The organism is Sphingomonas chungangi, assembly GCF_013778325.1.
GTDB lineage: Bacteria > Pseudomonadota > Alphaproteobacteria > Sphingomonadales > Sphingomonadaceae > Solisphingomonas > Solisphingomonas chungangi.
Genome location: NZ_JACEIB010000025.1, coordinates 1 through 221,563 on the forward strand (window position 1 = coordinate 1; position 221,563 = coordinate 221,563).

Sequence of the window (221,563 nt, forward strand, 5' to 3'; positions counted from 1 at the left end):
ACGTGATGATGCCCAGAGGCCACCATCGCACGCCGAGCCGCCGCCCGCATGTCCCTTCATCCAACCAACAATGAGAAAGAACGAACCGCTGCGCCGACAACCCCTTGTCCCTCCCTTTCGGTCGGGGCAGTGTGGCTGCCGATGTAGCGGTGAACCGCGTTTCGCTGTTGGCGAAGCGCCGTTGACGAGGGGCTATCTATGGGCGGTCGTCCCCTGCGTCAACCGGGTTTTGCAATTTTGTTGCGGTCATTGCCGAAGTGCCCGGAATCCGGGCTTTCTTAACCCCCGTCAGCGCATATCCTGTCCATGCAGAGCGTGGAGAATCGGGTGTCGGCGATTCGTGAAGATCGGGAATCGGCGGAATCGGGCGGGATGAGCACGCGAATCCGCAGCGCGGTGATCTGGCGATCGGGCAGCCAGTTCGCCGGCCAGCTGGTGATGTGGGGATCGACCTTCCTGGTACTCCGGCTGCTTACACCGGGCGACTATGGCCTGTTCGCGATGACGCAGGTGGTGATCGGCCTCGCCCAGCTGCTTAACGGTTACAGCTTCGCTTCCTCGCTGGTGCAGGCCGAGCAGCTCGACCAGCGCAGGGCGGGTCAGGTTTTCGGCATGCTGATCCTCATGAACTTCGGCATGGCCGCCGTGCAATTCCTGATGGCGCCGCTCGCGGCCGATTATTTCCACCAGCCCGGGCTGACGCTGATGCTGCGCGTCCAGTGCCTGCTGCACCTCACCACGCCTTTCATCGTCGTGCCGCAGGCGATGCTCAGCCGGAACATCGACTTCAAGACGCAGGCACGCGCCAACCTCGCCGCCGCGCTGAGCGGCGCGATCGCCGGGCCGGCCTGCGCAATCGCGGGACTCGGCGTGTGGACGCTGGTGATCGCACCGATCGTCATGTTCTGGACGCGCGCGATCCTGCTTCAGGCGCTCGGCCGCTGGTGGATCCGGCCGCGCTTCGCGCTCGCGGGCGCGGGCGCGATGTTCGGATATGGCGGCATGGTACTGGTAAGCGACGTGCTGTGGTTCGTGCAGAACCAGGCCGACACCTTCATCGCCGGCCGCCGCTTCGACGCGCACATGCTCGGCCTCTATTCGGAAGGGCTGTTCCTCACCCAGCTGTTCATCAACAAGTTCGTGCCGGCCCTGAACGAGGTCGCCTTCCCGGCTTATGCCCGTATGCAGGCGGATCGCAGCGCGGTCGCGTGGAGCTTCGCCAAGGCGCTGTCCATCATCATGGTGGCCGCGATGCCCTGTTTCATCGGGCTGGCCGCGACCGCCGAGCCGCTGGTACTGACGGTGATGGGACCGAAATGGGCCGAGGCGGTGCCGCTGGTGCGGCTGCTCGCTTTCGCCATGCCGTTCACGACCCTGCACGTCCTCTATCCGCCCGCCACCAACGCGCTGGGCAAGCCCAAGATCGCGGCGATCACGTCCGCGACCGGCGCGGTGGTACTGCCGGTCGCGTTTGCGGTGGGCGTGGGCTTCGGTCCGATCGGGATGGCCGCCGCGTGGGTGGTGTCGATGCCTTTGCTGGTGCTGCTGTCTTCGAGCCTTTCGCTGCCCGTGCTCGGCCTCAGCTGGACGCGGCTGGGGCAGGCCGTGCTGCCGCCGCTCGCCGCCGCACTGGCGATGGGCGCGGTGGTGACGGGTGTCGACCACCTTCTGCCGCCGCTGGCGCCACCGGCGAGGCTCGCGACGCTCGTGCCGGTGGGCGTGGCCGCCTATGCCGGCTTCGTGCTGCTGTTCGCACGCGACATCGTGAACCAGGCGCTGGCGATGGCGCGCGGCCGGGGTAAGCCGGCCGCCGCCTGATCAGTTGCCGGCGATATAGAGACGCATCGCTTCCGCATCGGCCTCGATGCGATCGATGCGCAGCTTCACCAGATCGCCGATCGACACCAGCCCAACCACCGCACCGCCCTCAACCACCGGCAGGTGGCGGATGCGCCTCTGTGTCATCAACGCCAGTGCCGACATGATCGGCGTATCCTTCTCCACGGTCAGCGCAGGCGAGGTCATCACTTCGGAGACGCGCCGGTCGAGCGCGCTCGGACCTTCCTCGGCAAGACGGTAGATCACGTCGCGCTCGGAGAAGATTCCCTCAACGCGCCCGCCGGCGATCACCGGCACCGCGCCGATGCGCCGCTCGGCGAGCAGCTTAACCACCTCACCCACGCGCTGGTCCGGGCCTGCGGAGATGATCTCCGCGCCCTTGTTCTGGAGTATCGCCGCGATCGTCATGCCGGCTCCTCTCATTCTCGTTGACGAGCCGGCCCTTTGCGCCGGCCGGGTTGATCATCCCACGTCCGGGGCGCAATGGAAAGCCATGCCGAGGCCCGATCCCGTTCCCGACACGCGCATCGCCAATCCGCGTGCCTGGGCCCGTTTCCGCGCGATCATGCGGTGGATGACGCTGCTGGGGATCGCCTGCGTGATCGGCGCGCTGGCCTATCTGTACGAGGGCGGCACACCGATGACGACGACGATCGTGATCGCCACCGCGCTCGGCGTGTTCCTCACCGTTCTGGTCGGCACCGGGCTGATGAGCCTAATCTTCCTCTCGCACGGCAGCGGCCATGACGAGAAGGTAGACGATCCCTTCGACGAAAGACCGCGATGATAGATGCACGCGAACCAATCCTGCGCGTTGTCCCGATGCCGGGCGATATCAACGCCAACGGCCATATCTTCGGCGGCTGGGTGCTCTCGCAGATGGACATCGCCGGCGGCATCGTCGCCGCGCGACGCGCTGGCGGCGCGGTCGCGACCGTGGCGATCGAATCGATGGCCTTCATCTCGCCGATCCTGCTGCACGACCTGATCTCGCTCTATGCCTGGGTGGAGCGTGTAGGCCGAACCTCGATCGCGGTCCGGATCGAGGTGATCGCCAGCCGCGATCGCGGAGCGAACGAGGTGAAGATGACGGAGGGGCTGTTCACCTTCGTGGCGCTGGACGAGGCGCATCGGCCGAGACCGGTAGAACACGGATAGAGCCTCTTCCCGTTCGGGCTGAGCTTGTCGAAGCCCTGCCTTTCCTTCATCCGCGCCGAACGAAGAACGACAGCCCTTCGACAAGCTCAGGGCGAACGGAGAATAGAAAAGGGCGCCGCTCCTTATCGGAGCGACGCCCTCTTTCGTTCACGATCAGCCGGGATCACGCCGCGACGTCGGCCTCGGGCGAGGCGCGGCGGGTGCGGCGCTTGCGCGGCGCGGGCTCGGCGGCTTCTTCGTTCGCGCCCTCGTCGGCCACGGCAGAGAAGGACGGCGGCAGGCGATCGACCTCGATGCGCGGCGGCGCCTCGGCCTCGGGCTTCACCTTGCGCGGACGACCACGACGCGGCTTGGGTGTCTCTTCCTCGATGGCGACAGGCTGCGCAGCCTCGACGGGTGGTGCTTCCTCGACCACCGGTGCGGCAGCGACAGGCTCGCGATAATCGCGGCGCTCGCGGCGGTTGCCGCGATCTTCGCGATTGCCACGGTCTTCACGGTCATCGCGACGATTGCCGCGATCCTCGCGGTCGCCTCGATCGCGGCGGTATTGCTGCTGTTCCGGCTGCGGCTCACGCGCTTCGGTCTCGGCCGCCTCATCGCCGGCCTCGCCCTCATAGCCCTCGCCATCGAAATCTTCGTTGTCGAAGCGCTGGCGGCGCTGCTGATGCTGCTGGTTCTGATCCTCGAAGCGCGAGCGCGACTCCGCCAGCACCCGGAAATAATGGTCCGCGAACTGGTGATAATATTCGGTCATCACCCGGTCGCCCTGGGTCTGGGCATCGCGCGCGAGATTCTTGTATTTCTCAAGGAGCTGGGCGGCGTTGCCACGCGCCCGGTTGTCGATCCGGTTGCCCCTGTCGCCACCGTTGTTGGGACCGCGCATCTGCTGCGGGCCACCACCACGGCCACGGCGACGGCCGTTCTGCCGATTGTTGATCAACGTCTGAGAGTCCTCGTTCTTGTGGCCTTTTGAAAGTCACCACTCCTGCCGGTCAAATTCCGGCGTCATCATCCGGGCCATCCCGGCGATCCGTTTGTCCGATCCATGGCCGCGCCGGCGACTGGGCACACGCCGGGCGTGCGCCTGATCCGCGTCGCTGCTTCCACTCCCGGAAGCAACAGGCCATCGGTTTCGGCATGGGGCAACAGCCTAGGAAACCTGCGTTCCGATGCTGATGTGCCCCCGTTCCTCGACACCATGTAGTGCGCCTGAACGGCAAAACCAAGTCAAATATGCGTTCTACCGCCGCCTTGCCACGAGGCAGCGATCGAGACCCGCGAGGTCGTGGCGGATATGCACCACCAGCCCTTGCGAAGCCATGAACGAGGCGACCGAGGCGCCTTGCGTCGCGCCGATCTCGATGCAGGCGACGCCGCCGGGGACGATCTGCGCGGGGAGCAGGGGCGCGATGGCGCGATAGTCGTCGAGGCCATCGGCGCCGGCGAAGAGGGCGGAGTGCGGCTCATAATCGATCACGTCGCGGGCGAGCGGCTCGGCCGTGCCGATATAGGGCGGGTTGCACAGGATCAGGTCGAAAGCTTCGCCGGTGCCGGACCAGCCGCCTGCGAGGATTTGCGCGCGATCGGCCATGTCGAGGGCTTCAGCATTGGATTGCGCGATGGCGAGGGCCTGCGGGGAGCGATCGATGCCGACGCCGGTCGCCTCCGGCCATTTGTCGAGCGCAGCGAGCAGCAGCGCGCCCGAGCCGGTGCCGAGATCGAGGATACGCTTCGGGCCGGGCATTCCCGCAAAATGGGCGACGGCCGCCTCGATCAGCGTCTCGCTGTCGGGGCGCGGGATGAGAACACCGGGGCCGACCTGCAAGCGGATCGTCCAGAAGTCGCGATAACCGAGGATGTAGGCGATCGGCTCACCAGCCACCCGCCTCTCGACCAAAGCCTCAAACACACCGTTCGTGTCGAGCGAAGTCGAGACACGTGCCCCAAGCGCAACGCCCGCCTTTGGCCCCCCGACTTCGCTCGGGACGAACGGGAGGTGGAGGCCACCCAACAGCATCACCTCGCGCGTCACCCCCAGCGCCTCCGCCATCAGCAGCTCGGCATCGAGCCGTGGCGTCTCGGATATCTCGGTCAGCCGCACGGCAGCCGCCCGGATCGCCGCCCCGATCGTCTCAGGCGGCGACATCGTCCAGCGCGGCGAGCCTTCCCGCCTCGTCCTCGGCGATCAGCGCGCCGATCAGCTCGTCCATCTGGCCCTGCAGGATTTCGGGCAGGCGGTGAAGCGTCAGGTTGATGCGGTGGTCGGTCACCCGCCCCTGCGGGAAATTGTAGGTGCGGATGCGCTCGGATCGGTCGCCCGACCCCACCATCGCCTTGCGCGATCCCGCCCGCTCGGACGCCAGCCGCTCGCGCTCCTGCTCATAGAGACGCGCGCGCAGCACCTTCATCGCCTTGGCCTTGTTCTTGTGCTGGCTCTTCTCGTCCTGCTGGATGACGACGAGCCCGGTCGGCAGGTGGGTGATCCGCACCGCCGAATCCGTGGTGTTGACCGACTGCCCGCCCGGCCCCGACGAGCGATAGACGTCGATGCGCAGATCCTTGTCGTCGATCTTCACATCGACCTCCTCCGCCTCAGGCAGCACCGCGACGGTGGCGGCGGAGGTGTGGATGCGCCCGCCGCTCTCGGTGACGGGCACGCGCTGGACGCGGTGCACCCCGCTCTCGAACTTGAGACGCGCGAACACGCCCTGCCCGGTGACGGAGGCGACGACCTCCTTGTAGCCGCCCATCTCGGCGGCGTTGGCGGACATCAGCTCGACCCGCCAACCCTGCGTGTCGGCATAGCGCTGGTACATGCGGAACAGGTCGCCCGCGAAGAGCGCCGCCTCGTCGCCGCCGGTGCCGGCGCGGATCTCGAGGATGGCGGAGCGCTCGTCGGCGGCGTCCTTGGGCAGGAGCGAGATGGCGAGGTGGCGCTCAGCGCTAGGCAGGCGATCCTTGATCGTCTCGATCTCCTCGGCCGCCATTGCGCGGATCTCGGGATCAGGGTCCTCGCCCATGCCGGTGAGCACCGCCAGCTCGGCGCGCAGCCGCCGCACCTCGGCCGCCGCGCGCGCGACCGGCTCGATCTCGGCATAATCCTTGGAGAGCTGGACGAACTGCTCGGGCGGCAAGTCCGCACGCGCCATAGACGCCTGCAGCTCATCGCGCCGGCCCTCGATCTGGGCAATGCGTTCGGCGGAGATGGAGGTCATGCGGTAGGCGCACCCTTCATGCGCAAGATCACTTCGCCACCCTCGCTCCAAGTCCCGACGACATCGAAGTATTCGAGCAGCAGGTCATCGAGCGCCGGTCCAGCGGCGTCTCGGCCCTGACCGATTACGACGCCGAGCGTTTTCAGCTTGGCTCGCGCGATGTCATGCGTGCCAAGGGCATGCGTGTTGAGCGAGAGAACAAGGCGAGGATCAAGCTTCATCGCTCGATCAAAGCGCTTCTTCACTGAACCGGAGGCAATAACCTCCGTCGCAACACCCTTGCGACGCAAGCCCGAAACCAGCTTCGTGCCAATTTGCTGAAGCTGATCGTCCTCGACAGCGACAACGATTTCAGGGCGCTCCGCGATCGGCGGATGAATGAGCATCCCCAGCCGCTCGATGCCCGCCGCCCAGCCGACCGCCGGCGTGTGCGGGCCGCCGAGCGTCTCGATCAGCCCGTCATAGCGGCCGCCGCCCAGCACCGTGCCCTGCGCGCCGAGCCGGTCGGTCACGAACTCGAAGGCGGTGTGGCGGTAATAATCGAGGCCACGCACCAGCCGCGCGTTGCGCGTCCACGCCACGCCCGCCGCATCCAGCCCCCTGGTCACCGCCTCGAAGAAGGCGCCGGCCTCGCTCGACATATGATCGTCGATGCCCGGCGCGGCATCCGCGATCGAGCGATCCCTCGGGTCCTTGGAATCGAGGATGCGCAGCGGGTTCTTGTCGAGGCGCGTCTGGCTGTCCTCGGAGAGATCGCCGCGATGCCCTTCGAAATGCGCCACCAGCGCCTGCCGCCACGCATCGCGCGTCTCGGAATCGCCCAGCGTGTTGAGCTGGAGCGTCACGCCGTCGTCGACCTTCAGCTCCTTGAGCAGCTGGTCGGCGAGCACCAGCAGCTCGACGTCGGCGGAAGGCTCGGCCGCGCCGATCACCTCGGCGTCGATCTGGTGGAACTGGCGATAGCGCCCCTTCTGCGGCCGCTCGTAGCGGAACACCGGGCCATGAGTGGCGAGCTTGAGCGGTGCGAACTGCTGCCAGCCCTCGGTCAGATAGGCGCGGCACAGGCCGGCGGTGAACTCGGGCCGGAGCGTCAGCGAATCCCCGCCGCGATCCTCGAACGTGTACATTTCCTTGGAGACGACGTCGGTGGTCTCGCCGATCGAGCGGGCGAAGACGGCGGTCGCCTCGAAGATCGGCACCTGGACCTGCTGGAAGCCGTACAGCTTCCGCACCCGCTCGAAGGCCTCGACCACGGCATGATGCCGCCGCGCCGAATCCCCGAACAGATCCTGCGTTCCGCGAATGGGCTTGGGGGTTTCCGGTCGTGCCATGGGGGCGGCCTCCTAACCTAATTCCTCAAAAGGGAAAATATCATTCGCAATCGCACAATAAGACGCTTGTGATTGTCATATCCGAACCGCTATCCGCACCACGCTATGAACATCGATCTCATCCCCGTCGGGGCCAATCCGCCGCACGAACTCAACGTCATCATCGAGGTGCCGGTGGGCGGCGAGCCGGTGAAGTACGAGTTCGACAAGAAGTCGGGCGCGCTCTTCGTCGATCGCATCCTGCACACGCCGATGCGCTATCCGGCGAATTACGGCTTCGTGCCGCACACGCTCTCGCCGGACGGCGATCCGCTCGATGCGCTGGTGATCGCGCGCTCGCCCTTCGTGCCGGGATCGGTCGTGCGCGTGCGGCCCATCGCGGTGCTGCGGCTGGAGGACGAGGCCGGCGGCGACGAGAAGCTGATCACCGTGCCCGACAACAAGACCTTCCCTTATTACAACGAAGTCGGAGAGAAGGGCGATCTGCCCGAGATCGTGATGCAGCAGATCGAGCATTTCTTCACCCACTACAAGGATCTCGAAAAGCAGAAGTGGGTGCGCATCGGCACCTGGGGCGATGCCGAGGAAGCGCGCAAGGTGATCGTCGAGGCGATCGATCTGGCGGCCAAAAAGAAGGCCGAGACGGGTACAGACGCGGGCGCGAAGGCACTTTGAAACATTTGAAATGATGTTGCGCGCTCTGGACGTCCGGTTCGGAGCGCGCAAATAAGCGTCTTTTCCGCGTATCCGGAGAGTCGCTTATCATGTTCACATCGTCCCGCCTCGCGCTGGGCGCGGCACCGCTGGCGCTGATCGCCGGCGCCGCATCGGCCCAGATGCAGCCCGCCGGCAACAGCCTGCCGCAGCCGGTCACCATTACCGACACCATCCCGGCGCCGAAGGATCTCGCCTATCCGGGTGGCACCATCAAGCTGTCGGTCGACGCGACCGACGTGACACGCGGCATCTTCTCGGTGAAGGAAGTGATCCCGGTCGCGGAGGGCGGCAAGCTCACCCTCCTGCTTCCCAAGTGGCTGCCCGGCAATCACAGCCCGACCGGCGAGATCAGCAAGATTGCCGGCATCACCTTCACGGTCGACGGCAAGGCCATTCCCTGGGTACGCGACACGGTCGACGTCTTCGCCTTCCACCTCGACCTGCCGGCCGGCGCGAAGGCTGTGACCGCGACCTTCCAGTATCTCTCGCCCACGAAGTCCGATCAGGGCCGCGTGGTCATGACCCCCGACATGCTGAGCCTGCAATGGGATGCGGTGGCGCTCTATCCGGCCGGATACTTCGTCCGCCAGATCCCCTTCTCGGCGAGCGTGCAATATCCGAAGGGCTGGAAGTCGGCGACGGCGCTGGCTCCGGGCCTGTCGGGCGACAGCGTGACCTATCCGACCGTCGATTTCGAGACGCTGGTCGATTCCCCGGTCATCGCCGGCCATAACATGGTGAGCCATGATCTGGCGCCCGGCGTGAAGCTGGACATCGCCGCCGACCGGCCCGACCAGCTCGTCGCGACGCCGGAGCAGCTGGCGCCGCACAGGGCGCTGGTCGCTCAGGCGGTGAAGCTGTTCGGCGTGCAGCATTACGACCATTACGATTTCCTCTTCACCCTCTCGGACACGCTGGGCGGCGAGGGGCTCGAGCATCATCGCTCGTCGGAAGACGGCACCGGTGCCGACTATTTCACCGGCTGGGCCAGCAAGGCGCCCGATCGCAACCTGCTGGCGCACGAATTCACCCACAGCTGGGACGGCAAGTTCCGCCGCCCCGCCGATTTGTGGACGCCCGACTATCGCACCCCGATGCAGGACACCCTGCTGTGGGTCTATGAAGGCCAGACGCAATATTGGGGTTATGTGCTGCAGGCACGATCCGGCCTCGGCACCAAGCAGGAGATCCTCGACTCACTCGCAGCGACGGCAGCCTATTACCAGAACAGCCCCGCCAAGGACTGGCGATCGGTGGAAGACACCACCAACGATCCGATCATCGCCCAGCGCCGCCCCAAGGGTTGGACGAGCTTCCAATGGTCCGAGGACTATTACGAGGCCGGCAAGCTCGTGTGGCTCGATGCCGACCAGCTGATCCGGGAGAAGACCGGGGGCAAGAAGTCGCTCGATGATTTCGCGCGCATCTTCTTCGGCGTGCGCGATCGCGACTGGGGCGTGCTGCCCTACACCTTCCAGGACGTGGTCGATGGGCTGAACAAGGTGATGCCCTATGATTGGGCGGGCTTCCTCAACGAGCGGATCAACCAGCCGGGCGCCAGGTTCCCGCTCGATTGGATCACACGCGGCGGGTACAAGCTGGTCTATCAGGACACACCGACGAACTGGTGGCTGCAGCGCGAGAAGGGGCGCAAGATCAACGATCTCAGCTACTCGATCGGCCTGACGATCAGCACCGGCGACGCCAAGGGGCAGATCGGCGGCGTCTTCTGGGGCAGCCCGGCCTTCCAGGCGGGCATCACGGTCGGTTCCAAGCTGCTGGCGGTGAATGGGCGGGACTACAGCAAGGCGTTGCTGGCCAGCGCGATCGCGGCGGCCAAAGGCACCAACCAGCCGATCCACCTGCTGATCAAGCAGGCCGACCAGTATCGCGACATCGCGCTCACCTGGAGCGGCGGCCTGCGCTACCCGACGCTGGTGAAGACCGGCAAGGGCGAGACCGGTCTCGACAAGCTGCTCGCGCCGAAGTGATTCCGGGCGTCAGCCCTTCCCGTTCGCGCGGGAAGGGCTGACGAAGATTTCACGCGACGGCGGGGCGGCGGGCGCTATGGTCGTCCCATGGCTCTCTCGCTCCACCTCGGCCGGCGGATCGCGCCGCCGCGCTTCATCGCCTTCGTGCTGATCCTGATCGCGGGGCTACCGATCCTGCAGCCGCTGCTGGGCTGGCGGCAGGGAACGATGGCGGCATTCGACATTGCCGCCGTCATATTTCTGGTCTCGATCTGGCCGCTGCTGAAGACTCCGCACGCTAGGGAGATGCGCGTCCATGCCGAGCGCAACGACGCCAATCGCGCCGTGCTGCTCGGCATCACCGGCGCGGTGATGCTGGTGGTGCTGGTCGCGGTCGGTTCCGAGCTGATCGAGAAAGGATCGCCCAAGGGATTGCAGGTCGCGCTGATCATCGCGACCCTGCTGCTCAGTTGGCTGTTCACGAACATCGTCTACGCGCTGCACTACGCCCATATGTTCTACAGCCAGGAAGCGGGTGACGAAGGCTGCGAGGATATCGGCGGGCTCGATTTCCCGAGCACCAAGGAGCCCAATTACTGGGACTTCGTCTATTTCAGCCTGACGCTGGGGATGACCTTCCAGACCTCCGACGTCGAGATGACGACGACGTCGGTGCGCATCGTCGCGACCTTCCACTGCTTTGCCGCCTTCATCTTCAACCTCGGCGTGCTGGCCTTCACGATCAACACGCTCGGCGGCGGCTAAGCCCTCAGCTTCGCGATTTCCTGCGCGGAACGATGGCGATACTCCGCCGTCGAGTAGCGATGCGTGCCGACGAAATGGAGGAAACGCGCGTCCGGATCGGGCGCCTCGTTCCAGTAGTTGAGGTAGCGGCTATACGGCAGCGGCGTCATGCCCGGCTCGTTGGAGAGCAGGAAACTGGAGGCGACCTGCTCGGTGCCCCATTCGGTCCAGCGGTCCGCGCCGACCAGCACCGCGCCGGCCTGCGAGAAGGCCTCGGCCTCGGGACGCCCTGACGGCCCGCCACGCGCGAAGCCGGTGAAGCCCGAACAGCCGCGCACGTAGCGATGGCCGGCAGCATCTGGGTAGTCGCCGAAGCACGTCTCGATCGCGGTCTGGATATGGAGGTGGCCCGCAGGCGCACCCTGCGGATAGCGATGCGCCACGAAGTCTGGCAGCGGAAGTGCGCCGACACCATCGGTCTCGGGATCGCCGATCAGGGTGAAGCTGTGATTGCCCTCGATCGCAGCCCGCACCTCGGGCACGTCGCCCACCGTCACAGTGTCTGAATCGAGCTGGATCACATAGTCGTCGGCCCGCAGATCGAGCAGGGTGAGCAGCCGTTCCCAGGTGCCGCCGCGCGGGCAGCGGCCGGTATCGACATCGTGGATCGGGCGGATCTCGGGATTGCCCAGATGGCACGCCAGCACCGCCCTGTCGCCGCCGGTCAGCGAACCGTCGTCGAGGATCGCGATGCGGCCGATCCGCAGCCGCGCATGGAGCGACTTCACAGCCACCAGATAGGGCAGCAATACCCGCGTGCCGATCATCGAGAAGATCACGACGCGGTCTGCCGTCGGCACGATCGGCGGCGTCTCCAGCACCGCGCGGGCGGAGCGGAGGTGCAGTGCCTCGCGGCCCTTGCGGAGGATGCGGTCGATCATCGTCGCTTCCGCCTAGCGGATCCTCGTCACTTCCCGGTTAATGGTTGGCCCGTTAACGCGAGCTTCGCGATCCCCTCGCCCTCGACGCGCCAGGGCTGCCAACCCTCGTGCCGCTTCGCGCCGATGCGTTCGTAGAATTTCATAGCCTCGGTGTTCCAGTCGAGTACTGCCCAGTCCATCCGCGCGCACCCCCGCGCCATCGCCTCCTCGGCCAACGCGACCATCAGCGCCTTCGCCACGCCCGACTTGCGTGTCGTGGGATCGACGAACAGATCCTCGAGATACAGGCCGGGGCGCCCCGTCCAGGTCGAATAGTTCAGAAACCAGAGCGCGAGGCCGACCGCACGGCCGTCCCATTCGGCAATATGGGCATGAACGTGGGCGCTCTCGCCGAACAGATTTTCCGTCAGCATCGTCTCGGTCGCGACGACGGCGTCCGGCTCGCGCTCGAAGTCGGCGAGCGCGCGGATCATGCGCAGGATGTCGCCTTCGTCGCCAGGCACGGCGGCGCGCACCGCCACGCTCATCGCGCACCACCGAAAGCGACGAAAGCTGCACGAGTGACGGTCATTCCAGGCTCCTTGCCGCGATACGGGCCGGGACCCTGACAGGCGCAATCCTATTTTGGAAGGGTCGGCGAAGGCCGAGGCCTCCGGCAATGCCGATCAGCGCGTCACCACGATCGGATGCGGCGGCTTCGCCGAGGTTGACCTGCGTTTGCGCACCGGCGGCGGCGGCGGAGCACCTGGGAGCAGTTTCCGGAAAAGATCGATCCCTGCCTCGCTCCCGCCCAGCAACGTCTCGCCGAGCGAATAGCCGAGCGCTCGATAGCTCTCCCACTGGGCCTCATCGAAGAACTGGTCGCCTGTGGTCTGCTGCGGAAAGGTCGGGTTGCGCTCGCCGTAGCCGGTCACGTCGGGCGGCAGGCCGTGGAACAGGCGTGGCTTCACCCAGACGATCACGCCCTCGCGCTCGATATGGAGATAGCCCTCGGCCCGGGCCGCGTCGGTGGCGACGGAGTGTACCTCGAGCAGCAAAGCACAGCCCGTATCGCCCTTCATGCCGGCACGGGCGCGCCAGCCGCGCGCATCGCCGTTAAGGAAGTGCGTGGCGCCGCCCTTGCCGACCAGCTGCTCGACCTGCTCGTGCCCGGCCACCGTGACCGAAAGACCGAGATCGATGCGCGCCTTGCGGACCAGATCCTCCAGATCCTCGAACTGGAAATCAGGATCGGCGCCGTTGTCGCAGGTGACGATGACCCGCGCCTTGCGGCGAAGCAGCTCGTAGGTGCCGCTATTCTCGAAATGGCCACCGTCGGTCAGATAGACGCGACGATTCTCGCGCGAATAGGCAGCGATCATCTCGTTGCGGAGATAGAAATAGGTACGGAACGGCCATGTGCAGGCCACGGATATCCGCCAGATAAGTCGCGTGTTCATCGTCTGCGCTTCGGGCAGCAGATCGCGCACCGCCCACCAGTAGCCGAGCCGGATATTGGCGAAGGTGAAGGCGAGCGCGCCGCCGAGCGTGGTGCGCGAGCCCATGGCGGACGACGCCGCCGCGCCGGAGATCGCGCACAGATCGCCGACGCTCAGCGATTCGACCTGCTCCTTCGCGAGATCCGCCCAACTGAAGAAGCCCTGCTGTTGCAGCGTCGCGGCGCGCGCGGGATCGACGAGGATGCCGTCCGGCGCGAAGACGATGGGCACGCCCTTGCGATCGCGGTCGATCAGCTGGGAGCAGGCGCGACTGTGGGTCTCGTTGAGCGTGGCGTTGATCAGGTGGATCGGCGCCGCGCTCGCCGACTGCTGGTAGCGGGAGACGTCGATATAATCCTTCGGATCATTCTCCGTGATCGGCTTGCTGCCCGCCTCGGCGGCGAGGCGCAGCCGGACGATGTTCGAGGCGCCGAGATAGGCGCGGGTGAGACGGCCGGCATAGAGGCTGAACAACGACGACAGGTTGATGAAGCCCGAAAAGCTCCCGGTCATCACGCAGAGCACGAGCACCGCGCCGCCCAGCGACCCCGCCTGCGTCCAGGCGATGCCCGTCGCCGGGGACCAGGGGGCCGCAGCCCAGGCGATCCACTGCACCACGATATCGGCGCCGAGCGCGACGAGGCCGAACAGCAGCGCGCCGATGATCAGGGCCACCGTCCAGACATGCTCGCCCAGGAACTTGACCAGCGTGCCGCCGGCGAACCATTGCGGGACCTTGCTGATCAGCCAGGCGGCGGCGGGCACCAGGGCGGCGAACAGCCCCGCCAGCCGATGATCGAGCAGCCAGGCCCGTCCCGGACCGAGCAAAGCGAGCGCCAGTGTGTCGATCAGCGCCAGCACCAGCGTGACGACGGCCCACTGGTTGAGCGCGGCGCCGAGCGCGGTGAAGCGGCGGCGCAGTTCGTTGGTGAAGGCATCGCCGGACGCGCCCGTCGCCGTCCAGATCGCGACGGGCACGGCGACTATGAGCGCGGTCAGCGCGAGGACAATGCCGAAGGGCATGAACCACCACGGAGCCGCCATCGTCCTCATATGATCGACAGCCCCAGCCCAGCCCGCTGCATAGACGCCGCTCTCGATGCAGAACAGTGCGGTCGCCACCGCGGTCAAGGCCAGGATCAACAGCCATTGCAGCCAGAATTGCGCAACCGGGTCCCGCTGCTTCGCCTTGCCGGCACCGGCAAGCCAAGCGTTGCCGGTGCGCAGCGACACCGTCAGCCAGTAGGCGGCACCGGAGCACAAGGAGAAGAACAGGAAGAGCGGGGGCAGCACCAGCAGCGGGCTCAGGCACCATCCGGAACGCGCCTTCGATACGAGATCGAGCGCGGCATGTCCCTTGATCGCGACTCGCAGGTCGAACGTGTAGCGAGCCGGCGAATCGCCCCAGTGCAGGAACGCGATCAGCTTCGGCCAGCAGCACAGCAGCGCCCATTCGCAGGCGAGCAGCACCAGGAACATCGCCGCCGCGGCGATCGTGAAGGTGTAGAGCAAGGCGACCCAGTTGCGCACCAGATAGGCAATGGCGAAGCCGTAGTCGGTCGGCCCGTTGGGGGCGAGATAGCGGCCATGCTCGCGCAGCCACCAGATCGGGTTGCGGATTTTGCCGGCCTTGCCCTGCTTCTTCAGGATCGGGTCGTCGATCAACTCCTGCTTGGCATCGTAACTGAGCACCTCCTCGACGAAGGCCTGGGTCTCTCGCACGTCGAGATCGGGCAGCGGATCGGCCATTCCTGTACGGCCGCGATCGGAATCGGCCACGAACAGGCTGCGCAGGAAGGACCCGAAATAACCGCCGCCCGACACGGTCGACAGATAATCAAAATCGAGCAGCCGCTTGTGGCGGGTAATCGCCTGTACGAAGCCGAGCGAGATCGTGGCACTGCGGATGCCGCCGCCGGACAGCGCCAGCCCCATGCTGCCGGGCGGAATATCGGTCTCGGTGAAATCGAGATTGAGCTTGGCGATATGCTTGCGCCGTTGCTCCAACGGGGTGAGCTGTCGCTTGGCGGCGGCTGCCCCGGCGTGCGGATGGTCGGTCATCTTGCCCCTCGTGTCGCGCGCGACGCGGATCGATAGGGTCAACCCGCTCGAAAACGCACGCAGATGATCGAAGCAATGCGACGATGACAGGTCGCCAAAGACGACTGCGGACGGTCTAACATCGTTCGCTGCAATTCGCGCAGTAAAAATCGTTCGATATCAATCGAACGGACGGAGATCGTGGCGAACAGCTCAAGCGGATCCGGGGGAATAGACATTTCCACGCCCGGAATTGCTCAACTGGTTGCGCTTCATCAACTTGCCGGTCGACTCGCGCAGCAGTTCAGAGTGGAGCTCGAAGCGGCGAGGCGGCTTCACACCGTCCGCAGGGGGATGCCCGCGCGATGCGATTCAGCGCGAGCTTTCGGTTCAGTGTCTTGCGGTGAAGCTCGATGCGGCGAGCACGCGCAGGGCGCGTTTGCCCATGTTGATGTCACCGATGATCGACAGATCACCGCGGGCTTCGATCATACTTGCAGCACATTTGGAACGCCGCGCGTCCTCGTCAACTACGAGGGTATTGCGCCGAATATCAACACCCTCCTGCTCGAGCGCGAGAGGTTTCTCTTTTTAAAGAATTAACTTGATAGGCAACCTTTTCAAGCCACCAACGAACGTCGTCTCGACCCACGCCGGATCACCGTTTAGTTCAAAGCTAGATACACGTGCCGTCAGCTCACGAAAGAGTATTTGCATCTCCATCTTGGCGAGCAAGGCGCCGAGGCACAGATGCACGCCAAAGCCAAAGCCGAGATGGCGGTTCGCACGTCGATCGATCCGGAATCGATCCGGTTCCTCGAACGCCTGCTCATCTCGATTTCCGGAAGGATAGACCATCATTAGATTGTCTCCCGCCTTGATCTGCTTACCCTGGAACTCACAATCCTCCTTCGCCGTGCGGAAGAAGTGATTGATCGGCGCCACCCAGCGTATGATCTCCTCGACCGCAGAGCCCATCAGCGTCTCGTCGGCCTTGAGCGCCTGCCACTGGCTCGGATTCTGGATCAACGCCAGCAGGCCGCCCGCGATCGAGGCGCTGGTGGTGTCGTGGCCGGCGGCGGCGAGCGCGATATAATAGGACGAGGCGAGATAGGGCTCGATCGGCCGGCCATCGATTTCCGCGTTGGCGATCAGGCTCGCAACATCGTCCGTCGGCTTACGTCGGCGCTCCTCGACAATCCCCTGAAAATACTCCCGGAAGGCTTGCGCCGCATCGATGACGTCACCCGCTTTCTGCTGTTCAGGATCGCCGCCTCCGAAGTAGGAACTTGTCAGCCGCTGCAGGTGGACGGCATCGGCGTCGGGCAGGCCGAGGATAAGCATGATCACCTTGAGCGGGTACCAGACCGCCACGTCGCGATAGAAATCGAGCGTCGGTCCGCTGGCCAGCAGGGTGTCCACGGTCGCGCGCGCGCGCACGCCGACCTGTTGCTCCAGCCTCTTGAGATGCTTGGGCATGAACCAGGATGCGGTGATCTGCCGATAGGCGCGATGGTGATCGCCATCCATCGAATGCATCGACTGGACGAGCAGCGGCTTCCCCTCCATCAGCGCAGCGACGCGCTGCTCGAAATCGATGCTGAGAAGGCGTGACCGAGGCTCGTTGAGGAAACGGTCGTTCTGTCGCTCTATTTCGATGATGTCCGCATGCCGGGTGACGGTCCAGAAGGGGCGGTAACCTTCCGGCTCGGTCCAGCGGACCGGGTCTTCGCGGCGCAGTTGCGCGAACAAAGCGTATTTCCGGCTTGGATCGCCGTAGAACTGGCCGCTCGCGATGGCATTATCGATCGCCGCTTCCTGCATATCCCTTCTCCCAAACGGCATTGTCGTTCTTGCTTGCGATCGAATGTCGAGCGATGGCGGATTGCCGTCCAGTGATATAAACGCCGTGTTGAATTGAACAGGATTCATAAAAACGCGCGTGGCGAACGTTCCGGACATCGATCTCAACCTGCTGCGGCTTCTCGACATGCTGTATGTCGAGCGCAGCGTGACGCGCGCGGCCGAGCGGCTGTTTCTCACCCCTTCCGCGGTCAGCCACGCGCTCCGCCGACTACGCAGGCTGTTCGACGACGAATTGTTCATACGGGGCGCCGGCGGCATGATCCCGACCGCACGGGCCCACGAAGCGGCACAGCATCTGAAGAGCCTGCTTCCGAAGCTGCACGAAGTCATTCAGACACCGCGCTTCGATCCGGCCATGAGCGAGAAGATGTTCGCGGTCGCCTGCGTGCCCTATCTCACCTCGATATTCGTGCCGGGGCTGGCTGCCGCGCTGTCCCGCACGGCGCCGAACGTCGGGATCGACATCCGGCTTCTTCACGATGCGATGGCGGATGATATCGAAAGCGGAGCGCTCGATCTGGCGTTCGGAAACTTTCGGAAAGTTCCCCGGCGCCTGTGCGTCGAGGAGCTGTTCCGGGATGCCTATGTGTGGGTGATCGGCGAGGGCAATCCGCGCGCGCCGGCGTACCTCGATACCGCGACGATAGGCGCATTACCGCATGTCGAACTCAATCTCGAGTCCGCCGCGCCGCATCCCGACGAGAATTACGATGCGCGGCAGGGCCTGGAGCGGCTCGTCATACAGAACAACCTGTCAACCGTCGATCGCGCACTGAACAAGGCCGGGCTAGCCCGCATCGCACGGTTCAAGGCGCCGGACTCAATCGCGGCGATGGCGATCGCCGCCCGCACCGACGCCGTCGCGTTGATCCCGTCCCGGGCTGCCGCAACTTTCGCCCGGCGCTTCGGGCTCGCCGTTCACCCCTCGCCCTTCCCGGTCGAGCCTCTGGTGATCCAGATGCTCTACCACCGCGACCTGACCGCGCGGCCCGCAACGTCCTGGCTCCTCGATCAGGTACGCTCCGGCGTGGCATCCTTCCTGCTGGAAGGCGATGGCTCGCGAGACCGCGAGGTCAGCTCCCCGTGAAATTGGGAGTCCGTCTCTCCATGAAAGCCTTCGAGCCTTCGCGAGCATCATTGGACCGGAGCAGCACCTTAATGCCGGCGTCCTCGATCGCGAAGGCATCGACGATGCTGCGACCGGAGGCTTCCATCATCGCTTCCTTGGCCTTGCGCATCGCCAACGGCGAGTTGCGCGACATCCGTTCCGCAAGAACCCGCGCGGTGTGCTCGACCTCGGCGGCTGGCACGACGCGGTTCACGAGTCCCATCCGCAGGGCATCCTCCGCACTGACGGTATCGCCGACCAGCAGGATTTCCGCTGCCCACGCGCTCGGGATCTGGCGGGACACGCGGGCGACGCCGCCAGCGGCGGGTATCAGCCCACGCTGAACCTCGAGCAGGCCCATCGTGCTGTCGTCGGCGATGATCCGGAGATCGCAGGCGAGCGCCAGCTCCATCCCCCCCGCCACGATCGCGCCGCGCATGGCACCGATGACGGGAATGTGGAAGCCGGTGCCGCGCAGCATCGCGCGGTTGAGAATTTTGGGCTCGGCCAGCATGGCCTCATCCCATTCGTCCTCCGCAGGGCGGGCGCGGGTCAGCAGGGGGGTCAGGCGGCCGAGATCGGCGCCGGCGCAGAAGGTCTTGTCCCCCCTGCCCCGCAGAAGCACTACCCGGACGGTCGGATCGGCCTCGATCTCCTCCCAGGCGCGTGCGAGGCGGACGATCATCTCGGGATTGAGCGCGTTGCGCTTTTCGGGCCGGTTCAGCACCACCTCGGCGATGCCAGCCTCGCGGGTGAAAAGGATCGGCGCCTCGCTCACGCCGCCTTCTCCGCCCAGACATAGGAGAATTCTGGATCGACGACCTCGGCGCGGAGCAGGATCGGCTGCCCGATCGAGACGTCGCCCGGCTTCAAATCTGTCCTGGCGACGAGCCTCGGACCCTCCGCCGTCTCGGCGACGATGGTGACGTAAGGCACCCGATCCTTCCATGCCGATTCGACGGAGAAATGCGAGACCGTGAAGGAGTGGACCTCGGCCTTCCCGCTGACCGGATCGAAGCTGTAATTCTCGGATGCGCAATGGGGGCAGTAATATCGTGCCGGATGAGTCCACCGGCCGCAGTCGCCGCAATGCTGGAGGCAAAGCTGGCCAGCTCCGGCGGTCGCCTCGAAGAATGCGAGATCGAGATCGTCCGGCTGAACCTTCGGCTTGGTGCTGCTCATCAGGCCCCCCTTCCCAAAATCGCGATCGTGCCGTCGCCGAGATCGCCATAGCCGGTGACGAGCCCGATCTCGCAATCGGCGACCTGCGCCCGACCGGCGTCGTGGCGGAGCTGGCGAACCGCCTCGACGATATGGTTCATCCCCCAGCAGTGACCCTGCGACATCAGGCCGCCATGGGTATTGAGCGGATAACGGCCGCCCAGCTCGATCTTGCCGTCCTTGACGAAATCGGCGGCGCCACCGCGCTCGGCATAGCCAAGCGCCTCAAGTTCGAGCAGCGCGACATAGGTGAAGCAATCATAGACCTGGAGGAAATCCATATCCTGAGGCTTGACGCCAGCCATCGCGAACGCGCGCGGCGCAGCATAATCGAGGCCGAGTTTGAGCATGTCCGTACGATTGACGAGCTCGTCAGGGCGATTGGGGTGACCCTCCGCGCCACCGAGGAACATTACCGGCCGGTGCGCCAGATCCCTTGCGCGTTCGGCAGAGGTCACCACGATCGCTGCGGCGCAGTCGGTCTCCACGCAGCAATCACCCTTGCGGAGCGGTTCGGTGATGAACGGCGTCGCCAGATACTCGTCCATCGTCAGCGGCCGGTCGCGCATCAATGCCTTGTCGTTGAGCTGCGCGTGCTTGCGGCAAGCGACGGCGATGGCGCCGGCTGCCTCGGGCGGCACGTTATAGTGCTTTACGTAGCGCTGGAGATAGAGCGCATACCACCAAGGCGCCGAACGGAGGCCATATGGCGCGTAATAGTTCTTCACGGTCTCGAAAAAGGCCGCCGAGAAACGGCGTTTGTTGGGCCGCGCGTCGGGCCGTGGACGAAGCGCGGAATAACCGTTCCAGCCGATTGGCACGAGCACGGTGGTCGCCAGGCCGGCCGCGATCGCCATGCTGGCGTTGATCAAACCCGCCACCGGGCTTGCACCGCCCATTTGCGGGCAGGCGGTGTAACGAATTTCGGGCACGCCGAGATGCGCACCGATCTCGTCCCACGCAACAAAGCCCGGGGGCGGGATGATGCCGTCGATGTCGGACGGCTTCAGCCCGGCATCGCGGATGGCGTCCATGCTCGCCTTCAGCACCATCTGGAGAATGGACTGGTCGGTTCCGCGATAATAGCCGAACTCGCCGATCCCGACGATGGCGGCCTTCCCCGAAAGACTGGACGACATTTTGCAACCCTCAGATCAGCTCGAAGGAGAAGTCCGTGATCCGGCCCTTGGGCTCGTCGACGAACTTGACCCGGACGCGCGGCAGCGTGTTGAGCTTCTGTGCGGCGGCTTCGATGTCGCTGAGATCGAGGCCATGGACGAGATTGATGAGCGCGGTGTCAGCGCCGTCCAGCGTCACGTACGCCATCACGATCGGCGGTGCGGGAAGCCCCGGAAAAGCCGTAGTGATGATCGTGAACGTCTCCAGCGTGCCTTCCGGTCCCACTTCCTTCCATTCGTCGGTGGGCGCCATGCAGGTGTCGCAATAGGCCCGGGCCGGCACGAGCAGCCGTTTGCACTTGGTGCAGCGGGTGCCCATGATCCGCTGATTTTCGCGAAGCTCATGGAAAAAGCGGCTGGCGCTCTCCCCGGCGAAGTAGGTGTAGTTGAAGGCCCATTTGCCCTCGATCGTGACGAGATCCATGATCGACTTCCTTCAAGCAGCCTGGCGCTTGCCGAGCACGCAGACGGTAGAGAATTGGGTGGCGCCGCCCTGCCCCGTGGCGACGGCGCGATCGACGTCCGCAACTTGCCGTTCGCCCGCCATGTCGCGGACCTGCAGGGCGGCCTCGGCAATCCGGACCATCGCGGTGGCGCTTACGGGGTTGGCGCCCTGCGGACCGCCTGAAGGGTTGATGACGGGCAGCCGCGGATCGGTGAACTGGTCCTCGACGAAGCGGGGGCCGCCTTCGGCCGTGCAGAAGCCGAGCGCGGGATATGCCATCGCCTCGGCGCTGGAAAACGCCGAATAGAGTTCCACCGCGCGTAGCTGCTCACGCGGACGATCGACGCCGGCATCCGCATAGGCGCGCTTCGCCGCGAGCTTCAGCGATAGCAGATCGACCAGGGTCGCTTCGGGGCGGTGGATACGGTCGCCCATCGCATAGCTGTCGGTGATGGACGAAGCGCCCTGGATCCAGGCCGGCGTCCGGCTGCCGACCATATCCTTGTCGACCAGCACCATCGCGCAGGCGCCTTCGGACATCGGGCAGGCCTCGTATCGATGGATAGGCCATGCGAGCATCGGCGAATCCAGCACGTCCTGCGGGCTGATATCCTTGTGGAGGTGCGCGAGCGGATTCTTGAGCGCGTTGCGAAACGATCGCGATGCGATCTGCGCCCAATGCATCGCAGTATAGCCGTAGAGCCGCATCAGCATCGACGCGCGCAGTGCCGCCATGGTGATGGTGGTGAGCGGGAAGTCCTTTTCGTAGACCGGATCGAAGATGGTGTTGAACACCTGTTGCGACGAGGTCGCCTGCCCCATCCGCTCCAGGCCTACGACGAGCACGGCACGCGCTCTCTTGGACTTCACGAAGGTGTTGCCGGCAAAAACGGTCGAAGATCCGGTGACGCCGCCGGTGTTGATCCTGAGGAACGGCTTGCCGAAGCCCAGCATGGCCGTCCGTTCGACCGAAGCCTCACCGGCGAGCGCATCAGGTGCCACACCGGAGATCACCATGTCGATGCCGTCAATGTCCATGTCGGCGTCTTCGAGCGCGAGGCGGGCGGCCTCCCAGATCAGCTCGCGCGAGCTTTTGTCGGGGAAGGATCGGCGATAGCCGGTCTGGCCGACTCCGATGATGGCGACGCTCATGCGGCCTCCAGGATGATGACGGTGTGTGTCTGCGCGGCGGTGACGCTGAGACCCGACGCCAGCGCGGTGCGGGGTTTTCCCTGCTGAATCGTGCCGGCTCGGCCTTGCAGCTGCAGCGTCGCCTCGACGATCCGCGCCAGGCCCATGGCGGGAACACCGTAGCCGGCCGCGCTACCGCCCGAGGGATTGCAGCGCGGATTCTCGGCGAGCGCACGCATGCCCTGCCCCTTGGGCGCGAGACCGATCGCTTCGAGGGCGATCGCCTCGTCATAAAGGGTCATGCCGTCGATTTCGAAGAGGTCGATGTCGCCGACGTCGAGCTTCGCCTCGGCAAGCGCGCGCTCGGCCGCACGCCGCAATGCAGGGGCCTGCGCAAGCCCACGATCGCCCAGCCAATAGGGTTCGGACGACAGGCCCATGCCGCGCAGCTTCACCCCGGAAGGCTTGCCCGAGATCACCACCGCGGCGACCGCGTCGGCCCAGAGCGGAAGATGCTCGTCGCGCAGAGGATAGGCCGGAGTGGAGCGGCGCCCGCCAGCGTGAAGCGCGCGGGGATTGGCACGCGCAGCTGCGCCGCGCCTGGCCTGCGCGGCGGCAGCCGCACCGTCGTCTCCACCGTCGATCCGCCATCTTTGCGCGTTCAGCGCCGAAACATGGAGTTCCTCGAGCCCGAGCGGCGCCATGAAGATGCGATCGAACAGGCTGCGCGAAAGCTCCTCGACATCGTGCTCCGATGCGCGTCCCCAGGCCGCCACGATCGTGCGTTCGGACTCGCCGGCCTCGATCCGGGCGACAGCGGCCGCGAAGGCGCCCGCGCCATCGTCCGAGTAACGCACCTCGTCGCGCAGATAGGCACCGGCGGCCGGCGCGGTTACCATGCTCGAGAGCGAGCGCCCATCGACCAGATCCTGCGCGGCGAGCACGACCGAGTCGATGCCGTCATAGCCCTGGCCGGCATCATCGACCGCCTTGCTCACGGTATCGTAGATCAGCTCCATGAGGTTGCGACGGGAATCGGCCCAGCTGAGCTCGATCGCCGCTCCCTCGATATAGACACCATCGACGTTGACCATCGCCGCGCTTCCTTCCATTCCAATCTTCTAGGCCGTTCGGTTTGCCGCGATCACGCCGCCGACGCCGGCTCGGTGCCGGTTTGTTTGGCCATCACCGCGTCCCGGATCAGCCTGAGGTCCGGCTTGCCGTTGGGAAGCCGCGGGATCGCCTCGACGAAATGGACCTGCCGAGGTGCCTTGTAGGCGGCGATGCGCGACTTCACGTGTTCGACAATATCGTCCCGGCCGGGCCGGGTCGCGGAACGTGCCTCGACCATCGCGACAATCGACTGGCCGAAACGCGGATCCGGCACGCCGATCACGACGGCATCGGCCAGATCCGGATGGGCCTTCAGCACGATCTCGACCTCTTCCGGGAAGACCTTCTCGCCCCCGGTATTGATGCATTCCGATCCGCGCCCGATCAGCGTGACCGTGCCGTCCGTCTCGACCGTCGCCCAATCGCCCGGCACCACGTAGCGCTGGCCGTCGATGATGCGGAACGTCCCCGCCGTCTTCTGCGGATCGTTGTAATAACCGATCGGCTGGCGTCCTCCGATCGCGAGCAAGCCGCGCTCGCCAGATCCGGGCACAACGTCGCGACCATCCTCGGTGACGACGCGCGTGTGGGACTTCGCCTTGAACGAGGCGGTTCGCGTCGACTTGCCCGCTGCCGTGATCGAACGGCCGAGCGACATGGTTTCGGACGAACCGAACACATCGGCGATCGCGACATCGGGGAGATGACGCAAAATACCCTGCTTGATCTCGGCGCTGAATACGACCCCGCTCGAGATGATGGTCCGGAGCGATGACAGGTCCCAGCGGTCGCGCCCCCTGTCCAGAGTCTCCAGCACGGGGCGGGCGAAGGCATCGCCGACCCACATCAGGGTCGCGACCTGGTCGCGGTCGATCGTGTCGAGAAGATCTTCGGCCTTGAAGCCGCGCTCGCGCAGATGCGATATCGCGCCGCCCCGAGACAGGGTCATGAAGCAGGTGAGCAAGCCTGCCCCGTGCATGAGCGGGCCGGCGGACAGATGCGCCCGGCCGTTCCGCGAAATCTTCGACGCCAGGAAGGCCATGTCGGCTTCCTCGGGAAAGGAATCGCCATTTTCGGTGTTAAGGCGGAGGAAGAGGTCCTCCTGTCGCCACGCGACACCCTTGGGCAAACCCGTCGTGCCGCCGGTGTAGAGGAGCAGCACGTCGTCACCCGACACCGGCCATGGACGCCAATCTGCCCTCGCCGGCGTCTCCGCCACCAACTCGTAGGGCACCGCCCAGGAAGGGCAAGGCCCGCTGCCGTCATCGACCCACAGCCAGCGTTTCACGCGCGATACGCGAGTACGAACCGCCTCGATCGTTGCCGCGAACGCGCCGTGGAACACGACACAAGCAACATCGCCATTGTTCCATAGATAGTCGAGCTCGTCTGGCCCGTACCGATAATTGGTGTTGAGCGGCACGAAGCCGCCTCGAAAGCATGCCAGCGTGGATTCGAGATATTCGACGCAATTGAAGAGATATTGCGCGACCTTGTCCTGCCGCACGAGGCCAGCATCCACGAGACAGGCGGCTATCGAAGTCGCCCGCCGGTCGAGATCCCGCCAGATCCGTTTCCGATCACCCTGGATGAGCGCTACCGCATCCGGAATCTGGCGCGCCACCTCGGCATAGATGTCGGAGAAATTCCAACTGCCCATTGCCCTCTCCTTGCGCCGTTATGAGCGTTCGATTCGCTCTAGCCTGATTCGAAATTCATCGTCAACGTTGATGTCGAAATTGAATATCGTTTTTCAGCAGATGGCGACCGGAGTGACCGGGCTGCCGACGCCGCCCTTGATTGCCAGGGGCGCGATCACGAGCATCACGGCGCGCGGCGCCAAGCTGGCGAGCGCCTCGAGATCGAGCAGCTCGGCCAGATAGACGCCGTTGTCCCGCGTGACGGCGATATGCAGCGGCATCGCGCAATCCGGATCGCGCGATGGCATCACCTCAACCGCGATGTTGTCGGCGGCGACCAGCGCGATGCCGGAGCGGACGATCCAGTCCGCGCAATCGTGATGCAGGCCGGCGGTCGCATTCTTGCCCGCGGCGCCCGCACGCCATGCCCTGAGCCATCCTGTCCGGATAAGCAGCGCGTCGCCGGGCTCAGGCGCGATGCCGCCCGCCGCGATCCGCGCTTCCAGATCGGCCGAATGGATGGCGCGGTCCGGTGCGAAGTCGGGATCGTCGCCGAAATCGACGAAGAGCGCGCGCGTGGCGACGGCGCCGAGCTTATCGATGCCGCATCGCGCCGCACCCCGGCTGGTGACGTCGGTGGCGCGGAAGCCGTTGTACATCGTCCCGTCGCGCCAGACGTGCGCGAGCGCATCGATATGCGTGGCGCCGTGGGTGGGAAGCATGATCACATCGTCGGAGAAGCCGTAGCCTGCCCGCTCGGGCAGCCCCGCAGCATAGTCTCCTCCATGCCTCGTCATGAAATGCTGCGGCGCCGCCCGCATCTCGACGCCGGCGCCGCGATCGTTGTTGAGGATCGGCATGGCGAGCGGTACCACGCGCCCGTTCCCTGCGGCGGCGATGCCGCGCAAGGTGGCGGCCGCGTCGATCAGATTGGCGGCTCCGCGCTCGTCTCCGGCACCGAAACGGCTCGCTGTTCGCTGTTCCATGAGGCCTTTCCCGCTCTCAAGCCGCGCCGCGCTGGGGCAGCACGGCAGCATTGTGGAGGCATGCGACCCGTTCGCGCGTCCGGATCGCGCCGCCGAATGCCTGCCCGCTCCAGGTCACCCGCTTGAACCAGTAATGCAGCCCGAGTTCGTCGGTAATGCCGATGCCGCCATGCACCTCGACCGCCTTGCGCGATGCCATTCGCGCCGCATCGGCGAGATAGGCCTTCGCGTGAAGCGCGCTCTCGCCGGCGTCGGGCAATCCGGCGTCGAGGCCATGCGCGGCATACCAGAGCAATGCCCGACCGGGTTCGAGCTCGGCCGCCATGTCCGCGCAGAGATGCTGGACCGCCTGGAAGCTGCCGATCGGCCTCCCGAACTGATGCCGCGCCTTGGCATATTCCACCGCGCTTTCGAGCAGGCGGGACCCCGAGCCCAAAAGGTCTGCCGCCAGCATAACCTGCAGCGCGTAATCCAGCCGCAGGCGATCGGACGGGGACAAGGCGAGGCCTTCGGCAGCGACGTCGTCCAGCACCAGCGCGGCGACGGACCGGGTGCGATCGACGGTCGTGACGGGCGTCACGCTTAAACCCTCGGCCGCTCGGTCGACAAGATGGAATCTCCCGTCCCGCGAGCCGACGACGATCATCTCGCTCCCGGCTATGTCGATGGCGAACGGACAGGTTCCCGTCAGGCGCCCGCTGCGCTCGATCACGGCTTCGCCGTTGCGCTCGCCCGCCGGCGACGACCAGGCCAGGCCGATGCGGAGCTCGCCGCCGGCGAGGCGGGGCAACAACCGAGACTTGATCGCCCCGCTCCCACCCCAGCCAATGGCGAGCGGCGCCGCAACGACGGGCCCCAGAAACGGCGCAGGCACGACATGGCGACCCAACACTTCCGCCACCACGGCAGCATCGAGGATATCCAGCCCCAGCCCACCATAGGCCTCGGGTACCAGCAGGCCGGGGATGCCGAAGCGCGTCATCCCCTCCCACAGATCGGCAGCGAACATTTCGGCCCGGGCGTCCGCATGTCGGCGGACGCGAGTCAGCGTGGAGAGGCTTCCCATTACGCCCTCCAACTGTTCGGCCAGAAGCGTCTGATCGTCACTGAGAGCGAAATCCACCGGCTATTTCCTTCAGGCTGCAGTGGGCCGGGCTGGTTTCAGCTCACGCGGCAGTCCGAGACCGCGTTCCGCGATGATGTTCCTTTGGATCTGAGCCGTGCCACCGCCGATGATCATGCCAAGATCGAACATGTAGCGCTTCTGCCAGATCTCATTCGCGCGCATGTGGGCCTCATCGTCGTAGGCCAGCCCCGCCTCGCCCAGCACGTCCACCGCGAGCGTCGCGATCTCGTGGTTCAGCTCGGTCGCCTGAAGCTTCACGATCATACGCGCAAGGGGCAGATCCTCGCCCTTGTCGGCCGCCGTCAACAATCGCATCGCATGGCATTTCATCGCGAGCGCCCTGCCTTGCAATCGCATCGCGCGGTCGCGGAAAACCGGCATGTCCATGATCGCCACGCCGTCGGTGCTTTGTGCGGTCATCAGCGCCAGCAGGTTGCGCATCCGCGCCAGCGCCGCATTGGGATCACCGAGCATGCCGCGCTCGTGCTTGAGCGTGCTGTTCGAGACCTTCCAGCCCTGGCCGCGCTCCCCGACGATCTGGCTCTTCGGCACGCGGACATCGGTCAGGAACACCTCGTTGAATTCTGCGGCGCCGGTCATGGTGCGCAGCGGGCGCACCTCGATACCGGGCGATTTCATCGAGAAGATGAGATAGCTGATGCCCAGATATTTGTTCGGCGCGTCGGGTTCGGTTCGTATCAGCGCGAACATCATGTCGGCGCCGTGCGCTGTCGTCGTCCAGATCTTCTGGCCATTGATGACGAAATCGTCGCCATCCTCGACGGCGCGTGTCGTGAGCGACGCCAGGTCCGATCCGGCACCGGGCTCGGAATATCCCTGGCACCAGACGACATCGCCCCGCAACGTCGGCGCGATCCAGTCCCTTTTCTGTGCCTCGGTGCCCAGTTCGAGCAGGGTCGGCACCAGCATCGATATGCCCTGGTTAACCAGCCCGAGCGGAGCCCGCGCGACGGCGAACTCGTCCGCGATGATCTGCGCGCGCATGATGTCGTGCGGCTGGCCGGCCCCTCCATAGGCCACGGGCACGTTGCGCGCGGCATATCCTTGCGCAATCAGCAGCCGTTGCCAGGCGCGGGCCGCGTCGCTCGGCCGGTTGACCCCGAAATGGGCGGGAATGTCGGCCTTGTGCTCGACGAGGAATTGCCGAACCTCGGCGCGAAACTGCTCCTGTTCGGGCGTGTAGGAAAGATCCACGATATCGTCTCGCGTCAGAGCAGCACTTTGCGCGCACGAAGGTCGGCGATCCTCGCCTCGTCCATGCCGAGCATTCCACCGAGCACGCCCGCGGTATCCTCGCCCAGATCGGATACGTGCGGCCGCGAGACGACCGGCGCGTCCGAGAAAGTGAAGGGCTGGCGCGGTATCGAGAAGGGACCGGAGCCGTCCGACACCTCTTCGAACGTTCCCCGGTCGATCATTGCAGGTTCCGCCAGCAGGTCGCCCACCGTCTTGTATCGCGAGCAGGGAACGCCGGCGCGCATCAACGTGGCTTCGCATTCCGCCGCCGGGCGAGACAGCGTCCACTCCTCGATCAGCTCCATCAGCATCCCCCAATTGTGCTCGCGCGCGGTGATGGTGGAGAAGCGGGGATCCTGGTTCCATTCAGGATGGCCGATGGCGATCGCCAGCCCCTCGAAATTCTTCTGATTGACCGGCGCGGCCATGACGAAGCCGTCGGCTGCCTTGAGCGGCTGGTAGAGCGGCCGGCGCTGGGTCGTCTGAAATTGCGCCTCCTGCATCTCATAGACCAGCATGTTGAGCATCGCATCGATGAGCGTCACGTCGACATGCTGGCCGACGCCGAAGCGCTCTCGATGAAGCAATGCGGTCTGGATCGCGCCGAAGGCATAGATGGCCGAGATGACGTCGGCGGTGAAAATGCCGGTCGTGGCCGGGCGCTCGAGGCCCTCATTATATTTGAGATGCGCCATATCGTAGCCGCTCGCGGCGTGGATGATCGGTGCGTAGGCGGGATCGCGGGCACGCTCTCCCTTCTGGCCGAAGCCGGTGATCGAGCAATAGACGAGGCGCGGAAACTGTTTGTGTAGCGTATCATAATCGAGGCCCAGACCGGCCATGACTTCGGGCCGGTAATTTTCCACGATCGCGTCGGCCCGGGATACGAGATCAAGCGCGATGGCGCGGCCCTCGGGCGACTTCAAATCGATCGCGACGCTCTTCTTGCCGCTGTTCATCTGGCCATAATAAGCGCTGCGTCCGTTCCGGATCGGTGAGCGATACCGCATATAGTCGCCGGTCAGCGGTTCGAGCTTGATCACATCGGCACCGCAGTCCGCGAGCATGCGGGTGGCGAACGGGCCTGCCATCATCGCCGTGAAATCGATGACCGTGATGCCTTCGAGCGACGCCGTGCGTTCCATGATTTCTCTCCCGTGGAAGCTAGGTCGGACCATCGCTGTCCGCTCTCCAGCTGAAAGTTCAGAAAAAGGACTGCAGCCCGGTGATCGCCCGCCCCAGGATGAGGGCATGAACATCGTGCGTGCCCTCGTAGGTGTTGACCGTCTCCAGATTGACCATATGGCGCATCACCTGAAACTCTTCGGAGATGCCGTTCCCACCGTGCATGTCGCGCGCGATACGCGCGATCTCGAGCGCCTTGCCGCAATTGTTGCGCTTGACGATCGAGACCATCTCAGGGGCTGCCTCACCGCGATCCATCAGCCTGCCGACGCGCAGCGACGCCTGAAGGCCGAGCGCGATATCGGCCATCATGTCGGCCAGTTTCTTCTGATAGAGCTGGGTCTGCGCCAGCGGTCTGCCGAACTGCTTGCGATCGAGACCATATTGGCGTGCCGCGTGCCAGCAGAATTCTGCAGCGCCGAGCGATCCCCAGGAGATGCCGTAACGCGCACGGTTGAGACAGCCGAACGGCCCCTTCAACCCTTCCACATTGGGGAGCAGCGCGTCTTCTCCGACCTCGACGTCCTGCATGACGATCTCTCCGGTGACCGATGCGCGAAGCGAGAGCTTGCCATCGATCTTCGGCGCGGAGAGCCCTTTCATCCCCTTGTCGAGGATGAAGCCGCGGATCTTGCCGCCATGCGCTTCGGACTTCACCCAGACGACGAATACGTCGGCGATCGGCGCGTTGGAGATCCACATCTTGCTGCCGTTGAGCACGAAGCCGCCATCGACCTTGCGGGCGATGGTCTTCATGCCGGCCGGATCGGAACCGGCGTCGGGCTCGGTCAGGCCGAAGCAGCCGATCAGCTTGCCCGAGGCCAGACCCGGCAGATATTTGAGCCGCTGCGCCTCCGAACCATAAGCATAGATCGGATACATGACGAGGCTGGACTGCACCGACATCATCGATCGGTAGCCGCTGTCGATCCGCTCGATCTCGCGGGCGACGAGGCCGTAAGCGACGTAGGATGCTCCGAGGCCGCCGAATTTCTCCGGAATGGTCACGCCGAGCAGCCCGACCTCGCCCATCTCGGCGAAGATTTCGGGCGTGACCGCTTCGTCGCGGTTGGCGGCAATGACCCGCGGTGCGAGCCGATCGGCCGCATAGGCTCGCGCGGAATCGCGCATCATCCTCTCATCTTCCTCGAGCTGATCCTCGAGGCGGAAAGGATCGTCCCACTGGAAGCTGCCCATGTCCGGTGCATCCTTGGTCTTCAGGGGCGTGTAATCCTGAGGCGGATAATCGAGTTCGGCGACGCTCATGCGGAAGCTCCGGAAATGGTGGCGAGGGAGGGCGCCGGTAGCGCGACACCCCAATCGGCAAGAATATCGGCATCATGGTCGCCGACGCGCGGCGGATCGCCCTGGACGGTGGACGGCGTTCGCGAGAAGCGCGGCGCCGGCACCGGCTGGAGAACACCGGCCACGGGACGATGCGATCCTCGCGCGACCATGTGCGGATGGCGTGCAGCCTCGGCCGGCGACAGCACCGGCGCGAAGCAGGCTTCGCGTTCTGCCATCACCTGCACCCAGGCATCGCGCGTGCGGCTGCGAAAGACGGCGGCGAAGCGCTCCCGAACGGACGGCCAGGCCGCCTGGTCCATCTGCTCGGGGAGATCGCTGGCCTCCAGCCCCATCCCGGCAACCAGTTCGCAATAGAATTTGGGCTCGATGGCGGCGACCGACACGTGCGCGCCGTCCGCCGTTTCGTACACATTGTACCAAGGCGCGCCCCCGTCGAGAAAGTTCGAACCGCGCACGGGCGACCAGCGACGGCTTTCTAGGAAGCCGAACTGCGCCGTCATCAGCGAGAGGATGCCATCGATCATCGCCGCATCGACGACCTGCCCTTTGCCCGATCGCCGTGCCTCGATGATCGCCGCGAGCAACCCCAGCGCCAGATAGACGCCGCCGCCACCGTAATCGCCGATCAGGTTGAGCGGGATCGCCGGTTTCTCGGGCGGCCCCATCAGCGCAAGCGCTCCCGTCATCGCCAGATAATTGAGGTCATGGCCGACACTGTCTGCCAGCGGCCCTTCCTGCCCCCAGCCGGTCATCCGCCCGTAGACGAGCGCAGGATTGATCGCGTGGCAAATCTCGGGCGACAGGCCCAGCCGCTCCATCACGCCGGGGCGATGCCCCTCGATCAGCGCATCCGCCTTGGCGATGAAGGCCAGCGCCGTGGCGCGTCCTTCCTCCGTCTTGAGATCGAGCGCGATGGAACGGCGGCTGCGCGTGATCGGATTGAAGCGCGGCTCCTTTGGAATGCCGAGGTTGCTTGGCACGGCGCGATCGAGCGTGATAACATCCGCGCCCATATCGGCGAGCAGCATCGCGCAGAAAGGTCCGGGGCCTACACCTGCGAATTCGACCACGCGAATGCCGACGAGCGGACCCGGGACGGTCGGCTCGGCCATCAATCCTGTCCGATCGCGAGCCGGCGATCCTGCTTAGCGGCGTGAAGCGGAAGGGCTTCGCGTTCCGGCAGAATGCCGCTCAAATCCGCCTTGATTTCCAGCGTCATGAATCGCGAGAAAATGCGGGAATCGAGCAGGGACCCGCCGGTGATCCAGAGACCCGGCTGACCCGTCCGACGCCACATCGCACGCATCTGGTAGTCGTCGTCAAAGCCCCAGACGTTGCCGACCTTCTCAGCGACATCGTCACCGAACATCATGCGGATATTCTCCTGCATGTTCTTGAAGCCGGTCGCGAGCACCACCAAGTCGCAGGGCTTCACGCTGCCGTCGTTCATCTTGAGGCCGGTGTCCGTGAACGAGGCAACGTCGTCCATCTGGATCACCCCGATTGACCCGTCGATGATATGGTCGGAGCAGCCGACGTCGATATAATAGCTGCCCTCCCCGCGCATATACTTCATCTGGAAGCCGGTATCGTCGCTGCCGAAATAGGTCTTGAACCCGCGCGCATTGAGGCCGGCGAGAAGATCCCTGTCGAGATCGGCTGCCTTGCGGGTGATCCAGCGATAGGATTCCTTGAGCAGCGGGAACGGGATCGCGGAAGCGATCATGTCGACGTCCTCGGTCGGCCGGTCCTCGTCGTAGATCGCATAGATCATCGCGGCACCGGGCTTCAGGCTAATGACGCACGTCGGGCCGCGCTGCAGCATGGCGACCTCCTTGGCCCCCTTGACCAACAGGTCCTGCGCGATGTCGTGGCCGCTATTGCCCGTCCCCACGACGATCGCGCTCTTGCCCTTGTAGAGCGCGCCATCCTGAAATTCGCTGGAATGAACCACCTCGCCCTTGAACGCTTCGAGGCCCGCCACGTCGGCGCGGTGCGGTACGCTGCCGCTCACCCCGCTCGCCACGATCACGTGGCGGCAGGTCTTCTGGATGATGCTGCCGTCGGCGAGCTTGAGATCCACCGTCCAGCGGCGTTCCGCCTCGTCATAGGCGGCGCCGCGCATCTCGGTCGATGTCCAGACGTCGAGTTCCATGCATTCCGCGTAGGTCTCCAGCCAAAAGGCCAGCTGGTCCTTCGACAGCCACACTGGCCACGTCTTGGGAAAGGCCATATAGGGCAGGTGATTGGCCATGATCTCGTTGTGCAGCGTGAGCGATCGGTACCGATTGCGCCACACGTCGCCTATCCGCGGCGACTTCTCGACGAGGAGCGCGTCGACGCCGAGCTGGCGCAGCCGCGTGGCAGCGACGAGGCCGGCGTGCCCTGCCCCGATGACGATCACATCCGGCTCCCTGTCGGCGAAGGCCTTGCGTTCCTCCCGATCCTCGAGCCAGTTCCGGCCGTGGACGTTCATGGCATAATCGTCACCCGTCGGCCTGTGCTCGCCGACAGGCTCCTGCACACCATGCAGGCTTTGTAGCGTCGTCAGCAGGATCCAGGCCTCCGGTTCGCCCTCGCCCGCGAGAAGCCGCACGAACCCGGTGCACGAGCCGACCTGGGTTTCGAAATCGAAATAGGCCTCGATGACATCCCGGCGCGAGCGCCTGACGCGGACCGGCGCCGAGCGTGAAGAGGCGATACGGAAGTTCCTCGGCCGAAGTACACCGAGCACGGCATCGAACGCTTCGGCAATCTCCGGCCTGCCGGAGAAGAGCTTGTGCTCCCAGGTGAGCGCCAGCAGGTCCTTCCAGTGGCCGTCGCTCGAAAAGAGACGCGCCGCGCCCTCGCCGTCGCCCCGCTCAACGCATTGCCCGAACCGCTCCAGCCACTGCATGAACGCTTCCGTCGGATCGGATGCCGCCAAACTTCCGGCGCAGCTCTTCATTCCTAATCCCCTCTAGCCGACTTGCGGGATTCTCGGCCTTGACGAGAGGAACAGTGAGACAAGCCAATATCAATGTCAACGGTGATGTTGAGATTGAAACGACGCAATCGAGCTTACGTTTCCGCGCAAGCTATCAGCGAGAGGATGCGGCGGCCTTTTTCGGGGCGTTCTTGGCCGCGCGTGCCCCAGTTCCGACCAAACCGCCAAGCACCATGTCGGCGAAGATCTCGGCTATCTCGGATGCGCTCAGGCGGCCGTTCGGGCTGAACCAGCGGTGGCTCCAGTTGCACATGCCGAGCACGCCGGCGGCCAGGATCTTGTCACTGCCACGCGAGGAGAACAGGCCCGCCTTGCGTCCGTCGCTGATGATCCTGACCACCGCCTTGTTGAAACGATCGTTCAACGCGAGAATATCTGTGCTCCAAGCGGACTGGTCCTGCGCCAGGCGATTGATGTCCTGTTCGAGATATACGTACAGATAGGGAAAATGCTGCTGATAGGATTCGAATAGAGCTCGGATCAGCTTGCGCAACCGGACATCCGGTGCCTCGTCCAGCGCAGCGATTTCCTCTGCCGTCGAGACGTTGCTCGAGGTGGCCATGTTGACCATCTCCCGAAACAGCTCCTGCTTCCCCTTGAAATAGTAATAAAGGGTCGCTCGATCCATTTCGGCCCGGCGTGCGATCTCGTCCACCGTCGCGGCCTCGTAGCCGACCTCCTTGAAGAGTGCCGCGCCGATCCGCATGATCTCGACGCGCTTGGCAGCACGAGTGGATACCTTGCCCATAACAAAACCTTGTGAAACGAGCACTTGCTATAGGCGCAACCTCGCGAGCCTGTCCACGTAGGCTCAGGCTGCGGAGATACCGCCATTCACCGAAATGGCCTGACCCGTTAGCTTGGCGGCACCGGGTCCGGCCAGAAAAACCGCGAGCGGGGCGATATCAGCAGGCGTGGCGACACCGAGCTTGGCTTTCGCCTCGGCCTTGGCGAACAGCTTCTGGCTGAACTCGCTCGCCATCACGCGGCGATACGCAGAGGTGTCGCGCACGATGGAAGGCGTGATCGCGTTGACACGCACGCCGAAACGCCCCCCTTCGAGCGCCAGTGTCCGCGAGAACATGACGACCGCCGCCTTGCAGGCGCCCTGCAGCGCCTCGCCAGGCGTCGCGATCTTGGCTGCATCGGATGCGAGGTTGATGATGGCACCGCCTTCCCTCGCGATCAGGTGCGGCATGGCTGCGTGACAGGTCTGCATGACGCTGCCCAGATGGGACTGGATCTGCTCGGCAAACGCTTCGATGGGAATATTGTGAAACGGCTGCGGCGAAAGATGGCCGGGAATGCTGTTGACGAGGATATCGAGGCTCCCGAACACGGAGACCGTTCCATCGACGACGGTCTTGCCGGTCGCGATGTCGGCAAAATCGGCGTGGAGGAAGCGTATGTCGCAGCCTTGCGCCCGGGCGCGGACCGACGCGACGGCTTCCTCGCCGCGCGCCGCGTCTCGACCGCATATCGCGACGCGCGGCACTCCGGCTTCCGCCAGCTGGGCTGCGATCTCCAACCCAATCCCGCCGCTCGATCCCGTCACCAGGGCGGTGCAATCGGACAATTGCCGGACCGTCATCACATCCTCCCTTACGAAGCGACCGAGGTCGAGAGACGCTCGACCGCCGTCAGATAGTCTTCCATGAACCCGCGAACCGTCGCACGGGTCGACATCGTCACGTTCATCATGCCCACGCCCTGCCCCACGAAATAGCTCGCGAGTTCCTTGGCACCTGCATGGCCGCCATTGGCGAGCTTGAGCACCTTGCTCATCGCGGTATCGGACACCACCGACTGCAGGGGCATCGGCAACGGCCTGGGCGCGCCCTCGGTCTCCCAGGCATCGGTCCATGCCGAGCGGAGCTGCCGGCAATATTTGCCCGTACGGGATTTCGAGCGGATCGTGTCGGTCGCGGTCGCCGCAAGCATCTTCTCCTTGACCGCGGGGCTGGTCTCGGCCTCCGGCGTCGTCAGCCACACCGATCCGGTCCACGCGCCGGCAGCCCCCATCGCGACTGCCGCCGCCATCTGCTCTCCGGTGACGATCCCGCCGGCCGCCAGCACCGGCGTCTTGATCCCCGCCGCACGCAACGCACGGATGACCGTCGGCACCAGAACCATCGTGCCGATTTCTCCGCAATGGCCGCCAGCTTCGGTGCCCGCAGCGATGATGATGTCCACGCCCGCGGCGGCCTGCTTGAGCGCATGCTTGGCCGAACCGACCAACGCCGCCACGGGCACGCCCGCCGCCTTGCTCCGCTCGAGCATGTAGGCAGGCGGCGTTCCCAGCGCATTGGCGATCAGGCGGATCGGATGGGACAGCGCGATGTCGAGCAGGCTCTGGGCGCCCTCGTCGCGGATGTTGCGGCCGATCTTGGAACCTCGGGAGAAGCGCTCGTCGGTCAGGTCGCTGGTGTCGACGCCGTGGCTCTCCAGAATGGAACGGGCGAACGCCTTGTGCTCGGCGGATACGGTCGCGGCGACCTGCGCCGAGGTGAGCGTCTCGCCCTTGCCCGCATAGTTGTTGGGCACGATGAAGTCGACGCCATAGGGTTTGCCGTCGACATGCTCGTCGATCCACTTGAGCTCGGCTTCCAGCGCCTCGGGCGAGCGCACGTCGACGGCGCCCAGCACGCCCATACCGCCCGCCCGCGACACCTCGACCACCACGTCGCGACAGTGGGAAAAGGCAAAGAGCGGGAATTCGATGCCGAGCGTCTCGCAGAGTTCAGATGGCACGACAGGTCTCCGGTGATGAGCTAGGCCGCCCCGCGGCGGATCGCTTTGCGATCGCGCCTGGTCAGCAGACAAACCGCAATGAACGCCAAGGCACATAATGGGATCGCCACCGGCGGTATCGCCGCCGGCCCGGGGCCGTACGGCCCGATCCCGGCCTGCAGTGCCCACCCAGCGCCGAGCGGGCCGAGAATCGATCCGATCCTTCCCAACCCTACGGCACAGCCGGTGCCTAGGCCGCGCACCGCTTCCGGATAGAAAAGCGGCGACAGGCCGTTGAGCGAATAGAAACAGCCGACCACGAAAACGCCGAGCACGAAAGCCCCGCCCAGCATCACGGCCTGGTCCACACCGAACAGCACCCCGCAGATGCCGATCAGGACGCCGACGTAGAGCGCCGGCAAGATGCGGCGATAGCCGATGCGATCGACGACAAAACCTGTCGCGAAAGATCCCAGGCAGCCGCCGCCGCTAAACATGGCGGAAGCCAGATGCGCGACCGGAAGGCTGTAACCCCGCGCGCGAATGAGGCTCGGCAGCCAGCTGACCGTCATGTAGAGAAGACCTGCCGTCAGCAGCAGGGCGACCCAGAGCAGTAAGGTCGTCGGGCCGCGGTCTTCGCCAAATAGCGCCGAGACAAGCATGGCGGGTATGTGATCCACATCGACCGGCACGACCGACCGCCCCGGCAGAAAAACCATCAGCGGCATGACCAGGATCGGCAGCAGACCGCCGGCAATGAAGAGGCTTCGCCAACCCCACGCCTCCATGAACCCAGCACCCGCCAACGCGACGATCATGCCACCGGCCGGGATTCCCCCCAGGATCGCCGAGATGATCTTTCCGCGATGGCGTTCAGGCGCATATTCGGCTGCCATCCCGATCAGATTGGGCATGACGAGCCCGAGACCGATACCGGTCATGCCGCGAAGCAGTGCCAGCATCGCACTGCCGGCTACCAGGCCCGTGATCAGCGAAAAGACACCGAAACAAAAGATGCCGAGCACCATCATCCGGCGCCGCCCGTAGCGGTCCCCTGCGCCGCCGCCCAGCACCGCGCCGAGCACCAGCCCGCCCTGCCCGACCGCGAACAGCGTGCCGATCGCCCGCTCGCCGAGCCCGAACTGGTGAGCGATGACGGGCGCCGCGATCGACAGCGCCTGGATGTCGAAGCCTTCCAGCATGGCCACGAACACGCTGACCGGAACCAGAATGCCGAGCCGTCCCGTCTGGCTGCCGGCAGATGCCTCGCGCAAGACCGCGGCGGTCACCACCCAAGTCCGGTGATTTGTCGATGTCGATCACGCCGGATCGGCCATTCAAGATGGGCCTTCACGTCCACCCCTCCTTTCCGCACGCAGGTCTGTGCCTGTCCGTTTTCGGCTATCGACGCGCCCCGTTAATGTCAACATCAATGTTGATGTTGGTTATCAGCGCTGGCCGGGCTTCAGCGTGACCATCAGTACCTCTGCCTCAGCGCACAGGGTGTCGCCGTGCGCGAGCTCGAGACGCAATATCCGCTTGCGCCCCTCCTCACGCAGATATCGACCGGAAATCCTCAGTTCGACCTCGATGGGCGCGATCGCGCGAAAGTCGATGCGGAGATAGCCGGTCCGCGCCATCGGTCGTCCGCCCAGATGCGCAAGCCGGCCGGCGATTTCATCGAACAGGAATGCGATCGCGCCGCCGTGTGCCACGCCATGGCGCCCCAGAAAATACCGGTCGAAGGTGACGACACCTTCCAGCGAATTGTCGTCCAGGTGCGTAAACCGGACCGCCGGCCAAGTCGCCTGCCCGCGTCCGAGAAGGTCCGGCCGGCGGCCATAGACTTGCTCGGTCTCCTCGACTGCCGCTTCAGCCAGCGTGGTGGACCAGCGATCAAGATCGGCCCCAAGCGCGGTTATGTCGTGTTCCTCGGGACGACCGCCCGCGATCCGGTTGAGAAAGGCCCGCAGCGAAGCGATCATTTCCCCATAGGCCTCGCCGCCGTACGTCGTCGAAGGTCCGCTCCACGCGCTGGACAATATGGGGTTCAGATCCTGTTCCGACACATGCTCTTTTCCTTGTCCATCGCGGGCCAAACGGGATCGCTCAATCGAATGAGGTGATGACGGTTCGAGCGAGCGCGCCCTTGCGCACCTCTTCATAGGCTTCGTTGATCCGCGAGAGGCTGGTCTCGCCCGCCACCAAATCCTCCAGGTTGAAACGGCCCTGAAGATAAAGCTCCGCGAACATGGGGATGTCATGCTTTATGTTGCTCGAACCCATGTAGACGCCCCGCAGGCACACCTGTCGGCGTATGAGATCGGTCATGACGTCGACCCCGATCGTGTCGCCGGGCTTGTGGACACCGATCATATAGGCGTTGCCGCCCTTGCGAGCGATCTTGATGGCTTGTTCGGCGGTAAGCTTGAGGCCGATCGCCTCGAAGGCATGATCCACGCCGCCACCGGTCAGTTTCTGGACCAGCGAGACGACATCCTGCTCCCCCGGCGTGATGAAGTCCGTGGCGCCCAGCTTCCGGGCGAGAGGCTCCTTCGCGGATTGCGCGTCGATCGCTATGATCCGCGATGCGCCCGCCAGTCTGGCGCCCCCGATGACGTTGAGCCCGATCCCCCCCGCACCGAACACCGCGACCGTCTCTCCCGCCTTCACCTTGGCGGTGTTGATGACCGCGCCGGCGCCCGTGACGCAGCCGCAACCCAATACTGCCGCCAGCTTGAAAGGCAGCGCCGCCGGCACCTTCGCCAGCTGATGCTCGTGAACGAGGGTACGCTCAGCGAACGCCGACACGCCGAAAAAAGGCGTCACCGACTCACCGCCACGGCTCAGCCGCTCGCCCTCACCCGCACCGCGTCGCAACTCCTCGGGATGGAGGCAGCGATAGGTATGGCCCGACAGACAGGCCTCGCAATGACCGCAGAAGCCAACGACGGATCCCACGACATGATCGCCGGCCACGAAATCGCGGACCTGCGGGCCTACCGCCATCACCACGCCTGCAAGCTCGTGCCCGAAGACGGCGGGTAGGCGGGTGCCGAAGTCGTTCTCGGCAAGATGGAGATCGGAGTGGCATAAGCCGGCGGCCTTTACCTCCACCAGAACTTCCTGGCCGATCGGATCGGCGATATCGAGGTCCTCGATATCGAAGATACCGTTATACTGGTTCAAGACCGCTGCCTTCACGCGCACTCTCCCATGGTCAGGTCCGAAAGCGGATCAGGCGATATGGCTGGGAGTGCTCTCAAGGATGATCGTCTTGGACTCGAGATAGGGCAAAAGCCCCTCCAATATGCCCTCCCGACCGACGCCGGACTGCTTGAAGCCACCGAACGACAGACCGAGATCCGTCCGCCAGACATTGTGTCCTACCGTGCCGGAACGCAACCGTCGGCCGATCGCATAAGCTCGATCGACGTCGTTCGTGAACACCGAATTGTTGAGGCCGTAGATCGTGTCGTTGGCAATGGCGATCGCATCCTCCTCATTGTCGGCAGGAATGACGCTGAGCACAGGTCCAAAAATTTCCTCGCGCGCCAGCACTGTGTCGTTGCCGACGTGACCGAACACCGTCGGCTCGATGAAGAAGCCACGGTCGAGATGCGCGGGCCGGCCCCCGCCGCGAGCGAGGATCGCACCTTCGGCCTGGCCTTGTGCCATCAATGCCTCGATGCGATCGCGCTGACGCCGCATCGCAACCGGCCCCATCTGGGCGACCGGATCAAAGGGGTCGCCGACCCTCACCGCATCGAATTGGGCGCTCAGCGCCTCCACCATACGATCATGGCGTGAGCGGGTAACGACGATGCGGGTGAGCGAGGAACATGCCTGTCCCGTGAGATAGATGGCGGTGCCGGCGATCGACTGGGCAGCCGCCTCGATATCATAGTCATCCAGAATGACGGCAGCGGATTTGCCTCCCAATTCCAGCGTGTAGCGCGCGATGCGCTCGCCGCAGATCGACGCGATACGACGACCGGCTGCACTCGATCCGGTAAAGCTTATCTTGTCGACTCCCGGATGGCGCACGAGATGCTCGGATGCGCCCCGATCGGCGGTCAGCATGTTGACCACACCGGGAGGCAATCCGACGGCCTCGACGATCTCGGCGATCAGATAGGGAATGCCCGGCGCTTCCGGAGACGCTTTGAGGACGACCGTGCAACCCGCCAGCAAAGCCGGCGCGACCTTGTGGGTCAGAAGCGTCAGCGGCGCGTTCCACGGGATGATCGCGCCGACCACGCCGACCGGTTCGCGGACCAGCAGGCCTTCCGCCCCGCCCCGTCGCGGTCGATGCCGCTCTTCGAAGGAAAAACTGTTGCCAAGCGCGGCGTAGTCTTCGAACGCCTCGGCCGCGGTCAGCGCGCTCGATCGCGCAAGTGGTGCGAGGATGCCCATCTCATTCGGCCAGATCTGGGCGATCTCGTCAGCCCGTTCGCGGATCGCCTGCCCGATCGCGCGGAGATATTCGGCACGTCGGAGGGGGGAAAGGCTTGGCCAGGGCCCTTCATCAAATGCGCGGCGCGCAGCTTCGACGGCACGGTCGACATCCGCTTCGACGGCTTCCGCGACTTCCATCGTCACTTCTTCGGTGGCGGGTGCAACCACCCGGATCCGCGAATCCGAGACCGGCGAGCACCATTGTCCCGCTATGAACAGCCGGTTCGGATGCTTCAGGATATCCTGCACACGCGCCAAACCGCTCCTCCGTCGCTGGCATGGCCGGGACAAAGCCCACCCATCAGAACTTATAGCCCAATTCCACGCCAACCGTTCGCGGGGTGCCGGGGAATGCAACGTTGGCGCCGGAACTCGGCCCGAACGCGGTACCACCAACCAGATAGCGCTTGTCCGTCACGTTCTTCGCCCACAGCGCGACCGACACGCCGTTATGGGGGAGATCCCACTGATAGCGCAGGTTGAGCAGCGAATAGTGCGGCAAGCGCGTCCGGGGCGACAGCGTGTCGTAGAAGTTGCTGAAGAAGAAATGGCTCTGTGCATAATAGTCCGCGCGGATCCACATCTTGCCGGCCCATTCCTGCACCGGCAGATCGATCCTGCCGAAGATCGCGCCACTCAGCTTCGGCGCGTTTTCGTAGCTGCTGGCGGCGCTGCTGGTCCCGCCGGGCAACACCACGTCGGGCTTGCTCCAGACGGCATGCGTGTAGGCGAACTGGAAGCCCAGCTCGAGCAGCGGGATCGGCCGGATGTCGCCGTCGGCCTCGACACCCTTCACGGTCGCCTGCGGGATGTTCTCCGTGAGCGATGCCACGTGCCCGGCAACGTCCGCGTAGATGTCCCGCTCGGCATTATCGACGATCTGGTCATAGAGAGCGATGTTGAGATGGGCCGGCATTGAGAATGCGCGTCCGGCGAATTTCGCGCCAATCTCGAAATCGTGGGTGGTTTCAGGGCCGAAGGTGTTGGTGGTCGGCCCCGGTGCGGCAGTGCCGTTGAAACCGCCAGCCCGCCAGCTTCCCCGTGTGACGAAATACAGCAGGAGCTGGGGATTGAGCTGTTCCTGCAGCCCGACTTGCCAGCTCGGCTTGCTTTCTCGGGTCAACTGCTCGGGGCTTCCAAGGAACGCCGATCCCTCGATCTGGGACAGCGTGATCTTTTCCCAGGTATAGCGAATTCCGGCTGTGAACCCGAGACCGCGCAGTCCCGTCAAATCGCTGAGGTCGTAGGTGCCCTGCGCGAACACGGCACGGGAGAGATCGCTGTAGCGATTATTGTAACCGAAGGCCGCGACGGGCGTGGGAAGCGTTGCACCGACGACCACCGGCGAAACGATCTTTTCGGTGTTGTGCGAATAATAGGCACCCGCAATATATTTGAGATTTCCGGCAGTTCCCTGGATCTGAAATTCGTCGGACAGGGTCTTCTGCCAGATGTGATTTCCCTGTGTCGGATCGTTGAGATTGATCAGGCTGATCGCGCCGAACGGCCCGCCGGCTAGGTCGGCCTGTTCGTTGGTGAACGACTTGGAATAGCCGAAGATGTTCTTCACCGTAGCCGAACCGAGATCATAGGCGGTAGTGTTGATGACCGAGAGGCCATGCCCGTTCAGGCGAGGCGTGAACCAGATGTCCGCCTTGTAGAATCCGCGAGCCCGCTGATCGGCCACGGCATCTGCCACGGCCGAGCCATAGAATTCGGCGGCCAGCGCCGTCAACGGAAAGCCGTTGTTCGTTTCGCCGACGGCATAAGCCGAGAATATCTCGCCGTTCTGCGAGGTATCGTGGATATGCCGGTAGTCCGCGAACAGCGTGTTGGTCAGCCGGCTAGTCGGCTTGAACAGGATGGTTGCGCGGATCGACTTATGGTTCTGGTCGCCCAGGCGCTTGCCGTCGAAGATGTTGTCGACATAGCCGTTCCGCGTCGTGATGTCGCCCGCAACGCGCACGGCAAGCACGTCCTTGACGAGCGGCACGTTGATCGCGCCTTGCGCCTCGCGATAGGCGAAATTGCCCAAGTCGCCGGTGAAATAGCCTTCGACCTTGTCGGTCCGCGGCTGAGCCGTGGTGTAGAGCACCGCGCCGCCCGTGTCGTTACGACCGAATAGGGTGCCCTGCGGCCCCTTGAGCACCTGAACCGAAGCGAGATCGTAGAACGACGTCGAGGTTTCCGAATGCGGCGAGATCGCGACTTCGTTCAGGTAGGCGAGCACGCCGGGAGGCGAGCCTGAAAAGGCGTCGGTCGTCTGGCCGCGGATCGTAAAGTCGAACTCGCTGGCATTCTCCCCAACAGTGACGTTGAGGCCGGGAACGAGCGAGTTCAAATCCGCCTCGGAGTTGATCTTGCGCTCCTGCAGCGCCTGCGTGTTGAACGCGGAGACCGAAACTGGAACCTTCGAAAGCGCCTCCGCTCGACGCTGCGCGGTAACGACGATCTCGCCAGGCGCGATCCCGGGCGGCGTCGTCGAGCTGGATGTCGCAGCCTGTTGCGTATTCGCTGGCTGATCCTGGGCCATTGCTGCCGAAGGAAACGCCAAGATACACGACGCGGAACTCATCAAGACGAACAAGGTCGATCGAGGCAGCATCATGTCTATCCCCTCCGCATGGCGGCGTCTGCCGCTGCTGGTATCTCCTCGGCTCGAGGCATCTTCGTGCCTCCATCCGTGTCACGAGATAGCTGCCAAGATTGCCGAATGTCAACACCAATGTCGACGTTGAGCAATAGCGAGGGATGGGCCCATTGTTTGTGCACCACAGCACTATTGAACCCTTGGATGGTGGCCCATGCGCATGCGACTTCATTTGAGTCGACGCGCTAGAAATGCAGGGATCGGATGGGCTATCGGAAGATAGACCACGGCTCCGAGCGATACGGATTCCAAAAGGCTGGCATTACAGCATTTTTTGGAGAAGATTGTGAGATCGGATCGGGAGGCAAAGAGTTCCGGCGGGCAGAATTTGGCTTGGCTTGGCCGTTAGGCTATTGAGCGGTCTTGAGCAGCGCCGCAAAGAACTGCCCTTCCTTCACGCTGCTCGACGCGATCCGCGATCCGCCTATGGTGCGCCCACACCTGGCCGTTTGAAGACCGACTGCTTCCGGCTGGAGATCGGCGATAGCGGTCGTCACAGCCCAAAGGATATCGCGATCGCAATCGGGCAGTGCCACAGCAGGCTCGCGAGGCTTGTCCGACTATCCTGGCTTCCACCCGAGTTGGCCGAGGCCATCGTCGAAGGGCGTCACCCGCCGCGACGCACGCCGCGCATGCTGCTCACCGCCGATCTGCCGCTTCGCTGGGACCAGCAGAAGATCCCGCGCGGCTTCAGCTGAACCCTGTACAGTCGGAATTCAAGGCCGCCCAGACGGGCGGCCTTTTGTCGTAGAACGCGGTGCCAATTGCATCTCTACACTGCACCGCGAAATAGCCGGGCCGAAAACCGTCCGGCCGGCGGGCGGACTGACGGGCAGGATCCCTTAATGAGGATAATATCAGAGACTTAGGGCTAGATGGTGCCGCTTACAGGACTCGAACCTGTGACCCCCGCATTACGAAATCGATTCAGGCGTGCGGGTGGGACGATATAATTCAATTACTTAGTGCCAAAATTGGGCCGCCACGCCCTATAGCCCCAATCACTTCCCAAACGCGGCGATGACCGCCCCTCGGCCGCACTGTTGTGAAAGCGTGTTGGCTCCATAAAAATCGGAATCGCGACCTACGCTCCTCCTGCCGGCGACGGTTCGCCAAGCCGATCCCATGCCTCTTCAAACTCTGGCCGGGCGTAGGATTTGGGCTGAAGCCAGAAGGAAACTTTGCCGGTGGTCGGGCTGACACCGCGATGCGCTGCCGAGCGCACCTCTTCCAGGGTCATCACGAAGCAGGTGGGCCGGTCGTTGTTGGCGTTGATCGTGATCACCCACCAGTGAGAACGCAGCTTGTCGAGATCGCCGCCCAAAGGCACGGGGTCTCGCTTTGAGAGCGCCTTCGACTGGATCGGCAAAACCAGACTTTCGTCGTCGCTCGCGGCATAGAGATCGGCGCCACGGGCGTTCCGCACGGTAGGCATGACGTGCCAGCCGCGCCGGGATAGCTCCCGGGCGACGTGGTAGAGGCCGGCGTTGCCCGTCAGTTGGTGGCGCACGTCAGATCCAAGCTCAGCCGGTGATCGTGATCTGGATCGCCTCAGCCGGCACGTCGTAAAACACTGCCAGTTCCTCCTTTGCCTCTGCCATCGATAAGCCCTTGCGCGAGGTGCTGGCCATCGATGCCGGAGCCACATCAGTGATCTCGGCTGGGTGACGGAAATACTTTTTCGACACGGGCGGCATGGGTTTGAAATCCAGCGCATCAATGTCGATGCCCCGGGTCCGGCAGTGCTCAACGTCGCTGTAGACGACCGGATTGCGCGTCATGCCGTGCCGAAAATCCTTTTTAGATACTTCGGCATACTCTGAGAACTTGATCAGATACCTGTCGCGATTGTTCTGGCGCTCGACAAACTCGATGCCGCTTACCTTGCCGACCAAAAAGGCTTCGTTGCGCGCCTGAGGTCGGTCGCCGTGATCGTCCTCGCGGGGCCGTTCATCGTTACGGCTGCAAATACAGTATTTCAGGCCAGATGCGCTGCCAAGCCCGATCACCCAAGACGCCGACCCACCATACTCAAGCATGAACTCGGTGGACTTATTTGTGAACACCTCAACGACCGATCGCTGCGACATAACCATCCTCCATTTAGCAAATCGGCTTATATATAACTATCAAAATAAGTATATAGTTTTCTTCGTGTCGATATTCGCAGCCAGTGCCTTCCGCATGTTCACTTTTCGTTCTATGACGGCACCTCGCCCGAGTCGGGCCGCAACAACCTTTGGGAGCAACGCCATGCAGCGCGATCTGCGGCATGACTTGCGGCTACGCGCAGCCGCGAGCGTGATTTACGACGCCGTTTATCCGGGGCCAGAGTGGGCGCCGGTCAGCTTTGATCAGGCGGAGCGGTTGGAGACAGTCCACTACCGGCAAGCCGTGGAGGCGGCGTTGCTTGCACGCCCCGTCCTGACTGATCGTGCGGAGCAATTGAGCCTGATCTGAGGGTTGGTCAGGCAAGAGCTTTATGGTGTGGCCGGGGATGGATGCCGCCATATACGGGCTTGCCGTGCGGGGAGTCGTCAGCGAAAACCTCGGCTGCCGGGAAGCCAAGTTTGCTACCGCTGGCGCTCCGACTCCGACCATGAAGGCCGTTGTGCGATCGGCATGGATGGGCTGATATGCCGGGATGGTTACAATTCCCGATTGGGCCGCAGCCGGTATCGTCGCCATCTTGGGCGGAGCCGGACTATTCGCAAAAACGTGGATCAAGACGACGGCTGAAGGTAGCGCCCGACAAGTCTTCGATAAAGAAATCGAAAAGGTAAAGTCGGATTTCAGGCGTGGCGAGGAACGCCTGAAGGCTGACCTTCAGAGACGTGAATCGGAGCTAACCTCACTAAGAGATGGTGCGCTTAGTGGGCGGGCCAATCGCGCGGCTCTTCTTGACCAACGTCGACTTCAAGCGGCCGAGAAAGTTTGGGAAGGTGTCGGCGTCCTTTCTCGAATGAGGATGCCGGCGAAGACACTCTCTATGCTGAACATAGAGGCAGTTTCAAAAGATGCTGGCACTAGCGCGGAAGCCCGTGAAGTCCTGAAAAAGCTGATGGGCGGTATCGACGTCAATCACATCGTCGAGCAGATGAAGGGCATCAGAGTCGATTACGAGAGGCCGTTCATCACGCCGATGGTATGGGCATTATACTCAGGATATTCGGCGATCATTCTTGGAGGTTATATCGTTCTGCACACTTTAACATCTGGTCTAAAAGATCCGATGAAGTACATAAACACGGAATACTCAATAGAATTACTCGGAAAAATACTTCCTCATCAGTCAGATAACATAAAGAAATTCCACTACGGGATATTTTACCTTCTGCTTGATGAGATTGAAGAAAAATTGCTCGTCGAACTTAACGCTATGTTGGAGGGAGTCGAAGTCGACGAGAACAGCGTCAAAAGAGCGGCTGAGATATTAGAGGCGGTCAATAAGGTTTCGCGGGCGGGTCCTGCAACTCAGCCGGGAAGTGAAGGCGCAGCGGCGATGCCACCAACGATTGCGGATATGCTAAAGCCAACGATCAGCCAGGACGCCACCTTGCCGTAGTAGGCGAACCAGAAGCTGCTTTGCGCACGTCACGATTTGTCGCCCGGCGCCGGTCCGGCGGGTATCGGCACGTTCCGAGCTGGCGACGTGGCCTGCAACGGCACGGGGTGGTGAAGGCGAAATGTCTGCTGCCGTTGGCCGGGATAAAGAAGCAGGCGTTGAGAATGGGCTTTTAGTAAGGTTGCAGCCGTTCAATGCGGAAGTTTGCAGAAGCAGACCGGGGGTGAGGATGGTAGCTTTATACATCGCATTAGCATTGGCGGTTGCCCCGATTGGGCAAGAAAGTGCGCCGCCTCCTTCGATCCCTATGAGCCTTTCCACCCCACAGGAAGCCAAGGGCAAGATCGTCGCTTGCGGACTGCCCGATGCTCGGGTCTCGGTCCAATTCGATGGAACCTTGCAAGAGGATGTCGTTTGGATCGCGCAGCTAGGGCCGCTTATCTCGGGATCCACGCTGACCTGTCTGGCACGGGCCTCCGTGGCGACCAGCTACTACATCTACTTCCGCGATGCGTCCGTTCAGCGGCCGTATGACATCATTTACAACCGCATCAGCAATGAGGCCGGCGTAGCGAATGCGAAGGAGTGGCTCCGCGCGCGCAACCTTCTCGACACGTTGCCTGAGCCGGTCAAAGGTGAGCCATTAGCAAAATATGCGCAGGCGGTTGAAGTGTTTTGCGGTGTGAAACCCGGCTCGCTGTTGGTCGCCACGGACGATCGCACAATTACCTTCACCAAGAGTGGATTAGGCCGTCCTACCGCCAACGGCATCGAAGGTGCCGCTGCCAACGAGGCTCAATTCGAGTGTGTGATGAACGTCACCTCGGCAGCTAATCTGGAAGCGAACGGTCTATTTTTTGGGTTTATCGGAAACGCTGCCAAAGCCCAGTAGCCAGACTGTCCGAAATCCGTGTCACTCGATAGCCCCGACGATGCCCGAAAATGAGGCGTCAGCCGTCGGGCTTCTTCCGTCGCAACACCGCATACTTTTCCGGTAATGCTCGCGAGCGATAAGAACCATTGGGGCGGAATGGCGAGATGCGTTCAACAAGCTCAAGCAAAGCGCGTGTTAGCACGCGGTCGGACCACAGGTCAACGCCAGCGATGATTGCCAACGCAGTAAATCCGGCAACGGTGGATGCGACGACGCCCATAGCCCCTCCGATCATTCGGGATCGAATATCACGATGCGGAAGCGACAGCTATCGGCGACGGCAAAATCAGCCCGAACGACCATAGCTGGGGCGCTTGCCGACAGGCCGAAAAAAAAGCAGACGCAGGATGATGCCCACCCCGCCGCCATCCCGACGGACAACAGCAGGGCGGGCTAAGAGTTATATGCCTTTCGGTTTGATCGCAGCATCTCCTCTTTCGACCGACCGTTGGCTTGAGGCCGTGGAGGGCCGCGAGGCCGCCCGGGTGGTCGAGTCTCGGGAAACGTCGCGCCGCTCCTGGCTTGGGCAGGGGGTGATTTTGTGAGCCGCCTCGGGTATTCTATGCTTACACCTAGGCCAACTACAGCGCTCTACGAAGTGAACTCGGGGATGGTCGGCGAGCCGTTGCTGGCGATCTCATTGACAAGCACATATTGGGCAATGCTAAATGCCTCGGTGGCGAGAACCTGTTCGCCGTATAAGCCGCGCCGATCACATCTGTCTCAATCCTTCGCTCCTGGAAGCCCCAGTAGCAATAGGTTTGACCGAACCGCACCGCGAGATATCCCAAGGCGCTGGAGAGCGATGCCGATGTTTGATACGTTCAAGCGAGTGACGGAATTCAAGGAGACACGGCGTAAGCTGCGCTGTCATGGTTGCCATCAAGATGCGATTCACACGTTGGAAGCATTGTGCGAGGGGCAAACGGAGGAAGATATTGGCCCGAATGAATCTATGGATTGGGGCACAGACTATCAGATCTTTCGTTGCGGGAATTGCGATGCGGTGAGTTTCCTCGCATCATCATGGCATAGTGGTGACATTGAACCCGACGATTACGGGCGTGGCTACATGCCGAGATACGACAAGCAATACCCCACTCCGACATCGGCCGACTTCACCTTTAACGTGGAGTTCATTCCCAAGACACTCGACTCACTGCTCGACGAAATGCTTTATGCCCTCGCAGGCGGTAAGCTGAGACTGGCGACCATCGCCCTTCGCATGTGCGTAGAGTTCATCGTCAAAGATGCGAAATGCACGGGACGTGATCTCGCAAAGAAAATCGATAACCTCCGTACTCGCGATCTCATCGACGACGATCAGCGTGACCTGCTGCACAAAATACGCCAGAAAGGCAACGCGAGCGCACACGAGGCTCAAGCCATGCACAAAGGAGAGTTGGTCGCAGGGATGGGCATCGTCGAGTTGCTGCTAGAAGCCTTTTACAACGCTCCTGGTCGCAAGGCCCGTCTCGTGGGCATTGCCAAGAACCAGTTTGGCATGGGACCGGACGAGATAGATTTCTAAAAGTCGACCTGGAAGCTCCCGGGCGACGTGGTAGAGCCCAGCGTTGCCAGTCAGTTGATGGCGCACGTTATGCCTCCCGCGCAGCCAGCTTTGCTATCGAAATGGCGTTCAGCGTAATTCGCGCGGTCAGAATTTCCTTGCCGCGTTCATTTGAGGCGCTTCTTTCTCGCATTGTCCAGAAAAGTCTTGATGAACGAATGCGAACTTACGCCCGTTGGCCTCGCCGTGAGAATCCCAAGTCTGGGTGATGTTTCCGTCGTATCTGCGAATAACCATCGTATCGGCAAAGAAATTTAACAAAGAAGGTGATTGCGGGTCCGGCTCACGGTAGCTCTGCTTAACCGTTATGGCGGCGTCGTCAATCGCAACGATGCACGGCTTTCCACCGCAAAAATCCTCGAGTTTGCCCGAGTACTGATCATCAAGCTGGTAAATCTTTTTCAGATTCGGATCGATGACAAAATGCATCGCAATGTCGGCGCTCAGCGTCTTGTTCTGATCAGCGAAATTCGACGTTTGAGAGCCACTGCAAGACAGCCCGATGAGATTGCTATTCTGCGCGGCGGCAGGAGCCGCAGACATCGCCATACTCCCACAGACAAGGAGTATAGATCGCAACAGAAACCCTATGCCATCGGCGACGCGAAGCGAGATCACCCTTCTTTCAAAGAGCATTTTTTGTCGATTCTGCTTTAGCCTTACGCGCCTGCTGGTCTGCGGCGTAACGTGCCTCGAAAGCGGTTTCCGATGAATACTGGAATGTCGCCGTGATCGTCGCCCCGTTGGGATTATTAGGGCATGCCGCCTCAGCCGCAGCCTGCCCGGCATCTGCAAGAGCGTTTGCTATGCCCGAGAATTTGCCCGTCGTATGGACAGCTTCGGACACGTTCACCTGATATCCAACCTCGACGCGGGTTGTTGGATTCCAGAACGCGTAAAGCGTTCCAGTTTTAACGCCATTCGCGTCCACCACCGTCTCGGTGACGTGTTGCGGATATTTTTCACGCAAAGAGTCGGCCAACACTTTTAGCTGCGCCGTCATTATGGACGCACAGGCATTGCTGGTCAGCGTCACGTTGGTCAGCTTGTCGGTGTCGAACTCTGTGCTGATCGCCGCCCGCAGATCGCCGATGGCCACACCTCCGTTAGCGTATTGAACCGAAATGGATTTGAATTTCCCCGCGTGCGTTCGCTTGACCGATGCGTCGGTCACCCCCTCGAGATGTTTGATCGCTTCGGCAGCCTCCTCAGGCGACATCCCAACCTGCAGCGTCCGCCAAAGCGCAATGCTCGATTCGTTTGCTACCGGCGGCGAAACAACGCCCGCTGTAGCTTGCAACAGCAGCAAAAAGCCAATCATCCAACAGCCCCCAAGCGCCTTCAGTCCCCAGAAGACGCTCGCCTTTATACATATTTTTCAAGATAGGTGCGACTGCTGGGCTGTGATCGGCCACGAGGGCGGCAACAGCAGCGGGAGGAAGCATGGACAGGCTATTGCGAGCAGCTTTGGCGGTGATGGCTGTCGCTGGGTTCAGCGAGGCCGCATGGGCTGTGGATATCGGCAAAGCGCTGCAACGACCGGTCAGCCTTACGCTCAACAGTTCGAAAGGCATTTTTGATCTCGAACGCTGTATCGTCCTCCTTGATGGTCCAGGTGGTCCGAGCGTGTTCAGGCAGCCCGATCGACCAGATGACGACATGATCGCGTATATTGGTAATGGAATGGCCGTCACCAACGTGATCACGCTGCATCGATCCGGCGGCAGCACGACGATCGAAATTAGGGAAAACCGTGGATTGGCGTCCGGTGTGCTTCGCAAGACGCCAATGGGTATCGAGAGTTGTCTCTGAATCCGTCGCTCTGGGAAGCCCGTTCGCGTTTAGCGAGCCTGCGGATAAGCCTCAGCATTGATCTACTGCCTGTTTTTGCCGATTAATGTTGGAGCAGATGAAGGGCCTCAGGGCTTGACTGTTTGGTGCAAGATCGACCGCGATCCGTGTGGGGACATTGGGCGCGGCGAAATCGGAGGGGTCATCATGAAGCGTATTGCCGTGGTTGCGTTGCTGGTTCTGAGCCTGACGGCTGGCTGCAGCCGCCCGAAGAGCACCGTCATTCCGTCCGATCCCCAGAAGTGGGATCAATTGGCGGACAGCGTGAAGAAACTGAGCGACGACGATCGCAAAGAGTTCACCGCGTATATGATGCGGGTTTCGATGGCATCAGCCTTCAGCGGCAATAAGGCGATCGCTGTGCCGCCCGGCACGACGATCGGAGACGCCATCTCGGATCAGAAAAAATGGGAGGCCGATCAGCAGGCTGAGGAAGCCAAGGCGAACATTCTCAAGGCCAAGGTTGCCGCCGAGCGTTCTGCCGCCATGAAGAAACTCAGCGATACGGCGACGGTCGCGCTGGCCGACTTGACCGTGCTTCCGAAGAACTACGACGCTGGCCGCTTCTCCGATCGCCTCAGCTTTATCTATGCCGTGGATAATCACACCGGCAAGGCCATCTCCGGCATCAAAGGCACGGTCGTGTTCAAGGATCAGTTCGGGGCCGACATCGAGCGCATGGGCCTCAGCATGGACGAGGACATCGCTCCGAACAGCTCGCGCGCGATCACGGGCTACGGCAAGGACATCAATCAGTTCGAAGACAATGACACGAAGCTAGCGGTAACGCCGTTGTCGAAGATGCACGTCACGTTCGAGCCGCAGATGATCAATTTTGCCGACGGAACGAGCCTTACTGCACCAGACGGCGATCCATCCTAAACACATCAGCTGTGTCATGCAGCATCACTCGAAAAGCTACCGCTTGGAGGGAGGGCGCATGCGCCAGCTGTTCGCTCTAATTGCGATCTTGCTTTTCGCTCCACCTGCATCGTGGGCGCAGTCCAATGCGCCCATGACCTTCCATGCAGATCTCAGCCTCGCAAATCGCATGTATTCTAACGACGTCGCGGCGACTGGGCTGCCCGTCTATGCCGATGGCGTCATAAATGACGGGACAACGGAACGGCTTCTCGCCTACCTTAAAATCAATAAGATTGAAGAGGCGCGCATATATTTTAATTCTCCAGGTGGCTCTCTTCTTGAAGGAATGAAACTCGGACGCGCTATCCGGCAATCGAAGCTCTTCACCACCATCGGTGTCGATGGCAGCGAAGCGGCCAACAAAGCTTCCATATGTGCAAGTGCTTGCGCATATGCGTTTGCAGGAGGTGTCAGCCGATTTCTCGATGAAACTACCGGACGGCTTGGCTTACATCAATTTTATTCCTCCTCTGGTTCAGGAGCCTCAGAAGGCGACACGCAACTGATCGGGGGCCTTCTGGCTGCATATCTGAACGAGATGGGGGTAGATGCGCGCGCCTTTGCATTGGCGTCCGTGACCGCACATGAAGGTATTCTCTGGCTCACAACCGATGAAGCGGTGAATCTCCAATTCGCCAACAATGGTATTCAACCCACGAAAGCCGAGATCAAAATCAACGGGATGATCCCTTACCTTAGGTTGGAGCAAGATCGCTACAACGTCACAACCCGCTACATTTTTCTATGTTATCAGGGTCGGATGGAGGTGGATGCAGGCGTCGTAACCGACCCCGAAAATTCCGCGATGCACGCGCTGAACGTCACCAAGGCCTATCTCGAATTGGATGGCGTCGAGACGCTAGATCAAGCCGGTCCTGCCGCTGCGATCGCCGATCAGAGCGTCGTGTGGTTACGGCGTCCGTTGTTGCCCATCACCGCTCTCTCATTCTTGCGCGCCAAGGTCGCCGATATATGGGTCGAGAACGGTGGCGCTTTCCGCTGGGGCGGATCGATCGATTTGTTGCCGGTCCGTGAGCAAATGAGAAATTACTTCCAGCAGTGCTACAAGTGAGCCGTCGGCCAAAAAAAAGAAGCGCTAAGGAATAGCCCGCCCGGCCGCCATCCCGAAGGACAACAGCAGGGCGGCCTAAGGGTATGAGTCTTTCAGCTTGATCTTGGCACCTTCCCTTCCGAAAGGCCGTTAGCTTGGCACCGTGAAGAGCCGCCATGCCGCCCGGGTGGTCGAGTACCCGGAGGGCCGCCGCGCCGATCGTGGCTTAGGCAGCGGGCAAACCTGTAAGGGGTCAGGCGGCCTTGGCTCGTGCGGCGGTCGGGGCCGCGACGGCGGGTGAGCCCGACGCCACCAGCTTCAGCTTGCCGCTCCTCCGCCTACGTACGTTCCAGGCCGGACGATGCAGGGCGATCATCGGCGGACAGAGCAGCTTGGCGATCTCTGCCGCCTCTTTGCCGGCCCCGGTGATCAGGACGCGCAGTTCCAGCCCGTCGAGGTTGTCGTGGATGCGCTCGCCGCCGTGGTGATCCCGCGCCGAACCGCTTTGACGCGAGAAGTCAGCGATGCGCTTGGCGAGGCCGCCGTTTTTCCATTCAGTCGCTCGCCCGATGAAAACGATCCGCCTGTTCTGCACGGCGCAGTAGAGGCCGACGTCCTTGCGGAGGTGAGAGCGATCGGCGCGAAAGCCGCCCGGGATCACCTCCCATTCCTTTTCCCATTCTGCGAGCGTCCTGTCCGCCACGATGCTGTCTTGCTTCATGTGCATGGTGTTTCTCCAACAGAGGGGCGCTCCCCAGTGAGAGGAGCGCCGCGCCGATCATTTCCAGTTGAGTTTCGATGATCCTGCCTCGACGGCAGCAATAAGTGTGTCATTTGCAAGATGACTATAGCGTTGCGTTGAGCTATAGGACGAATGTCCGAGTACCTTTCCCACAGTAAATAAGTCGATTCCACTATTTATCATGAGACTGGCACTAGAATGCCGGAGATCATGGAGGCGAACGTCCGAAAGCCCGGCTTCTTTTCGTGCTGCATCCCATGAATGCTTTATACTGGTGATATGCTTCTTCGGATCGAAGCGCCCGGGGAACAGGTAACGCGCGTCTTTTTTGCGCTTGATCTGCCCGATGAGGCCGATCGCCGCCTGCGACAGCGGGACGTACCGAGCCTTGGTCTTGGTCTTGGGCAGGTAGAGCACGCGCCGTTCAAGATCGACGTTGGCCCATTCCGCCGACAGCAGTTCCATAAGCCGCATGCCAGTGCAGAGCAGCAGCCCGACGATGATGGGGAGGCGCTTGTTGCGGGACTTGGCGACGGCCTCACGCAGCCGGGCCGCCTCCTCAACAGTCAGGAAGCGTTCTCGCGCGTTGTCGAGGCGAGGCATTTTTATTCCGCGTGTCGGGTTAGGTATGCAGCCCGCGAGCCCCCACCTGGCCCCCAGCTCGAAGCTGCGGCCCAACAAAGCCTTGAGCTTAACAAGGGTGCCTTCCGCGAGCCCCTGAGCACGTTTCTCCGCCAACCATTGCGACACGACCCGGGAATCGATCTCGGTGAGACGCATGGTGCCGAAGCGGGGAAGTAGGTGCAGCCTCATATTGCTGTCCATATTGTCGATGCTGCGGGCGTAGGTGCGCGCCTCCTCGATATGGCGGGCGGCAAGCTCGGAATAACGGAGAACCGCCTTGGCCTCTGCCTTCTGCGCGGCCGGATCGTTGCCGAGAACAGCCTCGGATCGCCACTTGCGGGCGGTCTTCTTGACCTGATCCCAAGTCACGTCTTCGACGCGTCCAATCTTCATTTGACGTAACGAGCCGTATTTATCAGTGAACCGCAAATACCATGTGCGGCCTCCACTTGATCTTACTTCGAGAACCAGACCTAAACAGGTGCGACCACAGCAATAATAATCCACCTTCTTCTTTCCCTCCGGGCAGGTCGCGGTCATCGCGAATTGGGGGGACAGAGTTGCTTTTGGCATGAGCCATTGTTCCTTAAGCTACAGACGCAACTCTCCCGCGTGGGCAGAGGCATCGGGTTTAAATGGATGAAGCCGAACAGCGTGGTTCGACCGGTAAAGGGCGCAATTCAGGGTTTAAATTGATAAAGGGCGTACAATTCCTGCGTCGTCGGCCCGTGCCGACGACGTGAAATGGAAAGGGGGGATGATGGCGGATGCTTCGCCAAACCGGGCGACGACCGGGCGGCGCTCCGCCACTTCCGGCCGGTTTGCCGGGCTATCTACCCCACCCCCCCGAGGAAAACCTCAATCGAATTTGCTGGCTTTACGAATTCTATCCTGTTCCTTTATTTGCCTCTCCTTCTGTTCTTCGGTAAACTGGCTTCCGTGTTGGCAGGAGCCAACGGAATATGCCTCCGCTTTTGGTCGGTGGGCCGAACTTGGCGCGAAGGATCGCACCGCACTCTCTGGCCTGCCCTATCGTGGGCTTTTCAATGTTTGCGGCCTCCAGAACCTCGGAAGCCGTCATACGCTGGCACTCGAATGTGTCGTCGCCTTCAAGATCGATGATGGCGGCAACCGCGTCGCGGACGAGGCTGGTTGACTGATGGCGCTCGTTCCAGGCGGCGAGTTGGGCCTCCTGCTCCTTGTTGAACCACCACACCGCCTCGCCCTTGAAGTCGACCGCGAGCTGGGCCCAGAGTTGTTGCATCTGGATGCCGTGGTCGTAGTCGATCGCCTCCACGGCAATGACGCCCCAGCGGGTCGAGCCGGAAGGATCGCTGAGGAAGTCCGAACCGTTGGCGGAGGCCATGAAGACAGTCCGGCGAGGCCACTCGGAGTCCGCCGCCGCATACGGGATGCGAACGACATCTCTGTCGCGAGTCAGGATACCCTTGAGACGCTCTTGGTCCTTGCGGAACGAGCTCTCGAGTTCTCCCAACTCCACGATCCAATGCCGCATGGCGGTTATGATGTTATCCTTGGCTCCCCCGTCGAAATGATGATCGGTCTTCACGACCGATCCGCGTAGAATTGGATCTGGTACCAGACTGAGGCACCACCTTGTTTTCCCAATCGATTGCGGCCCCTGCAGAACGAGTACCAGTCGCGTCGAGAATCCAAATGGCATGAGTGCAGACGCGACAGCACTCAATAGCCAGCAATAGATGATGTCTTCTTTGAGTTGTTGCGGATAATCGGCAACGGTTTGGATCGTGGCGTAGATGGCGGGAAGGCGATCAAGGCCGTCCCACGGCTTAATCAGTATCCAGTCAGCAACTGGGTTATATGGGTTCTGATTGGCGATCGCATCCACGATAGCGCGGGCGTCGCCGTTGGACATGCCGTGGAGGGCCATAAGGCTCTTAATGTGGGCGAGAGCAACGCTGTCGCCGTTATCGATCACGCCCCGCAGGTCCGGGATCGCGATATCGGTCCGCTTTTTGATAACGTCGTAACGGGCCTCGATACCATTGCCGTCGAGCAGGTATCGGACATTGTCGATGGTCGGTGGTAATCCACCATAGCCGAGCGGCTGATCGGGGAACTTCCCGGCATCAATTCGCGTCGGTTGCCATTCGGTCAAATCCGCCGAAGGCGCGACGACTTCGTCACCGGGGCGCGCTCTGACCGCCCCCGGTGATTTCTTCACCTTGAGTTTTGATATATTCACTGCCTCTTCCAATCGGTTGCGGCTTCAAAGAGCGCGTGCTTGCCGATCGGTGAGATGCGACAGTCACGACGCGCCGCAGGCGCAAGGCGATGTTGAAAGGCGGATGTCTGGGGGCGGATGCCGTAGGGAGCTGCGATCGTGATCGCGGCTGCGGCTTAACAGGTGGCGATCGATCCGGTTCCGATCAAGGGAGCCGGCGACATAAATCGAGCAGGTCGCCCGGCACGCCCTCCGCGTCGGCGATGAAGACGACATAGGCGAAGGTGCTGCCGAAGGTGAATAACAACTCCCACCAGCCGTCGTGCTTGGCATGATAGTCCCAACCGGGATGAAACCCCTCCTCGCCCCAGCGTTTTCCGCTGACGGGATCGACGAGAGGCGACAAGCCGATATGGCGCTGAATATCGGCTTCGGTGTCGCCGGGCTCGACGACGAGATACTCCGTCCAGTCAATCAGTTCCTCCTCCAGCGCCGCGATGCGCTGGCTCAGCAAGAGGTGGAGGCGGGGATCGAGGTCGAGCGTGGGCAGGCTTGCGAAATCCGAACGGTTATAAAGATGCCGCATAAATTTACTCCGGGCATAAAAATAGCGTCCGAGGCGGGAGCCTGGACGCTTGCGGTTGTGATGATGGTCGTGTGATCAGGCGTGGTCGCGGACGAGCGCGAGAAGGGCGGGATCGATATCTAGGCTATCCGGCACCCAGAGCGACACGCCGAAGCCGTCATCGCTGAGGATCAGAACGGCTTCGTGCCAGCCGGCATGATGCTGCACCCACTCGAAGCCGGCTTCCTCACCGGAGATCGGCCAACCCGCCTCCGTCTCGACGGCGGCCAGCGTGTCGCCCGGCTGGACGATGATGAAGTGGGCGAGATCGCCGAGATCGTACCCTTCGTACTCTGTGAGCTGATCGCGCCTGAGGGCGAGCAGGCGCAACAGTTCGGCGTCGAGCGGCGACGCCAATGCTCTGGCCATGTCGGCCGAGCTGCGGATCGAAAGCATGGGATTCTCCTTGAATCAAAAAGGCCCCCGGATCGCTCCGAGGGCCTTGCAGGGTTGGTCAGGTTGCCGGGCCTAGCCGGCGGTCGTCATTTGAACGTCGCCACCACCTTCACGTCGGGCATGCCGGCGATCCGCAGCGGTATCTCGAAATAGTTCTGGATGTCGGTGATCGCCGCCCGTCGCGCGGAATTGAGCAAACCGGGCTGCTGCGCCTGGGAGATCATGCCCCGGCGAGCGTTCAGGAAATTCATCCTTCTCAGGGCTTCGACCTGCTCTTCGCTGTAGGTCAGCGTGCCGGAATTGGTGGTGATGGCCTGTTCGGGCTGGAAGGCGATGTCGCCCACCGTCACCCTTGGCAGCAGCACCCGGACCAGCTTCGCGCGATCGTCATAGGTGACGTCGGCGAGGCTGAGCTGGGACAGGTCCACATAATACGGCACCACCGCCGGCACGACGAGGTTCTGATGGCCTCCGAACAACCAGAGCCAAGTGCGCTCCGCCTCCACGGTGGCTGTTCCCTTGTAGCTGAAAACCAGCAACTGACCTTCTTCCCGCAGGCTTTCCACCGTGGTCGAAAGGATTTTCGTCTTATCGACCTGGAAAAAGCCGGTGTGCTTCGCCTCCGTGTCCACCGGCCTCCGATCGGTGAGCGCGTAGGTGCCGCCCGCGACGGCGAGGTGTGAAACGATCAGGATCGCGCCTTTTCTCATGGCGCTACTCCAGGGGCTGTTCGGCGTATTGGACCAGCCAATCGCCGTCCTCGTCCTGCGAGTCACGATAGTAGAGCGTCGTGGATTGCCCGCTGCTCACGAGCACGCGGCCCGAGCAGCTGATCTCTTTCGGCCCGGTCTTGAGCGTCTTCGGATCGTAGATCTTGACCATTGTAACGCCGTTGGTGGCGGCGATGCGGATGACGTCGGAACGGATGCTTTCGCAGGTTCTGACGATCTCCGGCGCCGGGGGAGGGTTATCGTTGCTCCCGCAAGCCGACAGAAACCCGGCGAGCAGGATGATGGAAACACGTTTGTTCATGAGGATTCTCCCGATCACTGTTTCCAGTGCGCTTCGGCGAAGGCGTGGCAGTAGGTCAGCCCGAGGACGCCGTTCCGGCCGGTGGACACGCGGATGGCCTGCTCGTTGATCGGCTCGATCTCGCGGCCCCGCTTCTTCGCCTCCTCGTAGGCACGGGAGGTGACGAGCGAACGGCAGACGACGAGCAGCGCGTCCGTCTCAGGAATGAACTGGTAGCGGTTGTATCGGACGAAAACCGAGAACCCTTCCGGTATGTCTTTCACCTCGACCTTAGCGTCGTTGTGCTTTCCGGCATCGATAGGCTTGGTGACGTCGGCTGGCGTGGTGCAGGCGGCCAGCGCCAGCGAAAGCATAAGGGCAGACTTCGCCCAGAATGAACGCATGATAGAACTCCCGTTCTGTGGATTGAGGACGCGCGACATCGCGCCGGACGCGGGTGCGCCGACGGGTTGGTTTGATGCCGCCATAGAAGTCGCTCCCATCCAGGAGCGACGATCGGCTTGGACCCTCGTGCCGCTCCTATGTACCTCTTGGAGCGACGGCCGAAGCCGGATGTTGGAAACCTAGCTTACGCACAGGCGCATGCGCCTTTACCGGCGGACCGGCTGGACATACGCGCATGCCACCCGGCCTCCGAGATCATCGGCGACCGAGATGCGTAAGCAGGGGTTTCCACGCCCCACCTCCCGGCTTTCACGGGAGACAGGGCGATCATGGAAGGTTGCTACTGTGTTCGCAATAGCCAGTCTGGCAAAGTGCTTCCTTCCTATATAAGATACTGTTTTTTCTGTATTTTATGTGCGAGCGATTTGATCGCTGCGACGTTGATGAGCAGCATTGACTCCACATTGTAGAGTTCTACATTGTAGAGTGTAACTCGCGAAGGCTGGTAACGATGATAGGCAAGCTAGAGGAGATGACGCTCATGGCGCTTCTCAGAGCAGGATCGAAATCAGCGCCGAGCGCGGTCTTCGAGCGCATGTTGCTCGGTCAGCCAAAGGCATCTTTCGGCGCAGTTTATACCACGCTGACGCGCCTCGCGGCCAAGGGGCTCGCGGATGAAACGTCCAGCAAGGACGAATCCGGCCGAGCGCGCCGTGTCTTCACCATTTCGGGGAGCGGTCGGAGGGCTTTGCAGCAATCGCTGGATGCGACCGCAACCATCGGCGGCTTCTCTGTCGAGGGAGGGTTCGGTGCGCTGGCCTAACCCCCTGAAGCTCTCGTTCTTCGCGATGCTCGCATGCAGCGGTGTGACCCTCGTGCAATCCCTCGCGCCGATACGTCCCACCGTTGGGCCTTGGCTGGATTTGGCGGCAAACCTCTTCCAGCTCCTCGCGCTGGTCATTTTTTATCTGACCTACGAGCAGGTCGTCTCCGTCCTACGTTCCGTCGACAGCAGCACGCAGGTCGAAAAGATCGAAGGGCGCTCGTACATCGTCGATTACCTGCTGCCGCCCGACATCGCGCAGGATGTCCAGGCCAACATGGAAGAGGTGATGCCCATATGGATCGCTGCGCACGGCCCCCAGCGGGCCAACCGTATCCGTCGCGCGCAGGTGTTTCGGATCGTCGTGGGCCACTACGCAACGCCCATCGTTGCTTTCAGCGAACGTGTCCTCGCGATCGTACGCGGAGCATAATCGCCTACTCGGCTGATCTCGTCATCTTCCAGCCGTGCTTTGAACAAACCATTTCGAGTGCTGCCAACCATGAATATCAAGTTCCCGGTCGATCGGGCGATTGAAATCCTCCGGCGCCAACATGATGCGCTCTCGTCGCAATGGAACCACCGGGATCGGAGCTCAAATCCCGATTTCAAGAAGTGGAAACGAGATACTGAAGTCGCTCTCGAAAATATCTTTGGATCGGAGAGCCGCCATCTTGGGGACTTCAAGCGCATAAGTTTCCAAGCTGGCGTATGGTACACCGATATGCCTGACAGCGATCATCGCGAGGCTTACGAGGCTGGCCTGAAGACAGCTGCAGCCGTTCTTAATTCCATGATCGATGAGATTAAGGAATACGCCATAGCCGAGGAGGGAGCTGATATTGCTCCTTCGTCGCTGAACTTAATCGAACAGATGTGCCTTCGATTTCACCGCGTTGCCCGCCAGCTACGCGATCGTCACGGCGGTCGCGATACGCTCACGATCGGCGATGAATACGATGTCCAGGATCTGCTCCACGCCCTCCTTTCGATGCACTTCGACGACATCCGCGAGGAAGAGTGGAGCCCGAGCTATGCGGGCAGCGGTTCGCGGGTGGATTTCCTGCTGAAAGCCGAGCAGATCGTGATCGAGGTCAAAAAGACGCGGCAATCGATGAAGCGCGGCGAGCTTGGCGAGCAACTGATCGTGGATCGCGCGCGCTACGCCGAGCATCCAGACTGCAAAACGCTGGTGTGCTTTGTCTATGATCCCGAGGGCATAGTCGGCAATCCGGCGGGTATGGAGCGTGACCTTGAGAAGCACGAAGGGGCCATGCGCGTGCGCGTGATTATCGCGCCCAAGGCATAAGAAAGCTCCCAAGCCGTTTCGCGGCAGCGCGTTGAACCGCGTCCACGAAAGATTGGGCGAATCTCCTTCCCAAAGCGCCCCACGCAAGACCCAAACCGCGCACCCACGGTTATGGGTTTTCCGTAGGTCTGCCGGATTTTGCCTTTCCAACCTTCTCTAGGAAGGTGGTGCCGCTTGCAGGACTCGAACCTGCGACCCCCGCATTACGAATGCGATGCTCTACCAGCTGAGCTAAAGCGGCACGCCGGAGTGCGGCGCCTGTAGCAGCGTGATCCCGCCCCCGCAAGCGCCGCCGCGCAGAGGCTTTACGCTATTTCAACCATGGCCAGTCCATGGTCCATGCTCCCGCGCGATCAGGTGTGCGCGGCCCGGGTGGAGAAGCATCGGATGGACGGCATGCGGGGGATCGATCACGAGCCCGGCGACGGGCACGAGCCCTCATACGAGGCCGAGCGTCTGCCCGCCATCGGCAGCGACGAGCGGCGCATGCACGTGCGCGCCTACAATTTCTGGGTCTCGATGCTCGGCGGTCGCGCCTACCCTTCCATCGAGGATCTCGATCCCGAGCATAGCGAGGATTTCGGCCCGCATTCGGTGCTGCTCGATTTCACCGGCGGCATCGAGGATCCGGCGATTACCTTCCTCGGCGCCTCGCTACGCCGCGAATGCGGGCTGGATCACGACATCCACAACATTTCCGACGTGCCGAGCCGCTCGCTGCTCAGCCGCCTGACCGACCATTATCTCCAGATCCTCGCCAACCGCGCGCCGATCGGCTTCGAGGCCGAGTTCGTCAGCCAGCGGGGCACGAACACCATGTATCGCGGCATCCTGATGCCCTTCTCGTCCGACGACGACACGATCGACTTCGTTTATGGCGTGATCAACTGGAAGGAAGCGCCGGTCGAGGCCGCGCCCGCTCCAGTGATCGTCGCCGAGCAGGAGCCAGTCGCCGAGACGCCGGCCGCACCGGTGTGGGCCGATGGCCCGTTCGGCGCGCTGGAGCAGCCGCAGCGCGAGGTGCCGCAGGGCGATGGCGCCGAGGACGAAGCGTTCGGCTCCGAGGATCTGCTCCCCGGCCACAACGCCGCGCTGGCGGATCATCTCGCCGCCGCGCGAGATCAGGCCGAAGCGGCGCAGGGCGCCCGCCTCAAGAGCCGCGCCGCGCTCTATCGCGCGCTGGGGCTCGCATACGATTTCTCGCTGCTCGCCGATGCGCGGCCCGGCGAATATGCCGAGCTGCTCGACGATGCCGGGGTGAAGGCGCAGAAGCGCGCGCCGATGACGGCGGTGATCAAGCTGGTCTTCGGCCATGATGTCGACAAGGCGCGCGCTACCGAGTTCGCCGCGACGCTCGCTTATGCCCACCGTCTCGGCATCGAGCCGGGCGCACTGGCCGAGCATATCGAGGCGCTGCCGGGCGGCCTGAAGGCGATGGTCTCGGCCGAGCGGCAGGCGAGGAAACCCGTCACCGCTCCGCCGAGCCATGCCGAGATCGCGCGTGCGGCTCTGCGCAAGGTCGCAGCCCAGATCGTGATCGACCTGCCGTCCGACTCGGGCGAGTTCGTGCTTCTGCTGGCACGTCGCGAGGGCGACGGGAAGCTCGCCGTGATCGCGCCGGTGCCCGAGGAAGAGAGCCTCGTCGATCGTGCCATCCGCAAGATCACGCGCTGACAGCGACCGACAGGCGCAACAAAGATTCGCTACCCTCCGATCGGCCTGACGCGCCGTTGCTTTTAGCCCTCCGGGGTTGAGCGGCGGCACTTAGAGGCGCATATCGGCCGCGAAATCGGCCCCGAAAACGGGGCGATACCCCGCGCAAGGAGCGGAACGAGCGATGACGGCATCTGTGGCGAGCGAAGCGACTTCCGGCGACAGGACGGAGGTGGCGCCCGGCCTCATCCGCGAGATCGCGGGTGTGCTGACGGCGGGTGCGCTGCCCGGCGAGACCGACGGTTTCGACGCTGCGGCCTGCGAAGCCGCTGCCGCCTTCATCGCCACCGCCGCCGCCAGGCGCGCACCCGAGAAGCCAGGCTTCGCACTCGATTCGACCGGTGGCGAGGGTGGCCGCCGGCTTATGCGGCTCGCCATCGTCAACGACGACATGCCCTTTCTGGTGGATTCGGTCGCCGCCGCGCTCGCCGCGCGCGGGCTCGCCGTCCATCGCCTGCTCCACCCGATCGTCGCGGTGCGCCGCGACGGCAACGGCACGCTCACCGGCCTGCTCCCGCCACGCACCGAGGGCGAGCGCCGCGAATCGATCATCTACATGGAGATAGAGCGCGTCGACGCGAAGGAGCGCCGCACCATCGTCGAAGAGCTGGACGGGATGCTCGCCCATGTCCGCGCGGCGGTCGAGGACTGGCCGCTGCTGCTCCACGCGCTGAAGGATGGCGCCGCGAAGCTGCCGGACGGCGAGGGCGCCGCGCTGCTCCGCTGGTTCCACGACGGCAACATGACGCTGCTCGGCTTCCGCCGCGTTGATAGCGACGGGAAGATCGAGCAGGACCTCGGCATCGCGCGGGCCGACGACAGCGCCTTCATGGCGGACGGCACGCGCGCCGCGGCGATCGCCTGGTTCGAGGCGGGCAACGAGGCGCCGCTGCTGCTCAAGGCCGATCGCGTTTCACAGGTGCACCGCCGCGTGCCGCTCGACCTGATCGTGCTCCCCCGGCGAGAGAGTGGCCGGATCACCGGTGTCGACATCCATGCCGGCCTGTGGACCTCGGGCGCGCTGGCGACGCGGCCCGATCGCGTGCCGCTGCTCCGCCGCCGCCTAGCCGATCTGGAGGAGGGGCTCGGCTTCGATCCCAACAGCCACGCCGGCAAGGCGCTGCGCCACGTTCTCTACGAGCTGCCGCACGATCTGCTGATCGCCTTCCCGCAGGCCGCTTTGCGCGAGGTGGCACTGACCGCCATGTCGCTCTCCGATCGGCCGCGCCCCAAGCTGGTGCTGGTCGATGAGGTGCTGGGCCGGCACCTGTTCGCCTTCGTCTGGCTGCCGCGCGACGAGATGACCACCGGCCGCCGCGAGGCCATCGGGCGCATGATCGCGGAAGCCGCTGGCGGATCGCTGGCCAGCTGGGCGATCGATCTCGGCGACGGCGACGTCGCGCTGATCCGCTACACGATCGCGCTGTCCGCTAAGGGCCAGCGCCCCGATGCCGAGCCGCTCGACCGGCGGTTGGAGCAGATGGTGCGCGGCTGGACGCCGGCGGTGGAAGCCGCCCTCGCCGATCGCGTCGGCGCCTCCCGCGCCGCGCGGCTGGGCCTCAGCCACGCCGGCGCGTTCCCGCCGGGCTACCGCGCCCGCGCCGAGGCCAGCGAGGCAGCCGAGGACATCGTCCGCCTGACGAGCCTCGAGGATGACGAGGACCGCGCCGCGCGCCTCTACGCGGTGCCGGGCGAGGCGGGCGACCGCCTGCATCTCAAGATCTACCGCACCGGCGGCCTCGTGCCGCTTTCGGACGTGGTGCCGGTGCTGGAGGATTTCGGCTTCGTCGTGCTGGAAGAGGTGCCGACCGCGCTGGCGAGCGGGCTCGGCCACATCCACGAATTCCTGCTCGATGCGCCGGATGGCTGCGGCGCCGACGTGCTGGCGCGCGCCGGCATCGCCGAGGCCGCGATCGCCGAGGTGCTTAAGGGCCGCGCCGAGAATGACGCCTTCAACAAGCTGATCGTCAGCCTGGGGCTGGAACCGCGCGCCGTAGTGCTGCTGCGCGCCTGGTTCCGCTATCTGCGCCAGACCGGCATGACCTACGGCCTCGCCACCACCGCCGACGCGCTGGCCCGCGCGCCCGAGGTGGCGAGGGGTTTCGTCGCCCTGTTCGATGCGCAACACGATCCAAAACATGCCTCGAAGGTCAAGGCGGACGCCGCCCGCGCCGCGATCGACGAAGGCCTCGTCGCCGTCGCCGCGATCGACGACGATCGTGTCCTGCGCCGCATGCGCGGCCTGATCGAGGCGATCCTGCGCACAAACGCCTTCTCCCCCGCGGCGCAGGAGGCGCTCGCCTTCAAGCTGGACAGCGCCAAGGTGCCCGACCTTCCCGCACCGCGCCCGTGGCGCGAGATCTGGGTCTATTCGCCGCGCGTCGAGGGCATCCACCTGCGCGGCGGCCCGATCGCGCGCGGTGGCCTTCGCTGGTCCGACCGTCGCGACGATTTCCGCACCGAGATCCTCGGCCTGATGAAGGCGCAGGTAGTGAAGAACGCCGTCATCGTGCCGACCGGCGCCAAGGGCGGCTTCTATCCCAAGCAGCTGCCGCCTCCGTCCAACCGGCAGGCGTGGCTGGCGGAGGGCACGGAGAGCTACCGCATCTTCATCCGCTCCTTGCTGTCGGTCACCGACAATCTGGTCGAGGGCAAGGTGGTGCATCCGGATCGTGTCGCCATCCTCGATCAGGACGACCCCTATTTCGTCGTCGCCGCCGACAAGGGCACCGCCACCTTCTCCGATGTCGCCAATGCGATTGCCGTCGAGAGGGGCTTCTGGCTGGGTGACGCCTTCGCATCCGGCGGTTCGAACGGCTACGACCACAAGGCGATGGGCATCACTGCGCGCGGCGCCTGGGTGTCGGTGACGCGCCATTTCGCCGAGATGGGCGTCGACGTGCAGTCTGATCCGATCGTGACGGCGGGCTGCGGCGACATGTCCGGCGACGTGTTCGGCAACGGCATGCTGCTCAGCAAGACCATCAAGCTGGTCGCGGCGTTCGATCACCGCCACATCTTCCTCGATCCTTCGCCCGATCAGGCGAAGAGCTGGGACGAGCGCGCCCGCCTGTTCGCGCTGCCGACGTCGAGCTGGGCCGACTACGACACCGCGCTGATCTCGGCCGGCGGCGGCGTCTTCCCGCGCAGCCAGAAGGCGATCCCGGTCTCGGCCGAAGCGGCGGCGGCGCTCGGCATCGCCGAGGGCACCTACGATCCCTCCTCGCTGATCCAGGCGATCCTGAAGGCGCCGGTGGACCTCCTGTGGTTCGGCGGCATCGGCACCTACATCAAGGCCTCGAGCGAGACCAACGCGGCGGCCGGAGACCCGGCCAACGACGCCAACCGCGTCGATGCCGCGCAGCTTCGCGCCAAGGTGATCGGCGAAGGCGCCAACCTCTCCACCACGCAAGCCGGCCGCATCGAATTTGGCCTGCTCGGCGGTCGCTCCAACACCGATTTCATCGACAATTCGGCGGGCGTCGACTGCTCGGACAACGAGGTCAACATCAAGATCGCGCTCAATGCCGAGATGGCGGCGGGCCGGCTGGGCTTCGAGGATCGCAACATGTTCCTCGCAAGCATGACCGACGACGTCGCGGGCATCGTGCTGGAGGACAACCGCCTGCAGACACTGTCGCTCTCGTCGGCGGAGCGCGGCGGCCCGGCGGCGCTTCCGTCGCAGGTCGCGGTCATCACCGAACTGGAAGCGGCCGGGCGGATGGATCGCAAGGTGGAAGGCCTCGCCGGTAACGACGTCTATGCGCGCCGCGCGCAGGATGGCCACGGCCTCACCCGCCCCGAGCTGGCCGTGATCCTCAGCCACGCCAAGCTGACGCTGCAGGCCGCGATCGAGGCCTCGCCGATCACCGGTGACCCGACGCTCTCCCCGATCCTCCACCGTGCCTTCCCGGTGCCGATGCAGGAGCGCTTCGCCGACGCGATCGACGCGCACCGCCTGCGCGGCGAGATCATCGCCACCAAGGTGGCCAATGCGGTGGTCAACCGGCTCGGCCTCGTCGCCCCCTTCGAGCTTTCGGAAGAGGAAGGCGTCAGCCTCGCGCGCGTCGCCGGCGCCTATCTCGCCTGCGACACGATCTTCGGCCTGACCCGGCTCTTCGCCGATATCGAGGCGGAGGCGATGCCGGAGACGGGCCGTCTCGAACTGCTGGAAGTCGCCGCCCGCGTCATACGCCTCCATATCGCCGATCTGATCCGCGTGGCGAGCGCCTCGGCGCTACCCGGCGAGATGGCCGGAGCCGTGAAGGCCGGCGTCGAGCGTCTCGACCGCAAGGCCGACGACATCATCAAGGCCGAAGTGAAGGGCGCCACCGCCCAGCTCACCGAGCGCCTGATCGGCACCGGTGCGAGCATCGAACTGGCAAGGCGCGTGGCGCGGCTCTACGAACTGGACGGCGCCGTCGCCATTGCCGCGCTCGCCGCGCGCTGCGGCTGGAGCGAGGAAGAGGTCGTCTCGGCCTATGTCCGGCTCGGTGAGGCGCTGGGGCTCGACTGGGCCAAGGCGGCCGCGCAACGCGCCACCTCGGCGGACAGCTGGGAGCGCCTGCTCACCGCCGGCCTCGCCCGCGACTTCGAGCAATTGCGCCTCGATTTCCTCGCCCGCGCCGGCAAGAGCGGCCCCGCCAAGCTGGTCGACGGCTGGCTCGCCCAGCACGAGACCCGCGTCGAGCGCTTCGCCCGCCTCGTCCAGCGCGCGCGTACCGCGCCTTCGGTGAGCCCGGCGATGCTGGCACAGGTCGCGGCGCAGGCCCGCATCCTGCTCGCGCGCCGCGCCGACGACGAGTGATCGGCGGCTAGAAGGCTTTCGGGAGCGCGAACGCCATGAGCAGGGTGCGCTCCAAGAAGAAATAATTGTCGTCGGACGCGACCCACAGCACGAGGCCGTGCGGAGTCGGCTGGACGGCGAGCGCCTCCATATTGTCCACCGTCAGCGGCGGCGCGAGCGTCGCCAGCACCTTGCCGACGATCGCAGGACCGCCCGGCACGATCGCCTTCGGATCGATCACCGTCAGCGCTGCGGCGAAGCCGGCCACCGCGCTGAACCGGCGATGCAACACAATCACGCGCCCGTCGGGCAATTGCGCGGAGTCGGTCGGCGCGAAGCCGCCGGGCGGCCCCTTGTAGCAGAACGGGGTCGCGTCCGGATGCTCCACCGGATCGCCGGGGAAGAGCAGCGCGTAATGGGTGCCGTCCTTGCACGTCTTGGTTTCGGCGAAGACGAGGAAGCGGCCGTCAGCAAGGCGCACCATGGCCTCGGCGCCCAGATTGTCCGGCCAGTCCGCCATCAGCTTGGGCGCGACATGGCCGTCCGCCGTGGCGAAGCCCTTGGTGTAGCGCCAGATCTCGTTGCGCGTCTCGAAGCCCGCCCAGACATGGCCGGAAGCGGCATCGTAGGTCGAGGATTCGCTGTCCCGATCGACCTTTTCCGATCCGTCGCCAGGGCCGTCGGGCAGCTCGCTCATCGCATAGTCGGCCACCGGCCCCGGCTGGCCGGCGAAGCGCAGCCGCGTCACGACGCCGCCATCGCTCAGCATCGTGAAATGGCCGTCCTCGATCGTCATGGACGAGACGCCGCCGAAGCGCCGGTCCGTACCCTTCAGCACCCAGCCGCCGAGATAGCGCAGCGAGCCCAGCGTCGTGCGCCCGGGATCGGCGGGATCTAGCGGCACGGCGGTGGCCGTCACCCCCTGCGGCGCGGAGCGGACGCCAAGCGGCAACGGGGCGATCGCGACGAGCGCGGCGAGCAAGGCAAGGCGGTGCATCTCCCCCTCTTAGTCGGTGCGGTATGCGGGGAAAGCCGCAATCCGCTGCAGGCTCAGGATGAGGCCGGGCGGCGCAGATCAGCGCAAGGTCACTTGACCGCTTATTCCGCCGCCTGCGGCATCCCGCCACGGCTCCGCTCGCCGCCGTTGGTGAACCAGCGGCCGAGCAGCGGCCCCATCCTGCGCTCGATCCCGTCGGCGAGGCTGAAGCCGGCCGGCACGATCAGCAGCGTGAGCAGGGTCGACAGGATCAGGCCGCCGATCACCATCACCGCCATCGGCTGGTTGAACGATCCGTCGCCGCCGATCGACAGCGCCGTCGGCGTCATGCCGGCGACCATCGCCACCGTCGTCATCACGATCGGCTGGGACCGCTTGTGGCCGGCTTCGAGGATGGCTTCGTCGCGGCTCTTGCCATGGCGTATCTCCTCGATCGCGAAGTCGATCAGCAGGATCGAGTTCTTGGCGACGATGCCGAGCAACATCAGCAGGCCGATCAGCGTCGGCAGCGAATTGGGCATGCCGCAGATGTGCAGTGCGATCAGGCCACCGAGCGGCGCCAACGCCAGCGAGCAGAGGTTGACGAACGGCGGCACCACGCGGCGGTAGAGCAGCACCAGCACCGCAAAGACCAGCAGGATGCCGGCGACCAATGCGATGATGAAGTTGGTCACCATCTCGGCCTGCCACTTGGCCTGCCCCGAAGCCTCGTAGTGTACACCGGCGGGCAGCGTCTTCATCGCCGGCAGATCGAGGATGTGCTGGCGCTCCTGGCCGACGATCGCTCCGGGCGTGAGATCGGCCGTGAGCACCACGCGGCGTTCCTGATTGTAGCGCTTGATCTCGGACGGGCCGGCGCCGAAGCTGATCTTGGCGACCACGCTCAGCGGCACCGATTCGCCATTGGCTGTCGGGACCGGCAGATTCTCGATCGTCGACAGGCTGGACCGGCTGTTCTCGTCGAGCGCGACGCGGATCGGGATCTGGCGATCGCTCAGCGAGAATTTCGCGGCGTTCTGGTCGATCTCGCCGATCGTCGCGATGCGGATCGTCTGGCTGAGCGCATCGGTGGTGACACCCATCTGGGCGGCCATGTCGAGATTCGGCTTGATCACGATCTCGGGCCGAGGAATCGCGCCCTCCACGCGGGGCGCCACGATATGGGGCAGCGTCTTCATCTGCGCCACCACCGCCTCGGCGGCCTGCTCCAGCTTGTCCGGATCGTCACCGGCCAGCATCATGCCGATATCGCGCGAGCTGTCGTCGCCGCCGCCATTCTGCGATTCGAAGGAGACGCGGGCGTCGGCGATCTTGTTGAGCGTGGGCGCCAGACCGCGCTCGAACTCGCTGCTGGTCTTCTTACGGTCCTTCCGCAGCGTCATCGCGATTTCGGAATTGCCGACATTGATGAACTCGACGGCGACCTGAACCTCGGGCTGCCTGCGCAGCAGATCGGCGACCTGATCGGTCATCGCCACGGTCTGCTCGTAGGTGGTTCCGGGCACCATCTGGATCTGAACGTGGCTGGTGTCCGAATTCTGCTCGGGCTGGAACGTGAAGGGCAGCGTTACGAAAGCAACGATGGTGAGGCCGAAGGCCAGCACCGAGATGCCCATCATCCACACCCGGTGATCGAACAGCCACGCCGTCCAGCGGTAGCCCGCCTGTTTGCGCGCGTGCGCCTTGCTGGTGTCGAGCGTCCAGCGCAGCAGCCGCTGGTAGCGATCCGCCCAGATGCCGCCGCCATGTTCCTGCTGCCCATGCGATTTCAGGAAATAGGCTGCGACCATCGGCGTGATCAGACGCGCGACGGCCAAGCTCATCAGCACTGCGACGACCACCGTCATGCCGAAATTCTTGAAGAACTGCCCGGCAATGCCCGGCATCAGGCTGACCGGCAGGAACACCGCGACGATCGAGAAGGTGGTGCCGACAACCGCGAGGCCGATCTCGTCAGCGGCATCGATCGAGGCCTGATAGGCGGTCTTGCCCATGCGCATGTGGCGCACGATGTTCTCGATCTCCACGATCGCATCGTCGACCAGCACGCCCGAGACGAGGCTGAGCGCCAGCAGTGTCATGAAGTTGAGCGTGAAGCCCATCATCTCCATGATCCAGAAGGTCGGGATCGCGGACAGCGGGATGGCGAGCGCGGAGATCAAGGTCGCGCGCCGGTCCCGCAGGAAGAAGAAGACCACGACGACGGCCAGCACCGCGCCCTCGACCATCGCGCCGAGCGCCTCGTGATACTGCTCGATCGTGTAGTCGACGTCGGCGACGCGCTTGACGAAGTGGACGTTCGGATTCTCCTTCTCGATCTGGGCGAGGACCTTCTGCGCCTGATCGTAGATGGCGACGTCCGACGCACCGCGTGCCCGGAATATGGCGAAGGCGACGGTCGGCTTGCCGTTCATCTTCGCGCTCTGACGGACCTCGCCGTAGAAATCCTTCACCGTCGCGATGTCGGCGAGCTTGATCGAGCGCCCACCGGCGAGCCCGATCTGCGTCTGGCTGAGATTGTAGGCGTCCTGCGCATTGCCGAGGATGCGCACCGCCTGCTCGGCCCCGGCGATCTCGGCGCGGCCGCCGGTCGCATTGGTGTTGATCGCCGCCAGCTGCAGGTTCACCTGGCTGGCGGTGACGCCCACCGCCTGCATCTTCACGGGATCGAGGATGACGCGGATCTCGCGGCTGACGTCGCCGTAGGTCTTGACGTTCTGCATGCCGTCGATGGCGAGCAGGCGGCGCGTGACGTCGTTCTTCACGAACCAGCTAAGCTGCTCCATCGACATGTCGTTGGCACTGACCGACCAGCGGGCGATCGCATCGCCGTTGACCACGACGCGCTGCACCTGTGGTTCGAGGATGCCGTTGGGCAGCTGGCCACGGATCTGGGAGATCGCCTCGCGCACGTCGTTGGTGGCGCGGTCGACGGGCGTGTCCAGCGTGAACTGGACGAATATCTGGACGTCGCCCTCGTCGATCGTGGTCTGGATCTCGTCCACACCCTCGAGGTTGCGGATCGCCGACTCGGCCTTCTGGGCGATCTGCGTCTCCATCTCGACAGGCGCGGCGCCGGGCTGCGAGATATCGATGCTGACCCCGGGGAAGGTGATCTCCGGATTCTGGTTCACGTCCATGCGCATGAACGCCACGATCCCGGCGAAGCTCAGCGCCGCGAACAGCACCAGCGCGAACACCGGGTTGCGGATCGACCAGGCCGAGATGTTACGCATGCGAGAACCGTCCTCCAGACACGGGCCGGACTGCCTCTCACGCAACGCGCAGCGACGCCACCCCTCCGGACCGCCCGCCCATGACGCGCGAAACGATCCTAGGTGTTATAGTAGCGCAACTCACTTGGGCGGGCAAGGCGGCGGATAACGACCGCCGCCCGCGCCCTCCGGATCAGCTCAGTAGCTTGATGATCGAGGAGAAGTCCCGCCCGCCCTCGCCCTTGTTGGCGAGCAGCTGGTAGAGCGCCTCGGCCGCCTGCCCCATCGGCACGCTGGCGTTGACCGAAGCCGCCGCCTCGCAGGCGAGCTTCAGGTCCTTGAGCATCAGCGCGACCGCGAAACCGCCCTGATAGTCGTTGTCGGCGGGCGTCTGCGGGCCGACGTCGGGCAGCGGGCAATAGCTCGTCATCGACCAGCTCTGGCCCGACGACACGCTGGAGATGTCGTAGAAGGTCTGCGGATCGAGCCCCAGCTTCTGCGCCATGGCGAAGGCCTCGCAGGTGGCGATCATCGTCGCGCCGAGCAGCATGTTGTTGCAGATCTTGGCGCCCTGCCCATTGCCCGCGCCGCCGGCATGGATCACCGCCTTGCCCATCGCCGACAGGATCGGCTGCGCCTTGGCGAATGCCTCCTCCGTGCCGCCGACCATGAAGGTCAGCGTGCCGCCATTGGCCGCCGCGATGCCGCCGGAAACCGGCGCATCGACCATCGCAAAGCCCTTGGCGACCGCCGCATCGATCACCCGACGCGCGGTGGCGACGTCGATCGTCGAGCAATCGAGGAACAGCGCGCCGGGCTTGGCCGCGCCGAACACCTCGGTGGTATAGACCGCCTCGACATGCTTGCCGGCGGGCAGCATCGTCACCACCGCGTCGGCACCGGCGACCGCGTCGGCAGCCCCCGTGCTGCGCGTCGCGCCCGCCGCCTCGGCCTTGGCCAGCGCCTCTTCCGAGAGATCGAAGGCGCGTACCGCATAGCCGTTCTTCACCAGGTTGGCGGCCATGCCGCCACCCATGTTGCCGAGGCCGATGAACGCAATGGTGGTCATGATGATCTCCTCAGAGGCGGCCGGCGCTTACCGGCCCTTCCAGACGCCGGGGCGCTTCTCGACGAAGGCGGCCATGCCTTCAATCTTGTCCTCGGTGGCGGTCAGGATCTGGAACAGGCGACGTTCGGTCAGGATCGCCTGCGAAAGGTTGGCCTCGTAGGCGAGGTTAACCATCTCCTTGTTCACCATCGCGGCCATCGGCGGCATCGACGCGATCAGCGCGGCGCTCTTCAACGCCTCCTCGATCAGATCGGCGGCGGGAACGACGCGGGCGACGAGGCTCGCGCGCTCGGCCTCCGCCGCATCCATCATCCGGCCGGTGAGGCACATCTCCATCGCCTTGGCCTTGCCGACCGCGCGGGTGAGCCGCTGCGATCCACCCATGCCCGGTGCCACGCCCAGCTTGATCTCGGGCTGGCCGAACTTCGCGGTGTCGGCGGCGAGGATGAAGTCCGCCATCATCGCCAGCTCGCAGCCGCCGCCCAGCGCGAAGCCCGCGACCGCCGCGATCCACGGCTTGCGGGTGGCGACCACCTTGGATTGCCAGCCGGAGAAGAAATCCTCGAGGAAGAAGTCGGCGGCCGGCTTGTCGGCCATCTGCTTGATGTCGGCGCCCGCCGCGAACGCCTTCTCGCTGCCGGTCAGCACCGCGCAGCGCTGCGACGGATCGGCGTCATAGGCCGCGAAGGCATCCGCGAGATCGGCCAGCACCTGCGTGTTCAGCGCGTTCAACGCCTGAGGGCGGTTGAGCGTGATCAGGGTGACGGCGTCGCGCGTCTCGACCAGGATCGTTTCGTAGGACATCGTGCTTCGGCTCCCGTTTCAGGTGGCTGGCGGTCCCGGGTCTCCCTGCGCGACCCCGCCAGCCAAGGCAACAGCCGCCCGCGCGAAGGCGGGCGACCCGTCGTCAACCCATCGTCGGGATGACGAAGGCGCTGTCGCCGGTGCCGCCGCCATCGGGCCAGCGCTGGGTGATGGTCTTCACCTTGGTCCAGAACTTGACGCCTTCCATGCCGTGCTGGTTGGTGTCGCCGAACGCCGAGCGCTTCCAGCCGCCGAACGTGTGGTAGGCGACCGGCACGGGGATCGGCACGTTGATGCCGACCATGCCGACATTGACGCGCGCCGCGAATTCGCGCGCGGCATGACCATTGCGCGTGAAGATCGCGACGCCGTTCCCGTACTGGTGCTTGCTCGGCAGCGCGACGGCCTCCTCGAAATTCTCGGCGCGGACGATCTGCAGCACCGGCCCAAAAATCTCCTCTTTGTAGGCGGACATCTCGGTGGTCACGTGATCGAACAGGGTCGGGCCGACGAAGAAGCCTTCTTCATGCCCCTGCAGTGTGAAGCCGCGGCCGTCGACGACGAGCTCGGCGCCTTCGTCCACGCCGGTCTGGATCCAGTTCTCGATCTTCTGCTTGTGGGCGGCAGTGACGACCGGGCCGTAATGCGCCTCCGCATCGGTCGAGATGCCGACGCGCAGCGCGTCGATCGCCGGAATCAGCTTCTCGCGGAGTGCAACGGCGGTCTTCTCGCCGACCGGCACGACCACCGGCAGCGCCATGCAGCGCTCCCCCGCCGAGCCGAAGGCCGCGCCGGAGAGGTCGTTCACCACCTGGTCGAGATCGGCGTCGGGCATGACGATGCCGTGATTCTTGGCGCCGCCCATCGCCTGCACGCGCTTGCCCGCCGCGACGCCGCGCTGATAGACGTAGTGCGCGATGTCCGACGAGCCGACGAAGCTCACGCCCGCGATATCGGGATGATCGAGGATCGCGTCGACCATCTCCTTGTCGCCCTGCACCACCTGCAGGATGCCTTCGGGAAGCCCGGCCTCGAGGAACAGCTCGGCGAGGCGAACCGGCACCGACGGATCGCGCTCGGACGGCTTCATGATGAAGGCGTTGCCGGTGGCGATCGCGACACCGGACATCCACAGCGGGATCATCGCCGGGAAGTTGAACGGGGTGATGCCCGCGCCGATGCCGATCGGCTGGCGCATCGAATAGACGTCGATGCCGGGGCCGGCGCCCTGGGTATATTCGCCCTTGAGCACATGCGGGATACCGCAGCAGAATTCGATCACCTCGAGGCCGCGCTGGATGTCGCCCTTGGCGTCGGCGATCACCTTGCCATGCTCGGACGAGAGCATATGGGCGAGCTCGTCCATATGCTTTTCGACGAGCGCCTTGAAATTGAACATCACGCGGGCGCGGCGCTGCGGGTTGGTCGCGGCCCAGGCGGGCTGCGCCTTCTTCGCCGCCTCGACGGCGCGATCGAGCAAAGCCGCATCGCCGAGCGTCACGCGGGCCTGCACGCCGCCATTGTTGGGATCGAACACGTCACTGTGACGGGCGGACGCGCCATCGAAAGCGAAGGCGAGCTTGTGCGAAATCTCACGCATGAATGCGGCTCCTGCGGTTTGCGGCCGTGACGGGGACTCGGTCGCGCGGCTTGTAGGAGGTCGCGAATTTGCATGCAATGAGGCGGCCGTGCATTTAGCATCTGCAAAATTGCAGGGGACGGCATGTTCGACTGGGATGATCTGCGCGTCTTTCTTGCGGTGGCGCGCACCCGCCGGATCGCTGCGGCGGCACGCATCGTCGGCATGGACGCGACGACGATCGGGCGGCGGCTGGGCCGTCTGGGCCGCGCGCTGGAGGCCGAATTGTTCGAAGCCTCGGGCAGCGGCGAGCGCAGCCTGACCGAGCGCGGCCAGGCGCTGTTTCGCCATGCCGAGGTGGTGGAAAGCGCCACGCTCGCCGCGATGGAGGAGGTCACCGGCGAATCGCGCAGCCTGTCGGGGCAGGTCCGCCTGTCGGTAGCGGAGGGATTCGGCACCTGGATCCTCGCGCCCGGCCTCGCCGACTTCCACGCGCGCCATCCCGGCATCCGTCTCGACCTCATCACCGCGTCCGGTTTCCTCAACCCGTCCAAGCGCGAAGCGGACATGGCCGTGATGCTCACCCGGCCCCAGCGCGGGCGGCTGGCCGCGCGACGGCTCGGCGACTACCGCCTGCACCTCTATGCGGCCCGGGGCTATCTGGAGAAAATGGGCGTGCCCTCCCACCGGGAAATGCTGCGCGAGCATGCATTGATCGGCTACGTCCCCGAATTCATCTTCTCGCCCGAACTCGATTATCTGGGCGAGGTGGAACCCGGTCTGGAGGCCCATCTGCGAAGCACCAGCATCAACATCCAGCACCGCATGATCGCCGAGAGCGCAGGCATCGGCGTGCTGCCGGACTTCATCGCGACGAGCGACTCCCGGCTGGCGCCGGTGCTCGGCGAAGAGATCGAGATCGTGCGCAGCCTGTGGCTGGTCACCCACCACGACCTGCGCCATCTCGCGCGGATCGGCGCCGTATCGCGCTGGCTGCAGGAGCGTTTCGCGACGATCGCCCGTTAGCCGTCCGTTCGTGCGAGGTTCAGCTTCGCGCTGCTACCAGCGTTGTCATACCCCTGTTGCGTATCGGGGAATCCTCGCGTGGCGTATCGAGGAACGGGGCCGGGATCCTTGGGGATCTCCGGCCCCGATCCGTTTCAGGCGGCTTCGTCGAACAGGTCGGCCAGCTGTCCCACCATCGTGCCGCCGAGCTGCTCCGCGTCCATGATCGTCACCGCGCGCTGATAATAGCGGGTCACGTCGTGGCCGATGCCGATCGCCACCAGCTGCACCGGCGAGCGCGTCTCGATCCAGTGGATCACCTGGCGCAGATGCTTTTCCAGATAGGAACCGCTGTTCACCGACAGCGTCGAATCATCCACCGGCGCGCCGTCCGAGATCACCATCAGGATGCGCCGCTCCTCGGATCGCGCAATCAGGCGGCCGTGCGCCCAGAGCAGCGCCTCGCCGTCGATATTCTCCTTGAGCAACCCCTCGCGCATCATCAGCCCGAGGTTGCGGCGCGCTCGCCGCCACGGATCGTCCGCCTGTTTGTAGACGATATGCCTGAGATCGTTGAGCCGGCCCGGCATCGGCGGGCGCCCGGCCTGCAGCCACGCCTCGCGGCTCTGTCCGCCCTTCCACGCGCGCGTGGTGAAGCCGAGGATCTCGGTCTTGACCCCGCAGCGCTCGAGCGTGCGCGCCATGATGTCGGCGCTGATCGCCGCGATCGAGATCGGCCGCCCGCGCATCGATCCCGAATTGTCGATCAGCAAAGTGACGACCGTGTCGCGAAACTCGATGTCGCGCTCGATCTTGTAGGAGAGCGACAGCGTCGGGTTGACGATCACCCGGGCGAGCCGCGCGGCGTCCAGCATCCCCTCGTCCTGATCGAACTCCCACGAGCGCGATTGCTGGGCCATCAGCCGCCGCTGCAGCCGGTTGGCGAGCTTGGTCACCGCGCCCTGTAGGTGGGTGAGCTGCTGGTCGAGATAGGCGCGAAGCCGCGTCAGCTCCTCCTCGTCGCAAAGGTCGGCGGCATCAACCACCTCGTCGAATTTCGTGGTGTAGGCCTGATAGTCGAACTGCGGCGAGAGATCGGAAAAGGGGCGATTGGGCCGCGCGGGCGCCGCGCCCTCCTCGGCATCGTCGCCGAGGCCGCCATCCTCTTCCGCCATCGAATCGCGCTCGGCCTCGCCCTCGTCCTGCTCGTCGGATTCGCCCTCGTCCGCCTCGGCGCGGACCTCCATGCGATCCTGCGCGCCGGCTCCATCGCCATCGCGCTCGTCGTCGGTCTCGCCCTCGTTCTGGTCCTCGCCCTCGTCTTCCTCGTCACCCTCCTCGGGCTCGTATTCGGGGGGCATGTCGGCGGACATCAGCTGCAGATCCTGCAGCATCCTGGTGGCGAGCTGGGCGAAGGCCTTCTGGTCGTCGAGCGCGAGGTTGAGCCCGTCGAGATCGGCGCCGGCCTTCTCCTCGATCCAGTCGCGGACCATCTCCAACCCGGCCTTGGCGCGATCCGGCACCGGCTGCCCGGTCAGCCGCTCGCGCACCATCAGGCCGATGGCGGTGGAGAGCGGCACCTCCTCGCGGCTGCGCGCGCGCGCGATCGGATCGGCACGCATCCTGGCTTCCAGCGCGGTGGCGAGGTTGGCGGTGATACCCTCCATGCCCTTCGATCCCAGTGCCTCGACCCGCGCCTGCTCGACCGCATCGAACACCGCGCGCGCCACCGGCTCGGAGGGCGCATTGCGATTGTGAAGCGCGGCGTCGTGCAGCCGGAGCCGCAGCGCGAAGGCATCGGCCGCACCCCGCGCCTCGGCCACTTGATCGGCCGGCAAGGTGCGGCCCGGCATCGGCACCTTGACCGTCTTGCCCGACTGGATCGCCGCATCGGCCGAATAGCCGAGCTCCACCTCCGGCTCATGCGCGATCGCGCGCGTGGCGCCGGCCAGCGCGAGGCGGAAGGCTTCGAGGGGATTCTGCTCGGCCATCAGCCTTTACGGACGACGCTCTCAGGCAGATCCTTGCCGAAGACGCGCTGGTAATATTCGGCCACCAGCGAACGCTCCGCCTCGTCGCACTTGTTGAGGAAGCTCATCCGGAAGGCCGTGCCGACATCGCCGAAGATCAACGCGTTCTGCGCCCAGCTGATCACCGTGCGCGGGCTCATCACCGTCGAGATGTCGCCGGCCATGAAGCCCTGCCGGGTGAGGTCCGCGACCTTCACCATGCGGTCGACCGTCTCCTTGCCGCCGGCCTTGTCATATTCGCCCGACTTGGCGAGTACGATCTTCGCCTCGGTCGCGGCGGGCAGGTAGTTCAGCGTCACCACGATGTTCCAGCGGTCCATCTGGCCCTGGTTGATCTGCTGGGTGCCGTGATAGAGGCCGGTCGTGTCGCCGAGGCCCACCGTGTTGGCGGTGGCGAACAGGCGGAACCACGGATTGGCGCGGATCACCCGGTTCTGGTCGAGCAGGGTGAGCTTGCCCTCCGCTTCCAGCACCCGCTGGATCACGAACATCACGTCCGGCCGGCCGGCATCGTACTCGTCGAACACCAAAGCGGTCGGCGTCTGCAGCGCCCAGGGCAGCAGGCCCTCGCGGAATTCCGTCACCTGCTGGCCGTCGCGCAGCACGATCGCGTCGCGGCCGATCAGGTCGATGCGGCTGACATGCGCGTCGAGGTTGATGCGGATGCACGGCCAGTTGAGCCGCGCCGCGACCTGCTCGATATGGCTCGACTTGCCGGTGCCGTGATAGCCCTGCACCATCACGCGGCGGTTGTGCGCGAAGCCGGCGAGGATCGCCGTCGTCGTCTCCGGATCGAAGACATAGGCCGGATCGAGATCGGGCACGCGCTCGTCGGCTTCGGAGAAGGCGGGCACCTCCATATCGATGTCGAGCCCGAAGACGTCGCGGGCCTTCACCACCTTGTCGGGCGCGGAGAGCAACGTGTCGTTGCGCGCGTCGGGCTGGACGTTGGGGATGTCGGTCATGCGTCTCTCTCTTGGGACTCAGGCGAAGGCGGGGGCGGACTTGAGTTGCGTATAAGCGGCAATCACGTCCTGCAAAGCCTTCTCGTGCGAACGATCGCCGCCATTCCTGTCGGGGTGGTACTTTCTGACAAGCTCGGCATAGCGTGCCCTCAACGCGCGACGGTCGGCATCGACGCCGAGGCCCAGTACCTTGAGCGAGGCGCGATCCTCGCGGCCCAGCGGCCGGCCGTCCGCGCGCGCGGCCTGTTCGGCGCGGGCCTCCTCCATGCGCCTGCGGAAGCGCGCGCCGATCGCATCCAGCGGATCGCCGAAGTCGGCCCATTTGGGCGGGCGATCGGCACCGACATGGCTGAACGCGCGTGTCTCGCGTTCCCAGCCGGCGTAGGGGCGCTGCGCCTCGGCGATCTCGTCGGGGTGCATGCCCTGGAAGAAGTTATAGCCGGTGTTGAACTCTCGGACATGATCGAGGCAGAGCCAGCGCCACGCCGGCGGCTCGTCCGATCGACGTCCGCGCGTCAGCGGCGCGCGGAACTCGCCCGGCTGGTCGCAGCCGGGATGCTCGCACATGCGTCCCGTCTCGACGCGGCCGTGGAAGCGCGGCCCCGCTTTTCTCGCCTCACCGTCCGCCAAGATACTCCCCGTGGATGCGCAAAGCCCCCTATATAGGTGCGATGACAAGCACCACCACCGGCCCGGTCGCCGCCGAAATCACGCGACGCCTCGAAACCGCCTTGGCTCCGACACGCCTCGTCGTAACCGACGACAGCGAGAAGCATCGTGGGCACGCGGGCCACGATGCGCGAGGGGAGAGCCATTTCACGGTGGACGTCACGACGCATGCGTTCGACGGACTGAACCGGGTGGCGCGCCAGCGGTTGGTGAACCAGGCGCTCGCCGAATTGCTGGACGAGCGCGTCCACGCGCTGGCGATCAAGGCCAAGGCACCCGACGAGGAGTGACATCATGCCCTACGAGCTCTGGTATTGGCCCGGCACGCCGGGGCGCGGCGAGTTCGTGCGGCTGAGCCTCGAAGCGGGCGGCATCGACTATATCGATCAGTCCTTCGAGCAGCCCGATGCGCTCATGACCGACATCAAGACGCGCGTGCCCGAGCCGTTCGCGCCGCCCTATCTGGTGGCGGACGATCTGGTCATCGCGCAGGTGGCGAACATCCTGCTCTATCTCGGTGATGAACATGGTCTCGCACCGAAGGACAAGGCCGGCCGCTATTTCGCGCATCAGGTGGAGCTCACCATCACCGACATGACGGCGGAGGCGCACGACACGCACCACCCCGTCGAGCTGATGTCCTATTACGAGGACCAGAAGCCCGAGGCGAAGCGCCGCGCCGCCGACTTCCGCGACAATCGCATCTCCAAGTTCATGGGCTGGTTCGAGCGCGCGCTGGAACGATCCTCCGGCGACTGGATGACGGGCGGCAAATGGTGCTACGCCGACCTCTCGCTGTTTCAGCTAGTTGACGGCATACGCTACGCTTTTCCTAAGCGGATGAAGGCGCTGGAGGGCGACTGGCCGAAGCTGATCGCGCTCTATGATCGCGTCGCCAAGCTGCCCGAGTTGCAGGACTATCTCGGCTCTGACCGGCGCCAACCCTATGGCGACGGCATCTTCCGCCACTATCCCGAGCTGGACGCTGCCTGATTCCTTGCCGGAATCGGCCCGCGCCGCTATTCCGCCCGCGCCATGGCCGATCCCGTCATCCTTGCCGTGCCCAAGGGGCGCATCCTCGAAGAGGTGCAGCCGCTCTTGGAGCGCGCCGGCATCCGTCCGGAGGCCGCCTTCTTCGACGAGGGATCGCGCGCCCTCCAGTTCAAGACCGATCGCCCCGATATCGAGCTGATCCGGGTGCGCGCCTTCGACGTCGCGACCTTCGTGGCGCATGGCGCGGCGCAGCTCGGCATCGTCGGATCGGACGTGCTGATGGAGTTCGATTATTCGGAGCTCTACGCGCCGGTCGATCTCGGCATCGGCCATTGCCGGATTTCGGTTGCGGAGCCCAAGGACATGGCGGCGGGCGACGATCCGCGCGAGTGGAGCCACGTCCGCGTCGCGACCAAATATCCGCATATCACCGCCCGCCATTTCGAGGCGCGCGGCGTGCAGGCCGAGTGCGTGAAGCTCAACGGCGCGATGGAGATCGCCCCGGTTCTGGGACTGGCCGGCCGGATCGTCGATCTCGTCTCCTCGGGCAAGACGCTCAAGGAGAATGGCCTGGTCGAGGTCGAGGTGATCGCGCAGGTCTCCGCCCGCCTGATCGTCAACCGCGCCGCCTTCAAGACGCGGGCGGATACGCTGGGGCCGCTGGTGGCCGCGTTCCGCGCGGCGGCGGAGGAATTGCGCGATGCCGCTTAGGCTGGACGCCGCCGACGCCGGTTTCGAAGCCGATTTCGCCGCGCTAGTCGATGCGCGGCGCGAGGCGGACGAGGATGTCTCCACCGTAGTGCGCGAGATCCTCGCCGATGTCCGCAAGCGCGGCGATGCGGCGGTGGCCGAGCGCACCGCCAAGTTCGACGGCCACGATCTCGAGAAGACCGGCTGGCAGATCGATCGCGCCGCCCGCAAGGCCGCGCTCGACGGCCTCGACAGCAAGCTCCGTGACGCGATCGAACTCGCCGCAGACCGCATCCGCACCTATCACGCCGCGCAGAAGCCCGAGGATCGCGACCACACAGACGCCGCCGGCGTCCGCCTCGGCGCGCGCTGGAGCGCGGTGGATTCCGCCGGCCTCTACGTGCCGGGCGGCCGCGCGGCCTATCCCTCCTCGGTGCTGATGAACGCGCTGCCCGCCAAGGTGGCCGGGGTCGATCGGCTCGCCATGGTGGTGCCCACGCCGAAGGGCGAGACCAACCCGCTCGTCCTCGCCGCCGCCGAGATCGCGGGCGTGGACGAAGTGTGGCGCATCGGCGGCGCGCAGGCCGTCGCTGCGCTCGCCTACGGCACCGAGCGCATCGCGGGCGTCGACGTGATCGTCGGCCCCGGCAACGCCTGGGTGGCGGAGGCCAAGCGGCAACTCTACGGCCGCGTCGGCATCGACATGGTCGCCGGCCCGAGCGAGATCGTCGTGGTCGCGGACGGCGACAACGATCCCGAATGGATCGCCGCCGATCTGCTCAGCCAGGCCGAGCACGATCCCACCAGCCAGTCGATCCTGTTCACCGACGACGCAGCCTTCGCCGACCGGGTGGCAGACGCGGTGAAGCGCCAGCTCGGCACGCTGGCGACATCGGCCGTCGCGACGCAGAGCTGGCAGGACAATGGCGCGATCGTGCTGGTGCGCGACCTCGCCGCCGCCATCCCGCTCTGCGACCGCCTCGCCCCCGAGCATCTGGAGCTGGCCGTCGCCGATCCCGAAGCTCTGTTCGCCAGGGTGCGCCACGCCGGATCGGTGTTCCTCGGCCGCCACACGCCCGAAGCCGTCGGCGACTATGTCGGCGGCCCCAACCACGTCCTCCCCACCGGCCGCCGCGCACGCTTCGCCTCCGGCCTGTCGGTGCTGGACTTCATGAAGCGCACCAGCTTCCTCGCCTGCGACGCGGCCTCGATCCGCGCGATCGGCCCCGCCGCCGTCGCGCTGGCCGAGGCCGAGGGCCTGCCCGCCCACGGCCGCTCGGTGGCATTGAGACTAGGATCATGACCCAGAACAACCCGAAACGCTCCAAAGCGCGCTCGACCGCGCGCCTCGCCGCCGTGCAGGCGCTCTACCAGCAGGAGATGGAGGGCACGCCGCTGCCGCTGCTGCTCACCGAGTTCCACAACCACCGGCTCGGCGCGACGATCGACGACGTGCAATATGCCGAGGCCGAGGCGAGCTTCTTCGACGATATCGTCAAGGGCGTCGACGCGCGCCGCGAGGAGCTGGACGGGCTGATCGCCGAGCGCCTCTCGTCCGGCTGGACGATGGACCGGCTCGACAAGCCGATGCGCCAGATCCTGCGCTGCGGCGCCTACGAGCTGGTCGCCCGGCCCGACGTGCCGGTGGCGACCGCCATCTCCGAATATGTCGACGTGGCGGACGCCTTCTACGACAAGCGCGAGAAGGGGTTCGTCAACGGCCTGCTGGATGCGGTGGCGAAGGCGGTGCGGGGGTAAGGCGGCGTCACTTATAGTGGATGATGCTCAAAACTGTCCCGTTGCGCTGACAGATCATTATCTGAGCCGTTCCTCCGAATGACCCGGCAGGCAATGCTCCGCTTACGGTCCACACTCCGCCGCCAAGTGATGCCCGTAAAGGCATTTCGCGGCGGATAGTCGCCTCGCCGTAGATTGGCACAAGATACGCCAACGCCACGGCTACGGCGGTTTTCTCGCTATTCACGACGCCGCTCTTCGGTTGGATGCGATCCACGGAAACGGCGCAACGGGAGTCATCAGCATGGGCCACGCCCGAGGCACACAGCGAGCCAACAATCATGGTCGATCGCAAAATGTGCATATCGTTTTCCTGCTCACGGACTTGCAGGATGCGCGTGCCAATCCGCGTGATCAACATGTTGTTGGCGTGCCACCTCCCTTTCAGGGAGGGGAACAAGCTCACCGATAATTGAAGCTGATGCTGATCCGCTCGGCCTTGGCGCGGCCGGCGGGGACTTCGTGGCGGAGCCAACTTTCCCACAGGAAGATCGTGCCCGGCTTCGGCTCGGCATAGACGAAGCTCCGCGCATCCTCCGGCGCATCGGCGCGGCGGAGCGGGGCGGCCATCATCAGCCCCAGCCGCGGATCCTCCAGCTTGAGCGCCCCCGAACCCTCCGGCACGCGGACGTAGATCGTGCCCGAGACGATGCTGTGCGGGTGGATATGGCCGCTGTGGTGGCCGCCCGTCCCCTTCATCACGTTGACCCACAGGCTGTCGAGCTTCGGCTTGCGCCCGCCGAGATCGAGGAAGGCCTCGTCGCAGAAGCGGCGGACGTGCCTGTCCAGCACGCGGCGCAGATCGTCGAACACCGGGTTGCGGATCGGCAGATCGTTGAGCGAGGCGTAGCTGGTATAGCCCGGATAGGCATGATCCCGGCACCAGGCACGCCCGGCCTTGTCCTCCCGCGCGAGATCGAGCGCGGCGGCGGCCAGCTCGTCGAGCAGGGCCTCGTCGGCGAGATCGCCTTCGTAGAAGCGGGTGGCGAAGAGGGTGCGGGTCGGCATGGTGGTGGGGGAAGCATAGCGGCGGGGCGGGTGCAAGGAAGATGGCCTTTCAACAGGGCCGTTCAAATAGAACCGTTCGTGCTGAGGAGTCGCTGAGCCCGTCGAAGCGGCGTCTCGAAGCACCAGCCCTTCGAGACGGGCCTTCGCTCCGCTCAGTCCCTCCTCAGGGCGAACGGAGTGGATATGGTCTGGCCACGATTGAGGTGCCCGCTTAGGCAACCGTGGAGGAGATATCATGCCCGAAGCGGACTTCATCGAGCGCCTGCGCGCCATCGCCACGCACCCCGCCGCGCGCGGCCTCGCGGACGACGCCGCCGTACTCGGCGATCTCGTCCTCACCCACGACATGATCGTCGAGGGCATCCACTATCTGCCGACCGATCCGCCCGCCGACGTCGCATGGAAGCTGCTGGCAGTGAACCTCTCCGATCTCGCCGCCAAGGGCGCGGAGCCGGAGGGCGTGCTGCTCGGCTATCCGCTGCGCGAGGCCGAATGGGATGTGGCGTTCGCCGACGGACTGGCCGAAGCGCTTCGCCATTTCGGCGTCGCGCTCCTCGGCGGCGATACCGTCTCCGCTCCCAAGGGCGCGCCGCGCATGATCGGGATGACCGCGCTCGGCCGCTCTTCACATGCACCCGATCGTCGCGGAGCGCAGGACGGCGATGGGTTGTGGATGGTCGGTGCGATCGGAGAGGCCGGCGCCGGCCTGATCATCGCGCAGGGGGCGGCAGGGCCGGCGGAATTGCTGATGGCTTATCGGCGCCCGCAACCGCTTTTGGATCACGGCCGCGCGCTGGCAAGCCACGCGAATGCGATGGCTGACGTGTCCGATGGGCTGTTGATAGATGTCAGCCGGATGGCGGCGGCAAGTGGCCTAAGGGCTGAAATTTACCTCGACGCCATACCGCGTTCGGCCGCCCTTACCGCCTTTGCCGGTGATGACCGTGACGCCCGCCTCGCTGCCGTTACGGCTGGTGACGATTATGCACTCATTCTCGCGGCCGACGACTCGCATATCGATGCCGTCGCGGCGATCGGCGCTCATCCGATCGGGCGCTTCACCGCGGGCGACGGCCTCGTGGTGATGGATCGCGACGGGATCGCGCCGCTTCCCGCGAAGCTGGGATACGAGCACGGCTGAATCTTGGGATAGACGGCCGATCACGATTGCCAAAGTGCCGCTTGCCAAGCGGCGATATTGCCGTTCTATTCCGTTAGAGGAAGGCCTTTGCGCCAGCCGACCCCGGCAAACGGGGCAGCGGCGACATCAAAGACGAAGGCCTGTCTTAGGAAGGACTTGCCTATGATCGTCGTCTATGTGGCCATCGCCTGCGGGATATTGGCCGTGCTCTACGGCCTCGTCACCAGCCAGATCCTGTTGCGGCTTCCCGCCGGCAATCCCCGCATGGTCGAGATCGCCGGCGCCATCCAGGAAGGCGCCAAGGCCTATCTCGCGCGCCAGTACACCACCATCGCGATCGTCGGCGTGGTGATGGCGATCATCATCTTCTTCGCGCTGGGCCTCATCTCCGCGATCGGCTTCGTCGCCGGCGCGGTGCTGTCGGGCGTCACCGGCTTCATCGGGATGAACATCTCGGTGCGCGCCAACGTGCGGACGGCGGAGGCCGCGCGCGGATCGTTGCAGGGGGGCCTCACCGCCGCCTTCCAGTCGGGCGCGATCACCGGCATGCTGGTGGCGGGCCTCGGCCTGCTCGCGATCTCGGTGTTCTTCTGGTATCTCGTCGGCCCTGCGCACCATGTGCCGGGCGACCCCAATGACCGCACGATCATCGATGCGCTGGTGGCGCTCTCGTTCGGCGCCTCGCTGATCTCGATCTTCGCGCGTCTGGGCGGCGGCATCTTCACCAAGGCGGCGGATGTCGGCGCCGATCTCGTCGGCAAGGTCGAGGCCGGTATCCCCGAGGACGATCCCCGCAATCCGGCCGTGATCGCCGACAACGTGGGCGACAATGTCGGCGACTGTGCCGGCATGGCGGCCGATCTGTTCGAGACCTATGTCGTCACCCTCGGCGTCACGATGGTGACGATCGCGCTGGCGGCCGCCGGGGCCAGCCCCGACGCGACGCTTCACCTCATGTCGCTGCCCTTGCTCGTCGGCGGCGTGTGCATCGTCACCTCGATCATCGGTACCTTCTTCGTGCGGCTCGGCGGCGGATCGATCATGGGCGCCCTTTACAAGGGCTTCCTGATCTCGGTGGTCCTTTCGATCCCGGCGATCTATTTCGCCACGCAATGGGCGCTGGGCGATCTCCACAGCGCGATCGGCACGACCGTCTCGGGCGCGACGATCACCGGCATGAGCCTGTTCTGGTCGATGCTGGTCGGCCTTGCCGTCACCGGCGCGCTCGTCTGGATCACCGAATATTATACCGGCACCAACTATCGCCCGGTCAAGTCGATCGCCTTTGCCTCGCAGACCGGCCATGGCACCAACGTCATCCAGGGCCTCGCGATCAGCCTCGAGGCGACCGCGCTACCGACGCTCGTGATCGTGATCGCGGTGGTCGTCGCCTACCAGCTCGCCGGCCTGCTCGGCATCGCCTTCGGCGCGACCGCGATGCTGGCGCTCGCTGGCATGGTCGTGGCGCTGGACGCCTACGGCCCCGTCACCGACAATGCCGGCGGCATCGCCGAGATGGCGCATCTGGAGGACGAGGTTCGCCAGCGCACCGACGCGCTCGATGCGGTGGGCAACACCACCAAGGCGGTGACCAAGGGCTATGCGATCGGTTCGGCGGGCCTCGCCGCACTGGTGCTATTCGGTGCCTACACGACCGACCTCAAGACCTTCTTCCCGAACCTCACCGTCGATTTCTCGCTGGGCAACCCCTACGTGATCGTCGGGCTGCTGCTGGGCGCGCTGCTGCCCTATCTGTTCGGCGCCTTCGGCATGACCGCCGTCGGCCGCGCGGCCGGCGCGGTGGTGGAAGAGGTGCGCGCCCAGTTCCGCGACAATCCCGGTATCATGGAAGGGACGGCGCGCCCGAATTACGCCCGGACCGTCGATCTCGTGACCCGCGCGGCGATCCGCGAGATGATCATCCCCTCGCTACTGCCGGTGCTGGCGCCGATCGTGGTGTTCTTCGTCATCCGCGCGGTGGCGGGGCCGGAGAACGGCTTCGCGGCGCTCGGCGCGCTGCTGCTCGGCGTGATCGTCTCAGGCCTGTTCGTGGCGCTCTCGATGACCTCGGGCGGTGGTGCTTGGGACAATGCCAAGAAGTATATCGAGGACGGCAATTACGGCGGCAAGGGGTCGGAGGCCCACAAGGCCGCCGTCACCGGCGACACGGTGGGCGATCCCTATAAGGACACCGCTGGGCCGGCGGTGAACCCGATGATCAAGATCACCAACATCGTGGCGCTGCTGCTGCTGGCGGCGCTGGCCAGCCACGGGGGCTAAACTATTTGCCCTCTCCCGCTTGCGGGAGAGGGAGGGACCCCGCCGCGCAGCGGTGGGGAGGGTGAGGGTCTATTTGGATCTTTCACCCAGCTTTCAAAAAGAAGACCCTCACCCCACCCTCTCCTGCGAAGGCGGGAGAGGGCTTTTCTGTGGCGCCCAACGCACCGCCGCCCCGACCCACAGCAGCCCGAAACCCCACCCCGCCAACACGTCGCTCGGCCAGTGGACGCCGAGCGCCACACGGCTCCAGCCGATCGCAACTGCGGCGAACAGCGCTGCGATCCATCCCGCCGTCCGCCCCCACAGCATCGACAGCGCCACGCAGGTCATCATCGTCCCCGCGCTGTGCGAGCTCGGGAAACTCCACGACGTCACCCACTCCAGCCGATCCGCGATGGGCGGGCGCGGGCGCTGGACGAGCAGCTTCACGCCTTCCACCAGTAGCCGCCCGCTCATGATCGTCAGCACCAGCCACAGCGCCTCCCCGCCCCGCCTCCGCCAGAACAGCCCGCCCGCCGCGAGCAGCGCCACCGGCCCCATCACCAGCAATCCGCCGAGCGAGGTGAACCATAGCGCCTGCCGCACGGCCCAGCTCCGACGGTCGAGCAGCGCGACATGATGGATGGCAAGGTCGACCGGATGCGCCGCCCACAGCAGCAACCCGAGTGACAGCAGCACGAAGCCGGCGAACGGGAGGCGACGATCCATATGTCTCCGATGCCACGGCACCGACCCAAGGGACAATGATGCGCGACAGAAACCACCGGCTATGCCATCGGCCATGACCATGCGCCGCCTCGCCCCGCTCCTCCTCGCTGCCGTCTCGGCCCCGGCTTTCGCCCAATCGCTCCCGTCGGAGATTGTCGTGACGGGTGCGAGCCTGCCGCAATCGCCCGGCGACGCCGCCTATGACGTCGCCACGATCGATCGCGACCGGTTGCAGGACGTCGCCAGTGGGCGGCTGGAGGACGTGCTGCGCGACGTCGCCGGCTTCGCCCAGTTCCGCCGCTCGGATTCGCGCTCGGCCCAGCCGACCAGCCAGGGCGCGACCTTGCGCGGGCTCGGCGGCAACGCCTCGTCTCGCGCGCTGGTGACGCTGGACGGCGTGCCGTTCACCGATCCGTTCGGCGGCTGGCTGAGCTACGACGCGATCGATCCGGAGCGGCTCGGCCTGGTACGCGTCACGCGCGGCGGCGGATCGGGCGCGTTCGGCCCCGGTGCGCTCGCCGGCACGATCGAGCTTTCCAGCGCCGGGCCGCGTCAGCTGGCGCCGGTGTGGGCGGATGCCGCCTATGGCAGCCGCAATTCGGTCGATGCCCATGCCGGCGTTTCCAGCACGATGGGCGGCGGCTATGGCTTCCTTTCGGCCAGCTACGCGCGCGGGGACGGCTTCGTGCCGATCGTGAAGGAGGATCGCGGCCCCGTCGACGAGCCTGCACCCTATCGCCAGTTCAGCCTCTCCGGTCGTGCCGTCTTCCCCATATGGGGATCGAGCGAGCTGCAGGCGTCCGGCCTGCTCTTCACCGATCACCGCACACGCGGCACGCCCTTCCAGCCCAGCGACACGAAGGGTGCGGATGCCAGCCTCCGCCTCGTCGGCCACGGCCCGTGGGGCTACGAGGCACTGGCCTACATCCAGATGCGCGGATTCTCGGCGGGCTTCGCCTCGATCAATGCGGCGCGGACGGTGGCAACCCAGACCTTGGACCAATATAGCGTGCCGTCGACCGGCCTCGGCGGCCGCTTCGAGATCCGGCCGCCGACCGGCGAGCATATCCAGCTGCGAGCCGGCGCGGACACACGCTACGTCACAGGCCAGACCGACGAGCTCTACATGTATGTCGCCGGCGACCCCGCCAATCACCGTGAGGCGGGCGGGCGCGAGCTGACCGTCGGCGGTTTCGCAGAGGCCAGCGCCGAACCGGTCGACAGCCTGACGCTGACCGCAGGCGGCCGGATCGACCGCTGGCGAATCATGGATGGCTTCCTCCACCAGGCGAGCTTCGCGGGCGGCCCGCTGGCGAGCAGCCGCGAATATCCCGACCGCTCCGGCTGGCGGCCGACGGGGCGCGGCGGCATCGCCTGGAAGCCGGGCGACGGCGCGATCACGCTGCGCGGCGCCGCCTATCTCGGCTGGCGCCTGCCGACACTCAACGAGCTCTATAGGCCCTATCGCGTCGGCCAGGATTCGACCGTCGCCAACGCGGCACTCGCGCCCGAGCGCCTGCGCGGCCTCGATGCGGGGGTGGACTATGATCCGCTGCCCAACCTCCATTTCGCAGCCACCGTTTTCACCAACCGGCTCGCGGACGCGATCGGCAACGTGACCATCACTGGCACGGCGCGAAACGCGCTCTGCCCCGGTCTCGCCGCGACCGGCCACTGCCTGGAGCGCGAGAACCTGAATGCGGTCGATTCGAAGGGTGTCGAGCTGGATGCCCGCCTGACGATCCGCGATTGGCGACTGTCGGCCTCCTACGCCTACACCGATGCCCATGTCCGATCGGACACCCCGATCGACGGCCTCAGGCCCGCGCAGACCGCGAAGCATTCCGCCTCCGCCACGCTCGGCTGGGCGCCGCGCTTCGCCGATCTCGCGGCGACCGTGCGCTACATCGGACCGCAGTTCGAGGACGACCAGAACACCGAGACGCTGAAGGGCGCGGTGACGCTGGATGCCAGCGCGCTGGTGCCGATCACCCACGGCTTCGCGATCGAGCTGCGTGGCGAGAACGTCACCAACACTCGGGTGGAGGCGGGCATCTCCGGCGCCGACGTCGTCGAGCGCGCGACGCCTAGGACGCTGTGGGTGGGCTTCCGGTTCGGGGAAGCGAAGAAGGGGGCCTAGATCACGAAATCGTGCACGAACGGCGTCGCGGGATTCTGCTCGACCTGCTTCGGCGTATCGTATTGCTCGATCTTGCCCTGCGACAAGATCGCCACCTTGTCGGCGAGCGCGAAGGCCTCCTCGCGGTCGTGGGTGACGAAGATCGAGGTGAGGCCCACCCGATCGTGGATCTCGCGCAGGGCCACGCGCAATTCGCGACGCACCTTGGCGTCGAGCGCGCCAAACGGCTCGTCCAGCAACAAGATGGCGGGATCGCGTGCCAGTGCGCGGGCCAGCGCCACGCGTTGCCGCTGACCGCCCGACAGCTGCGAGGGGAAGCGCTTGCCGAGATCGGGCAGCTGCACGAGATCGAGCAGTTCCTGCACCCGTTCCGCAATCGCCGCCTTCTTCGGGCGCGCCTTGCCCTTCATCACGGTGAGGCCGAAGGCGATGTTCTCGGCCACCGTCATATGGCGGAACAGGGCATAATGCTGGAAGACGAAGCCGATCCGGCGATCCTGCACCGATCGATCGGTCACGTCCTCGCCGCCGAACAGGATATGGCCCGAATCCGCCGTCTCCAGCCCGGCGATGATCCGGAGCAAAGTCGTCTTGCCCGATCCCGAGGGGCCGAGCAGCGCGACGAAGCTGCCATCGGCGATCTCCAAGCTTACGCCGTTCAGCGCCGAGCTGGTATCGAAGGTCTTGGTGATCTGGTCGATCGTGATGGTCATCTCAGTGTCCCGACGCCGAGAGCTGGTCGGCGTAGCGCCATTCGAGCAGCGCCTTCACGCCGAGCGTCACCAGCGCGAGACCGGCGAGCAGCGAGGCGACCGCGAAGGCGGCGGTGAAATCATACTCGTTGTAGAGCACTTCGACGTGCAGCGGCATGGTGTTGGTCAGGCCCCTTATGTGCCCCGACACCACCGACACCGCGCCGAACTCGCCCATCGCGCGCGCATTGGTCAGCAGTACGCCGTAGAGCAGGCCCCAGCGGATGTTGGGCAGCGTCACGTGCCAGAATGTCTGGAAGCCGCCGGCGCCCAGCGTCAGCGCGGCCTCTTCCTCGGCGCGGCCCTGGGCGGTCATCAGCGGGATCAACTCGCGCGCCACGAAGGGGAAGGTGACGAAGCTCGTCGCGATCACGATCGCCGGCACCGCGAACATGATGCGGATGCCATGTGCCATCAGGAACGGCCCGAACCAGCCATTGGCGCCGAACAGCAGCACGAACATCAGCCCCGCCACCACCGGCGAAACCGAGAAGGGCAGATCGATCAGGTTGATCAGCAGCTGGCGCCCGCGGAACTCGTGCTTGGTGATCGCCCAGGCGGCGGCCATGCCGAACACACTGTTGAACGGCACCACGATCGCGGCGGTGATCAGGGTGAGCTTGATCGAGGCCCAGGCGTCCGGCTCGACGAGCGCGGCGACGAAATAGCTCCAGCCCTTGGCAAAGGCCTGGCTGAACACCGCGACCAGCGGCAGGAAGATGATCAGCGCCAGCCACAGGAAAGCGATGCCGATCAGCAACGCGCGAATGGACGCGGGCTCGGTGGTCGCCTTCCTCATTGGCCGGTGCTCCGCCACTTGCGCTCGCGCGCCTGGATGGCGTTGATCGCCGCCAGCATCAGGAAGGAGACGACCAGCATCACTGCCGCGATCGCCGTCGCCCCCTCATAATCGAACTGCTCGAGCTGGGTGACGATCAGCAGCGGCGCGATCTCGGACTGAAAGGGCATGTTGCCGGCGATGAAGATCACCGAGCCATACTCGCCCACCCCGCGCGCGAAGGCGAGCGCGAAGCCGGTCAGCAGCGCCGGCATGATCTCGGGCAGCAGCACGCGGCGGAAGATCGTGATCCGGCCGGCACCCAGAGTCGCCGCCGCTTCCTCGATGTCCTTGCCGAGATCGGCCAGCACCGGCTCGATCGTTCGGACCACGAAGGGCAGGCCAATGAAGATCATTGCCACCACCACGCCGGCCGGCGTGTAGGCGATCTTGATGCCGGCCTTCGCCAGCTCGGCGCCGACGAGGCCGGTGTTCGAATAGATGGCGGTGAGCGCGATGCCCGCGACCGCCGTCGGCAGCGCGAAGGGCAGGTCGACCAGCGCGCTCACCAGCCGCTTGCCGGGGAAGGAATAGCGCACCAGCACCCACGCGATCAGCGTCCCGAATACGCCGTTGACCGCCGCCGCGCCGAAAGCCGCGCCGAAACTCAGCCGATAGGCGGCGAGTGCGCGCGGGCTGAACGCCACCTCGGCGAAGTGCGAGGGACCAAGGCTCATCGATCGGATTACCACCGCCGCCATCGGCAGCAGGACAAGCAGACCCAGCCACAGGAGCGTCATGCCGAGTGTCAGCCCGAGCCCGGGCATCGCCGATCGCGCCCGTTTGCGCCGGCTCCCCCTGCCCATATTGTTTTTGGGGGGGGCAAGGAGAGCCGGCGCGCTGGTCATCAGAAGTCGAGGTGCAGCCTCGTCGCGAAGGCATCGCCCTTCGCGGTGGTGCCGTTGATCGCGACGGGAGCCGCGACGAGCGGGGAATTCTGCCCCTCGAAGCGGATATAGTTGAACATCAGCTTCACGTTCCCCGTCAGGTACCAGTTCACCGCGCCCGTCCACGCATGGCCGTCGCGATCCAGCGGCGACAGATCATGCTCGGTCAGATTGAGGCGGTCGTAGCGCAGCGCCAGCTCGATGGCACCCCAGTTTCCCTTGGAGGGGTCAAAGGGACGGATGGGCTTGACCCGATCGATCAGCCCACCCTTGAACTGCCGCGATTCGCCGGTGAGGAACAGGCTGCCGAAGGCATAGAAGCCGTCGAAATTCAGATCAGACGACCCGGCGATGCGGTTCAGGTGCATGTGGCTGTATTCGCCCTGCACAGAGAATGGCCCGTACACGGCGGCCCCTTCCAGCCCGTAGAAGGTGGCGTCCTTGATGTTGGAGATGCCGCCGGTCGAGACGAGATAGCCGCCGTCGACGCGCACGTTGGGGCGATCCTGCAGCGTCACCTTGCCCTGATCGAGATCCTTCACATGATAGGCCGACGCGCCGAGGTGGATCAGGTGGCGCGGATCGTTGATCGGCTCGACCGTGACGCGGCCGTTATAGCCCCACACCTCGTCCGGCGAGGCGGCATCGCGGTCGACCGCCTCGCCCGCGCCGTAAATGCCGGCGGTCGCCGTCAGCCAGGGGTTGGCGTAGGCGAAGGTGGCGCCGACACGGCGCTCGCCGCCCACCTGCCCGAAGGCGGTGTTGGCCATGCCGCGTTCGAGGAATTCATTGAACGCGTCCGAGCTGTCCGCCTCCAGGCCCGCCGGCACCTTGAGCTGGCCGAGCGTGAAGGTGAAGTTCTTGACGCCGGTATAAGCGACATAGGCGTCGAGCAGATTGGCCTTGTTGTCGACCCACTCGCCCTCGATGCGCCAGGCGAACTGCTTGTAGGCGGTGCCGTCGAAGCCGAAGCGGCCGCGACGGATCGAGGTGCCGTTGTTGTAATCGTAGCCGCCCTTGCGCTCGTTGAAGCCGGCATAGTCGACTTCCAGCATGCCGCGCGGCTTGAAACTGAAATTGCCGTCGGGCGAGGTGAATTGCGGCACGAGGCCGTTCCACGCCACCTGCGTCTGCGGCTTGGGCGCGGGAGCGGGTGGAGGCGGAGGAGGCGCGGCGGCGGCCACCGCGGTGGTCACCTGCGACGGGATGTTGGCGACGGTTGCCTGTTCCTGGTCAAGTTGCTGGTGCAGCGTGGCATTCTCCGCCTCCAGCGCATCGACCTTGGCTTCAAGCGCGTTGAGCCGCGCGAGTATCGCGGCGTTGGAGACCGGCTTGGCGGCAAGCGCCGGGGTTGCGGCGAGCGCCACGAAGGACGCCCCGCCGAGCAGCAGGATTCGCATGTTTGAGCCCCTTTATCATTATCGGTCGCGGGCCGCGCTTCCGGCCCGCGACGTTCGTCGTATATCGCTAGATATAACGCATCAATGCTTTGCGGCGGCGAAGATCTGGTCGAACGATCCGCCGTCGGCGAAGTGCGCGGCCTGCGCCTTCGCCCAGCCGCCGAAGTTGCGATCGATGGTGAAGAGCTGCAGTTTCGGGAACTTGCTGGCGTACTGCTTGGCCACCACGGGATCGATCGGGCGATAATAGTCCTTGGCGATGATCTGCTGCGCGGGCCGCGTGTAGAGATACTGGAGGTAAGCGGTCGCCACCGTCCGTGTGCCGTGCTGGTCGACATTCTTGTCGACGAGTGAAACCGGCGGCTCGGCGCGGATCGAGACCGAGGGCACCACGATGTCGAACTTGCCCTGGCCGAGCTGGTTGACCGCCAGGAACGCCTCGTTCTCCCAGGCGAGCAGTACGTCGCCCTGCCCGCGCTCGACGAAGGTCGTTGTCGATCCGCGCGCGCCGGAATCCAGCACCGGCACGTTACGCAGCAGCTTGGTCATGTAGTCGCGGACCTTGGCCTGATCGCCATGATAGGTCTTGGTCGCGTAGCCCCAGGCCGCCAGATAGTTCCAGCGCGCGCCTCCGCTCGTCTTGGGGTTGGGCGTGATTACCTGCACGCCCGGCTTGACCAGATCGCTCCAATCCTTGATGCCCTTGGGGTTACCCTTGCGGACAAGGAACACGATCGTGGAGTAATAAGGCGTCGAGCGATCGGGCAGTCGGGTCTGCCAGTTGGTGGGCAACAGCTGCGCCTTGGATGCGATCGAATCGATGTCGTAGGCGAGCGCCAGCGTCACCACGTCGGCGGGCGATCCTTCGATGACGGACCGCGCCTGCGCGCCGGACCCGCCGTGCGACTGGCGGATGGTGACATCCTGCCCCGTCTTGGCCTTCCAGTCCTTGACGAAGGCAGCGTTGATATCCTCGTAGAGCTCGCGCGTGGGATCATAGCTGACATTGAGCAAAGCGACCGGCGCGGGCGCGGCTTGCGCAGCGGATGAGGCGATCGGGCCGACAATCAGCGACGCTGCGAGGCCGGCAAGAATCAGACGGCGGTTCATGGGCACTCCCTCCCTGTGGATGGGTGGGACGCTATTTCCTATTCCCCTACTCGGAAATAGTAGAAAACTTCATCAGTGCCAAGAACCGCTTTACGGAGTTCCGGTTCCTTCAGGCCGCCAGCGTCTCGATCGCGGCCGCGTCGGCCAGCGTCGTGCCGGAAAGGATGCGGTCCGCCTCCACCCGCACCTGCGCCATTACCTTGCGGATCGCGCAGGTCGCCTCGTCGTGGCAATCCCCGCAGCGCGCGTAGAAATTGAGGCTGGCGCACGGTACCAATGCCAGCGGGCCGTCCATCAGGCGGATCACCTCGGCAAAGCTGATCTGTGCCGGCGCACGCGCGAGCACATAGCCACCGCCGGGTCCGCGCCGCGAAGCCACCATGCCCGCTTTCTTGAGATCGAGCAGGATCAGCTCCAGATACTTGCGCGGCACCTGCTGGGTGGCGGCGATATCGGCGACCTGCACCGACCGGCCGGGTTCGGCCTCGGCGAGATAGAGCAGCGCACGCAGCGCATAGCGGGTCTTCTGGGCAAGCATGACGGCACCGCCTTATTCCCCAGCAGCTTGCTGGGCAATGAAGCAGATCGTCGAAAAGGCGAATTCGTCTTGACGCGACGGAACGACCGCCCCGCGCGACACTTTCCTTATCGCGCGCCAGCGGCTATGGGCGCGGCCACGTTCAGCTATGCGTATGACGACACAAGAGGATTGATGGCGAAAGAAGAACTGCTCGAGATGCGCGGCCAGGTGGTGGAGCTCCTGCCCAACGCCATGTTCCGCGTGCGGCTCGAAAACGATCACGAGATTCTGGGCCACACCGCCGGCAAGATGCGCAAGAACCGCATCCGCGTGCTGGTCGGCGACGAGGTACTCGTCGAGCTGACGCCCTACGATCTCACCAAGGGTCGCATCACCTACCGCTTCATGCCCGGCCGCGGCGGCCCCGGCCCCTCCTGATCCCGTATCGGGGGCGCCATGACCTTCGTGCTCGCCTCCGCCAGTCCGCGCCGGCTGGAGCTTCTGGCTCGCCTCGGCGTGGTGCCGGATGAGGTCGATCCCGCCGACGTCGACGAGAGTCCGCGCCGCCTCGAACTGCCGCTGCCCCATGCGCGGCGGCTGGCGGCGGAGAAGGCCGCGGTGGTCGCCGCGCGGCATCCGGGTGCAATGGTGCTCGCCTCCGACACGGTCGTCGCCTGCGGGCGTCGCATCCTGCCAAAGGCCGAGGACGAGCACACCGCGCGCCAGTGCCTCACATTGCTCTCCGGCCGCCGCCACCGCGTCCATTCGACTGTCACGCTGATTGACGCCGAAGGCCGCGCCCGCCATCGCGAATCGACCAGCGTGCTCGCGTTCAAGCGCCTCTCTCCGGAGGAACTGGACACCTATGTCGCCGGCGGCGAATGGCACGGCAAGGCGGGCGGCTACGCCATCCAAGGCTATGCCGAGAGCTTCATAAAGACGCTTGCCGGCAGCCATTCGGGCGTGATGGGTCTGCCTCTGTTCGAGACGCGCGCGCTGCTCGTCGCCGCCGGGGTTCGGCTTGGCTGAATGGATTCTCGATCAGGGGATCGGCGAGCATCGCGCCGCCCTGATCGATGGCGACGATATTCTCGAAGCGGCGATCGACCGGCTCGATGACCGCCTGCGCGTCGGTGCGGTGGTGACGGCGAAGCTCGGCGAACGTATCGGCAGCGGAGCGTGGCTTTCCACGGCGCGGGGCGATGCCGTGATCGAAGCGGTGCCGCGCGGGCTGTCGCAGGGACGCTCGCTGCTGGTCGAGATCGTCCGCGAGGCGATCCCCGAGCCCGGTCGTCTCAAGCCTCCTCGTGCCCGTGTCAGCGACGCGACGGAGGAACGCCCTGCGCCGACGCTGGTGGAGCGCTTTCCGGACGCGCACATTCTCTCCCCCCACGAGCCCGATCGTCTGGAGCAGGCCGGCTGGTCCGAGCTGATCGAGCAGGCCGAAACCGGCGAGATCGATTTTGCGGGCGGCGCGCTCCGCCTCTCCCCCACGCCCGCCATGGCGCTGTTCGACGTCGACGGCGCGCTGCCCCCGGCCGAGCTCGCCATCCTCGGCGCGCGGGCTGCGGCGCGGTCGGTGCGGCGCCTCGCCATCGGCGGATCGATCGGCGTCGACTTGCCGACCCTCGGTTCCAAGGCGGAGCGTGCCGCCGCCGCGCAGGCGATCGACGACGTCCTGCTGCAGCCCTTCGAGCGTACCGCGGTCAACGGTTTCGGTTTCGTCCAGATCGTCCGCCCGCGTCCGCGCGCCTCCATTCCCGAGCTGGTCCGCGCCGATCCGGCGCTCGCCGCCGCGCTGGCGCTCCTGCGCCGCGCCGCGCGCGGCCACGGCCCGCGCACGCTCGTCGCCGCGCCGCCCGTGATCGACCGTATGGGCACCGGCTGGTTGGAGCAACTCGCGCGGCGCACCGGCGGCACGATCGGCTTGCGGGCGGACCCGGCGCTCGCCATATCGGCCGCGCATGTCGAGCCCTGATCCCATCCGCAAGGCGGAAGCGTGCCCCGTCTGCGGCAAGCCTGTCGCCGCCGCCCACGCCCCCTTCTGCAGCCAGGGCTGCCGTGATCGCGACCTGCTGCAATGGCTGGGCGAAGGCTACCGCGTCCCCGGCCCCCGCGTCGAAACCGACGAGCAGGAATAGGGGCTGGACAGGCGGCGCGGCCTGCCTCTATAGGCGCCGCTCGCTTCGCTTCGGATGCGAATGCCCGGGTAGCTCAGTTGGTAGAGCACGTGACTGAAAATCACGGTGTCGGCGGTTCGACTCCGTCCCCGGGCACCATTTGGCTTGGCCGGATCCGGTGCCATCCTTGCTTACTCATTGCCCCGGCCCAGGCCCGAACGTGATTTCCACCCGGCGGTTCATCGGCTGGCGAACCCCGTCCGCCGTCTGCACGAGCAGGTGGGTTTCTCCGAAGGCTTGGGTCGTCATGGCCGCGTCGGGCACGCCCTTGGCGGAGAGGTAAGCCTTCACCGAATCCGCCCGGCGCTGCGAGAGGCCCATATTGTAGCCGGCCGGGCCGGACGTGTCGGTGAAGCCGGCGAGCGCGATCGATACACTACCGGTCTGGCTGAACGCCGCCGCGGCATTGTCGAGGATAGACGCCGCCTCGGGCGTGATGTCCGCGTTGTCCCAGTCGAAGAAGACGATGAACGGCCCGGCTGCGGGCGCCGGCGGCGGAGGAGGAGGAGGTGGTGGTGGTGGTGGTGGCGGCGGAGGGGGTGGGGCGGGCGGAACCGGGTCAGGGCAGCCAGCCGAGCTCCCGTGAACGATACCGGAAAAAAAGCAGTGCCAGAAACCGCTGCTCTGGCGGCAGGACGCTCCACAGTCGGAACCCGCAGGCTGGCGGGAGCTGGAAAGCGCCGGAGCAGGATTTGCCAGTATCGCCACCGTCGCGACGCCGAGCATCAGCGAACCGCCAAGCCGTATCCGCATCACACCTTCCCCCCGTAAAGGATGCTCATAACCAGCGGTCCGAACACGACGACGCTGTCCACTACTAGGCACGTCAGGAAAACCACCGCGGCCGCTGAGATGCTCTTGCCCTTTTGAAGCCCGCAATAGCGGCGAAACTTGGCCGGCATGTAGGCCGCAATGATGGTCAATTGGGCAGACATGTTGACGATCGGCGGCAGATATCTGAATTCGAGATTGAAAAAAGCGAGCCCCCGGCAGAATAGATAGCCGAGCGCACCCGCATAGGCCCCGCACAGGAACGCGATCGGCATCACGCGGAAGGTGACTAGCAAACCATGATCGCGCGTCGCTCTCATAAGCCTGAGCGTGATTTCGACGAGGATGCCGATCGTTACCCAGAATACGGCCTCAACGAGCGCGCGATCGATCCACTGGATATCGGCCGAGCGGATGTCCGATATGAACCTGTCCTGGAGCGTCACGCCGAGGATCAGGTAGATCAATCCTCCCGTGAAGACCTGCTCGAATGTCCACCGCTGCGCGCTATCTCTTTTGAAGAATGCAAGAAAAGCTTCGCCATGCATCTTGGCGTAGGACTTGATGAGATCGAGCGCGGCTGACAGATCCACCGAAGCCCCCCGACTTGATGCCTACATCCTCAGTGTAGATGAAATTCTATTCATGTCACGGAAGAAAATGAAACGAAACCGGATCGATCTCCGCTCGCACTCAAGCCGCCGGGAGAGACCAGTCGATCGGCTCGCGGCCACGCGCTTTCAGAAAGGCGTTGGCCTTCGAGAAATGCCGGCAACCCAGAAAACCGTTGTGCGCCGAGAGCGGTGAAGGGTGCGCCGACTTGAGCACCAGATGGCGCCCGCCCTGCTCCACCGTCTTCACGAAACCGGCTTTCTTCTGCGCGTAGCTGCCCCACAGCAGGAAAACGACCGGCTCCTCCTTCTGCGCAACGAGACGGATCACGGCGTCGGTGAACGTCTCCCAACCGCGATCGCGGTGCGAGGCAGCGAGGCCTTGCTCCACCGTGAGCACGGAGTTGAGCAGCAGCACGCCCTGCTTTGCCCAATGTTCGAGGAAACCGTGGCCGGGCCGCGCGATGCCGAGATCGTCGTGCAACTCCTTGTAGATGTTTACGAGGCTGGGCGGCGGGCGGACGCCGGGCTGGACGGAGAAGCACAGGCCGTGCGCCTGGCCGGGGCCATGATAGGGGTCCTGCCCCAGGATCACGACGCGCACCTGATCGAGCGGGGTGAGATCGAGCGCGCGGAACCATTCGCCGCCCCTGGGGAAGATACGCTTGCCGGCCGCCTTCTCAGCGACGAGGAACTGGCGGAGCGCGGCCATGTAGGGGCTGGCGAACTCGCCCGCGAGCGGTGCACGCCAACTCTCGTGGAGCTTCACCTGTCCCGCGTCCGCCATCGTTCACCTCCGCCTCGGGGCAGGCTTTGCGCGGCGCGGTGGGGACTCGTCAACCGGGCGGCATCTGTTAGGCTGGCGGCTCCTCGTTTGCGGGAGAATCGTGATGGGAATGCTCGACGGACTGCTCGGCCAGATCGGCAGCAATGTGGATATCGAGAACCTCGCCACCAAGATCGGCCTGCCCGCCGACAAGGTGGAAGAAGCGGTGCATGCGCTGGGCGTCGCCCATCCGCAGGAAGGCGACACGGCGGAGATCGCCGCGCAACAGACCGGCCTGCCGACCGACACGCTCAACCAGATCATCGGCCATATCGGCGGCGAGGGCAGTCTCGCGGAATTCTCCAACATCCTGCACAGCGATGCGGGATCGGGGATCATGGGCAAGCTCGGCGGCCTGTTCGGCGGCAACTGAGCCTTCAGGCGTCCGTCACCCGGCCGGCGCGCACGGTCAGCCGGGTGGCGGCGCCGATCCCTTCGAACAGGGCCTGCTCGGTGCCGGTCATCCAGACCTGACCGCCGGTCGCCGCCAGCCGCTCGAACAGGGCTGCGCGGCGGATCGGATCGAGATGCGCGGCCACCTCGTCCAGCAGCAATAATGGCGGACGTCCGACACGCTCAGCGACGAGATCGGCATGGGCGAGCGTGATCCCAAGCAGGAGCGCCTTCTGCTCGCCGGTGGAGCAGCGATCGGCAGGCTGACGCTTGCCGAGATGGGTCACGGCGAGATCGGTGCGGTGCGGGCCGGCGAGCGCCCGACCCGCCGCAGTATCACGACCACGCGACATGCGCAGTTCCCCTGCCAGATCGATGCCGCGCCAGCCCTCCAACGCGAGCCCGGCCCGGGCGAAAGGGCCCTCGGGCTGATCGGCCAGGCGCCCGGCCAGAGCCGCGACGGTACGTTCACGCGCGATCGCGATCGCCTCGCCATGCTCGCTCATGCCGACCTCGAGTGCCGAGAGCCACATCGGATCAGCGCCCTCAGGCCCTGCCAGCAGCTTGTTCCTCGCACGCATCGCCGCCTCATATCGGGCGCTGTGGTGGCCGTGGCCCGGCTCCAGGGCGAGAACCAACCGGTCGAGGAAACGCCGCCGTCCGCTCGCGCCTTCGGTGAACAGGCGGTCCATCGCCGGAGTGAGCCACAGCACCGACAGCCATTCGGAGAGCGACGTGGCCGATGCCCCCGCCCCGTTGATCCGCACCTGCCGCCGCTCGGGGGCTGTCGCCGTCGTGCCGGTGCCGATCTCGACATCGCCCGCCAGCCGCGCCGCCACCGCGAAACCGCCCGGCCCGTCGCTGCGCGCCATTTCGAACAAGGTTGCGCCGCGCAGGCCGCGTCCCGGCGAGAGCAGCGACAGCGCCTCCAGCGCGTTGGTCTTGCCCGCGCCATTCTCGCCGGTCAGCACCACGAAGCCGGGCGCGGCGTCGATCGTCGCGGCATCGTAGGAGCGGAAATCGGTGAGGATCAGGCGGGTGACGGACATGCCCGACCCGTCTATGCCAGCACGACGCGCAGGAACAGGGAGAGCCGAATGCTCGCGGAACTCAGGACGCTCGATCGCAGCCAGTGGAGCGCGGTGATCGCCAGTTTCCTAGGCTGGACGCTAGATGCGTTCGATTTCTTCCTGATGGTGTTCATGGTCAAGGCCATCGCTGCCGAGTTCGGCACGGATGCCAAGACGGTGAGCTGGGCGGTGACGCTGACGCTCGCCGCGCGGCCGTTCGGCGCGCTATTATTCGGCTGGCTCGCCGACAAGTTCGGCCGGCGGCCGATACTGATGATCGACATTCTGCTCTTCTCCGTTTTCGAATTCGCCTCGGCCTTCGCGCCGAGCCTGGTGACGCTAATCGTCATTCGCACCCTGTTCGGCTTCGCGATGGGCGGCGAGTGGGGAATCGGTGCCAGCCTCGTCATGGAATCGGTGCCGGCCAAGACGCGCGGGATCATCTCCGGACTGCTGCAGGAAGGCTACGCCTGTGGCTATCTGCTCGCCGCCGTGGTCTATTATTTCCTGTTCGACGCGATCGGCTGGCGTGGCATGTTCATGGTCGGAATCATCCCGGCGTTGCTGGTGGTGGTGATCCGTATCTGGGTGAAGGAGAGCCCCGCCTTCGAGGAGGCGCGCCACAAGGCCGATCGTCCCGATCCTTTCGCGCTGCTGATCAAGCATTGGAAGACGGCGCTCTACGTCGTCGTGCTGATGGCCGCGTTCAACTTCTTCAGCCACGGCTCGCAGGACGTCTATCCGCTTTTCCTGCAGACCGAGCACAAGTTCGACACGCACACCGTCGGGCTGGTAACCGCGATCATGAACGTCGGCGCGATCACCGGGGGGCTGATCTTCGGGGCCATGTCCGATCGCTTCAGCCGCCGCTGGGCGATCATCGTCGCCGCTCTGCTTGCACTGCCGATCATCCCGCTCTGGGCGTTCAGCCACACGGCGGCGATGCTGGCGGTGGGCGCATTCCTGATGCAGGTGGCGGTGCAGGGCGCGTGGGGTGTGGTGCCCGTCCACATCAATGAGCTGGCGCCGGACGGTGCGCGCGGGATGTTTCCGGGCTTCGCCTACCAGGCGGGAAATTTCATCGCCTCGATCAACCTGCGCCTGCAGACCGGGATCGCCGAGACCTCCAGCTATTCGCACGCCATGGGCCTCGTCATCGGCGTGACGGCGGTGGTGCTGGCGGTGTGGACCTTCGTGGGGCCGGAAAGGAAGGGCGTCGAGCTCAGGTAGGGCGCTTCTTCAGGCGCTGGGCGTTGGCGGTGACGGTCGTGTGGAACGGCTTCAGCATTTCGCCCGGCAGCGCGACCAGCGCGGCCGCGATCGCAACGTTGCGCTCGGCAATGTCGAACCAAGCGGCCGGACCGATCCACGGCGCCTCAAGCGCACGAGTCTGTCCGCCTAATGCCGAGCGCAGGCGCGCGCCGCTGCGCGATCGGGCAGAGCGACCGGCGGCGGCAACCTTTTCGGATACCATCAGGCCGAGCTCGTGACCGTCCGCCGTCCAGGGCGAGGCCATCGCGCTGGCGATGATCGGCATGCGCGCCGCAATGACCGACTGCGAATGAGCAGCGGTCTCCGCGAAGGCGACGGCCGTCCGCGCCAGCTCGAACGGAGCGGTCCAGAGGCTGAGCCAATCGGACGTTCGATGAACCATGACAAGCTCCTCCATTGTGCAACGCAACAACGGAGGGCGGCCCGATTGGCTCCTTCGATCAGCAGCCGTTGCGGCGATTCTGCGCGGCGTCGTGCTTCTTGTCGAGATGACGGCCGAGCAAGCCGCCGCCGATCACACCAGCTGCGATGCCGACCGGGCCGGCGCCCAGCGCAGCCGCGCCGAGCCCGCCGCCACCCGCACCGACGAGCAGGCCGGTGGTACCTTTGCTGCGCTTGCAGCGATAGTGATAGTGGCGGTCATGCCCATGATAATAATGGGCGGCCATCACCGGCGCGGGTACCGCCACCGGGGTGGCGACGGCGGCGGCGAGCGCGGCGATCAGGAACTTGCGGGTCATATGTTCGACTCCCAGGATATCTGCGACGATCCGCAGCTTAATCCAGAGCCGGCATCTTGGTTCCGTTACGCTGGCATAACGCTGAACGCGCCATGCAACCCCCGTTCAGCTTGAACGCCCGCGTCCTACACCCGCATCGGCATCAGCACGTAGAGTGCCGGCGCCTTCTCGCCCTCGCGGATCAGCGTCGGAGCGGCGGCATCGGCAAGGTGGACCTCCACCTCGTCGCCCTCGATCTGACCGAGAATGTCCATCAGATAGCGGGCGTTGAAGCCTATATCGAAACCCAGCGACGCATAGAGGCCGGGCACCTCTTCCGCCGCCGTGCCGTTCTCGGGCGAGGTGACCGACAGCGTGATCTTGTCGCGATCGAGCGTCATCTTCACCGCGCGCGTCTTCTCGGACGCGATGGTGGCGACGCGGTCGACGCCCTCCATGAAGCTCTTCGGGTCGATCTTGAGCAGCTTGTCGTTGCCCGTCGGGATGACGCGCGAATAGTCGGGGAAGGTGCCGTCGATCAGCTTCGAGGTCAGGATGGCGGTGCCGAGGCCGAAGCGGATCTTGGTGCCGGAGAGCGATACCTCGACCGAGCCGTCGACTTCGTCGAGCAGCTTGCGGAGCTCGCCGACGCACTTCCGGGGGATGATGACACCCGGCATGCCGGCCGCACCCTCGGGCTGCGGCACCGTTACGCGTGCGAGGCGGTGGCCGTCGGTGGCGGCCGCCTTGAGCACCGCGCCGTCCGCCTCGTCGGCGGCGTGGACGTAGATGCCGTTCAGATAATAACGCGTCTCCTCGGTGGAGATCGCGAAGCGGGTCTTGTCGATGATCTGGCGCAACGTCGCGGCAGGCAGGTCGAATTTCGTCGGCAGGTCGCCCTCGGCGATCACCGGGAAGTCGTCGCGCGGCAGCGTCGCGAGGTTGAAGCGCGCGCGGCCGGCGGTCACCAGCATCTTACCCTCGGCGGCCGAGAGCTGGACCTGCGAGCCTTCGGGCAGCTTGCGCGCGATCTCGAACAAGGTGTGGGCCGAAACCGTCGTGGCACCCGCGACATCGACCGCCGCATCGATCGTCTCGACGATCTGCAGATCGAGGTCGGTCGCCATCAGCTTCAGGCCACCGCCGGCCGCCGCCTCGATCAGCACGTTGGACAGGATCGGGATGGTGTTGCGCCGCTCCACCACGGACTGGACGTGGCTCAGCCCCTTGAGAAGCGTTGCACGCTCGATCGTCGCCTTCATTCCGTCCCCGCTTAAGCGCTGATTGGAGGACGGTTATAGCGTGGCAGTCGCGTTAAGGAAGGGGCCGGACGTCGTCGCCCGGCCCCTCTTTGTCGGATTCTGTGGACAGTGGCTCAGAAGCGCACGCCGAAGCCGCCGACCAGCTGGTTGCGGGTGAAACCCTGCTCGTAGTTCGAGTAGCGATACTCGGCCTTGAGGAAGGTGTTGCGGGTCAGGCCATACTCGCCGCCCACACCGAGGCGCACGCCGTCGAGATTGTCGTGGGCGAGCGTGAACTGGCCGTCGCCGTCATTCTCGGTGAGCTTCACGCGGGCGTTGGTGTAGCCGGCGCTGGCGTAGAGCAGGCCGCGACCGCCGGCCACCACCTTGCCGACGCGGCCGCCGACATAGAGATCGCGCGCTGCCTTGGCACAGAAGCGCGGATCTTCGGCGGTCTTGGCGCCGTAGCAGCTCTTGTTGTTCGAACCGGAGACCTCGCCGTCGATGCCGACGCGGATGCCGTTGCCCATCGCGACGTCGTAGCCGCCACCGATGCCGTACATGAAATCGTTGCTGTGGCCGTGGTTGCGGATGTCGTCCCAGCCGGCAAGGCCATCGACATGGACGCCCGTGAACGGCGCGGCGCCATCCTGCGCGGCGGCCGGCGCGGCCACGGCGGCGAGGGCGAGCGGAGCCGCCAGCAGGGCGGCGAAAGCGAAGCGACGCATACAAATACTCCTTGCTCAGACGCTCCGGCTTGTGGATGCCGGTGGCGTGGGGCGGCGCCTCTGGGCCTCGCCACCTGAACCTTGGATAAACCGAAGCGGGCATGTTGTGCGGGTGCAACAGAGGGAAAGAGATGCGGCGCCAAAGGGTTGAAATCCTGGGTGCTGCCCTATGCGCTGCGCTGCTTCCGGCTGTCGCCACGGCCGCGACGGACCGCACGGCGATCGCGATCTTCCGTACCTGGGGCGCCTTTCGCGAAGGATCGGCGGACGCGCCGTCGCGCTGCTACGCGATCACCGAGCCGCCGCCGAACAGTGCCAATGCCGGCCACGACGCTTTCGCCTCGGTGGCAAGTTGGCCGGGCAAGCGCATCCGCGCCCAGCTCGCGATCCGGCTGAGTCATCCGACGCGCGACGGATCGGCCGTGACGCTCAGCATCGGCAATGTCGCATTCCCGCTGATCGTACGTGGACAGGATGCATGGGCGCACGACCGGCGACAGGATGCGGCGATCGTCTCGGCGATGCGATCGGGCAGCTCGATGAGCGTCAGCGCGGTCGGCGCGAACGGCAATCCCTTCGCCGACGGCTACCGCCTGAGGGGCGCGGCGAGCGCGATCGACGCGGCATCGCTGGCATGCCCGATGCGCTAGAGTTCCACCCGTCCGTTGCGGCGCTCCAGCTCGTCGACCACGCGCCAGACCAGCTTGGAATCCTCCATGGCCAGCGCTTCGTCCAGCGCTTTCCAAAGCTCGTCGTCGGTCATGCGCGCAAGTTCGAGGCGGCGATCGAAATACACGGGTGCGATGCTCCAACGGGGAACGATCGCAGCATATAGTCGGCGCGCTGTACGGCGCCAGAACGGACCGATTCAGGTCATGGCATTTCCGAGTCGGTTCGGCGAAATCCGTTAAGCTTCGTTAACGATTTCAACGCCCTTGCTTGGCGCGATCGAGTGCCACCAGCATCGCCAGGAAGTCGCGCGGCAGCGCCTGGCCGACCGGCTGGGCAAAGGCCCGCTGCAGGCTCGCGGTGACGATCGAGGCGTTCGGCTGTTCCATGCTGATCCCGGTTACGACCGGAAGCCCGAACGGTTTAGCCGGACATTGGTCGAGCCGCGGCCTTTCCATGGTCGGACGGCTCTGCCAGTGAACGGCGATGGACCGCATCGATGCGCGCACGATCGACGAGACCGAGGTGGTCGCCTCGGTGCTGCTGGCGATCCTGTTCGCGCACCTGCTTCATGCCGCGAACGTCTCCTGGGCGGCCTTCTCGGGCTACATGGTGATGCGGGGCCATGCCGCCGAGACGGTGGTGCGCGGCGTCCTGCGCATCGCCGGCACCGTGACCGGTGGCCTGCTCGCTCTGGTAGCGACGCCGTGGCTGCTGCCGTTCTGGCCGGCGCAGGCGATCGCGCTGGCATTCGTCTGCACCATCTGCCTCTATGGCGCGATCACGGCGAAGCGGGCCTATGCCTGGCTGTTCTTCGGCCTCACCTTCGTGATGGTGGTGCTCGACAAGGTGGAGCATCCCGCCCGTCCGCTGCTCGGCTTCGTCGAGACAAGGGTGCTCGAAGTGGTGGCCGGCACCGTCGCCTGCGTGATCGTCAGCCTCGCCTCCACGCTCACGCTCCGCCGCCGCTGGCCGGCGACACGCGCGAAACCCCTCGAAGGCGGCTGGCACCCGCCCGCGCTGCGCCACGCCGCACAGGGCGCCGTGGCGCTCGTGCTGCTAAGCGGCCTCAGCCGGTTTCTCGAGCTGCCCGCGCTGGCCCAGAGCGCGATCACGATCATGGCGGTGATGCTGGTGCCGATCACCAGCCTCGGCGCGACCGGTTTCGGCCTGGTCAACCGTCGCATCCTCTATCGCTTCGTCGGATGCGGCGCCGGCGCGGCGCTCGCAGCCCTCTTCCTGTTCGTGGCGCAGGGATCGCCGCCCATCCTGATCGTCGGCACGATCCTCGGCGTCGCGATCGGCCGGCATATCGAAAATAGCGGAAGGTCGATCGCCTATGTCGGCACCCAGTTCGTGCTGGCGATCCTGATCATCCTGGTGCCGGACAGCTATGCGCAGGCCAATCTGACGCCAGCCTGGGAGCGTCTGGCGGGCATCTTCATCGGTATGGCGGTGCTGGAACCGGTGCTGCTGATCTGGCACCTCGCCGACCCCAAACGCCCGAAGAAGGCCGAGCCGGAGGCCGGCACGCTCGGCGACCTCTGAACCGCTGGAAAAATCGCGCCATTTCCCTTATGTGCGCGGCCATGCAGACCGCCCCGAACCTCATGCCGATTCCCGGCCACGTCGATCCCGTGCCCGTGCCGCGCGAGGCTCCGATGCAAACCGATGGCCGCAAGAGCCTCGTCGGGCTCACCCGCGAACAGATCCGCGCCGAGCTGGAAGCCGCCGGGATGGAGTCCAAGCAGGCCAAGCTGCGCGCTAAGCAGCTATGGCACTGGATCTACAATCGCGGCGCCACGGCGTTCGAGACGATGACGGACATCGCCAAGGCGCAGCACCCCTGGCTCGCCGAGCGCTTCACCGTCGAGCGGCCGCAGGTGGTCGAGGCGCAGGTCTCCACCGACGGCACGCGCAAATGGCTGCTGCGCACAGCCCCGGATTCTTCCGGCGCCGGCCACGATTTCGAGATGGTGTTCATCCCGGACGCCGATCGCGGCACGCTCTGCGTGTCCTCGCAGGTCGGCTGCACGCTCAACTGCCGCTTCTGCCACACCGGCACGATGCGCCTCGTCCGCAACCTGACGCCCGGCGAGATCGTCGGACAGGTGATGCTGGCGCGCGACAGCCTCGGCGAATGGCCGAGCCAGCCCGAGGGGCGGATGCTCACCAACATCGTGATGATGGGCATGGGCGAGCCGCTCTACAATTTCGACGCGGTGCGCGATGCGCTGGCGATCGTGATGGACGGCGACGGCCTCGCCTTGTCCAAGCGGCGCATCACCTTGTCCACCTCGGGCGTCGTCCCGATGATGGAGCGCGCCGGCAAGGAGATCGGCGTCAACCTCGCGGTGTCGCTCCACGCCGTCACCAAGGAAGTGCGCGACGAGATCGTGCCGATCAACCGGAAGTACGGCATCGACGAGTTGCTGCAGGCCTGTGCCGACTATCCCGGCGCCAATAACGCCCGGCGCATCACCTTCGAGTACGTGATGCTCAGAGACAAGAACGACAGCGACGAGGATGCGCGCGAACTCGTCAGGCTGATCCGCAAGTACAAGTTGCCTGCCAAGGTGAACCTGATCCCGTTCAATCCCTGGCCCGGCGCGGTGTACGAATGCTCGACGCCGGAACGCATCCGCAGCTTCTCGAGCATCGTGTTCGAGGCGGGTATCTCGGCCCCGATCCGCACGCCCCGCGGGCGCGACATTGATGCGGCGTGCGGCCAGCTCAAGACCTCGGCCGAGAAGCGCTCGCGCGCCGAGCTGGACCGGCTGGCGGAGGAAAAGCAGGCGGCGCTGGGTTGACCTTGAAAAGGCCCCATTCGGCGGACTAACAGTCCCGCAATGTTACTCGATCCGTTGTTCCGCCGTATCGTTCGCCAAGGCGAACTCATCATCACCGACGCCTCGGGCAAGGAGCATCGCTACGGCGCGCCAGACCCCGATCGCGCGCCGGTCCGCCTGACCTTCCGCGACAAAAGGGTGCCTCTCGACGTCGCGCGCCGCCCCGTGCTGGGTTTCCCCGAGGCCTATATGAACGGCCGGATCGACGTGGAGGGCGACGACATCCTCGCCTTCGTCGACCTGTTCCGCTTCAACGCACGGTGGGAAACGTCGATCGACGATGGTCTTGGAGTCGGCGAGCATCCGCTGCTGACGAAGCTCGGCCGCTTCAACAATTTGCGGAAATCGAAGCGCAACGTCGCGCATCATTACGACCTCAGCGACCGGCTCTACGATCTCTTCCTCGATCGCGACAAGCAGTATAGCTGCGCCTACTTCACGCCGGAAAACGAAGATCGCGATCTCGACCGTGCGCAGTTGGAGAAGAAGGCGCACATCGCCGCCAAGCTGAACCTGAAGTCCGGCCAGCGCGTGCTGGATATCGGCTGCGGCTGGGGCGGCATGGCACTCTACCTGAATCGCGTGGCGGACGTCGATGTGCTCGGCATCACGCTGTCCGAGGAACAGCTCAAGGTCGCCCGCCGCCGCGCCAAGGAGGCAGGCGTCGCCGATCGCGTGCAGTTCGAGCTGATCGACTATCGGGCGCTGAAGGGCAAGTTCGACCGGATCGTCTCTGTCGGCATGTTCGAGCATGTCGGCGTGCCGTCATTCCGCGAATATTTCGCCAAGGTGCGCGACCTGCTCACTGACGACGGCGTCGCGCTGATCCACACGATCGGCCGAATGGGCCCGCCCGGCTACACCGATAGCTTCACCGCGAAATACATCTTCCCCGGCGGTTATATCCCGGCGTTGTCCGAAACGGTCGCGGCGAGCGAGCGCGAGCATCTGATGCTCTCGGACGTCGAGGTGCTGCGCCTGCACTACGGCTACACCATCCAGCACTGGTACGATCGCACGGGGGCTGCGAAAGAGCAGATCGTCGCGCTCTACGACGAGCGTTTCTACCGCATGTGGCGCTTCTACCTTGCCGGCGCGCTGACGGCGTTCACGCAGGCCGATATGGCGAACTTCCAGCTCCAGTATGTCCGCGACCGCCATGCGTTGCCGCTGACGCGGGACTATATCGCGGAGGCCGAGACGGCATTGCTAGCGAAGGGCTAACGCCCCCGCGCCGCGGCCTCCTCCGCCTTTTCCTGCTGCTTCAAGACCCGGCGCTTGATCGTCGCCGCCTTGCGCGCCTCGCTCGGTGTGACGACGCCGTCGTGGTTGAGGTCCGCCCCGTCGGTATGGGCGAGCGCCGCCGCCACGAAGTTCGCGCGTGGGATGCGGCCGGTGTGCGCCTGATCCACGGCATCGAACTGCGCGTCGACGATCGCCCAGCCCTTCGCCGTCGGCGTGCCCCCTCGCGCCTTCGCGATCTTCGCCAGCGCCGCATGATATTCGTCGCGCGTCAGGATGCCGTCATGGTTGGTGTCGGCCTTGTCGAACATCGCCTCCGCCCGCGCCTGCACGTCCGTCCGATAGACCGGCGGCGGATCGGCGAGCGCCGGGCCGGTCAGCAACAGGACGGGCAGCAGGCCCAGGTATTTCCGCATCGTGACGCTCCGGGTTGAACCTTCGCCCCCGCGATGGCACAGGCGCGCGCGTCCCGTAACCCCTGAGCCCTGAGATTGGAGCCATCATGACGCAGCCTGCGGTCAACCGCGTCGTCCTCGCCTATTCGGGCGGCCTCGACACCAGCGTCATCCTCAAATGGCTGAAGGAGACCTACAATTGCGAGGTCGTCACCTTCACCGCCGATCTCGGCCAGGGCGAGGAACTGGAGCCGGCGCGCGCCAAGGCCGAGCTGATGGGTGTCAAGCCCGAGCATATCTTCATCGACGATCTCCGCGAGGAGTTCGTGAAGGATTATGTCTTCCCGATGATGCGCGCCAACGCGCTCTATGAGGGGCTGTATCTCCTCGGCACCTCGATCGCCCGGCCGCTGATCGCCAAGCGCCAGATCGAGATCGCCAAGCTGGTCGGCGCCGACGCGGTGAGCCACGGCGCGACGGGCAAGGGCAACGATCAGGTCCGCTTCGAGCTCGGCTATTACGCGCTCCAGCCCGACATCAAGGTGATCGCGCCGTGGCGCGAATGGGATCTGACCAGCCGCACGAAGCTGATCGAATATGCCGAGGCGCACCAGATTCCGGTGCCCAAGGACAAGCGCGGCGAATCGCCCTTCTCCACCGACGCGAACCTCCTGCACACCTCGTCGGAGGGCAAGGTGCTGGAGGATCCGTGGGAGGAGGTGCCGAACTATGTCTATTCGCGCACCGACGATCCGGAAACCGCGCCGGACACCCCCGAATATATCACCATCGATTTCGAGCGCGGCGATGGCGTGGCGCTCAACGGCGAGGCGATGTCTCCGGCAACCCTGCTCACCGCACTCAACGCGCTGGGCAAGACCCACGGCATCGGCCGGCTCGATCTCGTCGAGAACCGCTTCGTCGGCATGAAGTCGCGCGGCATGTACGAGACGCCGGGCGGCACCATCTATCACGCGGCGCATCGTGGCATCGAGCAGATCACGCTCGATCGCGGCGCCGCTCACCTCAAGGACGAGTTGGCGATCCGCTATGCCGAGCTGGTCTATAACGGCTTCTGGTTCTCGCCCGAGCGCGAGATGCTGCAGGCGGCGATCGATCACAGCCAGGAGAAGGTGGCGGGCACCGTCCGCCTCAAGCTCTACAAGGGTTCGGTGTCGGTGGTCGGCCGCAAATCGCCCAACACGCTCTATTCGGAGAAGGTCGTCACCTTCGAGGACGATGCCGGCGCCTACGACCAGCGCGACGCGGCGGGCTTCATCAAGCTCAACGCGCTACGGCTGCGCCTGCTGGGCCGCCGCGACGGGCGGTAAGCCCTTCCGCCGGAGGCCGATCAGGTCGATCTGGCGCGAGCGGAACGCCCCCACCTCCACGCGCTCGCGCTCGAGCGCGTGGAGCATCGTGTCGTCCTTGTCGTACAGCTCGGGGCTGAGGCGCAGCAGCCAGATCGTCGGCGGTCGCTTCGCCTCGGCGGTGCGCATCAGCGTATCGATCTGCGCCGGATAGAGCGAGACGGCCCCCATTCCGCCGGTCGGGTGCAGCGCCGTCGCCGCGAGGCCGAGCGCCGGCACTGGCGCCGGCACCTGCCGCCACGGAAGCGTGTGCCGCTCGGCCTGCAGCGCATAAGCGAGCGGCAGCGCGCCCTCGTTGGGATAGGCCCAGACGATGTCGCCCGGTGCCACGCGCGGCTCCAGCCAGGCGAGCGCGGCGCGCCAGTCCTGCGGAGGGCCGGCCTTGGCCAACTCGCGGTCGATCCACGCCATCGAGGCCGCCACCAGCACGAAACCGGCCAGCGCCGCCCACGCGCCACGCCCCGGCCAGCACAGGCCGAGGCCGACCAGCATCAGCGCCGGCACTGCCGTCGGGCTCAGCGTACGGGCGAGGAAGACGGGCGAGACGGTCGCCGACAAGATTACCGACAGCAGGACCGGCAGCACCGCCATCAGCAGCAGGATCGCCGCCGGCCGGCCGCCGCGAGCCCGGCGCGACAGGACCAGCAGCCCCGTCACCACCAGCGCGAAGCCGATCAGGCAGGCCCAGGCATTCCAGTCCAGCCAGATCTGCGCGATGGTCAGCGGCACGTCGTGGATGTCGAACACCACCCATCCGGTCTTCACCCAGGTTCGTGCCTGGTGGAGCATGATCAGGAAAGCGGGCAGATAGAGCAGCCCCACGAGACCCTGCCCGACCACCAGCCACGCCCAGTCCCGGCGGGACAGGCCCCGGTGGAGCACGGCGACGGCGAGCGACAGCGTCATGGCCAGCCCGAAGAGTGGCCCGAGGCTGTGCAGCCACAGCATCAGCGCCTCGCAGACGAAGAAGCCGAGGACCGCGCCCGCGCCGAGCGGCCTTCGTGCGATCGAATCCGCCAGCAGGCGAAGCAGCGGCAGCAGGCTCAGCGCATAGACGAGGATCATCACCGGATAGGGCCGCAGCTGCCGGCTCATGCCGACCAGCAGCGGCTGGAGCGCCACCAGAGTCACCACGCCCGCGACCAGCCATACCCGGCCGCGCTGCGGCAGGTGCAGGATCCGCCCGAGCCGGTCCGTCGCGACGCCCGCTACCGCCACCGTCGCCAGCCCGCAGAGCAGCCCCAGCAGGCGCCGGGCGATCACGCTGTCACCGGTGACGAAGCCCCACAGCCGTACCATAGAATAATAGACCGGCGGGTGCGTCTCGTACTGCGGCACCATCCGCCAGATCCAGGCGAACGAATGATCGCCGGCGAAGGCGGAATAGGCCTCGTCCAGCCACAGCGGATAGGCGGCCGCGCCATGAAAGCGGAAGGCGATGCCGGCAACGACGGCGACAGCCGCGATCAGCGCGGCAATTCCAGCGTAGCGTCGTTCCGAAACCGTCATCCGCGCGTCCCCGCCCCCCGGGTGATTCGGGCCTAGCGGTATCGGGCGCCGCCGAACATCCGGTAAATCGCGGATGCCACCCGATCCGGGACGCGGCTTAACCCCAAATTATCCATTCCCGGGCATTCGGGGTTCAGTATCGCCCGGGGAGACGAGCGTGGGTGCGCATCCTGATCAAGTCGACGTTGCCATCATCGGCGCAGGCCCCGCGGGCCTGACCGCCGCCTACCTGCTGACCAAGGCGGGCAAATCGGTGACGGTGATCGAGAAGGATCCCGTCTATGTCGGCGGCATCAGCCGCACCGTGGAGCATCAGGGCTTCCGATTCGATATCGGCGGCCACCGCTTCTTCTCCAAGTCCAAGGAAGTGGTCGACCTCTGGAACGAGATCCTGCCCGACGACTTCATCGAGCGCCCACGGATGAGCCGCATCTATTACGAGGGCAAGTTCTACAGCTACCCGCTGCGCGCGTTCGAGGCGCTGTTCAACCTCGGCATCCTGCGCTCGACCGCCTGCATGGCGAGCTACGCCAGGGCCAAGCTGTTCCCGAAGAAGGACGCCAAGTCCTTTCAGGACTGGACGATCAACCAGTTCGGCTCGCGCCTGTTCGGCATCTTCTTCAAGACCTACACCGAAAAAGTGTGGGGCATGCCCTGCGACGAAATCTCCGCCGATTGGGCGGCGCAGCGCATCAAGGGTCTGTCGCTCGGCAAGGCCGTGCTCGACGGCTTCAAGCGCTCGCTGGGTCTCAACAAGAAGCCCAATGATGGCATGGAAACCAAAACCCTCCTCGAAAGCTTCCGCTATCCGCGCAAGGGCCCCGGCATGATGTGGGACGCCGCGCGCGATCGCGTGGTCGAAGGCGGTAACCATGTGCTGATGGCGCACGGCCTGAAGCAGCTCAGCCACGATTCGGAAGGCTGGCGCATGGTCGCCACCGGCGCGCAAGGCGATCGCGTGATCCGCGCGAAAGACGTCATCTCGTCGGCGCCGATGCGCGAGCTGGCGGGCCGAATCCACCCGCTGCCGAAGACGCTGCCCGATGCGCTGGACCTCAAGTATCGCGACTTCCTGACGGTCGCGCTGATGATCCGCTCGGAAGACCTGTTCCCCGACAACTGGATCTACATCCACGATTCGAAGGTGAAGGTCGGACGCATCCAGAATTTCCGCTCCTGGTCGCCCGAGATGGTGCCCGATCCCGAGCTCGCCTGTGTCGGCCTCGAATATTTCTGCTTCGAGGGCGACGGCCTGTGGGCCTCGCCGGACGACGTGCTGATCGAGCTCGCCAAGAAGGAGATGGGCATCCTCGGCCTGTGCGACCCCGCGACCGTCGAGGGCGGCGTCGTGGTGCGGCAGGAGAAGGCCTATCCGATCTACGACGACGCCTATGCCGCGCATGTCGATGCGATGCGCAAGGAGCTGGAGGGCGCCTATCCGACGCTCCACCTCGTCGGCCGTAACGGCATGCACCGCTACAACAACCAGGATCATGCGATGATGACGGCGATGCTGACCGTCCGCAACATCCTGGCCGGCGCGCGCGTCTACGATTGCTGGCAGGTCAACGAGGACGCCGAATATCACGAGAGCGGCAATGAGGGCGCCGAGGCGAGCTTCGCCAGGCCGCTCGACGAGGACCAGAAGGCGGCGCTCGATTCGGTGCGCGCGGTGCCGAAGCGCCTGAAGGCGGCGTGACCGGGCTGCCGGAGGCGGAGCGCTTCACCGTGCGGCCGCAACCGGCCACTGGCAGCCTCCGCTACTCCCTCGCGCTCGCCGGCATCTGGCTGGCTGGCTGCGCGCTGCTGATCCTGTTCTTCTGGAGCGATATCGGCAACGCGCCCTTCTCCGATCCCGACGATTATATGCGCCTGGCCGAAGTGCGCGCCTGGATGGCGGGCCAGAGCTGGTTCGACGTCACGCAATACCGGGTCAACCCGCCCCACGGCCTGCTGATGCACTGGTCGCGGCTGGTCGACCTGCCGCTGGCGGGTGTTATCGCATTGCTGCGACCCTTCCTCGGCGCCGCGCAGGCGGAGACTGTCGCCTGCGCGATCGTGCCGCTGGTCTCGCTCGGCGCGGCGGCAGTGGCCGTCGCCGCCATCACGCGGCGGCTAATGGGCTCGGGCATCGCGCTCCTCGCCATGACCTTCTGCATGATCGCGCCCGAAGCCCTGTGGGCGGCGCGGCCGATGCGGATCGATCATCATGGCTGGCAGCTCGCCTGCGGTGCCGCGATGGCGTGGGCGCTGATCGGCAACCGCTGCCCGCGTCGCGCCGTTCTCGCGGGACTGCTGGCGGCTTTGTGGGTACATATTTCGCTGGAGGGCCTGCCCTTCACCGCCGCGTGCGGAGCGTGGCTCGGTCTGCGCTGGATCGTCCAGCCGGTGGAAGAGCGCTGGCGCCTGCCCGCCTTCCTGGGCACGGCGGCGGTGGGGAGCCTCGGCTTCTTCCTGATCGCGCATGGCGGCGCGCTGTTCGATCGTACCTTCTGCGATGCCGTCTCGCCCGTCCACATGGGAATGCTGGCGCTCGCCGCGATCGGTTCGGTCATCGCGTGCCGGGTCGCCCCCTCGCACTGGCTAGCGCGCGGCGCGCTACTGGGCGCTGCAGCGGCTGCGGCCGGGCTGCTCTACAAGCTCGGAGCGCCGCAATGCGAGAACGGGCCGTTCGGCGCGCTCGATCCGCTGACCTATCGCCTGTGGTATCTCGCCATTCCCGAGGGCCTGCCGATCTGGAGGCAGACGCCGCAAGCTGCGGCGCTCTCGATCGCCTTCCCGCTGGTCGGCCTCGTCGGCTGCTTCGTCGGTTGGCGTCGGGCGGAGAATAAGAGCGCCTGGCTCGATCTCGGCGCGTTGCTGCTCGCCGCGACCGCGATCGCCGTGCTGCTGGCGCGCGCCTCGGCGTTTTCCAACGCGCTGGCGATCCCCGCCGCGCTGGCCTTCCTGCCGGCGGCGGGTGCGGCGATGCGCCGCTTTTCCAACCCCCTGCCGCGCGTGCTGCTCGGCGCGGGCGCCGGTCTGCTCGCCTTCCCGCTGGCGATCGACCTGATCGCGCTCGTCACCGTCCACAGCGGGCAGGCCGAGGATCGCAACCGAGATGTCGCCCTCGCCACCGCGCACGAGTGCATGGTGCCCGCCAATCTCGCCGCTCTGGACCGCCTGCCCGCCAGCTTGATCCTGACGCCCATGGACGAGGCGCCCGCCTTGATCGTCGACAGCCACCACGATGCGGTCGGTAGCGGCTATCACCGCAATCCCCAGGTGATGCATGACATCCTCGCCACCTGGATGGCCGATGACGCGACCGCCCGTCTGCTGATCGTCTCGCATGGAGCAGCCTATCTCTTCCACTGCCCCGGCGATGCCGAGATGCGCATGACCGCGCGTGAGGCACCGGACGGCTTCGCCGCGCAGCTCAACGCCGGGAAAGCGCCTGCGTGGCTGCGCCCCGTTTCCCTTCCCGGCCTTTCGGCTGGCCGACTCTACGCCATCCAGCGCTGATCCCCGCTTGCCCGCCGCCCCCGCGCCGGACTATCGCGGTATCGACGATGACCGAGCCTGACACGTCCCCCCGCAGCACCTTCTGGGAGACCCGCGCCTTCGCGCTGGCGATGATCGCGCTGGCGGCGATCCCGCTGCTGTTCACGCCGATCCCGCCGCTCACCGACCTGATGGGCCATATGGGCCGTTACCGTGTGCAGCTGGACATCGGCTCCTCGCCCTATCTATCGCATTATTACCGGTTCGACTGGGCGCTGATCGGCAATCTCGGCGTCGATCTCGTGATCGAGCTGCTGGCCCCGATGCTTGGGCTGGAGCCCGCCGTCCACCTGATCGTGATGGCGATCCCCTGCATCATGGTCGCCGGCCTGCTGCTGCTGGCGCGCGAGATCCATGGCCGCGTGCCGCCCACCGCGATCTTCGCGTTGCCGCTCGCCTACGGTTATCCCTTCCAGTTCGGCTTCGTGAACTTCGCCTTCGCGATGGGGCTGATGCTGATCGCCTTCGCCGTCTGGCTGCGCATGGCGCGCACCGGCCGGCTGAAATGGCGCCCGCACATTTTCTTCGTCGTCTCGTTTCTGCTGTGGGTCGCGCACAGCTTCGCCTGGGGGACGCTCGGCCTGCTGTGCTTCATCGCCGAGGTGGTGCGCAACCGGAAGGCGGGCAAGCCTTGGCTCGAAAGCGGCTGGCGCTCGGTCGTCGCCTGCCTGCCGCTGGCACCGCCGGCGCTGCTGCTGCTGCCATGGCGCGGCGGATCGAGCCCCAAGGGCACGTTCGACTGGTTCGCCTGGTACTTCAAGTGGATCTGGCTGCGCTCGGTGCTGCGCGAGCGGGTCGAGCTGTGGGACAAGTTCGGCGCGCTGCTGCTCTACGCGGTCGCGCTCTCGGGCCTCATCTGGAAGCCGTGGCGGCGCTACGAGGCGACGCTGGGTATCGGCGCGGCGCTGCTGATCATGGTCTTCGTCTGCCTGCCGCGCGTGCTGCTGAGCTCGGCCTATGCCGACATGCGACTGGTGCCGACCATGCTGGCGATCCTGATCCTGGCGCTGCGCCCGATCGCGAGCCGGCGCGTCGCGCTGGGCGTCGCCGTCGCCGCAACCCTGTTCTTCGTCGGCCGTATCACCGTCTCGACGCTGGCCTTCCAGAAGTTCGAGCGCAACTACAACACCCAGCTCCAGGCGCTCGATCATATCCCGATGGGTGCGCGGGTGATGGCACTCGCCAACACACCCTGCCGGTCGGCCTGGTATTCGTCGCGGATGGAGCATCTCTCCTCGATGGCGACGGTGCGCAAGCAGGCTTTTGTCAACGACCAGTGGGAGGCGCCCGGCGCGCAGCTGCTGCGGATCGCCTATCCGCCCGCCGGCCGCTATTACAGCCACGATCCCTCGCAGATCGTCCGCCGGCCCGACTGCCGCGCACGTAACGAGCCGATCCTCGAGATCGCGCTCGAATATTTCCCGCGCGACGCCTACGATTATGTCTGGATGATCGACATGCCGCGCAACCGCTGGCCGGTCGACGCGGACTTCGAACCGGTGTGGGCCGGCAACCGCTTCGGCATCCTCTACAAAATCCGCCACCATAGCCCGACCGGACTCAATCCTCCCGGCCAGAACGCCGTCACCCGCTAGCGCGTAACCGGCTGGATCGGGACGCCTATTGTCTCGCGCACCACGTAGATCGGGCGGTGCTTGGTCTCGACCAGGATGCGCCCGACATATTCGCCGAGCACGCCGAGCGAGATCAGCTGCACGCTGCCGAAGAACAGGATCGCCACCATCAGCGAGGGATAGCCCGGCACGTCGCCGCCGCGCACGACGGTGCGCACCACCAGATAGGCGGCGTAGAGCAAGGTGCCGAAGGCGACGCCGCCCCCCAGATAGCTCCACACCCGAAGCGGAAGCGTGGAACCCGAGGTGATGCCGTCGAGCGCGAGCGTCCACAGCTTCCAGTAATTGAACTTGGTCGTGCCCACCTCGCGCTCGGCGCGGTCGTAATGCACCGCCGTCTGGCGGAAGCCCGCCCAGGCGAACAGGCCCTTCATGAAGCGGTTGCGCTCCGGCATCATCCGGATCACGTCCACCACCTTGCGATCGAGCAGGCGGAAATCGCCGGCATGTTCGGGAATCTTGTCGGCGCTGAGGTAATTGTGGGCGCGGTAGTAAAGGTCGGCGGTCAGCCGCTTGGGAATGCTGTCGCTCTCCCGGTTGCGGCGCACGCCATAAACGACGTCGAAGCCGTCGCGCCACGATCGCACCATGTCGGCGATCACCTCGGGCGGGTCCTGCAGATCGACGTCGAGCGGGATCACCGCCTGACCCGCCGCATGGTCGAGCCCCGCCGACAGCGCCGCTTCCTTGCCGAAATTGCGCGACAGCGAGATGCAGCGGACGCGCGGATCGCGGGCGTGCTGGACGGCCACTTCGGCCAGCGTGCGGTCGCGGCTGCCGTCGTCGACGAACAGGATTTCCCAGCCCTCGGACTCGTTCAGCCCGTCGAGAATGACGGAGACGCGGGAAACGAACGGCGCGATGCCGTCCTCCTCGTCCTTCACGGGCACGAGGATGGTGATCAGCGGCGAAACAGCGGTCATCTGCTTCCCTTACGCCGGATCGGGCTCAGTCGAAAACCCACTTCCGGTTGAGCACGAACAGCAGAGCCGGCGTCGCGAAGAAGAAGGGTACGGAGGCCCAGTGCGGCGAGAGGTGAAGCTGCTTGGTGATCAGCCACACCCACCCGGCGTTGACCGCGATGCCGGCGAGGTTGACGACGATGAACTTCCACACCGTCTTCGCGAAATCGTGGCTGCCTTCGTCCGCCTTGAAGGTGAAGCGGCTGTGGATCGTGTAGCCCACCACCATCGCTGCTGCGCTCGCCAGCAGATTGGCGATCTGGTCGCGCTGGTGCCCGGCGCCGAGCAGCAGGTTGTAGCAGCCGATCTGGAAGAGCGTGACGCAGACGCCGACGACGCCGTAGCGCATCACCTGCAGCGCCAGCGCCTGATGCTCACGATCGAGCCCGCCCCACAACCTTACCAATCCGTCACGCACGTTGGATGCCCTTGCCCGCCGTCGCCCAGCGACTAGAGCGGGCACTAGTAAATCTCAAACCCTTATGGTGCATGAAGCCCGCATGACCGATACGGCCGCCGACATTCCCCTCGATACGCGCGTCGACCGGCTGGAACGCTGGGCCGAGTATCTGGTCGACCATCGCTGGAAGCTGGTGGTGCTGCTCTTCTGGATGGTCGCCGCGATCGTGCTGTGGATGCAGAAGGCCAATGCGATCCACTGGTTCGCGCTCAGCGACACCGACGATAATATGCGCTTCGATCAGGTGCGCGACTGGCTTGCGGGCCAGGGATGGTACGATCTGCGCCAGTACCGGATGAACCCGCCCGGCGGCTTCTCGATCCACTGGTCGCGGCTGGTCGATCTGCCGCTGGCGGCACTGATCCTGCTCTTCAAGCCGATCGTGGGCGAGCAACTCGCCTATCGCTGGGCCTGCGCCATCGCGCCGATGGTCCCGCTCCTGCTCGCGATGATAATGCTGTCGGTGACGGTGCGGCGGCTGGTGAGCAAGCGCGCCTATGTCCTCGCTCTGCCGCTGCTGATGTGCGCGGGCGACGCGATGGGCATGTGGGCGCCGCTGCGCATCGATCATCACGGCTGGCAGCTCGCCTTCCTGATGACGACCGTCGCGGGATTGACCGAGCCGGACAGACGCCGCTCCGGTATCATGATCGCGGTCTCCTCGGCGCTGTCGCTGGCGATCGGATTGGAAATGCTGCCCTACGTGGCCTTCGCCGGAGCGGCGGTCGCGCTGCACTGGGCGTGGGACGCGGCCGAGACGCCGCGGATGCGCAGCTACGGGATCGGTCTCGCGATCTCGACCGTGCTGTGCTTCCTGATCTTCGCGTCGAACGACAACTGGCACCCGGTCTGCGACGTATTGTCGCCGGTGTGGATGACGACCGTGGCGGCGGCCGCCCTCCTGCTGGTAGCCGTCACCTATGTGCCCGCGCCCAACACCGGCTTCCGGTTCGCGCTGGTGCTGGTGGCGGGCGGGATCGCGGGCGCGATCTACGTGCTCGGCTTCCCGCAATGCTTCGGGCACCGGCTGGAAGGCATCCCGCCCGAAGCGGACAAGCTCTGGCTCAGCCACGTCAGCGAGGCGCGCTCGATCCTGCTGCACCCGATCTCGACCGGCGTGCCGATGGCGGCCCTGCCCTTCATCGGCATGATCGGATCGATCGTCGCGATCGTCCGCCGCTGGGGCACGCGCGCCGCCGCCGAATGGATGCCGGTCACCCTGTTCACGATCTTCGCCACCGCCCTGCTCTTCTGGCAGATCCGAACCGCACCGAGCGCAGAGATGCTCGCCGTGCCCGGCGCCACCTATATCGCGTTGCGCGGCTTCGTGACGCTCAGGCGCAGCGAGAACATGCTGGTGCGCGTGATCGGCCCCGTCGCAGCGTTCGTGGTCGCATCCGGCCTGTTCGTGTCGGTCGCACTCGACAAGGTGCCGGCGCGCTTCACCGGGCTGCGCTTCAACCAACTCTGGGCGATAGCGACCGGCCAGCAGAAATGGCCGGCGGAGGCCAAGCCCGGCGGGAAGACCAAGCCCGATCTCACCAAGCTCGCCAACCGCCGCTGCCCGACAATCCCAGCGCTTGCGCCGATCGGCGCGCTCCCACCCGCAACCTTCTTCACCCTGATCGACAACGGTCCGCGCCTGATCACGCTGACCCACCACAGCGCCGTCGCCGGTCCCTATCATCGCAACTGGCAGGCGATCCTCGACACCGAGCATGCCTTCCGCGGCACGCCCGACCAGGCGCATGCGATCATGGTAGCGCACCACGCGCAGTATCTGCTGCTCTGTCCTCATATGTCGGAAGCGACGATCTATCAGGCCGAGGCGCCGACCGGCTTCTACTCCAAGCTGGAGGGTGGCTGGACGCCGGCCTGGCTGGCAAGGCAGCCGCTGCCGGCGAACTCGCCCTACCAGCTGTGGAAGATTGTCAGCTAACCCCGCTCCGTTCGCCCTGAGCTTGTCGAAGGGCTGCCCTTCTCTTTCACCGAAGTAAGAAGGAAGGGCAGGGCTTCGACAGGCTCAGCCCGAACGGGTTTTGAGATTCAGGCGAACGACGCCCGGATCCCGTCCACCACGAACTGCGCCGCCAGCGCCGCGAGCAGCACACCGAGCAGCCGCGTGATCACCGCCTCCACCTTGTAGCCGAGCAGCTTCATCAGCGGCCCGGCCGCCAGCAGCGCGCCCATCATGATCAGCAGGTTGAGCGTTAGCGCCGCCAGCACCACGCCATGCGCCGCCCAGCCGTGCGAGCGCTGCATCATCAGCATGGCCGACGCGATCGATCCCGGCCCGGCGATCATCGGCATCGCCATCGGGAAGATCGAGATGTCCTCATATTGCTCGGGGTGCGCGGCGACTTCCTCGGCGCGATGCTCGCGGCGCTGCTGGCGCTTCTCGAACACCATCTCGAGCGCGATCAGGAACAGCATGATGCCGCCCGCGATGCGGAAGGCGTCGAGGCTGATCCCCAAAGTCTCGAGCAGTGGCTGGCCGAGCAGCGCGAAGGCGAGCAGGATGCATCCCGCCACGAAGGTCGACCGGATCGCCATCGCGCGGCGGTGTGCCATGTCGGTGCCGCGTGTGAGGCCGGCGAAGATCGGCGCGCAGCCGGGGGGATCGATCACCACGAAGAAGGTGACGAACGCCGAGAGGAAGAGCGCGATCAGATCGCGCCCTTCTCGTAAGGCACGCCCGCTCGGCGATAGGCCGAGACGAGCGTGTTGCGGAGCAGGACAGCGATGGTCATCGGCCCGACGCCGCCCGGCACCGGCGTGATCGCGCCCGCGACCTCGATGGCCTCGGCGAAGTCCACGTCGCCGGCCAGCTTGGTGCCGCCCTCTCCATTGTCGATGCGGTTGATGCCGACGTCGATCACGGTCGCGCCCGGCTTGATCCAGTCGCCCTTGATCATTGCGGGCCGTCCGACCGCCGCGACGAGGATGTCCGCGCGGCCGCACACGTCCTGCAGATCCTTCGTGCGCGAGTGGGCGATCGTGACGGTGCAGCTCTTCGCCAGCAGCAGCTGCGCCATCGGCTTGCCGACGATGTTCGAGCGGCCGACCACCACCGCGTTCAGCCCGGAAAGATCGCCCAGCCGGTCCTCCAGCAGCATGATGCAGCCGAGCGGAGTGCAGGGCACGAAGCCCTCCTGTCCCACCGCCAGCCGTCCGGCGTTGACGACGTGAAAGCCATCCACATCCTTGTCCGGGTCGATCGTGGCGATCACCGCCTGCTCGTCGATATGCTTCGGCAGCGGCAGCTGGACGAGAATGCCGTCCACCGCCGGATCGGCGTTGAGATCGCGCACCAGCGCGATCAGCGCGTCCTGCGTCGTCGTCTCCGGCAGGCGATGGGTGGTGGAGACCATCCCCGCCGCCTCGGTCGCCTTGCCCTTGGATCGGACATAGACCTGGCTCGCCGGATCCTCGCCGACGATCACCACCGTCAGCCCCGGCTTGCGCCCGGCGGCCGCCTCGAAGGCGGGCACAATCGCCGCCACCCGCTCGCGCAGGCTCGCGGCGAAAGCCTTTCCGTCGATGATCCTGGCGCTCATCCCGTTACCGCCATATGCACAGCCTGATAGGCGATCATCCGCTGCAGCAGCCCGATGATCAGGAGCACGATCAGCGGCGCGAAGTCGAGTCCGCCGAAATCGGGCAGAACGCGGCGGATCGGCCGGTAGATCGGCTCCATGATCCGATCGAGGGCACCGAGGAACTGACGCACGAAATCGTTGCGCATGTTGATGACGTTGAAAGCGACCAGCCAGGACGCGATAACCTGGATCATGATGATGTAGAACAGGATCGTCAGGATATAATTGAGGGCGATCAGGATCAGGCCCATGTAAGGTTCCTCGAACGAAGGGTCGGTCTATCTAATCACCCGCGTGCGCCGCGCCAAGCTGGGTATCAGCCGGCCCGCACCAGCGTGCCGGCGCCCTGGCGGGTGAAGATCTCGAGCAGCATGGCGTGGCGGATGCGCCCGTCGAGGATGACGGCGGCGTCCACCCCGGCCTCGATCGCGTGCACGCACGTCTCCATCTTGGGGATCATGCCGCCCGAGATGGTGCCGTCCGCCTTCAGCTTTTCGACATCGCCGGGGACGAGATCGGAGAGCAATTGCTTGTTCTTGTCGAGCACGCCGGCGACGTCGGTCAGCAGGAACAGCCGCGCCGCCTTGAGCGCCCCGGCAACCGCGCCCGCCATCGTGTCGGCGTTGATGTTGTAGGTGTGGCCGTCATGGCCGATGCCGATCGGCGCCACCACCGGGATGAAGCCCGCAGCGGACAGCGTGTTCAGGATCGTCGTGTCCACGTGCTTCGGCTCGCCGACGAAGCCGAGATCGACGTGCCGCTCGATCCCCTGGTTGCGGTCCGCCGCGTCGCGACCGACCTTCTCGGCCACCACCAGACGCGCATCCTTGCCCGATATGCCGACCGCCTTGCCGCCGGCCTGGCCGATCCAGCCGACGATCTCCTTGTTGATCGATCCGGCCAGGACCATCTCCGCGATGTGCGCGGTCTCGGCGTCGGTGACGCGCAGGCCGTCGACGAAGCGCGATTCGACGCCGAGACGCTTCAGCATCGATCCGATCTGCGGCCCACCGCCATGCACCACCACGACGTTGACGCCTACCGCCTTCAGCAGCACCACATCCTCGGCGAAGCTGCGTGCCATCTCCGGATTGCCCATGGCGTGGCCGCCATATTTCACCACGAAGGTCTTGCCCGCATAGCGCTGCAGATAAGGCAGCGCCTCGGTGAGCGTCTCCGCCTTGGCGAGCATGGCGGGATCGGGGAGCAGATCGGGCAAAGTCGACATGCTGGCGCCCATAGCGGGCGGGGGCGTGCGATGCCACCAATACCTCCCCGGCAAAGGGGGAGTATTAGTTGGCCAAAGCCTCCAGCGCTTTGCGCAACGGTGTGTGCGTGCTGGCCGTATCGCCATCCACGCTCAGATCAAGCCGCCCGTCCTGCCCGGTCGGCGAGCCCAACAGCGTCAGCGTGCTTCCATCCGCGCACTTCACCGCCACCCGCAGCTTGAGCTCGAACTGGGGCAACTTCGCCGGTTCCAGTGCCACGCCTTGCAATGCCGCCGTCAGCTTCGCGAGGCGCGGATCACCCGCCGGGATCGTCACGGGCGGCGCTACCGAATCGATCATCTCGGCCGTGATCGCGGTGCGGGTGAGCAACGCCTCGTCGACGAGATTGAGCGTGGCAAACTTCGCCTCGCACGCCTTCAATCGGGCTTGCGCGCTCATGGCCGTTCCTTTCTTTGCGGGAGAAGCGACCGAGCAACTCGCCCCCGCCGCCATTGCGGCAAGGGCGATGCTCGTCAGGATCGCGCCTCGTGTCATGCCCGCCACGCTAGACGCCACATCCTCGCCTGCCAACCGCCCGGTCTGATCAGTGCTTCGTCGCAGCCCGCGCGGCGACCGCCCCGTCCACCACCTTGCCGCTCGTCACGTCGGTGTGGGCATTGGCGGTCGTCATCACCACGGTCGAGCCATAGTGATCGGTCCGCGTCGGCTCGTGCAGGTCGTGCGCGATGGTCGTCTCGGAGCCGGCGATGACGCGCTTCTCCTCGGTATTCTGGTAGCCGTCGCCGGTGGGCTTGCCGACCGTGCCGCTCACCTCGTGATCCATCTCGTGGACGAGGCCGAGCGCGGCGGACTGGATGCCCTGCCCGCTCGTCACCTTGAGGCCGGACTTCGGATCCCAGTTCAGCACGCCGGTGCTGGGATCGTAGCTGTCGTTGCCGTCGTGGATGATGTGGATGGTCGCGCCCTCCTTCATCTTGGCGATCAGCTTGGTCGCGGTCGGCGAGACGGCCTTGCCGCTCGAATCGGTCTGCTGGAGATATTTCAGCGCGGTGTTGAGGTCCGTCTTGTCCTGCTTGGTGCCACCGGTGATCGTGAAGTCGGCGGCGGTCTTCGGGCCGCTATGCGCCTTGGGCGCCTTGGCGGCCCCGGGCGCGGCGCCGCCGCCGGCGCGATCCATCAGCCGGGCGAGCGTGCCCTGCTCCACCGGCGAGAGCTGGCCGGACGCGGCGCGGGCCTGGAGCGTATCGAGCTCGCCCCCGTCGCTCACCGTCAGACCGGCGCGGCTATAGGCGTCGACGTGGGACACCCCGCTCGAAACGCTGCCCGACGCACGGGCCGAAACCGAAACATCCATGGGTCACCTCCGACCACGAGAAATGCCGGAGGCGTCGGATCCATGACATAATCGTTTCGCTTAAGCGGCCCTCGGCCCGTCGAGCCAGCGCCCCAGCCCGACGAAGCCGGAAACCAAGGGCGGCACGAACAGCGCCGACAGCGCGACCTTCACGATCATCTGCCCGGCCAGCAGCTCGCCGATCGGGAAGACCGAGAGGAAGGCGATGGTGACGAACAGCAACGTGTCGATCACTTGGCTCAGCATGCTCGCCACGGCAGCGCGGAACCAGAGCATCCGGTTGCCCTCGCGCCCCTTCAGATAGGCGAAGACCGTGACGTTGAGCGTCTGCGACGTGCCGTAGGAGATGATGCCGGCGATCCAGATGCGCGGCGTGCCGCCCATCATCAGCGCGAAGGCGTCGCGTCGCGCCGGGTCCATCGCGGCGGCGGCCGGAAGGGCGAGGACGACCAGCGACAACAGGATCGAGGCGATCAGCGGCACGAAGCCGATCTGCACCAGCCGGTTGGCGACGGTGCGGCCGTGCAGCTCGGCCACCGCGCTCGACGTGATCACCAGCAGCAGGAAGGCGACGATCCCCGCCTCGACCGCGAGCGGGCCGATCCCGATCCACGATCCGATCTGCGAGAAGGGACCGAGACCGACCTGCTTGTTGCCGAGCACGCCGGCGATGCAGACCATGCCGCCGTAGAAGATGGCGAAGGCGAACAGCGAGCGGGGAATGGCGGGCGCGGGCGCCGGAGTGGTGGACATGAGGCCTGCTATCCGGTTTCGCGGCACAGAAAAAGGCCGGACGCGCAGGCGCGCATCCGGCCTCCTCCCTCCCCGGGAGCCGAAATCAGATCGTATTGCGGTCGATATGCGCGGGGGCCGGCTTGGCGGCGGGCAGCACCGCAGGAGTCGGCTGCGGCGCGGCCCTGGCGGCGGGCCGGGCGGTCGGCGTCAGGCCCTCCGGCTTGCTGACCGCCGAGTTGCAGCCGTCCGACGCGGTGCGGATCACCTGCGGCGCCTTGCCCTCGCCCATCGACACGGTGCGGACGCTCTGACTGCACACCTGTCCGTTGGCACCGGACGTGGAGATCATCGTGAAGCTGGTCGTGCCCGCCTGGCCGCCGCTGCGCGTCGCGGCCTGCTGGAGCTGCTCGGGCGTCATGCTCTGCATCGCCGCCGCCTGGCGCATCATGCCGTCCATCTGGGCATCGATCTGTGCCGATATGCGGTCCATCATCGCGAAGGGCGAGCCCGGCCCGAAGGCGGCGAGCATCGGATCGACCTGCGCGACCGGCACCGCCACCACGCGCGGCGCGACATCGCCGACATAGCGGATCTGCTGGACGCTGCCGTCCGCCATGCGGACGTTGAGCACGTGCACCGGCATGACATGCGCATCGTTGCGGTCGGCGGCGACGGCGGCGGTGACGCCGGCGGCCGCGACCAGACCGGCAATGGCGAGAACGGGCTTCAGACGCATCGGAATTTCCCTCCGGAATCATCTAAGAATGCGGAACGCATCCTGTCTCACCCACCTGAACGCCCGTTGAATGGCGGCTGGCCGCGCGCGCCGTCCCGTGTATGGTCACGGCCAGTTCGCTTTCACGGATTTCCGCCTGCCTATGACCAAGATCTTGACCGGCATCGCCGGCATCGTCGTGATCCTGCTGATCGCCTTCGCCTTCTCGGCCGACCGCCGTGCGATCCGGCCGCGCGTGGTGGGCGCCGCCTTCGCGCTGCAGGCGATGATCGCGGTGCTGGTGCTGTACGTGCCTTGGGGCAAGGCGGTCCTCGCCTTCCTGTCCGGCGGCGTCTCCGATCTGCTCGGCTATGCGAATGCCGGCACCCAGTTCCTGTTCGGCAAGCTCGCCACCGATCCGCTCGGCCAGATGTTCGCGATCCAGGCGCTGCCGGTGATCATCTTCTTCGCGGCGCTCGTCTCGATCCTCTACCATGTCGGGATCATGCAGCTGGTGGTGCGCTGGATCGGCGGCGGGATCGAGAAGGTGATCGGCGTCTCGAAGGTGGAATCGCTGTGCGCCGCGGCCAACATCTTCGTCGGCCAGAGCGAATCGCCGCTCGTCATCCGCCCCTATCTGGCGGGCCTCTCGCAATCCCAGGTGTTCGCGGTGATGACCAGCGGCATGGCCGGCGTCGCCGGCACCATCCTCGCCGCCTATGCCTCGATGGGGATCAAGATCGACTATCTGCTTGCCGCCAGCTTCATGTCGGCACCGGGCGGCCTGCTGATGGCCAAGATCATCATGCCCGATCCGCAGACGGCCGCCGAGGCCGACGTCGCCGACGAGGAGGTCGTGATCGCCGAGGCGACGCATGACGAGGAGAAGCCCGCCAACATCATCATGGCCGCGGCACAGGGCGCGCAGACCGGTGTCCGCCTCGCCGTCGCGGTGGGCGCGATGGTACTGGCGTTCGTGGCGCTGGTGGCGCTCGCCAACGGTTTGCTGACCGGCGTCGGCCACTGGTTCGGGATCGACGACCTAACCTTCCAGCGCGTGCTCGGTTATTGCTTCGCGCCGGTGATGTTCCTGCTCAACGTGCCATGGCACGAGGCCGGGATCGCCGGCGGCCTGTTCGGCGAGAAGATCGTGCTCAACGAGTTCGTCGCCTACATCTCGCTCGGCAAGGACACACAGCTTTCGCCACACACGGTTGCGGTGGTGACCTTCGCGCTGTGCGGCTTCGCCAACTTCTCGTCGATCGCGATCCAGATGGCGGTGACCGGCAACCTCGCCCCCAACCAGCGGCCGACCATCGCCAGGCTCGGCCTGCGCGCGCTCCTCGCCGGCAGCCTCGCCAACCTGATGTCGGCGGCCTTCGCAGGGCTGCTGCTTCCCTGATCCGCTGCGCTCCGGCGTTCACCGGAGCGCAGCGGCGAGGCTCAGCCCTTCAGCTTGGTGTTGCAGGCGCTCCAATATTGCGGCCACTTCTGGCCGGCCGGGGTCTTGCCCGCCGCCTTGTCGGCCTTCCACATCTGGCCGCACTTGCGCTGGCGGTCGTGCATCGCCTGCATGGCGGGGCTCTGCGCGCCGGGCAGGTGCGAGGCGGGCTTGGAGGCTGCGACCGGCTTCACGGCCGGAGCAGCCGCGGCGGGCGCTGCTGCGGGAGCCGCCGCCGTCGTGCCACGGCAGGCCGCGAGGAACTGCGCCCAGTTCTTGCCGCCGAGCGTGTTGTTGGCCTTGGCCGCCTGATATTTGGCGCCGCATTCCTTCATCACGTCGTTGGCGGCATGGGCCGACGCCCCGACACCCAGCGCCACAACGATCGCGCATGCTCCCGAAAGATACCTGTTCACGCCCGTCCCTCCTGTTGGATAAGCCGGAACATAACACAAACCCGGGGCAGCGCCAGCGGCTCCGTTCAGCGCATGGCTGCGTGGATCTTCGCGGCGATCGCGGCGAGCTGCTTCGGGTCGGCGGCCGATTGCTTGTAGCTGGTCTGCGCCAGCGGGACATCCTTCCACTGTGGCGTCACATGCATGTGAAAGTGAAAGACGGTCTGCCCCGCCGCCTCGCCGCTATTCTGGCGGATGAAGATGCCGTCGGGGCGGAGCGCCTTCATCTGCGCCTTCGCCAACCGCTGCGTCACATCGATCAGGTGATCGAGCACAGGGCGGGGGATATCGATCAGGGTGCGATAGTGACCCTTGGGGATCACCAGCAGGTCGCCGGTCGACAGCGGGTGGATGTTCATGAAGGCGAGGACGGTGCGGTCCTCATAGACCTTCGCGGCCGGCAGCTTGCCCGCGAGGATCCTGGCGAATGGATTGTCGGCGTAAGCGCCCGTCAGCCCGGTCGCGGTATCACTGGCGGAGCCCGGCGCCACCTCGGCCGCCGCCGGTGCGGCCGCGAGCAGCAGAGCGAGCGCGATTGTCGTCCTCACCGCGTAGGCACCGGCTCGGTACCCGAATAATCGTAGAAGCCGCGATTGGTCTTGCGACCGAGCCAGCCGGCCTCGACATATTTCACCAATAGCGGCGCGGGGCGGAACTTGGGATCGCCGGTGCCCGAATACAGCACCCGTGTGATCTCCAGGCAGGTATCGAGCCCGATGAAGTCGGCCAGCGTCAGCGGCCCCATCGGATGGTTGAGGCCGAGGCTCACCGCCGTGTCGATGTCGCGGACGTTGGCGACGCCCTCGCCCAGCGCGAAGATCGCCTCGTTCAGCATCGGCAGCAGCACGCGGTTGACGATGAAGCCCGGCGCGTCGTTGGCATGAACGACATCCTTGCCGAGCTTCTTCGCGAACGCTTCCACGCGCGTCACCACCTCGTCCGACGTGGCAAGGCCGCGGATCAGCTCGATCGGACGCATCACCGGCACGGGATTGAAGAAATGCACGCCCATGAAGCGCTCCGCCGATGGCGCCGCCTGCGCTAGCCTCGTGATCGGGATCGACGAGGTATTGGTGGCGAGAATCGCGTCGCCGCCCATCTTCGCGCCGACCTCGGCGAAGATGGCGCGCTTGATCTCCTCGCGCTCGGTGGCCGCCTCGACGACGATGATCGCGTCGCCGAACGCGGCATAATCGCCCACCGTCTCGATGCGGGCGAGCGCGGCCTCGACGTCTGCGGCCGTCGCCTTGCCCTTCTCGACGGCCGAGCCGAGCCGCTTGGCGATCCCCGCCTTGCCTCTCTCGGCCAGCGCAATCTCGCGATCGGAAAGCAGTACGCGATAACCGGACTGCGCCGCCACCTGCGCGATGCCCGCGCCCATCTGCCCCGCGCCGATCACGCCAACCGTTTCCATGTCCGCCTCCGTTCGAATCTCTCGCGCGACCGCCTAGCGGGGTTCGAGGCGGATGGACAGACGGTCAGGGCGCGGTGCGCGGCGGCTTCACCTCGGCCAGCAGGATGGCGAAGCGATTCTGCGGATCGGTCCACTCGGCGATCGTGGTCCAGCCACCCGCCGCCAGCATCAGCCGTGCGCCGCGCTGGCCGTATTTATGGCTGTTCTCGGTGTGGATCGTCTCGCCGCGCCGCATCGCGAAGCGCTGGCCCGAGACGGTGAACCCGACGTCGCTCTCAGCCTCCAGATGCATCTCGATCCGCGCCTCGCCATCGTTCCAGCGCGCGACATGACGGAACGCCTCGATCGGAATATCGCCACCCAATTCTCGGTTGATGCGGTGGAGGAGATTCAGGTTGAACGCGGCGGTGACGCTCTGCGCGTCGTCATAGGCGGCGACCAGTTCCGCCTCGTCCTTCACACGGTCCATGCCGATCAGCAGCATCGCGCCGACGCCCAGCGTCCCCGCCATCGCGCGCAGCAGGTCGACGGCGGTGGGCGCGGTCAGGTTGCCGATGGTCGATCCGGGGAAGAAGCCCAGGCGCGGCGCCCGGCCGATCGCCGGGGGCAGCGCGATCGGGTGCATGAAATTGGCCTCGATCGGATGCACCGGCAGGCCGGGGAAGCGCTGCGACAGCGCGGCGGCGGATTCGCGCAGGAAATCTCCGGAAATGTCGATCGGCACATAGGCCGAGGGATCGATCGCGGTGAGCAGCAGCGGCGTCTTTGCGGACGAACCCGATCCGAACTCGACCACGGCACGGCCTTCCCCCGCGATCCGCGCGACGTCCGGCGCATGGCGTTCGAGCAGCGCGCGCTCGGTGCGGGTGGGATAATATTCGGGCAGATCGGTGATCGCTTCGAACAACTCGGACCCGCGCCGATCGTAGAACCAGCGCGCCGGCACGGCCTTCTGGGGGGCTGACAGACCGGACAGCACGTCGGCGCGGAACGCCGGGTCAGGCTCGGTCGTGGCGGCGTTGTTACGGTCCATCTCCAGCAGCATGGTCACAGATCCTTCGCGAGGCGCACACCGGTGAACTGCCAGCGCTGGTGCGGGTAGAAGAAATTGCGGTAGCTGGCGCGGGAATGGCCGCGCGGGGTGGCGCAACTCCCGCCGCGCAGCACGAACTGCCCCGACATGAACTTGCCGTTATACTCGCCGACAGCTCCCGAGGCCGCGCGGAAGCCGGGATAGGGCAGGTAGGCAGATCGGGTCCATTGCCAGACGTCGCCGAACATCTGCCGCAGCCCCTCGCCCGGCGTTACAGGCAGTGGACGGACGGCGCGGGGAGTATCGAGGAAATTGCCTTGCGTGGAGTCCAGCCCCTGCGCGGCGCTTTCCCACTCGGCTTCGGTCGGCAGGCGCGCGCCGGCCCACTGGGCGAAGGCATCGGCCTCGTAATAGCTGACGTGGCGGACCGGAGCCGCAAGATCCATTGACCCCTGCCCGTCAAGTCCGAAGCGTTCGTTCCATTGGCCGTCCGCGTCGCGGCGCCAATAGGCCGGCGCCTCGATGCCGTTCTCGCGCACCCAGGCCCAGCCGTCCGATAGCCAGAGCGAAGCGGTCGCGTAACCACCATCCTCGACGAAGGCGCGCCATTCGCCATTGGTGACGAGGCGATCGGCGAGCGCGTGCGGCGCCAGCCACACCGGATGGCGCGGCCCCTCGTTATCGAACGCGAAGCCTTTTCCGCCATGGCCGACCTCGGTCTTGCCCTCGCGCCCCGCGATCCAGCGGAGGGGATCGGGCGCCACGCTCGGGCGCCGCTGCTCGGGCGGCCAGACGACGGGGGCAAGCGGATTCTGCGCGAACAGGTGGAGGATGTCCGTAACGAGCAGTTCCTGATGCTGCTGCTCATGATGGCAGCCGAGCTCGATCAGAGACAGCGCGGCCTCGGGCAGTTGGTCCCACGCCGCCGCGATCGCCGCCTCGACATGCAGGCGATAGCCCCGCACCTGGTCGAGCGACGGCCGGCTCAGCAGTCCGCGCGAAGGCCGCGCCATGCGGGCGCCCTCCGCCTCGTAATAGCTGTTGAACAGGAACGGCCAGCGCTCGTCGAACAGCTGGTAGGCCGGCACATGATCGCGCAGGATGAACGTCTCGAAGAACCAGCTCGTGTGTGCGAGGTGCCATTTCGCCGGCGAGGCGTCCGGCATCGACTGCGCGGAGGAATCGGCGTCCGAAAGGTCAGCGGCGAGCGCGAGGCTCAGCGCGCGAACGGACTGAAAATGCTGGAGGAGCTCAGGCCTCCGGTATGGCGTGTCGCGCGTGGGCGCGATCGCGTCGGCACGTGCGGCCATGAAACGACTCTCCCGCTGGACAGGATGAACGACTTGCCTGCGGAATAAGTTGCGTTTCCGGAATCAATTTCAAGGGCCTTAATCCAGATCAGCGGCCGGATTCAGCGGGTCGCGCCGGGCTTCCAAAGGATGTCCCGCGCGCCGCCGCCGTTGATCACCCGGCATAGCGTGAACAGGTGATCCGACAGGCGATTGAGATAGCGCAGGGCGAGTGGATTGAGCGATCGACCCGCTGCCGCAGCAACCGTCGCGCGCTCAGCCCGCCGCACGATCGCGCGGGCGATGTGGAGGTGCGCCGCCGCCGGCTCGCCGCCGGGCAGAATGAAGCTGGTCAGCGGCGAAAGCGTCGCGTTCATCGCGTCGATTTCGCTTTCCAGCCGGTCGATCTGATTCTGGACGATGCGCAGCGTCATCTCGGTGGGTGAGAAATCCTCGCCCGGCGTGGCGAGATCAGCCCCGAGATCGAACAATTCGTTTTGCACGCGGCCGAGCATCGCCGCCGCTTCGCTTTCGGCCGGGAGGTGGAGCAGTGCGACGCCGATCGCCGAGTTCGCCTCGTCCACCTCGCCGATCGCGGCGATGCGCGGATCGTGCTTGCGCGCGCGAGACCCGTCGACCAGCCCCGTCTCGCCCCCATCACCGGTGCGCGTGTAGATCTTGTTGAGCTTGACCATCAGCTCGAATGCGGATGCGCCAGCAGCAGGACGAGCACCGCCGCGATCACCGCCAGCGCCTGGAACTGGATGCGGCGCCACATCATGTTGTTCTGGCGGAGACTCGACTGGCTCGGCCCCTCGGACGGATCGCGGCGCAATTCCTCGTCCTTGGTGCGCAGGAAGATGACGATGCCCCGCACCAGCGCGACAAGCGCTCCGATCGCGAAGACGACGACGAGGATGGCGAGAATGGTCTGCATGGTGAAACCCTAGGCCTCTGCGGCGGCGGCGTCCACTAGAGCGCCGGCATCTCGCCCCGCCGCAGCGCTTCCGCCAGCGCCGCCGGATCGGCGCCGTTCTCCCGGAGATTCGCGAGGCTCTCGCTCCCCCGCCGCTTCGCCAGCCGCTCGCCGCCCGCATCCGTCAGCAGCGGATGATGGTGGTAACGTGGCGTCGGCAGCCCCAGCAGCGCCTGCAGCAAGCGATGGATATGCGTTGCCTCGAAGAGATCGGCTCCGCGCACCACGTCGGTGACGCGCTGCCACGCATCGTCCACCGTCACCGCGAGGTGATAGGAGGCGGGCGCATCCTTGCGCGCCAGCACCACATCCCCGAAACGCAGCGGATCGGCCGTCACCTCGCCCGTTTCCTCATCATGCCAATGCAGGCGCCCGGTCTGCTCCACCGCCTTGTCCATCGCGATCCGCCACGCATGCGGCTCACTTTCCATCCGTCTTTCTCGCACCGCCGGGTCGAGCGCGCGGCAGGTGCCGGGATAGAAGAGCCCCTCTGGCCCGTGCGGCGCACTCGCCGCCTGGGCGATGTCCGCGCGGGTGCAGAAGCAGGGGTAGAGCAGGCCCGCCGAGCCCAAGGCCCCGAGCGCGCCGCGATAGGCTTCGAACCGGGCCGATTGATGCACCACCTCTCCGTCCCATCCGAGCCCGAGCCAGCGGAGGTCGTCCTCGATCCCCTTCACGAAAACGGCACGCGAGCGGCCGGGATCGATATCCTCGATCCGCAGCAGGAACCGCCCGCCGCGTTCCCTCGCAAAGTCATGCGCCCGGATCGCCGAGAAAGCGTGGCCGGCGTGCAACTGCCCGGTCGGGCTCGGCGCGAACCGGGTGACGACAGCGGCAACAGTTGTGGATATCATCAAACCGGCCCTTGACCGCGAGTCGCGGCTGTTGTGTCATGGGCTCGTCACCAAGATCGGGCATCCGATCGGTCGACAAGACGACGCTGCCTTACCGGCATCGCGTCCTGAGTGCGACAGGCCCGGAACCGGAAAGCGCGGCGACGCCGAGCGGAGGTTCATGTCGTTCCATGTATCACCCCGATCTCATCCGACATCCCGACGGGTGCCCCACCCTCGTGCTGAACGCGGACTATACCCCGCTCAGCTATTATCCCCTCTCGCTCTGGCCTTGGCAGACCGCGATCAAGGCCGTGTTCCTGGAGCGGGTCGACATCGTCTCGCACTATGAGCGCGAGGTGCATTCGCCGAGCTTTACGATGAAGCTGCCATCGGTCATCGCGCTCAGGCAGTTCGTGAAGCCCTCGGCCTTTCCGGCCTTCACCCGCTTCAACCTGTTCCTGCGCGACGGCTTCGAATGCCAATATTGCGGCGAACGGCGCGACCTGACCTTCGATCACGTCATCCCGCGCGCGCAGGGCGGCCGGACGACGTGGGAGAATGTCTCCACCGCCTGCGCGCCGTGCAACCTGCGCAAGGGCGGCCGCACGCCGAAGCAGGCGCACATGAGCCTGACGCAGGAGCCGCACCGCCCGACCAGCTGGGCGCTGCAGGAAAATGGCCGCCGCTTCCCGCCCAATTATCTGCACGATAGCTGGCGGGATTGGCTCTATTGGGATGTGCCGCTGGAGGCATGATCGACGCAAGAAACTGACAGCGCAGGACAGGACTAGCGAAACGACTCATTGACGCCGCAGGCGCTGCGATGCAGCAAACGCGGATGGCCAGCGCACCCGCGATCACTCAGAACCCCGACATCCGCTTTCTCGGCAAGCTGCTGGGCGACGTGATCCGTGCTTATGGCGGGGACCAGCTGTTCCGGCGGATCGAATATATCCGCTCGGTCTCGGTCGATCGCGCGCGGGGCATTGCCGGCGCCGATGCGATCGATGCGGGGCTGGAAGCGCTCAATCTCGACGACACGCTCGCCTTCGTGCGCGGCTTCATGCTCTTCTCGATGCTCGCCAACCTCGCCGAGGACCGGCAGGGAGTCGCCGCCGAGCCCGATGCGGACATGGCCCACGCGCTGGAGCGGCTCGATAAGCAGGGCATCGGCAAGGACAAGGTGCTGGCGCTGCTGGAGCGCGCGCTGGTCGTCCCCGTACTCACCGCGCACCCCACCGAGGTGCGGCGCAAGAGCATGATCGATCACCGCAACCGCATCGCCGACCTGATGCTGCAGCGGGACACCGGCGCCGAGGAAACGCCCGACGGCGATCTGATCGAGGAAGCGATCGTCCGCCAGATCGCCTTGCTCTGGCAGACACGCGCGCTGCGCCGCGAGCGCCTCTACGTGGCCGACGAGATCGACACCGCGCTCGCCTATCTGCGCGACGTGCTGCTGCCGACGCTGCCGGCCCTCTATGCGCGCTGGGACCGCGCGCTGGGCCATCGCGCGCCGAGTTTCCTCAGGCTCGGCAACTGGATCGGCGGCGATCGCGACGGCAATCCCAATGTCAGGGCCGAGTCGCTTCGCCTTGTCCTTGCCAAGTCGGCCGAAGCGGTGCTCGGTTATTATCTGTCGGCGATCCACGAGCTGGGCGCCGAACTCTCGATCTCGACCGAGCTCGCGCCGATCGACAAGGAGCTGGGCACGCTTGCGGAGGAAGCGCACGATTCCGGGCGCAACCGCGACGACGAGCCCTATCGCCGCGCGCTGACCGGCATCTATGCCCGCCTCGCCGCGACGTTCGAGGCCATCGTCGGCCACGCCCCACCGCGGCCGGCGCGCGTGCAGGCCGAGGCCTATGCCGATCCGCAGGCGCTCCGCCACGATCTCGCGACGCTCGCCCACGCGCTCGGCGAGCAGGGCGGTGGCAGCCTCAAGAGCGGCGGTGCGCTCGGCCGGCTGATCCGCGCGATCGACACGTTCGGATTCCATCTCGCCACGCTCGACCTGCGCCAGAATGCAGACGTGCACGAGCGCGTCGTCGCTGAACTTCTCAATACGGCCGGCGTCGAGGCCGATTACCTGAAGCGGAACGAGGAGGATCGCATCGCGATCCTGCGTCGCGAGTTGGCGCATGGCCGCCCGCTCTCCAGCGACTGGGGCGACTATTCGGACGAGACGAAGACCGAGCTCGCCATCCTGCGCGCGGCGGCCGAGGCGCACCGGCTCTATGGGCCGGGTTGCATCGCCATCTACAACATCTCCAAGTCCGAAAGCGTGTCGGACATGCTGGAGGTGAACACCCTGCTCAAGGAGGTCGGCCTCTACCGCCCCGCGACCGAGGAGGGCGGCGCTCCCCACGCAGCGGTGATGGCGGTGCCGCTGTTCGAGACGATCGGCGACCTCGAGAACGCCCCACAGGTGATGACCGACTGGTTCGCGCTGCCCGAGATCGCCGCCTTGGCGAAGGCGCGGGGCCATCAGGAGGTGATGGTCGGCTATTCGGATTCGAACAAGGACGGCGGCTACCTCACATCGGTCTGGTCGCTGCACCAGGCGAGCCGCATCCTCGCTCCGGTGTTCGAGAAGGCCGGTGTCGCGATGCAGCTGTTCCACGGGCGCGGTGGCGCGGTCGGACGCGGCGGCGGCTCGTCCTTCGCCGCCATCCTCGCCCAGCCGCCCGGCACCGTGCAGGGCCGCATCCGCATCACCGAACAGGGCGAGGTGATCGCCGCTAAATACGGCACGCGCGAGAGCGCCACCAGCAATCTGGAGGCGATGGCCTCCGCCACCTTGCTGGCCAGCCTCGAGACGCCGAAGCTCTCCGAGAAGGATTACGACCGCTTCGCCAGCGCGATGGCGACGATCTCCGGCACGGCGTTCGAGACCTATCGCGATCTCGTCTATGGCGACGACGCCTTCCGCACCTTCTTCCGCCAGATCACGCCGCTGACCGAGATCGCCGGCCTCAAGATCGGCTCGCGCCCCGCCAGCCGCACCAAGAGCGACCGGATCGAGGATCTGCGCGCCATCCCCTGGGTGTTCAGCTGGGCGCAGGCGCGCATCATGCTGCCGGGCTGGTACGGCGTCGGCGCGGGCCTGTCGGGCTTCGGCGACATGGGCCTGCTGCGCGAGATGCTGAAAGCCTGGCCGTTCCTCGCAGCGACGCTCGCCAACATGGAGATGGTGCTCGCGAAGTCCGACATGAAGATCGCCGCCCACTATCTTCCCCTCGTCGAGGACAGAGCGATGGGCGAGCGATTCTTCGGCCGGATCCGCGACGGCTGGCGGCAGACCCACGATTGCCTGCTGTCGGTGACGCGCCAGACCCGGCTGCTGGAGAAACATCCGACGCTCGACGCCTCGATCCGCCTGCGCCTGCCCTATATCGAGCCGCTCAACCTGCTGCAGGTCGAACTGCTCAAGCGCCACCGCGCCGGCGAGGAGGATGCGCGGATCAAGGAAGGCATCGAGCTTTCGATCAATGCGATCGCCACGGCCTTGCGCAACAGCGGCTGATCGGGCAAACGGCAACCGTTCCTGGGGAGTAGCCACCCGCGCGTTGAGCGGGGCCTTCGTCAACATGCTTGGCCCTCTGGCCATGGCGAAGGCGGCGGATGTTTCCGCCCGGCAAGACCACGACGTCGCGCCTTCCGCTGAGGCCGGGAGGGCGTGCGTCGTCGTCTGACCTCGGCCCCGGGATTTCGATGCATGGCTGGAATGTTCACCCTCGGCGCGCTCGGCCTCGGCCTTTCGGTCGATGCCTTCGCAGCCGCCGTCGGCAAGGGCGCGTCGATGGGCTCGCCGAAATGGCGCGACGCGATCCGCATCGGCGCGGTGTTCGGCGCGTTCGAGGCGATCATGCCCTGCCTCGGCTGGCTGATCGGCAAGGCGGTGGCGACTTGGTTCTCCGAATATGGCGGCTGGATCGCCTTCATTCTGCTGGTCGGCGTGGGCGGTCACATGATGTGGGAAGCCTGGCACGGCGATCTCGCGGAGGAGCATGACGAGGAAGAGAAAAAGCCCGCCATGAGCATGCTCTCGGTCGCGCTGACCGCCGTCGCCACTTCGATCGACGCGCTGGCGGTGGGCGTCAGCCTCGCGGTGATGGGCGTGCCGCTGCTCGCGGCCTGCATCGTGATCGGCGGCGTGACGACGGTGATCGCCAGTGGCGGGGTGATGATCGGCAAGCATGCCGGCATCTGGCTCGGCCGCTATGCCGAGATCATGGGCGGCGCGGTGCTGATCCTGATCGGCGCGGCAATTCCGGTGCAGCAGTTCCTGATGCGGAGCTAGGCGGCGGCCGGCAGGTCCACCGTCACTGCCAGCCCGCCGCCGTCGCGATTTTCCGCGCGGATCGATCCGCCGTGCGCCTGCGCGATCGAGCGGGCGATGGCGAGGCCGAGGCCGAGCCCCCCGGTCGAGCGGCTGCGCGATGGTTCGTGGCGCTCGAACGGCTCGAACATGCGATCCAGTTCCTCGTCCGGGATGCCCGGCCCGCGATCGGCGACGATGATGCGTGCACGATCGATGTCGCGACGCAGGAACAGCTCCGCCCCGCCGGCATATTTGATCGCATTGTCGATCAGGTTCTGGAGCAGCCGCTCCAGCGCCGATCGATCCCCGCTCACCACCGCGCGGTTGATCTCGGCGATCGCGACCGGCGATCCGGTGTCGGTCGCCTGCCCGGCCAGCCGCCGCGCCAGTGCGGCGAGATCTACGGCCACGCGCTCGCCCATGCCCGCGTCGCCGCGCAGGAAGCCGATGGTCGCCGCGACCATCTGGCGCATCTGCTCGATATCGGCCTGCACCGGCCCGCGGATCTTCTCGGGCGCGGCCTCGATGCGAAAGGCGATGCGGGCAAGCGGCGTGCGCAGATCGTGCGCCAGCGCGCCGATCATCGCCGCGCGCTCGCGCAGATTGGTGCGCAGGCGGCTGTGCATGTCGTTGAGCGCATGGCCCGCCACCTCCAGCTCGCGCGGTCCCTCGACGGGCACCGGCGGCGCATCGCGATCGTGGTCGAGTCGCTCGACCGCCTCGGCGAAGCGGCGGATTGGCCTAGTCAGGCGCCGCGCGAACACCCAGGCGAACGGCAGCATGGCGAGCGCCGACAAGCCGAACCAGATCGCGGTGCGCTGCTGCCATGCCGAGATGCGGGCGGGCGGCAGCGTGCGCAGCACCCGCCAGCCGTCGGCGGAATCCCGCTCGGCGGCAACCACCGTGTTGAAAAAGTAAGGCTGGCCGTGGCGGATGGGCACGGCACCCGATCCGGGCTGCCGGGTGAAGGGGAAGACCTCGGACTGATCGGCCTGGAAATACAGGCGTACATCCCCGATGGGACGACCGAGCTGGGTCGCAAGACGCTGGGTGATGCGGGGATCGGAGATCATGCCGTCCTCGCCGGTCGGCGGAGTGTCCGTCCGGCGGACGATCAGCTTGGCATTCGATCCGGGCTCCAGCGCCAGCCGCTCGGCCACCTCGGTCATCGTGTAGAAATCGGGCCGCGGCGCCGGCAGGTAGATGATCAGCAGCACCGAGACGAGCTGCGCGATCGCAAGGCCCGCGAGCAGCAGGATCAATGTTTGCCAGAAAAGAGGCAGCGACCGGAAGCGCATCAGCCCTCCTCGGGCTTCAGCGACAGCATATAGCCTTCGTTGCGGATGGTGCGGATCGGATCGCCCGGCCCGAGCTTCTTGCGCAGCCGGCTGATCGTCACGTCGATCGCGCGATCGAACACGTCGGCATCGGAACCCTTGGCGAGCTCGATCAGCGTGTCGCGGCTGAGAACGCGCTGCGGACGATCGAGGAAGGCGGTCATCACGCGGAACTCGGCATCGGTGAGCGGGGCTGCGGGATAGCCCTGCCGGAACAGGGTGCGCTCGACGAGATCGAGCGACCAGTCGCCGAACCGGCGGCGCGGCGTGTTGCCGCTACCACCCTGCAGGCTCGTCACCTCGTCGCCTCGCGTGGTGCGGCGGAGCAGCGCGCGCACGCGGGCGAGCAGCTCCCGCGGGTTGCACGGCTTGGAGAGATAGTCGTCCGCGCCGACTTCGAGGCCGACGATGCGATCGACATCCTCGCCCATCGCCGAGAGCATGATCACCGGCGTGCGATCCCGCCCGCGCATCCGGCGCAGCACGGACAGGCCGTCCTCGCCGGGCATCATCAGATCGAGGATCACGCAATCGTAGCGCTGGCGGGCGAGCGCGGCGTCCATGCTTTCGGCATCGGCGGCGGTCTCGACGTCGATATGATGGTCGCGCAGGAAGCCGGCGATCAGCTCGCGCAGATCGGAATCGTCGTCGACGACCAGCAGGCGGGGGGGCAGAGGTTCGTTCATCGGCGCTTCTTATCCTCCGCGGCGCGGCAGGCGTCGATATCCATTTGCGCGGGACTCTTGGGCAGAGTGGCGTAACTCAGATAGCCGAGGCCTTGCGGATCGAGCAGCGGCCAGCGATTCACCGCCGCCTGCGCCAGCTCGGCTCGCGATATGCCGCGATTGAGATCGTAGTCGGCCGCCGCGATCGGCTCGGGAATATTGAGCGAGGCCCACAGGCCGGCACCGTAAGGCGCCTCGTAGTTGGCGCGGCTGCGTGCCGCCTTCTTGGCTTCGTGGCGCTGCTCGCCGGTCCGCGGCTTCCCGTCCTGCCCCGGCTGATAGAGCTTGATCTCGGGCGCGACGATATTCTCGTAGTCCGACATCTCCTGCGGATCGAGCTCGCCCGATTTGTCCTTGTCCAGCGTGGAGAAGAAGCGATCCGAATCCGCCTGCAACTCGGCCAGCGTGAGCTTGCCGTTGTGATCGGCGTCGGCCTGATCGAACCACTTCCTCATCGGGTCGATGAAGCCGTCGGTGCGGATCGGCTCTCCCATCGGCGCGATATAGACCTTCGCGAAAGGCGGCCCGCAGCCCTGCGCGCCATGGACGACGATCTCCTCGGACGGGGGCGCCTGCACGCCCGTCCCGGCCGCCTGCAGCGCCAGAGCTAGAAACCAGATCATTCGTGACGGAGCGCGTCGATCGGGTTGAGCGAAGCGGCGCGGCGCGCCGGGAAATAGCCGAACACGATGCCGATCAGGCCGGAGAAGAGGAAAGCGACCAGGTTTGTCCAGGGATCGAAGACGAACGGCACCTTGATCAACTTGGCCAGCCCGATCGAGGTGAACAGCGCCAGCACCAGCCCGATCAGGCCGCCGAGGCAGGACAACACCACCGCTTCCACGAGGAATTGCAACATCACCTCGCGTGCCACCGCGCCGATGGCGAGGCGGATGCCGATCTCGCGCGTGCGCTCGGTGACAGAGACCAGCATGATGTTCATGATGCCGATGCCGCCGACCAGCAGCGAGATCGCCGCCACCGCGCTGACGATCGCGGTCAGCACGCCGGTGATGCCGGAGAGCGTGTCGGCGATCTGCCGGCTGTCGAAGATGGTGAAGTCGTCCAGCTTGCCCGCGCGGATGCTACGCCGCTCACGCAGCAGGGCCGCGATCGACTGCTGCACGTCCGCGCTGTCGTAGGCAGGATCGGCGGCGACCACGATGATGCTGATATCGCGGCTGCCGGTGAAGCGGCGCTGAACCGTCTTGATCGGCAGGATCACCGTATCGTCGATATCCTGCCCGAAGCCGCCGCCGCCACGCAGCGCCAGCTCGCCGATCACCTCGCAGCTGACCGAGCCGACCAACAGCGAGCCGCCAACCGGGCTCCTGTTAGGATAGAGATTGTCCTTCACCGTCTTGCCGACGATGCAGACCGACTTGCCGGAGGCCTCCTCCTGCGGCGTGAAATAGCGGCCATTGGCGAGCTTCCACGCCTGCGCATCGAAATAGGCGTCGGTGGTGCCCTTCACCGTGGTGGACCAGTTGGATGCATTGCTGATCGCCGTGGCGGTGGTTTGCGCGATCGGCGCGACGGCGGTGACCCCGGCAACCTGATCGCGGATCGCATCGAGATCCTCGGGCTTGAACGGCGGTGGTGTCTCGCCGCCGCCGCCGCGCCCCTGGCTGGTGCCGGGGATGACGGTCAGCACGTTTGCGCCGAGGTTCGAAACCTGATCGTGCACCGAACGGGTGGCGCCCTTGCCCAGCGTCACCATTGTCACCACCGCGAACACACCGATGACGATGCCCAGCACGGTGAGGACGGAGCGGAGCAGATGGCGCCGGATCGCCCGCAGCGCGAGCAACGCGGTCGTGCCGAGCAGCCGGAGCGACGAAGCCTGCCGGGGGGGCGGCGGCGTCGCGTGGAGATCGGTCACGCCGCCTTCCTCTCGATCGTCTCCACCAGACCGTCGCGGAAATGGACGACCGTGCGCGCATAGGCCGCCATGTCGGCCTCGTGCGTGACCATAAGCACGGTGATACCGCTGGTCTTGTTGAGATCGGTCAGCAATTCCATGATCTCGATCGAGCGCTCGCTGTCGAGATTGCCGGTCGGTTCGTCGGCGAGCAGCACGTCGGGATGGGTGACGATCGCGCGCGCGATCGCGACGCGCTGCTGCTGGCCGCCGGAAAGCTCGGCAGGCGTGTGCTTGGCCCAGTCGGCCAGCCCCACTTTGTCGAGCGCCGCCATTGCCATCTCGCGCCGCACCCAACGATCTTCGCCGCGATAGAGCAGGGGCAGCTCGACATTCTCGAGCGCCGTCGTGCGCGCCAGCAGGTTGAAGCCCTGGAAGACGAAGCCGAGATACCGCCGCCGCAGCAACGCGCGCTGATCCCGCCCCAGGCTCTCGACGTGATGGCCGCGGAACAGGAAGGCACCGCTGGTCGGCACGTCGAGACAGCCGAGGATGTTCATCGTCGTCGACTTGCCCGAGCCCGACGGACCCATCACTGCCATGAAGTCCCCCGCCTCGACATCGAGGTCGACACCCTTCAGCGCCTGAAACGCCGCCGCCCCCGCGCCGAAGCGCTTGGTGACGCCGATCAGCCGGATCAGCGGATCGGCCACCGGCGTCACTTGGCGGGGCTGGCGCCGGCGCCGGCGAGGCGGCCGGTGATGACCTGCATGCCCGGCTTCACGTCCGGCCCGGAAACGGCGGTCAGCGTGCCGTTGGTGGCGCCGACGACGACGCTCACAGCCTTGGGCTCGCCCTTGGCGTCGAGCACATAGACGGTCTGCTTGCTGCCCCGCCCGATATCGGCCGTCTTCTCCTGCCCGGCGACGCCGAAGCCGCCGCTACCCTGCTTGGGCGGGCCGAGCTGAAAGGGGCCGCCGCTGTTGCTCTTCCAGCCATCCGGCGTGAAGCGCAACGCCGCGTTGGGAACGAGCAGCTGGTTGTGCTGGACGGCGCTCAGCACCGACGCGGTCGCGGTCATGCCCGGGCGCAGCACCAGATCGGGATTCTGGACGCTGAGCGACGCCGTGTAGGCGATCACGTTGGTGGTGGACGTGGTCGTCGTGCCCGCGCTGTTGACGGAGGGCGTGGCGTTGGCGCCGAGATCGATGCGCGTCACCTGGCCCGTGAAGGTCCGGCCCGGATAAGCGTCTACGGTGAAATTGGCATGATCGCCGACCTGCACCTCGCCGACATCCGCCTCGTCCACCTTCACGTCGAGCTTCATGCTCGTGAGGTCCTCGGCGATCGTGAACAAGGTCGCGACGGTGAAGGACGCCGCCACTGTCTGGCCGGGCTCGACCTGGCGCGAGAGCACCACACCGTTTACGGGCGCATAGATCGTCGCCTTGGCAAGGCTGGTCTGGTTGGTCGAGACGTTGGCACGTGCCTGGGCCACCGATGCCTGCGCCGCCTTGAGGTTGGCGACCGCGCGCTCGAAATCGCCGCGCGCCTGATCGAGCTCGGTCGCGGACGGCACCTTGCCGCCGGAAAGCCGCGCCACTTCCTGATAACGGCGCAGCGTCGCGCTGTCCTGATCGACCGTGGCCTGGTTTTGCGCCACCGTCGCCACCGCCGAGAGAAGCTGCGCCTGGCTCTGCACCAGCGCGTCCTTGAGGCGCGAGGGATCGAGCTGCGCGAGCGGCTGACCCTTGGTGACGTGATCGTTGTTCTGCACGAACACATCGACGACGATGCCCGATTCCTCGGAGCCTACGTTGATCTGCTTGGTGGGCGTGAGGTTGCCCGTCGCCGTCACCGACACGGAAAGGTCGCCCTGCTTCACCGCCTGCGTCGAATAGCGCGTCCGCTCGTGCGCCCCCGACACGCAGCGCACGACGAGCAGCAGCACCAGCACCACCGCGACACCGATCGCGATGCGGCGGATCAGGCGGCCGCGCGCAGGGCTGGTCTCGATCCCGAGGAAGCTGTCGATATCGTGGTCGGGGGCCGGTTGGTCCACGTCAGGGCCTTTCGGTCGGCTTGGTCGGGTCGGGCGCGATCGGGGAGGGTTCCTCCGCGAGGTCGGGTATTTCGATCTGGGCGGGCACGTTGGGCATGGCTGTACCCGGCAGCGGCGCCGACTGCCAGCCGCCGCCCAGCGCCTTGTAGAGCTGGACGAGCGCGGTGGCGCGATCGGCACGCGCCTGCGCCAGGCTGTCCTGGCTGGAGAGCAGGGTGCGCTGCGAATCGAGCAGCGTCTGGAAATCGATCAGGCCGGCGCGATACTGGCTCTGTGCGAAGATCAGCGCGTCGCGGCTGTCGCCCACCGCCGCGCCGAGCGTCACGACGCGGCGGCGGCTGTTGGCGAGCGAGACCAGCGCATTCTCGACGTCCGAAAGCGCCGTCAGCACCGCCTTGTGATAGTTGGCGAGCGCCGCATCCGCCCCGCCGCGCGCATCCTCGATCTGGGCGCGCAGCTTGCCGCCCTCGAAGATCGGTGCCGATACGGACGCCAGCAACGTGCCGGTGAGGAAGGTGCCGATATCCCCGATCGCGGTGCCGTTGCCGCCGAGCGATCCGGTCAGCCGAAGCGTCGGGTAAAGCTGTGCCTTGGCCACGCCGATCCGCGCGGTCGCCGCCGCGAGCGCCCGCTCCGCCGAACGCACGTCGGGCCGCTGCGCCAGCACCGCCACCGGCACGTCGGCACCGAGCGCGCGATCGGCGACCGGCACCGGGCGCGGCGGCTCGAAGGCGGCGTTGATCGTCCCGGGCGCCTGCCCGGTCAGGATCGACAGCGCGTTGAGCGATTGCGCCAGACTCGTCTCCAGCGACGGGATGGTGGCGGCAGTCTGTTCCTGCTGCGCCTTCGCCTGCGCAAGATCGAGGCTGGAGACCAGCCCCGCCTTTACCCGCCAGCCGACCAGCTGGACGGTCTCCTCCTCGCTCTTCGCATTGGCGCGCGCAATCGCGAGGCGCTCCTGCGCTGACCGCGCGTCGACATAATCGAGCGCCACCTCCGCGACGATCGAGCGCTGCGTGTCGCGCAAAGTCTCGGCGGCGCTGGCGTAATCGCCTTTCGAGGCCTCGACCGATCGGCGCACCTCGCCGAAAAGATCAACCTCGTAGGCCGCGTCGAGCGATCCGGAAAACTGATCGTAACTGCCGCTCGTCACGATCGACGTGCCCGTGCCGCCCGTGCCGGCCACGAACGCGCCGTTGCCCTTGCCGAGCAGCGTGGTGCGTCCGGCCGACCCGCCCGCATCCAGCGTCGGGAAGAGCGAGGCGCGCGCCTCCTTATACTGCGCGCGCGCCTGGCGGAGCTTCGCGCCGGCCGCCTCGACATCGGGATTGGCGGCGAGCGCCTTGTCGACCAGATCGCCGAGCAGGGGATCGCCCAGCGCAGCCCACCATGTGCCAAGCTCCTCCGTGCTCGGCGCCTCCGCCCCCGGCGCGATGTCGGTGGCGAATTGATCGGGAACGCCCATCCGAGCCGCGCTGGGCGGGCGGTAGTTCGGCCCGACCGTGCATCCCGGCAGGACAAGCGCAATCGCCGCCACAAGCGTGATCGCCGCGCCGCCCTCGCGTCTGCCCCCGATTCCGATGCTGCCGGCCGCCATGTCGGCTCGATACACTCCATACTGTCCGGATGCCTTGATAGCCTCCGATCCCGCAGATGCGAAAGCCTTGATGTTTCAGGCAGTCGCTTCCACGATCGGCCGTCTCCCCATTGCATCAATGATGTTGGCCAAATGACCCGAAACGGAAGGAAAAACGGGGAACGTACACCCTTCCTTAGCGCTCCTTAAGCAAAGGTCGGGCGCCGATTTTCAACCCGAACCTTGCGAGCGCACCCGCAATGCCCATCGATCTGCCCCTGATCCGGCCCAATCCTCCCAAGCTCAGCCAGCTCTCCGCCGAGCTGGAGGCGATCGAGGCGTCGGGCACGTTCAGCAATTACGGCCCGGTCGCGCGACGATTCGAGCGCGCGATGACCGACCATCTGTTCGGCGGGCGCGGCGCCTGCCTGGCGGTCGCCAACGCGACGCTGGGCCTGATGATAGCGCTGCGCCACGCAACGCTGCGCATGGACGAATCCCGCAAGCTCGCTCTTTTGCCCGCCTTTACCTTCGCCGCCACGGGCCAGGCTGCGCAATGGGCCGGCCTCACGCCCCTGCTCGCCGATTGCGATCCGGACGACTGGGCGCTCTGCCCCAAGGCCGAGGAGCGCCTGCTCGCCGACTATGGCAAGCGCATCGCCGCGATCGTGCCCTACGCCACCTTCGGCAATTCGATCGACCTCGATCGCTACGCCTGGCTGGCGCGCCGGCATGACGTCGCCATCGTGATCGACGCCGCCGCCTCGCTCGGCTCGCTCGACGCCGAGGGGCGTGGCTTCGGCACCGGAGCGCCCTTCCCGGTCGTCTATTCGATGCATGCGACCAAGACCTTCTCCACCTCCGAGGGTGGCGTGATCCACTGCGCCGATCCGGGCGTGATCGAGAAACTGCGCGCGATGGCCAATTTCGGCTTCGAGGGCAGCCGTTCGGCGACGATGCCGGGCATGAACGCCAAGCTGGCCGAGGTGCCGGCGCTGATCGCCGAGGCAAAGCTGGGCGACATCCACGAAGTCGCGCTCCACCGCACCGCGCTCGCCGAGCGCTATCGCGAGCGCCTCGCCGCCTTCTCGGTGCAACGCCCCCGCGGCCATGCGCAGGCGGTGCAGTTCATGTCGGTGTTGCTGCCCCGCGCGCTCGCCGAGCATCGCGGCGCGATCATCGAGCGGCTGGCCGAGGCCGGCATCGGTGCCGGAACCTATTTTAGCCCGCATCTCGGCGAACAGCCCTGGTTCCGCGAGAGCTGCGTGATCGACGCATTGCCCGTCACCGACGACATCGCGGCGCGCATGCTGGCGCTGCCCGTCACCGACGACATGACGATCGCGGACGTCGATCGCGTATCCGACGCGCTGATCGCCGCCTGCTACGCGCAGCCCCGCTCGACCGTTCCGGCGACGCCGCTGCGCGATCGCGTGCTCGGCGCGGTGGTGATCGGTGGCGGCCCGGCCGGCGTCGCGCTGTTGTGCGCCGCCGGGAAGGCAGGCAAGCTCGACGCGCTGGCCTCGACCGGCTTCGCGATGGTCGATCGCGGCGAGACGATGGGCGGCGGGCGGCTCGGCGCCTACGAGATCACCTCGGACAGCTCGGCCGAGACCTTCCTCACCGCTGATGGCGCACTGCCGGCGGGCCTCGGCATCGCCGGCGAGGCGGCGGGCCAGGCGATCGCCGAGCACAAGGGCGCGCTTGGCGTGCCGCTGCCCAAGGTCGGCGCCTATCTCGACCGGCTGGGCGAGGTGCTGGGCCAGCGCCTGCGCTCGCTCGGCGGGTCGATTCTCAACGGCCATGAAGTTATTTCCTCGCAGCGCACTGCGGACGGCCTGTGGCGGACCCGCGCGCGGCGTGTGGCGGACGGCGGCTCGATCGAGCTGATCTCGCGCTCGATCGTGATCGCGACCGGCGGCCACCAGCCCGCGATCCGGCTGGCCGAGGAGAAGGTCGCCGGCATGTCGCTGGTCGAGCGCTGCGGGAACCGGCTGATCCAGTCCGACACGTTGCTCGCGGTCGGCGGCATCGAGGCGGCGCGCGATCGCCTGCCCGAAGGGCGCGCGGCGCGTATCGCCATCGTCGGCGGATCGACCAGCGCCGTCACCGCCGCCGTGCGCCTGCTCAAGAGCGGCCTGCCGCTCGACCCCGGCGGCGTCACGCTGTTTCATCGCCGGCCGCTGCGGCCGTTCTACCCTTCGATCGATGCCGCCCAGGCCGACGGCTATACGGACTTCGGGCCGGACGACATCTGCCCGGTATCGGGCTTCGTCTATCGCCTCGCCGGTTTCCGGCTCGAGGCGCGGGAGCTGGTCGTCCATGCGCTTGGGATCGGCGGCCGCGTCGGCGATCCGCGCCTGAAGATCCATCAACTGTCGGGTGGCGACGACACGCAGGCGGCGGCCATCCTCGACCAGGCCGATCTCGTCATCGCCGCTTTCGGCTACCAGCCGCACGCTTTGCCGCTGATCGACGAGCGCGGGCGAGCGATCCGGCTGCGCTGCGAGGGGCCGGTGCGGGGTCGCATGGTCGACGATCTCTGCCGCGTGGTCGATACCGACGCCTGCGCGGTGCCGGGCGTCTATGGCATCGGCCTCGCCGCAGGCTTCGTACCGCACGGCAAGTTGGGCGGCGAAGCGAGTTTCCGGGGGCAGGCCAACGGCCTGTGGCTCTGGCAGAATGATGTCGGCCAGCTGATCGTCGAGCAGCTCCTTTCCGCCAGTGGGGCAATCGGAGCGAAGACGGGAGCTGCCCGCCGCGCGGTGGCATGACGGCGGCCGTGCCCACCATCAGCATAGTGATGGCCGCCTATAACGGCGCCGCCTTCATTCGCGCGACGATCGAGAGCGTCTTTGCCCAGACGATGCAGGATTTCGAGATCGTCGTCGCCGACGATTGCTCGAAGGACGACACGCTGGCCGTGCTGGCGACCATCGACGACCCGCGCCTGCATGTTGTGAAGGCGGAGCGCAACGGCGGGCCTGCGATCGCCCGCAACCTCGCCACGGCGCAGGCACGCGGCCGCTTCATCGCGGGTCTCGATCAGGACGATCTCTGTCATCCCGAGCGCTTCGCGAAACAGCTCGCCTATCTCGATGCGCATCCGGACGTCGTGCTGGTCTGCTCGACCATCGCGATGTTCGAGGGCGAGAAGGAGCGCGCCGACCCCTATCCCGATCTCACCGATCCGGATGCGATCGACTGGATGATGGGGTTGCTCAATCCGCTTGCCTGGTCGACGTCGATGATGCGGGGCGAGGCGGCGCGCGCGCTCGATCCGTTCGAGCGCGACGAATATCGCTTCGCCGAGGATTTCGATCTCTACACCCGCATCCGCGCGCACGGCCGGATCGGCCGGATCGCCGAGCCGCTGGTCCGTTACCGGCTGCATCCCGGCGGCGCCTCTCGGGCCTATGAGGAGGGTATGATCCGCGCCGCCGGCCGGGTGCTGGCGGATCGCCACGCCGCCCTGCTGGGCGACGAGGCGACGGAAGCCGGGCTGCTTCTCAGTCGCCACGCGGGCGCCAGCTATCCGCCGCCCGATGCCGCAACCTTGGCGCGCTGTGGCGCGATCATCGCGCGATTGCTGGAGGCGGATGGAAACAGCCGTTTCGCGAGGACGAGCAGCCGAGATCTGTGGTGGCGCATCGCGCGATCCGGGCTGCGAGTCGGCCATTACGGCGTGACGGACATCGCGCGGGTACGGCCCGCCTTCGCCGGGCGCGGCACGGGGCTGGGGCCAGCCTTGCTGCGCGATGCCGCGATCGGAGCCGCCCGCCGGGCGAAGCGCCAGGCGCTGTCGCTCTAGATCATCCCGGAAAAATTGGTGCGGTCGAGAAGACTCGAACTTCCACGCCCTTTCGGGCACAGCCACCTCAAGGCTGCGCGTCTACCAATTCCGCCACGACCGCACGTCGATTGCCCGCCAAATCCCCGATTCCTCGAGCTCCCGGCAGCTGGTAGGAGCGCGCCTCTAGCAAAGGCGGTTCCCCCACGCAACGTCCTTTTCGTCAATGATCGTCGGTGCCCGCGAAGCTCAGGTTGAGCGCCTTCGAGCCCTGCGGCACGCCGACCTCGGCGCTGTCGAACTCGGCCGATCCCTTGGGCGGCAGCTGGCGCACCGGCGCGTTGATCGTCCAGCCATAGACGGGGCGGCCGGCGGCGTCGCGCAGCTCGGCGCGGATATCCGGCACGGCCTGCGGCACCTCTGTGGGATTCACGATCCGACCGGAGACGGCGAACAGCTCGCTGCCCGTCGCCAGCGTACGGCGATCGGGCTTGCGCGTCACCTGCAGCATCAGCGGACTTTGCGCCTGTCCGGCACCGACCAGGTGCGAGAAGGCGGCCGGCCCGAACCAGGCGACCGCGCCCGCTCCGATCAGCAGCAGCACGCCGGCGAGCACCGCGAGCATCGTCATCTGCCGGACCGGATTGCGACGCGGGCGGAAGGGTGGCTCCGGCGCATAGGGATCGACGCCGGGCGGCTGACGGATATCCGCGAAGGCACCCGGCGGAGGGGGCGTCGCGATCCCGGTCGGCGGCGCGCCATAAGGCGATTCCGCAGGAGCAGCGGGCGGGACCGGCGGAGGTGGCGCGAAGATCTCGGCCGCCTGCGCGGCCTCCACCGGCGGCGGATCCTGGAACCAGCTATGGCGGCAGGAAGCACAGCGCACCTGGCGCCCGCTCACACCGACCGCGCTGTCTGGCACGAGATAACGCGTGCTGCACGCCGGGCAGGTCAGTATCATGCCTTGATCGTCCGGCCTTTCTTGCGCGCCATGCAACCCCTTTCGCTCCGGTCTAGGACGATGCGAGGCCGGCTGGCAAGCGCCGCGCTTGCTCCCCCCATCGCGCTTGTGCGAAAGCGGCGGCGAACAGTGGATCGAGAGAAAGGCCGAAGCGCAGCGAATGTCCGGTATCGTGCAGTTCGAGAATGTCGGCCTGCGCTATGGGACCGGCGCCGAGACGCTGTCGGACCTGAGCTTCACGCTGGCCGCGGGCGGCTTCTATTTCCTCACTGGTCCCTCCGGCGCGGGCAAGACCTCGCTGCTAAAGATGCTGTATCTTTCGCAGCGCCCGACGCGCGGCGCGATCCGGTTGTTCGACGAGGATGTGGTGCAGCTGCGCCGTGCGCGCCTGCCGGGCTTCAGACGGCGGATCGGCGTGGTGTTCCAGGATTTCCGGCTGATCCCGCATCTCTCCGCCTTCGACAATATCGCGCTGCCGCTGCGCATCGCCGGCGTCGACGAGCGCGATCTGGTGACACCGGTGCGCGAGATGCTGGCCTGGGTGGGCCTCGCGGACCGCGCCTCCGCCCACCCGCCGACTCTCTCGGGCGGCGAGCAGCAGCGCGTCGCCATCGCTCGCGCGGTGATCGGGCGGCCCGAAATCCTCGTCGCCGACGAGCCGACCGGAAACGTCGATCCGGAGATGGCGGCCCGCCTGCTGCACCTGTTCGATGCGCTCAACACGCTCGGCACGACGATCGTGGTGGCAACCCACGACATTCATCTGCTGAGCCGTGTCGCATCGGCCAATGTGATGCGGCTCGATCGCGGGCGGCTGCAGGACCCGACGGGAGCATTGCGCTACCCGCCGAAGGCGGACGGGCATTGACGGTGCTGGGCGCTTCGCAGGCCGAGCGGCGGCTGTTGCCCGAGGGCCGGCTCGCCGGGCCGATGCCGTGGGTGATCGCGATCATGATGTTCCTCACCGCATTGGCGGCGGCGGGCGGGCTGGCGATGGGATCGGCCGCCAATCGGCTCGGCGCCGATCTCGGCCGGCAGGTGACCGTGCAGATCATCCTCGCCGACACCGACCAGCGCGATCGCGAGGCCGGCGCCGCGCAGCAATTGCTGTCGCATGAGGATGGCGTGATCTCGGCCCGCCGCCTCGGCGATCAGGAGATGCAGACGCTGCTGCGCCCGTGGCTGGGCGATGCCGGGCTCGACAAGGATATTCCCCTCCCCGCGATGATCGACATCGATCTCACCGGCGCGGGCCGCGACCGGCTCGACCAGATCGCGGGCGCGATAAGGGCGGCCGCTCCGCATGCCCGCATCGACGATCATGCCGGCTTCATCGCGCCGCTGGTCGGACTGATCCGGTCGCTGGGACTGCTCGCCGGCGGGATCGTGGTGATGATGGCGGGCGCGACGGCGGCTGCGGTGGTGCTCGCCGCGCGCTCGGCGCTCAACACGCATCGCCGCACCATCGACGTCATGCACATGATGGGCGCTACCGACGTCCAGGTCGCACGTCTCTTTCAGCGTCGCATCGCCCTGGATGCGCTGTTCGGCGCGATGGTCGGCCTGCTCGCGGCGATCGTGGTGATCGTGGTGCTGGGCCGGCGGATCGGCGAGATCGGATCGGGCCTCGTCGGGTCGATCGCGCTACCCGGACTTGCCTGGCTGGTGCTGCTGTGCCTGCCGCTGCTCGCCGGCCTACTGGCGCTGCTGGTCGCGCGCATCACGGTGCAGCGCGCGCTGGGACAGACGCTGTGATCCGTCGCCTGATCGCCCTGCTGATCGTGCTGTGGGGACTGGGCTTCGCCGTCTTCGCGCTCACCCTGCCACGTCCGGCGGGCGACGACGTGACCGACGCCATCGTCGTGCTGACCGGCGGCTCGGGCCGGCTCGATCGCGGGCTGGACCTGCTGGCGCAGCATCGCGCGCGGCGGTTGTTGGTCTCGGGCACCGATCGCACCGTTCGCAAGAAGGAGCTGGCGGCGCGCACCGGGCGACCGCTCGCGCTGTTCGATTGCTGCGTCGATCTTGGCAAGGAATCGGTCGACACCCGTTCCAACGCCACCGAAACGGCGAAATGGCTGGAGCAGCATCGCTATCACAGCGCCCGGCTGATCACGACCGACTGGCACATGCCCCGCGCCCATTCGGATCTGAATCGCGCGCTCAAGGGCAGCGGGATCGCGATCGTGCCCGACGCAATCCGCAGCCAGCCCGGTTTCATGACGCTGTTCACCGAGTATAACAAATATGTTCTGCGCCTCGTCGCGGCGCCCTTCGGCTATTGATCGATGACCCTGCTGCGTTCGCTGCTGTTCGCCTTCCTGTTCTACGCGCTGACGACGCTCATGGTTTTTCCCGGTCTGATCGTCGCATTGGCGAGCCGGCGCGGCATGTCCCGCTATGCGCGCGCCTGGGGGCGGACGTATCTCTGGCTCGCGCGCATGGTACTGGGCGTGCGGATCCGGGTTGAGGGCGACGTGCCGTCGACGCCGACGCTGGTCGCCGCCAAACACGAATCTGCCTACGAGACACTGGCGTTGCTGGCGCTGATCGACGATCCGATCATCGTGCTGAAACGCGAGCTGGCGGATATCCCGCTGTTCGGCCGCCTCACCCGCCGCCACGGCGTCATCCCGGTCGATCGCGCGGCGAGCGCGGGCGCGCTGCGTGCCATGCTGCAGGCGGCGGATGACGCCAGGGCGCAGCATCGCGCGGTGCTGATCTTCCCGGAGGGCACGCGCGTGCCGCATGGCCGGGCGCCCAAGCTGCAGGCGGGCTTTGCGGGCCTCTACGCGCGGCTTGCGATGCCGGTGGTGCCGATCGCGACCGACGCAGGGATCGTCTGGCCGCGCGGACTGGTGAAGCGGCCCGGCGTCGTGACTCTGCGCTTCGGCGAGACGATCCCGGTCGGCCTGCCGCGCAAGGAGATCGAGGCAGCGGTGCACACAGCGATCAACGCACTGAACGCCTGAACCGTCGTCATCGCGAGGTGCGACCCATCGTGAATTGCTGCGCTACGCTCGCAATGAAGACAAGGTCAGTGCTGCCGCCCGAAATCGGGCGCCGGATCGTCCTGCCCCTGCTCGACGATCGAGCGGCGCACCGCGCGGGTTCGGGTAAACAGGTTGAACAGCGCGTCGCCGTCGCCCCAGCGGATCGCGCGCTGGAGCATGGTCAGATCCTCGGTCAGCCGCTGGAGGATTTCGAGCACCGCCTCGCGATTGTTGAGGAACACGTCGCGCCACATCGTCGGGTCGGATGCGGCGATGCGGGTGAAGTCGCGGAAGCCGCCCGCCGAATATTTGATCACCTCGCTTTGGGTGACCTCCTCCAGATCGGAGGCGGTGCCGACGATCGTGTAGGCAATCAGGTGCGGCACGTGGCTGGTGACGGCGAGCACGAGATCGTGGTGCTTGGCGTCCATGATCTCGACCTGCGATCCGAACGCCTCCCAGAAGGCGCGCAGCCGCACCACCGCTGCTTCCGGCGCACCGTCGGGCGGGGTCAGGATGCAAAAACGGCCGGTGAACAGGCTCGCGAAGCCGGCGTCCGGCCCGCTATTCTCGGTGCCGGCAACCGGATGGCCGGGGATGACCGTCGCGTTCGGCAGGGCCTCGCGCAGCGCCGCCAGCACCGCCGTCTTGGCGCTCCCCACGTCGCTGACGATCGCATCGGCTGGCAGATCGTCGGCGATCGCCGCCGCCACCGCGCCCATCGCGCCGACCGGCACGCAGAGCATCACCAGATCGGCGTCGATGACGGAGGCGCCGGCCGTATCGGGCACATCGTCGCCCAGATCGAGATCGCGCACCCTTTCGCGCACCGCCGGATCGGCATCGTGCAGGGTGAGCCGGACGGTCGGCATGTGCTGGCGCACCGCCCGCGCGATCGACGAGCCGATCAGCCCCAGCCCGATGACGGTGACGCGCGAGAAAGGCAGCATCAGCCTTCCGCGCCGACGATCTCGCGCAGCGCGCGGATGAGGCCCTTGGTCTGCTCCCCGGTGCCGACCGACATGCGCAGGCCGTGGCGCAGCCCCTGCCCCGGCAGCCAGCGCACGATGAAGCCCTTCTCCATCAGTGCGGTATAGGCTTCCTCGGCGGTCGTCCGGCCCTCGAACAGCACGAGCAGGAAGTTCGCCTTGGACGGCACCGCGCACAGGCCCGCATTGCCGAGCTTGCCGATCTCGTCCGCCATCCAGCCGAGCCATTTCTCGTTGTGGAGCCGGCTGGCCTCGACGAAGTCCTTGGCATGCAGGCTGGCGATCGCCGCCCGCTGACCGGCGGTCGTGACGTTAAAGGGCGCGCGGATCTTGTGCATCGCCTGGATCACGTTGGCCGGGCCGTAGCCCCAGCCGATCCGCTCCGCCGCCAGCCCGAAGATCTTCGAGAAGGTGCGCGTCACCAGCACGTTGGGCACCGACTGCGCCAGCTCGAACGCACCGTCGTCATCCTCCGGCGAGAGATATTCGGCATAGGCCTGGTCGACCACGAACAGGCAGTCGGCGGGCAGGCCCGCATGCAGCCGCAGCAGCTCGGATCGCGACAGGTAGGTGCCGGTCGGGTTGTTGGGATTGGCGATGAAGACGACGCGCGTCTTCTCGGTCACCGCCGCGAGCAGCGAATCGACGTCGGTGGCATAGCCGACATCCGGCGCCTCGACGGGTACCGCGCCCACCCGCCGCGCCGCGATCGGATAGACCGAGAAACCGTAGCGGACGAACAGCACCTCGTCGCCCTGTCCCGCGAAGGCACCGGCCGCGAGGTGCAGCACCTCGTCCGATCCGGTGCCGTGGATCACCCGGCCCGCATCCAGCCCGTAATGCGCGGCGATCGCCTCGCGCAGCTCGGTCGCTCCCGCGTCGGGATAGCGATCGAGGCTCTGCGACGCCGCGACGAACGCCTCCCGCACCTCAGGCGCGGTGCCGAGCGGATTCTCGTTGGACGAGAGCTTGGCGGCCTTCAAGCCGCTATCGGTGGTCGAGCGGCCGGGCACGTAGGGCGCGATCGCCTCGATCCAGGGCTTAGGCCGAAGTTCGGAGCTGTGCTGGGTCATGGCCGCGCGCTGTAGCGGCGAACGGCGCGGGAGGGAATGTCCGAGTCGCGGATCAATTGATGCAGTGCGCGGATCGCCGCACCGGCGTTGCCGGTTGACACGCGACATCGCCCACTCCTAGCGCTCGCCTCAGCATGGAGCATGACGAACGGTTCGGACACGCGCGCAGCGTCACCCTGCCCGGGCCGCTGGCGCTCGACGGCGGACAGAGCCTTGCGCCCGTCACCATCGCCTACGAGACATATGGCACGCTGAACGCCGATGCCTCCAACGCCATTCTGATCTGTCACGCACTTACCGGCGATCAGCATGTCGCGAGCATCCACCCTGTTACCGGCAAGCCCGGCTGGTGGACGCGCATGGTGGGCGAGGGCAAGCCGATCGATCCCAAGCGCCATTTCATCGTCTGCGCCAATGTGCTCGGTTCCTGCATGGGCTCTTCCGGTCCCGCGACGGCGGCGGCGGACGGCAACCCCTATGCGATGCGCTTTCCGGTCATCACGATCCGCGACATGGTGCGCGCGCAGGCTATGCTGCTCGATCATCTAGGCGTGCGCGAGCTGACCGCCGTTGGCGGATCGATGGGCGGGATGCAGGTGCTGGAGTGGGCGGCGACCTTTCCCGATCGCATGAAGTCGGCGGTGATCATCGCCTCGGCGGCTCGCCATTCGGCGCAGAACATCGCCTTCCACGAGGTCGGCCGCCAGGCGATCATGGCCGATCCCAGGTGGCGCGGCGGCGATTATTACGAGAGCAACGACGCCCCGGCCGACGGCCTCGCCGTGGCACGGATGGCAGCGCACATCACCTATCTGTCGGAGGACGGCCTCACCGAGAAATTCGGGCGGCGGCTGCAGGCACGGGACGCCAAGGGCTTCGGCTTCGATGCGGATTTCCAGGTGGAAAGCTATCTGCGCCATCAGGGGTTGAGCTTCGTCGATCGCTTCGACGCCAACTCCTACCTCTACATCACCCGCGCGATGGATTATTTCGATCTCGCGGAGGAGCATGGCGGCCTGCTCGCCAACGCCTTCCAGGGCAGCAAGGCGCGCTTCTGCCTGGTCTCCTTCGATACCGACTGGCTCTACCCCACCCGCGAATCACGGAGCATCGTGCAGGCGCTCAACGCGGCCGGCGCGGCAGCGAGCTTCGTCGAGCTGTCCTCGCCCTACGGGCACGACGCCTTCCTGCTCGACGCGCCCGAGCTCAACCGCGTGGTCGACGGCTTCCTGCGGGCGGGCGGGCTGTGAACGATCAGGCGCTCCTCGCTCTCCGCCCCGATTTGCGGATCATCGCGGACCATGTCGCGCCGGGCACGCGCGCGCTCGATATCGGCTGTGCCGACGGCGCGCTGATGGCGGCGCTCCGCGATCACGCGAGGGTGGATGCGCGGGGCATCGAGATCGATGCCGGCAACGTCGCCAGCGCGGTGGCGCGCGGGCTGTCGGTGGTGCAGGGCGACGCCGACGTCGATCTTGCCGGATACCCCTCCAACGCCTTCGACTACGCCATCCTCAGCCAGACCCTCCAGACGACGCGCGCGCCCGACAAGGTGCTCGACGAGCTGTTGCGGATCGGGCGCCGGGCCTTTGTGTCCTTCCCCAACTTCGCCTATTGGCGGATGCGGTTGGCGCTGCTGTGGGGCGGGCGGATGCCGGTGACAAGCGCGCTAGCCGAGAGCTGGTACGAGACGCCCAACATCCACCACCTCACCATCGACGATTTTCGCGCCTTCCTGAAGGAGCGCGGCATCGTGACGGAGGGTGCGTGGTTCCTCAACGGCGACCGGCTGACCAGCGCATGGGCCGCCAACTTCCGCGCCGAGCATGCAGTGTTCCTGATCCGGCGGGGCTGAACTCAGAAGGCCCCTCCCTTCCAGGGAGGGGAGAATTACCCTCGTAGGTTAGCCCCCTGCTTGGCCGCCGCCGCGACGATCCTGTCGGCGATCGCCTTCAACGCGGCATCATCGAAGCTCTTGTCTGCCGGCTGGAGCATCACCTCGATCGCCAGCGACTTCTGCCCCTCGGGGACGCCCGCGCCCGTGAACACATCGAACAGCGAGACCTCGGTGATCGCCTGCTTGTCCGCGCCGGCAATGGCGCGGGTGAGCTTGTCAGCCGCGAGATCGGCGGGCACGAGGAACGCGAAGTCACGCCGCACCGCCTGGAGCGCCGAGGGCATGTAGGCCGGGCGGGCGCGGCCGGCATCGCGCTTCGCCGGGATCGCATCGAGATAGATTTCCGCCGCGACCATCGGCCCCTCGACGCCGAGCGCCTTCAGCGTCTCGGGGTGCAGCTCGCCGAAGGTGGCGAGGATCATCTTGGGGCCGAGGCCGAGCTGGCCCGAGCGCCCTGGATGCCAGGTCTCGCCGCCCGGCCCGATCAGCTGGAGCCGATTGACCGGCGCGCCCGCCGCCGCCAGCACCGCCAGCGCCTCGGCCTTGGCATCATAAGCGTCGGCAAGGCGCGCCTTGCCGGTGCGCCAGTCGCGCGCGGCGGCGTCGCCGGCGATCAGCACGGTCAGCGTCGGCCGCTCGGCATCGTTGAGATAGCGACGGCCGAGCTCGAACAGGCGAATCGCCTTCTCACCGCGATCACGGTTGCGCTGCGCGGCGCGAGCGAGGCCCGGCACCAGCGACGGGCGCATCACCTTGAGATCTTCGGAGATCGGATTGGCGAGCGTCCAGTGGCCGCCGCCGAACGGCGCGGCCTCCTTCTCGGAGAGGAAGGACCATGTCACCGCCTCGGCGAAGCCGCGTGCGGCCGCCGCACGACGCGCCTTGCGCTCGACGCGCTGCTCGGGGCTGGCAGTCGGCTTCGCGACGCCCTCGGCGCGCGGCAGCGGGGTGGACGGCACCTTGTCCAGCCCCTCGATCCGCACGACTTCCTCGACCAGATCGGCGGTGCCGTCGATGTCGCGGCGCCACGTCGGGATCGTCACGGTGAAGTCGTCCGAGACGCCGAAACCGAGCCGTTCGAGGATCGCCTTCTGCCGGTCCGCCGGCACGTCGAAGCCGCCCAGCGCCAGCACACGCGCCGGATCGTAGGCGAGCGTCCGCTGCGCTACCGGCGGCTCCCCCGCGCGCGTGATCGCGCTCGCCGTGCCACCGCAATGATCGAGCACCAGCTTCGTCGCGATGGCGAGGCCGTCGTCGAGGAAGGCCGGATCGACGCCACGCTCGAAGCGCTGGCGCGCGTCGCTGGTCAGCGCCAGCCTCTGGCCGGTCAGCGCGATATGATCGGGATCGAAATAGGCGCATTCGATCAGCACGTCGGTGGTCGTCTCCGACACGCCCGAATGCTCGCCGCCCATGATGCCGCCGATATCGTGCACCATCGCGTCGTCGGCGATGACGGTCATGGTCGAATCGAGCGTGTAGGTCTTGCCGTTGAGCGCGAGCACCTGCTCGCCGTCCTTCGCCTTCCGCGCCACCAGGGCACCGGACAGCTTCGCGCGGTCATAGACGTGCAGCGGGCGGCCGAGATCGACCGAGACGAAGTTGGTGATGTCGACCAGCACCGAGATCGGCTTCTGGCCAATCAGTTTTAGATAGCGGCTCATCCAGAGTGGCGTGTCGTGATTTGTTACGCCCGAAACGGCTTGCGCATAGAAGGCCGGGCATACTTCCGGATCATCCGTCCTGACATCCGGTGCAGGACTGTGTCCTTCGATCGGCTGGATAGATGTGAACCACTCAGCCGTGCCCTCGCCAGTTTCCCGGAACCAGCGATAGGCTTCCGCCAGCGGCTTCAACGTCCCCAGACCGAACGCCGCGAGATCGCGCGCGATGCCGCGCACGCCCATGCAGTCCTGCCGGTTGGGGGTGACGCTCACGTCGAACAGCGGATCGTCCAGCCCGGCATATTCGGCGTAGCTGGTGCCGACCGGCGCATCCGCGGGCAGCTCGACGATGCCGTCATGATCTTCGCCGAGCAGCAGCTCGCGGAACGAGCACATCATGCCGTTCGATTCGACACCCCGGATCGCCGCAACCTTGAGCGTCATGTCTGGCCCCGGCACCCACGTGCCCGGCGCGCCGAAGATGCCGACCAGCCCGGCGCGCGCGTTGGGGGCGCCGCAGACGACCTGCAGCGGCCCGTCGCCGGCATCCACCGACAGCACCTGCAGCTTGTCCGCCTGCGGATGCGGCGCCGCGGTAAGCACCTTTGCGATCTTGAAAGGCCGCAGCACATCGGCGGGGTTGGAGACGTCCTCCACCTCCAGCCCGATGCGGGTGAGCGCGTCGGCCACCGCAGCGGCGTCGGCGGTCGTGTCGAGATGCTCCTTGAGCCAACCCAGCGTGAACTTCATGCCCCCACTCCTCCGGACAAAGTGGGCACGTCGAGCGCCGAGAAACCGTAATGACGCAGCCAGCGCAGATCGCCGTCGAAGAAGGCGCGCAGATCGTCCATGCCGTATTTGAGCATCGCGAGGCGATCGATCCCGCAGCCGAAGGCGAAGCCCTGCCACTCGTTCGGGTCCAGCCCGCAGGCGGCGATGACCTTGGGGTGGACCATGCCGGAGCCGAGGATTTCCATCCACCCGTCCGGCTCGGCGCCGCCGATGGTGCGCTTGCCCTTCACCAGCGTGTAGCCGACATCGACCTCCATCGAGGGCTCGGTGAAGGGGAAGTAGCTCGGGCGAAGGCGCAGCACGATGTCGTCGCGCTCGAAATAGGCCTTCACGAAGGTCTCGAGCGTCCATTTCAGGTGGCCGAGCGTGATGCCGCGATCGATCACCAAGCCCTCGACCTGATGAAACATCGGCGTGTGGGTGGCGTCGCTGTCGGAACGATAGGTACGGCCCGGCGCGATGATGCGAATCGGCGGCGGCGTCGTCACCATCGTGCGGATCTGCACCGGCGAGGTGTGGGTGCGGAGCAGCATCTTGCGGCCCTCACCGTCCGCGCGGTCGAAGTAGAAGGTGTCGTGCATCGCGCGGGCCGGATGGGTTTCCGGAATGTTGAGCGCGGTGAAATTGTGCCAGTCGTCCTCGATCTCCGGCCCCGTGGCGACCGCGAAGCCGAGATCGGCGAAGATCTCCGCCAGCTCGTCCATCACCTGGCTGACGGGGTGGACCGAGCCACCGCCGAGACCGGCGATCGGCAGCGACATGTCGAGCGTCTCGGAGGCCAGCTTGGCATTGAGGGATGCGCGATCCAGTTCGGCTTTCTTCGCAGCGATTGCATCGCTCACCTCGCCACGAACTCGGTTGATCCGAGCGCCGGTAGTCTGCCGCTCTTCCGGGCTCATGCCGCCGAGTGTCTTGAGAAGAAGCGTAATGCTTCCCTGTTTGCCGAGTGCAGCCACCCGAACCGAATCCCACGTCGCGATATCCGGCGCAGCCGTGTTGGCGGCCAAGATGTCCGTTTTCAGTTGGTCGATATCGGTGGTCATGTCCGGTCCGGAGCAGGGAGTGTCGGCGTGCCCTTAGGACAGGGCGGCCCCAAAAAGCAAAGGGCGCGGCGACCGTCCGGCCACCGCGCCCTTCGATAGGCTTCTGCGTTACGACTTAAGCCGCGACGCGGGCACCCTCGGGCAGAGCCGCCTTGGCCTGCGCGATGATGGCGCTAAACGCGCCGCCCTCGTGCATCGCCATGTCGGCGAGGACCTTCCGGTCCAGCTCGACGCCGGCCAGCTTCAGGCCGTGCATGAACACGCCGTAGGTCAGGCCTTCGGCGCGCACCGCCGCGTTGATACGCTGGATCCAGAGCGCGCGGAACGAGCGCTTCTTCACCTTGCGGTCGCGATAGGCGTACTGGCCGGCCTTCTCGACGGCCTGGCGGGCGATACGGATCGTGTTCTTGCGACGGCCGCGATAGCCCTTCGCCTGATCGAGAATCCGGGTGTGCTTGGCGCGGGTCGTAGTACCCCGCTTCACGCGTGCCATGTGTCAGTACTCCTCAGTTCAGACCGTAAGGCGCCCAGAGCTTCACGCGGGCCGTATCGGCCTCGGCGAGCACGGTGGTGCCGCGGTTGGTGCGGATGTACTTGGCATTGTGCGAAATCAGGCGGTGGCGCTTGCCGGCCACGCCATGCTTCACCTTGCCGGTGGCGGTGAGCTTGAAGCGCTTCTTCACGCCGCTCTTGGTCTTCAGCTTGGGCATTTTCGACTCCTTATGATGTCGATTGCGAGTCGGCCACGGCAGCCCTTTTAGCCGGACGACCCCTCGATCGAAGCGGGCGCCTATAGGCAGAAAGCCGGTTGCACGCAAGAATCGAAAGGAACCGCGCCGTGATTCCGGCCGTTCCGTCGAATCGTGAACATGGAGCAACCCGTCTCGACCGATCCGGTCGCACCCGCCCCGCCGCCCCCTCCGGCGGAAAGGCGGCGGATTCGCTGGGGCGCTCCGATCGGCATTGGGCTGTCGATCCTGGCGATCCTCGTCGGCCTGATCGTGCTGGCCTGGGCGATCCTGTTCGTCACCAAGGGACGCTTTCTGAAGGCGCGGTTCGAGAGCATCGCCTCCAGTCTGTCCGAGCGCCAGGTGAAGGTGGCGGGTGAATTCCAGCTCTATTTCGATCCGATCAATGTGAAGTTCGTGGCGGACGGGCTGTCCGTCTCCAACCCGAGCTGGGCATCCAAGCCCAACTTCCTGACCGCCGATCATATCGACACGCGCATATCCACGATCCGGCTGATCTTCGGCGCCAGGCACGCCCGCTGGCTGAACCTGAACAATGGAGCGATCGATACCGAGTGGGACAAGACCCACACGCACAATACCTGGACCTTCGGCGATCCGAACAAGAAGGGCGAACCCCTCCAGATGCCGGTGATCGAGCGCGCGGCCGTGACCGGCACGACGCTGCGCTATCGCGATCCGGTGATGGGCATAGCGACCGATCAACGCTTCGGCGACGTGGACGCGACCGGACGGCACATCGACAACGCGATCAGCTTCGCCGGCGCCGGCACCTACAAGGGCCATGGCTTCACCAACAGCGGCGCACTGCTATCCCCGAATACCACGGTCACGATGGGCCGCACGCAGCTCAGGCTTCACGCAGATTTCGCGCACACACATCTGGATGCTGCGGCGCTGCTTCCGGCGCTGACCAGCATCGAGGGCGCGAAGGCCGACGTCTCGGTACGCGGCTCGAACGTCCGCCTGCTGTTCGATCCGTTCAAGATCGTCGTGCCCGACACCCGCGCCTATCATCTGCGCTCGCACGTCGAGAAGGTAGCCGGAGAGTATCGCTTCACCCGGCTGGCAGGCGTGTTCGGCGACAGCGACATCGCCGGCAGCATGACCATCTCCCTGCCGAACGACCGCCCGACGCTGAAGGCCGATCTCGCCTCCGACAAGGTCGACATCATCGATATCGGGCCGATGGTCGGCTATGATCCGAACAAGCTGGCGACGGTCGGCGCCACCGCCGCCGCGAGCACGCAGAGCAAGACCGACCACCCGCGGATCCTGCCCGACGCGCCGCTGCGTGCGGAAGCGCTCAAAACGTTCGATGCGCACGTGAATTACAAGGTACGGGTGATCCGCGCGCCGCATGTGCCGGTATCCAACGTCGCGCTGACGCTCGATCTCGATCACAACCTGCTCAAGCTCTCGCCGGTTACGATGGATGTCTCGGGCGGCAAGCTGGATGCGGACATCGCACTCAACGCCCGCGATCCGCGCGTGATCACCGATTACGACATCCGCCTCTCGCCCACCCCGATGGGCCGCCTGCTCGCCGGCTGGGGCGTCGACGAATCGGGCACCACCGGCACGATCGCGGCGCGGGTGAAGATGCACGGCATCGGCGATTCGGTGCGCAAGTCGCTGGCCACCTCGGATGGCCGCATCGCGATCATGATCCCGGCCGGCGACTTCTGGACGCGCAATGTCCAGCTCGCGGAATTCGACGTCGGCGTGTTCGTCCAGCGCCTGCTCCAGAAGAAGCTCAAGAAGCCGGTCCACATCAATTGCGGCCTGATCGCCTTCACCGTGAAGGACGGCATCGCCGCCGCCGATCCGATCCTGATAGACACCGACGCCAACGTGATGGCGGCCAAGGGCGGGTTCAGCTTCAAGGACGAGTCCATGAACATCCAGTTCAGGGCCGACGCCAAGAAATTCTCGGTCTTCTCCGGCCAGTCGCCGGTCAATATCGGCGGTTATTTCGCCCAGCCGAAACTCGGCATCATCACGCCGCAGCTGGTCGGCCGCGCGGGTGCTGCGGTGGCGCTGGGTGTGTTCGGGACGCCGATCGCCTCGGTGCTGGCCTTCGTCGATCCGGGCGACGCCAAGAGCGCGGCGTGCGGCCCGGTGCTGGCGGCGGCGCCGGCCTCCGCTCAGCACACCACCAAGGGCAAGCCGATCAAGCTGCTCGGCACGAAGGGCAAGAACAGCGAGCAGGCTGCCCAGCCGAAGCCCGAGAAGAAGAAAGTATTGGGAATCTTCTGAGCGGATCAGCCGCCCAGCACCTCCAGGATCGGCTCCATCAGCTGCGCGTCGCCCACCGCGATCACGCGACCGTCGCTGCCGTGATCGAGCGGGCGGCCGGCCCAGTCGCGCATCAGACCCCCGGCGCCCTCGACGATCGGCACCAGCGCGGCGAAGTCGTAGATCTTGAGGCCGGCCTCGATCACCGCGTCGAGCTGGCCGAGCGCGAGCTGGCCGTAATTGTAGCAATCCCCGCCCCAGATCGAATCGCGCGCCGCGTCGGTCACGCGGGTGTAGGCGGCGAACTGCTCCGGCGTGAAATATTTGGGACCGGTGGTCGCGACATGGGCGTGGCCCAGCATGGCGCATTCGCGCGTGCCGGCCACACTGTCGTTGAAGCGGGTGCGGCGCCCCGCCACCCCCAGCCAGCGCTCGCCGAGGATCGGCTGGTTGAGCACGCCCAGCACCGGCTTCCCCGCCTCCAGCAGCGCGATCAGCGTGCCGAAGATCGGCCGCCCGGTGACGAAGGAGCGGGTGCCGTCGATCGGATCGAGCACCCAGACGCGCTCTGCATCGTCGCGCTCGCGGCCATATTCCTCGCCGACGATGCCATCCTGCGGTCGCTCGGCATCGAGGATCGCGCGCATCGCCGCCTCGGCGCCGCGATCGGCCTCGGTGACGGGCGAGGCGTCGGCCTTGTCCTCGCGCGTGAAGGCGGCGCGAAAATAGGGGCGGATCGCCTCCCCCGCCGCATCGGCGAGACGGTGGGCGAGCTGGATATCGTCCTCGGTCATGGCCGTGCCGTAGCGAAAGCCGAGGGGTTGGGGTAGTCTGGCGACGCCATGGAGGATCGCCGCCCCCGGTTCGAGCTCGAGCATGACGACGGGCTCAACGCCTGGTCGGTGGCGGAATATGCTGCTGGCCCGGCGCTCAAGGGCCTCGTCCACCATTATACCGATTATTGGGAGCGCACCGGCGGCTTCTCGACGCGACGCGAATTGCCGATCGCGGACGGGGTGATGATCTTCAATCTCGCCGATCCGCTGGAGATCGTCGGCGGCGACGGGCGGACGATCCGGCTCGGCGCGGGCGAGGCGTTCGTCGCCGGCACGCACCTGCGGCCAGCGCTCTCGCGCTCGACGGGGGAGCAGGCCGGCATCCACATCTTCCTGCCGATCGAAAGCGTGCGCCGCCTGATCGGCGTGCCGCTTGGTCAGATGACCGATCAGGTGGTGGCGCTCGACGACCTGCTCGGGCCTCGGGCGCGCCGGCTGGGCGAGCGGCTGGTGCAGGCGCCCCGCGCCCATCGGGCGGCTCTGCTCGATAGCGTGCTCCAGCGACGGCTCGCCGAAACGGAGGCATGCGCCGCTCAGGCCCACGCACTTCGCCTGCTCCGCACTCGCCCCGATCTCGACATCATGGGCATCGCGCGCGACATCGGCTGGAGCCGCAAGCACCTCGCCGATCGGGTGCGCGATGCGGTGGGCATCGGTCCGCGCAGCTTCCGCCGGCTACTCCGCTTCCACCGCCTCACCAAGGCGATCGGGGATACGCCCGACTGGGCCGGCCTCGCCGCCGAGACCGGATATTACGACCAGTCCCACCTGATTCGCGAGTTCCGCGAGTTCGCCGGCATGACGCCGTCCGACTATCTCGCCCGCTCGATGCCGGGCGGAGGGCTGATCGAAGGCTGAGGTACGTTCCGTCCAATACGCCGCCCAGCGATTCGGCTAGGACGAACGCGAAGGAGATTCACGCGATGCGCCACGCCATCATCCCCGGCTTCCGCTACGAGGACGCGCCCGCCGCGATCCTGTTCCTGTGCGATGCCTTCGGCTTCCTGCCGCACGCCATCTATCCCGACGAGGAGGACCAGCAGATCATCCACCACGCCCAGCTGCTGCTCGACGGCAACATGATCATGCTGGGCAGCGCCATGCCGGGCGAGGCGCGCGAGCGCTATGGCTGGCGCACGCCGGAGGAAGCGGGCGGCGTCACCAACTCGATCTACGTCGTCGTCGAGGATGTCGACGCCCATTGCGAGCGCGCGCGGGCGAACGGCGCCCGCATCATCGACGAGCCGCACGACAATGACGGCTATCCCGGCCGCGGCTACGCCGCCTACGACAGCGAGGGCCATGTCTGGAGCTTCGGCAGCTACGATCCCTTCGCGGCGCCCGAGGACGCCTAGACCGGCGCGCCCGCCGCCCGCGCGATCGCGGCGAAGCTGTCGCCCGTCGCCCAGCCCATGCCGACCTGCAACGCGACGAAGACCCCGAGCATCGCGGGGAGCGGCCAGAGCGGCCGCCCCTGGCGCAGCTCAAGCAGGATGGCGACGACCAGCACCGCCTCGATCGTCCACATCGTCCATCGCAGGCCGCCGGCGAGGCCGTGCGCGGCCGGGACATATTCGGCGTAGAACCGCCCCAGCGCCGGGCCGAGCCCGATCAGGATCGTCGATCCCATCAGCCGCGCGTGCAGCCGACGACGGCGACGGAAGGCCAGCCCTAGCCCGTAGATCACCGCGAACAGCAGCAGGAAGACGACGTCCAGGAAGATCAGGGTGAGCCGCAGATCGCGCGGGAAGTCGGGATCGCCGACCGTCTCGACATAGACCATGTAGCTACTGCTGCCGAGCAGCAGCACGACCAGCGCGAGCGAGGCCCAGCCGAGCTGGCGGTGCAGGCCGTGCCTGCCGCCCCGGATCAGCAGAGACTGGGTGATCAGCAGAACCACCCAGAGCAAGGAGACGATGCCGTGCAGCGTGTGCCAGCGATCGTTGCTCAGCGGATCGCCGATGAACGTCTTCCAGAAACCCGCGACGATCGCCGCGAGCCCGATCAGAAACCCGATCCAGGCCTTGCCCCGTTCCGCCATCGCATTTCCCCCTGAGGGGATGGGTCTATCGCAATCCCGGTTTCGACGAGAGCCTCGCGACGAAAGTGACAGCCTTGTCGATCAAGTTGCGCCGAAGCATGTCGTCGTCGCGGCTCGGACCGGGCGGCACGCGCACCCAGCCGGGCATGGTGCGCTCGCCCATCGTGACGGTGACGATCTCGGGATGCGCTAGCGCCCAGCCGTCCTCGCCCTTGCCGAGCCGGACCATCATCCCCTTCTGGCTCGCTGCGCACAGCAGATGGCCGTCGAGCAGCCAGCACAGTCCGCCGAACATCGCCTTCTCGGTAATGCCAGTCGTATCGCCCAACGCCTCGCGGACCATTTCCTCGAGGAGCCAGTCGCGCGCCACGGCTTCAGTCGAAAAGCGAGGAGACCGAGCTCTCGTCGGCGATGCGCTTGATCGCCTCGGCGAGCAGGGGCGCGATCGTCAGCTGGCGAATCTTCTTGGCCTCGGCCACCGCCGGCGGGGCGAGGATCGAATCGGTGACGACCAGTTCGGTCAGCACCGAACCCTCGACGCGGGCGACGGCACCGCCCGAGAGCACGCCGTGGCTGACATAGGCGACGACATCCTCGGCGCCCGCTTCGCGCAGCGCGGCGGCCGCGTTGCACAGCGTGCCGGCCGAATCGACGATGTCGTCGACGAGGATGCAGAAGCGGCCGGCGGGATCGCCGATGATGTTCATCACCTCCGATTCGCCCGGCTTCTCGCGCCGCTTGTCGACGATCGCGAGCGGCGCGTTGCCGAGCCGCTTGGAGAGCGCGCGGGCGCGCACCACGCCGCCGACGTCGGGCGAGACGACCATCAGGTTGCGGCCCGAGAATCGCGCCAGCAGATCCGCCGACATCACGGGAGCCGCGAAAAGATTGTCGGTGGGGATATCGAAGAAGCCTTGGATCTGGCCGGCGTGGAGATCGACAGACAGCACGCGGTCGGCGCCCGCCGCCGTCACCATGTTCGCCACCAGCTTGGCCGAGATCGGCGTGCGCGGGCCGGGCTTCCGGTCCTGCCGGGCATAGCCGAAATAGGGGATCACCGCGGTGATGCGCCGCGCCGACGCGCGCTTCAGCGCATCGATGCAGATCAGCAGCTCCATCAGATTGTCGTTGGCGGGGTAGCCGGTGGACTGGATGACGAAGACATCCTCGCCGCGCACATTCTCCTGGATCTCGACGAAGATCTCCTCGTCGGCGAAGCGGCGCACGCTCGCCTTGGTGAGCGGCATGTCGAGATAGTCGGCGATCGCCTTGGCGAGCGTCAGGTTCGAATTGCCCGACAGAAGCTTCATGTGATGGTCGTCCCGCGCGAGGCCCCCCGGCCGGGGCGTTCGCGCGCGCCTTAGCGATGCAACGCCCCGCTGCCAAGTTGCGGGATGATGACAGAGTGGTAGAGGCGCATGCCATGACGGTCATCACCCGCTTCGCGCCCTCGCCCACCGGCAAGCTGCATGTCGGCAACATCCGCACTGCCCTGGTGTGCTGGATGGCCGCGCGTGCGGAGGGCGGACGCTTCCTGCTGCGGCTCGACGACACCGATCGCGCGCGCTCGACCGAGGAGAACGTCGTCGCGATCCGGCGCGACCTGGAATGGCTGGGGCTGGTGCCGGAAGGCGAGGTGCGCCAGTCCGATCGCTTCGCGCTCTACGAGGCGGCGTTCGAGACGCTGCACGCGGCCGGGCGGGTCTATCCCTGCCACGAAAGCGAGGAGGAGCTGTCGATCAAGCGCAAGGTGGCGCTCGGGCGCGGCCTGCCGCCGATCTACGACCGTGCCGCGCTCAAGTTGAGCGCCGAGGAGCGGCAGAAGCTGGAAGCGGACGGTATTCGCCCCCACTGGCGCTTCAGGCTGGATGCCGCCCCGATCGAATGGACCGACCTGATCCGCGGGCCGCAGCATTTCGAGGGCGCGGCGCTCTCCGATCCCGTCGTGCGGCGCGCGGACGGAAGCTGGCTCTATCTGCTGCCCAGCGTGATCGACGACATCGACATGAAGATCAGCCATGTGGTGCGCGGCGAAGACCACGTCTCCAACACCGCCGTGCAGATCCAGATGTTCGAGGCGCTGGGTGCGAACATTCCGAACTTCGCGCACATGGCGTTGCTCGTCGGGGCCGACGGCAAGCTCTCCAAGCGCGAGGGGGCGATCGGGGTCGAAGCGATCCGGACGGATGGCATCGAGCCGCAGGCGCTGCTCGGCCTGCTCGCGCGGATCGGGACGAGCGAGCCGGTGGTGCCGATCGCCGCGCCGGAGGATCTGCTGCCCGGCTTCGCCTTCCCGCACATGGGCCGGGCGCCGGCGCGGTTCGATTCGACGGAGCTGGAGCAGCTCAACGCGAAGACGCTACACCTGCTGCCCTATGCGGCGGTGAAGGATCGCCTGCCCGGCGGCGTCGATGAGACGATCTGGCTGGCGATCCGGCCGAACCTCGCCACTGTCGCGGATGCGCAGGCCGCGCTGGTGGCGATCGAGGGGCCGATCACCGCGCCCGATCTCGCGCCCGAGGACAGGGCCTTCTGCGCGGAGGCCGCCACTGCCGCCGCTTCGCTCGACTGGGCCGAGGCCCCCTGGATCGGGCTTGTCGGCGTGCTCAAGGCCTCGACCGGCCGCAAGGGCAAGGCGCTGTTCCTGCCGCTCCGTCTCGCGCTCACGGGGCGTGATCATGGCCCCGAAATGGCCGCTTTGCTTCCCCTGATCGGCCGGGATCGCGCCATTGCGCGGCTGCGGCTGGCGGCGGGGCTCGCATAGGCCTATCTTGCGCGGATGGCCCGTTCCTCCTTCTCGCCGTTCAAGCCGCCTTCGCCCCGACGCTTCGTCGACGGTTTCCGCGATCTCGGCTTCTTCGTCCGCACGCGCTCGCGCACCGACTATGTGATCGCCGGCATCGCCGCGGCGATGACGATCTTCATCATCTTCGCATTTTGGCACGACAGCCGGTTCGAGGCCGAGCCGCAGATCATCTACGTGCAGAACTGGCCCGCCAACCGCACCGACGACCAGATCCGCGCCGACCAGAAGAAGGACCGGATCGAGCGCGAACAGGTCGAAGCCTATCGCAAGGCCGAGTTCCAGAAGATGCAGAAGGCGACCAGCGGCTGGCTGTGATGGCCTCACGGGGGGACGATGCCCGCTGGATGGCCGTCGCGGCGGCGCTGTCCGAGCGCGGCCGGGGGCGAACGACGCCCAACCCCAATGTCGGCTGCGTGATCGTGCGGGACGGCTGCGTGATCGGGCGCGGCTGGACCCAGCCCGGAGGTCGCCCCCATGCCGAGGCGATGGCGCTGAAGCAGGCCGGCGCCTCCGCCGGAGGTGCAACCGTCTACGTCACGCTGGAACCCTGCGCGCATGAAAGCCCGCGCGGGCCGGCCTGCGCGGACCTGCTGGTCGCGGCGAAACCGGCACGTGTCGTGGCTGCACTGACCGATCCCGATCCCCGCACCGCCGGCAAGGGCTTCGCGAAGCTGCGCGCGACGGGGATCGTGGTGACGGAAGGCGTCTCGGCCGATTTGGCGTGGCGCGCGATGGCGGGTTTCCTGACGCGTCAGGCGCTGGGTCGCCCGCTCGTGACGCTGAAGCTCGCGACATCGCTGGACGGGAAGATCGCTCTGCCGTCGGGCGAAAGCAAATGGATTACCGGGCCGGAAGCGCGGGCGCATGCGCATCTGGAGCGGGCGCGGACCGATGCGATTCTGGTGGGGCGCGGCACGTTCGAAGCGGATGCGCCGAGGCTGGACGTGCGGCTGCCCGGACTGGAAGGACGCTCTCCCACTCGCGTCATCCTCTCCACCCGTCATGCCGGTGACGAAGGTGGTTGGCCGGTGCTCGCCTCTCCACACGCCATCGCCGCCCTCACCGCCGACCATCTCCTCGTCGAGGGCGGCGCCGGCGCCGCCTCCGCCTTCCTTGCCGCCGATCTGGTCGATCGTCTGCTGCTCTATCGCGCGCCGATCCTGATAGGCGAGGGCCGCGCCTGCATCGGCGATATCGGTCTCGGCACGCTCGCGGAAGCGCACGGGCGATGGCTGCTCTCAGACGCGCGCGCGCTCGGTGCGGATCGACTCGAAATCTACGAGCGACGGCGCTAGGGGAACGCCATGTTCACAGGGATCATCACCGACATCGGCACCGTGCGCAGCATCGAACAGCGCGGTGACCTCCGCCTAGTCATCGACAGCGGCTACGATATGGGCGGTGTCGATCTCGGCGCCTCGATCGCCTGCTCGGGTGCCTGCCTGACGGTGGTCGACAAGGCGCCGGCGGGCGAGAAAGGCTGGTTCGCGGTGGATGTGTCGCACGAGACCGTCTCGCGCACCGCGCCGGGCCTGTTCGCGGAAGGCGCCCGCCTCAATCTCGAGCGCGCGCTCAAGGTCGGCGACGAGCTCGGCGGCCATATCGTCACCGGCCATGTCGATGGCATCGGCACGCTCGTCTCGGCCGAGCCGGACGGCGATTCGATCCGCATCGTGGTCGAGGCGCCGGCCTCCCTGGCCCCCTATCTGGTCGCCAAGGGATCGATCACGGTGGACGGCGTCTCGCTCACCGTGAACAGCGCCGAGGATGTCGCAGGCGGTGCCTGCCGCTTCGGCATCAACATCATACCGCACACCCAACAGCTCACCACCCTCGACGCGCTGGAGCCGGGCCGCCGCTTCAACCTCGAGATCGACATCCTCGCCCGTTACCTGGGCCGCATGGAGCAGCTCCGCAAATGACCGCGCCTTTCCGCACCGCCCGCCACGCCTTTCTCTCCCCCACCGAGGAGATCATCGACGAAGCGCGCAACGGCCGCATGTTCATCCTCGTCGACGACGAGGATCGGGAGAACGAAGGCGATCTCGTCATCCCCGCGCAGATGGCGACGCCGGCGGCGATCAACTTCATGGCGACTCACGGCAAGGGCCTGATCTGCCTCGCGCTCGGCAAGGAAAGGGTCGACCAGCTCGGTCTCAATCTGATGAGCCGCAACAACGGCACCCGGCACGAGACCGCCTTCACCGTCTCCATCGAGGCTCGCGACGGCGTGACGACGGGCATTTCGGCGGGCGATCGCGCACGCACGGTGGCGGTGGCGATCGACGCCTCCAAGGGCCCCGAGCATATCGTGACGCCGGGCCACGTCTTCCCGCTGATCGCCAAGCCCGGCGGCGTGCTGGTCCGCGCCGGCCATACCGAGGCGGCGGTGGACGTCTCGCGCCTCGCCGGCCTTAATCCTTCGGGCGTGATCTGCGAGATCATGAAGGAGGACGGGACGATGGCCCGCCTCGACGATCTGGTCGCCTTCGCGCAGCGCCATGGCCTGAAGATCGGCACGATCCGGGACCTGATCGCCTATCGCCGCCGCCACGACCACAATGTCGAGCGCGTCGCCGAGGCGAAGTTCGAGAGCGAATGGGGAGGCGAGTGGACCGCCATCACCTTCCGCAACAAGGCGATCGACACCGAGACGCTGGTGCTGGTGAAGGGGCGGATCGATCCAGGCCAGCCGACGCTGGTGCGCATGCACGCTCTCGGGCTGTTCTCCGATGCGCTGGGAATGACGAACAGTCGCTCCGGCCTGCTTGGCCGCGCCATGGAGGCGATTGCCGCCGAAGGTGCGGGTGTGGTCGTCCTGCTCGACGCACGGGCGAAGCTGTCGCAGATCACCCGGCTGATAGGCGGCGAGAAACTGCCCGACATGAACGAGCTGCGCGACTACGGCGTTGGCGCGCAGATCCTCGCCGAACTCGGCATCCACGACATGGTGCTGCTGACCAATTCGCACCACACGCTGGTCGCGCTGGACGGCTACGGCCTCAACATCGTCGAGGAGCGCGCACTCTGATGGCCAACATCCTCATCGTCGAGGCCCGATTCTACGAGCATCTGAACGATTTGCTGCTGGAGGGCGCGCGCGGTGCGATCGAGGCGGCGGGCCATAGCCACGAAACCCTCACCGTGCCCGGCGCGCTGGAAGTGCCGGGCGCGATCGCGCTGGCGGCGGACAAATACGACGCCTTCGTCGCGATCGGCGTGGTGATCCGCGGCGAGACCTACCATTTCGAGATCGTCGCAGGCGAGAGCGCGCGCGCGCTGATGGCGCTGACGCTCGACGGACTAGCGATCGGCAACGGCATCCTGACCACGGAGAACGAGGCGCAGGCGCTCACCCGGGCACGCCCGACCGAGAAGGACAAGGGCGGCGAGGCCGCCAAGGCCGCGATCCGGATGATGGAGCTGCAGCAGGCCTTCGCCGGCTGATCAGACGATCAGCAGTGCCCGCACCCGCTCCAGCAAGGCATCCGGCGTGAAGGGCTTGACCAGCAGCGGCTCGCGACCGGCGCGCTCCGAAGTATCCGCCCCGGCATAGCCGCTCATCAGCAGCACCCGTGTAGCCGGTGCACGCGCCAGCAGTTCGTCCGCGAGCGCGAAGCCGTCGAGCCGCGGCATCATGACATCCGAAACGACGATGTCGGGCGGCGGGCTCTGCCGCGCGAACAGCGTCAGCGCGGAGCGGCCGTCATGCGCCTCGATCACCTTGTAGCCGGCATCGCGCAGTGTCTCTACCACCAGCTCGCGCAGCGCGTCATTGTCCTCCACCACCATCACGCAGGCGGCACGCGGGTTCGCCTCGATCGCCGGTTCGCGGACCGGCGGGGCACCCGCGGGCTCGCTCGCGGTGCGGGGCAGCCAGAGGTGGACGCCAGTGCCTTCGCCGGGCCGCGTATCGATCGTGACGAAGCCGCCCGACTGGCGGACGAAGCCGTGCACCTGGCTCAGGCCCAGCCCGGTGCCGCGTCCCACCCCTTTTGTGGTGAAGAACGGTTCGAAGGCGCGCGCTCGGACCTCCTCGGTCATGCCGGTTCCCGTGTCCGCGACCGTAAGGCGCACGAAATCGCCCGGGGGCACGCCATGTCGCCCGGCCTCCGCCGCATCGACCACGAGATTGCCGAGGCCGATCAGCAACGTCGCAAGGTCGCCGCCCGCCATCGCGTCTCGTGCGTTGACCACCAGGTTGAGGATCGCATTCTCGAGTTGGTTGACATCGATCTCGACCGGCCAGACCCCGGCCTCGCTGAACATCTCGATCGCGATCGCCTCGCTCGCGGCGTGCTCGACCAGCGGCCGCATGTCGGCAATCAACCCGGCGAGATCGACCGCGCGGGGCGCCAGCCGCTGCCGTCGCGCGAACGCGAGCAGCCGCTGGGTCAGCGTCGCGGCACGGTTGGCGCCCTCGCCCGCCTCCGCCAATGCGCGTTCGACACGTGGCACGTCGCCCGTCTTCAGCCGGCGGCCGGCAATGTCGAGATTGCCGACGATGATCGTCAGCAGATTGTTGAAATCGTGCGCGATGCCGCCGGTCAGCTGGCCGAGTGATTCCATCTTCTGCGCCTGCAGCAGATCGGCCTCGGCGATACGCAGCGCGGTATCGTCGCGACCGATCGCATAGATCAGCTCGCCCTCGCGACGGAGCGTCCAGCTGATGGACCGGATCGCGCGATCGGCGCCGTAATAGTCCGTGGTGAAAGGCACCGCGCCGCCATTGGGAATCTCGCGAAGGCGCGGTCGCGCCGAGGGATCGACGAGGAAATCCCGCATCTCCATTGCGCCCGGCGCGAAGAGCGGGCCGAACACCGCCTGCCAGGCCGGATTGGCGGACATCACCGTACCATCCAAGTCGCAGACCAGCATCAGGTCGTGGGTCAGCGTCCACAGCCGGTCGTGATCGCGCAGCACATCGGCGCGGACGGCGGCGTCGATCCGGGCCATGCGCCGGAACTCGATCAGGGCGGCCGCCTGCCGAGCGAGCGCCGCCAGTGCCGGCGCCTGATCGAAGCGATCGCGCGGGGCGGTGTCGATCACGCAGACGGTGCCGATCGCATGACCTTCCGGCGTGCGGATCGGCGCGCCCGCGTAGAAGCGGATGAAGGGATCGCCGGTAACCAGTGGATTGTTCGCGAAACGCGGATCGCGGGTCGCGTCGGGCACCACCAGTACGTCATGCCCGCGGATGGCGTGGTCGCAGAAGGCCACGGAGCGGGGCGTCTCGGCTGCGTCCAGCCCGACTCGCGCCTTGAACCACTGCCGCTCGGCATCGATCAGGCTGACCAGCGCCACCGGCGTGCCGGCGAGAACGCGCGCCACCTCGACCAGATCGTCGAAGCCCGACTCCGGCCCCGTATCGAGCAGCCCAAGATCGCGCAGCGCCGCAAGGCGCGCCGCTTCGTCGGGAACGCCGGCGATCGTCACACGAGCCGGCCGGCTATCAGACGCCGCTACCGCCGCCGGTCGGGTTGTCAGCCGTCGGCGCATTCATGCCGGCCGAGCCGACCGCGCCGATATTGCCGAACAGCTCCTGGAACAGGCTGCGCTTGCGGCCGAGCGTCGGCGTCTTATCGGCGACCGGGTGGATGTTGGCGGCCAGCTCGAGGCCGGTGCGATCGACGCTGGTGACGTTGCCGGCCTTGTCGAAATGCACGGCGAGGGTCAGCTGGCTCACCGGCTTGGGCAGGCCGAACGAGAATTGCTTGGTCGAGCGCGACACATAATACCACGTGCCGTCATCGAACTGGCTCGCGAAGCTCGGATCGCCCAGTGTCGCCTGGACCGAATCGCGGGTGTCGACGCCCGGCTCCACCGAGGCGACCAGCGAGCGATCGACGACATAGCCCTGATGCTCGCGCACCTCCGCGCAGCCCGACAGTCCGGCCGCCAGCGCCAGACCCGCCACCGCGGCCATCCCGGCGCGTCCCATGCTGGCCGTCATTCACTTCTCCTCACGCCGCCGGCGCCCTGTCCCGGCTGAAACACCGAGCGCCATTGCATCGGCCGTCCACCCGCTCAATATGCCGGGGACACGCGCCGCACAAGGCGGCTTGGCGCAAAGGGACGGGACGAGAGGTTGGCGACGCTTTTCAAACGGCTGCTCGGCGGGAGGCGCGACACGCGGGCACTGGTGCCGCTCTACAACGCGGTGGTGGGCGAGGCCCGTGCGCCCCACTGGTACGTGGAGGGCGCGGTGCCCGACACGCTCGACGGGCGCTTCGACATGGTCTCGACGATCCTGTCGCTGGTGCTGCTGCGCATGGAGTCGCTGGGCGAGCCGGCGCGCGAGTCCTCCGCGCGGCTGACCGAGCTGTTCGTCACCGACATGGACGGGCAGCTGCGCCAGCACGGCATCGGCGATCTCGTCGTCGGCAAGCATATCGGCCGGATGATGAGCCAGGTCGGCGGGCGGCTCACCGCCTATCGCGAGGGGCTGGCCGAGCGCGGCGATCTCGCCGGTGCGATCGCACGCAACATCCATCGCGGTGCGCAGGTCGCGGACGCGGCGACAGAGCACGTCGAGGCGCGGCTGCGTGTCTTCGCCGCCGGGCTGGAGACGCGAGACCTTTCGGCGCTGATGACGGGGGACATCGCATGAACAAGGCCCCCGAATTCAGCCGACCATACCGCCTCGACGCGATCGGCGGCGAGCCGCGCACCGTTCATATCGAGGCGAACGAGGTTGAACGCGCCGCGCTGGCGGAACGCTTCGGACTGGTCTCGATCGCGACGCTGAACGCCGACGCGGCGATCCGTCGCGAGGGACAGCGGGTGTGGGCCGAGGGGCGCCTGAAGGGCCGCGCGGTGCAAAGCTGCGTCGCCACCGGCGACCCGATCCCGGCGCGCGTCGACGAACCGTTCTCGCTGCGCTTCGATCCCGAGGGCGAGACGGTCGAGGACGAGGTGGAGCTGGACGAATCCGATCTCGACGTGCTGAGCTACGAGGGCGGATCGATCGATCTCGGCGAGGCGGTCGCGCAGGGCTTCAGCCTGGCGCTCGATCCTTTTCCACGCGTCGCCGACGCCGAGGATCGCCTGCGCGCCGCCGGCGTAAAGAGCGAGGAGGAGGCCGAGGAGGCCCGGATCGAATCGAGCCCCTTCGCCGCGCTCAAGGCGTTGAAGGGGGAGTAATCCACAGCTTTGTGGGGACCCGCAGGGCTTCGTTAACCATCCGACTCTAGCGATTCGGTCATCGCTTCAGGAGACGCAGATGGCCGCCCGCACCGACAGCTTCGCCCTCATCGGCCGTCGCATGCGCAAGGGTGCGCCCGTCTCGGTCGTCGAGGACCTGCCGTCGATCGCGGAGGTGCTGCGCCGCGTCGATCTCGCGATCGCCGAGCGCAAGGCGGCCTGATCAGAAGGGGACGTCGTCGTCCAGATCGCTGTCGAAGGCCGAGCCGGGGCGCGCGGCGCCACTGCCGCCCGAACGGCTGCCACCACCGAAGCTGGAGCCGCCGCCGAAATCGCCGCCCCCCGACGGTGCGCCCCATTCGTCATTGCCCGAGCGGACGCCACCGCCGCCCTGGCCGCCACCGGGGCCGTCCAGCATCACCATCGATCCATTGAAGCCCTGCAGCACGATCTCGGTGGTATAGCGCTCCTGCCCGTTCTGGTCCTGCCACTTCCGGGTCTGCAGCGATCCCTCGATATAGACCTTCGAGCCCTTCTTCAGATAGCGCTCGGCGGTGTTGGCGAGGCCCTCGTTGAAGATGGCGACCGAATGCCACTCGGTCTTTTCCTTGCGCTCGCCGGTGTTGCGGTCCTTCCAGGTCTCGCTGGTGGCGATGCGCAGGTTCACCACCTTGCCGCCGTTCTGGAAACTGCGCGACTGCGGGTCCTGCCCGAGATTGCCGACGAGGATGACTTTGTTGACGCCGGCCATGATCTCTCTCCGAAATTAGAGGCCGGCCCAGGTCGCGATCCAGAAGGTTGCTCCCGCCGCGACGTAGGCCAGCACGAAGAGGTAGCTAACCATGAACGCCGGCCATTTCCACCCGTTCGTTTCCCGACGGGTCACCGCGATTGTGGATAAGCATTGCGGCGCGAAGACGAACCACATCAGAAAAGCCAACGCGGTGGGCAGTGACCAGTCCTTGGCGATCTTCGGCTCGACGGCGCTGCTTGCCGCGTCCGTGTCGTCGCCCGCATCGATCGCATAGGTGGTGGCGAGCGCCGATACCGCGACCTCGCGCGCCGCCATCGCAGGGGGCAGGGCCAGCGCGATATGGTGGTTGAAGCCGATCGGCTTGACCACGACCTCGATCGCCGACGCGATCCGCCCGGCGATCGAATATTCGGTCTGCAGCCGGCCTGCCGGCGCCACCGGATAGGAGGCCAGCACCCACAGGATCACGTTGGACGCGAGGATGATCGTGCCGGCGCGCTTGAGGAAGATCAGCGCGCGCGTCCACAGGCCGAGCCCGACGTCGCGGACGCTCGGCATCTGGTATTTGGGCATCTCCATCATGAAGCCCTGGCTCGGCCCCTTGGTCACGGTGCGGCGCAGGATCAGCGCGGCGAGCAGCGCACTGACGATACCGAACACGAACAGACCGAAGAACACCACGCCCCTCAGGCCCACATAGGGCGCCAGCTGGCGGTCCGGGATGCAGGCGGTGATGATCATCGAATAGACCGGCAGACGTGCCGAGCAGGTCGTCAGCGGCGCGATCAGGATGGTGGTGAGCCGGTCCTTTGGATCGTCGATCGTGCGGGTCGCCATGATGCCCGGCACCGCGCAGGCGAAGCTGGAGAGGAGCGGGATGAAGGCGCGGCCCGAAAGCCCCACGCGCGCCATCAGCCGGTCCATGATGAAGGCGGCGCGGACCATGTAGCCGGTCGCCTCCAGCAGCAGGATGAAGAAGAACAGGATAAGGATCTGCGGCAGGAAGGTGACGACCGCACCCGTGCCCTTGATCACGCCTTCGGCGAGCAGGTTGCGGACGAAGCCGTTGGGGAAGTTCGTCTCCACCCAATGGCCCAGCCAGTCGAAACCGGCGGTGATCGCATCCATCGGCGGCTGCGCCCAGGCGAACACCGCCTGGAACACGACAAACATCAGCCCGAACAGTAGGATCGGCCCGGCGATCGGGTGCAGCGCGATCGAATCGATCCGGTGGCTGACCTTTCGCGCGCCATGCTCCTCGGTGGTCGCGGCGAGCGCGATGGCTCGGGCGCGGCGCTGGAGGACGACGAGATCCTCGTGGTGGAAGCCCGGGCCGGCGGCGATCTTGCGGGCCGATCCGTCGCCGACCAGCACGTCCATCGCCGCCTTGAGATCGTCGACACCGCGCTTGCGCACCGCCACCGTCGGGATCACCGGCACGCCGAGTTCCTTCGACAGCTTCGCCGCGTCGATCTTCAGCCCGTCGCGCTCGGCCATGTCGACCATGTTGAGCGCCACCACCACGGGCAGGCCCAGCGCGATCAGCTGCAGCGTGAAGCGTAGGTGGTTGTCGAGATTGGTCGCGTCGACCACGCAGAGGATCGCCTGCGGAAGACGCTCGCCGTCCTGCTTGCCGAACAGGACGTCGCGGGTCACCTGCTCGTCGGGCGAGGCGGGTTCCAGCGAATAGGTGCCGGGCAGGTCGATCAGCTCGATCGGGCGGCCATCGGGCAGGCTCATCCGGCCCGCCTTCCGCTCCACGGTGACGCCGGGATAATTGCCGACCTTCTGGCGCGCGCCGGTCAGCGCATTGAACAGCGCGCTCTTGCCGGCATTGGGATTGCCGACCAGCGCCACCATCGGCGCCGGATTCATGCCGCCATTTCTACCGTGATGCAGTGGGCCTGGGCGCGGCGCAGCGCCACCGTCATGCGGCCGACGCGGCAGGCGATCGGATCCTTGCCGAACGGCGCGACATGCAGCGCCTCCACCGTCACACCCTCGTCCAGCCCCAGTTCGCGCAGGCGCCGCGCGGCGGTTTCGGCCAGGTCATCCCAGGCGACGGCGGCGACTTTGGCGGGGCATTTCAGCGGCAGTTGATCGAGGCGCACGGGCAGATGTCCAACAGCAATCTGCGAGGCATTATCATTATCGCCGGCGCCGCGCCAGCATCGATCTCACGCGGCCGGGTAGCGCAGCCGGCCGAGAAAGCGCGATACGCTGAAATGGCGGTCCGGATGCGGCGTGAATTGAGTCTTCAGCTTCTCGAACTGCATGACGTTGTCGATGCGGCGGGCGAGAAAGGCCCTGGTGTCCGCCTCCCCTTCGCTCTCGTCGTCGAGCCACGCCAGCAGTGTCGACCCATAGACCGCCGAAAGCGTCATGCGCTTGGTGTAGTGGTTGAAGTCGGTCGCGGTGTCGCCGGCGATTCGCCACAGGGCATCCGCCGTGCGCCAGCCGAACTTCGCCGCCTTCCCGAGATTCCGCGGCCGGGCCAGGATGGCGAGCGCGCTGCGTACCGCCTGCTTGTGGGCGCGCACCAGGGCGATCCGCGCCAGCACCAGCGCCGATATCCGCTCGCGAAACTTCATCGCGGCGATGCGGTCGGGCGGAAAATCGAGTGCGAGCCGCGCGTCGAGGCTGGCATACCAGGCATCGATCATGTCCACCGCGCCGTTCAGAAAGGCGAGCTTCGCATGGGCCGGATCGAGCCCGAGCGCCTGCGCCGCCATCTCCAGCGCCGCGTCGCTCCAGCCGTCGAACACGGCATGCGCGGGGATTTCGGCGCCGAGCGCGAGGCGCATCTCGTCGAGAGTCGGATCGGTGGGAAGCGTTATCGCGGCCATGCCCCTGTCCTTAGTCCCGCCCGCGGATCAGCACCAGCGCGGCGGCGAGCGCCAGCGCGCCGGCGATGTCGGGCCCGGTCATCCGCTCGCCATAGGCCACCCAGCCGACAATCGCGGAGACCAGGGGCTGCGACAGCAAGGCGATCCCCACCACCACCGGCGAGAGCCGGCCCATCGCGAACACCACCAGCCCCTGCCCGATCACCTGGCTGCCGATCGCGAGGCACAGCAGAGGCGTCCAGTCGTGCGGCAGCACCGACCCATCGAGCGCCTCCGCCGTCGGCAACAGACAGATCGCGCCCACCACCGTCGCGATCGCCAGCACCGGCCAGGTATCAAGCCGGGTTCGCGCCCGCTCGATCGCGATCATGTAGACGACGTAGGCGAGCCCGGCCCCGATCGAGAGAAGGTCGCCGACCAGATGAGCCCGCGACAACTCGTAGGAGCGGCCGAGAAGCAGCGCGATGCCTACGATCGCGAGGACCAGCGCGCACGCCTGCATCCGGTTCGGCAGGCGCCGGGCAAGGATGAAGCCATAGCCTGCGAAGAAGAAGCTGGAGACGTTGCCGAACAGCGTCGCATTGGCGAGCTTGGTGCGCAGGATCCCCTCGTGCCACAGAGCCAGATCAACCGCGAAGAAGAGGCCGGCGATCGCGAGCATCGCCCACAGCTTCGCATCCTGCCGCCCGAAGCGCTGCTTCGATGCCCGCACGATCAGGAACAGGAAGGGGATGGCCAGCGCCAGCCGCCAGAATCCCGAAGCGATCGGGCCGACATCCGCCATCCGCACGAACCACGGCCCGATCGCCAATGCCGTGCTGCCGGTGAGCAGCGCCACGAACGCGAAGGCATCGCTGCGGGCCGGCGCAATCACTTCTGTACCGGGCGGTAGGATTTCTTCCTCGAAGATGGGCTGGGCCATGAGCGGAGAGGCTGGACGGTCGGTCATCGCGCCCCATATACCGGCGTCCGACGGCTTGTCCCGTTGCAAAGGGAAACGAATCCATGCCGACACTTTTCGATCCCGTACAGCTCGGCGCGATCGCCGCGCCGAACCGCATCTTCATGGCGCCGCTCACCCGCGGCCGCGGCACGCACGAGCATGTGCCGACGCCGCTAATGGCCGACCATTATGCCCAGCGCGCGTCCGCCGGTCTGATCATCAGCGAAGCGACCGGTATCAGCCGTGAAGGGCTCGGTTGGCCCTATGCGCCCGGCCTGTGGGGCGACGAACAGGTCGAGGCCTGGAAACCGGTAACCGACGCGATACACGCGGCCGGCGGCCGCATCGTCGCGCAGCTCTGGCATATGGGCCGCATCGTCCATTCGAGCGTGACGGGACAGCAACCGGTCTCCTCCTCCGCCACGACCGCACCGGGTCAGGCGCACACCTACGGCGGCAAGCAGGATTATGAGGAGGCGCGCCCGCTGGCGCTCGCCGAAATACCGAGGCTGATCGATGACTATCGTCGCGCCGCCGCCAACGCCATCAAGGCGGGTTTCGACGGCGTTCAGCTCCACGCGGCCAATGGCTATCTGATCGACCAGTTCCTGCGCGACAATTCGAACTTCCGCGAGGATGCCTATGGCGGATCGATCGACAACCGCATCCGCCTGCTGGACGAGGTGACGCGCGCGGTCGCGGACGTGATCGGCGCCGACCGGACGGGCGTGCGCCTTTCACCCAATGGCGATGTGCAGGGCGCCAATGACAGCAATCCGCAAGCGCTGTTCACCGCTGCCGCCGCGCGGCTCTCGGAGATCGGCATTGCCTTCCTGGAAATGCGCGAGCCGCAGGGCGACAGCAGCTTCCGCCCCAACGAGGTGCCGCCGATCGCGCCCGCCATCCGGCAGGTGTTCAATGGTCCGCTGATCCTGAATTCGGATTTCACGCCGGAAAGCGCCGAACGCACCGTGGCGAGCGGCCTTGCCGATGCGATCGCCTTCGGCCGGCCCTATATCGCCAATCCGGATCTGGTCGACCGCATCTCCGGAGGCCTGCCGCTGGCCTCGCCCGATGTGGCGACGCTCTACACGCAGGGACCGGAAGGCTATACCGACTATCCCTTCGCCAGGGAGACGGCGACGGCCTGAGTCGCCCCGTCTCCTCGATGGATTATTGCGACATCCGCGTCATTCGAGCCTGAGCCGACTGAATGGCGCCGCTCAGGTCCTTCGCGCTGCGGGCATCGATGGCGTTGATCTCGGCGAAATCGGCCTGAACCTGCTGGAGCGAGCGGTTCACGGCAATGCTATCGGCAGCGTGGACGAACATCACCCGGGCATCCTGCCGCAACCAGGGCCGGGATGACAGCGTCGCGCAGACCGACCGGGCGTGATCGGCGATATCGGCCGAGAGCGTCCATTTGCGGACGGCGAGGGGCTCGGTCATCTTCGAACCCCGAATCCAGTCGTTGGTCGTGCCGGCGGGTAATTCGCCCTTCTCCTCGGCGGCGCGACCGATCGCCACGCCTGGTCCGAAGGCGCGATCGATCATCCGGCTGTCCGTCCGCGCCTCGTCGCCCAGCGCGCGGAAGGCGTCGCAATGCTTGAGCACCGGGCTGCCCCGGCCGGGGATGTCGAGCATCAGGATTTGCTTGAGCCCAGCTGCTTCCGCATCGGCGTCGAAGGCACGCGATTGGGCGAGGATAGCGTTGAGCGACGCCGCGTTCATCCGCGTCAGCGGCCCGGCGTCGGTGCCCGGCTCGAGATTGCTGCGATCACCGCCCAGCACGGTGCGAGTCTGGCTGAGCGACCGCACGAGATCCTGCTGCACGGCATAGTTCGCCGCGCCGACACCGACCAACGTGAAGAAGGCGGCCACCGTGCCGACGATGGCGAGCGCCGGCTTGCACCATGCCCGCGGGCATCGCCTCAGCCCGAGAAAATAGACACCTATGCAGATGATCAGGACATTGGCGAACATGCCGCCCGCGAGCTTGCCGGCGCTGGCGGCATCGGCGAACGATGCGCCGACCAGTCCCCTTCCCGCCGCCAGCGGCAGCGCGATCGCCGCAATCACCCCGAACACCAGGACGAACGCCGGATTCCCCTGGCGCGCGTCGTCCTCGTCCAGATACGCCATGACACCCCCTCACCGGCCGGCGGCGCGTCCGTCCCCACGGATACGCCCGACCCTGTCGGGCAGCCTTAGCGCGCGATGCCCGCCGCGGCCAGAACCGCCAGCGTCATCAGGTCGCCGGCCGACGAGGTCATCGCCGCGATCTGCACCGAATGCTCCATGTTGATCAGCATCGGCCCGATCATCCGCTCGCCGCCCAGCTCGCGCAGCAGCTTGGCCGAGATGTTGGCGGACTGCAGCCCCGGCATCACCAGCACGTTGGCCGGGCCGGACAGGCGGCTGAACGGATAATTCTTCTTGTGCGCGGGATTGAGAGCGACGTCCGCCGCCATCTCGCCCTCATATTCGAATTCCACCCCACGCTTGTCGAGCTCGGCCACGGCCGCGCGGACATTGTCGAGCCACTTGCCCGGCGGATTGCCGAAGGTGGAGTAGGACAGGAACGCCACGCGCGGCTCCTGCCCCATGCGGCGCGCCACCGCCGCAGTCTGTTGGGCGATGTCGGCGAGTTGCTCGGCACTGGGGCGCTCGTTGACCGTGGTGTCGGCCAGGAACACCGAATGGTTGCGCCCCACCATCAGGTGGATGCCGAAGGGCGTGTGGCCGGGCGCCGAATCGACCACCCGCATCACCTCGATCAGCGAGGAGCGGAACGGGCGAGTGACGCCGGTCACCATGACGTCGGCCTCGCCTAGTGCAACCAGCAGCGCGCCGAAGACATTGCGATCGCGATTGACCATCCGTTCGACGTCGCGGCGCATGAAGCCCTTGCGCTTGAGCTTGTCGTACAGAATCTCCACCATCTTGGGGACGAGCGGCGAATGGCGGGCGTTGTGCAGCTCGAATCCCGCCGGATCGGCGCCGAGCTTCGCCAGCAGATCCTTGGTGTCGTCCACGCCGACCAGCACGGGAATACCGTAGCCGCCCTCCTTGAACGCGATCGCGGCGCGCAGCACCACCTCTTCCTCGCCCTCTGCGAACAGCACGCGCTTGGGGCGGGCCCGCGCCTGCTCGTAGGCCGAGGCCAGCACCGCCGTCGTCGGGTTGAGCCGCTCGCGCATGCGCTCGCGATAGGCGTCCATGTCCTCGATCGGCTTCTGCGCGACGCCGGTGTCCATCGCCGCCTGTGCGACGGCGGGCGGGATCGTCTCGATCAGGCGCGGATCAAACGGTGCGGGAATGATGTAGTCCGGCCCGAACTTGTGGGCGACGCCATAGGCCGCCGCGACATCCTCGTGCACCTGCTGACGGGCGAGCGCGGCCAGCGCGTGCGCAGCGGCGAGCTTCATCTCCTCGTTGATCGTCGTCGCGCGAACGTCGAGCGCGCCGCGGAAGATGAAGGGGAAGCCCAGCACGTTGTTGACCTGGTTCGGATAGTCCGACCGGCCGGTGGCGATGATCGCGTCGGGCGCAGCGGCCAAAGCATCTTCCGGCAGGATCTCGGGGTCCGGATTGGCCATGGCGAAGATGATCGGCTTGGGCGCCATCGACTTCACCATCTCCCGGGTGAGCGCGCCCGCCACCGACAGGCCGTAGAAGACGTCCGCGCCCTTGATCGCCTCGGCCAGGGTGCGCGCGTCAGTCTTGGCGGCATGCGCGGACTTCCACTGGTTCATGCCCTCGGTGCGGCCTTCGTAGATCACGCCCTTGGAATCGCAGAGGATGACGTCGCGCACGCCCAGCGCCTTGGCGAGCTCCGTGCAGCTGATCGAGGCCGCGCCGGCGCCGTTGACGACGATCCGGACGTCCTTGAGCTCGCGGCCCGTCAGGTAGCAGGCATTGATCAGGCCGGCGGCGGAAATGATCGCGGTGCCGTGCTGGTCGTCGTGGAAGACCGGGATGTTCATCCGCTCGCGCAGGGTCTGCTCGATCACGAAGCATTCGGGAGCCTTGATGTCCTCCAGGTTGATGCCGCCGAAGCTCGGCTCCATCAGCTCGACCGCGTCGATGAAGCGATCGACATCCTCGGTCGCGAGCTCGAGATCTATCGAATCGACGTCGGCGAAGCGCTTGAACAGCACCGCCTTGCCTTCCATCACCGGCTTCGACGCCAAGGCGCCCAGATTGCCGAGGCCGAGAATCGCGGTACCGTTGGAGATGACGGCGACGAGATTGCCCTTGGCGGTATAGTCGTAGGCGGTGGAAGGATCGGCGGCGATCGCCTTCACCGGGATCGCGACGCCCGGCGAATAAGCGAGCGCGAGATCGCGCTGCGTGGCCATCGGCTTGGACGCGATGATCTCGATCTTGCCGGGCCGACCGTGGCTATGAAAGTCCAGCGCCTCGCGCTCGGAAAACTGCAGCCGATCGGCCATTCTCTTCTCCACAACTTTTGCGAGGCCCATGGGGCATGACGGTGGCGGGAGCAAGACAAAGCCGGTAGCAGAACAAGCGATGAGCGGAATGAGCGGGCCCGCCGCCGGCGCCCAGACCCCGATGATGGCGCAATATCACGGCCTCAAGGCCGAGGCGCCCGACTGCCTGCTCTTCTACCGGATGGGCGACTTCTTCGAACTGTTCTTCGAGGATGCTCACGTCGCCGCCGCGACGCTCGATATCGCCCTCACCTCACGCGGCGACGGGGCGCCGATGTGCGGCGTGCCGGTGCACGCGGCCGACGCCTATCTGGCGCGGCTGATCAGGGCAGGGCACCGTGTCGCCGTCGCCGAGCAGGTCGAGACGCCCGAGCAGGCCAAGAAGCGCGGCGGCTCCAAGGCGCTGGTCGCGCGCAAGATCATCCGCCTCGTCACCGCCGGCACGCTGACCGAGGAGTCGCTGCTGGATTCGCGCAGCGCCAACTGGCTGGTGGCGCTGGCCGAACAGGGCGCGCGCGTCGGGCTGGCGGCGGCGGACATCTCGACCGGGCGCTTCGAGCTGGCGTCGGTGCCGTCCGCCAGCCTCGATGCGGAGTTGGCGCGGCTGGGGCCATCCGAGGTGGTGATCGCGGAGGGGTCGGAAGGCCCGGCCGATGCCGTCATTGCCTCACGCGGCAGCTTCCAGAGCGGCGAAGGCGAGCGGCTTTTGAAGGCGCGCTTCGGCGTGGCGACGCTCGACGGCTTCGGCACGTTCGACAAGGCGGCGCTGGCGGCGGCGGGCGGGCTGCTTGCCTATCTCGACCGGACTTCGCAGGGCGGGAGCCTGTTCCTCCAGCCGCCGACGCCGCGGACGCCTGAGGATCACATGGCGATCGACGCGGCGACACGCGAAAGCCTCGAACTCGCCCGTACCCAGTCCGGCGAGCGCAAGGGCAGCCTGCTCGACGCGGTGGACCGCACCGTGACGGGCGCGGGCGCGCGGCTGCTGGCGGCGGATATCTCCGCACCGCTCAACGAGGCGCAGGCGATCGAGGCGCGGCTCAACCTCGTCGGCCGCTTTGCCGAGGACGGCACTTGCCGCGATCGCCTGCGCGGCAGGCTGCGCGCCCTGCCCGACATCGGCCGCGCCCTGGGCCGGCTGGTGGCGGGGCGCGGTAGTCCGCGCGACCTCGGTCAGTTGCGCGATGGTCTTGCCGGCGCGCGCGACCTGCATGAAATGCTCGGCCAGCTGGACGGCCCCCCTGCCCTCCTGACGCAGTTGATGCCCCGACTGCGCGGCCATGGCGCCCTGGTCGACAAGCTGAGCCGCGCCCTCGTCCAGACACCACCGATCGACGCCTCGGACGGCGGCTTCATCGGGGAAGGGTTCGACGCAGCGCTCGACGAGCTGCGCAGCCTGGCCGGAGACGGCCGCCGCGCCATTGCCGTGCTGGAGGCGCGCTTCCGCGAGCAGACCAGCATCTCCGGCCTCAAGATCCGTCATAACGGCGTGCTCGGCTATCATATCGAGGTCGGCGCCAGGTTCGCCGACCCGCTGATGCGGCCAGACAGTGGCTTCATTCATCGCCAGACGCTGGCCGGCGTCGTCCGCTTCAACGCGCCCGAGCTGCACGATCTGGCGATGAAGGTGGCGCAGGCCGGCAACCACGCGCTCGCCGCCGAGCAGGCGCATCTGGAAGAGCTGATCGACCTGGCGCTGGGCCAGCGCGATCCGATCGCCGCCACCGCCGACGCGCTCGCCCGGCTCGACGTCGCCGCCGCCTTGGCGGAACGCGCGATCGAAGGCGGCTGGTGCCGCCCGGAAGTCGTCCCGCACGCCTGTTTCGAGATCGAGGGCGGGCGCCACCCCGTCGTCGAGGCCGCCGTCACGGCCTCGGGCGAGCGCTTCGTCGCCAACGACTGCCGGTTGTCGGAGAATGCGCGCCTGTGGCTCGTCACCGGCCCCAACATGGGCGGCAAGTCGACCTTCCTGCGCCAGAACGCACTGATCGCGGTGCTTGCGCAGGCCGGGAGCTTCGTGCCCGCCGCCTCCGCCACGCTCGGCCTCGTGGATCGCCTGTTCAGCCGCGTCGGCGCCTCGGACAATCTGGCGCGCGGGCGCTCGACCTTCATGGTCGAGATGATCGAGACCGCTGCGATCCTCTCGCAAGCCAGCGAGCGCAGCTTCGTGATCCTCGACGAGGTGGGGCGCGGCACCTCCACCTATGACGGCCTCGCCATCGCCTGGGCGGTGCTGGAGGCGATCCACGAGACCAACCGCTGCCGCTGCCTGTTTGCCACCCATTATCACGAACTGACACGTCTGGCCGGGCGGCTCGAAGCGCTCAGCCTCCACCACGTCCGCGCCAAGGAGTGGAAAGGCGATCTCGTCCTGCTCCATGAACTGGCGTCGGGGGCGGCCGACAAGAGCTACGGTCTCGCCGTGGCACGCCTTGCGGGGCTCCCAAAGCCGGTGCTCGCCCGCGCCAAGGACGTGCTCGCGCGGCTGGAGAAGGGCCGCGAGAAGACCGGTGGCATTGCGGCCGGGCTCGACGACCTCCCCCTCTTCGCCGCCGCCACCGAGCGCGAGGCGGAAGCGCCCGACCCGCTCCGCGAGGCGCTTGGCCAGATCGACGCCGACTCGCTCTCGCCCCGCGATGCGCTGGAGGCGATCTATCGGTTGAAGGGCCTGCTAGGCGGCACTGGCGCTTAACGGCGGCTGCGCTACATGGGTGGCATGCCGACTGCCCGCCTAGACAGCCTGCCCAACCGCCGCGCGATCATCGATCGGCGACGGCTTGCCGACCAGCTGGCGGAACTTCCCGACGAAGCCGCTGCGCTCAAGCGCGAGGCGACGGTGCTGCTCAAGCAGGCGCTGGAAGCGGGCCGCGCCGAGATCGGCGGCCGCCTTGCCGAACATCCCGCACGCGGGCACGAGATCGCCGCGAGCTATGCGTTTCTGACCGACCAGATTCTCCGCCTCGTCTTCGATCTCGCCACCGAGCGGCTGATCCCGCGCACCAACCGCACCGCCGGCGAGCGGCTGACGCTGATGGCGGTCGGCGGCTACGGACGCGCCGAGATGGCGCTCTACTCGGACGTCGACATCGCATTCCTGACGCCATGGAAGCAGACCGCCTGGGCCGAGCGGGTCATCGAGACGATCCTCTACATGCTGTGGGATCTCGGCCTGAAGGTCGGTCACAGCAGCCGCTCGGTGGACGAGATGGTGCGCATGGCCAAGAGCGACCTCACCATCCGCACCGCCTTGCTGGAGGGTCGCTTCATCTGGGGCGACGAGGCGCTTTATGATGACGCGGCGCGTCGCTTCGAGATCGATGTGCGCCATGGCACGGAGCGCGCCTTCGTTACCGAGAAGCTCGCCGAGCGCGACGAGCGGCACCGGCGGATGGGCGACAGCCGCTACGTCGTCGAGCCGAACGTCAAGGAAGGCAAGGGCGGCCTGCGCGACCTCCACACCCTGTTCTGGATCGGCAAGTATGTGCTCAACGTGCGGTCGGTGCCCGAACTGGTCGATGCCGGGCTGCTGACGACGGGCGAACTGAAGCAGTTCCAGCGCGCCGAGAATTTCCTGTGGGCGGTGCGCTGCCACATGCACGTCATCGCCAACCGCGCCGAGGACCGGCTGACCTTCGACCTGCAGCGCGATGTCGCGGCGCGGATGCGCTACAACGAGCGCCCCGGCCGGTCGCCGGTCGAGCGCTTCATGCAGCATTATTTCCTCACCGCGAAGATGGTGGGATCATTGACCGGCGTGTTCCTCGCGCATCTCGACGAGACGTTCGCGCAGAAGGGCCGCCGCTTCGGTATGCCGTCGCTGGGCGTGCGCCGGAAGCCTCGCAATCTCGACGGCTTCGTGATCGATCGCGGCCGGCTCTCGACGCCCGAAGACGGCTTCTTCGCTGAAGATCCGGTACGGCTGATCGAGATATTCACGCTAGCCGACCGGCACGGGATGGAGATCCACCCGCAAACCATGCGCCAGGCCTCACGCGACGCCAAGCTGGTCGACGGTGTACGCAGCGATCCCCGCGCGAATGCCCTGTTTTTGGAGGTGCTGACCTCCCCGCGCACCCCGGGAATGGTGCTGCGCTGGATGAACGAGGCGGGCGTGTTCGGCCGGTTCATGCCGGACTTCGGCCGGGTCGTCGCACAGATGCAGTTCGACATGTACCACCATTTCACGGTGGACGAGCATACCATCCATGCGATCGACCTGCTCAGCCGCATCGAGCATGGCGATCTCGCCACCGATCATCCGCTGGTCCACAAACTGATGGGTCAGATCGTGATGCGCCGGGCGCTCTACGTCGCGGTGCTGCTCCACGACATCGCCAAGGGGCGAGGCGGCGATCATTCGGAACTGGGCGCGGAGGTGGCGCACAAGATCTGCCCGCGGCTCGGCCTCACCCCCGCCGAAACCGAGATGGTGGCGTGGCTCGTGCGCTATCACCTGCTGATGTCGCACACCGCCTTCAAGCGCGACCTCGCCGACTTCAAGACGATCCTCGATTTCGCGGAGGTGGTGCAATCGCCCGAGCGCCTGCGCCTGCTGCTGTCGCTGACGGTGGTGGACATCCGCGCGGTTGGGCCGGGCGTATGGAACGGCTGGAAACGCCAGCTGCTCGGCGACCTCTACCATGCCGCCGAGGAGGTGCTGCGGCGCGGCCACAAGCAGAAGGGCCGGATGGAGCGGATCGAGGAAAAGCAGGAAAACCTCGCTGTTGGGCTCGGCTGGGATGCCGAACGCTTCTCCGCTTATGCCAGGCGCATGCCGGACAGCTATTGGGTCGGCGAGGGCTCCGATACGCTGCTCGCCAACGCCCGTGCGATCGCCGATGCGGACGCGGCGGGCAAATCGCTGCTGATTTCCACCAGCCCGGACGAGGACCGCGAAGCAACGCTGGTGACGGTCTATGCCGCCGACCATCCCGGTCTCTTCTACCGCATCGCCGGCGCCATCCACGTCGCCGGCGGCAATATCATCGATGCGCGCATCCACACCACGCGCGACGGCATGGGCATCGACAATTTCCTGGTGCAGGATCCGTTCGGCCGCCCGTTCGACGATCCCGATCGCCTCACCCGCCTGCGCATCGCCATCGAGGACGCGCTCGCCAACCGCAACAGGCTGGCCGATCGCCTGGCCGCCAAGCCGGCGCCCCGGACGCGGGCCGACGCGTTCGACATCGAACCCAATGTATTGATCGACAACAAGGCCTCCAACCGCTTCACCGTGATCGAGGTGAACGCGCGCGACCGGCCGGCCTTGCTCCACGCGCTGGCGCATGCGCTGTTCCAGTCCAAGGTGACGATCCATTCGAGCCACGTCGCCACCTATGGCGAGCGTGCCGTCGACACCTTCTATCTCACCGACCTGACCGGTGATAAGCTGACGGCGGCGCAACGACTGAAGGCGCTCGAGCGGAGGCTGCTGGCGGCGGCGGCCGGGGAGCAGCTCGAAGAGGCCGCCTGAAACAGGAGGCGCATATGGCAGTGACGGGAATCGGTGGGCTCTTCTTCCGCAGTCGCGATCCGGAGACGCGCGCGGCCTGGTACAAGCAACATCTCGACATCGATGCGGGGAGCAGTTCGGTCTGGAATCAGGAGGCGGGGATGACTGTCTTCGCGCCGTTCAAGCACGACACCGATTATTTCCCGGCAGATCAGAGCTTCATGCTGAACCTGCGCGTCGCCGAACTGGATGCGCTGGCGGCGAAGCTGGAGAGCGAAGGTATCGCTGTCGAACGCAGAGCCGAATGGGAAACCGAATATGGCCGCTTCGCCCGCATCGTCGATCCCGAGGGATTGCCGATCGAATTGTGGGAAGCGTGACGGCGAATCGCGCCTGGCACCTGCTGGTCGCGATCCTCGCGGCCATTGGGCTGGGGATCGAATATGACGTGACGGTCGGTGGCCATCCCGGCCAGCTGGCCGGCCGCACGATCGTCTTCCTGAGCTTCTTCACCATCCTCACCAACGCGCTGGCGATGACGGCGAGCATCGGCGCGGCTATCGGCGAAGGGCGTTTGCATCGCTGGGCGGCCAGCCCGGGCACATCGACCGCGATCTCGGTCCACATCACGGTGGTGGCGGTGATCTTCCAGCTGCTACTGGCGGGCCTGATCCACCTTACCGCCATCGGTTGGTGGGGCAATATGCTGGTTCACCAGCTCGTGCCAGGCTTGTGGCTGGTCGGCTGGATCGCCTTCGCGCCGCATGGTGGAATTGATCGCCTCGCGCCGCTGCGCTGGCTGATCTATCCGCTGGCCTATACGGCCTGGGTTCTGATCCACGGCGCGATCACGGGATGGTACCCGTACCCGTTCATGGATGTCGGCAAATATGGCGCCCGCCCGACGGCGCAGAAGATGGCGGTGATCGCCCTGTTCTTCGCCGGGCTTGGCTATGCCTATCGGTGGATCGACGGGCGCCTGGCCATAATCAGGCAAAATCGTTCGCGCTGAGCTCGTCGAAGCGCTGCCCTTCTTCCTTCAGCAGCGAAAGGAAGGACAAGGGTTCGACAGGCTCAGCCGAACGGATTTCTAGTCGGCCTTATTTCGGCGCGATCACCATCAGCATCTGACGGCCTTCCATGCGCGGAAACTGCTCGACCTTGGCGATCTCCGCCACGTCGGCCTGGACGCGCTGGAGCACCTGCATGCCGAGCTGCCCGTGGGCGAGCTCGCGGCCGCGGAAGCGGAGCGTGCACTTCACCTTGTCGCCCTCTTCGATGAACTCGAAGATCTTCTTCATCTTGGTCTGATAATCGTGGTCGTCGATGTTCGGACGCATCTTGATCTCCTTGATCTCCTGCGTCTTCTGCGACTTCCGGGCGAGATTGGCCTTCTTCTGCGCCTCGTACTTGAACTTGCCGACATCGAGGAACTTGCAGACGGGCGGATCGGCGTTGGGCGACACCTCGACGAGATTCAGCCCCAGCTCGTTGGCCTGCTCCATCGCCTCGCGCGTGTACATCACGCCGAGATTCTCGCCCGCCTCATCGATCACGCGGACCTTGGGGACGTTGATGAACTCGTCGAAACGCGGGCCATTGAGGGGCATCGGGGGCGCGCCGAGCGGGCGGCGCATAATCGGGGGTCGTATAGCGGCTTCTCCTGTTGTCGCCTGAATTGCGCGCATATAGTGATTTCGTGAACAAAACGGAAGATGCGGGGCGGCCACAGCCACCCCGCATTCCGGTGAGTTAAACGCTCAACCGCGAAGATCGGGCGCGAGCGCTTCCGCCTTCAGCCGCTCGACCAGTGCATCCAGCGCAATCACCTCCTGCCGCGCGTCGGTGCCGAGCGGGCGGACCGCGACGGTGCGCTCGTCGGCCTCGCGCTTGCCCAGAACCAGCAGGTACGGGACTTTCGCAAGGGAATGCTCGCGCACCTTGTAGTTGATCTTCTCGTTGCGCAGATCGGTCTCGACGCGGATGCCCGCCGCCGCGAGCTTGGCCGCGACCTCCTCCGCATAGCCGTCGGCATCCGACACGATCGTCGCCACCACCGCCTGCACCGGCGCCAGCCAGAGCGGGAACTTGCCGGCAAAATGCTCGATCAGGATGCCGATGAAGCGCTCGTAGGAGCCGAGGATCGCGCGGTGGAGCATGATCGGGCGATGCCGCTCGCCATCCTCCGCCACGTAGCTCGCATCGAGTCGCTCGGGCAGTACCGTATCGGTCTGGATCGTACCGACCTGCCAGGTACGGCCGATCGCGTCGGTCAGGTGGAACTCCAGCTTCGGCGCGTAGAAGGCGCCTTCGCCCGGCAGTTCCTCCCAGCCCCATTCGGGCGTGTTGCGGCCCGTCGCCGCCACAGCATCGCGCATCGACTGTTCGGACCAGTCCCACATTGCGTCGCTGCCGAAGCGCTTCTCCGGGCGGAGTGCCAGCTTGATCGCGTAATCGGGGAAGCCGAGATCCTTGTAGATCGTGTCGAGCAGGTCACAAAATCGGCTGACCTCGTCGACGATCTGGTCCTCGCGGCAGAAGATGTGGGCGTCGTCCTGCGTGAACTGGCGCACGCGCATCAGCCCGTGCAGCGCGCCGTGCGGCTCGTTGCGGTGGCAGCAGCCCATCTCGGCGAGGCGCAGCGGCAAGTCGCGGTAGGACTTGATGCCCTGCCGGAAGATCAGCACGTGCGCCGGGCAGTTCATCGGCTTGAGCGCCATCCACTGCGCCTCGTTCGAAACGACCGGGCCCTCGTCCTCGGTATTCGGCACCTCGTCGGGGATGACGAACATATTCTCGCGATACTTGCCCCAGTGGCCGGATTGCTCCCACTGGCGCGCGTCCATGATCTGCGGGGTCTTCACCTCCTGATAGCCCGCCGCGTCGAGCCGGCGGCGCATATAGGCCTCCAGCACGCGCCAGATGATATAGCCCTTGGGGTGCCAGAACACGCTGCCATGCGCCTCGGCCTGGAGGTGGAACAGGTCCATCTCCTGACCCAGCTTGCGATGGTCGCGCTTGGCGGCCTCCTCGAGGCGCGTGAGGTGCGCGTCGAGCTGCTTCTTGTTCAACCACCCGGTGCCGTAGATGCGCGAGAGCATCGCGTTCTTCTGGTCGCCACGCCAATAGGCGCCGGACACGCGCGTCAGCTTGAAGGCGCTCGGATCCAGCTTGCCGGTGGAGGCGAGATGCGGCCCCCGGCACATGTCGAGCCAGGCATCTTCGCCCTTGCCGGCGCGATACACCGTCAGTTCCTCGCCTTCGGGCAGCTCGGCGGCCCATTCGGCCTTGAACGTCTCGCCGTCGCGCTGCCAGCGCGCGATCAGGTCGGCGCGGCTCCACACTTCGCGGATCAGCGGCTCGTCCTTGGCGATGATCCTGCGCATCGCCTCCTCGATCGCGGGCAGGTCCTCCTCGGTGAACGCGCGGTCCCTGGGCGCGAAATCGTAGTAGAAACCATCGTCGGTGGACGGGCCGAAGGTGATCTGCGTGCCGGGGAAGAGCTGCTGCACCGCCTCGGCCAGCACGTGGGCATAGTCGTGCCGGACGAGTTCGAGCGCGTCCGCCTCGTCCTTCGCCGTCACCAGCGCAAGGTGCGTGTCCGCCTCCAGCGGGCGCATGATGTCGCGCAGCTCGCCGTCGACCTTCGCTGCGATCGCCGCCTTGGCGAGCCCCGGCCCGATCGCCGCCGCGATGTCCGCCGGGGTAGTCCCCGGGGCTACCTCGCGGACGGAACCGTCGGGCAGCGTGATCTTGAGCATCGCGGACATGGAAAGGCTTAATCCCGTTAAACGTGAGAATGCCCGCCTATGTACGGTTCAATGCCCCCCACGCAACCCGCGTCAGGCGACCGCCACCACGCCCGCGAACAGGAAATGCCCGGCCGCGTCGAAATCGTAGCCGACGATGATCGAGGCGCCCGGCGCGCAGGCGCGGCAGGTTGCGGTCGGCGTCGTAACCAGCACGCGCAGGTTGCCGGCCGGCGTCTTGTCGAAGGAGATGGTGCCGGGCGGCACCGGGAAGGCGTTCGGATTGTCGGCCATCGCCGCCTTGTAGTCGGCACGGAGCTTGTCACCTGCGGTCAGCTGGTAGGCATCGGCGTCGATCGGATCGCCCGCCACCGGCGCCAGCCAGGTCCCACTGTTGGTGTTGGCGCGAAATGGATAGGTTACGGTCGCGATGCCGACGCGCCCCGCTTGCCTCCAGCCCGATACGTAGCCGGGGCTGTCGGCCGCGATCAGCTTCTGGGTGAATGCGATCGAGGCGGCCGAGGCGCCGCCCTTCCTCATCAGATCGACCAGGCAAGCATCGATCAGCTTCGCGTCGCCTTTGCGGCATGTGTCCACGCCCTGCCCCGACCACACAGAATCAGGGCCCAAGGCCGCCGTCAGCTTTTCCGGCGCCCGGCCGATCGGCGGCGCGTAGGTGAAGCCGACATATTTCTCGGCGCCCAGCAGGATGCCGTTGTGCGTGACGGTCAGCCCCGCCGCCTCGCCGCCGCGCGGGCGCTGAACGTAATAGACGTAGCCCGCATTGGCGAAGCGGAAGCCGGGCCGATCGCCCACCACCTCGGATCCGCCGAGGAGCTTCAGCGTCGGCTTGCTGGTGCGCTGCACGCCGTCGGGCTGGATCGCGGGGCCGCGCTTGCGGAAGGAGAAGGCCTGATAGACGAGGCCCTGCGGCGTCTCCGTCACCACCACGGTGCGCCGCGAATCGAGCCCGATGAAGCGCGTGTGCGCCAGGAAGCGGCAATCGAGCTGCCTGTCGTCCAGCTTCACGCTGGTGACGGTGGGCACCGTCGCGCCGTCATCTTCGATCATGCCGGGATTGACGGCGTGGACGTTGCCCACTTCCTTGCCGCCCTGCGACAGCGACCAGTAAATCTGTCCCGCACCGGGATCGGGATTGCCCACCTGATAGCTCTGCGTGTCGAAGCGGCCGGTGCGCCGATCGAGCAATGTGATCACGCTCGCTCCCTTGTCCGCCTTGCCTGCGAACAGCGCGTACGGGCTGCTCAGAGCATCGCAGACGAACCAGCCGTCGCGCGCCGGCGCCGCGTTGATCCGCGTGATGCTGTCGTCGGGCGAGGCAGCGGCGACGGACGGAGCGGAAAGCAACAGGCCAAGCAGCGCAAAGGCGGCACGTTTCATAGGCGTTTTCCCCCGGGACAGGTCGTAACACGACTGGACGCGCAATGCGGATCGGCGGTTTCGGTTCCACGGCTTGACCGCGCGAGCTGCCTCCCCTCTTGTGCGCGTCCATCCTTAACGGAGCATGTGTGGCAAAGCGGCTGACCCTGTTCATCCTGATCGGCATGGTGCTGGGCTTCGCGGCTGGGCTGGCGATGCACGCCACGCTCGCCGGACCGGTGCTGGATCAATGGGCGGGCTACCTTACCATCTTCACCGATCTGTTCCTGCGGCTGATCAAGATGATCATCGCGCCCTTGGTGTTTTCCACGCTGGTGGTGGGCGTGGCGCACATGGGCGACACCTCGGCGCTGGGGCGGATCGGCGGGCGGACGCTCGGCTGGTTCGTCGGCGCGAGCCTGGTGTCGCTGACGCTCGGCCTGCTGCTGGTCAACCTGCTGGCGCCGGGCGCGCATAGCGGGCTCACCCTGCCGGCAGCCACCGATACGATGGCGCTCGATACCAAAGCGTTCAACCTGCACGATTTCTTCGTCCACATCGTGCCCGCCTCGATGATCGAGGCGATGGCGGACAACGACATCCTGCCGATTGTCGTCTTTTCGGTCTTCTTCGGCGTCGCGATCGTGGCGGTGGGTGAGGTGGTGAAGCCGCTGGTCTCGGGGATCGAGGCACTGGTCGCGGTCATGCTTAAGATCACCGATTACGTGATGCGGGTCGCGCCGATCGCGGTGTTCGCCGCCATCGCCCACGCGGTCGCGATCAACGGCGCGGGGATCGTGCTGACCTTCGGGCGCTTCGTCGGCAGCTTCTATCTTGCGCTCGCGGTGCTGTGGGCAGTGCTGATCGGCGCGGGCTTCGTGATGCTGGGCGGCCGCACCCGGCGGCTCGTCGCGCTGATCCGCGAGCCCGCCCTGCTCGCTTTCTCCACCGCCTCGTCGGAAGCAGCCTATCCGCGCCTGCTCGAAGCCCTGGAGGAGTTCGGTATCCCGCGCCGCATCGCCAGCTTCGTGCTGCCGCTCGGCTACAGCTTCAACCTCGACGGTTCGATGATCTACATGACCTTCGCGACGCTCTTCATCGCGCAGGTCTACGGCATCGACATTCCGATCGGCCAGCAGATCGTCATGGTGCTGATCCTGATGATCACCTCCAAGGGGATGGCCGGTGTGCCGCGAGCGAGCCTGGTAGTGATCGCCGCCGTGATGGGCCATTTCGGCATACCGGAAGCGGGGCTGGTGCTGATCCTCGCGGTCGATCACTTTCTCGACATGGGCCGATCCGCCACCAACGTGGTCGGCAATGCGGTGGCCGCGGCAGTGGTCGCGAAATGGGAGGGGCCACTGGACGAGGCGAGTCCAGCGTAGGATAAGGGGCGCATTGTCCCATGGAAGGCGCGCGCATGCTGTCCAAGCTGTTCCTCGATCACCCGGCCGACGTCGGCGAGACCTACACCGAGCATGCGCGCGAGGCATCGTCGTATGGCTTCGCGATGATCGCGGCGGGTGTCGCCTGCCTCGTACACGCGGCCGTGCCGGCCCTGTTCAAGAGCAAGGGCAGCGAGACGATCAGGACGCTCAACGACCGCCTCGTCCGCAAGCGCGGCGCCAAAAGGGACGCCACCATCGAGACGCGCCACGGCGGATGGGTGATCTGAGCCCGGCGGAGCCGCCGCAATTCCTCGCACGCGAGGGGCTCCCTCGCCTTGCCTTCCACTTCCGGCCCGGCGGGGGGCCGGCGATCCTGTTCCTGCCCGGCTATGCCTCCGACATGGCGGGCAGCAAGGCCGTGGCGATCGACGCCTGGGCGGCGGAAACCGACCGCGCGATGCTGCGCTTCGATTATGCCGGCTGCGGCGAGAGCGAGGGCCGCTTCGAGAAAGGCACGCTGGCGAGCTGGCGCGACGATGCGCTCGCCATGGTGGATGCGAGCGAGGGCGATCTCGTGCTGGTCGGCTCCTCGATGGGCGGCTGGCTGATGCTGCTGGTGGCGCTGGCACGCCCGGATCGCATCCGCGCCCTCGTCGGCATCGCATCCGCCCCCGATTTCTCGGACTGGGGGTTCGATCAGGACGAGAAGATGCGCATCCTCCAGGAAGGCCGGATCGAGCAGCCCTCCGCCTACGGAGCGCCGATGGTGACGACCCGCGCCTTCTGGCAATCCGCCGAGTCCCAGCGCCTGCTTCATGCGCCGATCGCGTTCGACGGGCCTGTGCGCCTGCTCCACGGCGAGGCCGATCCCGAAGTGCCGATCTGGGTGTCCCAGCGCATCGCCGCGCTCGTCCGTTCAGCCGACGTGCAGACCATCCTCGTCAAGGACGGCGATCATCGCCTGTCGCGCCCGCAGGACATCGCGCTGCTGCTGCGCACCGTCGAGAGCCTTCTGGAGAGCCTGTGATCCTTCCCCTGCTGCTCGCCGCCGCTGTCGCGGCGCCCGGCCCCGCCGACACCCGCAGCGCGGAGGCGCGCTTCAATGCCTGTACCCGCCTGTCGGACAGCGATCCGGCCGCCGCGCAGAAGGAGGCGATCGCCTGGGCGAAGACCGGTGGCGGGGTGGCGGCGGCGCAGTGCCTTGGCATTGCACGCAGCACGGCCGGCGACTGGAAGGGCGCGGTCGATGCCTTCACCACCGCCGCCACGCTCGCGGACCAGACGCACGAGCCGGTCGCGGCCGCCAACATGTGGGTTTCTGCCGGCAATGCGGCGCTGGCCGGCGGAGATTTTGCCAAGGCGCGCGAAGCGCTCTCCACCGCGATCGCCTCGCCGGTGCTGCCGGACACGCTGAAGGGCGAAGCCTATCTCGATCGAGCCCGCGCTGCCGTGGGGGCCGGTGACGCCGCGTCCGCGCGCCCCGATCTCGATCAGGCGGTGAAGCTGGTGCCGGACGATCCGATGGCCTGGCTGCTATCGGCCACGCTCGCGCGTCGCTTGAGCGACACGACGCGCGCCAAGGCGGATATCAACGAGGCGATGCTGAAGGCGCCCAACCAGTCCGACATTCTCTTCGAAGCCGGCAATATCGCCGCGACGGCGGGCGACATGGACGATGCCCGCGCGCAATGGACCCGCGCCGTCTCCGCCGAGCCGGGCAGCGATGGATCGAACCGGGCCAAGGCGGAACTGGCGGCGACGGGCGGGAGCACTCCGGCTCCTGCCGCTAAGCCCAAGCCTCGCCCGCAAGGCCGTTGAGCAGGCGCGGGTAAGGGCACGGCACCGCGACTTCGTCCTTGCGTTGTAGTGCCGGAAAGGATTCTGCCATGCGCATCCTGATGCTCTCCGCCTTGCTGCTCGCCGCCATGACGGCGCAGGCCAGACAGCCATCGCTGGACAAGGAACTGGCCGGCCGCACCGCAGCCCGGCCGACCAACTGCATCCAGCAGAACTTCATCGACAGCAGCGATACGTTCGACGGCGCCATCCTCTACCGTATGAAGAGCGGGCCGGATTACCTCAACCGGCCGGAGCAATGCCCGCTGCTCCGGCCCGGTCGCGGCCTCGCCACCAGCACGCCGGGCACGTCGCTCTGCCGCGGCGACATTGTCCAGATCATCGATTTTACGAGCCATTTCAATTACGGCTCATGCGGGCTGGGCGATTTCGTGCCCTATGCGAAGGCGAAGAAGCCTCAATAGGCCGAGGCCTTGTAGAGCGCATCGAGCCGGGCGCCGTAGCGCGCGCGGATCACGTGGCGGCGGATCTTCATCGAGGGCGTGAGCTCGGTATTCTCGATCGTGAAGGCCTCGTCGGCCACCAGCACGCGACGTACCTTCTCGGTGGTGGAGAGATCGGCGTTGACCCGGTCCACAGCCGCCTGCAGCGCGCGATGGAGCGCATCAGGCCCGGCATCGGGCGCCATTTTCGCCCATTCCGCCTGCCATTCGGGATCGGGCACGACCAGACCGACAAGGTAGGGCCGCCGGTCGCCCGAGACCATCGCCTGGAGGATTTCGGGCTGGAGCGTCAGCATCCCTTCGACCCGCTGGGGCGCGACATTGTCGCCCTTGTCGTTGACGATGATGTCCTTCTTGCGATCGGTGATGACCAGCCGGCCCCTGTCGTCGATATGGCCGATGTCGCCGGTGGCGAGCCAGCCGTCGGGCGACAGCACGCGCGCCGTCTCCTCGGGATTCTGCCAATAGCCCTTCATCACCAGCTCGCCCTTCACCTGGATCTCGCCATCCTCGGCGATCCGGATCTCGGTATCGGGGAGCGGCGGGCCGACCGTATCGAGCTTGATCCCGGCCTTGGGCCGGTTGCAGCTGATCACCGGCGCCGCCTCGGTCTGGCCATAACCTTGCAGCAGCATCAGGCCCAGCGAGGCGAAGAAGCGGCCGACCTCGGGGTTGAGCGGCGCACCACCCGAGACCAGCGCCTTCATCCGCCCGCCGAAACGCCCGCGCACCTTCTTGCGGATGGTGGCGGAGAGCAGCATGTCCATCGGCCGCTGCCAGAGCTTCGGCCTGTCCGGCATCTCCTCGGCGCGCTGGAGCAGCCAGGCGGGCAGCGCGCCCTGCTTCTCGATCGCCTTGGCGATGCGGGTGCGCAGCACCTCGAACAGGCGCGGCACCACCACCATCAGGGTCGGCCGCACCTCCTCGATATTGGCGGCGAGCTTGTCGAGCCCTTCCGCATAATAGATCTGCCCGCCCAGCCCGACCGGCAGGTGCTGCCCGCCGGTATGCTCGTAGGCGTGGGAGAGCGGCAGAAAGGAGAGGAACACCTCGTCCCCCCAGCCAAAATCCTCCGAGACGACGTGGCTCGCGCCCGCGACGTTGTGGAGGATGGCGCCATGATGCTGCATCACGCCGCGCGGCGCACCGCCGGTGCCGGACGTGTAGATGATGCAGGCGAGATCGTCGCGCCCGAACGCCTTGGCGGCGTCCGCACAGGCACCGATGTCGGACGGGGCGGCGGCCAGCGCGTCCCAGTTGCAGAACTCGAACGTGCCCTGCTGGCCGATCTTCATCGCCTCCATGCCGACGACGAGGGTGACATGACCCGAGCGCAGCACCGCCGGGATCAAGGTCGCAGCGAGCTTGGCGGTGGAAACGACCACCGCCTTGGCGCCGCTATTCTCCAGCACATGCGCGTGATCGCGCGTGGTGTTGCTGGTGTAGGCCGGCACTGTCACGCAGCCCGCCGCCATGATCGCATAATCGGCGATGCACCATTCGGGCCGGTTCTCGGAGACGAGCAGTACCCGGTCGCCGGGCTGGAGCCCCTTTTCCTTCAACGCCCCCGCCAGCGCCGCCACCTGCCGCGCCGCCTCGCGCCAGCTCGTCGAAACCCAGGCGCCGGCTTCCTTGCGCCAGAGCATCGGCGCGTCGCCCTTCTCGGCGGCGCGTGCGAAGAACATGGTGACGAGGTTGGGAAAATGTTCGAGCAGTCGCATTGTCATCCTCTCGCCGCGGCCTTCTCCTCGTGATCCGGTCCGCGCCATGCCGTCACCGTGGACGGCGGCGACGGGGCCGGTTATCGCGCGGGGTGGCGTAACGAGGCAAGGAGTTCGCGCATGATCGGCATGAGGCGCTTGGGTGGCCGTGTTCTGGCCGGGGTGCTCGCCCTCTCGTTGGGCTCCTGCTCGACGACGACGCAACGGGCCGCCATTGCCCCGTCCGTCGCCGCGCCGGCACCGGAGCAGCCACGCATCTTCGTCGCCGCCGCCAATCCGCTGGCGGTGGAGACCGGCCTCGCGACGCTCCGCCGCGGCGGCAGCGCGATCGACGCCGCCATCTCCATGCAGGCGATGCTGGCGCTGGTCGAGCCGCAGAGCTCCAGCGTCGCAGGCGGCTCGTTCATGACCTACCTCGACGCCGCGACCGGCAAGATCACGGTCTATGATGGGCGTGAAGAGGCTCCGGCCGGCGCCGACCCCGGCATGTTCCTCGGCCCGGACGGCAAGCCGATGCCGTTCGCACAGGCGGTGCTGAGCGGCCGCGCCACCGGCGTGCCAGGCGTACTCAAGATGCTGGCGCTGGCCCATGACGAGCATGGCAAGCTGCTGTGGAAAGACCTGTTCGGCGACGCGACCAAGACCGCGACCGATGGCTTCATCGTCTCGCCCCGCCTCGCCCACATGATCCACGGCGACTTCACCGAGAACAGCGCGCCGGACGTGAAGCGTTATTTCTCCAAGCCGGACGGCACTTTGCTCAACGCCGGCGACCGGCTGATCAACCTGCCTTACGCGGATTTCCTCCGCCGGCTGGCCGCGCAGGGCACCGATGCGCTCTACACCGGGCCGACCGCCGCGAAGCTGATCGCGCGCACCCATGACGGTCCGCTGCCCGGCACCATGACGCTGGCCGACCTCGCCGCCTATCACCCGGTCGAGCACGAGGCGATCTGCCGGCCGTACCGCGTCTATCAGGTGTGCGTGCCGCCACCGCCCTCGAGCGGCGCGGCTCTGCTGGAGCTGTTCGGTATCCTCCAGCACACCGACATCGCCACGCGCGGGCCCAACGATCCGCAGGCCTGGTTCGAGTTCGCCGAGGCGAGCCGGCTGATGTACGCCGACCGCAACCGCTATTTCGGCGACCCGAAGTTCGTTTCGGTGCCGGTGCAGGGCCTGCTCGATCCGGCCTACATCGCCGGGCGCGCGAAGCTGATAGGCGCCAATGCCGCCGTGCCACCGCCCGAGGCCGGCCATCCGGCGGGCGCGCAGATGGCGGGCCTCGATCACACGATCGACCCGACCGGCACCTCGCACATCATCATCCGCGATGCCGCCGGCAACGTCGTGTCGATGACGACGACGGTGGAATCGATCTTCGGCACCGGCCGGATGGTCGACGGCTTCTTCCTCAACAACCAGCTGACCGACTTCGACTTCGCGCCAAAGGATGCGCAGGGACGGCCGGTGGCGAACGCGGTGGCACCAGGCAAGCGCCCGCGCTCGTCGATGGTGCCGCTGATCATGCTCGACAAGGACGGCCATTTCGCGGGCGCTTTGGGATCGGCGGGCGGCAGCGCGATCCTCGCTTATGTCGGCAAGTCGATGGTCGGCGCGGTCGACTGGCATTTGCCGATGCAGGACGCCATCGCGCTCCCCAACCTGATCGCGATGGGGCCGTATTTCTTCGGCGAGGTCGACAAGTTCCCGCCCGACGTCGTGAGCGCGCTCGCCGCGCGCGGGATTTCGCTCCGGCCCGGGCAGGGCGAGGATTCGGGCATCCAGGGCGTGATCGTCCGCGACGGCAGGTTCGACGGCGGCTACGATCCGAGGCGTGAAGGCCGCGCGATCACGGAGACGGTCGCGGCGCACTAAAATGAAAGTTCCGTTCGTGCTGAGGAGCCGCTGAACTTGTCGAAGCGGCGTCTCGAAGCACAGGTGCGGCGCCTTCGAGACGGACCTTCGACTGCGCTTAGTCCCTCCTCAGGGCGAACGGAGGCCGGGAAAGTTAACCCACCGCCTCGGCCAGCGTCCCGAACCCATCCCGCTCCAGCAGCGGAATCAGCCCCTTCGCGATCCGCTTCGCCAACACCGGGCCTTCGTACACCAGCGCCGAGTAGATCTGGACGAGGCTCGCGCCGGCGCGGATGCGGGCATAGGCGTCCGCCGCCGATCCGATCCCGCCGGCGGCGATCAGCGGCACCTGGCCGCCGGTCGTGTGCCGAAACTCTCGCAGCTTGGCGAGCGCCAGCGGGCGCAGCGGCTCGCCCGAGAGGCCGCCCTGCTCATCGGCGAATTTGGACGAGAGCGGCGGCCGCGAGATGGTGGTGTTGGAGACGATCAGCGCATCCACCTTGCGATTGATCACCACGCGGGAGATCGCGCTGATGTCGGCGGATTCCAGATCGGGCGCGACCTTGAGGAACACCGGCGGCCGCGCTTCGCCCCTCGCTTCCATGACGCCGGCCAGCAGCTCGTCGAGCGCCGCCGCCTCCTGCAAGGCGCGCAGGCCAGGCGTGTTGGGGGACGAGATGTTGATCGTCAGATAATCCGCGACCGGCGCCATCATCCGCACGCCCGCCGCATAATCCGCGATACGATCCTCGGCATTCTTGTTGGCGCCAACATTGACGCCGACGATCCCTTGCCGCTTCCGGCCCGCCAATCTCGCGAAGGCGGCATCCTGCCCGCCATTGTTGAAGCCCATGCGATTGATCACGGCATGATCCTCGACCAAGCGGAACAGGCGTGGCTGCGGGTTACCCTGCTGCGGCCTGGGCGTGAGCGTTCCCACCTCGACGAAGCCGAAGCCCAGCCCCAGCATCGCGTCGGGCACGCGCGCATCCTTGTCGTAGCCCGCCGCGAGGCCGACTGGCGAGGGAAAGCGCAGCCCCGCCACCTCGGTCGCCAGCCTCGGATCGAAAGCGGGCGCCCTGCGCTTCGGCGCCCTCTCCAGCGCGGAGAGCGACAGCAGGTGCGCACGCTCCGCCTCCAGACGGAAGACGAGCGGGCGGAGAAGGTGGTAGAGCATGGCTTTCGCTAGTGCTAACGGCGCGCCCTGTCATCGCAAGTCCGTTCGCACTGAGCGTAGTCGAAGTGCAGCCACCGCGACGCATAGCCTCCGACTTCGCTCAGGTCGAACGGACGTCGGTGATTATCACGAGGCCTTGACCCGGCCCCTCCCCGCGACCACATGGCAATTCGGATCGAATCAGTCTGAATTGAGAACGGATCGCAAGAGGACATGCGGCTTTCCAGCCTTGCCGACTATGCCGTGGTCATGATGGCCGCCGCCGCGCGCCACTGCCCGCACGCGCGCCTGTCCGCGACGATCCTCGCCGCCGAGACCGGCGTGCCGCTCCCCACCGCGCAGAAGCTGGCGGGCAAGCTCGCCGCCGCCGGCCTGCTGGAGACGCAGCGCGGCGCCGCCGGGGGCTTCGTGCTGGCGAAGTCGTGCGAGACGATCACGCTGGCCGACATCGTCGAGGCGGTGGAGGGGCCGATCGCGCTCACCGCCTGCGTCGAGGAGGCCAAGCACGATTGCGCGCTCGAAAGCGCGTGCAAGGTCCGCCCGCACTGGGGCGTCGTCAACGAGGCGGTGCGCGGCGCGTTCGCCAACGTCTCCCTCGCCAGCCTCGCCGTCCCCGCCCCTGTCTCTCCCGCTCGCGCCGAATTGAGTATCGCGTAATGGCCACCCAGAATCTCGAAGCCCTCGCCGCCGCGGAGAAGCTTTCCACCTACGAGTGGGGCTTCAACACCGAGATCGAGCAGGAGTTCGCGCCCAAGGGGCTGAACGAGGACACCGTCCGCTTCATCTCCGCCAAGAAGAACGAGCCCGAATGGATGCTCGACTGGCGGCTCAAGGCCTTCCGCCTGTGGCAGACGATGGAGGCGCCCGACTGGGCCAAGCTCAACGTGCCGCCGATCGATTATCAGGACGCTTATTATTACGCGGCGCCCAAGAAGAAGCCGACGCTCGCCTCGCTCGACGAGGTCGATCCTGAAATCCTGCGCACCTACGAGAAGCTGGGCATCCCGATCGCCGAACAGAAGCTGCTCGCCGGTGTGGTCGAGGAAGAGGACCCCAACGCCCCGCCCAAGCGCAAGATCGCGGTCGATGCGGTGTTCGACAGCGTCTCGGTCGCCACCACCTTCCGCGAGGAGCTGAAGAAGGCCGGCGTCATCTTCCTCTCCATCTCGGAGGCGATCCGCGAATATCCCGAGCTGGTGAAGAAGTGGCTCGGCAAGGTCGTGCCCACGCATGACAATTATTTCGCCACGCTCAACTGCGCGGTCTTCTCGGACGGCACGTTCGTCTATGTGCCCGAGGGCGTGCGCTGCCCGATGGAGCTCAGCACCTATTTCCGCATCAACGCGGAGAATACCGGCCAGTTCGAGCGCACTTTGATCGTGGCCGACAAGGGCGCCTACGTCTCCTATCTCGAAGGCTGCACCGCGCCCCAGCGCGACGAGAACCAGCTCCATGCCGCCGTGGTCGAGTTGGTCGCGCTCGACGATGCCGAGATCAAATATTCGACCGTCCAGAACTGGTATCCCGGCGATGCCGAGGGCAAGGGCGGCATCTATAATTTCGTGACCAAGCGCGCGCTCTGCCAGGGCCGCAACAGCAAGGTGAGCTGGACGCAGGTGGAGACCGGCTCCGCCATCACCTGGAAATATCCGAGCTGCGTGCTGGCGGGCGAGAACAGCGTCGGCGAATTCTATTCGGTCGCCGTCACCACCAACCGCCAGCAGGCCGATACCGGCACCAAGATGATCCATCTCGGCAAGGGCAGCCGCTCGACGATTGTGTCGAAGGGCATTTCGGCGGGCCGATCGGACAACACCTATCGCGGCCTCGTCCGCGTCGGGCCGACCGCCGAGGGCGTGCGCAACTTCACCCAGTGCGACTCGCTGCTGCTCGGCGACCAGTGCGGCGCGCATACCGTGCCCTATATCGAGGTGCGCAATCCGTCGGCGCAGATCGAGCATGAGGCGACGACCTCCAAGATTAGCGACGACCAGCTCTTCTACGCGATGCAGCGCGGGCTGGACCCGGAGGCGGCGGTGGCGCTGATCGTCAACGGCTTCGCGCGCGAGGTGCTGCAGCAGCTCCCGATGGAGTTCGCGGTCGAGGCGCAGAAGCTGCTCGGGATCTCGCTGGAGGGGTCGGTGGGATGAGTGCCCGCTTTCTTCTCGCGAGCCTGCTTCTCTCGACCGCTGCCAGTGCAGCAGTTGCCCAGACCAGCGAAGGCAAGTTCAGGTTGGAGTGCACCTCGCTGAGCAAGCCTGCACCGCCCATGCCGAAATTCGTGATCGACGTGAATCTCGATCTCATGTCGTATTTTTCGGGTGTTGGTGGTCTCGATGAGGTCGATCATTTCGACAAGAGCGAGATTGTTTTCCGGCGGCACGGCTGCGATCCGCATGGGCTGCCGTGCTTCACCACCGAGCGGTTCGATCGTCAGTCCGGCTCTCTGTATTTCTCGGATAACAGGGACGGCCAACCCAACGCGACCTGTTCAGTGGAGCCTGCTGCAGCCGATTTCCGGGCTACTTCAAAATATATCGAGCGCATCAATTAATAGGATGGCTGTGACCTCGCATATGCTCAACATCTCCAACCTCCACGCCGAAGTCGACGGCAAGGCCATCCTCAAGGGCATCACGCTCGCCATCAATCCGGGCGAGATCCATGCGATCATGGGGCCGAATGGCGCTGGCAAATCGACCACCGCCTATGTGCTCGGCGGGCGGCCCGGCTACGCGGTGACGGAAGGCTCCGTCACCTTCGACGGTGCCGACCTGCTGGAGATGGAGCCGCACGAGCGCGCCGCCGCCGGGCTGTTCCTCGGCTTCCAGTATCCGGTCGAGATCCCCGGCGTCTCCAACCTCCAGTTCCTGCGCGAGGCGTTGAACGCGCAGCGCAAGGGGCGTGGGCAAGAGCCGCTCTCCGGCGGCGAGTTCATCAAGCTCGCCCGCGCGCAGGCCAACGAGTTGGGCCTCGATCCGGAGATGCTCAAGCGGCCGGTCAATGTCGGCTTCTCGGGCGGCGAGAAGAAGCGCAACGAGATGGTGCAGATGGGCATCATCGGCCCGAAGCTCGCCATCCTCGACGAGACCGACAGCGGCCTCGACATCGATGCGCTCAAGACTGTGGGCGACGGCATCAACACGATCATGCGCCGGCCGGACCGCGCCGTGCTGCTGATCACCCACTATCAGCGGCTGCTCGATTACGTGAAGCCGGACTTCGTGCACGTGCTGGCGAACGGCCGCATCGTCCGCTCGGGCGGGCCGGAGCTGGCGCTGGAGCTGGAGCGCGAGGGATACGGAGCGATCGCGGCATGAGCGATTTGCCCACCCGGCGCGACGAGGCGTGGCGCTATTCCGATCTGGAGGCCGTGGCCGGCGTGTGGCCGGTGGCGACGCGCACGCATGTCGTGGCGCCGGGCGAGACTTTGGTGCTGCCGATCCTGATCGACGGCGATGCCGACAGCGTCGGCATCGAGGATCACGCGATCGAGGTCGGTGCCGGCGCGCGTGTCGAGGCGCAGGTGGCGGTGACGGGCGGCCGGCTCGGCCGGGTGTCGCTCTCCGTTAAGCTGGGTAGGGGCGCGCATCTGTCGCTGGCCGGCGTGATCGTCGGGGGTGGCCAGGAGACGCACGAGATCGTCACCCACGTCACCCATGCCGAGCCCGACGCCACCAGCGAGCAAACGGTGCGCATCATCCTCGGCGGGCAGGCGACCGGCTCCTATCTCGGCAAGGTCGCGGTCGCGCGCGGCGCGCAGGGGACGGATGCCATTCAGTCGGCCAAGGCAATGCTGCTGAACCGCACCGCCACCGCCAACCTCAAGCCCGAGCTGGAGATCTACGCCGACGACGTGAAGTGCGCCCACGGCGCCACCGTCGGCGAGCTGGACGCACAGGCGCTCTTCTACCTCGCCTCGCGCGGCATCGCCCCAGCCGAGGCCAAGACGCTGCTCCTGCGCGCCTTCGTCGGTGGACTGGTCGAGGAGAACAGCCCCTTCGCCGCCGCGATCGACAAGGCATTGGAGCGCGTACTGTGAGCGTGATGCTTTCCGACAAGCCGCTCGATCGCGTTGCGGACTTTCCGGCGATCCCGGCGGGCTGGGCCTATCTCGACACCGCCGCGACCGCGCAGAAGCCGACGCCCGTCGTCGACGCGATCGATCGCGCCTACCGCGAGACCTACGCCACGGTGCATCGCGGCGTGTACCAGCGCTCCGCCGACATGACGCTCGCCTACGAGGCGGCGCGGCGGCGGGTGGCGCAGTTCATCGGCGCCGCTTCCGACAAGGACATCGTCTTCGTGCGCGGCGCGACCGAGGCGATCAACCTCGTCGCGCTGAGCTGGGGCCTCGCCCACCTGAAGCCCGGCGACCGCGTCCTGCTCTCGACCCTGGAGCATCACTCCAACATCGTGCCGTGGCAGCTGATCCGCGAGCGGACCGGCCTGATCATCGACGTCTGCCCTCTCACCGAGGACGGCCGCATCGACCTCGACGCCGCCGAGCAGATGCTGACGCGCGAGCACAAACTGGTGGCGCTGGCGCACGTCTCGAACGTGCTGGGCTCGGTGCTCGACGTGAAGCGCGCCGCCGATCTGGCGCATGCGGTCGGCGCCAAGATCCTGATCGACGGCTGCCAGGCGGTTCCCCGCCTGCCCGTCGATGTGCAGGCGCTCGGCGTCGATTTCTACGCTTTCTCCGGCCACAAGCTCTACGGGCCGACCGGCATCGGCGTGCTGTGGGCTCGGCCTGAGATCCTCGAGTCGATGCCGCCGTGGCAGGGCGGCGGATCGATGATCGACAGGGTCACCTTCGAGACGACCACCTACCTCCCCGCCCCCGCCCGCTTCGAGGCGGGGACGCCGCACATCGTCGGCGTCGTCGGTCTCCATGCCGCCATCGATTATGTCGAGGGCATCGGGCTGGAGGCGATCCATGCCCACGAGACCGCTCTGGTGGCGGAGACGCGCGCGGCGCTGGCGAGCATCAATTCGGTGCGGGTGTTCGGGCCGGAGGATTCGGCCGGGATCGTGTCATTCGTGATCGAGGGGGTGCATCCCCACGACATCGGCACCATATTGGACGAGAGCCGGGTGGCGATCCGGGCGGGGCATCATTGCGCGCAGCCGCTGATGGCGGCGCTGGGCGTCGATGCGACCGCGCGGGCGAGCTTCGGCGTCTACAATGGCCCTGCGGATGTGCAGGCGCTGGTCGAGGGCATCGAGCGTGTTACGCGGATTTTTGGCTAGGTTACGGCGAATGAGCGACACAGAGACCCAGATCGAGGAAGCGGCGCCGGAGCGCCCGGAGCGGCCGCGCCTCGACGACGCCGAAATTCGCTCGGACCTGCGCGAGGGCTTCGAGCGTAAGAAGGACTATCTCGACGGCTTCCTGTCGCAGAAGCCCGAGCCGCTCTCCGGCGAGGAGCCGGGCGGCGCGCTCTACGAGGCGGTGATCGACGCGCTCAAGGATATCTACGATCCCGAGATCCCGGTGAACATCTACGATCTCGGCCTCGTCTATAACGTCGAGATTTCGGGCGGGCACACGATCGTCACCATGACGCTGACGACGCCGCATTGTCCGGTCGCCGAATCGATGCCGGGCGAAGTGGAGATGCGCGTCGCCGCCGTGCCGGGCGTAGGGTCGGCCGAGGTGAACCTGATCTGGGATCCGCCATGGGACCCTCAGAAGATGTCCGACGAAGCCAAGCTCGAACTGGGGATGCTGTGATGACCACGACCGCCGCACGCCGCCCCCGCCCCGCCGCGCTGAACCTCACGCCCTCGGCCGAGGCGCGCATCGCCGAGCTGATGGGCAAGGCCCCCGAAGGCGCGATCGGCGTCAAGCTCTCGACCCCGCGACGGGGCTGCTCTGGCCTGGCCTATTCGGTCGATTACGTCGCGCAAGCCGATCCGATGGACGAGCGGATCGAGACGCCCGGCGGCACCTTCTTCGTCGATGGCGGATCGATACTCTACCTGATCGGGTCGACGATGGCCTGGGTGGAGGACGATTTCACCGCCGGCTTCGTGTTCGAAAACCCCAACGCCAAGGGCAGCTGCGGCTGCGGCGAAAGCTTCATGGTTTAACCGAGCCTCCCCAAAGCCGTTCGTGCCGAGCGAAGTCGAGGCACAGCCCCAAGCGTCGCGGGGTCCCCTCGACTTCGCTCAGGGCGAACGGGCTTGGCGGGAGGGCGGGTAAAGGCTAACGCCGCGCCCGATGCCGCCGCAGCTCTCGCATATCCGCGCCTGGATCTTCGATCTCGACAACACGCTGTATCCGGCGTCGGCGGACCTGTTCGGGCTGATGGACAAGCGGATGACCGCCTATGTCGCCCGCACGCTCGGGCTCGACGACATGGCCGAGGCCTATCGCATCCAGAAGGGCTATTTCCAGCAGCACGGCACCACGATGGCCGGCCTGATGGCCGAGCATGAGGTGGACCCGCACCATTATCTCGCCGATGTCCACGACATCGATCTCTCGGTACTGGCCGAGGATGCCCGCCTCGCCCGGCTGATCGCGCGACTGCCCGGTCGCAAGCTGATCTTCACCAACGGCGACGAGCCATACGCCCGCAAGGTGCTGGCCCGTCTCGGCCTGTCCGAGACGTTCGAGGCGATCCACGACATCCACGCCAGCGCCTACAAGCCCAAGCCGCACGAGGCGAGCTACGCCTCCATGATCGAAGGCCTGGGCGTCGATCCCCACGAAAGCGTCTTCGTCGAGGACATGGCGCGCAACCTCGCGCCCGCCAAGACGCTGGGCATGACGACGGTGTGGCTCGACAACGGCTCCGAACAGGGCCACGACGCCGATCGCTCCTACGTCGATCATCACATCACCGATCTCGCCGACTGGCTCCACTCACTGCTTGGGGACGACCTATGACCGCCGATCTCGCCGCCACCATCGACCAGGCCTGGGAGGCGCGCGACGGCCTCGGCTTCGCCACCACCGGCGCGGTGCGCGATGCGGTGGAAGAGGCGCTGGCGGGGCTGGATGCGGGCACCTATCGTGTCGCCGAGAAGCAGGCCGACGGCAACTGGCACGTCCATCAGTGGCTCAAGAAGGCCGTCCTTCTCTCCTTCCGCCTCAACGACAACGAGGTCGTCGACGGCGGCGCGGCCGGCGCGCCGGGCTTCGACAAGGTGCCGAGCAAGTTCGCCGGTTGGAACGAGGCAACGTTCCGCGCCGCCGGCTTCCGCGCCGTGCCGGGCGCCGTCGCGCGTCGCGGCGCGTTCATCGCCAAGGGTGTCGTCCTGATGCCGAGCTTCGTCAACATCGGCGCCAATGTCGGCGAGGGCGCGATGATCGACACCTGGGCGACGGTCGGCTCCTGCGCGCAGATCGGGCGAAACGTCCACCTTTCCGGCGGCGCCGGCATCGGCGGCGTGCTCGAGCCGCTGCAGGCCAATCCGGTGGTGATCGAGGACAATTGCTTCATCGGCGCCCGCGCCGAGGTGGCCGAGGGCGTGATCGTGCGCGAGGGCGCGGTGCTGTCGATGGGCGTCTATCTCGGTGCCTCGACCAAGATCGTCGATCGCGCCACCGGCAATGTGCATCGCGGCGAGGTGCCGGCCTACTCGGTGGTCGTGCCGGGTGCGCTGCCCGATCCCAAAGGCGGCCCCTCGCTCTACTGCGCGGTGATCGTGAAGACCGTCGACGCGCAGACCCGCGCCAAGACCGGCATCAACGAGCTGCTGCGCGACTGATGGGGATGCTCGCGTTTCTACTGGCACTTCTTCTGCCGGTGGCAGCGCGAGCCGAGCTGCCGACCGAGCCGGCGCAGGTGGTGCGCAGCTATCCGCACGACACGGCGGCCTTCACCGAAGGCCTGCTGATCCGCGACGGCTGGCTCTACGAGAGCACCGGCTATGAGGGGCAGAGCTTCATCCGCAGGAAGGAGCTCGCCACCGGCCGCACCGTGCAGAGCATCCAGATCCCCCCCGGCCTTTTCGGCGAGGGTATCGTCGATTGGGGCGACACGCTCTACAGCTTCGTCTGGCATGGCGAGCAGGGCTTCGTCTGGGATCTCAAGAGCCTCAAGCAGACGGCCAAGTGGCATTATACCGGCGAAGGCTGGGCAATGACGCAGGATGGCCGCCGCATCATCATGTCTGACGGCACACCGGTACTGCGCTTCCTCCAGCCCGGATCGATGAAGGTGGTGCGCCGCCTGACGGTGACGGCAGAGGGCAAGCCGGTCTCGCAGCTCAACGAGCTCGAATATGTCCATGGCGAGATCCTCGCGAACATCTGGCAGACCCGATACATCGCGCGGATCGATCCGAAGGACGGCCACGTGAAGGGCTGGATCGATGTCGGCGCATTGTGGGATCAGGTGGGCGTCACCGATCCCGGCGCGGTCCCCAACGGCATCGCCTACGACAAGAAGGCCGACCGGCTCTACGTGACGGGCAAGGATTGGCCGACCCTGTTCGAGATCAGGTTACCCTCGCGGCACTGACCCCAACGCCCGTTCAGCCTGAGCGCAGTCGAAGGCCATGCGCAGGTGGTGGCTGCACTTCGACTTCGCTCAGTGCAAACGGATTTGGGTGTCTTACTTCGTCTCGGCGATCAGCTTCGCCATCTCCGGGCCGGTCCAGTCCTTGCCACCGGCGACGCGCCAGACTTCCTTGCCCTTCGAATCGTAAAGCACCGTCACCGGAAGCTCCGCCGCGCCCATCGCATTCATCAGCTTGTTGGCCTTGTCGGTATAGGCGGTGAGCGCCTTGATGCCGTGCGACTTCCAGAAGGGTTGGACGTCGGCATCGCCGTTCATGTCCTGGCTGACCGCGATCACCGCCATCCTGCCGGTGCTGCCCGCCGCCAGCGCGTCGAGCGCGGGCAGCTCCTTCACGCACGGCGCACACCATGTCGCCCACAGATTAACCAGCACAGGGTGACCCCGAAAGCTGGTCAGCGTCGCCGGCGCACCACCCGGCTGCGCGAAGGGCATGGCGGGCATCGCTTCGCCCTTGTGGCTGCGATCGACGCCATCACCCGCCGGAGCAGTCGGGAAAGCCGGTGCCTGCGTCACATTGTTAACGGCGCTTGCTTGCTCGTTATCCTGCTTGGGCTTATCGCAGCCGGCGATTCCAAGCGCGACGATCAGCGGGAGACAGGCGATTAGCGAGCGCAAGACTAGCTCCAATCAGATGTGGGGCGGGCGCTTCGCCGAAGGCCCGGCCGCGGTGATGCGCGAGATCAATGCCTCGATCCCGTTCGACAAGAGGCTCTGGCGGCAGGACATAGCCGGCTCCAAGGCCCATGTCGCCATGCTTGGTGTCCAGGGAATCGTCGGGCACGCGGATTCGGTTACAATCGCCCAGGGGCTGGATCGCGTCGCCGCCGAATATGAGGCGAATGGCGTCACCGACGATCTCACGCTCGAGGATATCCACATGGCGACCGAGAGTCGTCTGGCGGAACTTATCGGGCCGGCGGCGGGCCGCCTGCACACCGCCCGCTCGCGCAACGACCAGGTTGCGACCGACTTTCGCCTGTGGGTGCGCGATTCGATCGATGCGGTGGATGTCGGGCTGAGGGCGCTGCAACAGGCGCTCGTCGCCCGCGCCGCGGAGCATGCCGAGAGCGTGATGCCCGGCTTCACCCATTTGCAGGCCGCCCAGCCGGTGACGCTCGGCCATCACCTGATGGCCTATTACGAGATGGTCCGCCGCGACCGCTCGCGCTTCGCCGATGCCCGCGCGCGGATGAACGAATGCCCGCTCGGCGCCGCAGCACTCGCCGGAACCGGCTTCCCGATCGACCGGCAGGCGACGGCGAAAGCGCTCGGCTTCGACCGGCCGACGGCGAACTCGCTGGATTCGGTCTCCGATCGCGATTTCGCGCTCGACTATCTTATGAGCGCCGCGCAGGCCTCGCTGCATCTCAGCCGTCTCGCCGAGGAGATCGTGCTGTGGGCCTCGCAGCCTTTCGGCTTCGTCTCGCTGCCCGATCAATGGTCGACCGGATCGTCGATCATGCCGCAGAAGCGCAACCCCGATGCCGCCGAGCTGGTGCGCGGCCATAGCGGCCGGATCGTCGGCTGCCTGACGAGCCTGATGATCACGATGAAGGGCCTGCCGCTCGCCTATTCTAAGGACATGCAGGACGACAAGCCGCCGGTCTTCGAGGCGCACGATCTGCTCGCGCTGTCGATCGCGGCGATGAGCGGCATGATCGAGACGCTGACTTTCCGCACCGACCGGATGCGCGCGGCGGCGGAGGCCGGCTTCTCCACCGCCACCGATCTCGCCGACCGGCTGGTGCGCGTGGCGGGCGTTCCCTTCCGCGAGGCGCACCATATCACCGGCGCGGTGGTGAAGCTGGCGGAAGTTAAGGGCTGCGCGCTCTCCGATCTCTCCCTCGCCGAACTGCAGGCGATCGATCCGCGCATCGACGAAGGGGTGCAAGCCGCGCTATCGGTGGACGCCTCGGTCGCCGCCCGCGCGTCCGAGGGCGGCACCGCGCCCGAGCGGGTCCGCCAGACGATCGCACGGGCGAAGGAGAATCTGGGCTCATGAGCCGGTTGGCAATCCTGGCAATGGCAGGGCTGGCGCTGCTCGCGGGCTGCGGCAAGCGCCCGGTGCTGCGCCCCGCCGACGGCAAGGTGCTGCCCGCCAAGGCCCAGAGCGCCGCCACGCAGCCCGGTGTCGGCGAATTGCTCGCCGTGCCGATCCAGGCCAAGCCGAGCCGCGACGACGAGCTGGTCACGAAATCCGCGCCGCTCCAGCCCGACCGCTTCGATCTCCCCCCACCCGGCTGACATTCCCCATGGATCATTTCGACATTCGCGACGGCGCCATGCACGCCGAGGGCGTCCCGCTCGACACCATCGCCGATGCGGTGGGCACGCCCGTCTATGTATATTCGGCGGCCACGATCCGCCGTCACGTCACCGTGTTCCGCGATGCGTTGGCGGGGCTGGAGCATGACGGGCGCGCGCCACTCATCGCCTTCGCCGTGAAGGCCAACCCGAACGCCGCAGTGCTCACCGTACTGGCTCAGATGGGCTGCGGCGCCGATGTCGTCTCGGGCGGCGAACTCAAGCGCGCGCTCGCCGCCGGTGTCCCCGCCGATCGCGTGGTGTTCTCCGGCGTCGGCAAGACCGTCGATGAGATGGCCTACGCGCTGGAGGCGGACATCGGCCAGTTCAACCTCGAATCGGAAGAAGAGGCGGAGACGCTCTCCACCGTCGCGGCGAAGCTCGACCGGACTGCGCGCGTCGCTTTCCGGGTGAATCCGGACGTCGATGCCGGCACCCACGCCAAGATCTCGACCGGGCGATCCGAAAACAAGTTCGGCATTCCGTTCGACACCGCGCCGCAAGCCTATGCCCGCGCCGCCGCGCTGCCCGGTCTCGCGGTGCAGGGCGTGGCCGTCCACATCGGCAGCCAGCTGACCGACCTGCATCCGCTCAAGCAGGCATTCGCCCGCATCGGCGCGTTGATCCAGAGCCTGCGCGCCGCAGGACATGTGATCGAGACAGCCGATCTCGGCGGAGGCCTCGGCGTGCCCTACGATCCCGCCAAGCCCGCACCGCCCTCGCCCGCCGCCTATGGCGCCATGGTGCGCGAGGCGACCGCCGGCTGGGCGTGCCGCCTGATCTTCGAGCCCGGCCGACTGATCGTCGGCAATGCCGGCGTACTGCTGACCAGCGTGATCCGCGTGAAGCCGGGCGTCCGATCACCCTTCGTGATCGTCGACGCGGCGATGAACGACCTGATGCGCCCGGCGCTCTATGACGCGTGGCACAATATCCGCGCCGTCCATCCAAAAGGGGACCGGTTCGAGGCCAACGTGGTCGGCCCGGTCTGCGAAACGGGCGATACTTTTGCGATGCAGCGTGGCATGGACCGAGTGGAGGAAGGGGATCGTGTCGCGTTCATGACCGCCGGTGCCTATGCCGCGACGATGGCGAGCACCTACAACAGCCGCCCGCTGACTCCAGAGGTCATGGTCTCTGGTAACAAATGGGCGATAGTGCGGGCGCGTCAGCCGGTCGAGGCACTGATCGCGGCGGACAGCGTTCCGGAGTGGGCAACAAGTTCATCGGAGGATTGATGGTCGCGAAGGTTCGCAAGGCGGTATTCCCGGTCGCAGGGTTCGGCACCCGCTTCCTGCCCGCCACCAAGGCGGTGCCCAAGGAATTGCTGCCGGTGGTCGACAAGCCGCTGATCCAATATGCCATCGACGAGGCGCTGGCGGCCGGGATCGACCAGATGATCTTCGTCACAGGCCGCGGCAAGGGCGCGATCGAGGATTATTTCGACACCGCCTTCGAGATCGAGGCGGATCTTGTCGCGAAGAACAAGTCCGCGATCATGGCGCTGATGGCCGAAACGAAGCTCGGACCGGGCAACGCCGCCTTCGTGCGACAGCAGCAGATGGCGGGGCTCGGACACGCGGTGTGGTGCGCGCGCCACCTGACCGGCGACGAGCCGTTCGCAGTGCTGCTCCCGGACGAGCTTCTCTGGAATCCTGCCAGGCCCTGCCTCAGCCAGATGATGGAGAGCTACGAGGCGAAGGGCGGCAGTGTCATCGCTGTGGTCGACGTGCCCAAGGAGCATACCAGCCGCTACGGCATCGTTGCGCCGGGCGACACGGACGGCAAGGCAATCCAAGTCAGGGGCTTCGTCGAGAAGCCGAAGCCCGAGGAGGCGCCCTCCACGCTCGCGGCGGTGGGCCGCTACATCCTCGATCCCAAGGTGATGCGCCTGCTTGAGGGGCAGGAGAAGGGTGCCGGCGGCGAGATCCAGCTGACCGACGCGCTCGCGAAGCTGATCGGCGACCAGCCGTTCCACGCTCACGTCTTCGAAGGCGCGCGCCACGATTGCGGCGAGAAGACCGGCTTCATCCAGGCCAATATCGCACTGGCGCTGGAGCGCGAGGACATGGCCGGGCCGCTCCGGGACTATCTACAAACCCTCTCCCGCTGAGCGGGAGAAGGATACGGAGACTTAGGCGCGCAGCGCCTTAGTCGGAGTTGGGTGAGGGCACGAGGCTTGCGCCGCGCATGCCCATCAGACCCTCACCCTCCCCACCGCTCCGCGGCGGGTCCCCTCCCTCTCCCGCTGAGCGGGAGAGGGCATCAGTTACCCAGCATCAGTTTCGCGAACAGCGTCAGGCCGTGCGGGTTGCGGCCATAGGCCTCGTCCAGCCGATCGGACTTGGCATAGGCACTCGCCGCCGCGCCCAGCGCCACCGCGAAGCTCTTTCCTATCGGCAAGGTATAGGCGTAGCCGGCGGTGAACTTGCTAACCCGGAAAGGTTCGCCGATCAGCGGCTCGGCTATGCCGAGCTGTTCCTCGCGCTCGAACAGCTCGTCGTTCAGCACATTCTCGAAGCGGCCGAAGACGGCATGGCGCTTCGTGATCGCCCATGTCCCCTCGACCAGCCAGGCCGGCAGCACCCGGCCGCCGGTGATGGCCTTGCGCGAATAGGCCGCCGTCACGTCCACGCCATGCGCCGAATAGCTGGCGCTGGCGATCAGGCGATGCTCGTTCTCCTCCGGATGCAGCACTTCGGGGCTGTGGAGTTCGCCGTAGCTGACCTCGGCACTCCAGGCCGGAGTCGGATTCCAGGTGGCGCGCACCGACCAGCTGTCGAGCTTGGGCGTCTCTATATCGTACCGGTTCTCGTCCGGTTCTCGCCCCTTGAACGCGCTTGCCTCGATCTGAAGCCCACGCGTCGCATAGCCGGCGGTCAGCACACCCCAGGTGATGTGGGTCGAATCGAACCAGTGATGCGTGATCGGCGCCTCCGGATCGAAGCGCGCCGAGCCGCGGTGCATGAAGGCGGATGGGCCGAGCGCGGGCTCACCGGGCAGGCCGGCATAGACGAACAGGCGCTCGTCATTCCCCGTCTTGACGTCGATCCGGCCGGACATCTCCATGAACAGATCGTGCGGATGCTGGCGATCGATCAGCGCGAGGCCGTGCGCCGTCTCGCCGGTGGCGAAGAGATCGGGATAGCCGCGCTTGCCCATCAGCGGATCGGCCGAGAGCATCGATCGCAGCGTGAGGTCCGCACCCGTGCCGATCGGCCGCGAGGCCTCCAGCATCGCCATCGACTGGACGAACGCCTCCCTGGCGCCGCGCGGGCTGCCCTGATCGGTCCAGCTGCCCCAGGCATAGCCATGCGCCATCAGCATC

At 66.2% G+C, this 221,563-nt stretch carries 218 protein-coding genes, 3 tRNA genes and 1 riboswitch (1 of these 222 cut by a window edge); of the genes, 94 read left to right on the plus strand and 127 right to left on the minus strand.

What is annotated here, in order from left to right; translation table 11 throughout:
- The first annotated feature begins 372 nt into the window (after positions 1-372).
- Positions 373-1,818: an oligosaccharide flippase family protein gene (locus HZF05_RS14305; protein WP_160365258.1), complete on the plus strand. Its 1,446-nt coding sequence runs from the start codon at positions 373-375 to the stop codon at positions 1,816-1,818.
- Here the strand turns inward: HZF05_RS14305 and HZF05_RS14310 are convergent, their stop codons facing one another.
- Positions 1,819-2,247 carry a CBS domain-containing protein gene (locus HZF05_RS14310; RefSeq protein WP_160365259.1) on the minus strand — a complete coding sequence of 143 codons (429 nt, stop codon included), beginning with the start codon at positions 2,245-2,247 and terminating at the stop codon, positions 1,819-1,821. It abuts the gene before it with no gap.
- A gap of 85 nt (positions 2,248-2,332) precedes the next feature.
- Here HZF05_RS14310 and HZF05_RS14315 point away from each other — a divergent pair, with 85 nt between their 5' ends.
- On the plus strand, positions 2,333-2,626 hold the full coding sequence (locus HZF05_RS14315; RefSeq protein ID WP_160365260.1) for a hypothetical protein: 294 nt from the start codon (positions 2,333-2,335) through the stop codon (positions 2,624-2,626).
- The gene (locus HZF05_RS14320) at positions 2,623-2,997 is read left to right on the plus strand and encodes an acyl-CoA thioesterase (protein ID WP_160365261.1); all 375 of its coding nucleotides are present in this window, start codon (positions 2,623-2,625) and stop codon (positions 2,995-2,997) included. The genes HZF05_RS14315 and HZF05_RS14320 overlap by 4 nt, the downstream gene beginning before the upstream one ends.
- A gap of 163 nt (positions 2,998-3,160) precedes the next feature.
- On the opposite strand, the gene HZF05_RS14325 is transcribed toward HZF05_RS14320, so the two are convergent.
- From HZF05_RS14325 to hisS, 4 genes are all read right to left on the minus strand, one after another.
- The gene (locus tag HZF05_RS14325) at positions 3,161-3,937 is read right to left on the minus strand and encodes a DUF4167 domain-containing protein (protein ID WP_160365262.1); all 777 of its coding nucleotides are present in this window, start codon (positions 3,935-3,937) and stop codon (positions 3,161-3,163) included.
- A 300-nt stretch (positions 3,938-4,237) separates the two neighbouring features.
- On the minus strand, positions 4,238-5,143 hold the full coding sequence (prmC, locus tag HZF05_RS14330) for a peptide chain release factor N(5)-glutamine methyltransferase (RefSeq protein ID WP_160365263.1): 906 nt from the start codon (positions 5,141-5,143) through the stop codon (positions 4,238-4,240).
- On the minus strand, positions 5,130-6,212 hold the full coding sequence (prfA, locus tag HZF05_RS14335) for a peptide chain release factor 1 (protein WP_160365264.1): 1,083 nt from the start codon (positions 6,210-6,212) through the stop codon (positions 5,130-5,132). Before prfA ends, prmC begins: the two co-directional genes overlap by 14 nt.
- Positions 6,209-7,543 (minus strand): histidine--tRNA ligase, encoded by a 1,335-nt coding sequence (gene hisS / locus HZF05_RS14340; RefSeq protein ID WP_160365265.1) that lies wholly within the window; start codon positions 7,541-7,543, stop codon positions 6,209-6,211. Before hisS ends, prfA begins: the two co-directional genes overlap by 4 nt.
- A gap of 105 nt (positions 7,544-7,648) precedes the next feature.
- Here hisS and ppa point away from each other — a divergent pair, with 105 nt between their 5' ends.
- From ppa to HZF05_RS14355, 3 genes are all read left to right on the plus strand, one after another.
- Positions 7,649-8,218: an inorganic diphosphatase gene (gene ppa, locus HZF05_RS14345; protein ID WP_160365266.1), complete on the plus strand. Its 570-nt coding sequence runs from the start codon at positions 7,649-7,651 to the stop codon at positions 8,216-8,218.
- 89 nt (positions 8,219-8,307) lie between these two features.
- Positions 8,308-10,251, plus strand: coding sequence for a M61 family metallopeptidase (locus HZF05_RS14350; protein ID WP_181638883.1), 1,944 nt, complete (start codon positions 8,308-8,310; stop codon positions 10,249-10,251).
- Positions 10,252-10,338: 87 nt separating this feature from the next.
- A complete protein-coding gene (locus tag HZF05_RS14355) occupies positions 10,339-10,995 on the plus strand; it encodes a DUF1345 domain-containing protein (RefSeq protein ID WP_160365267.1) in 657 nt (218 codons plus the stop codon).
- Here HZF05_RS14355 and HZF05_RS14360 read toward each other — a convergent pair.
- From HZF05_RS14360 to HZF05_RS14375, 4 genes are all read right to left on the minus strand, one after another.
- Complete coding sequence (locus HZF05_RS14360) at positions 10,992-11,915, minus strand: hypothetical protein (RefSeq protein ID WP_160365268.1); 924 nt, start codon at positions 11,913-11,915, stop codon at positions 10,992-10,994. The genes HZF05_RS14355 and HZF05_RS14360 overlap by 4 nt on opposite strands.
- A 26-nt stretch (positions 11,916-11,941) precedes the next feature.
- Positions 11,942-12,442: a GNAT family N-acetyltransferase gene (locus HZF05_RS14365; RefSeq protein WP_160365269.1), complete on the minus strand. Its 501-nt coding sequence runs from the start codon at positions 12,440-12,442 to the stop codon at positions 11,942-11,944.
- 138 nt (positions 12,443-12,580) lie between these two features.
- A complete protein-coding gene (locus HZF05_RS14370) occupies positions 12,581-15,454 on the minus strand; it encodes a patatin-like phospholipase domain-containing protein (RefSeq protein ID WP_160365270.1) in 2,874 nt (957 codons plus the stop codon).
- Between the two features lie 570 nt (positions 15,455-16,024).
- Positions 16,025-17,257, minus strand: coding sequence for a cytochrome P450 (locus HZF05_RS14375; protein ID WP_160365271.1), 1,233 nt, complete (start codon positions 17,255-17,257; stop codon positions 16,025-16,027).
- 118 nt (positions 17,258-17,375) lie between these two features.
- On the opposite strand from HZF05_RS14375, the gene HZF05_RS14380 reads away from it, so the two are divergent.
- Positions 17,376-18,386, plus strand: a complete 1,011-nt coding sequence (locus HZF05_RS14380) for a LysR substrate-binding domain-containing protein (RefSeq protein WP_160365272.1) — start codon at positions 17,376-17,378, stop codon at positions 18,384-18,386.
- Here the strand turns inward: HZF05_RS14380 and HZF05_RS14385 are convergent.
- From HZF05_RS14385 to HZF05_RS14500, 24 genes are all read right to left on the minus strand, one after another.
- Complete coding sequence (locus HZF05_RS14385; protein WP_160365273.1) at positions 18,373-19,185, minus strand: enoyl-CoA hydratase-related protein; 813 nt, start codon at positions 19,183-19,185, stop codon at positions 18,373-18,375. The two genes, HZF05_RS14380 and HZF05_RS14385, sit on opposite strands and share 14 nt — an antisense overlap.
- Positions 19,182-19,589 (minus strand): Zn-ribbon domain-containing OB-fold protein, encoded by a 408-nt coding sequence (locus tag HZF05_RS14390; RefSeq protein WP_160365274.1) that lies wholly within the window; start codon positions 19,587-19,589, stop codon positions 19,182-19,184. Before HZF05_RS14390 ends, HZF05_RS14385 begins: the two co-directional genes overlap by 4 nt.
- Positions 19,589-20,767, minus strand: a complete 1,179-nt coding sequence (locus tag HZF05_RS14395; RefSeq protein WP_160365275.1) for a thiolase C-terminal domain-containing protein — start codon at positions 20,765-20,767, stop codon at positions 19,589-19,591. The genes HZF05_RS14390 and HZF05_RS14395 overlap by 1 nt, the downstream gene beginning before the upstream one ends.
- A gap of 10 nt (positions 20,768-20,777) precedes the next feature.
- Positions 20,778-21,230 carry a Zn-ribbon domain-containing OB-fold protein gene (locus HZF05_RS14400; RefSeq protein ID WP_160365276.1) on the minus strand — a complete coding sequence of 151 codons (453 nt, stop codon included), beginning with the start codon at positions 21,228-21,230 and terminating at the stop codon, positions 20,778-20,780.
- A 12-nt stretch (positions 21,231-21,242) separates the two neighbouring features.
- Positions 21,243-22,403, minus strand: coding sequence for a thiolase family protein (locus tag HZF05_RS14405; RefSeq protein ID WP_160365277.1), 1,161 nt, complete (start codon positions 22,401-22,403; stop codon positions 21,243-21,245).
- Positions 22,400-23,476: a thiolase C-terminal domain-containing protein gene (locus tag HZF05_RS14410; protein ID WP_181638884.1), complete on the minus strand. Its 1,077-nt coding sequence runs from the start codon at positions 23,474-23,476 to the stop codon at positions 22,400-22,402. Before HZF05_RS14410 ends, HZF05_RS14405 begins: the two co-directional genes overlap by 4 nt.
- A 50-nt stretch (positions 23,477-23,526) precedes the next feature.
- Positions 23,527-25,155, minus strand: a complete 1,629-nt coding sequence (locus HZF05_RS14415; RefSeq protein WP_160365279.1) for an AMP-binding protein — start codon at positions 25,153-25,155, stop codon at positions 23,527-23,529.
- 93 nt (positions 25,156-25,248) lie between these two features.
- Positions 25,249-26,121, minus strand: a complete 873-nt coding sequence (locus tag HZF05_RS14420; RefSeq protein ID WP_160365280.1) for a cyclase family protein — start codon at positions 26,119-26,121, stop codon at positions 25,249-25,251.
- A 16-nt stretch (positions 26,122-26,137) separates the two neighbouring features.
- Positions 26,138-27,244, minus strand: a complete 1,107-nt coding sequence (locus HZF05_RS14425; protein WP_160365281.1) for an acyl-CoA dehydrogenase family protein — start codon at positions 27,242-27,244, stop codon at positions 26,138-26,140.
- Between the two features lie 12 nt (positions 27,245-27,256).
- Entirely contained in the window at positions 27,257-28,462 is a 1,206-nt protein-coding gene (locus tag HZF05_RS14430; protein WP_160365282.1) for an acyl-CoA dehydrogenase family protein, read from the minus strand.
- A gap of 14 nt (positions 28,463-28,476) precedes the next feature.
- Positions 28,477-29,649: a CaiB/BaiF CoA transferase family protein gene (locus tag HZF05_RS14435; RefSeq protein WP_220129858.1), complete on the minus strand. Its 1,173-nt coding sequence runs from the start codon at positions 29,647-29,649 to the stop codon at positions 28,477-28,479.
- Between the two features lie 58 nt (positions 29,650-29,707).
- Positions 29,708-30,886, minus strand: a complete 1,179-nt coding sequence (locus HZF05_RS14440) for an acyl-CoA dehydrogenase (RefSeq protein ID WP_220129866.1) — start codon at positions 30,884-30,886, stop codon at positions 29,708-29,710.
- Between the two features lie 65 nt (positions 30,887-30,951).
- Complete coding sequence (locus HZF05_RS14445; protein ID WP_160365285.1) at positions 30,952-32,109, minus strand: CaiB/BaiF CoA transferase family protein; 1,158 nt, start codon at positions 32,107-32,109, stop codon at positions 30,952-30,954.
- Complete coding sequence (locus HZF05_RS14450) at positions 32,109-33,944, minus strand: flavin-containing monooxygenase (protein ID WP_220129859.1); 1,836 nt, start codon at positions 33,942-33,944, stop codon at positions 32,109-32,111. Before HZF05_RS14450 ends, HZF05_RS14445 begins: the two co-directional genes overlap by 1 nt.
- Positions 33,945-34,077: 133 nt before the next feature.
- Positions 34,078-34,731: a TetR/AcrR family transcriptional regulator gene (locus tag HZF05_RS14455; protein ID WP_160365286.1), complete on the minus strand. Its 654-nt coding sequence runs from the start codon at positions 34,729-34,731 to the stop codon at positions 34,078-34,080.
- A 63-nt stretch (positions 34,732-34,794) separates the two neighbouring features.
- Complete coding sequence (locus tag HZF05_RS14460; RefSeq protein ID WP_160365287.1) at positions 34,795-35,574, minus strand: SDR family NAD(P)-dependent oxidoreductase; 780 nt, start codon at positions 35,572-35,574, stop codon at positions 34,795-34,797.
- Between the two features lie 11 nt (positions 35,575-35,585).
- Positions 35,586-36,734: a nitronate monooxygenase gene (locus tag HZF05_RS14465; RefSeq protein WP_160365288.1), complete on the minus strand. Its 1,149-nt coding sequence runs from the start codon at positions 36,732-36,734 to the stop codon at positions 35,586-35,588.
- A gap of 20 nt (positions 36,735-36,754) precedes the next feature.
- On the minus strand, positions 36,755-38,002 hold the full coding sequence (locus tag HZF05_RS14470; RefSeq protein WP_160365289.1) for an MFS transporter: 1,248 nt from the start codon (positions 38,000-38,002) through the stop codon (positions 36,755-36,757).
- Between the two features lie 159 nt (positions 38,003-38,161).
- Positions 38,162-38,782 (minus strand): PaaI family thioesterase, encoded by a 621-nt coding sequence (locus HZF05_RS14475; protein WP_220129861.1) that lies wholly within the window; start codon positions 38,780-38,782, stop codon positions 38,162-38,164.
- 40 nt (positions 38,783-38,822) lie between these two features.
- Positions 38,823-39,917, minus strand: a complete 1,095-nt coding sequence (locus HZF05_RS14480; protein WP_160365290.1) for a zinc-binding dehydrogenase — start codon at positions 39,915-39,917, stop codon at positions 38,823-38,825.
- Between the two features lie 33 nt (positions 39,918-39,950).
- Positions 39,951-41,420: an aldehyde dehydrogenase gene (locus HZF05_RS14485; RefSeq protein ID WP_343046902.1), complete on the minus strand. Its 1,470-nt coding sequence runs from the start codon at positions 41,418-41,420 to the stop codon at positions 39,951-39,953.
- A 52-nt stretch (positions 41,421-41,472) separates the two neighbouring features.
- On the minus strand, positions 41,473-43,704 hold the full coding sequence (locus HZF05_RS14490) for a TonB-dependent receptor (RefSeq protein ID WP_160365292.1): 2,232 nt from the start codon (positions 43,702-43,704) through the stop codon (positions 41,473-41,475).
- Positions 43,705-44,905: 1,201 nt separating this feature from the next.
- A complete protein-coding gene (locus HZF05_RS14495) occupies positions 44,906-45,331 on the minus strand; it encodes a hypothetical protein (RefSeq protein WP_160365293.1) in 426 nt (141 codons plus the stop codon).
- Between the two features lie 13 nt (positions 45,332-45,344).
- The gene (locus HZF05_RS14500; protein ID WP_160365294.1) at positions 45,345-45,911 is read right to left on the minus strand and encodes a hypothetical protein; all 567 of its coding nucleotides are present in this window, start codon (positions 45,909-45,911) and stop codon (positions 45,345-45,347) included.
- Positions 45,912-46,074: 163 nt separating this feature from the next.
- Between HZF05_RS14500 and HZF05_RS14505 the strand changes: the two genes are divergently transcribed.
- From HZF05_RS14505 to HZF05_RS14515, 3 genes are all read left to right on the plus strand, one after another.
- Positions 46,075-46,281: a hypothetical protein gene (locus tag HZF05_RS14505; RefSeq protein WP_160365295.1), complete on the plus strand. Its 207-nt coding sequence runs from the start codon at positions 46,075-46,077 to the stop codon at positions 46,279-46,281.
- A gap of 184 nt (positions 46,282-46,465) precedes the next feature.
- A complete protein-coding gene (locus tag HZF05_RS14510) occupies positions 46,466-47,386 on the plus strand; it encodes a hypothetical protein (protein WP_160365296.1) in 921 nt (306 codons plus the stop codon).
- Positions 47,387-47,693: 307 nt separating this feature from the next.
- Positions 47,694-48,278 (plus strand): hypothetical protein, encoded by a 585-nt coding sequence (locus tag HZF05_RS14515; protein ID WP_160365297.1) that lies wholly within the window; start codon positions 47,694-47,696, stop codon positions 48,276-48,278.
- A gap of 58 nt (positions 48,279-48,336) precedes the next feature.
- Here HZF05_RS14515 and HZF05_RS14520 read toward each other — a convergent pair whose 3' ends face one another.
- Positions 48,337-48,540, minus strand: coding sequence for a hypothetical protein (locus HZF05_RS14520; protein ID WP_160365298.1), 204 nt, complete (start codon positions 48,538-48,540; stop codon positions 48,337-48,339).
- 585 nt (positions 48,541-49,125) lie between these two features.
- Between HZF05_RS14520 and HZF05_RS14525 the strand changes: the two genes are divergently transcribed.
- Entirely contained in the window at positions 49,126-49,851 is a 726-nt protein-coding gene (locus HZF05_RS14525; RefSeq protein ID WP_160365299.1) for a DUF4145 domain-containing protein, read from the plus strand.
- A gap of 126 nt (positions 49,852-49,977) precedes the next feature.
- Here HZF05_RS14525 and HZF05_RS14530 read toward each other — a convergent pair whose 3' ends face one another.
- Positions 49,978-50,433 (minus strand): hypothetical protein, encoded by a 456-nt coding sequence (locus tag HZF05_RS14530; RefSeq protein WP_160365300.1) that lies wholly within the window; start codon positions 50,431-50,433, stop codon positions 49,978-49,980.
- A gap of 82 nt (positions 50,434-50,515) precedes the next feature.
- Positions 50,516-51,211 carry a hypothetical protein gene (locus HZF05_RS14535; RefSeq protein WP_160365301.1) on the minus strand — a complete coding sequence of 232 codons (696 nt, stop codon included), beginning with the start codon at positions 51,209-51,211 and terminating at the stop codon, positions 50,516-50,518.
- 122 nt (positions 51,212-51,333) lie between these two features.
- Here HZF05_RS14535 and HZF05_RS14540 point away from each other — a divergent pair, with 122 nt between their 5' ends.
- The 3 genes from HZF05_RS14540 to HZF05_RS14550 all read left to right on the plus strand — a co-directional run bounded on the left by HZF05_RS14540 (position 51,334) and on the right by HZF05_RS14550 (position 53,737).
- Positions 51,334-51,702, plus strand: a complete 369-nt coding sequence (locus HZF05_RS14540; protein WP_160365302.1) for a hypothetical protein — start codon at positions 51,334-51,336, stop codon at positions 51,700-51,702.
- Positions 51,703-51,888: 186 nt separating this feature from the next.
- A complete protein-coding gene (locus HZF05_RS14545) occupies positions 51,889-52,623 on the plus strand; it encodes a hypothetical protein (RefSeq protein WP_160365303.1) in 735 nt (244 codons plus the stop codon).
- A 58-nt stretch (positions 52,624-52,681) separates the two neighbouring features.
- Positions 52,682-53,737 (plus strand): COG3904 family protein, encoded by a 1,056-nt coding sequence (locus HZF05_RS14550; protein WP_160365304.1) that lies wholly within the window; start codon positions 52,682-52,684, stop codon positions 53,735-53,737.
- A gap of 232 nt (positions 53,738-53,969) precedes the next feature.
- Here HZF05_RS14550 and HZF05_RS14555 read toward each other — a convergent pair whose 3' ends face one another.
- The 8 genes from HZF05_RS14555 to HZF05_RS14590 form a co-directional block, all read right to left on the minus strand.
- Positions 53,970-54,419, minus strand: a complete 450-nt coding sequence (locus HZF05_RS14555) for a hypothetical protein (protein ID WP_160365305.1) — start codon at positions 54,417-54,419, stop codon at positions 53,970-53,972.
- A 75-nt stretch (positions 54,420-54,494) separates the two neighbouring features.
- Entirely contained in the window at positions 54,495-55,655 is a 1,161-nt protein-coding gene (locus tag HZF05_RS14560; RefSeq protein WP_160365306.1) for a site-specific integrase, read from the minus strand.
- Between the two features lie 313 nt (positions 55,656-55,968).
- The gene (locus HZF05_RS14565; protein ID WP_160365307.1) at positions 55,969-57,321 is read right to left on the minus strand and encodes a VapE domain-containing protein; all 1,353 of its coding nucleotides are present in this window, start codon (positions 57,319-57,321) and stop codon (positions 55,969-55,971) included.
- A gap of 172 nt (positions 57,322-57,493) precedes the next feature.
- Entirely contained in the window at positions 57,494-57,874 is a 381-nt protein-coding gene (locus HZF05_RS14570) for a hypothetical protein (protein WP_160365308.1), read from the minus strand.
- Between the two features lie 75 nt (positions 57,875-57,949).
- Positions 57,950-58,309: a hypothetical protein gene (locus HZF05_RS14575; protein WP_160365309.1), complete on the minus strand. Its 360-nt coding sequence runs from the start codon at positions 58,307-58,309 to the stop codon at positions 57,950-57,952.
- Positions 58,310-58,395: 86 nt separating this feature from the next.
- On the minus strand, positions 58,396-59,019 hold the full coding sequence (locus HZF05_RS14580; RefSeq protein WP_160365310.1) for a DUF4230 domain-containing protein: 624 nt from the start codon (positions 59,017-59,019) through the stop codon (positions 58,396-58,398).
- 4 nt (positions 59,020-59,023) lie between these two features.
- Positions 59,024-59,341, minus strand: a complete 318-nt coding sequence (locus HZF05_RS14585; protein ID WP_160365311.1) for a hypothetical protein — start codon at positions 59,339-59,341, stop codon at positions 59,024-59,026.
- 14 nt (positions 59,342-59,355) lie between these two features.
- A complete protein-coding gene (locus HZF05_RS14590) occupies positions 59,356-59,808 on the minus strand; it encodes a hypothetical protein (protein ID WP_160365312.1) in 453 nt (150 codons plus the stop codon).
- Positions 59,809-60,266: 458 nt separating this feature from the next.
- Here HZF05_RS14590 and HZF05_RS14595 point away from each other — a divergent pair, with 458 nt between their 5' ends.
- The 3 genes from HZF05_RS14595 (at position 60,267) to HZF05_RS14605 (ending at position 61,857) form a co-directional block, all read left to right on the plus strand.
- Positions 60,267-60,548 (plus strand): PadR family transcriptional regulator, encoded by a 282-nt coding sequence (locus HZF05_RS14595; RefSeq protein WP_160365313.1) that lies wholly within the window; start codon positions 60,267-60,269, stop codon positions 60,546-60,548.
- The gene (locus HZF05_RS14600) at positions 60,535-60,981 is read left to right on the plus strand and encodes a hypothetical protein (protein ID WP_160365314.1); all 447 of its coding nucleotides are present in this window, start codon (positions 60,535-60,537) and stop codon (positions 60,979-60,981) included. The genes HZF05_RS14595 and HZF05_RS14600 overlap by 14 nt, the downstream gene beginning before the upstream one ends.
- 69 nt (positions 60,982-61,050) lie before the next feature.
- Positions 61,051-61,857 carry a PD-(D/E)XK nuclease domain-containing protein gene (locus tag HZF05_RS14605; protein ID WP_160365315.1) on the plus strand — a complete coding sequence of 269 codons (807 nt, stop codon included), beginning with the start codon at positions 61,051-61,053 and terminating at the stop codon, positions 61,855-61,857.
- 165 nt (positions 61,858-62,022) lie between these two features.
- Here HZF05_RS14605 and HZF05_RS14610 read toward each other — a convergent pair.
- Positions 62,023-62,098, minus strand: a tRNA-Thr gene (locus HZF05_RS14610).
- A 146-nt stretch (positions 62,099-62,244) separates the two neighbouring features.
- Between HZF05_RS14610 and HZF05_RS14615 the strand changes: the two genes are divergently transcribed.
- Entirely contained in the window at positions 62,245-63,531 is a 1,287-nt protein-coding gene (locus HZF05_RS14615; protein WP_160365316.1) for a PAS domain-containing protein, read from the plus strand.
- Positions 63,532-63,694: 163 nt separating this feature from the next.
- The gene (locus HZF05_RS14620) at positions 63,695-68,377 is read left to right on the plus strand and encodes an NAD-glutamate dehydrogenase (protein WP_160365317.1); all 4,683 of its coding nucleotides are present in this window, start codon (positions 63,695-63,697) and stop codon (positions 68,375-68,377) included.
- Between the two features lie 7 nt (positions 68,378-68,384).
- On the opposite strand, the gene HZF05_RS14625 is transcribed toward HZF05_RS14620, so the two are convergent.
- The 5 genes from HZF05_RS14625 to HZF05_RS14645 all read right to left on the minus strand — a co-directional run bounded on the left by HZF05_RS14625 (position 68,385) and on the right by HZF05_RS14645 (position 76,041).
- Complete coding sequence (locus HZF05_RS14625) at positions 68,385-69,353, minus strand: esterase-like activity of phytase family protein (RefSeq protein WP_160365318.1); 969 nt, start codon at positions 69,351-69,353, stop codon at positions 68,385-68,387.
- 101 nt (positions 69,354-69,454) lie between these two features.
- Positions 69,455-72,589 carry an efflux RND transporter permease subunit gene (locus tag HZF05_RS14630; RefSeq protein WP_160365319.1) on the minus strand — a complete coding sequence of 1,045 codons (3,135 nt, stop codon included), beginning with the start codon at positions 72,587-72,589 and terminating at the stop codon, positions 69,455-69,457.
- Positions 72,590-72,761: 172 nt separating this feature from the next.
- Complete coding sequence (gene mmsB / locus HZF05_RS14635; RefSeq protein ID WP_160365504.1) at positions 72,762-73,640, minus strand: 3-hydroxyisobutyrate dehydrogenase; 879 nt, start codon at positions 73,638-73,640, stop codon at positions 72,762-72,764.
- Positions 73,641-73,664: 24 nt separating this feature from the next.
- Positions 73,665-74,441, minus strand: coding sequence for an enoyl-CoA hydratase-related protein (locus tag HZF05_RS14640; RefSeq protein WP_160365320.1), 777 nt, complete (start codon positions 74,439-74,441; stop codon positions 73,665-73,667).
- 103 nt (positions 74,442-74,544) lie between these two features.
- On the minus strand, positions 74,545-76,041 hold the full coding sequence (locus tag HZF05_RS14645) for a CoA-acylating methylmalonate-semialdehyde dehydrogenase (protein WP_160365321.1): 1,497 nt from the start codon (positions 76,039-76,041) through the stop codon (positions 74,545-74,547).
- A 123-nt stretch (positions 76,042-76,164) separates the two neighbouring features.
- Here HZF05_RS14645 and HZF05_RS14650 point away from each other — a divergent pair, with 123 nt between their 5' ends.
- Positions 76,165-77,046, plus strand: coding sequence for a LysR family transcriptional regulator (locus HZF05_RS14650; RefSeq protein ID WP_160365322.1), 882 nt, complete (start codon positions 76,165-76,167; stop codon positions 77,044-77,046).
- Positions 77,047-77,180: 134 nt separating this feature from the next.
- On the opposite strand, the gene cobT is transcribed toward HZF05_RS14650, so the two are convergent.
- Genes cobT through HZF05_RS14665 form a run of 3 tightly spaced genes read right to left on the minus strand, consistent with a single transcriptional unit; the run spans position 77,181 to position 80,653 of the window.
- Positions 77,181-79,016, minus strand: a complete 1,836-nt coding sequence (cobT, locus tag HZF05_RS14655) for a cobaltochelatase subunit CobT (RefSeq protein ID WP_160365323.1) — start codon at positions 79,014-79,016, stop codon at positions 77,181-77,183.
- Complete coding sequence (gene cobS / locus HZF05_RS14660) at positions 79,016-80,020, minus strand: cobaltochelatase subunit CobS (protein ID WP_160365324.1); 1,005 nt, start codon at positions 80,018-80,020, stop codon at positions 79,016-79,018. Before cobS ends, cobT begins: the two co-directional genes overlap by 1 nt.
- A gap of 18 nt (positions 80,021-80,038) precedes the next feature.
- A complete protein-coding gene (locus tag HZF05_RS14665) occupies positions 80,039-80,653 on the minus strand; it encodes a J domain-containing protein (RefSeq protein ID WP_425505626.1) in 615 nt (204 codons plus the stop codon).
- Positions 80,654-80,691: 38 nt separating this feature from the next.
- Between HZF05_RS14665 and HZF05_RS14670 the strand changes: the two genes are divergently transcribed.
- The 5 genes from HZF05_RS14670 to nusB are packed head-to-tail and all read left to right on the plus strand — an operon-like array spanning position 80,692 to position 84,130.
- Positions 80,692-80,979 carry a BolA family protein gene (locus HZF05_RS14670; protein ID WP_160365506.1) on the plus strand — a complete coding sequence of 96 codons (288 nt, stop codon included), beginning with the start codon at positions 80,692-80,694 and terminating at the stop codon, positions 80,977-80,979.
- A 4-nt stretch (positions 80,980-80,983) separates the two neighbouring features.
- Entirely contained in the window at positions 80,984-81,682 is a 699-nt protein-coding gene (locus tag HZF05_RS14675) for a glutathione S-transferase (RefSeq protein WP_160365325.1), read from the plus strand.
- Positions 81,683-81,724: 42 nt separating this feature from the next.
- Complete coding sequence (gene hisG / locus HZF05_RS14680) at positions 81,725-82,393, plus strand: ATP phosphoribosyltransferase (RefSeq protein WP_026094594.1); 669 nt, start codon at positions 81,725-81,727, stop codon at positions 82,391-82,393.
- On the plus strand, positions 82,383-83,675 hold the full coding sequence (gene hisD, locus HZF05_RS14685) for a histidinol dehydrogenase (protein WP_160365326.1): 1,293 nt from the start codon (positions 82,383-82,385) through the stop codon (positions 83,673-83,675). Before hisG ends, hisD begins: the two co-directional genes overlap by 11 nt.
- The gene (gene nusB, locus HZF05_RS14690) at positions 83,672-84,130 is read left to right on the plus strand and encodes a transcription antitermination factor NusB (protein ID WP_160365327.1); all 459 of its coding nucleotides are present in this window, start codon (positions 83,672-83,674) and stop codon (positions 84,128-84,130) included. The genes hisD and nusB overlap by 4 nt, the downstream gene beginning before the upstream one ends.
- Before the next feature lie 7 nt (positions 84,131-84,137).
- Here nusB and HZF05_RS14695 read toward each other — a convergent pair whose 3' ends face one another.
- Together HZF05_RS14695 and HZF05_RS14700 are read right to left on the minus strand one after the other, a co-directional pair.
- Positions 84,138-84,530, minus strand: coding sequence for an NTF2 fold immunity protein (locus tag HZF05_RS14695; protein ID WP_160365328.1), 393 nt, complete (start codon positions 84,528-84,530; stop codon positions 84,138-84,140).
- Positions 84,531-84,571: 41 nt separating this feature from the next.
- Entirely contained in the window at positions 84,572-85,177 is a 606-nt protein-coding gene (locus HZF05_RS14700; RefSeq protein ID WP_160365507.1) for a TIGR02466 family protein, read from the minus strand.
- 235 nt (positions 85,178-85,412) lie between these two features.
- On the opposite strand from HZF05_RS14700, the gene thiL reads away from it, so the two are divergent.
- Together thiL and HZF05_RS14710 are read left to right on the plus strand one after the other, a co-directional pair.
- Positions 85,413-86,318, plus strand: a complete 906-nt coding sequence (gene thiL / locus HZF05_RS14705) for a thiamine-phosphate kinase (protein ID WP_160365329.1) — start codon at positions 85,413-85,415, stop codon at positions 86,316-86,318.
- 162 nt (positions 86,319-86,480) lie between these two features.
- Positions 86,481-88,598 carry a sodium-translocating pyrophosphatase gene (locus tag HZF05_RS14710; protein WP_160365330.1) on the plus strand — a complete coding sequence of 706 codons (2,118 nt, stop codon included), beginning with the start codon at positions 86,481-86,483 and terminating at the stop codon, positions 88,596-88,598.
- 108 nt (positions 88,599-88,706) lie between these two features.
- Here the strand turns inward: HZF05_RS14710 and HZF05_RS14715 are convergent, their stop codons facing one another.
- The gene (locus HZF05_RS14715) at positions 88,707-89,306 is read right to left on the minus strand and encodes a phosphatase PAP2 family protein (RefSeq protein WP_160365331.1); all 600 of its coding nucleotides are present in this window, start codon (positions 89,304-89,306) and stop codon (positions 88,707-88,709) included.
- Between the two features lie 73 nt (positions 89,307-89,379).
- Between HZF05_RS14715 and HZF05_RS14720 the strand changes: the two genes are divergently transcribed.
- Positions 89,380-91,446, plus strand: a complete 2,067-nt coding sequence (locus HZF05_RS14720) for a TonB-dependent receptor (RefSeq protein ID WP_343046895.1) — start codon at positions 89,380-89,382, stop codon at positions 91,444-91,446.
- Here the strand turns inward: HZF05_RS14720 and HZF05_RS14725 are convergent.
- The 6 genes from HZF05_RS14725 to HZF05_RS14750 all read right to left on the minus strand — a co-directional run bounded on the left by HZF05_RS14725 (position 91,443) and on the right by HZF05_RS14750 (position 96,971).
- Positions 91,443-92,159: a sulfate/molybdate ABC transporter ATP-binding protein gene (locus HZF05_RS14725; protein ID WP_160365332.1), complete on the minus strand. Its 717-nt coding sequence runs from the start codon at positions 92,157-92,159 to the stop codon at positions 91,443-91,445. The genes HZF05_RS14720 and HZF05_RS14725 overlap by 4 nt on opposite strands.
- A 1-nt stretch (position 92,160) precedes the next feature.
- Positions 92,161-92,997, minus strand: a complete 837-nt coding sequence (gene cysW, locus HZF05_RS14730; protein ID WP_160365333.1) for a sulfate ABC transporter permease subunit CysW — start codon at positions 92,995-92,997, stop codon at positions 92,161-92,163.
- Positions 92,994-93,803, minus strand: coding sequence for a sulfate ABC transporter permease subunit CysT (gene cysT / locus HZF05_RS14735; RefSeq protein ID WP_246332025.1), 810 nt, complete (start codon positions 93,801-93,803; stop codon positions 92,994-92,996). Before cysT ends, cysW begins: the two co-directional genes overlap by 4 nt.
- 80 nt (positions 93,804-93,883) lie before the next feature.
- Positions 93,884-95,323, minus strand: a complete 1,440-nt coding sequence (locus tag HZF05_RS14740; RefSeq protein ID WP_160365335.1) for a porin — start codon at positions 95,321-95,323, stop codon at positions 93,884-93,886.
- 81 nt (positions 95,324-95,404) lie between these two features.
- Positions 95,405-96,433: a sulfate ABC transporter substrate-binding protein gene (locus tag HZF05_RS14745; protein ID WP_160365336.1), complete on the minus strand. Its 1,029-nt coding sequence runs from the start codon at positions 96,431-96,433 to the stop codon at positions 95,405-95,407.
- Positions 96,434-96,542: 109 nt separating this feature from the next.
- A complete protein-coding gene (locus tag HZF05_RS14750; protein ID WP_160365337.1) occupies positions 96,543-96,971 on the minus strand; it encodes an RrF2 family transcriptional regulator in 429 nt (142 codons plus the stop codon).
- Positions 96,972-97,145: 174 nt separating this feature from the next.
- On the opposite strand from HZF05_RS14750, the gene infA reads away from it, so the two are divergent.
- The 5 genes from infA to HZF05_RS14775 all read left to right on the plus strand — a co-directional run bounded on the left by infA (position 97,146) and on the right by HZF05_RS14775 (position 99,232).
- Positions 97,146-97,391, plus strand: a complete 246-nt coding sequence (infA, locus tag HZF05_RS14755) for a translation initiation factor IF-1 (protein ID WP_022685627.1) — start codon at positions 97,146-97,148, stop codon at positions 97,389-97,391.
- 18 nt (positions 97,392-97,409) lie between these two features.
- The gene (locus HZF05_RS14760) at positions 97,410-97,982 is read left to right on the plus strand and encodes a Maf family protein (RefSeq protein WP_160365338.1); all 573 of its coding nucleotides are present in this window, start codon (positions 97,410-97,412) and stop codon (positions 97,980-97,982) included.
- Positions 97,975-98,931 (plus strand): ribonuclease, encoded by a 957-nt coding sequence (locus HZF05_RS14765; RefSeq protein WP_160365339.1) that lies wholly within the window; start codon positions 97,975-97,977, stop codon positions 98,929-98,931. The genes HZF05_RS14760 and HZF05_RS14765 overlap by 8 nt, the downstream gene beginning before the upstream one ends.
- Positions 98,918-99,094, plus strand: coding sequence for a DNA gyrase inhibitor YacG (locus HZF05_RS14770; protein WP_181638886.1), 177 nt, complete (start codon positions 98,918-98,920; stop codon positions 99,092-99,094). The genes HZF05_RS14765 and HZF05_RS14770 overlap by 14 nt, the downstream gene beginning before the upstream one ends.
- A gap of 62 nt (positions 99,095-99,156) precedes the next feature.
- Positions 99,157-99,232 (plus strand) — tRNA-Phe (locus tag HZF05_RS14775).
- Positions 99,233-99,268: 36 nt separating this feature from the next.
- Here HZF05_RS14775 and HZF05_RS14780 read toward each other — a convergent pair.
- The 3 genes from HZF05_RS14780 to ung form a co-directional block, all read right to left on the minus strand.
- Positions 99,269-99,886 carry an OmpA family protein gene (locus tag HZF05_RS14780; RefSeq protein WP_181638887.1) on the minus strand — a complete coding sequence of 206 codons (618 nt, stop codon included), beginning with the start codon at positions 99,884-99,886 and terminating at the stop codon, positions 99,269-99,271.
- A complete protein-coding gene (locus HZF05_RS14785) occupies positions 99,886-100,497 on the minus strand; it encodes a hypothetical protein (protein WP_160365340.1) in 612 nt (203 codons plus the stop codon). The genes HZF05_RS14780 and HZF05_RS14785 overlap by 1 nt, the downstream gene beginning before the upstream one ends.
- A 100-nt stretch (positions 100,498-100,597) precedes the next feature.
- Positions 100,598-101,302, minus strand: a complete 705-nt coding sequence (ung, locus tag HZF05_RS14790) for a uracil-DNA glycosylase (protein WP_160365341.1) — start codon at positions 101,300-101,302, stop codon at positions 100,598-100,600.
- 103 nt (positions 101,303-101,405) lie between these two features.
- On the opposite strand from ung, the gene HZF05_RS14795 reads away from it, so the two are divergent.
- A complete protein-coding gene (locus tag HZF05_RS14795) occupies positions 101,406-101,714 on the plus strand; it encodes a hypothetical protein (protein ID WP_181638888.1) in 309 nt (102 codons plus the stop codon).
- Between the two features lie 4 nt (positions 101,715-101,718).
- Here the strand turns inward: HZF05_RS14795 and recF are convergent, their stop codons facing one another.
- Positions 101,719-102,783, minus strand: coding sequence for a DNA replication/repair protein RecF (gene recF, locus HZF05_RS14800; protein ID WP_160365343.1), 1,065 nt, complete (start codon positions 102,781-102,783; stop codon positions 101,719-101,721).
- Positions 102,784-102,831: 48 nt separating this feature from the next.
- On the opposite strand from recF, the gene HZF05_RS14805 reads away from it, so the two are divergent.
- Positions 102,832-104,034 (plus strand): MFS transporter, encoded by a 1,203-nt coding sequence (locus HZF05_RS14805; RefSeq protein ID WP_160365344.1) that lies wholly within the window; start codon positions 102,832-102,834, stop codon positions 104,032-104,034.
- Here the strand turns inward: HZF05_RS14805 and HZF05_RS14810 are convergent.
- From HZF05_RS14810 to HZF05_RS14825, 4 genes are all read right to left on the minus strand, one after another.
- Positions 104,027-104,458 carry a hypothetical protein gene (locus HZF05_RS14810; RefSeq protein WP_160365345.1) on the minus strand — a complete coding sequence of 144 codons (432 nt, stop codon included), beginning with the start codon at positions 104,456-104,458 and terminating at the stop codon, positions 104,027-104,029. The two genes, HZF05_RS14805 and HZF05_RS14810, sit on opposite strands and share 8 nt — an antisense overlap.
- Before the next feature lie 58 nt (positions 104,459-104,516).
- Complete coding sequence (locus HZF05_RS14815) at positions 104,517-104,816, minus strand: hypothetical protein (RefSeq protein WP_160365346.1); 300 nt, start codon at positions 104,814-104,816, stop codon at positions 104,517-104,519.
- A 125-nt stretch (positions 104,817-104,941) separates the two neighbouring features.
- Positions 104,942-106,057, minus strand: coding sequence for a DNA polymerase III subunit beta (dnaN, locus tag HZF05_RS14820; RefSeq protein WP_160365347.1), 1,116 nt, complete (start codon positions 106,055-106,057; stop codon positions 104,942-104,944).
- A 113-nt stretch (positions 106,058-106,170) separates the two neighbouring features.
- Complete coding sequence (locus HZF05_RS14825; protein WP_160365348.1) at positions 106,171-106,764, minus strand: outer membrane protein; 594 nt, start codon at positions 106,762-106,764, stop codon at positions 106,171-106,173.
- Between the two features lie 131 nt (positions 106,765-106,895).
- On the opposite strand from HZF05_RS14825, the gene HZF05_RS14830 reads away from it, so the two are divergent.
- Positions 106,896-107,414 (plus strand): hypothetical protein, encoded by a 519-nt coding sequence (locus HZF05_RS14830; protein ID WP_160365349.1) that lies wholly within the window; start codon positions 106,896-106,898, stop codon positions 107,412-107,414.
- Here the strand turns inward: HZF05_RS14830 and HZF05_RS14835 are convergent.
- Together HZF05_RS14835 and HZF05_RS22170 are read right to left on the minus strand one after the other, a co-directional pair.
- On the minus strand, positions 107,411-107,560 hold the full coding sequence (locus HZF05_RS14835; RefSeq protein ID WP_160365350.1) for a hypothetical protein: 150 nt from the start codon (positions 107,558-107,560) through the stop codon (positions 107,411-107,413). The genes HZF05_RS14830 and HZF05_RS14835 overlap by 4 nt on opposite strands.
- Positions 107,561-107,690: 130 nt before the next feature.
- On the minus strand, positions 107,691-107,822 hold the full coding sequence (locus tag HZF05_RS22170) for a hypothetical protein (RefSeq protein WP_281367522.1): 132 nt from the start codon (positions 107,820-107,822) through the stop codon (positions 107,691-107,693).
- Between the two features lie 97 nt (positions 107,823-107,919).
- Between HZF05_RS22170 and HZF05_RS14840 the strand changes: the two genes are divergently transcribed.
- From HZF05_RS14840 to HZF05_RS14850, 3 genes are read left to right on the plus strand one after another with little or no spacing between them, the layout of a single operon-like run.
- Positions 107,920-108,981, plus strand: a complete 1,062-nt coding sequence (locus tag HZF05_RS14840; RefSeq protein WP_160365351.1) for an FUSC family protein — start codon at positions 107,920-107,922, stop codon at positions 108,979-108,981.
- A gap of 41 nt (positions 108,982-109,022) precedes the next feature.
- On the plus strand, positions 109,023-110,243 hold the full coding sequence (gene rlmN / locus HZF05_RS14845; RefSeq protein WP_246332026.1) for a dual-specificity RNA methyltransferase RlmN: 1,221 nt from the start codon (positions 109,023-109,025) through the stop codon (positions 110,241-110,243).
- A 39-nt stretch (positions 110,244-110,282) separates the two neighbouring features.
- Positions 110,283-111,506: an SAM-dependent methyltransferase gene (locus tag HZF05_RS14850; protein WP_160365352.1), complete on the plus strand. Its 1,224-nt coding sequence runs from the start codon at positions 110,283-110,285 to the stop codon at positions 111,504-111,506.
- Here HZF05_RS14850 and HZF05_RS14855 read toward each other — a convergent pair.
- On the minus strand, positions 111,503-111,940 hold the full coding sequence (locus tag HZF05_RS14855; RefSeq protein ID WP_160365353.1) for an EF-hand domain-containing protein: 438 nt from the start codon (positions 111,938-111,940) through the stop codon (positions 111,503-111,505). The genes HZF05_RS14850 and HZF05_RS14855 overlap by 4 nt on opposite strands.
- 86 nt (positions 111,941-112,026) lie before the next feature.
- On the opposite strand from HZF05_RS14855, the gene HZF05_RS14860 reads away from it, so the two are divergent.
- On the plus strand, positions 112,027-113,250 hold the full coding sequence (locus HZF05_RS14860; protein WP_160365354.1) for an argininosuccinate synthase: 1,224 nt from the start codon (positions 112,027-112,029) through the stop codon (positions 113,248-113,250).
- Here the strand turns inward: HZF05_RS14860 and HZF05_RS14865 are convergent.
- Positions 113,212-114,798: a hypothetical protein gene (locus HZF05_RS14865; protein WP_160365355.1), complete on the minus strand. Its 1,587-nt coding sequence runs from the start codon at positions 114,796-114,798 to the stop codon at positions 113,212-113,214. The genes HZF05_RS14860 and HZF05_RS14865 overlap by 39 nt on opposite strands.
- Positions 114,799-114,955: 157 nt before the next feature.
- Between HZF05_RS14865 and HZF05_RS14870 the strand changes: the two genes are divergently transcribed.
- Genes HZF05_RS14870 through HZF05_RS14880 form a run of 3 tightly spaced genes read left to right on the plus strand, consistent with a single transcriptional unit; the run spans position 114,956 to position 119,936 of the window.
- On the plus strand, positions 114,956-116,497 hold the full coding sequence (locus HZF05_RS14870) for an NAD(P)/FAD-dependent oxidoreductase (protein WP_343046896.1): 1,542 nt from the start codon (positions 114,956-114,958) through the stop codon (positions 116,495-116,497).
- The gene (locus HZF05_RS14875) at positions 116,494-118,302 is read left to right on the plus strand and encodes a hypothetical protein (protein WP_160365357.1); all 1,809 of its coding nucleotides are present in this window, start codon (positions 116,494-116,496) and stop codon (positions 118,300-118,302) included. The genes HZF05_RS14870 and HZF05_RS14875 overlap by 4 nt, the downstream gene beginning before the upstream one ends.
- Positions 118,303-118,349: 47 nt before the next feature.
- Complete coding sequence (locus tag HZF05_RS14880) at positions 118,350-119,936, plus strand: hypothetical protein (protein ID WP_160365358.1); 1,587 nt, start codon at positions 118,350-118,352, stop codon at positions 119,934-119,936.
- Here the strand turns inward: HZF05_RS14880 and HZF05_RS14885 are convergent.
- A complete protein-coding gene (locus tag HZF05_RS14885; RefSeq protein WP_160365359.1) occupies positions 119,933-120,898 on the minus strand; it encodes a glycosyltransferase family 2 protein in 966 nt (321 codons plus the stop codon). The two genes, HZF05_RS14880 and HZF05_RS14885, sit on opposite strands and share 4 nt — an antisense overlap.
- A gap of 25 nt (positions 120,899-120,923) precedes the next feature.
- Complete coding sequence (locus HZF05_RS14890; protein WP_160365360.1) at positions 120,924-121,355, minus strand: GtrA family protein; 432 nt, start codon at positions 121,353-121,355, stop codon at positions 120,924-120,926.
- Between the two features lie 82 nt (positions 121,356-121,437).
- Here HZF05_RS14890 and HZF05_RS14895 point away from each other — a divergent pair, with 82 nt between their 5' ends.
- On the plus strand, positions 121,438-123,336 hold the full coding sequence (locus tag HZF05_RS14895; RefSeq protein ID WP_160365361.1) for an AcrB/AcrD/AcrF family protein: 1,899 nt from the start codon (positions 121,438-121,440) through the stop codon (positions 123,334-123,336).
- A 107-nt stretch (positions 123,337-123,443) separates the two neighbouring features.
- Here the strand turns inward: HZF05_RS14895 and HZF05_RS14900 are convergent, their stop codons facing one another.
- From HZF05_RS14900 to HZF05_RS14935, 8 genes are all read right to left on the minus strand, one after another.
- Positions 123,444-124,067 (minus strand): MarC family protein, encoded by a 624-nt coding sequence (locus tag HZF05_RS14900; protein ID WP_160365511.1) that lies wholly within the window; start codon positions 124,065-124,067, stop codon positions 123,444-123,446.
- Positions 124,064-124,954 (minus strand): bifunctional methylenetetrahydrofolate dehydrogenase/methenyltetrahydrofolate cyclohydrolase FolD, encoded by an 891-nt coding sequence (gene folD, locus HZF05_RS14905; protein ID WP_160365362.1) that lies wholly within the window; start codon positions 124,952-124,954, stop codon positions 124,064-124,066. The genes HZF05_RS14900 and folD overlap by 4 nt, the downstream gene beginning before the upstream one ends.
- Complete coding sequence (locus tag HZF05_RS14910) at positions 124,951-125,247, minus strand: YggT family protein (protein ID WP_160365363.1); 297 nt, start codon at positions 125,245-125,247, stop codon at positions 124,951-124,953. Before HZF05_RS14910 ends, folD begins: the two co-directional genes overlap by 4 nt.
- 65 nt (positions 125,248-125,312) lie before the next feature.
- Positions 125,313-126,224, minus strand: a complete 912-nt coding sequence (argB, locus tag HZF05_RS14915) for an acetylglutamate kinase (protein ID WP_160365364.1) — start codon at positions 126,222-126,224, stop codon at positions 125,313-125,315.
- Positions 126,225-126,288: 64 nt separating this feature from the next.
- Positions 126,289-126,663: a hypothetical protein gene (locus HZF05_RS14920; RefSeq protein ID WP_160365365.1), complete on the minus strand. Its 375-nt coding sequence runs from the start codon at positions 126,661-126,663 to the stop codon at positions 126,289-126,291.
- A gap of 145 nt (positions 126,664-126,808) precedes the next feature.
- On the minus strand, positions 126,809-127,579 hold the full coding sequence (locus HZF05_RS14925; protein WP_160365366.1) for a hypothetical protein: 771 nt from the start codon (positions 127,577-127,579) through the stop codon (positions 126,809-126,811).
- A gap of 60 nt (positions 127,580-127,639) precedes the next feature.
- Positions 127,640-128,332: a queuosine precursor transporter gene (locus tag HZF05_RS14930; protein WP_160365367.1), complete on the minus strand. Its 693-nt coding sequence runs from the start codon at positions 128,330-128,332 to the stop codon at positions 127,640-127,642.
- 85 nt (positions 128,333-128,417) lie between these two features.
- Positions 128,418-129,050 carry a hypothetical protein gene (locus HZF05_RS14935; RefSeq protein ID WP_160365368.1) on the minus strand — a complete coding sequence of 211 codons (633 nt, stop codon included), beginning with the start codon at positions 129,048-129,050 and terminating at the stop codon, positions 128,418-128,420.
- 142 nt (positions 129,051-129,192) lie between these two features.
- Here HZF05_RS14935 and HZF05_RS14940 point away from each other — a divergent pair, with 142 nt between their 5' ends.
- Complete coding sequence (locus HZF05_RS14940; RefSeq protein ID WP_160365369.1) at positions 129,193-130,431, plus strand: NupC/NupG family nucleoside CNT transporter; 1,239 nt, start codon at positions 129,193-129,195, stop codon at positions 130,429-130,431.
- 41 nt (positions 130,432-130,472) lie between these two features.
- Here HZF05_RS14940 and HZF05_RS14945 read toward each other — a convergent pair whose 3' ends face one another.
- The 8 genes from HZF05_RS14945 to gluQRS form a co-directional block, all read right to left on the minus strand.
- Positions 130,473-130,886, minus strand: a complete 414-nt coding sequence (locus tag HZF05_RS14945) for a hypothetical protein (RefSeq protein ID WP_160365370.1) — start codon at positions 130,884-130,886, stop codon at positions 130,473-130,475.
- A gap of 65 nt (positions 130,887-130,951) precedes the next feature.
- Entirely contained in the window at positions 130,952-131,473 is a 522-nt protein-coding gene (locus HZF05_RS14950; protein WP_160365371.1) for an HIT domain-containing protein, read from the minus strand.
- Entirely contained in the window at positions 131,470-132,339 is an 870-nt protein-coding gene (locus HZF05_RS14955; protein WP_160365372.1) for a 3-hydroxyacyl-CoA dehydrogenase NAD-binding domain-containing protein, read from the minus strand. Before HZF05_RS14955 ends, HZF05_RS14950 begins: the two co-directional genes overlap by 4 nt.
- A gap of 64 nt (positions 132,340-132,403) precedes the next feature.
- Positions 132,404-133,384: an L-histidine N(alpha)-methyltransferase gene (gene egtD / locus HZF05_RS14960; RefSeq protein ID WP_181638890.1), complete on the minus strand. Its 981-nt coding sequence runs from the start codon at positions 133,382-133,384 to the stop codon at positions 132,404-132,406.
- 2 nt (positions 133,385-133,386) lie between these two features.
- Positions 133,387-134,682 carry an ergothioneine biosynthesis protein EgtB gene (gene egtB, locus HZF05_RS14965; RefSeq protein WP_160365373.1) on the minus strand — a complete coding sequence of 432 codons (1,296 nt, stop codon included), beginning with the start codon at positions 134,680-134,682 and terminating at the stop codon, positions 133,387-133,389.
- Between the two features lie 101 nt (positions 134,683-134,783).
- Positions 134,784-135,356, minus strand: coding sequence for a cob(I)yrinic acid a,c-diamide adenosyltransferase (locus HZF05_RS14970; protein WP_160365374.1), 573 nt, complete (start codon positions 135,354-135,356; stop codon positions 134,784-134,786).
- Positions 135,356-135,598, minus strand: coding sequence for an HIG1 domain-containing protein (locus tag HZF05_RS14975; protein ID WP_160365375.1), 243 nt, complete (start codon positions 135,596-135,598; stop codon positions 135,356-135,358). Before HZF05_RS14975 ends, HZF05_RS14970 begins: the two co-directional genes overlap by 1 nt.
- A 35-nt stretch (positions 135,599-135,633) precedes the next feature.
- Complete coding sequence (gene gluQRS / locus HZF05_RS14980) at positions 135,634-136,491, minus strand: tRNA glutamyl-Q(34) synthetase GluQRS (protein WP_160365376.1); 858 nt, start codon at positions 136,489-136,491, stop codon at positions 135,634-135,636.
- 170 nt (positions 136,492-136,661) lie between these two features.
- Between gluQRS and HZF05_RS14985 the strand changes: the two genes are divergently transcribed.
- The 3 genes from HZF05_RS14985 to HZF05_RS14995 all read left to right on the plus strand — a co-directional run bounded on the left by HZF05_RS14985 (position 136,662) and on the right by HZF05_RS14995 (position 140,776).
- Positions 136,662-137,228, plus strand: coding sequence for an HNH endonuclease (locus tag HZF05_RS14985; protein ID WP_160365377.1), 567 nt, complete (start codon positions 136,662-136,664; stop codon positions 137,226-137,228).
- Positions 137,229-137,311: 83 nt separating this feature from the next.
- On the plus strand, positions 137,312-139,999 hold the full coding sequence (gene ppc, locus HZF05_RS14990) for a phosphoenolpyruvate carboxylase (protein ID WP_160365378.1): 2,688 nt from the start codon (positions 137,312-137,314) through the stop codon (positions 139,997-139,999).
- An 11-nt stretch (positions 140,000-140,010) separates the two neighbouring features.
- Positions 140,011-140,109, plus strand: a riboswitch (yybP-ykoY riboswitch).
- Between the two features lie 82 nt (positions 140,110-140,191).
- A complete protein-coding gene (locus HZF05_RS14995; RefSeq protein WP_160365379.1) occupies positions 140,192-140,776 on the plus strand; it encodes a manganese efflux pump MntP in 585 nt (194 codons plus the stop codon).
- Here HZF05_RS14995 and HZF05_RS15000 read toward each other — a convergent pair.
- Genes HZF05_RS15000 through HZF05_RS15030 form a run of 7 tightly spaced genes read right to left on the minus strand, consistent with a single transcriptional unit; the run spans position 140,773 to position 148,379 of the window.
- Positions 140,773-142,095: a HAMP domain-containing sensor histidine kinase gene (locus HZF05_RS15000; RefSeq protein WP_160365380.1), complete on the minus strand. Its 1,323-nt coding sequence runs from the start codon at positions 142,093-142,095 to the stop codon at positions 140,773-140,775. The two genes, HZF05_RS14995 and HZF05_RS15000, sit on opposite strands and share 4 nt — an antisense overlap.
- Entirely contained in the window at positions 142,095-142,820 is a 726-nt protein-coding gene (locus HZF05_RS15005; RefSeq protein WP_160365381.1) for a response regulator, read from the minus strand. The genes HZF05_RS15000 and HZF05_RS15005 overlap by 1 nt, the downstream gene beginning before the upstream one ends.
- Positions 142,817-143,482 carry an EF-hand domain-containing protein gene (locus HZF05_RS15010; RefSeq protein WP_160365382.1) on the minus strand — a complete coding sequence of 222 codons (666 nt, stop codon included), beginning with the start codon at positions 143,480-143,482 and terminating at the stop codon, positions 142,817-142,819. The genes HZF05_RS15005 and HZF05_RS15010 overlap by 4 nt, the downstream gene beginning before the upstream one ends.
- On the minus strand, positions 143,479-144,687 hold the full coding sequence (locus tag HZF05_RS15015) for an ABC transporter permease (RefSeq protein WP_160365513.1): 1,209 nt from the start codon (positions 144,685-144,687) through the stop codon (positions 143,479-143,481). The genes HZF05_RS15010 and HZF05_RS15015 overlap by 4 nt, the downstream gene beginning before the upstream one ends.
- A gap of 50 nt (positions 144,688-144,737) precedes the next feature.
- Positions 144,738-145,433 carry an ATP-binding cassette domain-containing protein gene (locus HZF05_RS15020; RefSeq protein ID WP_160365383.1) on the minus strand — a complete coding sequence of 232 codons (696 nt, stop codon included), beginning with the start codon at positions 145,431-145,433 and terminating at the stop codon, positions 144,738-144,740.
- 5 nt (positions 145,434-145,438) lie between these two features.
- Complete coding sequence (locus tag HZF05_RS15025) at positions 145,439-146,782, minus strand: efflux RND transporter periplasmic adaptor subunit (protein WP_160365384.1); 1,344 nt, start codon at positions 146,780-146,782, stop codon at positions 145,439-145,441.
- 1 nt (position 146,783) lies between these two features.
- Complete coding sequence (locus HZF05_RS15030) at positions 146,784-148,379, minus strand: efflux transporter outer membrane subunit (RefSeq protein ID WP_160365385.1); 1,596 nt, start codon at positions 148,377-148,379, stop codon at positions 146,784-146,786.
- 239 nt (positions 148,380-148,618) lie between these two features.
- On the opposite strand from HZF05_RS15030, the gene HZF05_RS15035 reads away from it, so the two are divergent.
- Positions 148,619-151,132, plus strand: coding sequence for a DegT/DnrJ/EryC1/StrS family aminotransferase (locus tag HZF05_RS15035; RefSeq protein ID WP_160365386.1), 2,514 nt, complete (start codon positions 148,619-148,621; stop codon positions 151,130-151,132).
- A complete protein-coding gene (locus tag HZF05_RS15040) occupies positions 151,129-152,169 on the plus strand; it encodes a glycosyltransferase family 2 protein (RefSeq protein WP_160365387.1) in 1,041 nt (346 codons plus the stop codon). Before HZF05_RS15035 ends, HZF05_RS15040 begins: the two co-directional genes overlap by 4 nt.
- A gap of 16 nt (positions 152,170-152,185) precedes the next feature.
- On the opposite strand, the gene HZF05_RS15045 is transcribed toward HZF05_RS15040, so the two are convergent.
- Positions 152,186-152,272: transfer RNA gene (locus HZF05_RS15045), tRNA-Leu, on the minus strand.
- A gap of 99 nt (positions 152,273-152,371) precedes the next feature.
- Positions 152,372-153,109 carry a zinc-ribbon domain-containing protein gene (locus HZF05_RS15050; RefSeq protein ID WP_160365388.1) on the minus strand — a complete coding sequence of 246 codons (738 nt, stop codon included), beginning with the start codon at positions 153,107-153,109 and terminating at the stop codon, positions 152,372-152,374.
- A 160-nt stretch (positions 153,110-153,269) separates the two neighbouring features.
- Here HZF05_RS15050 and ftsE point away from each other — a divergent pair, with 160 nt between their 5' ends.
- The 4 genes from ftsE to HZF05_RS15070 are packed head-to-tail and all read left to right on the plus strand — an operon-like array spanning position 153,270 to position 156,081.
- Positions 153,270-153,977, plus strand: coding sequence for a cell division ATP-binding protein FtsE (gene ftsE / locus HZF05_RS15055; protein WP_160365389.1), 708 nt, complete (start codon positions 153,270-153,272; stop codon positions 153,975-153,977).
- Between the two features lie 2 nt (positions 153,978-153,979).
- Entirely contained in the window at positions 153,980-154,864 is an 885-nt protein-coding gene (locus HZF05_RS15060) for a cell division protein FtsX (protein WP_343046903.1), read from the plus strand.
- Positions 154,861-155,394 (plus strand): ElyC/SanA/YdcF family protein, encoded by a 534-nt coding sequence (locus HZF05_RS15065; RefSeq protein WP_160365391.1) that lies wholly within the window; start codon positions 154,861-154,863, stop codon positions 155,392-155,394. The genes HZF05_RS15060 and HZF05_RS15065 overlap by 4 nt, the downstream gene beginning before the upstream one ends.
- Before the next feature lie 3 nt (positions 155,395-155,397).
- Positions 155,398-156,081, plus strand: coding sequence for a lysophospholipid acyltransferase family protein (locus HZF05_RS15070; protein ID WP_160365392.1), 684 nt, complete (start codon positions 155,398-155,400; stop codon positions 156,079-156,081).
- Between the two features lie 65 nt (positions 156,082-156,146).
- On the opposite strand, the gene HZF05_RS15075 is transcribed toward HZF05_RS15070, so the two are convergent.
- Positions 156,147-157,052, minus strand: coding sequence for a prephenate/arogenate dehydrogenase family protein (locus HZF05_RS15075; protein WP_160365393.1), 906 nt, complete (start codon positions 157,050-157,052; stop codon positions 156,147-156,149).
- Entirely contained in the window at positions 157,052-158,164 is a 1,113-nt protein-coding gene (gene hisC, locus HZF05_RS15080; RefSeq protein WP_160365394.1) for a histidinol-phosphate transaminase, read from the minus strand. The genes HZF05_RS15075 and hisC overlap by 1 nt, the downstream gene beginning before the upstream one ends.
- 134 nt (positions 158,165-158,298) lie before the next feature.
- On the opposite strand from hisC, the gene metX reads away from it, so the two are divergent.
- Together metX and metW are read left to right on the plus strand one after the other, a co-directional pair.
- Positions 158,299-159,414: a homoserine O-acetyltransferase MetX gene (metX, locus tag HZF05_RS21945; protein WP_160365395.1), complete on the plus strand. Its 1,116-nt coding sequence runs from the start codon at positions 158,299-158,301 to the stop codon at positions 159,412-159,414.
- Positions 159,411-160,019, plus strand: coding sequence for a methionine biosynthesis protein MetW (gene metW / locus HZF05_RS15085; protein ID WP_343046897.1), 609 nt, complete (start codon positions 159,411-159,413; stop codon positions 160,017-160,019). Before metX ends, metW begins: the two co-directional genes overlap by 4 nt.
- 35 nt (positions 160,020-160,054) lie before the next feature.
- On the opposite strand, the gene pheT is transcribed toward metW, so the two are convergent.
- The 4 genes from pheT to rpmI all read right to left on the minus strand — a co-directional run bounded on the left by pheT (position 160,055) and on the right by rpmI (position 164,270).
- Positions 160,055-162,475: a phenylalanine--tRNA ligase subunit beta gene (gene pheT / locus HZF05_RS15090; protein WP_160365396.1), complete on the minus strand. Its 2,421-nt coding sequence runs from the start codon at positions 162,473-162,475 to the stop codon at positions 160,055-160,057.
- On the minus strand, positions 162,472-163,560 hold the full coding sequence (gene pheS / locus HZF05_RS15095) for a phenylalanine--tRNA ligase subunit alpha (RefSeq protein ID WP_160365397.1): 1,089 nt from the start codon (positions 163,558-163,560) through the stop codon (positions 162,472-162,474). Before pheS ends, pheT begins: the two co-directional genes overlap by 4 nt.
- A 115-nt stretch (positions 163,561-163,675) precedes the next feature.
- Positions 163,676-164,053, minus strand: coding sequence for a 50S ribosomal protein L20 (gene rplT, locus HZF05_RS15100; RefSeq protein WP_160365398.1), 378 nt, complete (start codon positions 164,051-164,053; stop codon positions 163,676-163,678).
- A gap of 13 nt (positions 164,054-164,066) precedes the next feature.
- Positions 164,067-164,270 (minus strand): 50S ribosomal protein L35, encoded by a 204-nt coding sequence (gene rpmI / locus HZF05_RS15105; RefSeq protein ID WP_022692209.1) that lies wholly within the window; start codon positions 164,268-164,270, stop codon positions 164,067-164,069.
- Positions 164,271-164,429: 159 nt separating this feature from the next.
- Between rpmI and HZF05_RS15110 the strand changes: the two genes are divergently transcribed.
- On the plus strand, positions 164,430-166,568 hold the full coding sequence (locus HZF05_RS15110) for an AsmA family protein (protein WP_160365399.1): 2,139 nt from the start codon (positions 164,430-164,432) through the stop codon (positions 166,566-166,568).
- A gap of 5 nt (positions 166,569-166,573) precedes the next feature.
- On the opposite strand, the gene hisN is transcribed toward HZF05_RS15110, so the two are convergent.
- Entirely contained in the window at positions 166,574-167,341 is a 768-nt protein-coding gene (gene hisN, locus HZF05_RS15115; RefSeq protein ID WP_160365515.1) for a histidinol-phosphatase, read from the minus strand.
- A 48-nt stretch (positions 167,342-167,389) separates the two neighbouring features.
- Here hisN and HZF05_RS15120 point away from each other — a divergent pair, with 48 nt between their 5' ends.
- Together HZF05_RS15120 and HZF05_RS15125 are read left to right on the plus strand one after the other, a co-directional pair.
- Positions 167,390-168,241, plus strand: a complete 852-nt coding sequence (locus tag HZF05_RS15120; RefSeq protein ID WP_160365400.1) for a helix-turn-helix domain-containing protein — start codon at positions 167,390-167,392, stop codon at positions 168,239-168,241.
- A 65-nt stretch (positions 168,242-168,306) separates the two neighbouring features.
- Entirely contained in the window at positions 168,307-168,738 is a 432-nt protein-coding gene (locus HZF05_RS15125; protein ID WP_160365401.1) for a VOC family protein, read from the plus strand.
- On the opposite strand, the gene HZF05_RS15130 is transcribed toward HZF05_RS15125, so the two are convergent.
- Genes HZF05_RS15130 through HZF05_RS15140 form a run of 3 tightly spaced genes read right to left on the minus strand, consistent with a single transcriptional unit; the run spans position 168,735 to position 170,734 of the window.
- On the minus strand, positions 168,735-169,424 hold the full coding sequence (locus HZF05_RS15130; protein WP_160365402.1) for a hypothetical protein: 690 nt from the start codon (positions 169,422-169,424) through the stop codon (positions 168,735-168,737). The two genes, HZF05_RS15125 and HZF05_RS15130, sit on opposite strands and share 4 nt — an antisense overlap.
- Before the next feature lie 25 nt (positions 169,425-169,449).
- A complete protein-coding gene (locus HZF05_RS15135; protein WP_160365403.1) occupies positions 169,450-169,794 on the minus strand; it encodes a TfoX/Sxy family protein in 345 nt (114 codons plus the stop codon).
- A gap of 4 nt (positions 169,795-169,798) precedes the next feature.
- On the minus strand, positions 169,799-170,734 hold the full coding sequence (locus HZF05_RS15140; RefSeq protein ID WP_160365404.1) for a ribose-phosphate pyrophosphokinase: 936 nt from the start codon (positions 170,732-170,734) through the stop codon (positions 169,799-169,801).
- Positions 170,735-170,847: 113 nt separating this feature from the next.
- On the opposite strand from HZF05_RS15140, the gene gltX reads away from it, so the two are divergent.
- The 6 genes from gltX to ribH are packed head-to-tail and all read left to right on the plus strand — an operon-like array spanning position 170,848 to position 175,677.
- Positions 170,848-172,188 (plus strand): glutamate--tRNA ligase, encoded by a 1,341-nt coding sequence (gene gltX, locus HZF05_RS15145; protein WP_160365405.1) that lies wholly within the window; start codon positions 170,848-170,850, stop codon positions 172,186-172,188.
- A gap of 15 nt (positions 172,189-172,203) precedes the next feature.
- Entirely contained in the window at positions 172,204-172,545 is a 342-nt protein-coding gene (locus HZF05_RS15150) for a hypothetical protein (RefSeq protein ID WP_160365406.1), read from the plus strand.
- 29 nt (positions 172,546-172,574) lie between these two features.
- A complete protein-coding gene (ribD, locus tag HZF05_RS15155; RefSeq protein ID WP_160365516.1) occupies positions 172,575-173,525 on the plus strand; it encodes a bifunctional diaminohydroxyphosphoribosylaminopyrimidine deaminase/5-amino-6-(5-phosphoribosylamino)uracil reductase RibD in 951 nt (316 codons plus the stop codon).
- Between the two features lie 9 nt (positions 173,526-173,534).
- Positions 173,535-174,152 (plus strand): riboflavin synthase, encoded by a 618-nt coding sequence (locus HZF05_RS15160; protein WP_160365407.1) that lies wholly within the window; start codon positions 173,535-173,537, stop codon positions 174,150-174,152.
- A complete protein-coding gene (gene ribB, locus HZF05_RS15165; RefSeq protein ID WP_160365408.1) occupies positions 174,149-175,261 on the plus strand; it encodes a 3,4-dihydroxy-2-butanone-4-phosphate synthase in 1,113 nt (370 codons plus the stop codon). Before HZF05_RS15160 ends, ribB begins: the two co-directional genes overlap by 4 nt.
- Positions 175,261-175,677: a 6,7-dimethyl-8-ribityllumazine synthase gene (gene ribH / locus HZF05_RS15170; RefSeq protein ID WP_160365409.1), complete on the plus strand. Its 417-nt coding sequence runs from the start codon at positions 175,261-175,263 to the stop codon at positions 175,675-175,677. The genes ribB and ribH overlap by 1 nt, the downstream gene beginning before the upstream one ends.
- On the opposite strand, the gene HZF05_RS15175 is transcribed toward ribH, so the two are convergent.
- Positions 175,678-177,666 (minus strand): response regulator, encoded by a 1,989-nt coding sequence (locus HZF05_RS15175; protein ID WP_160365410.1) that lies wholly within the window; start codon positions 177,664-177,666, stop codon positions 175,678-175,680.
- Positions 177,667-177,682: 16 nt separating this feature from the next.
- Positions 177,683-178,183 (minus strand): outer membrane protein assembly factor BamE, encoded by a 501-nt coding sequence (locus HZF05_RS15180; RefSeq protein WP_160365411.1) that lies wholly within the window; start codon positions 178,181-178,183, stop codon positions 177,683-177,685.
- 135 nt (positions 178,184-178,318) lie between these two features.
- Here HZF05_RS15180 and HZF05_RS15185 point away from each other — a divergent pair, with 135 nt between their 5' ends.
- The 3 genes from HZF05_RS15185 to HZF05_RS15195 all read left to right on the plus strand — a co-directional run bounded on the left by HZF05_RS15185 (position 178,319) and on the right by HZF05_RS15195 (position 179,596).
- The gene (locus tag HZF05_RS15185) at positions 178,319-178,840 is read left to right on the plus strand and encodes a ubiquinol-cytochrome C chaperone family protein (protein WP_160365412.1); all 522 of its coding nucleotides are present in this window, start codon (positions 178,319-178,321) and stop codon (positions 178,838-178,840) included.
- Complete coding sequence (locus HZF05_RS15190) at positions 178,837-179,373, plus strand: YceD family protein (protein WP_160365413.1); 537 nt, start codon at positions 178,837-178,839, stop codon at positions 179,371-179,373. Before HZF05_RS15185 ends, HZF05_RS15190 begins: the two co-directional genes overlap by 4 nt.
- A 79-nt stretch (positions 179,374-179,452) precedes the next feature.
- Positions 179,453-179,596: a hypothetical protein gene (locus HZF05_RS15195; RefSeq protein WP_160365414.1), complete on the plus strand. Its 144-nt coding sequence runs from the start codon at positions 179,453-179,455 to the stop codon at positions 179,594-179,596.
- Here the strand turns inward: HZF05_RS15195 and ssb are convergent, their stop codons facing one another.
- The 5 genes from ssb to HZF05_RS15220 all read right to left on the minus strand — a co-directional run bounded on the left by ssb (position 179,597) and on the right by HZF05_RS15220 (position 183,922).
- Entirely contained in the window at positions 179,597-180,124 is a 528-nt protein-coding gene (gene ssb / locus HZF05_RS15200; protein ID WP_160365415.1) for a single-stranded DNA-binding protein, read from the minus strand.
- 15 nt (positions 180,125-180,139) lie between these two features.
- The gene (gene feoB / locus HZF05_RS15205; protein ID WP_160365416.1) at positions 180,140-182,002 is read right to left on the minus strand and encodes a ferrous iron transporter B; all 1,863 of its coding nucleotides are present in this window, start codon (positions 182,000-182,002) and stop codon (positions 180,140-180,142) included.
- Positions 181,999-182,238 carry a FeoA domain-containing protein gene (locus tag HZF05_RS15210; protein ID WP_160365417.1) on the minus strand — a complete coding sequence of 80 codons (240 nt, stop codon included), beginning with the start codon at positions 182,236-182,238 and terminating at the stop codon, positions 181,999-182,001. Before HZF05_RS15210 ends, feoB begins: the two co-directional genes overlap by 4 nt.
- Positions 182,239-182,304: 66 nt before the next feature.
- On the minus strand, positions 182,305-182,973 hold the full coding sequence (locus tag HZF05_RS15215; protein WP_160365418.1) for a COQ9 family protein: 669 nt from the start codon (positions 182,971-182,973) through the stop codon (positions 182,305-182,307).
- Positions 182,974-182,983: 10 nt separating this feature from the next.
- Positions 182,984-183,922, minus strand: coding sequence for a DMT family transporter (locus HZF05_RS15220; RefSeq protein WP_246332028.1), 939 nt, complete (start codon positions 183,920-183,922; stop codon positions 182,984-182,986).
- A gap of 56 nt (positions 183,923-183,978) precedes the next feature.
- Here HZF05_RS15220 and HZF05_RS15225 point away from each other — a divergent pair, with 56 nt between their 5' ends.
- The gene (locus HZF05_RS15225; protein WP_160365419.1) at positions 183,979-185,067 is read left to right on the plus strand and encodes an alkene reductase; all 1,089 of its coding nucleotides are present in this window, start codon (positions 183,979-183,981) and stop codon (positions 185,065-185,067) included.
- Between the two features lie 22 nt (positions 185,068-185,089).
- Here the strand turns inward: HZF05_RS15225 and HZF05_RS15230 are convergent, their stop codons facing one another.
- On the minus strand, positions 185,090-186,058 hold the full coding sequence (locus HZF05_RS15230) for a hypothetical protein (protein WP_160365420.1): 969 nt from the start codon (positions 186,056-186,058) through the stop codon (positions 185,090-185,092).
- 65 nt (positions 186,059-186,123) lie between these two features.
- Positions 186,124-188,370 (minus strand): NADP-dependent malic enzyme, encoded by a 2,247-nt coding sequence (locus tag HZF05_RS15235; protein ID WP_160365421.1) that lies wholly within the window; start codon positions 188,368-188,370, stop codon positions 186,124-186,126.
- Positions 188,371-188,449: 79 nt separating this feature from the next.
- Between HZF05_RS15235 and mutS the strand changes: the two genes are divergently transcribed.
- Genes mutS through HZF05_RS15255 form a run of 4 tightly spaced genes read left to right on the plus strand, consistent with a single transcriptional unit; the run spans position 188,450 to position 194,837 of the window.
- Positions 188,450-191,062, plus strand: coding sequence for a DNA mismatch repair protein MutS (gene mutS, locus HZF05_RS15240; protein ID WP_425505625.1), 2,613 nt, complete (start codon positions 188,450-188,452; stop codon positions 191,060-191,062).
- A gap of 24 nt (positions 191,063-191,086) precedes the next feature.
- Positions 191,087-193,846: a [protein-PII] uridylyltransferase gene (locus HZF05_RS15245; RefSeq protein WP_160365422.1), complete on the plus strand. Its 2,760-nt coding sequence runs from the start codon at positions 191,087-191,089 to the stop codon at positions 193,844-193,846.
- Between the two features lie 14 nt (positions 193,847-193,860).
- Positions 193,861-194,205, plus strand: a complete 345-nt coding sequence (locus HZF05_RS15250; RefSeq protein ID WP_160365423.1) for a VOC family protein — start codon at positions 193,861-193,863, stop codon at positions 194,203-194,205.
- The gene (locus HZF05_RS15255; protein WP_343046898.1) at positions 194,202-194,837 is read left to right on the plus strand and encodes a Pr6Pr family membrane protein; all 636 of its coding nucleotides are present in this window, start codon (positions 194,202-194,204) and stop codon (positions 194,835-194,837) included. Before HZF05_RS15250 ends, HZF05_RS15255 begins: the two co-directional genes overlap by 4 nt.
- A gap of 88 nt (positions 194,838-194,925) precedes the next feature.
- Here the strand turns inward: HZF05_RS15255 and infC are convergent, their stop codons facing one another.
- The 3 genes from infC to HZF05_RS15270 all read right to left on the minus strand — a co-directional run bounded on the left by infC (position 194,926) and on the right by HZF05_RS15270 (position 198,975).
- Complete coding sequence (infC, locus tag HZF05_RS15260) at positions 194,926-195,435, minus strand: translation initiation factor IF-3 (protein ID WP_219998380.1); 510 nt, start codon at positions 195,433-195,435, stop codon at positions 194,926-194,928.
- A gap of 150 nt (positions 195,436-195,585) precedes the next feature.
- Positions 195,586-197,595, minus strand: coding sequence for a threonine--tRNA ligase (thrS, locus tag HZF05_RS15265; RefSeq protein WP_160365425.1), 2,010 nt, complete (start codon positions 197,593-197,595; stop codon positions 195,586-195,588).
- Positions 197,596-197,667: 72 nt separating this feature from the next.
- The gene (locus HZF05_RS15270) at positions 197,668-198,975 is read right to left on the minus strand and encodes a hypothetical protein (protein ID WP_160365426.1); all 1,308 of its coding nucleotides are present in this window, start codon (positions 198,973-198,975) and stop codon (positions 197,668-197,670) included.
- 128 nt (positions 198,976-199,103) lie between these two features.
- On the opposite strand from HZF05_RS15270, the gene HZF05_RS15275 reads away from it, so the two are divergent.
- The 5 genes from HZF05_RS15275 (at position 199,104) to HZF05_RS15295 (ending at position 202,603) form a co-directional block, all read left to right on the plus strand.
- The gene (locus HZF05_RS15275; RefSeq protein ID WP_160365427.1) at positions 199,104-200,339 is read left to right on the plus strand and encodes a cation:dicarboxylate symporter family transporter; all 1,236 of its coding nucleotides are present in this window, start codon (positions 199,104-199,106) and stop codon (positions 200,337-200,339) included.
- 35 nt (positions 200,340-200,374) lie between these two features.
- Positions 200,375-200,629 carry a DUF6356 family protein gene (locus tag HZF05_RS15280; protein WP_160365519.1) on the plus strand — a complete coding sequence of 85 codons (255 nt, stop codon included), beginning with the start codon at positions 200,375-200,377 and terminating at the stop codon, positions 200,627-200,629.
- Entirely contained in the window at positions 200,617-201,369 is a 753-nt protein-coding gene (locus HZF05_RS15285) for an alpha/beta hydrolase family protein (protein ID WP_160365428.1), read from the plus strand. Before HZF05_RS15280 ends, HZF05_RS15285 begins: the two co-directional genes overlap by 13 nt.
- Complete coding sequence (locus tag HZF05_RS15290; protein ID WP_181638892.1) at positions 201,366-202,160, plus strand: tetratricopeptide repeat protein; 795 nt, start codon at positions 201,366-201,368, stop codon at positions 202,158-202,160. The genes HZF05_RS15285 and HZF05_RS15290 overlap by 4 nt, the downstream gene beginning before the upstream one ends.
- Positions 202,161-202,228: 68 nt before the next feature.
- Complete coding sequence (locus HZF05_RS15295; protein ID WP_160365429.1) at positions 202,229-202,603, plus strand: hypothetical protein; 375 nt, start codon at positions 202,229-202,231, stop codon at positions 202,601-202,603.
- Here the strand turns inward: HZF05_RS15295 and HZF05_RS15300 are convergent.
- The gene (locus HZF05_RS15300) at positions 202,597-204,363 is read right to left on the minus strand and encodes an AMP-dependent synthetase/ligase (RefSeq protein WP_160365430.1); all 1,767 of its coding nucleotides are present in this window, start codon (positions 204,361-204,363) and stop codon (positions 202,597-202,599) included. The genes HZF05_RS15295 and HZF05_RS15300 overlap by 7 nt on opposite strands.
- Positions 204,364-204,483: 120 nt before the next feature.
- Here HZF05_RS15300 and HZF05_RS15305 point away from each other — a divergent pair, with 120 nt between their 5' ends.
- A complete protein-coding gene (locus tag HZF05_RS15305) occupies positions 204,484-206,238 on the plus strand; it encodes a gamma-glutamyltransferase family protein (protein WP_246332030.1) in 1,755 nt (584 codons plus the stop codon).
- A gap of 133 nt (positions 206,239-206,371) precedes the next feature.
- Here HZF05_RS15305 and HZF05_RS15310 read toward each other — a convergent pair whose 3' ends face one another.
- Positions 206,372-207,394 (minus strand): quinone-dependent dihydroorotate dehydrogenase, encoded by a 1,023-nt coding sequence (locus HZF05_RS15310; protein ID WP_160365431.1) that lies wholly within the window; start codon positions 207,392-207,394, stop codon positions 206,372-206,374.
- Between the two features lie 213 nt (positions 207,395-207,607).
- Between HZF05_RS15310 and HZF05_RS15315 the strand changes: the two genes are divergently transcribed.
- The 11 genes from HZF05_RS15315 to HZF05_RS15365 all read left to right on the plus strand — a co-directional run bounded on the left by HZF05_RS15315 (position 207,608) and on the right by HZF05_RS15365 (position 215,871).
- Positions 207,608-208,051, plus strand: a complete 444-nt coding sequence (locus HZF05_RS15315; RefSeq protein ID WP_160365432.1) for an SUF system Fe-S cluster assembly regulator — start codon at positions 207,608-207,610, stop codon at positions 208,049-208,051.
- Positions 208,051-209,544 carry a Fe-S cluster assembly protein SufB gene (gene sufB, locus HZF05_RS15320; protein ID WP_160365433.1) on the plus strand — a complete coding sequence of 498 codons (1,494 nt, stop codon included), beginning with the start codon at positions 208,051-208,053 and terminating at the stop codon, positions 209,542-209,544. The genes HZF05_RS15315 and sufB overlap by 1 nt, the downstream gene beginning before the upstream one ends.
- Positions 209,541-209,948: a hypothetical protein gene (locus tag HZF05_RS15325; protein WP_160365434.1), complete on the plus strand. Its 408-nt coding sequence runs from the start codon at positions 209,541-209,543 to the stop codon at positions 209,946-209,948. Before sufB ends, HZF05_RS15325 begins: the two co-directional genes overlap by 4 nt.
- Positions 209,949-209,970: 22 nt before the next feature.
- Complete coding sequence (gene sufC, locus HZF05_RS15330) at positions 209,971-210,714, plus strand: Fe-S cluster assembly ATPase SufC (protein ID WP_160365522.1); 744 nt, start codon at positions 209,971-209,973, stop codon at positions 210,712-210,714.
- The gene (locus HZF05_RS15335) at positions 210,711-211,436 is read left to right on the plus strand and encodes a SufD family Fe-S cluster assembly protein (protein WP_160365435.1); all 726 of its coding nucleotides are present in this window, start codon (positions 210,711-210,713) and stop codon (positions 211,434-211,436) included. Before sufC ends, HZF05_RS15335 begins: the two co-directional genes overlap by 4 nt.
- Before the next feature lie 5 nt (positions 211,437-211,441).
- Positions 211,442-212,647 (plus strand): cysteine desulfurase, encoded by a 1,206-nt coding sequence (locus tag HZF05_RS15340; RefSeq protein ID WP_160365523.1) that lies wholly within the window; start codon positions 211,442-211,444, stop codon positions 212,645-212,647.
- Positions 212,648-212,657: 10 nt separating this feature from the next.
- Complete coding sequence (locus HZF05_RS15345) at positions 212,658-213,131, plus strand: SUF system Fe-S cluster assembly protein (RefSeq protein ID WP_160365436.1); 474 nt, start codon at positions 212,658-212,660, stop codon at positions 213,129-213,131.
- Positions 213,131-213,490, plus strand: coding sequence for a HesB/IscA family protein (locus tag HZF05_RS15350; protein ID WP_160365437.1), 360 nt, complete (start codon positions 213,131-213,133; stop codon positions 213,488-213,490). Before HZF05_RS15345 ends, HZF05_RS15350 begins: the two co-directional genes overlap by 1 nt.
- A 130-nt stretch (positions 213,491-213,620) precedes the next feature.
- Complete coding sequence (locus tag HZF05_RS15355) at positions 213,621-214,292, plus strand: pyrimidine 5'-nucleotidase (RefSeq protein ID WP_160365438.1); 672 nt, start codon at positions 213,621-213,623, stop codon at positions 214,290-214,292.
- Positions 214,289-215,116, plus strand: a complete 828-nt coding sequence (dapD, locus tag HZF05_RS15360) for a 2,3,4,5-tetrahydropyridine-2,6-dicarboxylate N-succinyltransferase (protein WP_160365439.1) — start codon at positions 214,289-214,291, stop codon at positions 215,114-215,116. The genes HZF05_RS15355 and dapD overlap by 4 nt, the downstream gene beginning before the upstream one ends.
- A complete protein-coding gene (locus tag HZF05_RS15365) occupies positions 215,116-215,871 on the plus strand; it encodes a glutaminyl-peptide cyclotransferase (RefSeq protein WP_160365440.1) in 756 nt (251 codons plus the stop codon). Before dapD ends, HZF05_RS15365 begins: the two co-directional genes overlap by 1 nt.
- Positions 215,872-215,964: 93 nt before the next feature.
- Here the strand turns inward: HZF05_RS15365 and HZF05_RS15370 are convergent, their stop codons facing one another.
- Positions 215,965-216,546 (minus strand): TlpA family protein disulfide reductase, encoded by a 582-nt coding sequence (locus HZF05_RS15370; protein ID WP_246332031.1) that lies wholly within the window; start codon positions 216,544-216,546, stop codon positions 215,965-215,967.
- A gap of 16 nt (positions 216,547-216,562) precedes the next feature.
- Between HZF05_RS15370 and argH the strand changes: the two genes are divergently transcribed.
- Genes argH through galU form a run of 4 tightly spaced genes read left to right on the plus strand, consistent with a single transcriptional unit; the run spans position 216,563 to position 220,348 of the window.
- The gene (gene argH / locus HZF05_RS15375) at positions 216,563-217,933 is read left to right on the plus strand and encodes an argininosuccinate lyase (RefSeq protein ID WP_160365442.1); all 1,371 of its coding nucleotides are present in this window, start codon (positions 216,563-216,565) and stop codon (positions 217,931-217,933) included.
- Complete coding sequence (locus tag HZF05_RS15380; RefSeq protein WP_160365443.1) at positions 217,930-218,175, plus strand: hypothetical protein; 246 nt, start codon at positions 217,930-217,932, stop codon at positions 218,173-218,175. Before argH ends, HZF05_RS15380 begins: the two co-directional genes overlap by 4 nt.
- Before the next feature lie 8 nt (positions 218,176-218,183).
- Positions 218,184-219,473, plus strand: a complete 1,290-nt coding sequence (gene lysA, locus HZF05_RS15385; RefSeq protein ID WP_160365444.1) for a diaminopimelate decarboxylase — start codon at positions 218,184-218,186, stop codon at positions 219,471-219,473.
- A complete protein-coding gene (gene galU, locus HZF05_RS15390) occupies positions 219,473-220,348 on the plus strand; it encodes a UTP--glucose-1-phosphate uridylyltransferase GalU (RefSeq protein ID WP_160365445.1) in 876 nt (291 codons plus the stop codon). Before lysA ends, galU begins: the two co-directional genes overlap by 1 nt.
- A 152-nt stretch (positions 220,349-220,500) precedes the next feature.
- On the opposite strand, the gene HZF05_RS15395 is transcribed toward galU, so the two are convergent.
- Positions 220,501-221,563 carry the 3' portion of a hypothetical protein gene (locus HZF05_RS15395; RefSeq protein WP_246332032.1) on the minus strand. It continues 263 nt past the right edge of the window, so 1,063 of the gene's 1,326 nt are visible here — the last part of the coding sequence; the start codon falls outside the window, past its right edge — the gene reads right to left on this strand; it ends in the stop codon at positions 220,501-220,503.

What these genes read in the sequence shown, in the direction of transcription:
- nusB (WP_160365327.1), top strand. Translation starts at nt 83,672, where the DNA reads ATGACCCAGAACAACCCGAAACGCTCCAAAGCGCGCTCGACCGCGCGC.
- HZF05_RS14830 (WP_160365349.1), top strand. Translation starts at nt 106,896, where the DNA reads ATGCGGCGCCAAAGGGTTGAAATCCTGGGTGCTGCCCTATGCGCTGCG.
- HZF05_RS14570 (WP_160365308.1), bottom strand. Translation starts at nt 57,874, where the DNA reads ATGCGGCATCTTTATAACCGTTCGGATTTCGCAAGCCTGCCCACGCTC.
- HZF05_RS14520 (WP_160365298.1), bottom strand. Translation starts at nt 48,540, where the DNA reads ATGGGCGTCGTCGCATCCACCGTTGCCGGATTTACTGCGTTGGCAATC.
- HZF05_RS15285 (WP_160365428.1), top strand. Translation starts at nt 200,617, where the DNA reads ATGGGTGATCTGAGCCCGGCGGAGCCGCCGCAATTCCTCGCACGCGAG.
- HZF05_RS14545 (WP_160365303.1), top strand. Translation starts at nt 51,889, where the DNA reads ATGAAGCGTATTGCCGTGGTTGCGTTGCTGGTTCTGAGCCTGACGGCT.
- HZF05_RS15215 (WP_160365418.1), bottom strand. Translation starts at nt 182,973, where the DNA reads ATGGCCGCGATAACGCTTCCCACCGATCCGACTCTCGACGAGATGCGC.
- HZF05_RS14590 (WP_160365312.1), bottom strand. Translation starts at nt 59,808, where the DNA reads ATGGCGGCATCAAACCAACCCGTCGGCGCACCCGCGTCCGGCGCGATG.
- HZF05_RS14860 (WP_160365354.1), top strand. Translation starts at nt 112,027, where the DNA reads ATGACGCAGCCTGCGGTCAACCGCGTCGTCCTCGCCTATTCGGGCGGC.
- HZF05_RS14715 (WP_160365331.1), bottom strand. Translation starts at nt 89,306, where the DNA reads ATGGATCGTCGCCTCCCGTTCGCCGGCTTCGTGCTGCTGTCACTCGGG.
- HZF05_RS14415 (WP_160365279.1), bottom strand. Translation starts at nt 25,155, where the DNA reads ATGGGCAGTTGGAATTTCTCCGACATCTATGCCGAGGTGGCGCGCCAG.
- ung (WP_160365341.1), bottom strand. Translation starts at nt 101,302, where the DNA reads ATGGCGGACGCGGGACAGGTGAAGCTCCACGAGAGTTGGCGTGCACCG.
- HZF05_RS15335 (WP_160365435.1), top strand. Translation starts at nt 210,711, where the DNA reads ATGAGCGATTTGCCCACCCGGCGCGACGAGGCGTGGCGCTATTCCGAT.
- HZF05_RS15280 (WP_160365519.1), top strand. Translation starts at nt 200,375, where the DNA reads ATGCTGTCCAAGCTGTTCCTCGATCACCCGGCCGACGTCGGCGAGACC.
- HZF05_RS15310 (WP_160365431.1), bottom strand. Translation starts at nt 207,394, where the DNA reads ATGCTCTACCACCTTCTCCGCCCGCTCGTCTTCCGTCTGGAGGCGGAG.
- cobS (WP_160365324.1), bottom strand. Translation starts at nt 80,020, where the DNA reads ATGACCGACATCCCCAACGTCCAGCCCGACGCGCGCAACGACACGTTG.
- ftsE (WP_160365389.1), top strand. Translation starts at nt 153,270, where the DNA reads ATGTCCGGTATCGTGCAGTTCGAGAATGTCGGCCTGCGCTATGGGACC.
- mutS (WP_425505625.1), top strand. Translation starts at nt 188,450, where the DNA reads ATGAGCGGAATGAGCGGGCCCGCCGCCGGCGCCCAGACCCCGATGATG.
- HZF05_RS14395 (WP_160365275.1), bottom strand. Translation starts at nt 20,767, where the DNA reads ATGTCGTCCAGTCTTTCGGGGAAGGCCGCCATCGTCGGGATCGGCGAG.
- HZF05_RS14955 (WP_160365372.1), bottom strand. Translation starts at nt 132,339, where the DNA reads ATGGAAACGGTTGGCGTGATCGGCGCGGGGCAGATGGGCGCGGGCATC.
- HZF05_RS14540 (WP_160365302.1), top strand. Translation starts at nt 51,334, where the DNA reads ATGGACAGGCTATTGCGAGCAGCTTTGGCGGTGATGGCTGTCGCTGGG.
- HZF05_RS15030 (WP_160365385.1), bottom strand. Translation starts at nt 148,379, where the DNA reads ATGGCGGCCGGCAGCATCGGAATCGGGGGCAGACGCGAGGGCGGCGCG.
- metX (WP_160365395.1), top strand. Translation starts at nt 158,299, where the DNA reads ATGGAGCATGACGAACGGTTCGGACACGCGCGCAGCGTCACCCTGCCC.
- HZF05_RS15325 (WP_160365434.1), top strand. Translation starts at nt 209,541, where the DNA reads ATGAGTGCCCGCTTTCTTCTCGCGAGCCTGCTTCTCTCGACCGCTGCC.
- HZF05_RS14815 (WP_160365346.1), bottom strand. Translation starts at nt 104,816, where the DNA reads ATGACCCGCAAGTTCCTGATCGCCGCGCTCGCCGCCGCCGTCGCCACC.
- ribH (WP_160365409.1), top strand. Translation starts at nt 175,261, where the DNA reads ATGGCCAACATCCTCATCGTCGAGGCCCGATTCTACGAGCATCTGAAC.
- ppc (WP_160365378.1), top strand. Translation starts at nt 137,312, where the DNA reads ATGGCCAGCGCACCCGCGATCACTCAGAACCCCGACATCCGCTTTCTC.
- pheS (WP_160365397.1), bottom strand. Translation starts at nt 163,560, where the DNA reads ATGACCACCGATATCGACCAACTGAAAACGGACATCTTGGCCGCCAAC.
- hisG (WP_026094594.1), top strand. Translation starts at nt 81,725, where the DNA reads ATGGCCGATCCCGTCATCCTTGCCGTGCCCAAGGGGCGCATCCTCGAA.
- HZF05_RS15190 (WP_160365413.1), top strand. Translation starts at nt 178,837, where the DNA reads ATGAACAAGGCCCCCGAATTCAGCCGACCATACCGCCTCGACGCGATC.
- HZF05_RS14825 (WP_160365348.1), bottom strand. Translation starts at nt 106,764, where the DNA reads ATGCGTCGCTTCGCTTTCGCCGCCCTGCTGGCGGCTCCGCTCGCCCTC.
- HZF05_RS14420 (WP_160365280.1), bottom strand. Translation starts at nt 26,121, where the DNA reads ATGGAACAGCGAACAGCGAGCCGTTTCGGTGCCGGAGACGAGCGCGGA.
- HZF05_RS14440 (WP_220129866.1), bottom strand. Translation starts at nt 30,886, where the DNA reads ATGGGCAGCTTCCAGTGGGACGATCCTTTCCGCCTCGAGGATCAGCTC.
- pheT (WP_160365396.1), bottom strand. Translation starts at nt 162,475, where the DNA reads ATGAAGTTCACGCTGGGTTGGCTCAAGGAGCATCTCGACACGACCGCC.
- HZF05_RS14360 (WP_160365268.1), bottom strand. Translation starts at nt 11,915, where the DNA reads ATGATCGACCGCATCCTCCGCAAGGGCCGCGAGGCACTGCACCTCCGC.
- HZF05_RS14560 (WP_160365306.1), bottom strand. Translation starts at nt 55,655, where the DNA reads ATGCCAAAAGCAACTCTGTCCCCCCAATTCGCGATGACCGCGACCTGC.
- HZF05_RS14695 (WP_160365328.1), bottom strand. Translation starts at nt 84,530, where the DNA reads ATGTTGATCACGCGGATTGGCACGCGCATCCTGCAAGTCCGTGAGCAG.
- cysW (WP_160365333.1), bottom strand. Translation starts at nt 92,997, where the DNA reads ATGAGGAAGGCGACCACCGAGCCCGCGTCCATTCGCGCGTTGCTGATC.
- rlmN (WP_246332026.1), top strand. Translation starts at nt 109,023, where the DNA reads ATGCAGACCGCCCCGAACCTCATGCCGATTCCCGGCCACGTCGATCCC.
- HZF05_RS14935 (WP_160365368.1), bottom strand. Translation starts at nt 129,050, where the DNA reads ATGCGTCTGAAGCCCGTTCTCGCCATTGCCGGTCTGGTCGCGGCCGCC.
- HZF05_RS14770 (WP_181638886.1), top strand. Translation starts at nt 98,918, where the DNA reads ATGTCGAGCCCTGATCCCATCCGCAAGGCGGAAGCGTGCCCCGTCTGC.
- HZF05_RS14895 (WP_160365361.1), top strand. Translation starts at nt 121,438, where the DNA reads ATGACCGATACGGCCGCCGACATTCCCCTCGATACGCGCGTCGACCGG.
- HZF05_RS14575 (WP_160365309.1), bottom strand. Translation starts at nt 58,309, where the DNA reads ATGCTTTCGATCCGCAGCTCGGCCGACATGGCCAGAGCATTGGCGTCG.
- recF (WP_160365343.1), bottom strand. Translation starts at nt 102,783, where the DNA reads ATGTCCGTCACCCGCCTGATCCTCACCGATTTCCGCTCCTACGATGCC.
- HZF05_RS14355 (WP_160365267.1), top strand. Translation starts at nt 10,339, where the DNA reads ATGGCTCTCTCGCTCCACCTCGGCCGGCGGATCGCGCCGCCGCGCTTC.
- feoB (WP_160365416.1), bottom strand. Translation starts at nt 182,002, where the DNA reads ATGAATCCGGCGCCGATGGTGGCGCTGGTCGGCAATCCCAATGCCGGC.
- HZF05_RS14580 (WP_160365310.1), bottom strand. Translation starts at nt 59,019, where the DNA reads ATGAGAAAAGGCGCGATCCTGATCGTTTCACACCTCGCCGTCGCGGGC.
- HZF05_RS14670 (WP_160365506.1), top strand. Translation starts at nt 80,692, where the DNA reads ATGACAAGCACCACCACCGGCCCGGTCGCCGCCGAAATCACGCGACGC.
- HZF05_RS14940 (WP_160365369.1), top strand. Translation starts at nt 129,193, where the DNA reads ATGACCAAGATCTTGACCGGCATCGCCGGCATCGTCGTGATCCTGCTG.
- sufC (WP_160365522.1), top strand. Translation starts at nt 209,971, where the DNA reads ATGCTCAACATCTCCAACCTCCACGCCGAAGTCGACGGCAAGGCCATC.
- gltX (WP_160365405.1), top strand. Translation starts at nt 170,848, where the DNA reads ATGACGGTCATCACCCGCTTCGCGCCCTCGCCCACCGGCAAGCTGCAT.
- HZF05_RS15125 (WP_160365401.1), top strand. Translation starts at nt 168,307, where the DNA reads ATGCGCCACGCCATCATCCCCGGCTTCCGCTACGAGGACGCGCCCGCC.
- HZF05_RS15050 (WP_160365388.1), bottom strand. Translation starts at nt 153,109, where the DNA reads ATGATACTGACCTGCCCGGCGTGCAGCACGCGTTATCTCGTGCCAGAC.
- HZF05_RS14760 (WP_160365338.1), top strand. Translation starts at nt 97,410, where the DNA reads ATGACCTTCGTGCTCGCCTCCGCCAGTCCGCGCCGGCTGGAGCTTCTG.
- HZF05_RS15130 (WP_160365402.1), bottom strand. Translation starts at nt 169,424, where the DNA reads ATGGCGGAACGGGGCAAGGCCTGGATCGGGTTTCTGATCGGGCTCGCG.
- HZF05_RS14710 (WP_160365330.1), top strand. Translation starts at nt 86,481, where the DNA reads ATGATCGTCGTCTATGTGGCCATCGCCTGCGGGATATTGGCCGTGCTC.
- HZF05_RS14630 (WP_160365319.1), bottom strand. Translation starts at nt 72,589, where the DNA reads ATGCGTAACATCTCGGCCTGGTCGATCCGCAACCCGGTGTTCGCGCTG.
- hisN (WP_160365515.1), bottom strand. Translation starts at nt 167,341, where the DNA reads ATGACCGAGGACGATATCCAGCTCGCCCACCGTCTCGCCGATGCGGCG.
- HZF05_RS15295 (WP_160365429.1), top strand. Translation starts at nt 202,229, where the DNA reads ATGCGCATCCTGATGCTCTCCGCCTTGCTGCTCGCCGCCATGACGGCG.
- HZF05_RS15075 (WP_160365393.1), bottom strand. Translation starts at nt 157,052, where the DNA reads ATGCTGCCTTTCTCGCGCGTCACCGTCATCGGGCTGGGGCTGATCGGC.
- HZF05_RS14535 (WP_160365301.1), bottom strand. Translation starts at nt 51,211, where the DNA reads ATGATTGGCTTTTTGCTGCTGTTGCAAGCTACAGCGGGCGTTGTTTCG.
- HZF05_RS22170 (WP_281367522.1), bottom strand. Translation starts at nt 107,822, where the DNA reads ATGGAACAGCCGAACGCCTCGATCGTCACCGCGAGCCTGCAGCGGGCC.
- HZF05_RS14650 (WP_160365322.1), top strand. Translation starts at nt 76,165, where the DNA reads ATGTTCGACTGGGATGATCTGCGCGTCTTTCTTGCGGTGGCGCGCACC.
- HZF05_RS14525 (WP_160365299.1), top strand. Translation starts at nt 49,126, where the DNA reads ATGCCGATGTTTGATACGTTCAAGCGAGTGACGGAATTCAAGGAGACA.
- HZF05_RS14400 (WP_160365276.1), bottom strand. Translation starts at nt 21,230, where the DNA reads ATGGATCTCGTCACGATCGAGGGCAAATGGGCCTTCAACTACACCTAC.
- HZF05_RS15355 (WP_160365438.1), top strand. Translation starts at nt 213,621, where the DNA reads ATGCCGCCGCAGCTCTCGCATATCCGCGCCTGGATCTTCGATCTCGAC.
- HZF05_RS14920 (WP_160365365.1), bottom strand. Translation starts at nt 126,663, where the DNA reads ATGAGCGCGCAAGCCCGATTGAAGGCGTGCGAGGCGAAGTTTGCCACG.
- HZF05_RS14805 (WP_160365344.1), top strand. Translation starts at nt 102,832, where the DNA reads ATGCTCGCGGAACTCAGGACGCTCGATCGCAGCCAGTGGAGCGCGGTG.
- HZF05_RS14530 (WP_160365300.1), bottom strand. Translation starts at nt 50,433, where the DNA reads ATGTCTGCGGCTCCTGCCGCCGCGCAGAATAGCAATCTCATCGGGCTG.
- hisS (WP_160365265.1), bottom strand. Translation starts at nt 7,543, where the DNA reads ATGGCACGACCGGAAACCCCCAAGCCCATTCGCGGAACGCAGGATCTG.
- HZF05_RS15300 (WP_160365430.1), bottom strand. Translation starts at nt 204,363, where the DNA reads ATGCGACTGCTCGAACATTTTCCCAACCTCGTCACCATGTTCTTCGCA.
- HZF05_RS14445 (WP_160365285.1), bottom strand. Translation starts at nt 32,109, where the DNA reads ATGGCCGAGCCGACCGTCCCGGGTCCGCTCGTCGGCATTCGCGTGGTC.
- HZF05_RS14745 (WP_160365336.1), bottom strand. Translation starts at nt 96,433, where the DNA reads ATGAACCGCCGTCTGATTCTTGCCGGCCTCGCAGCGTCGCTGATTGTC.
- HZF05_RS15070 (WP_160365392.1), top strand. Translation starts at nt 155,398, where the DNA reads ATGACCCTGCTGCGTTCGCTGCTGTTCGCCTTCCTGTTCTACGCGCTG.
- HZF05_RS14320 (WP_160365261.1), top strand. Translation starts at nt 2,623, where the DNA reads ATGATAGATGCACGCGAACCAATCCTGCGCGTTGTCCCGATGCCGGGC.
- HZF05_RS15120 (WP_160365400.1), top strand. Translation starts at nt 167,390, where the DNA reads ATGGAGGATCGCCGCCCCCGGTTCGAGCTCGAGCATGACGACGGGCTC.
- HZF05_RS14750 (WP_160365337.1), bottom strand. Translation starts at nt 96,971, where the DNA reads ATGCTTGCCCAGAAGACCCGCTATGCGCTGCGTGCGCTGCTCTATCTC.
- ssb (WP_160365415.1), bottom strand. Translation starts at nt 180,124, where the DNA reads ATGGCCGGCGTCAACAAAGTCATCCTCGTCGGCAATCTCGGGCAGGAC.
- hisD (WP_160365326.1), top strand. Translation starts at nt 82,383, where the DNA reads ATGCCGCTTAGGCTGGACGCCGCCGACGCCGGTTTCGAAGCCGATTTC.
- HZF05_RS14725 (WP_160365332.1), bottom strand. Translation starts at nt 92,159, where the DNA reads ATGACCATCACGATCGACCAGATCACCAAGACCTTCGATACCAGCTCG.
- HZF05_RS15245 (WP_160365422.1), top strand. Translation starts at nt 191,087, where the DNA reads ATGCCGACTGCCCGCCTAGACAGCCTGCCCAACCGCCGCGCGATCATC.
- HZF05_RS14810 (WP_160365345.1), bottom strand. Translation starts at nt 104,458, where the DNA reads ATGGTTCATCGAACGTCCGATTGGCTCAGCCTCTGGACCGCTCCGTTC.
- infC (WP_219998380.1), bottom strand. Translation starts at nt 195,435, where the DNA reads ATGCCCCTCAATGGCCCGCGTTTCGACGAGTTCATCAACGTCCCCAAG.
- HZF05_RS15345 (WP_160365436.1), top strand. Translation starts at nt 212,658, where the DNA reads ATGAGCGACACAGAGACCCAGATCGAGGAAGCGGCGCCGGAGCGCCCG.
- sufB (WP_160365433.1), top strand. Translation starts at nt 208,051, where the DNA reads ATGGCCACCCAGAATCTCGAAGCCCTCGCCGCCGCGGAGAAGCTTTCC.
- HZF05_RS14450 (WP_220129859.1), bottom strand. Translation starts at nt 33,944, where the DNA reads ATGAAGAGCTGCGCCGGAAGTTTGGCGGCATCCGATCCGACGGAAGCG.
- HZF05_RS14740 (WP_160365335.1), bottom strand. Translation starts at nt 95,323, where the DNA reads ATGCGAATCCTGCTGCTCGGCGGGGCGTCCTTCGTGGCGCTCGCCGCA.
- HZF05_RS14435 (WP_220129858.1), bottom strand. Translation starts at nt 29,649, where the DNA reads ATGGAACGCACGGCGTCGCTCGAAGGCATCACGGTCATCGATTTCACG.
- HZF05_RS14490 (WP_160365292.1), bottom strand. Translation starts at nt 43,704, where the DNA reads ATGGCCCAGGATCAGCCAGCGAATACGCAACAGGCTGCGACATCCAGC.
- HZF05_RS15010 (WP_160365382.1), bottom strand. Translation starts at nt 143,482, where the DNA reads ATGATCTGGTTTCTAGCTCTGGCGCTGCAGGCGGCCGGGACGGGCGTG.
- HZF05_RS14515 (WP_160365297.1), top strand. Translation starts at nt 47,694, where the DNA reads ATGAGCCTTTCCACCCCACAGGAAGCCAAGGGCAAGATCGTCGCTTGC.
- HZF05_RS15230 (WP_160365420.1), bottom strand. Translation starts at nt 186,058, where the DNA reads ATGGCGTATCTGGACGAGGACGACGCGCGCCAGGGGAATCCGGCGTTC.
- ribB (WP_160365408.1), top strand. Translation starts at nt 174,149, where the DNA reads ATGACCGCGCCTTTCCGCACCGCCCGCCACGCCTTTCTCTCCCCCACC.
- HZF05_RS14885 (WP_160365359.1), bottom strand. Translation starts at nt 120,898, where the DNA reads ATGACCGCTGTTTCGCCGCTGATCACCATCCTCGTGCCCGTGAAGGAC.
- hisC (WP_160365394.1), bottom strand. Translation starts at nt 158,164, where the DNA reads ATGACCCAGCACAGCTCCGAACTTCGGCCTAAGCCCTGGATCGAGGCG.
- HZF05_RS14640 (WP_160365320.1), bottom strand. Translation starts at nt 74,441, where the DNA reads ATGTCCTACGAAACGATCCTGGTCGAGACGCGCGACGCCGTCACCCTG.
- argH (WP_160365442.1), top strand. Translation starts at nt 216,563, where the DNA reads ATGTGGGGCGGGCGCTTCGCCGAAGGCCCGGCCGCGGTGATGCGCGAG.
- cobT (WP_160365323.1), bottom strand. Translation starts at nt 79,016, where the DNA reads ATGGCCGAGCAGAATCCCCTCGAAGCCTTCCGCCTCGCGCTGGCCGGC.
- prfA (WP_160365264.1), bottom strand. Translation starts at nt 6,212, where the DNA reads ATGACCTCCATCTCCGCCGAACGCATTGCCCAGATCGAGGGCCGGCGC.
- HZF05_RS14305 (WP_160365258.1), top strand. Translation starts at nt 373, where the DNA reads ATGAGCACGCGAATCCGCAGCGCGGTGATCTGGCGATCGGGCAGCCAG.
- HZF05_RS14850 (WP_160365352.1), top strand. Translation starts at nt 110,283, where the DNA reads ATGTTACTCGATCCGTTGTTCCGCCGTATCGTTCGCCAAGGCGAACTC.
- HZF05_RS14795 (WP_181638888.1), top strand. Translation starts at nt 101,406, where the DNA reads ATGGGAATGCTCGACGGACTGCTCGGCCAGATCGGCAGCAATGTGGAT.
- argB (WP_160365364.1), bottom strand. Translation starts at nt 126,224, where the DNA reads ATGTCGACTTTGCCCGATCTGCTCCCCGATCCCGCCATGCTCGCCAAG.
- HZF05_RS14460 (WP_160365287.1), bottom strand. Translation starts at nt 35,574, where the DNA reads ATGACGGTCCGGCAATTGTCCGATTGCACCGCCCTGGTGACGGGATCG.
- prmC (WP_160365263.1), bottom strand. Translation starts at nt 5,143, where the DNA reads ATGTCGCCGCCTGAGACGATCGGGGCGGCGATCCGGGCGGCTGCCGTG.
- HZF05_RS14675 (WP_160365325.1), top strand. Translation starts at nt 80,984, where the DNA reads ATGCCCTACGAGCTCTGGTATTGGCCCGGCACGCCGGGGCGCGGCGAG.
- HZF05_RS14925 (WP_160365366.1), bottom strand. Translation starts at nt 127,579, where the DNA reads ATGGATGTTTCGGTTTCGGCCCGTGCGTCGGGCAGCGTTTCGAGCGGG.
- HZF05_RS14375 (WP_160365271.1), bottom strand. Translation starts at nt 17,257, where the DNA reads ATGCAGGAAGCGGCGATCGATAATGCCATCGCGAGCGGCCAGTTCTAC.
- HZF05_RS14985 (WP_160365377.1), top strand. Translation starts at nt 136,662, where the DNA reads ATGTATCACCCCGATCTCATCCGACATCCCGACGGGTGCCCCACCCTC.
- egtD (WP_181638890.1), bottom strand. Translation starts at nt 133,384, where the DNA reads ATGCTGCTGGAGATGGACCGTAACAACGCCGCCACGACCGAGCCTGAC.
- HZF05_RS14930 (WP_160365367.1), bottom strand. Translation starts at nt 128,332, where the DNA reads ATGTCCACCACTCCGGCGCCCGCGCCCGCCATTCCCCGCTCGCTGTTC.
- infA (WP_022685627.1), top strand. Translation starts at nt 97,146, where the DNA reads ATGGCGAAAGAAGAACTGCTCGAGATGCGCGGCCAGGTGGTGGAGCTC.
- HZF05_RS15150 (WP_160365406.1), top strand. Translation starts at nt 172,204, where the DNA reads ATGGCCCGTTCCTCCTTCTCGCCGTTCAAGCCGCCTTCGCCCCGACGC.
- HZF05_RS15315 (WP_160365432.1), top strand. Translation starts at nt 207,608, where the DNA reads ATGCGGCTTTCCAGCCTTGCCGACTATGCCGTGGTCATGATGGCCGCC.
- HZF05_RS14505 (WP_160365295.1), top strand. Translation starts at nt 46,075, where the DNA reads ATGCAGCGCGATCTGCGGCATGACTTGCGGCTACGCGCAGCCGCGAGC.
- HZF05_RS14970 (WP_160365374.1), bottom strand. Translation starts at nt 135,356, where the DNA reads ATGGTCAAGCTCAACAAGATCTACACGCGCACCGGTGATGGGGGCGAG.
- HZF05_RS14510 (WP_160365296.1), top strand. Translation starts at nt 46,466, where the DNA reads ATGGTTACAATTCCCGATTGGGCCGCAGCCGGTATCGTCGCCATCTTG.
- HZF05_RS14405 (WP_160365277.1), bottom strand. Translation starts at nt 22,403, where the DNA reads ATGAGCGTCGCCATCATCGGAGTCGGCCAGACCGGCTATCGCCGATCC.
- rpmI (WP_022692209.1), bottom strand. Translation starts at nt 164,270, where the DNA reads ATGCCCAAGCTGAAGACCAAGAGCGGCGTGAAGAAGCGCTTCAAGCTC.
- rplT (WP_160365398.1), bottom strand. Translation starts at nt 164,053, where the DNA reads ATGGCACGCGTGAAGCGGGGTACTACGACCCGCGCCAAGCACACCCGG.
- HZF05_RS14910 (WP_160365363.1), bottom strand. Translation starts at nt 125,247, where the DNA reads ATGGGCCTGATCCTGATCGCCCTCAATTATATCCTGACGATCCTGTTC.
- HZF05_RS15305 (WP_246332030.1), top strand. Translation starts at nt 204,484, where the DNA reads ATGATCGGCATGAGGCGCTTGGGTGGCCGTGTTCTGGCCGGGGTGCTC.
- HZF05_RS14365 (WP_160365269.1), bottom strand. Translation starts at nt 12,442, where the DNA reads ATGAGCGTGGCGGTGCGCGCCGCCGTGCCTGGCGACGAAGGCGACATC.
- HZF05_RS14550 (WP_160365304.1), top strand. Translation starts at nt 52,682, where the DNA reads ATGCGCCAGCTGTTCGCTCTAATTGCGATCTTGCTTTTCGCTCCACCT.
- HZF05_RS14595 (WP_160365313.1), top strand. Translation starts at nt 60,267, where the DNA reads ATGGCGCTTCTCAGAGCAGGATCGAAATCAGCGCCGAGCGCGGTCTTC.
- HZF05_RS14995 (WP_160365379.1), top strand. Translation starts at nt 140,192, where the DNA reads ATGGCTGGAATGTTCACCCTCGGCGCGCTCGGCCTCGGCCTTTCGGTC.
- HZF05_RS14370 (WP_160365270.1), bottom strand. Translation starts at nt 15,454, where the DNA reads ATGACCGACCATCCGCACGCCGGGGCAGCCGCCGCCAAGCGACAGCTC.
- HZF05_RS15225 (WP_160365419.1), top strand. Translation starts at nt 183,979, where the DNA reads ATGCCGACACTTTTCGATCCCGTACAGCTCGGCGCGATCGCCGCGCCG.
- HZF05_RS14880 (WP_160365358.1), top strand. Translation starts at nt 118,350, where the DNA reads ATGACCGAGCCTGACACGTCCCCCCGCAGCACCTTCTGGGAGACCCGC.
- HZF05_RS14315 (WP_160365260.1), top strand. Translation starts at nt 2,333, where the DNA reads ATGCCGAGGCCCGATCCCGTTCCCGACACGCGCATCGCCAATCCGCGT.
- HZF05_RS15000 (WP_160365380.1), bottom strand. Translation starts at nt 142,095, where the DNA reads ATGCGCTTCCGGTCGCTGCCTCTTTTCTGGCAAACATTGATCCTGCTG.
- HZF05_RS15270 (WP_160365426.1), bottom strand. Translation starts at nt 198,975, where the DNA reads ATGAAACGTGCCGCCTTTGCGCTGCTTGGCCTGTTGCTTTCCGCTCCG.
- HZF05_RS15220 (WP_246332028.1), bottom strand. Translation starts at nt 183,922, where the DNA reads ATGACCGACCGTCCAGCCTCTCCGCTCATGGCCCAGCCCATCTTCGAG.
- HZF05_RS15340 (WP_160365523.1), top strand. Translation starts at nt 211,442, where the DNA reads ATGCTTTCCGACAAGCCGCTCGATCGCGTTGCGGACTTTCCGGCGATC.
- HZF05_RS15380 (WP_160365443.1), top strand. Translation starts at nt 217,930, where the DNA reads ATGAGCCGGTTGGCAATCCTGGCAATGGCAGGGCTGGCGCTGCTCGCG.
- HZF05_RS14500 (WP_160365294.1), bottom strand. Translation starts at nt 45,911, where the DNA reads ATGTCGCAGCGATCGGTCGTTGAGGTGTTCACAAATAAGTCCACCGAG.
- HZF05_RS15160 (WP_160365407.1), top strand. Translation starts at nt 173,535, where the DNA reads ATGTTCACAGGGATCATCACCGACATCGGCACCGTGCGCAGCATCGAA.
- HZF05_RS14780 (WP_181638887.1), bottom strand. Translation starts at nt 99,886, where the DNA reads ATGCGGATACGGCTTGGCGGTTCGCTGATGCTCGGCGTCGCGACGGTG.
- HZF05_RS14625 (WP_160365318.1), bottom strand. Translation starts at nt 69,353, where the DNA reads ATGCACCGCCTTGCCTTGCTCGCCGCGCTCGTCGCGATCGCCCCGTTG.
- gluQRS (WP_160365376.1), bottom strand. Translation starts at nt 136,491, where the DNA reads ATGATATCCACAACTGTTGCCGCTGTCGTCACCCGGTTCGCGCCGAGC.
- HZF05_RS15110 (WP_160365399.1), top strand. Translation starts at nt 164,430, where the DNA reads ATGGAGCAACCCGTCTCGACCGATCCGGTCGCACCCGCCCCGCCGCCC.
- HZF05_RS14410 (WP_181638884.1), bottom strand. Translation starts at nt 23,476, where the DNA reads ATGGTCAACGTCGATGGTGTCTATATCGAGGGAGCGGCGATCGAGCTC.
- HZF05_RS14700 (WP_160365507.1), bottom strand. Translation starts at nt 85,177, where the DNA reads ATGCCGACCCGCACCCTCTTCGCCACCCGCTTCTACGAAGGCGATCTC.
- HZF05_RS14310 (WP_160365259.1), bottom strand. Translation starts at nt 2,247, where the DNA reads ATGACGATCGCGGCGATACTCCAGAACAAGGGCGCGGAGATCATCTCC.
- ribD (WP_160365516.1), top strand. Translation starts at nt 172,575, where the DNA reads ATGGCCGTCGCGGCGGCGCTGTCCGAGCGCGGCCGGGGGCGAACGACG.
- HZF05_RS14605 (WP_160365315.1), top strand. Translation starts at nt 61,051, where the DNA reads ATGAATATCAAGTTCCCGGTCGATCGGGCGATTGAAATCCTCCGGCGC.
- egtB (WP_160365373.1), bottom strand. Translation starts at nt 134,682, where the DNA reads ATGGCCGCACGTGCCGACGCGATCGCGCCCACGCGCGACACGCCATAC.
- HZF05_RS15365 (WP_160365440.1), top strand. Translation starts at nt 215,116, where the DNA reads ATGGGGATGCTCGCGTTTCTACTGGCACTTCTTCTGCCGGTGGCAGCG.
- HZF05_RS14455 (WP_160365286.1), bottom strand. Translation starts at nt 34,731, where the DNA reads ATGGGCAAGGTATCCACTCGTGCTGCCAAGCGCGTCGAGATCATGCGG.
- thrS (WP_160365425.1), bottom strand. Translation starts at nt 197,595, where the DNA reads ATGTCCGCGATGCTCAAGATCACGCTGCCCGACGGTTCCGTCCGCGAG.
- HZF05_RS14390 (WP_160365274.1), bottom strand. Translation starts at nt 19,589, where the DNA reads ATGAGCAGCACCAAGCCGAAGGTTCAGCCGGACGATCTCGATCTCGCA.
- HZF05_RS14865 (WP_160365355.1), bottom strand. Translation starts at nt 114,798, where the DNA reads ATGACGGTTTCGGAACGACGCTACGCTGGAATTGCCGCGCTGATCGCG.
- HZF05_RS15140 (WP_160365404.1), bottom strand. Translation starts at nt 170,734, where the DNA reads ATGAAGCTTCTGTCGGGCAATTCGAACCTGACGCTCGCCAAGGCGATC.
- HZF05_RS14645 (WP_160365321.1), bottom strand. Translation starts at nt 76,041, where the DNA reads ATGCGTGAGATTTCGCACAAGCTCGCCTTCGCTTTCGATGGCGCGTCC.
- HZF05_RS15005 (WP_160365381.1), bottom strand. Translation starts at nt 142,820, where the DNA reads ATGAACGAACCTCTGCCCCCCCGCCTGCTGGTCGTCGACGACGATTCC.
- ppa (WP_160365266.1), top strand. Translation starts at nt 7,649, where the DNA reads ATGAACATCGATCTCATCCCCGTCGGGGCCAATCCGCCGCACGAACTC.
- HZF05_RS15250 (WP_160365423.1), top strand. Translation starts at nt 193,861, where the DNA reads ATGGCAGTGACGGGAATCGGTGGGCTCTTCTTCCGCAGTCGCGATCCG.
- thiL (WP_160365329.1), top strand. Translation starts at nt 85,413, where the DNA reads ATGCCCGAAGCGGACTTCATCGAGCGCCTGCGCGCCATCGCCACGCAC.
- HZF05_RS14975 (WP_160365375.1), bottom strand. Translation starts at nt 135,598, where the DNA reads ATGCAGACCATTCTCGCCATCCTCGTCGTCGTCTTCGCGATCGGAGCG.
- HZF05_RS15180 (WP_160365411.1), bottom strand. Translation starts at nt 178,183, where the DNA reads ATGACGGCCAGCATGGGACGCGCCGGGATGGCCGCGGTGGCGGGTCTG.
- dnaN (WP_160365347.1), bottom strand. Translation starts at nt 106,057, where the DNA reads ATGAAGGCGACGATCGAGCGTGCAACGCTTCTCAAGGGGCTGAGCCAC.
- HZF05_RS14585 (WP_160365311.1), bottom strand. Translation starts at nt 59,341, where the DNA reads ATGAACAAACGTGTTTCCATCATCCTGCTCGCCGGGTTTCTGTCGGCT.
- HZF05_RS14615 (WP_160365316.1), top strand. Translation starts at nt 62,245, where the DNA reads ATGGACGGCATGCGGGGGATCGATCACGAGCCCGGCGACGGGCACGAG.
- HZF05_RS14620 (WP_160365317.1), top strand. Translation starts at nt 63,695, where the DNA reads ATGACGGCATCTGTGGCGAGCGAAGCGACTTCCGGCGACAGGACGGAG.
- HZF05_RS15035 (WP_160365386.1), top strand. Translation starts at nt 148,619, where the DNA reads ATGCCCATCGATCTGCCCCTGATCCGGCCCAATCCTCCCAAGCTCAGC.
- HZF05_RS14840 (WP_160365351.1), top strand. Translation starts at nt 107,920, where the DNA reads ATGGACCGCATCGATGCGCGCACGATCGACGAGACCGAGGTGGTCGCC.
- HZF05_RS15235 (WP_160365421.1), bottom strand. Translation starts at nt 188,370, where the DNA reads ATGGCCGATCGGCTGCAGTTTTCCGAGCGCGAGGCGCTGGACTTTCAT.
- HZF05_RS15040 (WP_160365387.1), top strand. Translation starts at nt 151,129, where the DNA reads ATGACGGCGGCCGTGCCCACCATCAGCATAGTGATGGCCGCCTATAAC.
- HZF05_RS14855 (WP_160365353.1), bottom strand. Translation starts at nt 111,940, where the DNA reads ATGCGGAAATACCTGGGCCTGCTGCCCGTCCTGTTGCTGACCGGCCCG.
- folD (WP_160365362.1), bottom strand. Translation starts at nt 124,954, where the DNA reads ATGAGCGCCAGGATCATCGACGGAAAGGCTTTCGCCGCGAGCCTGCGC.
- HZF05_RS14720 (WP_343046895.1), top strand. Translation starts at nt 89,380, where the DNA reads ATGACCATGCGCCGCCTCGCCCCGCTCCTCCTCGCTGCCGTCTCGGCC.
- HZF05_RS14350 (WP_181638883.1), top strand. Translation starts at nt 8,308, where the DNA reads ATGTTCACATCGTCCCGCCTCGCGCTGGGCGCGGCACCGCTGGCGCTG.
- lysA (WP_160365444.1), top strand. Translation starts at nt 218,184, where the DNA reads ATGGATCATTTCGACATTCGCGACGGCGCCATGCACGCCGAGGGCGTC.
- HZF05_RS15195 (WP_160365414.1), top strand. Translation starts at nt 179,453, where the DNA reads ATGGCCGCCCGCACCGACAGCTTCGCCCTCATCGGCCGTCGCATGCGC.
- galU (WP_160365445.1), top strand. Translation starts at nt 219,473, where the DNA reads ATGGTCGCGAAGGTTCGCAAGGCGGTATTCCCGGTCGCAGGGTTCGGC.
- cysT (WP_246332025.1), bottom strand. Translation starts at nt 93,803, where the DNA reads ATGCCCGGGCTCGGGCTGACACTCGGCATGACGCTCCTGTGGCTGGGT.
- HZF05_RS15350 (WP_160365437.1), top strand. Translation starts at nt 213,131, where the DNA reads ATGACCACGACCGCCGCACGCCGCCCCCGCCCCGCCGCGCTGAACCTC.
- dapD (WP_160365439.1), top strand. Translation starts at nt 214,289, where the DNA reads ATGACCGCCGATCTCGCCGCCACCATCGACCAGGCCTGGGAGGCGCGC.